179 protein-coding genes, 1 other RNA gene and 1 pseudogene (1 of these 181 only partly in view) are annotated in these 230686 nt (G+C 72.4%); 96 read left to right on the top strand and 85 right to left on the bottom strand.

Annotation, left to right across the window (positions count from 1 at the left end):
• The first annotated feature begins 46 nt into the window (after window positions 1–46).
• On the top strand, window positions 47–1027 hold the full coding sequence (locus WMF20_RS43170) for a DsbA family protein (RefSeq protein WP_437607561.1): 981 nt from the start codon (window positions 47–49) through the stop codon (window positions 1025–1027).
• 293 nt (window positions 1028–1320) lie between these two features.
• Window positions 1321–2190 carry a hypothetical protein gene (locus WMF20_RS43165; protein ID WP_437607560.1) on the top strand — a complete coding sequence of 290 codons (870 nt, stop codon included), beginning with the start codon at window positions 1321–1323 and terminating at the stop codon, window positions 2188–2190.
• Window positions 2191–2447: 257 nt separating this feature from the next.
• On the opposite strand, the gene WMF20_RS43160 is transcribed toward WMF20_RS43165, so the two are convergent.
• The 5 genes from WMF20_RS43160 to WMF20_RS43140 all read right to left on the bottom strand — a co-directional run bounded on the left by WMF20_RS43160 (window position 2448) and on the right by WMF20_RS43140 (window position 11440).
• The gene (locus WMF20_RS43160; protein WP_437607559.1) at window positions 2448–3203 is read right to left on the bottom strand and encodes an Hsp20/alpha crystallin family protein; all 756 of its coding nucleotides are present in this window, start codon (window positions 3201–3203) and stop codon (window positions 2448–2450) included.
• Window positions 3204–3464: 261 nt separating this feature from the next.
• A complete protein-coding gene (locus WMF20_RS43155) occupies window positions 3465–3842 on the bottom strand; it encodes a response regulator (RefSeq protein WP_437607558.1) in 378 nt (125 codons plus the stop codon).
• Window positions 3839–9271: an AAA family ATPase gene (locus WMF20_RS43150; RefSeq protein ID WP_437607557.1), complete on the bottom strand. Its 5433-nt coding sequence runs from the start codon at window positions 9269–9271 to the stop codon at window positions 3839–3841. Before WMF20_RS43150 ends, WMF20_RS43155 begins: the two co-directional genes overlap by 4 nt.
• A gap of 428 nt (window positions 9272–9699) precedes the next feature.
• Window positions 9700–10794 carry a type VI secretion system protein gene (locus WMF20_RS43145; RefSeq protein WP_437607556.1) on the bottom strand — a complete coding sequence of 365 codons (1095 nt, stop codon included), beginning with the start codon at window positions 10792–10794 and terminating at the stop codon, window positions 9700–9702.
• Window positions 10795–10798: 4 nt separating this feature from the next.
• Complete coding sequence (locus tag WMF20_RS43140) at window positions 10799–11440, bottom strand: DotU family type IV/VI secretion system protein (protein ID WP_437607555.1); 642 nt, start codon at window positions 11438–11440, stop codon at window positions 10799–10801.
• Window positions 11441–11728: 288 nt separating this feature from the next.
• On the opposite strand from WMF20_RS43140, the gene eno reads away from it, so the two are divergent.
• Window positions 11729–13024, top strand: coding sequence for a phosphopyruvate hydratase (gene eno / locus WMF20_RS43135; protein ID WP_129579702.1), 1296 nt, complete (start codon window positions 11729–11731; stop codon window positions 13022–13024).
• A gap of 181 nt (window positions 13025–13205) precedes the next feature.
• Here eno and WMF20_RS43130 read toward each other — a convergent pair whose 3' ends face one another.
• On the bottom strand, window positions 13206–13679 hold the full coding sequence (locus tag WMF20_RS43130; RefSeq protein WP_437607552.1) for an RNA recognition motif domain-containing protein: 474 nt from the start codon (window positions 13677–13679) through the stop codon (window positions 13206–13208).
• A 440-nt stretch (window positions 13680–14119) separates the two neighbouring features.
• On the opposite strand from WMF20_RS43130, the gene WMF20_RS43125 reads away from it, so the two are divergent.
• The gene (locus WMF20_RS43125; RefSeq protein ID WP_437607551.1) at window positions 14120–16096 is read left to right on the top strand and encodes a TolB family protein; all 1977 of its coding nucleotides are present in this window, start codon (window positions 14120–14122) and stop codon (window positions 16094–16096) included.
• A gap of 40 nt (window positions 16097–16136) precedes the next feature.
• Here the strand turns inward: WMF20_RS43125 and WMF20_RS43120 are convergent, their stop codons facing one another.
• Window positions 16137–17252 carry a S8 family serine peptidase gene (locus tag WMF20_RS43120; protein WP_237244624.1) on the bottom strand — a complete coding sequence of 372 codons (1116 nt, stop codon included), beginning with the start codon at window positions 17250–17252 and terminating at the stop codon, window positions 16137–16139.
• 570 nt (window positions 17253–17822) lie between these two features.
• Here WMF20_RS43120 and WMF20_RS43115 point away from each other — a divergent pair.
• The 3 genes from WMF20_RS43115 (at window position 17823) to WMF20_RS43105 (ending at window position 18716) form a co-directional block, all read left to right on the top strand.
• Window positions 17823–18152 (top strand): hypothetical protein, encoded by a 330-nt coding sequence (locus WMF20_RS43115; protein WP_437333973.1) that lies wholly within the window; start codon window positions 17823–17825, stop codon window positions 18150–18152.
• Window positions 18153–18222: 70 nt separating this feature from the next.
• The gene (locus WMF20_RS43110; RefSeq protein ID WP_437607549.1) at window positions 18223–18456 is read left to right on the top strand and encodes a hypothetical protein; all 234 of its coding nucleotides are present in this window, start codon (window positions 18223–18225) and stop codon (window positions 18454–18456) included.
• An 11-nt stretch (window positions 18457–18467) separates the two neighbouring features.
• Window positions 18468–18716, top strand: a complete 249-nt coding sequence (locus WMF20_RS43105) for a hypothetical protein (protein ID WP_437607548.1) — start codon at window positions 18468–18470, stop codon at window positions 18714–18716.
• A gap of 58 nt (window positions 18717–18774) precedes the next feature.
• On the opposite strand, the gene WMF20_RS43100 is transcribed toward WMF20_RS43105, so the two are convergent.
• Entirely contained in the window at window positions 18775–19617 is an 843-nt protein-coding gene (locus WMF20_RS43100) for a fibro-slime domain-containing protein (protein WP_437607547.1), read from the bottom strand.
• Between the two features lie 523 nt (window positions 19618–20140).
• On the opposite strand from WMF20_RS43100, the gene WMF20_RS43095 reads away from it, so the two are divergent.
• From WMF20_RS43095 to WMF20_RS43080, 4 genes are all read left to right on the top strand, one after another.
• Complete coding sequence (locus tag WMF20_RS43095; RefSeq protein WP_437607545.1) at window positions 20141–20422, top strand: hypothetical protein; 282 nt, start codon at window positions 20141–20143, stop codon at window positions 20420–20422.
• Between the two features lie 223 nt (window positions 20423–20645).
• Window positions 20646–22202, top strand: a complete 1557-nt coding sequence (locus WMF20_RS43090; protein WP_437607543.1) for a YncE family protein — start codon at window positions 20646–20648, stop codon at window positions 22200–22202.
• A complete protein-coding gene (locus WMF20_RS43085) occupies window positions 22199–23611 on the top strand; it encodes a YncE family protein (protein ID WP_437607542.1) in 1413 nt (470 codons plus the stop codon). The genes WMF20_RS43090 and WMF20_RS43085 overlap by 4 nt, the downstream gene beginning before the upstream one ends.
• A gap of 217 nt (window positions 23612–23828) precedes the next feature.
• Entirely contained in the window at window positions 23829–24473 is a 645-nt protein-coding gene (locus WMF20_RS43080) for a DUF2267 domain-containing protein (RefSeq protein ID WP_437607540.1), read from the top strand.
• A gap of 44 nt (window positions 24474–24517) precedes the next feature.
• On the opposite strand, the gene WMF20_RS43075 is transcribed toward WMF20_RS43080, so the two are convergent.
• Window positions 24518–24721 carry a hypothetical protein gene (locus WMF20_RS43075; RefSeq protein ID WP_437607539.1) on the bottom strand — a complete coding sequence of 68 codons (204 nt, stop codon included), beginning with the start codon at window positions 24719–24721 and terminating at the stop codon, window positions 24518–24520.
• Window positions 24722–25237: 516 nt separating this feature from the next.
• On the opposite strand from WMF20_RS43075, the gene WMF20_RS43070 reads away from it, so the two are divergent.
• From WMF20_RS43070 to WMF20_RS43055, 4 genes are all read left to right on the top strand, one after another.
• Window positions 25238–26455: a hypothetical protein gene (locus tag WMF20_RS43070; protein ID WP_437607537.1), complete on the top strand. Its 1218-nt coding sequence runs from the start codon at window positions 25238–25240 to the stop codon at window positions 26453–26455.
• Window positions 26456–26571: 116 nt separating this feature from the next.
• Window positions 26572–27579 (top strand): expansin EXLX1 family cellulose-binding protein, encoded by a 1008-nt coding sequence (locus WMF20_RS43065; protein ID WP_437607536.1) that lies wholly within the window; start codon window positions 26572–26574, stop codon window positions 27577–27579.
• Window positions 27580–27786: 207 nt separating this feature from the next.
• Window positions 27787–28890 (top strand): alpha-hydroxy acid oxidase, encoded by a 1104-nt coding sequence (locus WMF20_RS43060; protein WP_437607534.1) that lies wholly within the window; start codon window positions 27787–27789, stop codon window positions 28888–28890.
• A gap of 258 nt (window positions 28891–29148) precedes the next feature.
• Entirely contained in the window at window positions 29149–30063 is a 915-nt protein-coding gene (locus WMF20_RS43055; protein ID WP_129579688.1) for a metallophosphoesterase, read from the top strand.
• A 32-nt stretch (window positions 30064–30095) separates the two neighbouring features.
• Here the strand turns inward: WMF20_RS43055 and WMF20_RS43050 are convergent, their stop codons facing one another.
• Window positions 30096–30509, bottom strand: coding sequence for a hypothetical protein (locus WMF20_RS43050; RefSeq protein WP_437607532.1), 414 nt, complete (start codon window positions 30507–30509; stop codon window positions 30096–30098).
• 297 nt (window positions 30510–30806) lie between these two features.
• The gene (locus WMF20_RS43045) at window positions 30807–31742 is read right to left on the bottom strand and encodes a Kazal-type serine protease inhibitor family protein (RefSeq protein WP_437607531.1); all 936 of its coding nucleotides are present in this window, start codon (window positions 31740–31742) and stop codon (window positions 30807–30809) included.
• Window positions 31743–32728: 986 nt separating this feature from the next.
• Between WMF20_RS43045 and WMF20_RS43040 the strand changes: the two genes are divergently transcribed.
• A complete protein-coding gene (locus WMF20_RS43040) occupies window positions 32729–33955 on the top strand; it encodes an ROK family transcriptional regulator (RefSeq protein WP_129579686.1) in 1227 nt (408 codons plus the stop codon).
• Window positions 33956–34137: 182 nt separating this feature from the next.
• On the opposite strand, the gene WMF20_RS43035 is transcribed toward WMF20_RS43040, so the two are convergent.
• Window positions 34138–34566: a membrane spanning transport protein gene (locus tag WMF20_RS43035; RefSeq protein ID WP_437607529.1), complete on the bottom strand. Its 429-nt coding sequence runs from the start codon at window positions 34564–34566 to the stop codon at window positions 34138–34140.
• A gap of 17 nt (window positions 34567–34583) precedes the next feature.
• Window positions 34584–35363, bottom strand: a complete 780-nt coding sequence (locus WMF20_RS43030; RefSeq protein ID WP_437607528.1) for a helix-turn-helix domain-containing protein — start codon at window positions 35361–35363, stop codon at window positions 34584–34586.
• 355 nt (window positions 35364–35718) lie between these two features.
• Between WMF20_RS43030 and WMF20_RS43025 the strand changes: the two genes are divergently transcribed.
• From WMF20_RS43025 to WMF20_RS43015, 3 genes are all read left to right on the top strand, one after another.
• The gene (locus WMF20_RS43025) at window positions 35719–36729 is read left to right on the top strand and encodes a hypothetical protein (RefSeq protein WP_437607527.1); all 1011 of its coding nucleotides are present in this window, start codon (window positions 35719–35721) and stop codon (window positions 36727–36729) included.
• Window positions 36730–36893: 164 nt separating this feature from the next.
• Window positions 36894–37073, top strand: coding sequence for a heavy-metal-associated domain-containing protein (locus WMF20_RS43020; protein WP_437572750.1), 180 nt, complete (start codon window positions 36894–36896; stop codon window positions 37071–37073).
• A 45-nt stretch (window positions 37074–37118) separates the two neighbouring features.
• Window positions 37119–38513: a GH1 family beta-glucosidase gene (locus tag WMF20_RS43015; protein WP_437607525.1), complete on the top strand. Its 1395-nt coding sequence runs from the start codon at window positions 37119–37121 to the stop codon at window positions 38511–38513.
• 190 nt (window positions 38514–38703) lie between these two features.
• Here the strand turns inward: WMF20_RS43015 and WMF20_RS43010 are convergent, their stop codons facing one another.
• Together WMF20_RS43010 and WMF20_RS43005 are read right to left on the bottom strand one after the other, a co-directional pair.
• Window positions 38704–39009, bottom strand: a complete 306-nt coding sequence (locus WMF20_RS43010) for a hypothetical protein (RefSeq protein ID WP_129579682.1) — start codon at window positions 39007–39009, stop codon at window positions 38704–38706.
• Between the two features lie 193 nt (window positions 39010–39202).
• Window positions 39203–41365 (bottom strand): protein kinase domain-containing protein, encoded by a 2163-nt coding sequence (locus tag WMF20_RS43005; RefSeq protein WP_437607523.1) that lies wholly within the window; start codon window positions 41363–41365, stop codon window positions 39203–39205.
• Between the two features lie 265 nt (window positions 41366–41630).
• Here WMF20_RS43005 and argS point away from each other — a divergent pair, with 265 nt between their 5' ends.
• Window positions 41631–43364, top strand: coding sequence for an arginine--tRNA ligase (gene argS / locus WMF20_RS43000; RefSeq protein ID WP_437607522.1), 1734 nt, complete (start codon window positions 41631–41633; stop codon window positions 43362–43364).
• Between the two features lie 402 nt (window positions 43365–43766).
• Window positions 43767–44999 carry a choice-of-anchor L domain-containing protein gene (locus WMF20_RS42995; protein WP_437607521.1) on the top strand — a complete coding sequence of 411 codons (1233 nt, stop codon included), beginning with the start codon at window positions 43767–43769 and terminating at the stop codon, window positions 44997–44999.
• Window positions 45000–45085: 86 nt separating this feature from the next.
• On the opposite strand, the gene WMF20_RS42990 is transcribed toward WMF20_RS42995, so the two are convergent.
• Window positions 45086–45523: a hypothetical protein gene (locus WMF20_RS42990; protein WP_129579678.1), complete on the bottom strand. Its 438-nt coding sequence runs from the start codon at window positions 45521–45523 to the stop codon at window positions 45086–45088.
• Between the two features lie 508 nt (window positions 45524–46031).
• Window positions 46032–46409, bottom strand: coding sequence for a hypothetical protein (locus WMF20_RS42985; protein ID WP_437607519.1), 378 nt, complete (start codon window positions 46407–46409; stop codon window positions 46032–46034).
• A 359-nt stretch (window positions 46410–46768) separates the two neighbouring features.
• Here WMF20_RS42985 and WMF20_RS42980 point away from each other — a divergent pair, with 359 nt between their 5' ends.
• The 3 genes from WMF20_RS42980 to WMF20_RS42970 all read left to right on the top strand — a co-directional run bounded on the left by WMF20_RS42980 (window position 46769) and on the right by WMF20_RS42970 (window position 50723).
• Window positions 46769–48595, top strand: coding sequence for an ABC transporter ATP-binding protein (locus WMF20_RS42980; RefSeq protein ID WP_437607517.1), 1827 nt, complete (start codon window positions 46769–46771; stop codon window positions 48593–48595).
• A gap of 54 nt (window positions 48596–48649) precedes the next feature.
• Window positions 48650–49102 carry a helix-turn-helix domain-containing protein gene (locus WMF20_RS42975; RefSeq protein ID WP_437607515.1) on the top strand — a complete coding sequence of 151 codons (453 nt, stop codon included), beginning with the start codon at window positions 48650–48652 and terminating at the stop codon, window positions 49100–49102.
• Window positions 49103–49370: 268 nt separating this feature from the next.
• Complete coding sequence (locus WMF20_RS42970) at window positions 49371–50723, top strand: serine/threonine protein kinase (protein ID WP_437607514.1); 1353 nt, start codon at window positions 49371–49373, stop codon at window positions 50721–50723.
• Window positions 50724–51123: 400 nt separating this feature from the next.
• Here WMF20_RS42970 and orn read toward each other — a convergent pair whose 3' ends face one another.
• The gene (gene orn, locus WMF20_RS42965; protein WP_437607512.1) at window positions 51124–51687 is read right to left on the bottom strand and encodes an oligoribonuclease; all 564 of its coding nucleotides are present in this window, start codon (window positions 51685–51687) and stop codon (window positions 51124–51126) included.
• A 120-nt stretch (window positions 51688–51807) separates the two neighbouring features.
• Here orn and WMF20_RS42960 point away from each other — a divergent pair, with 120 nt between their 5' ends.
• Both WMF20_RS42960 and WMF20_RS42955 read left to right on the top strand, forming a co-directional pair.
• Window positions 51808–53040 carry an acetyl-CoA C-acetyltransferase gene (locus tag WMF20_RS42960; protein WP_129579673.1) on the top strand — a complete coding sequence of 411 codons (1233 nt, stop codon included), beginning with the start codon at window positions 51808–51810 and terminating at the stop codon, window positions 53038–53040.
• A complete protein-coding gene (locus tag WMF20_RS42955) occupies window positions 53037–54182 on the top strand; it encodes a cation diffusion facilitator family transporter (RefSeq protein ID WP_237244620.1) in 1146 nt (381 codons plus the stop codon). The genes WMF20_RS42960 and WMF20_RS42955 overlap by 4 nt, the downstream gene beginning before the upstream one ends.
• 16 nt (window positions 54183–54198) lie before the next feature.
• Here WMF20_RS42955 and WMF20_RS42950 read toward each other — a convergent pair whose 3' ends face one another.
• From WMF20_RS42950 to WMF20_RS42930, 5 genes are all read right to left on the bottom strand, one after another.
• Entirely contained in the window at window positions 54199–55713 is a 1515-nt protein-coding gene (locus WMF20_RS42950) for a glycine betaine ABC transporter substrate-binding protein (protein ID WP_437607510.1), read from the bottom strand.
• A complete protein-coding gene (locus tag WMF20_RS42945; RefSeq protein WP_437607508.1) occupies window positions 55710–56483 on the bottom strand; it encodes an ABC transporter ATP-binding protein in 774 nt (257 codons plus the stop codon). The genes WMF20_RS42950 and WMF20_RS42945 overlap by 4 nt, the downstream gene beginning before the upstream one ends.
• 70 nt (window positions 56484–56553) lie before the next feature.
• Complete coding sequence (locus WMF20_RS42940) at window positions 56554–58140, bottom strand: hypothetical protein (RefSeq protein ID WP_437607506.1); 1587 nt, start codon at window positions 58138–58140, stop codon at window positions 56554–56556.
• The gene (locus WMF20_RS42935) at window positions 58098–58490 is read right to left on the bottom strand and encodes a hypothetical protein (protein WP_437607504.1); all 393 of its coding nucleotides are present in this window, start codon (window positions 58488–58490) and stop codon (window positions 58098–58100) included. Before WMF20_RS42935 ends, WMF20_RS42940 begins: the two co-directional genes overlap by 43 nt.
• The gene (locus WMF20_RS42930; RefSeq protein WP_437607503.1) at window positions 58487–60958 is read right to left on the bottom strand and encodes an Hsp70 family protein; all 2472 of its coding nucleotides are present in this window, start codon (window positions 60956–60958) and stop codon (window positions 58487–58489) included. Before WMF20_RS42930 ends, WMF20_RS42935 begins: the two co-directional genes overlap by 4 nt.
• A 176-nt stretch (window positions 60959–61134) precedes the next feature.
• On the opposite strand from WMF20_RS42930, the gene WMF20_RS42925 reads away from it, so the two are divergent.
• Entirely contained in the window at window positions 61135–62001 is an 867-nt protein-coding gene (locus WMF20_RS42925; protein WP_437607501.1) for a Uma2 family endonuclease, read from the top strand.
• A 33-nt stretch (window positions 62002–62034) separates the two neighbouring features.
• Here WMF20_RS42925 and WMF20_RS42920 read toward each other — a convergent pair whose 3' ends face one another.
• Entirely contained in the window at window positions 62035–63192 is a 1158-nt protein-coding gene (locus WMF20_RS42920) for a CAP domain-containing protein (protein WP_437607499.1), read from the bottom strand.
• Between the two features lie 148 nt (window positions 63193–63340).
• On the opposite strand from WMF20_RS42920, the gene WMF20_RS42915 reads away from it, so the two are divergent.
• The 8 genes from WMF20_RS42915 to WMF20_RS42880 all read left to right on the top strand — a co-directional run bounded on the left by WMF20_RS42915 (window position 63341) and on the right by WMF20_RS42880 (window position 74635).
• Window positions 63341–64816: an MlaD family protein gene (locus tag WMF20_RS42915; RefSeq protein ID WP_437607497.1), complete on the top strand. Its 1476-nt coding sequence runs from the start codon at window positions 63341–63343 to the stop codon at window positions 64814–64816.
• A gap of 140 nt (window positions 64817–64956) precedes the next feature.
• Entirely contained in the window at window positions 64957–66582 is a 1626-nt protein-coding gene (locus WMF20_RS42910; RefSeq protein WP_437607495.1) for a multiheme c-type cytochrome, read from the top strand.
• 166 nt (window positions 66583–66748) lie between these two features.
• Window positions 66749–67660 (top strand): alpha/beta fold hydrolase, encoded by a 912-nt coding sequence (locus WMF20_RS42905; protein WP_437607494.1) that lies wholly within the window; start codon window positions 66749–66751, stop codon window positions 67658–67660.
• A 611-nt stretch (window positions 67661–68271) separates the two neighbouring features.
• Entirely contained in the window at window positions 68272–68799 is a 528-nt protein-coding gene (locus WMF20_RS42900) for an RNA polymerase sigma factor (protein WP_165374476.1), read from the top strand.
• Window positions 68796–69332, top strand: coding sequence for a hypothetical protein (locus WMF20_RS42895; RefSeq protein WP_437607492.1), 537 nt, complete (start codon window positions 68796–68798; stop codon window positions 69330–69332). Before WMF20_RS42900 ends, WMF20_RS42895 begins: the two co-directional genes overlap by 4 nt.
• Window positions 69332–70648 carry a hypothetical protein gene (locus WMF20_RS42890; RefSeq protein ID WP_437607491.1) on the top strand — a complete coding sequence of 439 codons (1317 nt, stop codon included), beginning with the start codon at window positions 69332–69334 and terminating at the stop codon, window positions 70646–70648. Before WMF20_RS42895 ends, WMF20_RS42890 begins: the two co-directional genes overlap by 1 nt.
• A 73-nt stretch (window positions 70649–70721) precedes the next feature.
• Window positions 70722–71897 (top strand): ATP-binding protein, encoded by a 1176-nt coding sequence (locus WMF20_RS42885; protein ID WP_437607489.1) that lies wholly within the window; start codon window positions 70722–70724, stop codon window positions 71895–71897.
• On the top strand, window positions 71894–74635 hold the full coding sequence (locus tag WMF20_RS42880; protein ID WP_437607487.1) for an NACHT domain-containing protein: 2742 nt from the start codon (window positions 71894–71896) through the stop codon (window positions 74633–74635). Before WMF20_RS42885 ends, WMF20_RS42880 begins: the two co-directional genes overlap by 4 nt.
• A gap of 13 nt (window positions 74636–74648) precedes the next feature.
• Here the strand turns inward: WMF20_RS42880 and WMF20_RS42875 are convergent, their stop codons facing one another.
• The 3 genes from WMF20_RS42875 to WMF20_RS42865 all read right to left on the bottom strand — a co-directional run bounded on the left by WMF20_RS42875 (window position 74649) and on the right by WMF20_RS42865 (window position 79185).
• Window positions 74649–76760 (bottom strand): hypothetical protein, encoded by a 2112-nt coding sequence (locus WMF20_RS42875; protein WP_437607485.1) that lies wholly within the window; start codon window positions 76758–76760, stop codon window positions 74649–74651.
• A 138-nt stretch (window positions 76761–76898) separates the two neighbouring features.
• Window positions 76899–77516, bottom strand: coding sequence for a hypothetical protein (locus WMF20_RS42870; protein WP_020740684.1), 618 nt, complete (start codon window positions 77514–77516; stop codon window positions 76899–76901).
• A gap of 70 nt (window positions 77517–77586) precedes the next feature.
• Window positions 77587–79185: an AMP-binding protein gene (locus tag WMF20_RS42865; RefSeq protein ID WP_437607483.1), complete on the bottom strand. Its 1599-nt coding sequence runs from the start codon at window positions 79183–79185 to the stop codon at window positions 77587–77589.
• 77 nt (window positions 79186–79262) lie between these two features.
• Here WMF20_RS42865 and WMF20_RS42860 point away from each other — a divergent pair, with 77 nt between their 5' ends.
• Window positions 79263–80042, top strand: coding sequence for a biopolymer transporter ExbD (locus WMF20_RS42860; protein ID WP_437607482.1), 780 nt, complete (start codon window positions 79263–79265; stop codon window positions 80040–80042).
• Window positions 80043–80887: 845 nt separating this feature from the next.
• Complete coding sequence (locus WMF20_RS42855) at window positions 80888–81844, top strand: tetratricopeptide repeat protein (RefSeq protein ID WP_437607480.1); 957 nt, start codon at window positions 80888–80890, stop codon at window positions 81842–81844.
• 90 nt (window positions 81845–81934) lie between these two features.
• Here the strand turns inward: WMF20_RS42855 and WMF20_RS42850 are convergent, their stop codons facing one another.
• From WMF20_RS42850 to WMF20_RS42805, 10 genes are all read right to left on the bottom strand, one after another.
• The gene (locus WMF20_RS42850; RefSeq protein WP_437607478.1) at window positions 81935–82504 is read right to left on the bottom strand and encodes a DUF2085 domain-containing protein; all 570 of its coding nucleotides are present in this window, start codon (window positions 82502–82504) and stop codon (window positions 81935–81937) included.
• A 1-nt stretch (window position 82505) separates the two neighbouring features.
• The gene (locus tag WMF20_RS42845) at window positions 82506–83561 is read right to left on the bottom strand and encodes a uracil-DNA glycosylase (RefSeq protein ID WP_437607476.1); all 1056 of its coding nucleotides are present in this window, start codon (window positions 83559–83561) and stop codon (window positions 82506–82508) included.
• 10 nt (window positions 83562–83571) lie between these two features.
• Window positions 83572–84531, bottom strand: a complete 960-nt coding sequence (gene trxB / locus WMF20_RS42840; protein WP_437607474.1) for a thioredoxin-disulfide reductase — start codon at window positions 84529–84531, stop codon at window positions 83572–83574.
• 123 nt (window positions 84532–84654) lie between these two features.
• Window positions 84655–86217: an OmpP1/FadL family transporter gene (locus WMF20_RS42835; RefSeq protein ID WP_437607472.1), complete on the bottom strand. Its 1563-nt coding sequence runs from the start codon at window positions 86215–86217 to the stop codon at window positions 84655–84657.
• 34 nt (window positions 86218–86251) lie between these two features.
• A complete protein-coding gene (locus WMF20_RS42830; RefSeq protein ID WP_129579649.1) occupies window positions 86252–88012 on the bottom strand; it encodes an MXAN_5187 family protein in 1761 nt (586 codons plus the stop codon).
• 3 nt (window positions 88013–88015) lie between these two features.
• Window positions 88016–88858 carry a hypothetical protein gene (locus WMF20_RS42825; protein ID WP_437607470.1) on the bottom strand — a complete coding sequence of 281 codons (843 nt, stop codon included), beginning with the start codon at window positions 88856–88858 and terminating at the stop codon, window positions 88016–88018.
• A 399-nt stretch (window positions 88859–89257) separates the two neighbouring features.
• Window positions 89258–89450, bottom strand: a non-coding RNA gene (gene ssrS, locus WMF20_RS42820) — 6S RNA.
• 273 nt (window positions 89451–89723) lie between these two features.
• A complete protein-coding gene (locus WMF20_RS42815; RefSeq protein ID WP_437607468.1) occupies window positions 89724–90575 on the bottom strand; it encodes an inositol monophosphatase family protein in 852 nt (283 codons plus the stop codon).
• Window positions 90572–92059, bottom strand: a complete 1488-nt coding sequence (locus tag WMF20_RS42810) for a UDP-N-acetylmuramate--L-alanine ligase (protein ID WP_437607466.1) — start codon at window positions 92057–92059, stop codon at window positions 90572–90574. The genes WMF20_RS42815 and WMF20_RS42810 overlap by 4 nt, the downstream gene beginning before the upstream one ends.
• A 406-nt stretch (window positions 92060–92465) precedes the next feature.
• Complete coding sequence (locus tag WMF20_RS42805) at window positions 92466–93131, bottom strand: ComEA family DNA-binding protein (protein WP_437607465.1); 666 nt, start codon at window positions 93129–93131, stop codon at window positions 92466–92468.
• 400 nt (window positions 93132–93531) lie between these two features.
• Here WMF20_RS42805 and WMF20_RS42800 point away from each other — a divergent pair, with 400 nt between their 5' ends.
• Both WMF20_RS42800 and WMF20_RS42795 read left to right on the top strand, forming a co-directional pair.
• Complete coding sequence (locus WMF20_RS42800; RefSeq protein ID WP_437607463.1) at window positions 93532–94632, top strand: DUF362 domain-containing protein; 1101 nt, start codon at window positions 93532–93534, stop codon at window positions 94630–94632.
• A gap of 190 nt (window positions 94633–94822) precedes the next feature.
• Window positions 94823–95452, top strand: coding sequence for a hypothetical protein (locus tag WMF20_RS42795; RefSeq protein WP_129579643.1), 630 nt, complete (start codon window positions 94823–94825; stop codon window positions 95450–95452).
• Window positions 95453–95503: 51 nt separating this feature from the next.
• Here the strand turns inward: WMF20_RS42795 and WMF20_RS42790 are convergent, their stop codons facing one another.
• The 3 genes from WMF20_RS42790 to WMF20_RS42780 form a co-directional block, all read right to left on the bottom strand.
• Window positions 95504–96733 carry a serine/threonine-protein kinase gene (locus WMF20_RS42790; protein ID WP_437607461.1) on the bottom strand — a complete coding sequence of 410 codons (1230 nt, stop codon included), beginning with the start codon at window positions 96731–96733 and terminating at the stop codon, window positions 95504–95506.
• Between the two features lie 319 nt (window positions 96734–97052).
• Window positions 97053–98780: an acyl-CoA dehydrogenase family protein gene (locus tag WMF20_RS42785; RefSeq protein WP_129579641.1), complete on the bottom strand. Its 1728-nt coding sequence runs from the start codon at window positions 98778–98780 to the stop codon at window positions 97053–97055.
• A 56-nt stretch (window positions 98781–98836) separates the two neighbouring features.
• Window positions 98837–100693: an HDIG domain-containing metalloprotein gene (locus tag WMF20_RS42780; protein ID WP_437607459.1), complete on the bottom strand. Its 1857-nt coding sequence runs from the start codon at window positions 100691–100693 to the stop codon at window positions 98837–98839.
• A 193-nt stretch (window positions 100694–100886) separates the two neighbouring features.
• On the opposite strand from WMF20_RS42780, the gene folP reads away from it, so the two are divergent.
• The 3 genes from folP to WMF20_RS42765 are packed head-to-tail and all read left to right on the top strand — an operon-like array spanning window position 100887 to window position 104282.
• Complete coding sequence (gene folP, locus WMF20_RS42775) at window positions 100887–102026, top strand: dihydropteroate synthase (protein ID WP_437607458.1); 1140 nt, start codon at window positions 100887–100889, stop codon at window positions 102024–102026.
• Window positions 102019–103347, top strand: coding sequence for a diadenylate cyclase CdaA (gene cdaA, locus WMF20_RS42770; protein WP_129579639.1), 1329 nt, complete (start codon window positions 102019–102021; stop codon window positions 103345–103347). The genes folP and cdaA overlap by 8 nt, the downstream gene beginning before the upstream one ends.
• Window positions 103344–104282 carry a CdaR family protein gene (locus tag WMF20_RS42765; protein ID WP_129579638.1) on the top strand — a complete coding sequence of 313 codons (939 nt, stop codon included), beginning with the start codon at window positions 103344–103346 and terminating at the stop codon, window positions 104280–104282. The genes cdaA and WMF20_RS42765 overlap by 4 nt, the downstream gene beginning before the upstream one ends.
• Here WMF20_RS42765 and WMF20_RS42760 read toward each other — a convergent pair.
• Both WMF20_RS42760 and WMF20_RS42755 read right to left on the bottom strand, forming a co-directional pair.
• Complete coding sequence (locus tag WMF20_RS42760) at window positions 104266–105351, bottom strand: BMP family lipoprotein (RefSeq protein ID WP_437607456.1); 1086 nt, start codon at window positions 105349–105351, stop codon at window positions 104266–104268. The genes WMF20_RS42765 and WMF20_RS42760 overlap by 17 nt on opposite strands.
• A 35-nt stretch (window positions 105352–105386) precedes the next feature.
• Window positions 105387–105875, bottom strand: coding sequence for a nitrate reductase associated protein (locus tag WMF20_RS42755; RefSeq protein WP_437607454.1), 489 nt, complete (start codon window positions 105873–105875; stop codon window positions 105387–105389).
• 88 nt (window positions 105876–105963) lie between these two features.
• On the opposite strand from WMF20_RS42755, the gene WMF20_RS42750 reads away from it, so the two are divergent.
• From WMF20_RS42750 to WMF20_RS42740, 3 genes are all read left to right on the top strand, one after another.
• A complete protein-coding gene (locus WMF20_RS42750) occupies window positions 105964–106674 on the top strand; it encodes a hypothetical protein (protein WP_129579635.1) in 711 nt (236 codons plus the stop codon).
• Between the two features lie 755 nt (window positions 106675–107429).
• Window positions 107430–108719 (top strand): serine hydrolase domain-containing protein, encoded by a 1290-nt coding sequence (locus tag WMF20_RS42745; RefSeq protein ID WP_437607452.1) that lies wholly within the window; start codon window positions 107430–107432, stop codon window positions 108717–108719.
• 1095 nt (window positions 108720–109814) lie between these two features.
• Window positions 109815–111149: a carbohydrate porin gene (locus tag WMF20_RS42740; protein ID WP_129579634.1), complete on the top strand. Its 1335-nt coding sequence runs from the start codon at window positions 109815–109817 to the stop codon at window positions 111147–111149.
• 90 nt (window positions 111150–111239) lie between these two features.
• On the opposite strand, the gene WMF20_RS42735 is transcribed toward WMF20_RS42740, so the two are convergent.
• Both WMF20_RS42735 and glpK read right to left on the bottom strand, forming a co-directional pair.
• A complete protein-coding gene (locus WMF20_RS42735) occupies window positions 111240–112037 on the bottom strand; it encodes a UPF0158 family protein (protein ID WP_437607449.1) in 798 nt (265 codons plus the stop codon).
• Between the two features lie 277 nt (window positions 112038–112314).
• Complete coding sequence (glpK, locus tag WMF20_RS42730) at window positions 112315–113826, bottom strand: glycerol kinase GlpK (RefSeq protein ID WP_437607448.1); 1512 nt, start codon at window positions 113824–113826, stop codon at window positions 112315–112317.
• A gap of 242 nt (window positions 113827–114068) precedes the next feature.
• Between glpK and WMF20_RS42725 the strand changes: the two genes are divergently transcribed.
• The 13 genes and pseudogenes from WMF20_RS42725 (at window position 114069) to WMF20_RS42665 (ending at window position 134446) form a co-directional block, all read left to right on the top strand.
• A complete protein-coding gene (locus tag WMF20_RS42725; protein ID WP_437607446.1) occupies window positions 114069–115991 on the top strand; it encodes an adenylate/guanylate cyclase domain-containing protein in 1923 nt (640 codons plus the stop codon).
• 134 nt (window positions 115992–116125) lie between these two features.
• Window positions 116126–117079 carry an acetyl-CoA carboxylase carboxyltransferase subunit alpha gene (locus WMF20_RS42720; protein ID WP_129579630.1) on the top strand — a complete coding sequence of 318 codons (954 nt, stop codon included), beginning with the start codon at window positions 116126–116128 and terminating at the stop codon, window positions 117077–117079.
• Between the two features lie 99 nt (window positions 117080–117178).
• Window positions 117179–117580 (top strand): hypothetical protein, encoded by a 402-nt coding sequence (locus tag WMF20_RS42715; RefSeq protein ID WP_129579629.1) that lies wholly within the window; start codon window positions 117179–117181, stop codon window positions 117578–117580.
• Window positions 117577–118590 carry a Gfo/Idh/MocA family protein gene (locus tag WMF20_RS42710; protein WP_437607445.1) on the top strand — a complete coding sequence of 338 codons (1014 nt, stop codon included), beginning with the start codon at window positions 117577–117579 and terminating at the stop codon, window positions 118588–118590. Before WMF20_RS42715 ends, WMF20_RS42710 begins: the two co-directional genes overlap by 4 nt.
• 209 nt (window positions 118591–118799) lie before the next feature.
• On the top strand, window positions 118800–119138 hold the full coding sequence (locus tag WMF20_RS42705; protein ID WP_129579627.1) for a gamma-butyrobetaine hydroxylase-like domain-containing protein: 339 nt from the start codon (window positions 118800–118802) through the stop codon (window positions 119136–119138).
• Window positions 119135–119899: a ribosome biogenesis GTP-binding protein YihA/YsxC gene (gene yihA, locus WMF20_RS42700; RefSeq protein ID WP_129579626.1), complete on the top strand. Its 765-nt coding sequence runs from the start codon at window positions 119135–119137 to the stop codon at window positions 119897–119899. The genes WMF20_RS42705 and yihA overlap by 4 nt, the downstream gene beginning before the upstream one ends.
• Window positions 119900–120109: 210 nt before the next feature.
• On the top strand, window positions 120110–122695 hold the full coding sequence (locus WMF20_RS42695; RefSeq protein WP_437607443.1) for an NADH-quinone oxidoreductase subunit L: 2586 nt from the start codon (window positions 120110–120112) through the stop codon (window positions 122693–122695).
• 7 nt (window positions 122696–122702) lie between these two features.
• Entirely contained in the window at window positions 122703–124952 is a 2250-nt protein-coding gene (locus WMF20_RS42690; protein ID WP_437607441.1) for a complex I subunit 4 family protein, read from the top strand.
• A 3-nt stretch (window positions 124953–124955) separates the two neighbouring features.
• Window positions 124956–126476: an NADH-quinone oxidoreductase subunit N gene (locus tag WMF20_RS42685; RefSeq protein WP_437607439.1), complete on the top strand. Its 1521-nt coding sequence runs from the start codon at window positions 124956–124958 to the stop codon at window positions 126474–126476.
• A 110-nt stretch (window positions 126477–126586) separates the two neighbouring features.
• A complete protein-coding gene (locus WMF20_RS42680) occupies window positions 126587–128737 on the top strand; it encodes a beta-galactosidase (protein WP_437607438.1) in 2151 nt (716 codons plus the stop codon).
• 234 nt (window positions 128738–128971) lie between these two features.
• Window positions 128972–129520: pseudogene (locus tag WMF20_RS42675) on the top strand (DUF6531 domain-containing protein); the annotation flags it as partial.
• Between the two features lie 55 nt (window positions 129521–129575).
• Window positions 129576–133211, top strand: a complete 3636-nt coding sequence (locus WMF20_RS42670) for an RHS repeat-associated core domain-containing protein (protein WP_437607436.1) — start codon at window positions 129576–129578, stop codon at window positions 133209–133211.
• Window positions 133212–133441: 230 nt separating this feature from the next.
• A complete protein-coding gene (locus WMF20_RS42665; protein ID WP_129579621.1) occupies window positions 133442–134446 on the top strand; it encodes a hypothetical protein in 1005 nt (334 codons plus the stop codon).
• Window positions 134447–134534: 88 nt separating this feature from the next.
• Here the strand turns inward: WMF20_RS42665 and WMF20_RS42660 are convergent, their stop codons facing one another.
• Window positions 134535–134975 carry a TM2 domain-containing protein gene (locus tag WMF20_RS42660; protein WP_020740646.1) on the bottom strand — a complete coding sequence of 147 codons (441 nt, stop codon included), beginning with the start codon at window positions 134973–134975 and terminating at the stop codon, window positions 134535–134537.
• Between the two features lie 540 nt (window positions 134976–135515).
• On the opposite strand from WMF20_RS42660, the gene WMF20_RS42655 reads away from it, so the two are divergent.
• Window positions 135516–136640: an AI-2E family transporter gene (locus WMF20_RS42655; RefSeq protein WP_437607434.1), complete on the top strand. Its 1125-nt coding sequence runs from the start codon at window positions 135516–135518 to the stop codon at window positions 136638–136640.
• A 27-nt stretch (window positions 136641–136667) separates the two neighbouring features.
• On the opposite strand, the gene WMF20_RS42650 is transcribed toward WMF20_RS42655, so the two are convergent.
• Entirely contained in the window at window positions 136668–137417 is a 750-nt protein-coding gene (locus WMF20_RS42650) for an HAD family hydrolase (protein ID WP_129579619.1), read from the bottom strand.
• Complete coding sequence (gene mrtC, locus WMF20_RS42645) at window positions 137414–138217, bottom strand: myxosortase MrtC (RefSeq protein WP_129579618.1); 804 nt, start codon at window positions 138215–138217, stop codon at window positions 137414–137416. The genes WMF20_RS42650 and mrtC overlap by 4 nt, the downstream gene beginning before the upstream one ends.
• 200 nt (window positions 138218–138417) lie before the next feature.
• On the opposite strand from mrtC, the gene WMF20_RS42640 reads away from it, so the two are divergent.
• The 5 genes from WMF20_RS42640 (at window position 138418) to WMF20_RS42620 (ending at window position 145894) form a co-directional block, all read left to right on the top strand.
• Window positions 138418–139950, top strand: coding sequence for an extensin family protein (locus WMF20_RS42640; protein WP_437607432.1), 1533 nt, complete (start codon window positions 138418–138420; stop codon window positions 139948–139950).
• Between the two features lie 185 nt (window positions 139951–140135).
• The gene (locus WMF20_RS42635) at window positions 140136–141128 is read left to right on the top strand and encodes a serine/threonine-protein kinase (RefSeq protein WP_437607430.1); all 993 of its coding nucleotides are present in this window, start codon (window positions 140136–140138) and stop codon (window positions 141126–141128) included.
• Window positions 141125–142654, top strand: coding sequence for a serine/threonine-protein kinase (locus tag WMF20_RS42630; protein WP_437607428.1), 1530 nt, complete (start codon window positions 141125–141127; stop codon window positions 142652–142654). Before WMF20_RS42635 ends, WMF20_RS42630 begins: the two co-directional genes overlap by 4 nt.
• Window positions 142655–142705: 51 nt before the next feature.
• Window positions 142706–143680: a hypothetical protein gene (locus WMF20_RS42625; RefSeq protein ID WP_437607426.1), complete on the top strand. Its 975-nt coding sequence runs from the start codon at window positions 142706–142708 to the stop codon at window positions 143678–143680.
• 99 nt (window positions 143681–143779) lie between these two features.
• Window positions 143780–145894 (top strand): ATP-dependent helicase, encoded by a 2115-nt coding sequence (locus WMF20_RS42620; protein WP_437607425.1) that lies wholly within the window; start codon window positions 143780–143782, stop codon window positions 145892–145894.
• A gap of 240 nt (window positions 145895–146134) precedes the next feature.
• Here the strand turns inward: WMF20_RS42620 and WMF20_RS42615 are convergent, their stop codons facing one another.
• Window positions 146135–147802 (bottom strand): nitrite/sulfite reductase, encoded by a 1668-nt coding sequence (locus WMF20_RS42615; protein WP_437607423.1) that lies wholly within the window; start codon window positions 147800–147802, stop codon window positions 146135–146137.
• Window positions 147803–147924: 122 nt separating this feature from the next.
• Between WMF20_RS42615 and WMF20_RS42610 the strand changes: the two genes are divergently transcribed.
• Window positions 147925–149121 carry a trans-sulfuration enzyme family protein gene (locus tag WMF20_RS42610; RefSeq protein WP_437607422.1) on the top strand — a complete coding sequence of 399 codons (1197 nt, stop codon included), beginning with the start codon at window positions 147925–147927 and terminating at the stop codon, window positions 149119–149121.
• On the opposite strand, the gene WMF20_RS42605 is transcribed toward WMF20_RS42610, so the two are convergent.
• The 17 genes from WMF20_RS42605 to WMF20_RS42525 form a co-directional block, all read right to left on the bottom strand.
• Complete coding sequence (locus tag WMF20_RS42605) at window positions 149118–149672, bottom strand: response regulator transcription factor (RefSeq protein WP_129579611.1); 555 nt, start codon at window positions 149670–149672, stop codon at window positions 149118–149120. The two genes, WMF20_RS42610 and WMF20_RS42605, sit on opposite strands and share 4 nt — an antisense overlap.
• A 7-nt stretch (window positions 149673–149679) precedes the next feature.
• Window positions 149680–151092 carry a sensor histidine kinase gene (locus WMF20_RS42600; protein WP_129579610.1) on the bottom strand — a complete coding sequence of 471 codons (1413 nt, stop codon included), beginning with the start codon at window positions 151090–151092 and terminating at the stop codon, window positions 149680–149682.
• A gap of 246 nt (window positions 151093–151338) precedes the next feature.
• On the bottom strand, window positions 151339–151821 hold the full coding sequence (locus WMF20_RS42595; RefSeq protein ID WP_129579609.1) for a cytochrome C oxidase subunit IV family protein: 483 nt from the start codon (window positions 151819–151821) through the stop codon (window positions 151339–151341).
• Window positions 151822–151836: 15 nt separating this feature from the next.
• Window positions 151837–152523 (bottom strand): cytochrome c oxidase subunit 3 family protein, encoded by a 687-nt coding sequence (locus WMF20_RS42590; protein WP_437607420.1) that lies wholly within the window; start codon window positions 152521–152523, stop codon window positions 151837–151839.
• On the bottom strand, window positions 152520–154157 hold the full coding sequence (gene ctaD / locus WMF20_RS42585; protein ID WP_437607418.1) for a cytochrome c oxidase subunit I: 1638 nt from the start codon (window positions 154155–154157) through the stop codon (window positions 152520–152522). The genes WMF20_RS42590 and ctaD overlap by 4 nt, the downstream gene beginning before the upstream one ends.
• A 19-nt stretch (window positions 154158–154176) precedes the next feature.
• A complete protein-coding gene (gene coxB, locus WMF20_RS42580; protein ID WP_437607416.1) occupies window positions 154177–155127 on the bottom strand; it encodes a cytochrome c oxidase subunit II in 951 nt (316 codons plus the stop codon).
• A gap of 26 nt (window positions 155128–155153) precedes the next feature.
• Window positions 155154–155996, bottom strand: a complete 843-nt coding sequence (locus WMF20_RS42575) for an SCO family protein (protein WP_437607414.1) — start codon at window positions 155994–155996, stop codon at window positions 155154–155156.
• Complete coding sequence (locus WMF20_RS42570; protein WP_437607412.1) at window positions 155996–156727, bottom strand: hypothetical protein; 732 nt, start codon at window positions 156725–156727, stop codon at window positions 155996–155998. Before WMF20_RS42570 ends, WMF20_RS42575 begins: the two co-directional genes overlap by 1 nt.
• 10 nt (window positions 156728–156737) lie before the next feature.
• Window positions 156738–157943, bottom strand: a complete 1206-nt coding sequence (locus WMF20_RS42565) for a hypothetical protein (protein WP_437607411.1) — start codon at window positions 157941–157943, stop codon at window positions 156738–156740.
• Window positions 157940–158545: a c-type cytochrome gene (locus WMF20_RS42560; protein ID WP_437607410.1), complete on the bottom strand. Its 606-nt coding sequence runs from the start codon at window positions 158543–158545 to the stop codon at window positions 157940–157942. The genes WMF20_RS42565 and WMF20_RS42560 overlap by 4 nt, the downstream gene beginning before the upstream one ends.
• A complete protein-coding gene (locus WMF20_RS42555; RefSeq protein WP_437607408.1) occupies window positions 158542–159309 on the bottom strand; it encodes a DUF3341 domain-containing protein in 768 nt (255 codons plus the stop codon). Before WMF20_RS42555 ends, WMF20_RS42560 begins: the two co-directional genes overlap by 4 nt.
• The gene (nrfD, locus tag WMF20_RS42550) at window positions 159299–160732 is read right to left on the bottom strand and encodes an NrfD/PsrC family molybdoenzyme membrane anchor subunit (RefSeq protein WP_129579599.1); all 1434 of its coding nucleotides are present in this window, start codon (window positions 160730–160732) and stop codon (window positions 159299–159301) included. The genes WMF20_RS42555 and nrfD overlap by 11 nt, the downstream gene beginning before the upstream one ends.
• The gene (locus WMF20_RS42545; protein ID WP_437607407.1) at window positions 160729–163725 is read right to left on the bottom strand and encodes a TAT-variant-translocated molybdopterin oxidoreductase; all 2997 of its coding nucleotides are present in this window, start codon (window positions 163723–163725) and stop codon (window positions 160729–160731) included. Before WMF20_RS42545 ends, nrfD begins: the two co-directional genes overlap by 4 nt.
• Complete coding sequence (locus WMF20_RS42540; RefSeq protein WP_129579597.1) at window positions 163722–164417, bottom strand: cytochrome c3 family protein; 696 nt, start codon at window positions 164415–164417, stop codon at window positions 163722–163724. Before WMF20_RS42540 ends, WMF20_RS42545 begins: the two co-directional genes overlap by 4 nt.
• A 312-nt stretch (window positions 164418–164729) precedes the next feature.
• On the bottom strand, window positions 164730–165557 hold the full coding sequence (locus WMF20_RS42535) for a phytanoyl-CoA dioxygenase family protein (RefSeq protein WP_207217637.1): 828 nt from the start codon (window positions 165555–165557) through the stop codon (window positions 164730–164732).
• Window positions 165554–166534 (bottom strand): aldo/keto reductase, encoded by a 981-nt coding sequence (locus WMF20_RS42530; protein ID WP_437607406.1) that lies wholly within the window; start codon window positions 166532–166534, stop codon window positions 165554–165556. The genes WMF20_RS42535 and WMF20_RS42530 overlap by 4 nt, the downstream gene beginning before the upstream one ends.
• Window positions 166535–166545: 11 nt before the next feature.
• A complete protein-coding gene (locus tag WMF20_RS42525) occupies window positions 166546–166788 on the bottom strand; it encodes a hypothetical protein (RefSeq protein WP_020740621.1) in 243 nt (80 codons plus the stop codon).
• Between the two features lie 141 nt (window positions 166789–166929).
• Between WMF20_RS42525 and WMF20_RS42520 the strand changes: the two genes are divergently transcribed.
• The 4 genes from WMF20_RS42520 (at window position 166930) to WMF20_RS42505 (ending at window position 173672) form a co-directional block, all read left to right on the top strand.
• Window positions 166930–168981 (top strand): SpoIVB peptidase S55 domain-containing protein, encoded by a 2052-nt coding sequence (locus WMF20_RS42520; RefSeq protein WP_437607405.1) that lies wholly within the window; start codon window positions 166930–166932, stop codon window positions 168979–168981.
• An 87-nt stretch (window positions 168982–169068) separates the two neighbouring features.
• Window positions 169069–171174, top strand: coding sequence for a hypothetical protein (locus WMF20_RS42515; RefSeq protein ID WP_437607404.1), 2106 nt, complete (start codon window positions 169069–169071; stop codon window positions 171172–171174).
• Window positions 171175–171646: 472 nt separating this feature from the next.
• Window positions 171647–172360, top strand: a complete 714-nt coding sequence (locus WMF20_RS42510; RefSeq protein ID WP_437607403.1) for a hypothetical protein — start codon at window positions 171647–171649, stop codon at window positions 172358–172360.
• A 115-nt stretch (window positions 172361–172475) separates the two neighbouring features.
• Window positions 172476–173672: a metallophosphoesterase gene (locus WMF20_RS42505; RefSeq protein WP_437607402.1), complete on the top strand. Its 1197-nt coding sequence runs from the start codon at window positions 172476–172478 to the stop codon at window positions 173670–173672.
• Window positions 173673–173689: 17 nt separating this feature from the next.
• On the opposite strand, the gene WMF20_RS42500 is transcribed toward WMF20_RS42505, so the two are convergent.
• A complete protein-coding gene (locus WMF20_RS42500; RefSeq protein ID WP_437607401.1) occupies window positions 173690–174172 on the bottom strand; it encodes a hypothetical protein in 483 nt (160 codons plus the stop codon).
• 327 nt (window positions 174173–174499) lie between these two features.
• Between WMF20_RS42500 and WMF20_RS42495 the strand changes: the two genes are divergently transcribed.
• Window positions 174500–175870 (top strand): OmpP1/FadL family transporter, encoded by a 1371-nt coding sequence (locus WMF20_RS42495; RefSeq protein WP_437607400.1) that lies wholly within the window; start codon window positions 174500–174502, stop codon window positions 175868–175870.
• A 39-nt stretch (window positions 175871–175909) separates the two neighbouring features.
• On the opposite strand, the gene WMF20_RS42490 is transcribed toward WMF20_RS42495, so the two are convergent.
• Window positions 175910–176707, bottom strand: a complete 798-nt coding sequence (locus WMF20_RS42490; RefSeq protein WP_437607399.1) for a response regulator transcription factor — start codon at window positions 176705–176707, stop codon at window positions 175910–175912.
• A gap of 59 nt (window positions 176708–176766) precedes the next feature.
• Here WMF20_RS42490 and WMF20_RS42485 point away from each other — a divergent pair, with 59 nt between their 5' ends.
• Genes WMF20_RS42485 through WMF20_RS42475 form a run of 3 tightly spaced genes read left to right on the top strand, consistent with a single transcriptional unit; the run spans window position 176767 to window position 179220 of the window.
• The gene (locus WMF20_RS42485; RefSeq protein WP_272826862.1) at window positions 176767–177852 is read left to right on the top strand and encodes a DsbA family protein; all 1086 of its coding nucleotides are present in this window, start codon (window positions 176767–176769) and stop codon (window positions 177850–177852) included.
• Window positions 177849–178625 carry a 3'-5' exonuclease gene (locus WMF20_RS42480; protein ID WP_437607398.1) on the top strand — a complete coding sequence of 259 codons (777 nt, stop codon included), beginning with the start codon at window positions 177849–177851 and terminating at the stop codon, window positions 178623–178625. The genes WMF20_RS42485 and WMF20_RS42480 overlap by 4 nt, the downstream gene beginning before the upstream one ends.
• Before the next feature lie 4 nt (window positions 178626–178629).
• Window positions 178630–179220 carry a hypothetical protein gene (locus WMF20_RS42475; RefSeq protein ID WP_437607396.1) on the top strand — a complete coding sequence of 197 codons (591 nt, stop codon included), beginning with the start codon at window positions 178630–178632 and terminating at the stop codon, window positions 179218–179220.
• A 34-nt stretch (window positions 179221–179254) separates the two neighbouring features.
• Here WMF20_RS42475 and folK read toward each other — a convergent pair whose 3' ends face one another.
• The 6 genes from folK to WMF20_RS42445 all read right to left on the bottom strand — a co-directional run bounded on the left by folK (window position 179255) and on the right by WMF20_RS42445 (window position 183804).
• Window positions 179255–179752: a 2-amino-4-hydroxy-6-hydroxymethyldihydropteridine diphosphokinase gene (gene folK / locus WMF20_RS42470; RefSeq protein ID WP_437607394.1), complete on the bottom strand. Its 498-nt coding sequence runs from the start codon at window positions 179750–179752 to the stop codon at window positions 179255–179257.
• A 91-nt stretch (window positions 179753–179843) separates the two neighbouring features.
• Entirely contained in the window at window positions 179844–180209 is a 366-nt protein-coding gene (locus tag WMF20_RS42465; protein ID WP_437607392.1) for a hypothetical protein, read from the bottom strand.
• A 217-nt stretch (window positions 180210–180426) separates the two neighbouring features.
• On the bottom strand, window positions 180427–181389 hold the full coding sequence (gene gshB, locus WMF20_RS42460; protein ID WP_129579584.1) for a glutathione synthase: 963 nt from the start codon (window positions 181387–181389) through the stop codon (window positions 180427–180429).
• A gap of 63 nt (window positions 181390–181452) precedes the next feature.
• Window positions 181453–182343, bottom strand: coding sequence for an anti-sigma factor family protein (locus WMF20_RS42455; RefSeq protein ID WP_437607390.1), 891 nt, complete (start codon window positions 182341–182343; stop codon window positions 181453–181455).
• Window positions 182340–182975 (bottom strand): sigma-70 family RNA polymerase sigma factor, encoded by a 636-nt coding sequence (locus WMF20_RS42450; protein WP_165374699.1) that lies wholly within the window; start codon window positions 182973–182975, stop codon window positions 182340–182342. The genes WMF20_RS42455 and WMF20_RS42450 overlap by 4 nt, the downstream gene beginning before the upstream one ends.
• A gap of 85 nt (window positions 182976–183060) precedes the next feature.
• Window positions 183061–183804: a polyhydroxyalkanoate synthesis regulator DNA-binding domain-containing protein gene (locus WMF20_RS42445; protein ID WP_129579581.1), complete on the bottom strand. Its 744-nt coding sequence runs from the start codon at window positions 183802–183804 to the stop codon at window positions 183061–183063.
• Window positions 183805–183890: 86 nt separating this feature from the next.
• On the opposite strand from WMF20_RS42445, the gene WMF20_RS42440 reads away from it, so the two are divergent.
• The 4 genes from WMF20_RS42440 to WMF20_RS42425 all read left to right on the top strand — a co-directional run bounded on the left by WMF20_RS42440 (window position 183891) and on the right by WMF20_RS42425 (window position 189843).
• Entirely contained in the window at window positions 183891–184691 is an 801-nt protein-coding gene (locus WMF20_RS42440; protein WP_437607387.1) for an ABC transporter ATP-binding protein, read from the top strand.
• Window positions 184692–184791: 100 nt separating this feature from the next.
• Window positions 184792–186768, top strand: coding sequence for an NADH-quinone oxidoreductase subunit NuoH (gene nuoH / locus WMF20_RS42435; RefSeq protein WP_437607385.1), 1977 nt, complete (start codon window positions 184792–184794; stop codon window positions 186766–186768).
• 49 nt (window positions 186769–186817) lie between these two features.
• The gene (locus WMF20_RS42430; RefSeq protein WP_437607384.1) at window positions 186818–188680 is read left to right on the top strand and encodes a hypothetical protein; all 1863 of its coding nucleotides are present in this window, start codon (window positions 186818–186820) and stop codon (window positions 188678–188680) included.
• Window positions 188677–189843 (top strand): trypsin-like peptidase domain-containing protein, encoded by a 1167-nt coding sequence (locus tag WMF20_RS42425; protein WP_437607382.1) that lies wholly within the window; start codon window positions 188677–188679, stop codon window positions 189841–189843. Before WMF20_RS42430 ends, WMF20_RS42425 begins: the two co-directional genes overlap by 4 nt.
• A 361-nt stretch (window positions 189844–190204) precedes the next feature.
• On the opposite strand, the gene WMF20_RS42420 is transcribed toward WMF20_RS42425, so the two are convergent.
• Window positions 190205–190990: a hypothetical protein gene (locus WMF20_RS42420; RefSeq protein ID WP_129579576.1), complete on the bottom strand. Its 786-nt coding sequence runs from the start codon at window positions 190988–190990 to the stop codon at window positions 190205–190207.
• A 291-nt stretch (window positions 190991–191281) separates the two neighbouring features.
• Here WMF20_RS42420 and WMF20_RS42415 point away from each other — a divergent pair, with 291 nt between their 5' ends.
• From WMF20_RS42415 to WMF20_RS42400, 4 genes are read left to right on the top strand one after another with little or no spacing between them, the layout of a single operon-like run.
• Window positions 191282–193156: a hypothetical protein gene (locus WMF20_RS42415; RefSeq protein ID WP_437607380.1), complete on the top strand. Its 1875-nt coding sequence runs from the start codon at window positions 191282–191284 to the stop codon at window positions 193154–193156.
• The gene (locus tag WMF20_RS42410) at window positions 193059–193787 is read left to right on the top strand and encodes a hypothetical protein (RefSeq protein ID WP_437617218.1); all 729 of its coding nucleotides are present in this window, start codon (window positions 193059–193061) and stop codon (window positions 193785–193787) included. Before WMF20_RS42415 ends, WMF20_RS42410 begins: the two co-directional genes overlap by 98 nt.
• Complete coding sequence (locus WMF20_RS42405) at window positions 193784–194977, top strand: hypothetical protein (protein WP_165374473.1); 1194 nt, start codon at window positions 193784–193786, stop codon at window positions 194975–194977. Before WMF20_RS42410 ends, WMF20_RS42405 begins: the two co-directional genes overlap by 4 nt.
• A gap of 28 nt (window positions 194978–195005) precedes the next feature.
• The gene (locus WMF20_RS42400) at window positions 195006–196082 is read left to right on the top strand and encodes a hypothetical protein (protein WP_129579575.1); all 1077 of its coding nucleotides are present in this window, start codon (window positions 195006–195008) and stop codon (window positions 196080–196082) included.
• Window positions 196083–196240: 158 nt separating this feature from the next.
• On the opposite strand, the gene WMF20_RS42395 is transcribed toward WMF20_RS42400, so the two are convergent.
• From WMF20_RS42395 to WMF20_RS42380, 4 genes are all read right to left on the bottom strand, one after another.
• Window positions 196241–197302, bottom strand: coding sequence for a hypothetical protein (locus WMF20_RS42395; protein ID WP_437607379.1), 1062 nt, complete (start codon window positions 197300–197302; stop codon window positions 196241–196243).
• Window positions 197303–197508: 206 nt separating this feature from the next.
• On the bottom strand, window positions 197509–198444 hold the full coding sequence (locus WMF20_RS42390; protein ID WP_437607377.1) for a hypothetical protein: 936 nt from the start codon (window positions 198442–198444) through the stop codon (window positions 197509–197511).
• A 446-nt stretch (window positions 198445–198890) separates the two neighbouring features.
• Complete coding sequence (locus WMF20_RS42385) at window positions 198891–200027, bottom strand: hypothetical protein (RefSeq protein WP_437607375.1); 1137 nt, start codon at window positions 200025–200027, stop codon at window positions 198891–198893.
• Window positions 200024–200716, bottom strand: a complete 693-nt coding sequence (locus WMF20_RS42380; RefSeq protein ID WP_437607373.1) for a hypothetical protein — start codon at window positions 200714–200716, stop codon at window positions 200024–200026. Before WMF20_RS42380 ends, WMF20_RS42385 begins: the two co-directional genes overlap by 4 nt.
• Before the next feature lie 386 nt (window positions 200717–201102).
• On the opposite strand from WMF20_RS42380, the gene WMF20_RS42375 reads away from it, so the two are divergent.
• The 4 genes from WMF20_RS42375 to WMF20_RS42360 all read left to right on the top strand — a co-directional run bounded on the left by WMF20_RS42375 (window position 201103) and on the right by WMF20_RS42360 (window position 205705).
• Window positions 201103–201384, top strand: a complete 282-nt coding sequence (locus tag WMF20_RS42375) for a hypothetical protein (protein WP_437607371.1) — start codon at window positions 201103–201105, stop codon at window positions 201382–201384.
• 422 nt (window positions 201385–201806) lie between these two features.
• Complete coding sequence (locus tag WMF20_RS42370) at window positions 201807–204179, top strand: 3-hydroxyacyl-CoA dehydrogenase/enoyl-CoA hydratase family protein (protein WP_437607370.1); 2373 nt, start codon at window positions 201807–201809, stop codon at window positions 204177–204179.
• A gap of 9 nt (window positions 204180–204188) precedes the next feature.
• Window positions 204189–205370 carry a thiolase family protein gene (locus WMF20_RS42365; RefSeq protein WP_129579568.1) on the top strand — a complete coding sequence of 394 codons (1182 nt, stop codon included), beginning with the start codon at window positions 204189–204191 and terminating at the stop codon, window positions 205368–205370.
• Window positions 205371–205447: 77 nt separating this feature from the next.
• Window positions 205448–205705, top strand: a complete 258-nt coding sequence (locus tag WMF20_RS42360) for a BolA/IbaG family iron-sulfur metabolism protein (protein WP_020740589.1) — start codon at window positions 205448–205450, stop codon at window positions 205703–205705.
• A gap of 135 nt (window positions 205706–205840) precedes the next feature.
• Here WMF20_RS42360 and WMF20_RS42355 read toward each other — a convergent pair whose 3' ends face one another.
• Complete coding sequence (locus tag WMF20_RS42355; RefSeq protein ID WP_437607368.1) at window positions 205841–206638, bottom strand: DUF4215 domain-containing protein; 798 nt, start codon at window positions 206636–206638, stop codon at window positions 205841–205843.
• Between the two features lie 405 nt (window positions 206639–207043).
• On the opposite strand from WMF20_RS42355, the gene WMF20_RS42350 reads away from it, so the two are divergent.
• The 5 genes from WMF20_RS42350 to WMF20_RS42330 all read left to right on the top strand — a co-directional run bounded on the left by WMF20_RS42350 (window position 207044) and on the right by WMF20_RS42330 (window position 214414).
• On the top strand, window positions 207044–209116 hold the full coding sequence (locus tag WMF20_RS42350; protein ID WP_437607366.1) for an OmpA family protein: 2073 nt from the start codon (window positions 207044–207046) through the stop codon (window positions 209114–209116).
• Between the two features lie 71 nt (window positions 209117–209187).
• A complete protein-coding gene (locus tag WMF20_RS42345; protein WP_437607365.1) occupies window positions 209188–209694 on the top strand; it encodes a hypothetical protein in 507 nt (168 codons plus the stop codon).
• Window positions 209695–209781: 87 nt separating this feature from the next.
• A complete protein-coding gene (locus WMF20_RS42340) occupies window positions 209782–211587 on the top strand; it encodes an acyl-CoA mutase large subunit family protein (protein WP_437607364.1) in 1806 nt (601 codons plus the stop codon).
• A gap of 286 nt (window positions 211588–211873) precedes the next feature.
• Window positions 211874–213613 carry an ABC transporter substrate-binding protein gene (locus WMF20_RS42335; protein WP_207217636.1) on the top strand — a complete coding sequence of 580 codons (1740 nt, stop codon included), beginning with the start codon at window positions 211874–211876 and terminating at the stop codon, window positions 213611–213613.
• A gap of 153 nt (window positions 213614–213766) precedes the next feature.
• Window positions 213767–214414 (top strand): hypothetical protein, encoded by a 648-nt coding sequence (locus tag WMF20_RS42330; protein ID WP_437607362.1) that lies wholly within the window; start codon window positions 213767–213769, stop codon window positions 214412–214414.
• A 15-nt stretch (window positions 214415–214429) separates the two neighbouring features.
• Here the strand turns inward: WMF20_RS42330 and WMF20_RS42325 are convergent, their stop codons facing one another.
• The 3 genes from WMF20_RS42325 to WMF20_RS42315 all read right to left on the bottom strand — a co-directional run bounded on the left by WMF20_RS42325 (window position 214430) and on the right by WMF20_RS42315 (window position 217501).
• Window positions 214430–215092 carry a PE-PGRS family protein gene (locus WMF20_RS42325; RefSeq protein WP_437607361.1) on the bottom strand — a complete coding sequence of 221 codons (663 nt, stop codon included), beginning with the start codon at window positions 215090–215092 and terminating at the stop codon, window positions 214430–214432.
• Window positions 215093–215266: 174 nt separating this feature from the next.
• Window positions 215267–216496: an AAA family ATPase gene (locus WMF20_RS42320; protein WP_437607359.1), complete on the bottom strand. Its 1230-nt coding sequence runs from the start codon at window positions 216494–216496 to the stop codon at window positions 215267–215269.
• Between the two features lie 66 nt (window positions 216497–216562).
• Complete coding sequence (locus tag WMF20_RS42315) at window positions 216563–217501, bottom strand: FKBP-type peptidyl-prolyl cis-trans isomerase (RefSeq protein WP_237244604.1); 939 nt, start codon at window positions 217499–217501, stop codon at window positions 216563–216565.
• Window positions 217502–217660: 159 nt separating this feature from the next.
• Here WMF20_RS42315 and ppdK point away from each other — a divergent pair, with 159 nt between their 5' ends.
• The 4 genes from ppdK to WMF20_RS42295 all read left to right on the top strand — a co-directional run bounded on the left by ppdK (window position 217661) and on the right by WMF20_RS42295 (window position 224280).
• Complete coding sequence (gene ppdK / locus WMF20_RS42310; protein ID WP_437607357.1) at window positions 217661–220636, top strand: pyruvate, phosphate dikinase; 2976 nt, start codon at window positions 217661–217663, stop codon at window positions 220634–220636.
• A gap of 197 nt (window positions 220637–220833) precedes the next feature.
• Complete coding sequence (locus WMF20_RS42305; RefSeq protein WP_437607356.1) at window positions 220834–222372, top strand: hypothetical protein; 1539 nt, start codon at window positions 220834–220836, stop codon at window positions 222370–222372.
• Between the two features lie 148 nt (window positions 222373–222520).
• Window positions 222521–223252, top strand: a complete 732-nt coding sequence (locus WMF20_RS42300) for a PspA/IM30 family protein (protein WP_129579556.1) — start codon at window positions 222521–222523, stop codon at window positions 223250–223252.
• A 323-nt stretch (window positions 223253–223575) separates the two neighbouring features.
• The gene (locus WMF20_RS42295; RefSeq protein ID WP_437607354.1) at window positions 223576–224280 is read left to right on the top strand and encodes a hypothetical protein; all 705 of its coding nucleotides are present in this window, start codon (window positions 223576–223578) and stop codon (window positions 224278–224280) included.
• A 262-nt stretch (window positions 224281–224542) separates the two neighbouring features.
• Here WMF20_RS42295 and WMF20_RS42290 read toward each other — a convergent pair whose 3' ends face one another.
• Entirely contained in the window at window positions 224543–225190 is a 648-nt protein-coding gene (locus WMF20_RS42290) for a hypothetical protein (protein ID WP_437607352.1), read from the bottom strand.
• 584 nt (window positions 225191–225774) lie between these two features.
• Between WMF20_RS42290 and WMF20_RS42285 the strand changes: the two genes are divergently transcribed.
• On the top strand, window positions 225775–228579 hold the full coding sequence (locus tag WMF20_RS42285) for an SNF2-related protein (protein WP_437607350.1): 2805 nt from the start codon (window positions 225775–225777) through the stop codon (window positions 228577–228579).
• A gap of 78 nt (window positions 228580–228657) precedes the next feature.
• On the opposite strand, the gene WMF20_RS42280 is transcribed toward WMF20_RS42285, so the two are convergent.
• Together WMF20_RS42280 and WMF20_RS42275 are read right to left on the bottom strand one after the other, a co-directional pair.
• A complete protein-coding gene (locus WMF20_RS42280) occupies window positions 228658–229323 on the bottom strand; it encodes a hypothetical protein (protein ID WP_437607348.1) in 666 nt (221 codons plus the stop codon).
• A 25-nt stretch (window positions 229324–229348) separates the two neighbouring features.
• Window positions 229349–229843, bottom strand: coding sequence for a hypothetical protein (locus WMF20_RS42275; protein ID WP_437607346.1), 495 nt, complete (start codon window positions 229841–229843; stop codon window positions 229349–229351).
• Window positions 229844–230456: 613 nt separating this feature from the next.
• Between WMF20_RS42275 and WMF20_RS42270 the strand changes: the two genes are divergently transcribed.
• Window positions 230457–230686, top strand: the 5' end (the start) of a protein-coding gene (locus WMF20_RS42270) for a CHAT domain-containing protein (RefSeq protein ID WP_437607344.1). It continues 4240 nt past the right edge of the window; 230 of the gene's 4470 nt are visible here — the first part of the coding sequence; it begins with the start codon at window positions 230457–230459; its stop codon lies off the right edge, out of view.

The raw sequence follows: 230686 nt of genomic DNA, 5'->3' as shown, positions 1-230686 counted from the left end.
GGCCCTTCGGCCTGGCTCGGCCGCCGCGGGGGTGTAGCATCCGCGCGTGTTCATTCCGAAATCAGGTGCACGACGGCTCGCGCTCGCCGCGCTCGCCGCGCTCGCCGCGTGCGGCGGCGCGGAGCGGCAGGATCCCCAGTTCGCAGACACGCCCGCGGTCCCGCTCCCCGGGCCGCCCGGCGCCGCGCCGCTCGACGCGCCCGGCGGCGAGCCGGAGGAGCTGCCCGGCGTCGACACGGCCGAGCTCGTCCGCCGTGAGCGCCACACGTGGTGGCAGCTCGTCTCGCAGCTCTACGCGCCGTGCGCCGATCAGGCGGTGTCGCTCGCGCAGTGCGTCCGCGAGTCGCGCCCCTGCGCGGCCTGCGTGCCCGCCGCGCAGCTCGTCGCCGACAAGATCCGCGGCGGCGCGAGCGCCGCGGAGGCGCAGGCCGCGTACGGCGTGCGGTTCGGTCCGAACGTGAAGAAGATCGACCTCGCCGACTCGCCGTCGCGCGGGCCGGAGCGCGCTCCGGTGCAGATCGTCGTGTGGTCGGACTTCGAGTGCCCCTCCTGCGGCCGCGCGGTCCCGCTCCTCGACGAGATCTTCGAGCGCCACGCGCCGAACGTGCGGCTGATCCACAAGGTATACCCGCTGCGATCGCACCCGCACGCCGAGGCCGCGGCGCGCGCCGCCGTCGCGGCGCACGCGCAGGGCCGCTACTGGCAGATGGAGCGGCTCCTGTTCGAGAACCAGCAGCGGCTCGAGGAGAAGGACCTGCTCGGCTACGCGCAGCGGGTCGGCCTCGACATGGCCCGGTTCCGCGCGGACATGGCCGGCGAGGCCGCCGCCCGGGTGATCGCGCGGGACAAGGCCGAGGCCGACCGCGCGGGGCTCTCGGGGACGCCGTTCATCGTCGTCAACGGCCGCGAGTTCGACCTGGCGCTGTTCAGCCTGCAGGGGGAGCTGGACCGGTGGATCGCGACCGAGCTCGCGATCCTCGGCGGGGGCGCGGCCGTCGGGGGCGCCGGAGCGCCGGGCGCGCGGTAACCTCCGCCATCAGCGCGGGCGTGACAATGCGATCTCCCTCGTGGACTGTTCGGTAGAGCTTTGCCCACGTGTGCCATGCACCCACGTTCGGTGATCTTGCTCGCCCTCGTGGAGTCCCGGCCCCGTGCTCTGACGTCGGAGCACACGTAAATCACACGGCGTGACGAATCCGGGGACCCACCCGGAATTTAGAGGGCAGGAGGCGGCTGCTTCGGCTGGCGCGATCGCGCCGCATGAGCGAGACACGCCTCTTGAAAATCGAACATGCCTGTAACCATCCGAGAGATGCTCCAATGCCCTCAATCACCCATGAAGCCCTGGTGGAGCTGTTCAAGAACCGGCCGACGCTGGCCGCCGAGATGCTCCAGGACGCGCTCGGACAGCCGATTCCGACCTTCACGGAGGCGCGCATCGAGTCCTCCAATCTTGCCGAGATCGTGCCCTCGGACCGCCGGGCCGATCTGGTCGTCGTGCTCGTGGGCGAGCAGCAGCGGCCCGCGCTCGCGATCGTGGTCGAGGTGCAGCTCGGCACGGACCCGGACAAGCCGTACGTCTGGCTCGTGTACCTCGCCCAGACGAGGGCCCGGCACCGCTGTCCGACCCGGCTGCTGGTCGTGACGACCGACCCGGCGATGGCCCGCTGGTCCTCGCGGCCGATCGACACGGGCCACCCCGGCCTGATGCTGACGCCGCTGGTGCTCGGGCCGCAGGGCGTCCCGGTCGTCACGGACGCCGAGCAGGCGAAGACAGCGCCCGAGGTGGTCGTGCTCTCCGCGATGGCGCATGGGCAGGGCGAGGCGGGGGAAGCGATCGGCGTGGCGTTCCTGGCGGCGGCTGCCGGGCTCGATGAGGAGCGCCGTGCCGTGTACGGAGACCTGGTGCTATCCTCGCTGAACATGGCGGCGAGGCGGACGTTGGAGGCGATGATGAAGAACAATTACGAGTTCCAGAGTGAGTTCGCGCGCAGCTACGTGGCGAAGGGGGAGATCAAGGCCAAGGCGCAGGACGTCGTCACCTTCCTCGAGGCCCGCGGGCTGGAGGTCCCGGCCGAGGTGCGGGAGCGCATCCTCGCGAGCACCGACCTCGCCGAGCTCGACCGCTGGATCCGCCGCGCCGCCGTCGTCAGCGACGCCCGTGAGCTCCTCGCCGCGGACGGCTCCTGAGCGCACCCCCGCACTGCCGAGCCCCCGGAGCCCGGCGTCAAGCGTAGCTCAGTCGCCGGCAACCTGCCCCTGAACGATCGCACCAGACTTCCTCCTGGCGATCTCCTCCAGCCTCCGCACTCCTCCCCGGCCCTCGTCACAGCCAACAAAACGAAGAGGGGCGGCTCGCCGCCGCCCCCCTCGAATCAAGCTGGCTCAGCTCGGCCGATTCGCCTTCCAGCCCGGCTCAGCTCGGCCGATTCGCCTTCCAGCCCGGCTCAGCTCGGCCGATTCGCCTTCTCCTTCTCGGACGCCGCGGGGCCGCCGCCCGCGGTCGCCCCCTGCCCGCCGGCCATCTGCGCCGCGGACGCGCCGCCGCTCTTGATCTGCACGGTGCGGCCGCGCTGCTGCGGCAGCTTCAGGCAGACCTCGAGGACGCCGTTCTCGAACCTCGCGTCCACGTCGTCGGGCTGCACGCCCTGGGGCAGCGGGATGGAGCGCATGAACGAGCCATAGCTGCGCTCGCTGTAGCTCACGCCCTCGCGCTGCTCCTGCTGCTCCTGCCGGCGCTCGCCCTCGATGATCAGGGCGTCGTCGTGGAGCTCCACCCGGATGTCGTCCTTCGTCACGCCCGGGAGATCGGCCTTCACGACGAGCTGACCGTCGCGCTCGCCCACCTCGATGTGCGGAGACCAGAGGCCGCCGCCGGATGACGAGAGGCCCCGGCCGCCGCCCTGCTCGGCAAGCGAACGAGACTGCCTGAACGGCGACAGCACCCCGCCGATGCCGAAGTCCTCGAACATGCGATCCATGTCCTCCATCATCCGGCGCATCACCGTGAACGGGCTGAAGACCCCGCCCGCCCCGCCGTACCGCTCAAGCTGACCGGCGCCTTGCTGGCGCTGCAGCCCGGCGGACTGACCGCCGGCACCCAGAGAGGAAGTCTCACCCGTCGCCTGGCTGCTGGGCTTGCCCTGCTGCGACCTGGCCACAGGGACGTCCTGACCCGCTTGCTGACGCTGCTGTTCCGCCATGGGAACCTCCTTTCAACGAGGAGTCATTGCAAATATAATGCCTCATCGCCCTCGCGAAAGGGCGCACCGACGCAAAGGCCCCTGTCGTGCGAGGTCACATGGCCGAGGACGCGCCGTCGCAAAGAGCCACCAAGAGCCCGCCTGCGGGGAGCGTATCCCGCGCACCGGCGCTGGATCGGCGCGCCGCGGGCGGCCGCACACGGCGCTAGGGATGCGCGGCGCGCCCGCTCGCGCCAGGCGCCGCCGCGCAGGGGGACCCGGCTATCGCCACCGCCTGGCGATCTCCACGAAACGGTGGAGGCTGTACGGCTTCTGCAGCACCGGACGGCTGAGATCGGACTCGCGCAGCCCTGCCTTCCCGTACCCCGTCACGAAGACGAACGGGATGCCCCGTTCCATCAGGATGTCGGCCACGGCATAGACTTTCTCTCCGGCGATGTTGATGTCCAGGCTCGCCCCATCCAGCTCCGCCTCGCGGGCCAGGCGGATCGCGTCCTTCATGCTCAACGCCGGGCCGATCACCACGCAGCCGAGGTCGGTCAAGACATCTTCCAGGGACGAGGCGATCATCGGCTCGTCCTCGACGATGAGGACGCGCAGCCCCTCCAGCTCGCGCGGGCCCTCGGGATCCGGGATCATGACGCGGCCACGCGCTCCAGCGGAAGATGCATCGCGCAGCGCACGCCCTCGGGCAGGAAGTCGAGGCGCACTTCCCTGGCGAGCTGGCGCGCGAGATCGCGCTCGATCAGGCGCGACCCGAAGCCCCTGCGGCGCGGCGGCCGTACCTGCGGCCCGCCCGTCTCCCGCCATTCGAGCCGGAGCAGCGGCTCGCGCCCGTCCGCGCTCACGTCCCAGGCGACCTCGACGCGGCCGGACGGCTGCGACAGCGCCCCGTACTTGGCCGCGTTGGTCGCCAGCTCGTGGATGGCCATGCCGAGCGTCACCGCCGCCTCGGGGCGGAGGCGCACGTGCTCGCCGATCACATGAACCCGATCGGCGTCGCAGTCGGCGTGCGGCGCCAGCTCGGCGCACACGATGTCGCGGAGGCTCGCGCCCTGCCAGGAGGTCTGGTTGAGCAGGTTGTGGGTCTGAGACAGCGCCAGGAGCCGCGCGAGGAACGCCTCCGTGAACGCCCTGGGCGAGTCCGCCATGCGGAGCGTCTGCGCGGCGATCGCCTGCACGATCGCCAGCGTGTTCTTCACCCGATGGTTCAGCTCATTCAAAAGGAGCCTCTGGCGCTCCTCCGCCTGCTTGCGCTCGCTCACGTCAAGGACGAACGCCACCCCCTGGTCGTCCGATCCCTCGAACCGCGCGCCGCCGACCAGCACGGGCACGCGGCTGCCGTCCCTCCGGTAGAACTCCTTCTCGAAAGGCCGGAATTGGCCGGTCAGGGCGATCTCGTCGAGCGCCCGTTCGGTCACTTCATGGGACTCCCGCGGCGTGCTCTTCGTCCAGTAGATCTTCTCCGAGGCGAGCTCCTCCCGGCTGTAGCCCATCATGGACAGAAAGGCGTCGTTCGCGTCGAGGACCCTGCCGTCGAGGTCCCAGATGGCGATCCCGATGATGTTGGCGTCCACGAGGCGCCGGATCCGCGCCTCCCGCTCGCGCAGCGCCAGCTCCACCCGCTTGCGCTCGCTGTTCTCGCGCTGGAGCTCGGTATAGAGGCGCGCGTTCTCCAGCGAGATGGCGGACTGGGAGGCCAGGAGCTCCAGCATCGCGATGCGATCGGCGGTGAAGGCGCGCGGGGTCAGGTTGTTCTCGAGGTAGAGCACGCCCACGAGCGTGCCCTGCTTCACCAGGGAGAGGCAGAGCACCGAGCGGGGTCGCCGCTCGCGCACGTAGGCGTCCTCCGAGAACTGGTTGGGCGCGGCGGCGTCGTCCAGGATCACGCTCTCCCGGGAGCGGATCGCGTAGTGGAGCAAGGAGATGGGGAGATCGGCCGGGGTGACGGGCGACTGCCGGAGGGTGACCTCCACCCGGCCGCGCCGGGTGACGACCTCGGCCTCGACGTCGTGCTCGGCGCCGCGGGGGCGGATCAGGAGGCCTCGCTCGGCGCCCGCGTGCTCGACCACGATCGTCAGCAGGGTCTCGATGAGCCGATCGAGGATCAGCTCGCCCGAGACCGCCTGCGACGCCTTGAGCACGGTGATCAGGTCGAGCCTCGCGTGCGGCGCGTCGAACGGCGGAGCAGGCCCGGTCGCGGCCTGCATGCGCATCGCCTCCGGCCGGAGCGCGTGCGGAAAGTCCCTCTCGAGGCGCCGCATCGCGCGCGCGGCGCCCCAGCGACCATAGAGGCGGTGCGCCTCGGTCATGTAGGCACACGCGACGAAGGTCCTGCCCAGATCGAGGTAATGGCGGGCGCAGAGCTCGTTGGCGAGCGCCGCGTCATGCAGGAACTGGCCCTCCCGCGCGGCCATGATCCCCTGATCGTACAGGGCGCCCGCGCCCTCGCGCCGCTCGCTCCGGGCGAGCTCGGCCTGCAGGATCAAGGCGCGGTGACGGTGGCTCTCGGGCCCGAGGGCCGCCCAGGACTCCACCTTGCGCGCGCACTCCCGGAGCCTCGCGAGGTAGGCCTCCCTGAGCGCCGGGGCGGCGGTCCCGGCGGCGCGCGAGGAGGCCAGTCCGCCATAGAAGTAATAACAAGGGCTCGCGTGCCACGCGGCGAGCATCCCGAGGCTGCCGGGGTCGGCCCTGCCCCAGAGCGCCGCCACCTCTTCGTACGCGCCCTCGAAGATGCCGGCGATGACCTCGAAGACGTTCAGGAAATAGAGCGACGCCCGGTTGTCGATGCGGCGGGCCTCCTCGGCGACCGCGCCGATGTCGACCCACGCCCCCCGCCTCCAGTCGCCCCCGGCCGGCGCGCCCAGGTGCTCGCTGAGCTGCGCGACGGCCCCGACCATCCACGTGATCGTGTTGAACTCGTCGAGCCTGCAGAGCGGCGCGTGCAGCCTCGCCTCCTCGAGGACGTCGTGGAGGTGCGCCCCGCGGAGCAGGGCGTTCACGCTCGCGTTGCACGCGTTGTAGAAGGCCCAGATGTACTGCCCTGTCTCGATGCCGGCGTGGATGCCCTTGCGCAGCGACGCCTTCGAGCGCTCGTAGCTGTCCATCCAGTGCTGGACCCACGCCCCCCACATGTTGCACAGCATGGATTCGGACTTCGCGTCCGGGCAGCGCTCGTTCAGGCGGACCGCCGCCCGCCCGAACGCGTAGCCCTTCTCGATGTCGAGCCCGGCGCACAGGAACGTCCCGAAATTCACGTAGGCGTAGATCGAGCTCTTCGAGATGCCGTGCCTGAGCGAGCCCTGGAGCGCCTTCATCACCGTGATGCCGAAGTTGTTCGTGCCGAGCTGGTAGGTCGGCGAGAACATCTCCTGAAGGAGGTCCTGGAGGGCGGCGATCTCGGGGTCGTCCAGCGCGGGCAGGTCGACGAGGGACGCGATGGGGCGATCGCCGATGATCGCGAGGGTCCGCGCGAGCTCGGCGGCGAGCGCGCCGTCGTCCGGGTAGGGCGGCAGGTGGATGTCGTAGGCGCGCAGCGCGGCGAGCCCCTCGTCCATGGCGGCGGGCAGATCGTTCTTCAGGATCTCGACCTTCATCTTCAGGCGCCGCACCTCCGTCTTGTGGCGGCGCCCCTTCGCCTCGTCGAAGGTGCCCGTGAGCGTCGCGAGGGCGTCGTCGTGCCGCCCGCACAGCGACTCCAAGAGGCCCTTCTTCGTGTGATAGAGGAACGCGAGCTCGTAGTCGGAGGTCCACGCGTCTCCAGGCAGCATGGCCATGCCGTGCTCCAGGTACTTCAGCGCCGCGGTGAAGGCCGCCGACTCCTCGGCTCGCGCCGCGGCCTGGAGGTTGAGCCGGGCCGCCTCCATGCGCTCCTCCGGGTCCTTCATCAGATCGCCCGCGCTGTTCAGGTGATCGACGACGTCGAACAGGTCGTGCCCCCTGTCCGAGCGCAGCTTGCCGAGCAGGAGCCTCCCGATCCGGTAGTGGAACGCCGGCCTGTCGCGCTCCGGGATCAGCGAATACGCGGCCTCCTGGATCTTGTCGTGCGCGAAGCGAGCCTGCCCGTTCGCGCTCACGATCAGGCCCTCGCCGAGGGCGTGGTCGAGGCTCGCGTACGTCTCCTCGGGGGCGCGCTCGCTGACGGTGTTCAGGACGTCCAGCTCGAACGTGTTGCCGATCGCCGAGGCCAGCCGGAGCACTTGCTGCGTCGCCGGCGGCAGGCGCCGGATCGTCTCCGCCATCAGGCAGAGGACGTTGTCGGTGCACCCGAGCCGCTCGATCTGCCGTAGATCCCAGCACCAGCCCCTCGCCGGATCGAAGACCAGCGCCTTCGCGTCGTAGAGGTGCCGCATGAACTGCTTCACGAAGAATGGATTGCCTCCGGTCTTCTTCAGGACCGCGGCCGCGAGCGCGCCCCCGCCGCCGGTCTGGAGGCTGTCGCGCACGAGCTCGGTCAGGTGGCCCAGCCCGAGGGGCGCGAGGACGATGCGCCGCACCCCGAGGCCGCCCCTCTCGAGCTCCTCCAGCGCGACGAGGACGGGGTGGGCCGGGCTCACCTCGTTGTCGCGGTAAGCGCCGCAGAAGAAGAGCGACTCCACGCTGTCGTTCGCGAGGATGCTCGAGATCAAGCCGAGGCTGGCCGAGTCCACCCACTGCAAATCGTCGAGGAACACGGCCAGCGGGTGGGCGTGCCGGGCGAACACGGAGACGAAGTTCTGGAAGTAGAGGATGAAGCGGTGCTGGGCCTCGACCGGGCCGAGCGCGGGGACGGGCGGCTGCTCGCCGAGGATGTGCTTCAAGGACGGGAGCACGTCGCAGAGGACCTGACCGTTGCTCCCCAGCGCCTCGAGGATGGCGCCGCGCCACGCCGCGATCCGCTCCTCGCTCTCGGAGAGGAGCTGCTTGATGAGCCCGTCGAACGCGTGGATGATGGCGCTGTAGGGCCTGTCGCGGTTGTACTGATCGTACTTCCCGCTGATGTAATAGCCCTTCTCGCGCGCCAGCGGCCTCAGGATCTCCTGGACGAGCGACGACTTGCCGATGCCCGAATAGCCCGAGACGAGGACGATCGTGCGCTTGCCCCGGAGCACGTCGTCGAACGCGTCGATGAGCGCCCGGATGTCCCCCTCGCGGCCGTAGAGCTTCTGGTGGAGCCGGAAGAGGTCTCTCCTGTCGTGCTGGCCGGGGCTGAACGCCCCCGCAAGACCGCTGCTCCGCAATCGCGATCGGAGCTCTTCCAGATCGGCCTTCAGCCCCTCGGCGCACTGGTAGCGATCTTCGGCGTTCTTGCTGAGGAGCTTCATCGCGATGGCCGAGAGCGCGTCGGGCGCCGCCGGGCTCATCTCCGACGGCGGCGCGGGCGCCACCGCGATGTGGGCGTGCATCAGCTCGAGCGGGTCCGCCGCCTCGAACGGCCGCCGCCCGGTGAGCATCTCGTAGAGCACGACGCCCAGCGAGTACATGTCGGTGCGGTAGTCCACGCTGCGGTTCATTCGGCCGGTCTGCTCGGGCGACGTGTAAGGGAGCACCTCCGTGAGGACGTGGCGGGAATAGATCTCCTCCTTCTCGCGCGTCACGAGGGTGTCCACGCCGAAGCCGGTGAGCTTCACCTGGCCGCCCTCTCCGAGCAGGATGTTCGGGGGCCGCACGTCGCCGTGGATGAGGCCGTGACGGTGGATGTCGGCCAGCCCTTCTGCCACGGGGATCACGGCGTCGAGCACCGCGGAGACGTCGAGCTCGCCTGTCGCCGCGGACAGCCGCGTCGAGGACAGCGGGGCGCCCGGGAAATACTCGGTGAAGAGCAGCAGGCCGTCTCCGTGCTCCTCGACGGCGTGCACCTTGAGGACCCTCGCCGAGTCGATGCGCTGGATGACGCGATAGGCGTGTTTGAAGCGGAGGATGTCGCCGATACGCGTGTAATCGGCGTAGAGCATTTTCATCGCCACCTCGAGCCCGTCGGCGTCGCGGCGGGCCCGGTACATCGCCGAGCCCACGCCCTCGCCGATCTTCGCGGTGACGTGATGCCCCCGGATACGGGTCGCGCCTGGCTGGATCGGGAGGTGCGTCATCGCGCTGCCCTCGCGCCCGTTGCCCCGGTCCCGCCCGGGCAGCGCCGCGCACGGAGCCTCGCGCCGCCGAGCCGCGCGCCGCGAGGCGAGCGCCCTGAGCGGCACATCGATTCCGCAGGCGAGACACGCCCCCCCATCGCGTGCGTATGCGCCTTCCCGACGCCCTGTCAACCGGGCGTACGGCGCCGGCGGCGCCGCGCCGGGCGGCGCTGCGCCGCCGCAGGCGCGGCGCGGAGACGGGGGCGGTCGCCTCGGAGGAGGCGAGGCGCGGCGGCCGCCCCGGTGGTGGCCTAATTGGCCCCGGAGTGATTCACATGAAGGCGGGAAGACGGGAAGATCATTGAGCTTTCTTCCCGCCTTCCCGCCTTCATGTTCAAATTAGGCCACCACCGCCGCCCCGCCGATCACCCTCCTCCGCGCCGCAGGCGTCACCCCACGAGCCGCAGGATCAGCTCCGTCAGGCCCGCCGCGAGCAGCAGGAGCAGCCCACCCACGAAGCCGATCAGCGTGAACCGGTCGTCCCGCCACCGCGGCCGGAGCGGCACGATGTCCCGCTCCGGCAGCACGACCACCCTCATGGTCGCGTGGATCGGCAGCCCCCCGGGCCGCGGCGCGACCGCCACGTGCGGCGGCTGCGCCAGCCCCATGTTGATGAACCGCGTCACCCCCGCGCGGAGCCGGTCCCCCATGCCGGGCAGCGCGCTGCCTATCGCCACCGCGCGCAGCCACGGCGCGCGCTCGAACGCGTTCTCCATGGCGAGCGCCCCGAACAGCTGCCGCAGCCGCGCCATCAGCGCCCGCACCTCGGCCAGGTGCTGGAACGCCCGCATCCGCGCGTCGGGCGGATCCTCCGAGCTCACCCGCGCCAGGCAGGTCGACTCCAGCCGCGCGTTCAGCCCCTCGAGCTCCTGGAGGATCCGCGGGACCGCGGTGCCCGGGCCCGCCTCGAGCGGGAGCGTGAAGCCCCAGGGCTCCTCGCGCCCGCGCTCGGGCGTCCACTGGAACACCTCGGCGAAGCCCCACAGCGTGTCGTAGCGCGACAGCACCACGTAGGCCGGCACGTCGGCGCGCAGCGCGCGCCCGACCTCGAGGAGGTACGCGCGCATCCGGTTCGCGTATGCCTCGACCCCCTGCTCGTCGAGCTCGGCGAAGTCCGCGATGCTCAGGACGAGGAGGATGCCGTCGATCGGCTCGCGCTTCCGCGAGCGGCGCAGCTCGTCGCAGAGCTGCGCGAGCTCGGCCGGCTCCCGCCGCGGGCCGAGCACCGACGCCTCGGGCTCGATGAAGAGCGCCTCCTTCGCCAGCCAGTACGAGCACCGCGCCCCGGGCACGCCGATCTGGAGCGGGGCGCCGCCCGGGGGCCAGGTGAGGTTCATCGAGCGGATCACCGTGGAGCGGCCCGAGCCCGGCTCGCCGAGCACGAGGTAGCAGGGGACCGCGTAGATCCCCTGGTCGCTGTCCGGGTTGGCCTGCTCGACCAGCGCGTGGACGCTCGCCAGCTCGTAGACGAAGGAGCCGCTCATCCGATCATCCGACCTTTTGCGCGATCGTCCACCCGAGCGCGACCGCGCCGCCGATCGCGACGAGCGCCGCCAGGGCGCGCCCGACCAGCGCGGATTGCCACAGCGGCAGGTTGGGGAGGTGCTGCGCGTCCACGCCGTCCACGCGCGCCGCCCGGAGCACCCCGCCGCTCCAGTCGCGGTCCGGATCCACGCCGAGCTTCAGCGAGAGATCGCGGCGGATCCGCAGGAGGTCGTCGGCGCTCTGCCCGGGCAGCCCGTAGCGGCCGCGGAAGCCGAGGCCGAGCACGCAGGCGTAGGTCGCCATCACCGGCAGCGGGCCGCTCCGGACGCGCGCCAGCCGCTCGAAGAGCTCGACGCCCGCGTTGTTGGTCATCCACCGCGACGCCTGGAGCGGGCGCTGGGCCCAGACCGGCCGGAGGTCCGGCAGCGACATCGCGAGCTCGTCCGCGAAGGCGGCGATCGCGAACATGCCGTCGTCGACCGAGGCGATCGGCATCTCCTGCGCGAGCTTGGACCCCTTGAGCTCCTCGAGCAGCAGGTTCGCTTGCCGCAGCACGTGATCGGCCGGCGGCCGCCGCGGGGATTGGCGGAGCATGCAGAGCCAGAGGAGCATCTCCTCACCGAAGACGCCGATGGAGGTTTCCACGCGGCCGCGAGCTTACGCCAGGCGCGCGTGGCGCGTCGACCCGGGCGCGCGTGCGCGTCCGCGCGCCCGGGTCGACGCGGCGAGCGCCCGCTCCGTCCAGGCGCGTGTCGGCTCCGCGTCAGCCGCGCGGCGCGCCCTGCCGGGTCGTCGGCGCGCCGGCCCGCCGGGCGCCGCGGGTGCACCGGAGCGTCGACATCCGGGGAGGGCCGTGCCTATGCTCCCGCCGCTTCTCGAGCCCCCTTCGAGAGCTGCCGGGGTCGCGCGGAAGCGGTCCCTTGAGGAGAGGTCATGTCGGAGATCCAGAGCGTCATCGCGCGCGAAGTCATCGATTCGCGCGGCAACCCCACCGTCGAAGCCGAGGTCACCACGCTGAGCGGCACCGGCCGCGCGGCCGTGCCGAGCGGCGCGTCGACCGGCGAGCACGAGGCCGTCGAACTCAGGGACGGCGACAAGAAGCGCTACCTCGGCAAGGGCGTGCTCACCGCGGTGAAGAACATCGAGACCGTCCTCGGTCCGGCCATCCTCGGGATGGATGCGCTCGATCAGGCCGAGCTCGACCAGGTGCTCATCAAGGCGGACGGCTCCGCGAACAAGTCGAAGCTCGGGGCCAACGCGATCCTCGCCGTCTCGATGGCCGCCGCCCGCGCCGCCGCGGACACGGTCGACCTACCGCTCTGGCGCTACCTCGGCGGCGCCGCGGCGCGCGTCCTGCCGACGCCGCTCATGAACATCCTGAACGGCGGCGTGCACGCCGACAACGGCCTCGAGATCCAGGAGTTCATGATCGTCCCCTACGGCGCCGAGTCGTTCTCCGAGGCGCTGCGCACGGGCGCCGAGATCTTCCACACCCTGAAGGGGCTGCTCAAGAAGGACGGCATGGTCACGGCCGTCGGCGACGAGGGCGGCTTCGCCCCGCGCCTCGCGTCGAACCGGTCGGCGCTCGAGTACGTCGTGCGCGCCATCGAGGCCGCCGGCCACCGCCCGGGCGAGGACGTCGGCGTCGCGCTCGACTCGGCGCTCAGCGAGTTCTACGACGCGAAGACCGAGCGGTACACCTTCGACAAGCAGCAGAAGACCCGCGAGGAGATCGTCTCCATCTACGAGGAGCTCTCCAAGGCGTTCCCGATCGTGTCGATCGAGGACGGCGTCGCGGAGAACGACGAGAAGGGCTGGCGGCTGCTCACGGAGCGGCTCGGCAAGAAGGTCCAGCTCGTCGGCGACGACCTGTTCGTGACGAACCCCGCGCGCCTCGCGAAGGGCATCGAGGACGGCCTCGCCAACGCCATCCTCATCAAGCTGAACCAGATCGGCACGGTCACCGAGACGCTCGAGTGCATCCGCCAGGCGGCCGAGGGCGGCTACCGGTCGATCATCTCGCACCGCTCGGGCGAGACCGAGGACACGTTCATCGCCGATCTCGCGGTCGCGACGAACGCGGGCCAGATCAAGACCGGCTCGGCGTCCCGCTCGGATCGCGTCGCGAAGTACAACCAGCTGCTCCGGATCTCGTACGCGCTCGGCGACGGCCAGATCTTCGCCGGCCGCAAGCCGTTCCGCCGCCCCGCGGCGCAGCGCGCCAGCTAGAGCGCAGGGCGGCGCGGCGCGAGACCGCCGCGCTGCCGGGTCGGGTCGCCTCCGCCCTGGAGAGCGCCACGATGAAAGCGGGAAGGCGGGAAGATCGTTGACCTTTCTTCCTGCCTTCCCGCCTTCGTGTCCCCCGCCGATCACCCTGGCGCAGCGCCAGGGGGGCTCGACCTCGCTGCGGTTACCAGCGGTCGCGCCCGCCGCCGCCGCGGCCGCCGCGGCCGCCGCCGCCGCCACCACGGCCCCCGCCGCCGCCGCCGCGGAAGCCGCCGCCGCCGCCGCCGCCCCCGCCGCCGGGGCCGCCGGTGCGCTCGCGCGCCTCGTTGACCGTCAGGGTGCGGCCGTCGAGGTCCTTGCCGTGCAGCGCGTTGATGGCCGCCTGCGCCTGGGCATCGCTCACCTCGACGAAGCCGAACCCGCGGGACTGCCCGGTCATCCGGTCCGTCATCAACTGAATCGACAGAACCTCGACGCCGGCCGTCTCGAAGGCGTTGCGCAGGTTGTCTTCCGTCGAATGGAACGCCAGGTTCCCCACATAAAGCCGCTTGCTCATGTCTGCCGCCAATCCCGTCGCACGATCCCCGCTTCCCTCGCGGACGGCCCGGATCGTGCCGCGGGCCGCACGCGAAAACGCTCCCCGACGATCGACCGTCACCCCACGTTCAGAAGAGGCAACCACGTTGCAGCAGGCGGCCGGATCAGAGGTCGAGGACGAACGAGCCTTGAGGCGCCTCGAAGCTACCGGCCGGCGGCGGGGTACGCAAGGTATTCCCCCACGTTGGCCGCGTCTGCCTGGTCATGCTCGCGCGCGGGCGCGCTCGATGGCGGCCCGCGGCCGGCGATGACGCCCGCCGCCGGCGGTGACGCGCGCGGCCGGCGATGGCGCCTGCGCGCCCGAGGACGGCGCGGGCGCGCTCGATGACGGCGCGCGGGCATCGCCGCCCGCGCCGGCGCCCTCGCGCGGCGATCGTCGATGCAACGCGGACGAACGGCGCTCCGGCTCTTCCTCGTACCGTCCGTGCTCGAGGGCTCGGCGAGCGCCTGCAGCCGGGCATGGTAGCCTGCCCGATCGATGCTCAACCTGGAGATCGGACCATGAGATCGCGCGCGTTTTCCGCGAGGGCAGGCTCGCGCACGGGGCATCGAGCGACGCTCCTCCTCGCCGTCGCGACGGCGATCGCGGCGTCCGGGGCGGCGTGCTCCTCGGGCGACGGCGCGTCGGCGAGCGGCGCGCCGGGCGGCGGCCCGTCGGCGAGCGGCGCGCAGGGCGGCGGCGGCTCCTCGAGCAGCGGCGCGGTGGAGGGGCTCGTCGCGCTGCGCGTCGAGCCGGGCGCCACCTCGGTCGAGCTCGCCTACCGCAAGACCGCTTCGGCGCAGCTCAGGGCCGTCGGCCGCTTCCAGGACGGCGCCGAGCGCGACGTCACCGCGCTGGTGACCTGGGCCGCCGACGACCTCTTCGCCCACGTGAACGAAGGCCAGCTCACGACCAGCTCCCCCGGCCGCGTCCGGGTGACCGCCGCGGACGGCTCCCTCAGGGCGAGCGCCGACGTCACCGTGAAGCTCGCCGGCGAGGTCGCGCTGCCGGGCGCTCCCCCTGGGGCGAGCGCCGCGCTCGGCGGCATCCCGGAGGCGGCGAACGCCCCCGCGATCGCCTACCCCCTCGACGGCGCGCTCTTCCCCTCCAACATCGGCACGGTCGAGCTCCAGCTCAGCAAGGGCAGCGCCGGGCAGCGCGTCGGACGGATAGAAATATTCGGTGATTTCATCAACTTACGCATCATCGGCGCCTGCGAGCCGATCGCGGACACGGGCGGGTGCGCGATGGCGCTGCCGGCGGAGATGGTCCCGATGCTCGTGCGCACGAGCGAGGGCGAGGCGATGGAGACGCGCGTCCGCCTCGCCGCGGAGGACGGGAGCGAGCTCGGGGTGAGCGCGGCGATCGACGTCCGGTGGGCGAGCGCGGCGCTCTCGGGCGGCCTGTACTACTGGCGCACCGACGGCACCTCGCTCCAGTCGGCCGCCATCTACCGCTACGATCTCGACGACGCGGCGAGCCCGCCCGAGCTGTTCTGGGAGAACGAGCAGTCGCCGCCGCTGGCGAACGGGCAGGAGATGCCGTGCATGGGGTGCCACGCCCTCGCGCAGGCCGGCGACAAGATGGCGCTCACGTTCGGCGGCAGCGGCCCGTCCTCGTTCGCGCTGGTGGACGTCGCGACCGCGGACATCATCGCGCTTCGCAACACCGACCCGGACGGGTTCGCGACGATGACCACCTTCTCGCCGGACGGCGAGCTCATGGTCAACGCCTTCCGCGGCGCGCTCACGCTCCGCCGCGCCAACGAGACGCTCGAGGCGTTCGGCGACCTGTTCGGCGAGGTGGGCGAGCGGCTGACGCAGCCGTTCTGGTCGCCGGACGGCAAGCACCTCGCGTTCGTCGCGTGGCGGCCGGGGGAGAACGGCGCGGGCCCCGAGCTCTACGGCGACACGGTGAGGGGCGCGCAGATCCTGATCGCCGCCTCGGACGGGGAGGGCGAGTTCGACGCGCCGCGCGTGCTCGTGCCGCGCGAGCAGGGCCGGACCCATTACTACCCCGCCATCTCCGATGACGGCGCCTGGGTGGTGTTCAACACGTCGAGCTGCGACGGGCCTCCGGGCAACGGGGCTGCCGGCAACGACCCGTGCGACGCCTATGACGACAACTCCGCGCGGCTCCAGCTGATCCCGGTCGAGGGGGGCGCGCCGGTCGACCTCGCGCGGGCGAACGGCGACGACACCTGGGCGAGCTCGTGGCCCCGCTTCGGGCCGGGCCACGACATCTACCGCGGCAGGAACATCTACTGGGTCGCGTTCTCGTCGCGGCGCCCTTACGGCCTGCGCCTGCCCGGGTCGACCGACGGCACGACAAAGCCGCAGCTCTGGTTCGCGGCCGTGACGCTCGCGCCGGGCGGGGCGGTCGAGGGCGACCCGAGCTTCGCGCCGGTCTGGATGCCCCAGCAGAACGACGACATGGCGGATCCGACGGGGAACCACATCCCGCAGTGGGCCGAGAAGGCGCTCCCCGTGCCGCGGTGAGGGCGGCCCGGGCGGGGCAAGCCTCGGCGCCGGGCCCGGCTCAGGCGGCGCGCGCCGCGGCCACGGCCGCGCGGGGCTGCACGACGCCCCAGCCCTGCCGCTCGAGCGGGATGCCGGGCAGCCCGCGCGCGGTCTTCATCAGGATGCGCCGGCACTGCTGCGGGGAGAGGCGCGGGTTCGCCTCCAGCATCTGCGCCACGACGCTGCTCACGATCGGCGCGGCGAAGCTCGTCCCGTCCACGTGCTTGTAGTGGCCGGAGAGCACCTTCTGGTCGCGCAGCTTGGCGGCCGCGAGCTGCCGCACGAGGTACGGCTCGCGCCCGGCGACGGCGTCGAGGTCCGGATCGACGCTCGCGTGCTCGACGAGCAGCCCGGGCAGCTCCTCGTCCCGCGCGCCGTCGAGCAGCGACAGGAGCTGCGCCTGCGCCGCGGTCGGCGTCCCGGGCAGGATGGGCGCCGCCAGCCAGATCGCCGGGGCGATGATCTCGGGCTTCTGCAGCCCGTCGAGGGTGAGCCCGTACGACGAGTGGTAATGCCACGTCTGCTCCCCGGCGCCGCCGTCGTCGAGACCCCCGACCGCGATGACGCTCGGCGCGCTGGCCGGCGGAAGGACGTTGTGCGCGGCGTCGTGCCCGGCGTTGCCCGCGGCCGCCACGACCACGATGCCGTGGCGGGTCGCGTCGTCGGCCGCGCGCGACAGGCCGCCGGTCAGGTACGACTCCTCGTAATCGCCGCCGCACGAGATGTTGAGCACGCGAATCCGGTGCTGCTCGCGGTGGGCGATCACCCACTCGATGCCCCTGCGGATGTCGTCGTGGACGATGCGGTGCGCGGAGCCGACCTTGACCAGCACGACGTTCGCCTCCCAGGCGAGCCCGCGGAAGCGCCCCCCCGAGAGCGCGCCGTTCCCGGCGGCGACCACCGAGGTCATCATGCCGTGCCACGACGAGACGTCGGGGCGCTCGAGCGCGGAGAGGTCCGCGTCGGGGGCGAAGAGATCGTGGTAGGCGAGGATGCGGCTGCGCGGCGTGACGAGGTCCGGGTGGGCGTAAAAGCCGGAGTCGAGGAAGGCGATGGTCACATCCCGGCCTGCATAGCCGGGCTCCGCGTGGAGCCGGTCCGCGATGGGCAGGATGCGCCGGTGGTCGAGCGACATCGGCGCCATGCTAGGACACCGATCGCGTTGATCAAGCGAGAAACCAACCGCCAAGCCGCCATGGACGCCAAGATGGGATTCACGTCTCGGCCTCTTGCGCGAACGGCCTCTCCCCGACGAGCCTCGGCGTCCCCGATCTAACTCCACCCCCGCGCCGACGCCCGTATCCCATCCCGCAGGCTCCGCAGCAGCACCACCCCCGACAGGTCCGCCCCCGCCTCCGCGAACGCCTGCGCCAGCGTCCTCCACGCTGGCGGTGTTCCAGAGCCGCACCGCCGCGGCGTTGGCCCAGCGAAAGCGCAGGTGCTCCGGATCGAGGACCAGCGTGACCAGGCGGGAGGAAGCGAGCGGGGCAAGGCGTTCATCAAGCGTCATTCGGGACCCCGCCAGCTCGACAGAGCCGCTGGCCGTCAAGGCATAAGCTCGCTTACGTTCGAACGCAACCCGGCGATCGAGCGAGCGGGACGGGCGCCGCTGCGCCGCGCGGCGCTCCGGCTGGCGTGCGCGCGCGTGCGCCGCGCGGCGGCCGCCGCCTGGACGAGCCGGCGCCGCTCCGGCAGGCTCGGGCGCATGAGGTCATTCATCGCGACGATGGTCTACGAGCTTCACCCGGATACCCCCGCGGACGCGAGGAAGCTCCTCCGGGCGCACCTCGTCGGCAGGCGCTGGCAGGACAGGCACGAGGGCGCGGCGATGCCGTCGACCGCGGTCTGGATCCGCCGCTCGGCGGAGGATCACGAGACGACCGACGACCTGCACGCCGCGTGCGCGCGCGATCTCGCGGAGGCGGCTGCCGCCGTCGCGCGGGCGGGGCGCCCGATCCAGGTGACGCGCGCGTGGATTCAGGTGAGCGGCGCAGGGACGTACGGGCTCGCCCCGGCGGCGCGGCCGGCGGGCTGAGCGCCGCGCGGAAAGCCGGGCCTCGCCGCGGCATTTCGGTTACGCTCGGGTGGCTCGAAAGGAGGCGACGATGGCTCGAAGGCTGGGTATTGGCACGGTGCTGCTCTCGCTGGTCACGCTCGCGTCCAGCTGCGGGGGGCTCTCGACGGAGGCGTCGCAGCAGCGCTGTGATCAGCTGCGCGACGCGGTGCCGTCCTGCGCCACCGACGAGAGCTACGACGCGTGCGTGAGCTGCTACGAGGAGTGCGGCGACGACTGCGAGCCGTCGGGCGCCTGCCCCCAGACATTCACCTGCGCGGAGTGAGAGGGAGCATCATGAGCAAGAGCAGAGCAGATTCGTGGGTCGTCGCCGTCCTCTTCGCGGGCGCGCTCGGGGGCGCCGCGCTCGGCTGCGGCGGCGGCTACGACGAGGACGAGGCGAGGGCGGCGTGCGACGCCCTGGTCGGCCAGGTCGCCACGTCCGACGAGGCCGCGTACGACGATTGCATGGACTGTCACATGGAGTGCGGCTCGGACTGCGCCGTGCAAACGAGCTTCCCCCCCCAGTTCGTCTGCGAGGACTAGGCGGCACCTGGCGAGCTGCCGAGCGGCCGCGTCGGCCGATCGCGCTCGCTCCCCGGCGTCACTTGACCTCGACGCCGCAGTTGATGAACTCGATCGAGGTTTCGATCCGGAAGTGCGAGTCGGTCACGTGGCGCTCGGCGAAGAAGAAGTCGAGCTGATACGTTTGTCCGACCTCGAGGCCGAGATCGTCGAGGTCGACGACCTTGGTCTGCTCGACGTGGACGCCGCCGAGGTCGACCACCTTCTTGCCGTTGATGTACGTGAAGACGTCGTCGTCGCCGGCGAACGTGAACCGCTCGCCGCCCTTGTACTCGAAGCCCATGTGCATCTCGAAGGTGAAGTGGTAGTTGTGCGACCGCCCCTCGTTGCCGAACAGCGCGTTGTCGATCGGGAAGAACTCCTGGTCGCTGTACGTCCACACGCCGTCGTTGTCGGGGTCCTCGAACTGCAGCGTGAGGTTCATCGGCATGTTCACGCCTTCGATGTCGCGGAACCACTGATCGAAGGCCTCCTTGCCGGTCGTGCTCCTCGTGCCCTCCGCCCCGCCGGCGTAGACGGGCTTCAGGTCCGGTCCGAGGGTGTCGGTGACGATCTCATGGTCGTCGCAGCCGACACACTTGCCGGAGTCCTGCGGCTCCATGTCGGGGTGCTCCTCCTTGAAATCGCGCACCCGGCCGGTGAACCTGCCGTCGCACGACTCGCCGGTCTGCTGGTTCCCGCCGGGCATCTCGCCGCCGCCGCCGACGCCGCCGCTGGGATTGACCGAGCCGAAGCTCTCATCGTATCCCCCGGTCCCCGCGGGCCCAGGCCCTCCCGGGCCGCCAGGGCCGTTCGAGGACGTGTTGCCGCCGCTGGGCCTGCCCTCATTCGTCGTCGCGCTGCACCCACCCAACAAGCCCACAAGCGCAAGCGCTGCCAAGCCAACCGCTGTCTTCCTCATCGTTAACCTCGCGTTAAGATGCCGTCCCGAAGCCCTGACGGTAAAATAGCATGAGGCCGCCACGCATGTGCGGTGACGTTGTGCGTCATCCGATGGAATCGCACACGCTAGACGCGCTCTGGATTTGCTGAGGCTGGTATTTTCTATCATTGCCGCTCGCCGGACGCTCAGGGCCAGAGGCCGCGCGATCCGAGGGGCGAGATTGTTTGAACTCATACAATAAACTTCTTCTCCATCGCGAGTACCGGTGTTGGACCGCGCGGCGCCTCCCGGCGAGCCGCCAAGGGGGCGAGCGCTCGCTGCGCGCCGGCCGTCGGCGCGAGCCGCGCGGCGCCCGCGCTCCCGAGCTCCTCGCGGGCCGGCCTCGACCGCATCGACGGCTGTGCCCGGCGCTGCGGGCGCGCTTCACCCGCAGGCAGCGGCGCGAGCCTGGATCCAGGATTGCTTGCGGAGCACGAGACGCGGAATGCGGAAGGAGGAAGCGATGATGATCGATCAACGACGTGACGCCGCGGAGCGGACGGCCGCGCAGACCGGGGCAGAAGGTCACGCCGCGCTCGGCGCGCCGCCGGAGGACATCGGGCACGGCCCCGGGCTCGATCCGCCGGCCGAGCCCCCCGACGACGACGCGGAGCCGGGCGATGAGGCGTATGCGGACCGGCCCGCCGGCATTTCACCGTCCGCGCCGAAGGACGGGCGCGAGCCCGTCGGGCAATCCGACTACACCGATGTCGCGGCGATCCAGCGGCCGCCGGCCGACTCCTGAGCTGGCGGCCACAGCCACGCTCGCCTGATCCGCCGGTAACGCTCGCCCGGCCGCGCGCCTTCCCGATAGCAGCGCGATTTCTCCGTGCGTCATTTTCTTCGCGGCTCGCGGCTCGCGACGTCGCCGCGTCCCTTGTCCGCTGCGCTGCGACGAGGGGCTCGACATCCGGGCACGCTCGGAGTACGCGGGGACCGCTCGTCACGGACAAAGACGCAGGTGCGCAGTGGACCACGAGACGCGGAGCGATATCGAGCCCGCCTCCAGCGCCGCGGACGCGCGGGAGGCCCGCCACGCCGCCGAGGCGACCCCGCTGCCCGCGCAGTGGTCGGAGCCGGAGCCGCCGTCGCGCCGGTCGCCCGCCGCGCCCACCGCCGATGAAGCGAGCTGCCCCGTCTGCCTGGAGCGCATCGCCGCCGGGGTCGCCCTCTGCCCCGAATGCGGGGAGCCGACCGACGGGTCGAAGCGGCCGGTGCGCGCCCCCTCGGTCCCCGACGCCCCCCCGGACGCGAGCTGGCTCTCCCTCCACTGGCGCCCGCTCGTCACGATCGGCGCCATCCTCGGGCTCATCAGCACCGGCGGCGCCCTGCGCTACCTGGCGCCCCACCGGTTCGCGCCGTCCCGGGCCGCGTCGGCGGTCCCTCCGCCGGCCCCCGTGTGCGGGGCGCCGTGCTGGAGCGGCGAGTCGTGCCAGCTCGGCCGCTGCGTCTGGCAGCGCCCCAACAACGTCGGCCACCTCGTCGACGCGCCCTCGGTCGCCGGGCCCTTCTCGCTGCCCAAGGACGCGTTCGACGCGCTCCCGCTCGACCGGGATCGCTTCGCGGTCGCGCTGTCCTCCGGCCTGGAGGTGCGCAGCTCCCGGACCGGCGAGGCGCTGAGCCTCGTCACCGAGGCGCCCAACGTGCGGCGCCTCCACCGCGTGGGCGAGGTCGTCTACGCGACCTCGCCGTCGCGCATCTACGTGATCGACGCCGCCACGACGCGGCTGCTCAAGACGATCGAGCTCGGGGAGGCCGTGGGCGACATCCAGGTCGGCGCCTCGGGCCGGCGCGTGCTCGCCTCGCTGCCCGAGGCGCACGCCGTGGCGATCCTCGCGACCGAGTACCACGCCGAAATCGAGCGCATCCAGTTCGGCGACGACCCGGTGCGCCCGGTGGCCGTCGACGACAGCGGCTCCCGGGCGATCACGACGACGGGCCAGCTCCCGCTGCCCGGCCAGCGCGAGCCGTCGGGGGGTGTCGCCTATCCGTTCGACCCGAGCCGGCTCGGCTCGGAGCAGGATCGCGTGCGCACCTCGATGGTGGGCAACCCGGCCAGCGCGCTGATGAGCCCGGACGGCTCCGTGGGGTTCGTCGCCCTCCGGGCCGAGAACACGCTGGTGCCGCTCACCTGGCTCCCGTCGGGCGCGGTGCGGCAGGAGGCGCGCATCACGACGTGCCGCGAGCCGGAGCAGATCGAGCTCGTCCGGAGCGACCGGCGCGCCGTCGTGCGGTGCAACGAGGGGCGCGCGATCCAGGTCTTCGACCTCTCGAAGCGCGAGCTCCTCCGCGCCGTCACGTTCCCCGGCCGCGCCCTCGACATGGCGGTCGCACCGGACGGGGCGCAGGCGGTGGTGGCGCTGAGCGGCGACGGGGCGGGCTCGGTGGCGCTGATCGATCTGAAGACGTACGCGGCGAAGGTCCACCCGCTCGGCGGCGAGCCGACGCGGATCCGGCTCGCCCCGGACGGCGGCTCGGCGCTCGCGCTCGGCGACCGCGCCAAGGTCGCGTGGGTGCTGCAATGAGCGAGCGCCGCGTCCCGTGCCCGAGCTGCGGCGCCCGGATCGTCGAGGGGGCGCGCAAGTGCCGCGCCTGCAAGGCGTGGCTCGGCGAGCGTCACCGCGGGTCTGCCGCCTCGCTCTCCGGCCGCGAGCCGCGCCTGGCGCGGGCCGCGGTGTCGGTGGCGAGCGGCGTCGCGGCCGTGATCATCGCCACGATCACGAGCCTGAAGTCGCCCGTGGGCGAGGCCCCGCCGCTGACCGCGCTCGAGCCGGACGGCGACGCCTCGGTCAGCGCGCCCGACGACGCGCCGAACCCCGCGGCGTTCGGCCCGGATCCCGAGCCCCCGCCGCCGCCCCCCGAGTCGAAGGGCCGCTGGCGCGCCCGCGATTTCCGGATCGGGGACGTGCACCCGCTCGACGTCGTCTTCAACCCGAGCGGCACGTCGATCTACGTCAGCGCCGACGACGCGTCGCTGCGCGAGTACACGCTGGAGAGCGGCGAGATCATCCACAAGGCGTCGGTGCCGGCGCAGGGCGATCACATCCGGCTCCTGTTCGATCGCTACGTCGCGGTGCTGCGGCACGAGGACGCCGCGCGGATCCCGGTGATGGACACGACGGCGTGGGACCGCGATCCGGTGCTGCTCGACGTCGGCCGGACGCCGGGCGACATCGTGGCGCTCCCGGATGGCCGGACGGTGGTCGCGGCGACGACGGACACGAAGCGGGTGACGAAGTTCGAGCTGCCGACGGGGGTGCGGCTCGCGAACATCACGCTCCCGCACGCGACGGGGCAGCTGTTCCTCGTGCAGGCCGAGGGGCGCCCCTACATCGCGGCGCTCGGCGCGCTGACGCACGCCGGCCGCCCGGCGGGCGCCTGGATCGACCTGTTCGACCCGAGCGAGTCGCCGTTCGGCGCCACGCGGCGGAGCATCGCGGTCGGGCGCGAGCCGCGCGAGGGCGACATCACGCTGGACGGGGGCGCCGTGTTCTTCCCGGATCGGCTGTCCAACACGGCGATCCTGCTGAGCGTCGCCGGGGTGACCGAGACGCGGAAGGCGCCCGTCGGCGTCGGTCCGACGGCGGGCTTCCTGCTCCACGAGGATCGGTACGGCATCACGCTCAACGCCGACGCGCGGACCGCGAGCGTCATCGACCTCTCGACGATGACGGTGAAGAGCACGCTGCCGCTCAGCGGGGTCCCGCGGACGGGGGTGACGTCGCCGGATCGGAAGACGCTCTTCGTGGCGCTCGGCGGGACCCAGTGGCCGCCGTCCGGCAGCGGCGTCGCGGTCATCGCGGGCGATCCGCCGAGGGTCGTCGCGTCGCTGCCCACCGGCAAGGGCGCGTGCGCGGTGGCGGTCTCGAAGGACGGCGCGCGGGCCGTGGTCGCGTCGTACTGGGACCGGTCGATCACGGTGCTCGAGCAGTAGGCCCGGCCGCGTCCGGTGAAGGCGTCCGAGCGCGAGATCCTGCGGATCGACGTGCCGTTCGCGCTCTAGGTTCCCGCTCCCGAGCCGGAGTGCCAGCGAGCTGATGTGGATGTTCGGCGCGTGCTCAGCTCGCCGTCGCCCCTCCCGGGCTCGCGTCGGGGGACCGGTCCCGCCGTGGCATGGGCATCGCTAGATCACGCCAGGAGGGAGGTGCATCATGGACTACGAGCGCTTCGTCGAGGAGGTGCAGCGCCGCGCCGGCTTCGAGGGCCGTGACGAGGCCGAGCGCGCGATCGCGGCGACCGCGCGGACGCTGGGCGAGAGGCTGCTGGAGCGCGAGGCGGCCGCGGTCGCGGGCGGGCTGCCGGGGCCGGTCGCCGCCGCGGTGCGCGGCGCGGCGTATCAGGGCGATTTCGATCGCGATGAGCTCTACGACCGGGTTGCCCGTCGGGAGGGCGCGCCGCGCGGCTTCGGCATGGAGCACGCCCAGGCCGTGTGCCAGGTGATCGCGGAGGCGCTGCCCGAGGCCGAGCGCCTGAGGCTCCAGCGACACCTGCCGGACTGGGCGGACCTGTTCACGCCGCGCGCGGCCGGAGCGCCCCCGCCGCGGCCGGTGCACGCACCGGCGCCGCCGGAGGTCGGTCATGGCTCGACGCTCGCCACGGGGAGGCCCGGCAGCCGTCACCCCCTGAGCGAGGCGCACCCCGCGACGGCGCAGGCGGGGTCGGTCGCCCGATCGGACGAGCCGCACGCAGAGACAAAGCTGTCGAGCAGCCGGGGGCTGACGCAGGAGCGCCTCGGGGACACGCTGGCGGAGGGGCGGCCCGGCCCCGAGCGTCCGGTCAGCGAGACGCAGCGCTGACGACCCCGCCTGGCCGAGAGACAGGCTGGGTGCTGTTGTGTTTCTCAATCCATCCAGATGTTCTTGAGTGCTCGGATGTAAACCGAGCTCGGCTCGTCCGCGTCCGCCCATTCGATCCCATCATCCCTGAGCATCTCAGCGTCGATTAGCTCTTGAATGACAAGATCCATGACGTCTGTGTACGTGAGAGCCTCCTCGAGCGAGCCGTGGGGGAACGGCCACGCTCCCTGATCGGGAACGAATTGCACTTCGTCGCCTTGGTGAGCGGCCAAGTACCAAGCCACGATCGATGCGGATACGGGATTGCCGCAGATTTCTCTGCGAGTGTTTACGGGTAGGTGAGCGAAGCTTACTCGCTCTCTCCGGCTCCAGTTTACCAGCTGATACCCTACACCCATGCGCTGCTCCTCGACATGGCACCTTACCGCAGATCTCTCGACCCGGAGCTGGCGCCGCGCGCCCCGGGGCCACGGTTCCGGCGATGTTTCCCGGGTTGACGCTACCTGCGCTCCGCCCGATAGCTCCCGCATGCGTCCGGGGAACATCCTGGCCCTGCCCGGCGTCGGCCTGCGGCGATGAGCTACCCGTCCCTGCGTGCGTGCGTGGTCGTGTTAGCGCTCACCGCCTGCCGTGGCGGCTCGGATGCGCCGGGCGCCGGGTCGGCGCCGGACGCGGGGGCTGCCGCGCCGTCGCCGTCCGTTGGACCCACCGCGAGCGCGGCGAGCGCGCTGCCCCTGGACGCAGGGGTGGCGGATGACGCAGGGGTGGCGGATGCGGCGGTACCCGACGGCGCACCGCCGGACGCCGCAGCCCCTGACGCCGCAGCGCCGGACGCAGCAGCACCGGACGCAGCAGCGGCAGCCGCAGCCCCCGGCGCGGGCTGCAAGCTCCGGCGGGGGCCCCTCTCGCTCTCGCTCCGCGGGCCGGCGCTGCTCTGGACCCCGGACGAGGCGGCCCGCGCGGACTTCCGCGTCATCTTCAACCGCGACGGCGTGGCGCAACACGTCGCGCCGGCCCTCGGCCCGCTCGCCGTGCCGGCGTCCAGCGGGCTCGCCGCCCCGGGCTCGCCGCCCCGCGACGCCGCGCCCGACGCCGGCGCCGCCGGCGGAGAGCCGGCGCGCGCCTCCTGGCCGGCGTGCGAGGTGGCCTCGCGGTTCGTGTTCTGCATGGATCACGGCGGCACCATCCGGAGGACACCGCTCTGGGGAGGCGAGGGGCCGCCGATCGGCGCCGGCCGCCGCGGCACCGGGATCTCCGCCGTCCCGCTGCCCGGAGGGCACACGCTCCTCGCCTTTCTCTCCGACCGGAAGACGAGCGAGGGCGCCGTGACCCAGGCCTTCGCGGTGCTCGACGACAAGCCCGCCGTGCCGCTCTCCGAGGAGGGCAGCGGCGCCACCTTCGTCGCGCTGTCGCCGTGGAAGGGCGGCGCGCTCGCGATGTACATCGACGCGCGCTCGGCGCTGACCCCGGTGCACGCCCGCACGGTGGGCGTCACGCCGGAGGGCAAGCTCGAGCTCGGGCCCGACGCGGTGCTCTTCGTCGGCGACGCGGGCGAGTCGCGGTTGAACGGCGCGCTCGCGATCGGCGTCGACGGGCCGGCCTTCGTGCTCCTCCCGGCGTCCAAGGACATGTCGGCGTTCGGCATGGCGGCGATCCGCATCGACCAGGCGCCGCGCGACGACATGCCGGCGGTCTGGTCGCTCTACCCCAACGGGCTGAGCCCCGCGCCGATCGCGGCCACGCAGGGCGTCTCGCCGATCCACGTGGCCCGGGTCCGGCCCGTCGCGCGCGAGCCCGGGTCGCCGCACGCGCTCGAGCTCGGTCAGCTCGACGCCGAAGGGCGGTTTCAGCCGCGCTGCCTCGCGGTGGAGGGCAAATCGTTCAAGCACGTCGCGATCGAGGCGGATCGCGACGGCTCGCTGTGGATCGCGTACACGACGGCCTCCGGCACATTCATCGAGCAGCGCGCCCTCGGGCCCTGAAGCCCTCTGCTGCGTTTGACGCGCCGACGCGCTGTTGCGCGGTTGGCCCTCCTGGCGTAATCCAGTCGCGTCGATTCGCGGATATCCACCCCTATCATAAATCTTAAGGAGCCGAGATGAAGCTGGATTACGTGCCCACGGGCATTTTATGGCCACTCCTGTCGCTGATCGCGCTCGGCGTAGCGGGCTGCGGCGACGACGGCAATGGCGACGCCGGCGGTACGGAGAGCACCTCGACCGCCACCGGCGGGGAGGGCGGCGCGGGCGCGGCCGGCGCAGGGGGCGCGAGCGGCGCGACGACGGGCACCGGCGCTGGCCCGGGCAGCTCCACGACGACAGGCACCACCTCGACGAGCAGCGGCGATCCTAGCAACACGACCGCCGCCACCACCACCACCACGGGCGCGGGCGGCGCGTCGGTGAGCTGCGATTATCCCGCGGACCACGCGAACGGCTCGATCACCTTCTACACGCTCGACATGGGCTCGGCCGAGGTGAACTGCAGCTACCAGATCACGGGGCGGAACCCGGACGTCGTCGCGCACGTGCCGTTCGGCGGAGGCCAGTACTTCGCCGCCATGAACACCGAGGATTACAACAGCGCGGGGATGTGCGGCGCGTGCGTGGAGGTCTCCCGCGACGACGGCCGCCGCAAGGTGCAGGCCATGGTCGTGGACCAGTGTCCGATCGCCACGAACCCGAAGTGCGTGAGGGGCCACATCGATCTCAGCAAGAACGCCTTTCTCCAGATCGGCGAAGAGCGCGAGGGGTATCTCGGGACCACCAACGGCGGCGCGGCGGGGAAGATCTCCTGGCGGTACATCCCGTGCCCGACGACGAGCCCCGTCACCTTCCGCCTCAAGGACGCGACCAACAAGTACTGGAACGAGATCCTCGTCGAGGGGCACGCGCACCCGATCGAGAAGGTCGAGGTGGAGATCAACGGCACGTGGCAGACGGCCACGCGGCAGTCGTACAACTATTTCGTCGTCGGCGACGGGAACATGGGGAATGCGCCGTACCATGTCCGCGCCACCGACATCAACGGCTCCACCGTGGAAGCGATGCTCGAGCTCAAGGCCGGGGGACAGCCCGCGAGCGCTCAGTTCCCCGCCTGCAACTGATCCCCGCCTGCAACTGACCGAGCGAGCCTCCGGGCCGCCGCCCGAGGGCGGCCGCCCGGAGGCCCAGCGGTGGACGCGCCCCTCGTGCAGCGCGGCGTAGATCGCGTCGCGCAGCGCGTTCGCCTCCTCGTGCGTGAGCGTCCGCTCCTGGTAGGATGGCCGGCGCCCGCGGCTAGGACGCGGCGCCGCGCTTTCCAGGAGAACGCAGTGCAAGAGCCTCGCCCCGCCCCGTCGCTGCTCACCGTCGACGACTTCGAGCGCGCAGCGCGCGCCCGCCTGTCCAAGATGGCCTATGACTACTACCGATCCGGCGCCGACGAGGGCAGGACGCTCCGGGAGAACCGCAACGCGTTCCGCCGTCTCCAGATTCACTATCGCGTCCTCGTCGACGTCGCCGAGCGGGACATGAGCGTGACCCTGCTCGGCACGACGGTGCCGTTCCCCATCCTTGTCGCGCCCACCGCCTATCAGCGCCTCGCGCACCCCGACGGCGAGATCGCCTCTTCGCGGGCGGCCTCCGAGCTCGGCACCATCTTCACGCTCTCCACCCTCTCGACGACGAGCCTCGAGGCGGTCGCGGAGGCCTCTCCCGGGCCGAAGTGGTTCCAGCTCTACGTCCACAAGGACCGAGGCCTCACGCGCGCGCTCGTCGAGCGGGCCGAGTCGGCGGGCTACCGGGCGCTGATGCTCACCGTCGACACGCCGCTCCTCGGCCGCCGGATCGCGGACGTGCGCAACGGCTTCGCGCTCCCCGAGGGGCTCGTGATGGCGAACCTCCTCGACGTCGCCGCGGCGGCCCCCGCCTCGGAGCGGGGATCGCTGCTCGCGGCCTACGTCGCCTCGCGACACGACGCCTCGCTCACGTGGCGCGACGTCGAGTGGCTCGGCTCGATCACGAGGCTCCCCATCCTGCTCAAGGGCATCATCCGGCCCGACGACGCGGTCCGCGCCCTCGGGGCCGGCGCGGCCGGCGTCGTCGTCTCCAACCACGGCGCGCGGCAGCTCGACGGCGCCCCCGCCACGATCGAGGTGCTCCCCGCCATCGCCGATGCGGTCGCCGGGCGGTGCCTGGTGCTGATGGACGGCGGTGTCCGGTGGGGTACGGACGTGCTCAAGGCGATCGCGCTCGGCGCCCGCGCGGTGCTGGTCGGGCGGCCAGTCCTGTGGGGACTCGCGGCGCTCGGCGGCGAGGGGGTCGCGCGCGTGCTCGGGGGCTTGCGCGATGAGCTGTCGATGGCCATGGCGCTCGCCGGCTGTCCCACCCTGGCTTCCGTCGATCGCGACCTGATCCGCCGGGCTCAGGCACGATGAGGGATGCCGAGTCGCACGAGCGCGGAGTTTTCCAAGATCAGCGCTGTCCAGCGCTGGACCACGCGCTCGTCAGATTGCTGCGCTCCCCGGCATCAAGGCGTCTTCGACGAAAGAAAAGGTGGCGGCCACTCGACCTCACCCGTACACTCGGCGGCCGTGAGCAGTGCAGTACCTGCGAGGGAGCGGTGGCGGGGGCTCTTCCGGCGAGGCGCTGGCGCCTCGGGCGGGGGGCCGGATTCCGGGGGAGCGGACGCGACCATGGGGATTCGCCTCCGCCGCTTCGCGGGGCCGGCGGCTTACCTCGAGCAGGTGTCGTCGCTTCGCATTGCCCACCTGACGGACCAGCATGTCGGCCGGGTGACGTCGGTGCGGGTGCAGCGCGCGGCCGTGGCGCTGACGAACCTGCAGCGGCCCGATCTCGTCGTGCTCACGGGCGACTTCGTGTGTCACAGCCAGCTCTACCTCGATCAGCTGGAAGAGGTGGTGCGCGGCTTCGAGGCGCCGGTGATCGCCGTGCTGGGGAATCACGATCACTGGTCGGGCGCGGACGCGGTGAAGCGCGCGCTCGAGCGGGGCGGCGCCGCGGTGCTCTGCAACGCGAGCACCGTGATCACGCTGGGCCACGAGCGGCTCCAGGTGGTGGGGCTCGACGACGCCTATACCGGCCACGCGTCGCGCGAGAAGGCGGTGAAGGGGATGCGGCGCGATCTGCCGACCCTGGGGCTCTCGCATATCGCCGAGGAGGCGGACGGCCTCTGGCGCCACGGCATCCCGCTGGTGCTCTCGGGTCACACGCACGCGGGCCAGGTGACGGTCGCGCGCCTGAACGAGCTCTCGATCGGCAAGATCGCGGGGCACCGGTACATCCACGGGCTCTACGGGACGCGTAAGCGGGGCGAGCCCGGCCAGGGGGCGGTCTACGTGGGGGCGGGGATCGGCGCGGCGGTGATGCCGCTGCGGCTCGGCGAGCGCGGCCAGCGCGAGGTCGCGATCTTCGAGCTGGGCAGCGAGCCGGGGTCGTTCGACGAGCACCACGCCGAGCAGCTGCCGCTCCGCGGGCGCAAGCCGTCGCCGGAGCTCCTGGCGAGCCGGGCGGCGCGGGTGGCGAGGAACCGGGAACGGCGGGCGCGAGCGCACCGGTACGGCGAGGGGAGCGCGGGGGGAGAGCCGTAGGTCGCCACCGGCTTGCGGCGGCTCGCGCGGCGTCAGCCCGGGTAGAGCGCGCGGCCCAGCGCGGCCTCGAAGGCGGCGCGATCGTGGTAGATCTCGATGCCGCCGGCGGCGAGCTTCGCGAGCCAGACGCCCAGCGCCACGATCTTGGCTCCGACGAGCACGTGCTGGAGCACCGAGCCGTGCTCGCGCGCGGCGCGGAGGTACTCGACCATGCGGACACGCACGATCGAGTCGTAGCCGGTCATCCGCGTGCAATCGACGAACTCGTCGATGTGCCCGTGGAGCGCCATGGCGTGCAACGTGGGCTTGACGAGGCCGGGGACGAGCGATGCGTCGATGTGCCCCGCAAGACGGTAGTAGATGAGATGGCGCCCCGGATACGAGATCTCGATGCTGCCCCGATCGGACTCGTGGCGGACATCGACGGGAAGCGGCGATACGAGCATGTCGTTCTCCTGCGCTTCACGCCCCCAGAGAGCCAGGAAATGGACGTCGAGCGCTGTACCCAATCTACGCCACGCACGCCGCGCGCGCGAGCGCCAGGGAACACATGCCCCCGCCGAACGCGGCGACGACGCGCCGATCGGACAGGCAGATAGGAAACTGGGCTGGAAAAATTCAGATTGCCTGGAGCGCGGCCCCTGGCGGCGCCGGGGCGTTCCGCTCGGCCGCGCCGTCGCGGAGCGGCGTCAGGGAGCCCGCGGCGCCGACGGGGCGGGCAGGGGCGGGGCCGCCGGGGGCGATCACTCGACAGGCGGGGGGTCGCACGCGCCGCGCACGTCGACGGAGATGCCGCTCGCGGCGGCGACGCACGCGTTGGAGTACGTCTGGCCGTCGCAGCCGCACACGGGCGCGAGCTCCTTCGTGCAGACCTCGGGCTTCTCCGCGCAGGTGCCGGCCGCGTCGGCGCGCCCGCAGATCGCGTCGGGCGCGTACTTGCAGTAGAGCCCCTCCCCGCAGACGCGCAGGGCGCCGAGGGTGAAGCCGCCGCAGCTCTCGCCGAGCCCCACCACCGTGGGGCCGCACTCCCCGAGGCTCCTCACCGAGACGCCGGCCGTCGCCGCGACACAGTCGTTGCCGTACGTCAGGCCGTCGCAGCCGCAGACCGGATCGTAATCCTGCCTGCACACCTCGGGCACGAACTCGCACGTGCCGCTGCGGTCGTAAGCGCCGCAGTTCGCCTCGGGGGCGAAGTCGCAATACAGGCCCTCCGCGCAGCCGATGCCCGCGATGCCGGCGCACATCTCGCCGGGCTGCGCGAGGGGCGAGCAGGCGTCGGCGCCGCAGGAGAGCCGGAGCTCCACCTCGACGGGCGTCCGCGGCGAGAGGACCTGCACGACGTACGACCCGGTGCCCCGGCTCTCCCACGTCGCGACGCCCTGCCCCCGGCCGCCCCCGAGCCGCCGGACGTGCCTCAGCCTACCTTCGCTCGTGACCTCGTGGAGCCTGAAGTCGACCGCGGCGCTCCTGCCCCCGGCGATCGGCTGCAGCTCGAGCGTGAGCGTCCTGCCCGGATGGCTCGTGAAGTGCGCGTAGACCGACCGCTCCCGGTCGACCATGAAACGGTTCTCGTGATCGAAATACACGGGGACGACCGCCACGTCGCTCAGCCTGAGCGCGCCCTCGACTGTCCCGGTCTCCTCTAGATCCGCGCCCTCGGCACCGTCGGATGATGCCATGCAGCCAGCGAGCGTTACAGCGAGAACAGCTCCCAGAACATCTGCCATCTTCATGATCGTGCAAACTCCTCGTGAAGAGACACGCCCAGCGCTCCGGGCGTCTCCTCGGAAATGCGAAGCGCGCGCGAGCGGCAGCGCCAGCGCAGCCGCCGGGCGAGCCGACTCGGCCGGCCCTCTCAGGCGGGCGGTTGCCAGGACCCCATCGAGGACCCGTCAATCGCCCCTGAGAGCGCGCGCCGAGCGATCTCGCGCGACGGCCGCCACGCGCGACGCGCCTCGCCGCGATGTCGCCCTATCCTCCATGCCGTCGAGTCCTCGCCCGACCTGGGGCGGTAGTGCGTCTGTATGTCCGCACGCCAGCGCCTTGACGATCGCTCTCCTTCACTCATCCACGTCGTCAGCTCTCATCGACTCAGCGTCTGCTCGCCTCCCGCATGGGCCGTTTGCAATCAGCGTTCCCCGCGAGAAGAGATGAGTCCGCTCGCCGCCGATTTCTGCGGCGTCACGGCACCGCGGAGCGCGGCGGTCGTCGGGTCCGGCCAGGGCCGGGCGGGGCGGACGGCGAGAAGACCGCGCGCACCCCCTGTTCCCACCTCACACGCGGGGATGAGGCGTTCCGCCACATAGGGGGTGCTCATCGTACGACCGCATCCCGCGCTGCGGGGCAGTTTGCTACGCGGAAGACCTGGAGGGGGCGCCGGCAACGCGGGCCCGGTCTCAGCGCGTGTGATGATGACATAACGGCTCCGGCGATCCGCGGGCGCCCGGGGTGTGGAGCGCAGTGGTGCGCGGCCAGCGAGGGGAGGAAACCAAGGGAAAGTGAGGGGGAGGAAAGGGGAGGAGAGGGACGCGGGGAAGCGAGGGAGGCCAGGTGCGCTCGGCGCGCGGGTCGCCGGCGGCGGCGCGCCGCGCGCGTTTCGTGGCGGCGCGGTGGTGACGCCCCTTGCTTTCGCCGCGCGAGAACGGCTAAGTCTCGGTCTGCTCGAATGGTCCGTGCCAACGACAAGACAGCTAGCAACCGCACCCCTCGGGAGCTGAACCGCTCCCTCGTCCTCGATCTCGTGCAGGAGCACGGCCCGATTTCCCGCACGAACCTCGCGCGGTTGAGCGGCCTGACCAAGCCGACGGTCTCGGCCATCATCGAGGAGCTGCTCGAGAACGGCAGCGTCCGCGATGTCGGGACCGAGTCGCGCGGCGGGCGCCCGGCGCGGCTCCTCGAGTTCAACGATGACAGCGCGGCGTACCTGGGCATCGAGATCGGCGTCGAGCAGACGGCCGTTGCCGTGGCCGACGCGCGCGGGCGGATGCGGGCGCGCCTGGAGCAGCCGGCCGTCCTGCGCGATCCGCACCGGACGGTCCGCGACGTGGCCGAGCTGTTGCCCAAGGTGCTGCAGCTGAGCGGGGTGCCGCGGAAGCGGCTGCGCGGCGCCTGCGCCATCGTGCCTGGGCTCATCGAGCGGCCGAGCGGGGTGTGCGTGCTCGCGCCCAACCTGGGCTGGGAGCGGTTCCCGCTGCGCGCGGAGCTCAGCCGCGCGCTGCGCATGCAGGTGCCCGTGTACAACCTGCCTCAGGCGGCGGCGGTGGCGGAGGGGGAGCTCGGCGCCGCGCGAGGACAGGTGTCGTACGTGTGGATCTACGTCGGGCTCGGCGTGGGCGCGGGCCTCGTCGTCGATGGGCGCCTGTTCTTCGGGATGCAGGGGTACAGCGGTGAGATAGGCCACTGCCGCGTCGCTGACGACGGCCCGCCTTGCGGCTGCGGTCGCCGGGGTTGTCTGGAGACGTTCACCTCGGTGATGGCGCTCCGGCGCGCCGCCGAGGCCGCGTCGGCGCGCTCTCCGCAGCTGGCCGCGCTCCCCCGGCCGCACGCGGTCGGCGCCGTCGCGGGCGCGGCGCTCGCCGGCGACGAGAGCGCCCGCGCGATCTTCCACGAGGCGGGCGTGCAGCTCGCGCGCGGCATCGGGGTCTTGCTGAACCTGCTCAACCCCCAGCTCGTCGTGCTGGGCGGCGAGCTGCTCGCCGCGCCCGACATCCTGCTCGAAGGCGTGCGCGAGGAGCTGCCGCGCCAAGCCGTCCGCGCGGGGGCGGTGCCGGTGGTCGCCTCTCCGCTCGGCAGCGAGGCCGGCCTGCTCGGCGCCGTCCTGCTCGCGCGCGAGGGCGCGGTGCGCTCGCTCCGCCTCGTGCCCGACGGCGTGCTCCAGGACAGCGCGCCGTAGCGCGGGGTTCCACGCGGGGAAGAGGATCGGAACCGCAGAGGCGCAGAGGGCACAGAGGCAGAGAAGAGGAGAGATGAGATCTTCTTCTCTCATTCACTGACTCTCTCTCTAATCCTCTGTGCTCTCCGTGCCTCTCTGTGGTTCCAATCCTCTTCATTCGTCTCTCCCCATGCGTGGCATCGCTACGCGGGAGAGGCGCGCTCCCCGCGGGCCGGGCTGCCCGCGGGGGACGCCGAGCCGGAGCGCCGCTCGGCGAAGAGCGGCGCGAAGGCGTGTCGATCGTGCCACGTGAGCGCGCCGAGCAGGCCGAGCAGGATGACGGCGTTGATGCCGGCGCGGGGATCGAGCAGCAGGTGGAACAGCGCGATGTTCACCACGACCGGCCAGAGCAGCGCGAGCGCGAGGGGGCGGCGGCGGTCGAGCAGGAGCAGGACCGCGGCGGTGATCTCCACGGCCTTCACGGCATAGACGTAGCCGCTGTCGACCAGCAGCTGCACGAACGGGTGGAGCGGCTCGGGCACCGGCACGACGCGGACGAATCCGTTGATGCCGCCGAGCAGGACGATGAGACCGAGGGCGACGCGGGCGGCGCCGACAGCGCGAGGGGGCATGGGTCCTCCTTGGGGTTTCAGAGGACCACGATGGGCCCGGCCGAGGCCGGCGCTTGTACGAAGTGGCTGCGCGCCACGGAGCCCGGCGTGCGGCCCAGCGTGGCGGCGACGGCGCGCGCCAGGTGCGCCTGGTCGTGGAAGCCGCCGGCGAGCGCCGCCCGCGCCGGCGCGGCGCCGTCGACGAGCGCCCGGACGGCGGACATGACGCGCAGGAAGGTCACGTAGTCGCGCAGCGGGTGGCCGAAGGCGTCGTGAAACAGGTGCGAGAGCCGCGAGCGCGAGAGGCCCTCGGCCGCGGCGAGCGGGCCCAGCGCGGGGCGGGCCGGCGCCTGCCCCGCGAGGCGATGCATGGCGCGCAGCACGCGGCGGTCGCACGGCGGGCCGCCCGGCGCGAACGCGCGGGCGCACGCCCGCATGAGCTCGCGTGCCGCCGCGTGGTCGAGCCGGCCGCGGAGCACGTCGCGCGCCGCCGCGCGCACCCGATCGGCCTGCGCCCCCTCGAGGACCAGCGCCCGCCCGCGGCCGACCGCCTGCGCGCCGGCGCCGAGCCCGTCGGGCGGCAGGAACACCGTGACCGTCGCGCCCGGCGCGCCGACGGAATGGGCGACCCCGGCGCCGGTGAGCACGGGCGCGCGCGCCCCGAACGGCAGCCCGCCCTCGACGGCGACCTCGAGCGGGCCGTCGAGCGGCACCATCAGCTTGACGAGGTGGAGCGCGTGGCGGCGCGTCGCCCCGGCGCCCTCGACGACGTGCACACCGCCGTGGCCGACAAGCGCCGTGTGCTCGCGAGCCGTCACGCGCAGCAGCGAACCACTCCGGCGCGGGCGGCGCAAGCGCGGAGCCGAGGAGCGCCGCCGCGAGCAGCCGAATCCGAAATGGAACGAGACGCGCGCACGTAATCGCGTCGGCCCTCGATGCCGGGCTGATCCAACGTGTCGAAAACTGTCGTCAGGACTGGCAGACCTGTGCCAGGTCCGAGTAGGATCGTCGCGAGTTGGAAGCGACATCACGGCGGATTGGGGCCGCCGGGGTGTCGGCGCCATGGCCTCGTGCCGGAGGACTGGACGCATGATCAGATGTCTTAAGCATTCCGTTTTCATCTCCATATTTCTCATCTTCCTGGCGGTTTCTTCCTGCGAGCGGATGAGCCAGATGGGAGGGCGGTGCGAGTCGACGGCCGATTGTGAGTCGGACACCCAGTACGCGCCCGGCACGGAGTGCACGGACAACGAGTGCACGTGCGTCCAGGAGGGGCACACGCTGTGCTGCGCGCCCGAGGACACGGCGCCTGACTGCTTTCTCGCCTGCAGGCCGTGCAGCGAGTGCCAGGAGGGCTGGTTCAGCTGCGCGCCGGGGACGGCCGGGACGGCGTGCGACAACGACGCGAAGTGCGCCGGACCGCCGGACCCGCGCTGCGGCACCGGGCGGTGCGTGGACCGGGTGTGCCAGCTGGAGATCTACCCGGGCCCGCTGCCCTCCCAGGTGCGCGGCGACTGCGCGCAGCTGGAGTGCACGCACGAGGGAAAGGTCGTCTCCAAGCCGGATCCGGCCGACTTCTACAACGACGGCAACCTGTGCACCTCCGATGTCTGCTCGGTGGAGAACAGGCCTGTCAACGTGCCTTTCGACAACGGGATCAGCCTCATGGATCTCTACTCGGTCGACCAGATCTGCTACGAGGCGCAGCCGTTCGACTGCATCGTCGAGGACGACCAGTGCGGGACCCGGCGCATCTGCGTCCCGACCGTGGGCGCGCAGCGAGGCGGGGGCTTCTGCGCGCCGAGCCACTGCATCAACCTGCGGCGCGACCCGGACGAGGCCGACGTGGACTGCGGCGGTATCTGCAGGCGGCCGTGCGAGAACGGGTCGCGCTGCTCCGTCCCGCAGGACTGCATCTCCGGGGTGTGCCTCGGGGACCCGAAGACCTGCCAGAGCCCGTCGATCTCGGACGGCGTGCGGAACGGCTCCGAGACCGGCGTCGACTGCGGCGGTCCGTGGGCGCCCTGTCCGCCGGGCGGCGGTTGCGCGACGGGCGCGGACTGCGAGACCGGCGTCTGCTGGGCGGGCGTGTGCGAGGAGCCGACGTGCATCGACGGCGTGCGGAACGGCGGCGAGCTCGGCGTGGACTGCGGCGGGCAGGCGTGCCCGGAGTGCCCGCGGTGACGCGGCGCGATCGCTCGATGCTGCGCGGCCGCTCGACGCTGCGCGGCCGCTCGACGCTGAGCGGGCGCTTGACGCTGCGCGGGCGCTTGACGCTGCGCGGCTTCGTTGACGCTGCTGCCTGGTGGGGGCATAGGGAGGAGGTGCGCAGACTCGCTATCGAAGGAATGTCTTGCGGCCACTGCGTTCGGGCGGTCGCGAAGGCGCTCGCGAAGGTCCCCGGCGTCACGCGGGTGTGCGAGGTGAGCCTCGAGCGCGGGGAGGCGATCGTCGAGGGGAGCGCGACGGCCGAAGCGCTCGTGGCGGCCGTGCGCGAGGAGGGCTACGAGGCGCGCGAGGCTGGCTGACGTCGCGGTGCGGCGCTCGGCCGCGTTTGGTATGGTGCGGCCACCATGACGCGATCACCGAGCGAAGAGGCACCGAGCGAAAAGGGCTTTCCGGAAGGGTTCCTGTGGGGCGCCGCGGCGGCGTCGTACCAGATCGAGGGCGCCGCGTACGAGGACGGCAAGGGGCCGTCCGTGTGGGACATGTTCTGCAAGAAGCCGGACGCGATCTGGAACGGCCAGACCGGCGATGTCGCGTGCGACCACTACCACCGGTACCGGGAGGACGTCGCCCTCATGCGCGACATCGGCCTCCGCGCTTACCGACTCAGCATCTCGTGGCCGCGCGTCTTGCCGGAGGGCACGGGCGCCGTCAACGAGCGCGGCCTCGCGTTCTACGATCGGCTGGTGGACGCGCTGCTCGAGGCGGGGGTCGCGCCCCACGTCACGCTGTTCCACTGGGACTTCCCGCTCGCGCTCTACCACAAGGGCGGCTGGCTGAACCGCGACAGCGCCGACTGGTTCGCCGAGTACACGAGCGTCGTGGTCGAGAAGCTCGGCGATCGGGTGAAGGACTGGATGACGCTCAACGAACCGCAGGTGTTCGCCGGCGCCGGCCACTACGAGGGTCGCCACGCGCCCGGCGACCGGCTGCGCTTCGCCGAGGTCCTGCGCGTGTGCCACCACGTCCTGCTCGCGCACGGCAAGTCGGTGCAGGCCATCCGCGCGGCGAGCCCGGGGAAGTGCAACGTCTATTATGCGCCGGTCGCGCAGGTCAAATACCCCGCCAGCGCGTCACCCGAGGATCTGGAGGCCGCGCGCGCGGCGACGTGGGCGGTCAGCGCCCGCACCACGTGGACCAACACGTGGTGGATGGATCCCGTGTTCTTCGGCAGGTACCCCGAGGACGGGCTCCGCCTGTTCGCCAACGAGCTGCCCGAGATCCGGAGCGGCGACATGGAGATCATCGCGCAGCCGGTCGAGTTCTGCGGCGTGAACGTCTACTGGGGAGTGCCGGTGCGCGCCGGGGCGAACGGCGGCGCCGAGGTCGTGCCGCACCCGGTGGGACACCCGATCACGGCCTTCGAGTGGTCCGTCACCCCCGAGTGCCTCTACTGGGGGCCGAGGTTCTTCTATGAGCGCTACAAGCGCCCCATCGTGATCACCGAAAATGGCCTGTCCACCCGGGACTGGATCTCGCTCGACGGGAAGGTGCACGACCCCCAGCGCATCGACTTCATGGCGCGCCACCTGATCGAGCTCCGCCGGGCGATCGCCGAGGGCGCCGCGGTGAACGGCTACTTTCACTGGTCGATCCTGGACAACTTCGAGTGGGCCCACGGCTACAAGCACCGCTTCGGCCTCGTCTTCGTCGACTACCCGACGGGCAAGCGCGTGCTGAAGGACTCGGCGCACTGGTATCGCGAGGTCATCGCCTCGAACGGCGCGACCCTCGGGGGGTGAGCGGGCCGCTCCCCGGCGCCTCCCCGGGAGGCGCCGGTCCCGGTGACGTTCCTCCGGAGAGGGCTCCGCAGGAAGGCGGTAAAGCAGGAAGATCGTTCATCATTTCTTCCTGGTTACCGCCTCCCCGTCCTTGCCTGGCCGCCGCCGGCCGCGCGGCGCGAGGGGAGCCCGCGGCGGCGGAGGCGCGGGCTCAGGAGGCGATCGGCTCGTCGCCGTCCTCTTCTTCGTCGTCGAGCGCCTCGTCGTCTCCGGTCGCCAGGTCGTACCCGTGCGGATCGAAGTCGTCGAACATGGCCTGCAGGCGCTCGGTCAGCGAGTCCCACGTGTCCGGCGGCTCGCCCGCCTGGCGATCGCGCTCCGCGAGGGCGAGCGCGGCGGCGACCGTCGCGGTCAGCGGGCGCGCGTCCTGGAGCACCGCGACCTTCGAGGTGTCGCCGCTGCACGCGTAAGCCAGCAGGTAGGCCCTGTAGATTTCCTCATTCGTCTTGTCGCTCATTCCTCTTCCTTGTTCTCTTCGTCCGCGCGCCGTTCGCCGCCGTGCTCGGGCCTGCTCGTCGCTCGGGACCGCGGACGCGAGCGTAGCCCATCTCGGCGGCCGTCGGGGGTGGCCCGTGTCCCGCCGGGAGCCCGGGCCCTGCGGGAGCAGCGGGACGGGCGCGGGCGCAGCGGCGCGGCGCCCGCGCAGCGGATCAGTAGCGCAGCCGGTCGCGCAGCGAGCGCACCGCGCGCTCGAGCCCCGCGTGGTGGTGGAAGCAGCACTGCCCGATGCGCGGCTGGCACTGCGACGAGCGGAGCATCTCCAGGAACACGAGCGCGCGCGCGTCCCCCTCGAGCGCCGCGCGCTCGAAGAGCGCCGGCTTGCGCCGGCAGGGGGCCTCGCGCAGCTCCACGGCGATGCGCAGCGGGACGCTCGCGCGCTCCAGCACCTCGGGGCGGCGGAGCAGCGCGGCCGCGCGCTTTCCGCCCTGCGTGCCGCCGTAGCCGCTCACGATCTCGTAGGCGATGTCGAGGCCTTCCTGGCCGAGGCGGCTCTCCAGCGCCTCGAAGATCGGGTCCGCGCGGCCGTCGGGCCGGTACGAGCTCTTCACCGCGACGGCGGCCGCGGCCGTCATCACGTCGCGCTGCTCGAAGGCGGCGCGATCCTTCTCGAGCAGCACGAAGAGCGCGCTCTCCGCGTCCTCCCATCGCTTCGCCCGGACCGCCCCCACGAGGCGCTCCCGCTCGGCCGGGAGCTCCGCGCCGTCGAGCGGAGCCGGACCGGGGAGCGCCGCGCCCTCGGCCGACGCCGACCCGGAGCCGGCCGGCACGGGGGCCGAGGCGCTCGCGGCCGGCGCCGCGGACGGGGCTGGCGGGGGCGCGCCGAGGGGCTCAGGCACCCGGGTGGCGGGCGCCGCGGCGGCCGGCGCGTGCATGGCGGCGGTCGCCTCCTGGAGCTCCGGGCCGGCGATCGCGGGCGCGGGCACGCCCACGACCGCCGGCGCGCCCGCGGGCAGGCGGCGGAGGAGCACCGCGCCGCCCGCCGCGCCGGCCGCGGCGATCGCGGCCACCGCGACGAGCCAGCCCCGGGCGCGCCTCCGCGGCCCCGGCCGGCGCTCCGCCGCCACGCGCGCCTCGTCCCCGGGCGCCGCGCCGCCCGCGGCCGCGAGCGGCGCGCCGGACGCCGCCACCGCGGCGCTGCCGGCCGCGCCGTCGAGGGCCGCGGCCCCGCCGGCGGCCGCTGCCCCGCCGGCGGCCGCTGCCCCGCCGCGCGCCGCGCCTTCGAGCGCGGCGGCTCGGTCCTGCCGCGCCGGCGGCGCGGGCGGCGTGGCGGCCTGGAGCGCGCGCAGCGGGTCGCCGAGGGACCACGACCCGCTCGAGAGCGGCTCCTTCCACGGGAGGAGGCCGAGGGCCTCGGACCGCGGCACGGCGGCGTCGAGCGCGGCGAGCAGCGCGCGCGCGCTCGCGGGGCGCGCCGCCGGGTCCTTGCGCAAGACGCGCATCACGAGCGCCTCCAGCTCGCGCGGCACCTCCACGCCCGGAGCGCGCAGCCGGAGCGGCGGCGGCGCCGTCTCGCACTGATCGCGGAAGAGCTCGACGGGCACGATCGAGTCGAACGGGTGCTTGCCCGCGAGCATCTCGTAGAGGATGAGCCCGAGGGCGTACAGGTCGGAGCGCTCGTCGACGTGCTCCATGCCCTGCGCCGCCTCCGGCGCCATGTACGCGAGCGTGCCGAAGACCATGCCGCTCAGCGTGATGCGCATGGGCTCGGGCCGCTCCTCGCCGCTGTGCGCGGTCGTCGTGGCGAGGCGCTCCAGCGGGACCTTCGCGAACCCGAAGTCGATGAGCTTCACGGCGTCGGTGCCGTGCTCGACCATGACGTTGCGCGGCTTCAGATCGCGGTGGATGACCCCGCGCTCGTGCGCCGCGGCGAGCGCCGCCGCGATCTGCCGCGCGAGCTCGGCGGCGCGCGCGGCGGGCACCGGGCCCTTCTTGATGATGCGATCGAGCGTCGTGCCGCGGACGTGCTCCAGCACGAGGAACCGGGAGCCGTCGGGGAGCGTCCCGAAGTCGGTCGCCGACGCGATGTTCGGGTGCTGGATGTGCGCGCCCGCGATCGCCTCGCGCTCGAAGCGCGCGGTGAGCTCCGGCGAGCCCTGCGCCGAGGGCAGGAGGAGCTTCACCGCCAGCCACTTGCGCAGGAGCAGGTGCTCGGCCTTGTAGACCGCGCCCATCCCGCCGGTCGCGACGAGCTCCACGATCCGGTACCGGTCCGAGATGACCGTCCCGACCATCTGGGCGGCCGCGCTCTCCGCGGGCGCGTCGCTCGCGGCGGGCTTCGGATCGCCGGGGGCAGGGGGCAAGGAGGCGCTCACGGGAGGCGTGAACTGTCCGGCCTAGCCCGATTTTTGTCAAAGGGGGATCGCCGCCGCGCGCCGCGCCGGCGCGCGCGCAGGAAGGCCCGTTTTCCTCGGTGGATGCGCAGGTCGCCGCGCACTCGCGCCGCCGCGCAGCCGCCGCGCGAGCGCGCGGTCGAGACGGCCGCGCCGGGGCTCGCGCCGCGGGCGGCGGCGCGCGGTTCGGCCATGGAGCGCCGGCTTGCCTATTGAATTGGCCGCGGGGCCGGGCCAAGGATGCGCCATGGCCGATCCCGTCCACGCCCTTTCCCGCGCTTTCCAGGAGGCGATCACCGCCGCGTTCGGCGCCGAGCACGCCGGAGCCGATCCCTCCCTGCGCCGCTCCAGCCACGCCGATTACCAGGCGAACGCCGCGATGGCGCTCGGCAAGCGCCTCGGCCGGCCGCCGCGCGAGGTCGCGGCGGCGATCGTGGGGGCGCTGCAGCTCGGCGGGATCTGTCGAAAGGTGGAGATCGCCGGCCCCGGGTTCGTGAACCTGACGCTCGAGGACGCTTACCTGACGCGCGAGCTCGCCGACACGGCGAGCAGCGGGCGGCTCGGGATCGCGCCTGCGGCGCAGCCCGAGACGGTGATCGTCGATTACTCGGGCCCGAACGCCGCGAAGGAGATGCACGTCGGCCACCTGCGCAGCACGATCATCGGCGACGCGCTCGCGCGCGTGCTCGAGGCGCTCGGCCACCGGGTGATCCGCCAGAACCACCTGGGCGACTGGGGCACGCCGTTCGGCATGCTGATCGAGCACATGCTCGATCTCGGCGAGGCGGCCGCTTCGCAGGAGCTCTCGGTCGGCGATCTCGACGCGTTCTACAGGCAGGCGCGCGCCAAGTTCGACGGGGACCCGGCGTTCGCCGAGCGCTCTCGCCGGCGGGTCGTGCGGCTCCAGGGCGGGGACGAGCAGACGCTCGGGCTGTGGCGGCAGCTCGTGCGCGAGTCGACGCGCTACTTCGAGTCGGTCTACCGCCGGCTCGGCGTGACCCTGACGGAGGCCGATTTCGCGGGCGAGAGCTTCTACAACCCGCTGCTGCCGGACGTGCTCGCGGAGCTCGGCCAGAAGGGGCTGGCGCGCGAGAGCGAGGGGGCGCTCTGCGTCTTCCCGGCGGGCTTCACGGGCAAGGGCGGCGAGCCGCTGCCGCTCATCGTGCGCAAGCAGGACGGCGGCTACGGCTACGCCACGACGGATCTGGCGGCGATCCGCCACCGGCTCACGACGGTCGGCGCGCAGCGGCTCATCTATGTGGTCGGCGCGCCGCAGAGCCAGCATTTCGCGATGGTCTTCACGACGGCGCGGGAGGCGGGCTGGCTCAGGCCGCCGGCGCGGGCCGAGCACGTGGCGTTCGGGTCGGTGCTCGGGGCCGACAAGAAGATGTTCAAGACGAGGAGCGGCGACACGGTGAAGCTGTCGGATCTGCTCGACGAGGCCGTGGAGCGCGCGACACAGGTGGTGCGGGAGAAGAACCCGGAGCTCGACGCCGAGGCCGCGGGCGCGGTGGCGCGGGCGGTCGGCGTGGGGGCGGTGAAGTACGCGGATCTCTCGAGCGATCGGATCAAGGATTACGTGTTCGACTGGGATCGCATGCTGGCGTTCGAGGGGAACACGGCGCCCTACCTGATGTATGCGCACGCGCGCATCCGGTCGATCTTCCGGAAGGCGGGGGTGGAGTCGCCGCGCGGGGTCGGGATCACGGTGGGCGAGCCGGCGGAGCGGGCGCTCGCGCTGGAGCTGCTCCGGTTCGGCGCCGTGCTCGAGGACGTGGCGGCGACGCTCGAGCCGCATCGGCTGTGCGGTTACCTGTTCGAGCTCGCCGGGTCGTTCACGACGTTCTACGAGCGCTGTCCGGTGCTCCGGGCCGAGAGCGAGGAGGTGCGCCGCTCGCGCCTCGCGCTGTGCGATCTCACGGCGGAGGTGCTGGCGAAGGGCCTCGGCCTGCTCGGGATCGAGGCCCCGGAGCGGATGTAGCGCGGCTGGAGGGCGGGCGAGCGGAGGGGGCGGGGTTACCGGCGGGGAAGGCGAGCCGACCGGGGTTGAGGCCGACCCGACCGGGGTTGAGGCCGACCCGACCGAGGTTGAGGCCGACCCGACCGAGGTTGAGGTCGTCCGCCCGAGGTTGGGCCGACCCGACCGAGGTTGAGGTGGCCGACCCGACCGAGGTTGAGGTCGACCCGACCGGGGTTGAGGCTGAGCCGACCGGGGTTGAGGCCGACCCGACCGGGGTTGAGGTCGCCCGACCGAGGTTGATGCCGCGGCCGACCCGACCGAGGTTGAGCCGACCCGACCGAGGTTGAGGCCGTCCGGTCGTCCGCCCCGACCGGGGTTGTGTGCAGGCTCGGGCTCGATCCTGTCCTCGTGGCAAAGTGCAGTATGACTGATCGTCAGCTCGCTCCCCCCGTTCCCGGCGTCGCCGCCATGACGGCGCTCCTCGTCGCGCTCGGGTGCTCGGCCGTCGGTGGCTCCCCCGCGCAGGGCGGCGCGGACGACGGGCGCGCGCAGCCCCCGGACACCGGCGGCGAGGACGGCTCCGGCGGGCTCGATGCGCCCGGCGCGCCTGGATCGGGCAGCGGCGGCGCCGTCCCCGTCACCGACCCCAACGCCGACAGCGACGGAGACGGCTTCACGCCCGCGGCCGGCGACTGCAACGACGCCGACGCCAACGTGAACCCCGGCGCCATCGAGGTCGAGGTCACCGAGCCCGACGCGAGCGGCCAGATCCCCGCGCCCGCGGACGAGGACTGCGACGGCGCCATCGACAACGTCGCACCCCCCTGCGACGACGGCCTCTCGCTCGAGGACTTCGACCCGGCGAACGGCGCCCGGGCGATCGACCTCTGCGCGTTCGCCTCCCGCGACGACCGTCGCTGGGGCGTGCTCTCCGCGAGGTACGTCCGCGGGGACGGCTCGCCCGCGGCGCGGTCGCCCGCGGTCGGCCTCTTCGACGGGTTCGGGCCCAACGTGCACGTGCAGGGCGGCGCGCGCCTGCTCGCGCTCTCGACGGGGCGCGCCCGCCTGCCGGACCACCCGGACGCCTGCCGGTCCGAGAGCTGCTCGAGCTACGGCCCCGGCGCCGCGCCGCCCGGGTTCCCCCAGGACAACCCCGACTGCCCTCCCTCCGACTTCATCAACGACGACATCGGCCTCGAGGTCGTCCTCCGCGCCCCGCGGAACGCGACCGGCTACGAGTTCCTCTTCAAGTTCTATACGTACGAATATCCGGAGTGGGTCTGCGAGGATTTCAACGATCAATTCGTCGCGCTGGCCACGCCGGCGCCTCCCGGGTCGTACAACGGCAATCTCTCGTTCGACGGCGAGGGCAGGCCGGTCAGCGTCAATATCGCGTTCTTCGATGTCTGCGACGGATGCCCGCTCGGCTCGAGCGAGCTCGTCGGGACCGGCTTCAGCCCGCGCCGCGACGGCGGCACCCGGTGGCTGAAGACCCGGGCGCCGGTGCGCGGCGGCGAGGAGATCTCGCTCCGGTTCATCCTCTTCGACACCGGCGACGATCGCTTCGACTCCACCGCGCTCATCGACGGATTCCGCTGGATCGCGACCGGCGGCACGGTGAGCGTCGAGACCACGCCCGCCGTCGATCCCCGCTGAAGCCGGAGGCGCTCCCCGGCCGCGCGGGCGCCTGGCCGCGCGGCGCGGCCGGGAAGCGCCCCCGGCCGCCTCGCCCGCTCCTCGCGCTACCGGCAGCTCCGGCACTCTCCGCCGCAATCCACGCCGAGCTCGCTTCCATTCATGACCCCGTCGTCGCACGAGGGCTCCTGGCAGACACGCTCCCTGCACACGCCGGACCCGCAGTTCTCCCCGGCGACGCACCCCTCGCCCGCGGCGCAGAGCGGGCACGAGCGCGTGCCGCAGTCGACGCCGGTCTCGAAGCCGTTCGCCACGCCGTCCACGCACGTCGGGGCCTGGCACGCCCCCAGACGACAGACGCCCTCCTTGCAGTCGATTCCCGTCTCGCAGGAGGCCCCGAGGCGGCAAGGCTCGCACGAGCCGCCGCAGTCGGTGTCGGTCTCACCTTGATGACCATCCTTGATCCCATTGCTGCAATGCGGCGGGATACAGGTGTTCTCGGTGCAGGTCCAGCCCTCGGGGCATTCGTTGCAATCCCACATCATGACGGCACCATCCTCCCCGCACGAAAGGAAAAAAGGCGCCGTCAGCCCCAATGCAATGACGCGTCGAAGCATGGTGCTCGCTCTTCTGGTAGTTGATGGTCCGGTAACGACGACAGTACATCAAGCACGGCCGGCACGGGCGCCGATCTGGCCGTTTGCGCGCGGATTTATAGCATTCCGGACTGCTGGTCCAGATTGTCAAGGAATCGACATGAGGACATTCGCCGGCGGCGCGGGGGCCCGGATTCGACGCGCGGAGATGGGACATACGTAGATGGGACGTGCAGAGTAAGGCGAGGGGAGGGGGCTCATCGGCGCGCGGGGGGCCGCCGCACCGGCCGTTCTCTACGGATTCGACAGGAGCCCATCGCTCGATGGCTCCGATGGCGCGCGCGGCCGACAGGACCGCTCGGAGCGCGCTGGCTGGGGGAGTGAGGGTGAGAGGGGCGTTGCGACGGCGCGCCTGGCTCGATGGCCGGACGGCGCGCTCGGGGGCGGCGCGCCGCGCTCAGGCGCGGGCGGGGGCGCGGCGCGCTGCGACGAAGGAGCGCGCGCAGAGGGCGACGTAGCCCGCGGAGAGCACGGCCATCAAGGACTGCGCGACGACGGCCGCCGGGCGCTCCACGTCGCCGCCCGAGAGCAGGGCCGGCAGCTTGGACAGGCCGCGGGCGGAGCCGACGACGCCGACGACGCCGACCAGCGCCGACGCGTGCATGGCGTGCATGTGGTACTTCTCCTGCCGCGCGAGCACGCCGAGCCCGATCGAGACCACCCCGAAGCCGGCCGGGATGAGCGCCGTCGGCGCGCTCGTGGCCGCGAAGCCGCCGACGCCCAGCGCCGTGAGCAGCGCTCCGTAGCCTATCGTCATATTGGACATGCTCGACATGCACAGCCTCCTTGTTCGGAGCCCCCGGGATACCGCGCCCGGCGCGCGCCCGCCACCGCGGCCGCCGGCGCGCGTGCCCCGCGGCGCGCGTCCGCCACCGCGGCCGCCGGCGCGCGTGCCCCGCGGCGCGCGTCCGCCACCGCGGCCGCCGGCGCGCGTGCCCCGCGGCGCGTCCGCGCCGCGCGTCCCCGCGGCGCGGCTGACCTGAGGCGCGAGCGCCGCCGCCGAGCGCGCGCTGGCCACGCCTCCGCCCCCGCGGGGCCGGCGGAGCTCGCTGCGCCCCCGCGCGTGGGCCTCCCGCGCCTGCGCTCGCGGGCCTGCCCGGGCAGCGCGCGGCGGCGTGGTTAGAATCCGCCCTCATGCTCGGCCTCTCCCGCCTGCGGGACAGCTTTGCCTACACCCCGCGGACGCTCCAGCTCGTCTGGCGCTCGTCGAAGGCGGCCACCCTCGCGCTCGCCGCGCTCACGCTGGCGGCGGCGGTGTTGCCGCTCGGGGTGGCCTACGTGGGAAAGGCGATCACGGATGCGGTGGTCGCCCGCGAGGAGCGCGCGGCGCTCGTGTGGGTCTCGGTCGAGCTCGGCCTCGTCGCCGCGCTCGCGCTCGCGCAGCGCGGGCTCTCGCTGGCGCGGCAGCTGCTCGGCGCCCGGCTCTCCATCGACATCCACGCGATGATCCTCGAGAAGGCGCTCTCGCTGGAGCTCCGCCATTTCGAAGACCCCGAGTTCTACGACCAGCTCACCCGCGCGCGGCGCGAGGCGTCCTCGCGCCCCGCGTCGGTCGTGACCGAGAGCTTCTCCCTCGTGCAGAACCTGATCACGCTCGCCGGGTACGCCGCTTTGCTCGTCGGGTTCAGCGGCTTCGCGGTGCTCGCGCTCGTGCTCGCGGCCGTCCCCGCCACGGTCGCCGAGGCGCGCTTCTCCGGCGCGGCGTTCCGCCTCCGCAACTGGCGCTCTCCCGAGGCCCGCCGGCTCAACTACCTCGAGTACGTGCTCGCCAACGACGGCCACGCCAAGGAGGTGAAGCTCTTCGGCCTCGGGCCGATGTTCCTCGACCGGTACAAGGCGCTCGCCGCGTCGTTCTACCGGGAGGACAGCGCCCTCGCGGTCCGCCGCGCCGGGTGGTCCTATGGCCTGTCGCTCCTCGGGACCGCCGCGTTCTACGGCTGCTATGCCGCCATGGCGGCCTCCGCCGCGGCGGGGCGCCTCTCGCTCGGCGCGATGGTCCTTTACGTCGCCGCCTTCCGGCAGGGCCAGCAGGCGTTCCAGGCCGTCCTCGGCGGCGTCGGCGGCATGTACGAGCACAACCTCTACATGTCGAATCTCTTTCAGTATTTGAGCATCCCGCTCAGCGCGCCGCCCGCGCCGCCGGCCGGCGAGGCGCCCGCGTTGACGAACGGCGGCGCGCCCGCGGCGTCGGCCGACCGCGCGCGCGACAGGGGCGTGCGGTTCGAGGGCGTGGGCTACCGGTATCCTGGCCAGTCGCGGTGGGCGCTCCGGGGCATCGATCTCCACATCCCCAGCGGGCAGAGCCTGGCGCTCGTCGGGCACAACGGCGCCGGCAAGACGACGTTCATCAAGCTGCTCACGCGGCTTTACGAGCCCACCGAGGGGCGCATCCTGCTCGACGGCAAGGATCTCCGCGCCTGGGATCTCGACGATCTCCGCCGGAGGATCGGTGTCGTGTTCCAGGATTTCAACCAATACCAGCTCACGCTGCGCGAGAACGTCGGGCTCGGCAGCCTCGATCACCTCGGCGACGAGCCGCGCATCGCGCGCGCGGTCTCCGAGGGCGGCGCGGACGAGGTCGTGACCGCGGTGCCGGGGGGCCTCGACGCGCAGCTCGGGCGCTGGTTCAAGGACGGCGTCGAGCTGAGCGGCGGGCAGTGGCAGAAGATCGCGCTCGCGCGGGCCTTCATGCGCGAGCAGGCCGATATCCTCGTGCTCGACGAGCCCACCGCGGCGCTCGACGCCGAGGCCGAGCACGCGGTCTTCCAGCGGTTCCGGTCACTGTCCAAGGGGCGGACGACGATCGTCATCTCGCACCGCTTCCCGACCGTGCGCATGGCCGACCGCATCGTCGTCCTCGACGGCGGGCGCATCGTCGAGCAGGGCACCCACGACGAGCTCGTCGCCCGCGGCCAGCGTTATGCCCGCATGTTCGCGCTGCAGGCCGAAGGATACCTGTAGCGCGCCCGACCTTCTCGGCGGCTCAGGCGAGCTCTGCCTGCTAGGCTCGCGCTCATGCGCGACACGCTCCCCAGGGAGGTCGGTCAGGCGATCCGCATCCTCCGGTTGCTCCGCGGGCTCAGCATGCAGGAGTTCGCCGAGCGGGCGCAGCTCTCGGCCACCTACCTGCGGCAGGTGGAGCGCGGCGAGCGGGATCTCGGGCTCGGCGCGCTCGGCCTCATCGCGCAGGGGCTCCAGTGCGATCCGCGCCTGCTCCTGCCCGGCGACGGGCGCAGCCCGGTCGCGTCCGTCGTGGCAGAGCTCTTCGACCAGGCGCAGGAGACGCTCCAGAACGCGATCCTCTTTCTGCTCATGGAGCCTGACGATTCGCCCAGGAAGCAAGCAATGCTCGCCCTGGCCAGCGAGGATCCGGAGCGCGCTCGTTTCGCGGCTCCGCCCAAGTCGCGCCCGCCGGAGCGCGCCGTTTCAGGGCGTACCCCGCCGTCGAGCCGTCGTTCCGGAAAGTGAGCGCGCCGTCTCGCTCGCTCCGTGATCCCCGGTCCGCCCGGGCGACGGCTTCCGCGCGCAGGAGACCTCTGTTACCCTCGCGCCAACCGATGTTCCCCGAGCCGTGTCCGGGGGTGTCATGGACTCGAACCTCGTGCCGGAGGTCCGACGCAGTGAACAGAATTTCGTGGGCTGATCCAACATCGCAGATCGCGCTTCGCTCTGCTGTCCTCCCGCGCGGAGAGGCGGAAATCGCCGCGCTCGTCGGGGGGCTTGCGGCGGAGGGCCCATGGTGATCCTGGGCCAGGAGTTCGCGGGGTACACCATCGTCGCCAGCCTCGACTCTCCGGCTCCGGCCGAGGCCTACCGCGCGCTCGACGCGGACGGCCGCGAGGTCACGCTGTATGTCCAGGAGGATGTCGCCCTCGACGCGGAGGCGTTCCGCGGCGAGCTCGATCGGCTCCTCTCGCTGTCTCCGGCGATGCACGGCACCGTGCCTGTCATCGCCGGCGGCGTGGAGGGCACGACCGGGTGGATCGCCGCCCCGCCGAGCGACGACCCCTCGGTGGAGGATCTGCTGCCCCGGCTCCGGTCCGTCGCGTACGAGCTCGCGGTCGACGTCGCGCGGGCGCTCGGCGCGGCGCACGCGCTGGGCCTCGCGCACGGGGATGTAGGCCCGCATACGGTGGTGATCACCGGCCAGGGGGCCGCCGTGCTGAGGGCGTTCGGGCTGCACCGGCTGTTCGGGGCGCCCGCCGATCCGGTGGCGGACGCGGCGCGGTACCGGGCGCCGGAGCTCTTCGACGCGCGCGCGATCGATCCGCGCACGGACGTCTACGGGCTCGGGATGCTGCTGTACTGCGTCCTCGGGGGCCGGCGCCCGTTCGAGGGGCGCGACGACCTGGAGGCGTGCGCGCTGGACGAGGTGCCGCCGCCGCTTCAGGGCGTGCCGGCCCAGGTGCGCGACGCGCTGTCGCGAGCGCTCGCCAAGGATCCTGACGCGCGCTTCCAGACGGTCCAGGAGCTCATGACCGCCGTGCGGCCGCTGCTCCTCACGGACTCGGCGCCCCTCGCCGGCGGGGCTCCGCCGCCGCCCGGCGGGGCTCCACCGCCGCCCGGCGGGGCTCCACCGCCGCCCGGCGGGGCTCCGCCGCCGCCCGGCGGGGCTCCACCGCGGCCCGAGCCGCCGCCCGACACCGAGCGGAGCGCGCCCGCCCCGGCGTCGCGCAACACGCTGCCCACCGGCACCCTCCCCCCCGAGGCCATGCGGCACCCCTCGGTCCAGATCGCCGCCCCGCGGCGCCGCAGCGCCCTCCGGGCCGCCGGGGTGTTCCTTGTCGTCGCGCTGACGAGCGCTGCCATCGCGGTACCGCTGAGCTGGTACTTCGCCCGCCGCGGGGCGCCGTCCCCGCGACCGGCCGATCCTCCGGCTCACGTGAGCGATGTGGAGCACAGCTCGACGCTGGCCCCGCCGGTGAGCTGCGACCCGGGCGTGCCCGCGGCGGTGAGCCCTGCCGTCGAGAGGCCGACCCTGAGGTCCCGGGCGACGCGTCGCGCCGGGCCCGCCTCCATGGCCGCGACCCCGGCCGTGGACCCCCGCCGCAGCCCCGATCAGCGGTGGTACGGCGACCAGCTCTTCTGAGGCGATCCGCTGCCCCGCTGGCAAACGACACCCCGGCGGATTGGGGCCGCCGGGGCGTCCGCGCCGCAGACCTCGTGCCGGAGGCCTGGACGCATGGCTAGCCTACTAAATGCATTCCCTCGATCGATCTAAATTTCTCGCGACGTCGACATTTTTCTTCTCGTTGTCGGCAGCGAGGCGCGTTCGCCCGAGGACACAGACCTCGACACCGGGTCGGAGCGCGCGGCGCGCCCCAGGGAGGCCTGGGGGTGGACGGAGCGCGCTCCGCGGTTGAGCGCGCTCCGGGGTTGAGCGCGCTCCGGGGTTGAGCGCGTGGGGGGAACGCCGCGCGGGGAGGCGGGCTCGGGTGCTGATGCGAGCTCGGGGGCGCCCTCGAGCGCACCTCGCGTCGGCGTGCTGCTCAGCGCATCCCGGTGCCCGGGAGCGGCTGGAACACGTTCGCCCGGTACCACCGGAGCTCCTCGATCGACTCGCGGATGTCGTCGAGCGCGCGGTGGATCTCGCGCTTCTTCGGCGCGGCGCGCGTCGGATACCACCGGCGCACGAGCTCCTTGAGGGTGGAGACGTCCACGATGCGGTAGTGCAGGAAAGAGAGGAGCTCCGGCATGTAGCGCTGCAGGAAGGCGCGGTCCTTCCAGACGGAGTTGCCGCACAGCACGGCCGTGCCCTTGTCGCAGTGCGCCTCGAGGAACGCGCGCGTCTCGGCCTCCGCGTCGCCGACGGAGAGCGTGGAGGCGCGGATGCGCGCGAGCAGCCCCGAGCGCTCGTGGAGATCGCGGACGAAGTCGCTCATCCCTGCGAGCACGTCCTCGGGCTGGTGGATGACGAGGCACGGCCCCTCGGCGACGACGGTGAGGTCGGGCTCCGTGACGATGGTCGCGATCTCCACGATCGCGCACGAGCTCTCGTCGAGCCCCGTCATCTCGAGATCGACCCACACCATGCGCTGCGACCGGTCCGTCATCGGCGGCGAGCATAGCCGATCCGCGTCGGTTCAGGGCCACCGAGACCCGGCGCGAGCGGGCTGCCCCGGGAACGGGTCGTGTGCTAAGGCAGGGCCGGACACCCAGCGCGGAGGCCTGTCATGCGAGACGTTTTCATCGTGGATGCCGTTCGCACGCCGCGCGGGCGCGGCAAGGCAGGCAAGGGGGCGCTCTCCGGCGTGCACCCCCAGGAGCTCCTCGCGCAGACCCTCAACCGCCTCGCCGAGAAGACCGGGATCCGCAAGGACGACGTGGAGGACGTCGTCGTCGGGTGCGTGACCCAGGCGGGCGAGCAAGGGGCGTGCGTCGCGCGCACCGCCATCCTCGCGGCCGGCTGGCCGGACGGCGTGACCGGCGTGACCGTCAACCGCTTCTGCGGCTCGGGCGCGCAGGCGGTGAACTTCGCGGCGATGGGGGTCATGTCCGGCCAGCAGGAGGTCGCCGTCGGCGGGGGCGTCGAGAGCATGTCGCGCGTGCCGATGGGCTCGGACGGCGCGCCCCTCGACGGCAACAACCTCGCCCTCCGCAAGAAGCTGGCGATGGTGCCGCAGGGCATCTCGGCGGATCTCATCGCGACGATCGAGGGCTTCTCGCGCGAGGACGTCGACCGCTTCGCGCTGGAGAGCCAGCACAAGGCCGAGCGGGCCGCGCGCGAGGGGCGGTTCGCGAAGAGCCTGTTCACGGTCGTCGATCTCGACGGAAAGCCGCTGCTCGACCGCGACGAGCACCCGCGCGCCGGGGCCACGATCGAGGCGCTCGCGAAGCTCGAGCCGGCGTTCGCGGGCCTCGGCTCGACCCCGATGGGCCCCGCCGGCGAGACCGTGGACGAGCTGGCGCGCTTGCGGTACCCGCAGGTGACGTCGATCGAGCACGTCCACACGGCGGGCAACTCGAGCGGCATCGTGGACGGCGCGGCGGTGGTGCTGCTCGCGTCGGGCGACTACGTGAAGGCGCACGGGCTCAGGCCGCGGGCGAGGCTCCGCGCCACGGCGACGGCCGGGGCGGAGCCCGTGATCATGCTGACGGCCCCGGCGCCCGCGTCGGAGCGGGCGCTCAAGAAGGCGGGCATGCAGGCGCGCGACATCGATCTCTGGGAGATCAACGAGGCGTTCGCCGCGGTGCCGCTGCAGACGGCGCGCAAGCTCGGCATCGACCTCGACCGCGTCAACGTGAACGGCGGCGCGATCGCGCTCGGGCACCCGCTCGGCGCGACCGGGGCATGCCTCGTCGGCACGGCGCTCGACGAGCTCGAGCGCGCCGATAAGGCGACCGCGCTGATCACGCTGTGCATCGGCGGAGGGATGGGCGTGGCGACCATCATCGAGCGGGTGTGAGCCGCTCCGGCGCCGCGATGGGGGTGCCCGACGATCATGGGAGCGGCGCCCATGAGCACCCGCGCCGGGGCGACGCTCCGCGCGGCGAGCTGCGCGCGCACGGCCATCACGGCGCGTCCGGCCACGACCATGATCACGACCACGACCACGGTCACGGCGGCCCGCGGCACCACGACCACGATCACGACCACCGGCGCGCGCCGCTCCGGCGGCTCGTCGCGGCGTTCGCGCTCACGACGTCGTTCCTGTTCGTGGAGGCGGCGGTCGGGTGGTGGTCGAAGAGCCTCGCCCTGCTGGCCGACGCGGGGCACATGCTCGCCGACGCCGCGGCGCTCGGGCTCGCCATCATCGCGCAGCGCATCGCGGCGCAGGCGCGGACGCGCGCGCGGACGTACGGCTACCGGCGCGCCGAGGTGCTCGCGGCGTTCGCCAACGGCATCGCGCTGGCGCTGACGGCGATCTGGATCTTCATCGAGGCGGTCCACCGGTGGCGCGCGCCGCAGGCGGTGCACGCCGAGGCGCTGGCGGTCACCGCGGCGCTGGGGCTGATCGTGAACGTGGTCTCGGCGCTGCTGCTCTCGACCGGCGAGCGCGGGCACAACATCAACACGCGGGCCGCGCTGGCGCACGTGCTGTCGGACGCGCTCGGCTCGGTCGGCGCCATTGCGGCCGGCGTGCTCATCCTCGCCTTCGGCTGGACGCGGGCCGACCCGGTGATCAGCGCGGCCATCGGCACGCTCGTGCTCTGGGGCGGCTGGCGGCTCGTGCGCGACACGTCCCGCGTGCTGATGGAGGGCAGCCCCATCGAGATCGACCTCGCCCACGTCGAGGACACGATCCGGAGCGTGCCCGGCGTGCTCGACTTCCACGACCTGCACGTCTGGTCGATCTCCGACGGCTTCAACGTGCTCACGGTGCACGTGGTGCTCGCCAAGGGGCACCACGGGACGGACGTGGCCGCGGCCGTGGGCCGGCGGCTGCGCGAGCGGCACGCGCTCGACCACTGCACGATCCAGCCCGAGCCGCTCCACGAAGAGCGCCTCGTGACGCTCAGGCGCCCGGGCGCCGGGGCGCCGCGCGGCGACGTGCCCGCCGGCGACCCGAGCGGCGACGTGCCCGCCGGCGACTCGAGCGGCACGTAGCGGCGGGCGCGGCCGGTCAGAGCTCCCGCAGCAGCGCCTCGGCGACCTCCGCGGGGGACTTTCCCCGCTCGTCGACGGCGACGTTGAGCTCCCGCATCCGCTCCGCGCCGATCTTGCCCTCGAGCCCCCGCAGCGCCTCGATCACTTCCGGGTGCTCCCGCGCGAGCCGCGCGCTCGCGAGGACGACGGCATCGTAGGGCGGTATCGCCCGCCGGTCGTCCTCGAGGACGCGGAGGTCGAACGACACGATCCGCCCGTCCGTCGAGAAGGCGCTGATGACGTCCACCTCGCCCGCCCTCACGGCCTCGTACATGAGCGACGGGTCCATGCTGCGCTGCCTCGCGAACGCGATCCCGTAGCGCTGCTCGACCGTCTTCCACTCGGCGCGCTGGAAGAACTCGTAGTCTCCCCCGATCGACATCGATCGCGCCGCGGGCACGAGATCGCTGATGGTCCGCGCGCCGAGCCGCTCCGCGAGCTCGCGCCGCAGCGCGAGCGCGTAGGTGTTCTCGAAGCCGAGCGCGGCGGCGACCACGATCCCGTGCTCCTCGAGCAGGTACCGCGCGACGCCGCGGAGCACCTCGCCCCGGTCGGCCGGGGCGTCGCCCCGCTTCATGACCGTCGCCCAGAGCGTCCCGGAGTAGTCCACGTACGCGTCGATCTGGCCCGTCCGGAGCGCGTCGAACGCCACCGTCGACCCGAGCGACTCCACCGCCTCCGTGGGCAGCCCCGTGTCCCGCGCGATCTTCCCCGCGAGGACGCGGCTCAGGATGTACTGCTCGGTGAAGGTCTTCGATCCGATGGCGATCCGCCGCGCGCCGCCCCCGAGCGCCCCCCGGGCGAAGCCGGCCGCCGCGATCGCGTAGAGCAGGGCGAACGCGCCGATCGCCGCCGCCACGAGGCCCCGGCGGCGCCGGCGGAGGCCGACCTCGAGCGCCCTCACCGTGCCGTCCAGGACCAGCGCCAGCGCCGCCGCCGCCGCGCACCCGACGAGCACGGCCGCCGTGTTGCGCGTCTGCAGCCCGCTGAAGATGTAGTTGCCGAGGCTCTCCGCGCCGATGGGCGTCGAGAGCGTCGCGGTCCCCACCGTCCACACCGCGGCCGTCCTGACGCCGGCGACGATCACCGGCATGGCGAGCGGCAGCTCCACGCGCCGGAGCCGCTGGCCCGGCGTCATGCCGACGCCCTCGGCCGCCTCGATCAGGGCCGGATCGACGCTGGACAGCCCCACCACCGTGTTCCGGAGGACCGGGAGCACGCTGTAGAGCACGAGCCCGATCAGCGCCGGCAGGTAGCCGATGCTCGCCGCGCCGATCGCGGCGAGCGCGGGCACCATGAACGCGAGCAGCGCCAGGCTGGGCACGGTCTGGATGACGCTCGCGACGGCGAGCACCGGCTGCTCGAGGCGGCGCGCGCGCGAGACCAGCACGCCGAGCGGCACGCTGACGCCCGTCCCGATGAGGAGCGCGACGAGCGTGAGCTCGAGGTGCGCGAGGAGGCGCCCGGGGAGCAGGGCGAGCTGCTCGTTCACGGCCGGCGCTCCCCCTCGCCGAGCAGCGCGTCGATGGCCGCCGCCTGCCGCTTCGGCGTCCCGACGAGCTGCGCCACGTACTCGTCCGCGGGCGCGGTCATGAGCTCCCGCGGCGTCCCCACCTGCGCGAGCCGCCCGCCCTGCATCACGGCGATGCGGTCGCCGAGCAGGAGGGCCTCGACGAGGTCGTGGGTCACGAAGATCGCGGTCAGGCCGAGCCGGCGCCGGATCGCCAGGAACGACTGCTGCAGCCGGTCGCGCGTCAGCGGATCGAGCGCCCCGAACGGCTCGTCGAGGAGCATCACCCTGGGCTCGGCGGCGAGCGCGCGCGCGACCCCGACCCGCTGCTGCTGGCCGCCCGAGAGCTCGTCGGGGCGGCGGTCGCGCACGGCCGCCGGATCGAGCTCGCAGAGCTCGAGGAGCGCGTCGACGCGCGCCCGGATGCGCGCCGCGTCCCAGCCGAGCAGCGACGGCGTGACGCCGATGTTCTCCGCCACGGTCAGGTGCGGGAACAGCCCGAGCCGCTGGAAGACGTAGCCGATGCGCCGGCGCAGCGCGTGCGGCGGCTCGCCGGTGATGTCCTTGCCGCCGATCCGGATCGCGCCCGACGTGGGCTCGATGAGGCGGTTCACCATCTTGAGCGTGGTCGTCTTGCCCGAGCCCGAGCCGCCGAGGAGGACGAGGAGCTCGCCCTCCTCGACGCGCAGCGAGACCCCGTCGACCGCGACCGCGCCGGCGTAGCGCTTCGTGACCCGGTCGAGCTCGATCATGCGGCCGCCTCGGAGGGCTCCGGACGATCCGCCGGCGCCCCGGGGCGCGGCGCGGGCGCGCTCGCCCGCGTCACACCCCGCACCCGACGTTGCCGCGCTGGAGCCCGGCGAGGCGCGCGTCCTCGAGCGCCTCGGCCTCGGCGAGGAGCCACCGGAACATCGCGTTCGCGATCGCCCGCTCCTTGCGCGCGTTGAACAGCCAGACGGCCGCGTGGCAGACGTCGGCGTGCACCTTGGGGAACGCGAGGCGGCGGAGCTCCGCGCCGACGAGCGCCGCCGCGGCCTCGTACTGCGCGCGCAGCGAGATCCACTCGCGCCACTCCGAGAGCGCCGGGAGCTCGCGCTTCTCGTCGACGCGGCGCCGGAGGGCGTCGCACGCGAGCTCCAGCTCGGACAGGAGCTCGTCCCGGAGGCGCCGGCGCGTGCGGCCGATCGTCCCGCCGAGATCGTCCCACGCCTCGCGCGGCACGCGCGCCGCCCGCAGCGCCGCCGCGAGGTCCTCCTCGACCGCGCGCGAGAGCGGGCCGAGCGCCGCCTGCGCGCCCGAGGCGCCGAGCAGCTGCGCGCGCTCGCGGAGCTCGGCCTGGGCGCGCTCGTCGTCGAGCGCCGCGTCCCACGCGCCGCCCAGCCGCCGGAGATCGTCGCCCGAGACCTTGCCGCGGGGCCGGAGCAGCATCGTCGCGTGGAGCAGCACCGCGCGGCTCCACAGGTCGCCCTCCGCGACCCTGGCGGCGCACGGCTCGGGCTCCTCCGGCTGCGGGGGCGGCGCGCCCTCGCCGGCGGCCAGGGCGCGGCGCACGAGCGGGAGCGTGGCCCGGCGATGGGGCGCGGCGAGCCAGCGGAGCCAGAGCTCGAGCGCGCCCGGCGCGGGCGCCTCCCCGAGCAGCCGCGCGGCGACGGCGCCGAGCAGCGACAGCGCCCGGCCGCCGCCCTCGCGCGCGCGCTCGAGCACGGCCGCCCAGTCGCCGCGCGAGGCCGCCTCGGCGGCGAGCCAGCCCGCGGCGATGCGGCGGGCCTCGCGGGGGCAGGCGCGCGGATCCAGGGTGCGGACGCTCTCGAAGAGCAGCCGCGCGCCTTCCTGGTCGCCACGGTACGCCGCGAGCATCGCCCCGGCCGCGACCCCGGCGCCGCCGAGCGAGGCCCGCCGCATCGCCGCGGCGCCTGCCCCGGGCGGGGCCGCCGCGTTGCGGTCGAGCAGCTCGCTTACCCAGGCCTCGGCCTCGGGGTCCGGCCGCCGCGCGCGGCAGAGCGCCCACGCCGCCGCGAGCGCCGCGCCGCCGCGCGGGTCCGCGGGCCACGCGAAGAGCGAGCGCCTCGCCGCGCCGTACGCCGCGCGCGGCAGGCCGAGCGGGATGAACACGTGCCGGGCGGCGAGCCAGGGCCCGAGGAGCGCGAGGGGCGGCGCGAGCACGAGGAGGAGCCAGAGCTGCCCGCGCGGCACGGTGGACACGACGAGCACCGCGAGCACACCCAGGAGGGTGCGCACGACGGTGCCGAGCGCGCTGTCGTCGGTCGCCCTCTGGGCGGCCATCCGGCGCTCGACGAGCAGGCGCACGACGACGGCCGCGGTGGCGAGGACGAGGACGGCCGTGGCCGCGAGGGCGAGGTGGAGCATCACCGCGCCCTCCAGCCGAGCGCGGACAGCGCCTCCGGCCACGGCGCGCGCGGATCCTCCCCCGGCGGCTCCGGCGGCGGCAGCTCGCCGAGGTCGTCGTCGAGGTCGTCCTTCGGCGGAGGCCTCGGGTCGAGCCGCGCCCAGACCTCGTGGGCGAGGCGCCGCTCCGGGTCGCGGAGGGCGGCCATGGCCTGGCGCACCTTGTCGGCGGTGCGCGCGCCGGGGCCGACCGGCGTCGGGTAGGTCGCCGCGCTCGCGAGCTTGAGCTCGAGCATCCCGAGCAGCTTCTGCCCCTCGCGCTCGATCTCCGCGCGGCTCGCGGTCGGCCGCAGGCCGAGCACGTAGAACGGGTTGTCGCGGATGCGGCCGAGCGCGCCGTCCGTGTCCATCACCGCACCCCCGACTCGTGGCCGAGCCTGCGCTTCTGCGCGTCGACCGGCAGGAGGCGCCAGATCTCCTCGGTGATCGCCCGCAGCGCGGCCGTGTCGCCGCGCTCCGCCGCGCCGCGCCCGTCGCGCACGAGCTTCTGCGCGCGGACCAGATCCGAGGCCTGGTGCGCCTCGGAGGCGGCGTCCTCGAACATCCACACCCACGCCTTCGGGTGCCGCTGGAACGCCGCGCTGCTCAGGTTGCGGACGAGGCGGAGCTGCCGCTGGAGCTCGACCTGGTTCTTCTCGGCGCGCGCCCGCGAAACGCCCTGCGCGGCCTCCTCGAGGAGCGCCTTCTCGGTGCTCGACCCGAGCTGCGAGATCCACACCGACGCGTTCGCGACGGCGGCCTGCGCCTCGGCCTCGAGCTCCGGCCAGCGCTTGTCGGCCTCGGCCTGCTCGAGCAGGACGTCGAGCTCGAGCAGCGCGCGCCGCGCCTTCTGCCCGGCGTCGGCGTCGCCGCCGCGCGCCGCGGCCGCGTCGCGCTCCACCTCGGCGAGCGCGCACTCGACGTAGGTGACCTTGCCGAGCGCGTGCGGCGCGTTCCTGCGCAGGGCGCTCTCGCGCACCGACGCGAGCCGCTCGCGCATGGCCGCGAGCGAGGCGTCGAGCACCTCGGGCGCCGCCTCGGGGACGAGCAGGTGCGCGACGCGCTCGAACACGAGCCCCTGCGACGGGATCAGCGCGCGCGCCGACAGGTGCCCGCCCCGATCGAGCTCGAGCGTGAGCTCGATCGCCGCGCCCGCGGGCAGGGCCTGGGTGAGCCCGCTCCCGTCGATCTCGAGGGTCCCGACCACGCGGCAGAGGTGGGCGACGTCGAGCTCGCCCTGCACGATGGGGATCTTCAGCACGCACGCGCTGGAGCCCTTCGGCACGCTCTCCACGCTGTGGTGCACGAACGTCCGCCGGGCCGGCAGCGGCGCGCCCCGCTCGAAGTAGACCCGCACGGAGTTGTCCGCGAGCGCGACCCCGACGGTGCGCGACAGCGGCGGATCGCTGATCGTGAGCCCCTGGACGATGGTGATCGACCGCGGGTGCACCGGCACCCTCGCGCCGCCGGCCGCGGTCGCCTCGACGCGGAACACGTTTGGCCGGCGCGGGAGCAGGTCGACGGTGACCACGAACGCCCCCTCGGCGTCGAGCGGCGCCTCGGCGCTCGTCCAGCCGTCGCCCTCGCGCGTGAGCCGGATCCGCTCGGGCGCGGGGCCCGGCCCCTCCACGACGCGGCCCACCACGTGGGGCGTGAGGTCGCTCGACATCGCCGGATACTGGAGCCAGAGCCGGCGGCCCTCCTCCGTGGCCCCCTCGGCCCGCGCGCGCGAGGACGCCCGCGCGTCGAGCCCGGCGGTCGCCGCGTAGATGGCGGCCCCCTGCGCGACGAGGGTCATCGGGTCGAGCCCCTCGCCGAACGGCGCGCCCAGCGCGTCCCGGACGCGCGCCCGCAGCGCCGGCATCACGGTCGGTCCGCCCACGAGCACGACGCGCGCGAGCTGCGACGCGTCGAGGCCGTGCGCCGCGAGGAGCTGCCGGCAGACCTCGATCGAGCGGTCGATGATCGGCGCGCAGAGCGCGTCGAGCGTGGACCGCCCGAGGACCAGATCGACGTCGACGGGCGCGCCGTCCACCTCGAACGCCCCGGGGATCGCGAGCGCCGCCTCGTCGGCGCGGGTGAGCTCGATCTTGACCTCCTCGACCGCGAGCTTGAGCTTGCGGAGCGCGGCCGCGTGCCGCGGGTCGGCGCGGCTCACGGTGACGCCCTGGGTGCGCGCGATCTCGGCGAGCGCCCAGTCGACGATGGCCCAGTCGAAGTCGCGCCCGCCGAGGAAGTTGTCGCCGTCGTGCCCGACGACGCGGAGCAGCCCGTCGCGCGTCTCGAGCAGCGAGGCGTCGAAGGTCCCGCCGCCGAGGTCGTAGACGAGCCAGCTGCCCGTGGGCTCCTCGGCCGTCCAGCCGGCCGCGAGCGCCGAGGCCACCGGCTCCTGGATGAGCTCGACCCGCTCGAACCCCGCGAGCCGCGCCGCCTCCGAGGTCGCCGCGCTCTGGGGCAGCTCGAAGAGGGCGGGCACGGAGATCACCGCCGAGGCGGGCAGGGCCCCGAGGTGCTCGGCGACGTCGGCGCGGAGCGAGCGGAGCACCTCGGCGGCGAGCTCCTCGGGCTTCCTCGTCACCTTCGCCGCGGCGAACTCGATCGGCTGGGCCGTCCCCATCAGCCGCTTGAACTCCGCGCGGGTGTTCTGCGGATCGCTCTCGAGGAACCGGCGCGCGCGCGCGCCGACCGTGGTCGTCCCGCGCGCGTCGATCCTCACCACGCTCGGGGTGAGCGTCGCGCCCTGCGAGTTCCTGACGAGGGTGACCTTCTCGCCGTCGAAGGCGGCCGCGGTCGAATTCGTGGTGCCGAGGTCGATGCCGACGTAAAGCGGGCGTGCAGCCATCGGTGCAAGGATACACGCGCGGAACGGCGGCCGCCCGGACGAGCCGCAGGAGCCGCTGCGGCGGTGGAAAGCGGGCGATCGGCGAGCGCCGGGCGCCTGCTCACCGTAAGCTTCGCGCCGACGTTCCATCGAGCCCAGGAGCTGACGGACCAGCGCGGCGCGGGTAGAATCGGGCGATGAGCTGTGCGACCCCGTGGCGTGTAGATCCCGACGACCCGCGCGCTCCGACCGTCGAGGTGTGGGAGCAGCTCACGCCCGAGCAGCGCCGCGAGGTCGTGGACAGCCTCCCGTCCGATTTCCCCCTGGACGAAGCCTCGCCGCCCGAGGGCGATCCGCACTGGCACCCGGTGACCCGGGCGCGCACGACGCTCGATCGCTGGTTCCGGCGCGCTGGCCGCCGCGTCTACGTCAGCGGCAACCTCGCGGTGTACTACCCGGGCGAGCGCGTCTTTTCGCCGGATGTCATCGCCGTGGTCGACGTGGAGGTGCACGAGCGCGACCGGTGGGTCGTGCTGGACGAGGGCAAGGGCCTCGATTTCGCTCTCGAGGTGATCGTCCGCGGAAAGCGCAGGAAGGACCTCCAGCGCAACGTGGAGTGGTTCGCGCGGCTCGGTATTCCGGAGTACTTCGTGTACGACCGCAAGCGCGGCTCGCTGCGCGGCTTCCGCCTGCCGTCCTCGGCCGCGAAGGTCTACGAGCCGCTCATCCCCCAGCGCGGCCACTATGCGTCGCGGGTGCTCGGGCTCGATCTCGTCGTCGAGGACGGCAGGCTCCGCTTCTATGCGGGCGACGCCGCGATCCCCGACACCGACGAGCTCATCGACAAGCTGGGCGCCCTGGTCGACGCCGCGGAGCAGCGCGCGCAGGAACTCGAGCTGCGTCTCGACGAGGAGGCCCGCGCCCGCGAGGAGGAGGCCCGCGCCCGCGAGGAGGAGGCCCGCGCCCGCGAGGAGGAGGCCCGCGCCCGCGAGGAGGCCGAGCACCGGCTCGCGGAGGCGCTGGCGGAGCTCGAGCGGCTCCGGCGAGAGCGTGGCGGCGCCTGACCCCGCCGGCGCCACGCGCCCGGCGCCCCGCGGTCACCCCGCGAACAGCTGCGTCACCCAGACCCGGCCGCTCGGGTCGCGCACGACGGCCACGCCGGTCCTTCCGTAGCGCCGGTCGAGCAGGTTGCCCCGGTGCGACGGGCTCGCCCAGATCGCGCGGTGCGCGCCCTCGGTCGTGCTCGAGCTGGCCACGTTCTCCCCCGCGATCGTCGCCCTGTAGCCGGCCGCCTTGAGGCGCACCGCCGGATCGCCCGAGCCCACGTCGTGGCCCACCATCTTCGCCTTGATCATCTCCTCGGAGTGCGCCCGCGCCAGCGCGGTGAGCGCCGCGTCGCGCGCGAGCGCCGGCAGGTGCTCCGAGGCCCGCGCGGCGTTCATCATCCGCAGCATCGCGTCCTCGTCGCCCTGCGCCCCCTTCGCGGCCTCCTCGCCGGGCGCGGTCGCGCGCACGTACCGGCCCGGCGGGGCGCTCCCCGCGAAGATCATCGCCTCCAGCACGGGCCTCGGCCCGGTCGACACCGTGGCCAGCACCTGCACCAGCCAGCTCCCCGGCTGGTCGACCGCGAAGCTCGAGCGGAGCCGCGCGCCCGACAGCGAGCTCAGCACCGTCTTGGGCGCGCCCCGCGGCCCCAGCAGCACCACCTTCACCGCGCTCGCCGGCACCCGCATCGTCCCCTCGAGGGTCACCCACTGCCCCACCCGCGCCGTCGTCGGCAGCGGCGACAGATCCGCGAGCGCGTCCACCCCGACCGCGGCCACGATCACCGTCCCATCCGGCTTCCTCGCCTGGGCCACCCCACATCGCCGCACCCCGAGCGTGGTCCAGCCCGCGATCCACCCGTCGAGCCGCGCCCCGATCTCGTCCGGCCCCAGCCCTCGGCCCGAGATCGACCAGCCCCTCGGCCAGGCGTGCGGCGCGCCGGCGGCGCGCAGGGTGAAGGCGAGCTCGTCGGGCGGCATGATCTCCCCTCCCTGGAGCTGCCGCTCGACGTTGCGCCGGGCGACGGCGGCGAGCGCCGCGTCCGTGCTCCCGCAGCGCGCCGCGAGCGCGGCGACGTCCGGCGCGAGCGCCGCGGGCGGCTGCGGCGATCGCGTCGCCGCCTCCCACGTGAGCGCCGGCGGCTCCGCTGCTGCCGCCCCGGCGAAGGTGAGCGCCGCGCCGAACACCCCTCTGGCCCACCACGACCGCATACGCCTCGGCTAGCAGGTTTCCGGACCTGGCGCCCGTCGCCGGCCGCCCGCGCGCGGGCCTCCGCGCACCCGACCCGCGCGCGCTCGCGCCGGGGAGAAACCCGCGCGGTCCCGCGGTCGGCTCGTGCTACCGTGGCCCTCGCGCAGGATGGCTGAGGTCTCCAAGGCCGCGAAGGTCGGCGTCATGACGATCGTGCTCGCAGGCGCGGCCTACGGCGGGTACCGCTTCGTCTCGCGCGACGTGGGCGGCGGGAACGGCTACCGCGTCTGGGCCACGCTGCCGGACGCCATCGGCGTGTCCCCGCAATCGCGGGTGATGATCTCGGGCATCCAGGTCGGCGTCGTCGACAAGATCTCGCTCTACAACGGCCAGGCGCGCATCGACATCAAGATGAGCCCCGACGTCCCGCTCTACGAGGACGCGGCCATCGGCAAGCGCGCCACGAGCCTCATCGGCGAGTCGTTCGTCGTGCTCTCGCCCGGCACCGAGGGCAAGCCGCGCATCCCCGACGAGGGGAGGGTCCTCTATTACATCGATGAGCCGACGATCCAGTCGATGCAGGGGCAGGTCGCCGAGATCCTGAAGGACGTCAAGACCGTCACCGAGACGCTGAAGAACACCGTCGGCTCCGAGAGCGGGCAGGAGCGGCTCGCGCAGATCCTCGACAACCTCGCGGAGGTCACCGAGCAGATGAACGCGACCGTGCGCGAGAACCGCGCGGGCGTCACGCAGACGATCAACAACATCAACCAGATCACGGGCGAGTCGGGCCCGCGCCTGCGGGAGATCCTCCGCAACGTCGAGCAGGTGAGCCGCGACATCCGCACGATGACGGCCGCGGCCGAGGTGCCCGGCCAGCAGGGCGGGCAGCCCGGCGAGCTCCGGCGCGCCGCCGAGCGGGTGGGGCGCGCGACCGAGAACCTCGAGTCGGCGCTGAAGCACGTGGACAGCATCGCCGCGCGCGTCGACCGCGGGGAGGGGACGCTCGGCCGCCTCACCAAGGACGAGACGCTGATCAACGAGGTCGAGACGGTCGTCGAGGACGTCGGCGAGCTCGTCGGCGGGATCAGCCGCTTCCAGACGGTGGTCGGGCTCCGCACCGACTACAACTTCCTGGCCAACACCATCAAGAGCTACGTCGAGCTCCGGCTCCAGCCGACGGAGGACAAGTACTACGTCGTCGAGCTGGTGAACGACCCGCGCGGCAAGACGGACTTCCAGCAGATCGACGTCGACACGACCAACATCAACGACCCGGCGCACTACCGCGAGGTCCGCACCATCACGACGAACGCCTTCCGCTTCTCGTTCCAGTTCGCGAAGCGGCTCGGCCCGTTCACGGGCCGGTTCGGCATCAAGGAGTCGACGGGGGGCCTCGGCCTCGATCTCCACCTGCTCGACGACCGGTTCGAGCTCCGGCAGGACCTCTTCGGCTTCGGCGAGGAGCTGTCGCCGCGCTGGCGGGTCGCGCTCGCGTACGAGTTCATCCGCAAGCTGTGGCTGCTCGGCGGCATGGACGACATCCTGAACACCGATCGCCGGGATTACTTCATCGGCCTGCAGCTCCGGTTCAACGACGCCGACCTGAAGACGGTCCTGCCCTTCGCTCCGTCGAGCTTCTGAGCGCCCCCGTCCCGCCGCCGGCGCCTCGACACCGCCGCCTTCGCCTCGGCGCGGCCCCCGCCTGTGCGCCCGAGCCCGTGTGCTATAGCGCGGGCATGAAGCGCTCGCTTCTTCGCGGAGTGCGTCGGGGATACGCGCTCTTGATCCCTTTCCTCGCGATCGCCGCGGCGGCCGGCGCGGCGGCGTGCCAGGGGTGCAAGGTCCCCGAGCGGGGCGCCGCGAGCGCGGAGGCGGACGCCGACGCGGGCGCGACCCGGCCGACGGTGCGGCTCTACGTGCTCAGCACCGTGGCCGGCGCGCTGGAGCCGTGCGGCTGCACGAAGGACCAGCTCGGGGGCATCGACCACCTCGCCGCCCTGATCGAGGGCCAGCGCGGCGAGGCGCCGGATCACCTCGTGGTCGGCGCCGGGCCGCTGCTCTTCATGGAGCCGGAGGTGAGCCCGGAGCGCCGCACCCAGGACGCCTGGAAGGCCGAGGCGATGGCGCTGGCGGCGAAGGAGATCGGGCTCGCGGCGTGGGCGCCCGGCGAGAACGACTGGGCGCTCGGCGCCGACGCGCTCGCGAAGTACCAGGAGCAGGCCGGGGCGGCCGTGCTCGCCAGGAACCTCGAGGGCGCGCAGGGCGTCCGGGGCGTCGTCGTGCGCGACGTCGCCGGCGTGAAGGTGGGCCTCATCGGCGTGAGCGACCCGAAGGGCCGCGCCGGCGCCTATCCCGAGGGCGTCAAGGCCGGCTCGGCGGTCGAGGCGGTGAAGGCGGGCGTCGAGGAGGCGAAGAAGCAGGGCGCGACGGTGTTCGTGGGGCTCGCCGCCCTGCCGCGGGGCGAGGCGCTGCGGCTCGCCGACAACGCGCCGGAGCTGCACGTGCTCGTGCTGGGCAAGCCCAGCGAGCGCGGGGACGTCAACGACGGCCCGAAGCCGCCGGTGCTCATCGGAACGACGCTCGTCGTCGAGACGCCGAACCACCTCCAGTCGGTGGCGGTCGTGGATCTGTTCGTGCGCGGAAAGGGCGACGGCCCGCTCGTGTTCGCCGACGCGGGCGGCGTCGCCAAGGCCGAGGAGCTCATCAGCCTGTCGTCGCGGATCCGGGAGCTCGAGATCCGCCTCAACGGCTGGGAGGGCAGCAAGACGGTCTCCGAGAAGGACGTCGCCGATCGGAAGGCCGATCTGGAGAAGCTCCGGGCCGAGAAGGCGAAGCTCGAGTCGGCGGAGGCGAAGGTGACCGGCAGCTTCTTCCGCTACAGCTCGGTGGAGGTGCGCGAGAAGCTCGGCGCCGACAAGGACGTCGCCGGGCAGCTCCTCGCCTATTACAAGCGGGTCAACGCCCACAACAAGGAGGCGTTCGCGGATCGCGTCCCCGAGCCGCCGGCGAAGGGCGAGGCCAGCTACATCGGCATCGACGCCTGCACGAACTGCCACGACGAGGAGCGCAAGGTCTTCGACGGCACCGCGCACGCGCGGGCCTACGCGACGCTGCAGCAGGATTTCAAGGAGTACAACCTCGACTGCGTGAGCTGTCACGTGACCGGCTACGGCAAGCCGGGCGGCTCCACGGTGACGCACAACGCCTCCCTCCAGAACGTGCAGTGCGAGGAGTGTCACGGCCCGGGCTCGCTGCACGCGAAGGATCCCGAGAAGAAGGGGCTCATCGTGCTCGCGCCCTCGCCCGAGAGCTGCGTCTCGCAGTGCCACCACCCGCCGCACGTCGAGGGGTTCGAGCCCATGGCCAAGATGCAGCTCATCCTCGGGCCCGGGCACGGCCGGGACTGACGCAGGCCCGGGCACGGCCCCGGTGCCGACGCAGGCCCGGGCACAGCCCCGGTGCCGACGCAGGCCCGGGCACAGCCCCGGTGCCGACGCAGGGGCGGGCGCGCGGCGGCGCTCCTCTGGGCTGCGGCATTTCCGCGCCGTATCGATCGCGCTACGGGGAGCGCCCGTGACGAATGTCCACGCCGTCGTCTCCCGCCTGGGCCCGGCCGAGCGCGCGATCCTCGCGGAGCTCGCCGCCGGCGAGCCGCCGTTCGCGGTGCACCGCCGCGCCGCGCTGAGCTCGACGCTCCGCTACCTGGAGGGCGGCCGCGGCTCGCCGGTGGTCCTCCTGCACGGCCGCGGCAACGCCGCGACGACGTGGTTCCCGCTGCTCCCCGAGCTCGCGCGCCGCCACCGCGTCATCGCCGTGGATCTGCCGGGCTTCGGCCACGCCTCGTCGCCGCCGTTCGAGGGCGGGAGCTTCGAGGAGGGCCTCCGCTTCTTCGCCGATCCGGTCGAGGAGCTCCTCCTCGAGCTGGATCTCGGCGACGCCGCGCTCGTCGGCCACTCGCTCGGCGGGCTGGTCGCGGCGGAGATCGCGCTCCGCAAGCGCGCGCGCCCGCGGAAGCTCGTGCTCATCGGCGCGATGGGGGTCGGGCCGGCCATGACCGCCTGGAGCCGCGCCTACTTCCGCGCCCCGCCGGAGCGCCTCCTGCGGGTGCTCGGCAAGGCGCTCTTCCGCCGCATCCGGCCCCCGCAGCCCACGCCGCGCGGCGAGCGCCTCGCGGCGTTGCACGGCGAGCTCTACGCCGTGCCCGACGGCCGGGTCGCCCCTGTCGCCGCGTTCAACGCGCTCTTCCCCGCCGTCGGCCCGGTGCCCCATCGCCTCGCGCGGCTCGGCGAGATCGACGCGGAGACGCTGGTGCTCTGGGGCGAGCGCGACGACGTGTTCCCGGCGCCGCTCGCCATCGCCGCGGCCGCCGCGATCCCGCGCGCCACGCTGCGCCTCGTGCCGCTCGGCCACGCGCCCCACCTGGAGGACCCGGCGCTGGTCGTTCCCGAGCTCATCGATTTCCTTGCGCCCGGAGCAGGTCCCTAGTTCCGCCCGCCAGAGGTCCGGCCAGGGATCCGGAGAGAGAGTTCAACGCAAAGGCGCAAAGACGCAAAGACGCAAAGACGCAAAAAAGATTTGTAGTTTTGCGCCTTTGCGCCTTTGCGCCTTTGCGCCTTTGCGTTTATTTCTCTATCGCTCGCGAGGAAGATCCCTGGCGGGAGTTCTGACCCGCGGTACTAGCTAGGGAGGCCGTCCAGGAACCGAGGGAGGCCGTCCAGGAACCGAGGATGGCCGTCCAGGAACCGAGGATGGCCGTCCAGGAACCGAGGATGGCCGTCCAGGAACCGAGGATGGCCGTCCAGGAACCGAGGATGGCCGTCCAGGAACCGAGGATGGCCGTCCAGGAACCGAGGGAGGCCGTCCAGGAACCGAGGATGGCCGTCCAGGAACCGAGGATGGCCGTCCAGGAACCGAGAAGGGGCTCGGTCGGGCCGCGGCCGGCCCTCGGCCATCGCGATGCTGCTGGCGCGTTCTCGACCAGCCCGTGAAATTTGGGGGAGGGCTCGCGCGAACTGTCTGGGTCCAGCATGCTTCCAGTCGCCACGCCGCCGTGTCCCCAAGCGTCCGACGGGCTCCCCGCGGCGTCGCTTGTGACGGTGGGGGCGTCTCTCGACGAGACCGCCGCCCTGCGGCCGGTGGTGCGCGCGGCGATCGCCTGCGTGCTCGGGGAGCGAGCCGATCACCCCGACGTCGAGGATTGCACCCACGAGGCGCTCGCCCGGGCCCTCGAGGGGCGCAGCCGCCTGCGCGACGGCGAGCCGCTGCGCCCCTGGGTGCTCGGGATCGCGCGCCACGTGGCGCTGGACGTGCTGCGCCGCCGCCGCCGCACGCGCCGCGCCGAGGCGCACCCGGAGGCGAGCGCCGAGGAGCAGCGCGAGCTCCTCGATTCGGTCGAGGACCCGGCGCCCGGGCCGGAAGAGCGCGCCGCCCAGACCGAGCGCGCCCGCCGGATCGAGCTGGCGCTGCAGAAGCTGGCCGAGCCCCAGCGCCGCGCGCTCCTGGCCTTCCATGTCGAAGGCCTCAACTACCAGCAGATCTCGCGCCGGCTCGACATCCCGCTCGGGACGGTGGCGACGTGGATCGCGCGAGGCAGGCGCTGCCTGGCCGAGGCGCTCGGAGAGTGACGATGCAAGACGACGACAGGCTCGCGCCCGACCTCGTGTGGCAGTCCAACGGTCACCTCACCGAGATAGCGCTCACCGCGCTGGGCGACGGCGAGGAGGCCCTCCTGCCCGAGGGCGCGCTCGAGCATGCCGCGCGCTGCCAGAGCTGCTCCTCGGAGCTCGGCCAGGCGGCGCTCCTGTCGCTGCGCGCGGGGGAGCTCCTGCGCGGGCAGGCGGCGCACGGCTGCGCGAGGGAGACCGCCGCGCCGCGCGCGCCGCTGCCGGTCCCGGCGCTCGCGTTCGCCCTTGCGATCTCGGCGCTCGGCGCGGCGCCGTCGCTCGTGGCCGGGGCGGGCGGCCTGCGGGAGAGCTGGGCGGGGCTCTGGCACGCCTGCTCGGTGGTGGTGAGGGTCGGCTGCGCCGTCGCCGCGAGCGGGGCCCTGTCCGGCTGGCTCACGGCGCTGCCGTGGCTCTCGGCGGCCCTGCTCGTGAGCGTGGGGGCCTACGTCGCGTGGACCAGGGGAAAGCAGCTCTCGCTGAACGGAGGGATCTGATGCGCACCGTCTCGACTCGTCTCTTCTCCTCGCGCCTCGCCGCCGCCGCGCTGGGCGCCGCGCTGGGGGCCTCGGCCAGCGGCGCGGCCACGGCGGAGATCCTCCGCAAGGGCGCCTGGCCAGACGTCGAGCCGAAGGTGAGCGTCGAGGTGAGCAGCGAGCCGCGCAACGAGGCGCTCAAGCGCGTCGCCCAGGCGGCCGGGTGGAGCCTCGTGCTCAACGTGCCGCCCGGCAACGTCGTCGATCTCCACGTCCAGGACCAGCCGGCGGACCGGGTGCTGGAGCTCCTGCTCGCCGACGGGAGCTACGTCGCGACCCGCGACGGCGACCTGATCGCGATCGCCCCGGCCCCGGCGGCGCCGGCCCCGGAGGAGCCCGCGGCCGGGTCCCCGCCGGCGCCCGCGGCCGCGGCGTCGCCCGACGACGCGGAGGACGAGGACGCCGAGGGGGCGCGGCCCTCGTCGCGCGGCCGGGACCGGTTCGTGACCGGCGGGAGCCTCCGGATCGAGAAGGGCGAGGTGGTCAACGACGTGTCGGTGATCGGCGGCTCGCTCGACGTGTGGGGCACCGTCACCGGCGACATCGACGTGATGGGCGGGTCCACGCACATCCACGACGGCGCGCGCGTGCGCGGCGACGTCTCGACGGTGGGCGGCCCGCTCACCGTGGCCGACGGAGCCACCATCGACGGCGACGTCGACGTCGTGGGCGGCCCGCTCCGGCGGGGCGAGCGCGCGCGCATCCGCGGCGACGTGAACAACGACGCGAACCCGCTGGGCGACGGATCGAGCGCGAAGGGCGCGTCCACGCTCGCGCGCAAGGCCGGCAACGCGGTGACGCGCACGGCGTTCCTGTTCGCCTTCGGCGCGGTGATGCTGGCGCTCTGGCCGCGGCGCATGGAGGCGCTCAAGGTCGAGATCGCCGCCCGGCCGATGCGATCGTTCGCGCTCGGCGCGGTGGGCGTCCTCGGCGCCGTCGCGGTCGCCGCCGCCCTGTGCGTCACGCTGATCGGCATCCCGTTCGCGGTGATCGGCCTGTTGCTCGCCGTCGTCGCGGTGGTCGCGGGCGGCTGCGCCGTGCTCGAGACCGCGGGGGCGGGGCTCTTCGGTCACCGGACCAGGAACCCCTACGCGCACCTCGCCATCGGCTGCCTCGGCCTGCTGATCGCCAGCGGGATCCCCTACGTCGGCGGCGCGCTCTGCGCGGCCGTCACGCTGATCGGCGCCGGCGCGCTCGTCGCCACCCGGCTCGCGGGGCTCCTCCGGCCGAGGCCGCGCGGGGAGGGGACGGCGGGCCCCTACCGCACGGCGCCTTGAGCTGGCTTCGCCCGCCCCGGACGGCGCGAGCGCCGATGTACCTCCGCTGAAGGCAGCGCGCTAGCATCGGGCCGTGACCTCCGACCCGATCGAGAAGAGGCTGCGGCTCGGCGAGGACTCGGTGACCGAGTTCAAGCGGATCGAGGTCCCTGGCAAGGCACCGAAGGACCTCGCCGAGACGATCGCGGCCTTCGCCAACGCGCTGGGCGGTCAGATCTTCCTCGGGGTCGAGGACGACGGCACGCCGACGGGGGTCGGCACGATGAAGCAGGCCGACACGCTGATGCTGTCGGTGGTTCAGGCGTGCCAGACCGTCATCCATCCGGCGATCTGGTGCCCGATCACGAAGGTCGACGTCGCGGGCAAGCTGCTGCTCGTCGTCGACGTGCCAGCGTCCAGCCCGGACAGGCCTTACCGCGCGAAGCATGTTTACTGGATCCGCGACGGGAGCATGACGCGTGAGGCGACGCGCCATGAGCTCGTTCGCATGCTCCAGTCGCAGAACGCCTACCATGACGAGAGCGTCGTCCATGGGGCGACCATGGCGGATCTCGATCTTGCCGTCGTCGACGACCTCTTGCGTTCGGTCTACGACCCCAGCGCACCTGCCCAGCGGAACCGTTACCTGCGCGCGCTGAAGTGCGTGGATCCTGGCGAGACACCGACCGTGGCCGGTCTCCTGCTCTTCGGCCGCGAGCCCGAGCGATGGTTCGTCGATGCCAGGATCTCTGCGGTCTGCTTCGCCGGGACCGGGATGTCGGCGGAGCTCGTCGATCGGCAGGAGATCACCGGACACCTCCTCAAGCAGATCGAGAGCGCCGCAGCGTTCCTGGAGCGCTACACACCCGCGCCGGCGCACATCCAGCGCTGGGAGCGGATCGAGCGCGGCGTGCCGCAGACGGCGCTGCGCGAGGCGCTCCTCAACGCCGTCGCCCACCGGGATTACCGCGCCGCGTCCCAGATCCGGATCCTCGCCTTCCAGGATCGGGTCGAGATCATCAATCCTGGCGTGCTCCTGAATCATCTGACGCTCGACAGCATCCAGGTCGGGGGCATCAGCCAGCGCAGGAACCCGGTGCTCGCCTCGGTGCTCGCGCGCGCTCGTCGCGGGGAGAGCCTCGGGATGGGGATCCCGGAGATGGTCGCGCAGATGCGCGCGCGAGGGTTGCCGCCGCCGGAGTTCGATCTGCAGGGAGGACACTTCCGGGTGGTGCTGCGCGTGGCGCCCTCCCCGGAGGCGCGTGCATGAACGATCGGCGCGACGCAGGCTCGCCGTGGTGGGAGGCGCTCCGGAGCGGCGCCGTGGTCGAGCTTGCGCTTGTCCGGATCGATCTCGTCGGGCCGTCCTTCCCTTGGAAGGAGCTGCCGGACAGCGGGTACCTGCAGCGTCGCGTGCGGTACACCGCGGGCGTCGAGTACCTCGCGCGCGCGCTCGGGGCGATCCAGCCGCTCGCGTGGAGCGAGGACGCCGCCACGCTCGTGCTCGGCGGTGCGTCCGGCGAGGCGCTGGCCACGCTCGCTTTTCGCGCCCTGAAAGAGCTCTGGGAGCGCGTGCACATCGATCTGCAGCTCTCGGCGCGCCTCGCTGCGCATGTCGTACGCGTGCCCTGGAGTCACGAGCTCGTCGACGACGTCGAGGGGTCGCTGCGCGGCTGGATGGCGGCGATCCCGCCTGGCGCAGCCGCGCTGAGCGAGGACCTGGCGCTCGCCCTCCCGCCGCCGGACGCGCGGGAGCTCGCGCCGTGCGGCCTCGTGCTCGAGGGGGCGCCCTCCTACCTCTTCCCCCAGAGCGCAGCTCGCGGCGCGCCGCCGGCGACGCAGGGCGACCAGGCATGGGCGGCGCTTCGTGGCTACGCGCAGAGCCCGGAGCTGCGGCGCATCCGTTACGTCGGCTTCCGTCTCCGGAGGAGCGAGCCGCCGAGCCTGGACCTCCGCGATGTCTTCGTGTCTCCGCGGCTCGACGTCAGCTCGCCGCGCACGAGCGCCACGGAGCGGAGCGCGCGAGGGATCGAGGGCGGGAGCTCCGAGCCGTCCGGCGAGCGCGTGCGCCTCGCTCGCCACCCCATGGGCGAGGGCTTCGAGGAGCTGTTCGCGAGGCACCGGCATCTCGTCCTCCTCGGCGATCCCGGCTCGGGGAAAACGACGCTGCTCCGGTGGCTCGCGATCACGGCGGCGGCGGGTCGCTTCGTGCTGGCGTCGGAGAGCGGCGCTGCCGAGCGTCTTCTGCCGCTGCCTGTCAGCGTCGGCCAGCTCGCGGAGCTTCGTCGGTGCGCCGAGCGGCGGGAGGTGTCTGTCGTCGAGGCGCTCGGTCGCTACTTTCAGGAGCGCGGCGCTGGCGACGAGGCGATGGTGCGCGAGGCGCTGACCCGCGAGCTTCAGGCAGGCCGCTGCCTCGTGCTGCTCGACGGGCTCGACGAGGTCCGCTCGACCGAGCGCGAGGAGCTCCAGCGGTGGCTCGCCTCGTTCGCTGCGGCTCATCCGCGGAACCGGTTCGTCGTCACCTCGCGGATCGTCGGGTACACCGGGTTCGATCTGCCCGGGCGCGTGGAGGCGACGCTCCGGCCATTCGATCGAGAGCAGGTCGATCGCTACGTGAGCGCCTGGCACCGGGCCTATGTGCGCTGGGAGGACCCGGAGGACGCGGCCGCCTCCACGGACGAAGCCGACGCGATGACGGAGAAGCTCCTCGCGGCCATCGATGCCAGCCCGAGGCTCGGTGCGCTCGCGGGAAACCCGTTCCTCCTCTCGGCGCTCGCGTTGATTCACCGCGCGGAAGGGCGCCTGCCGCGCCACCGGGTGCAGGCGTACGCCATGATCTCCCGCACGCTTTGCGAGACGTGGGCTGCGGCGCGCCGCCTCTCGGCCAGCGGCGCGTCGGACGCCGTCATGGCGTACGAAGAAGAGGCCCTGCCCATCCTCGGGAGGCTCGCGCTGGCGATGCACGAGCGCTATCCGGCCGGGGTCGCGCCGGAGGCCTTCGTGGTGGAGGCGCTGAGCGAGGCGCTCGGCGCGCAAGCGGGGATCTCTGGAGAGGAAGGTCTCCTCGCGGCGCGCCGATTCCTGGAGAAGTCGGGGCGTGAGCTGGGCCTCCTGATGGAGCGCGGCGCGCAAGCGTGGGGGTTCATGCACCTCACCTTCCAGGAGTTCTTCGCGGCCGCCGGGCTCCACGCGATGGATCGGTTCGAGGAGGTGGCGCTGGCGCGTCTCTTCGATGCCCGCTGGGGTGAGGTGATCCGGCTCGGCGTGGGCTACATGGCGCTCGAGCAGAAGCGGCCCGCGGCGGCGCGGAGGTTCGTCGAGCGGGTCCTGTCGTGGGAAGAGCCGGAGCCGCGGCGGTGGGTGACGAGCGTCCTGCGCAAGCAGGTCCCCATCGCGGCGCTGCTCGCCGCGGAGGCGGGCGAGGCGTTGCCGGTGGCGCTGCAGGAGCGCGTGGCGGCCGCGATGGCGGCGTGGGTCGTCGAGCCGCCGTCGTTCGATGCACCTCGGGAGTTCCTGTCGGAGCTCGCGGTGACCGAGCTCGGCGGGCGCGTCGCCGAGGCGATTCTCAAGTGGCTCGACGACGAGAGCCCCGCGCGTCGCGCGATGGCCGCGCTGGCGCTCGGCGAGCTGCGTTCGAATGCCGCCGTGGAGCGGCTGGTCTCGCTGCACGACGAGCGCGTCTCGGCGGCCCTCTCCGCGGCGCTCTGCGAAGACGCGGATGCTGACGTGCGATGCGCGACGGCCTCGGCGCTCGGTGAGCGGCGTTCCGAGGCTGCCGTGAGCCAGCTCGTCACCGCGCTGGCGGATCCTGATCCCCGCGTGATCGAGGCAGCCATCGCGGCGCTCGGGGAAATCGGCTCCGCGACGGCGATCGACGCCCTCGTGGCCCTGGCGCCTCAGGTGGCCGAAGCGCGTGCCGCCCTGTGGAAGCTCTCCGCCACCGGCGCCCCCGAGGGCGTCCCGCAGGGCGGCGACACGCCGTCGGGCTCGCCCGGCGCACCGCCTTGATGCCCTGCGCCGCTCAGTGCACGCCGCCGACGAGCCACGCCTGCGCCGGGACGAGCACCTCTTCGGGGGAGCCTCCTCCCTGCGACGCCGGGCCGGTCGCGGTGCCGTCGCCCATGGGCGTCATGCGGAACCCGTGATCGCCGAAGACGAGCAGCAGGGTCCGCGGCGGCAGGCCGGCCATGAAGCGCGCGACAACGTCGGCGACCTCCTCCGCGATGGCCTCGATGCGCTCGGCGAACGGCGGCCCCGCGGCGCGCAGGCGCGCCTCCACGAGGTCGAGCTTCATCAGCTCGCGCGACCCGACCCGCTCGCGCCGCAGGGTCGCGACGGCGCGGCCGCGGGCGATGGCGGGCTCCGCCTCGCTCGGGGGCATCGTCTCGCGGAGCCCGTCCGGCCCGCGGGCGAGCAGCGAGATCTGCGCCGTCGTGGTGGGCGGCAGCGCCGCCCAGAGCAGCGAGCGCTCCACCAAGATGGCCCGATCCATCATGATCTCCTTCAGGTGGGCGGCGACGCGCTCGCCGAGGTCGAAGCGCATCGCGTCGACGAGCAGGAGCTTCACCCCGCGCGCCCCGTTGAGGCGGGCGATGCGGGCGGCGATGTCCGGGGCGTCGAACACCATGGGCGGCCGCTTGCCGGTCACGCGCAGCGCCGAGAACGCCTCGCGGTAGCTGTGCTCGAAGCTGGTCCTCCAGCTGTCGACCACGCCGCGCACGGCCGCGTCCGCCTCGCCCGCGAGCGTCGCGCCGAGGAGCGGCGTGTAGTGGGTCGCGAACAGCTGCTCGATGACCCGGACCGGCTTCGGGCCGCGAGCGTTGTCGAGCTCGACGGCGAGCGCTCGCCACTCGGCCGCGCTGAGGATCCGGTTGCGCGGCGCCTTCCGCTCCCTGCGCGTCGGCGGCAGCGCGTCGTTGTCGGCGTGGGCGGCCTCGGCGACCGGCGCGATCGGCGCGGCGGGCGCGATCGGCGCGGCGGGCGCGATGGGCGTGGCCTCGTGCGCGGCTCGCGGCGGCCTGAGCGTTGTGCCCGCGCCGTCGAGCGCAGCGCCAGGGTTGGCGGGCGGCGCGCCCGGATCGGCGGGCGCCACGCCCGGATCGGCGGGCGCCGCGCCCGGGTCGACGCTGGCCAGGGCCATCGCCAGCGTCTCGTTCGCAGCGGGCGGCGAGCCCGCCCCCTGCGCCGGCGCGGCACCGGGGCCCCTCCCGGAGGAGAGGACGGCCGCCGGTGCGTCCGGGCGGCGGAGCCTCGACGAGCGGGGAGGCAACACGCCGCGCGGCCTCGCCTCGGTCCGCCCCTCGGCGGCGGCGGGCGACGCGGGCGCTGCGGGCGCCTCGGAGGCCGCCGGCTCGGCCGGGAGCGCCTCGTTCGGGGCGGGCGCGGCGGCGCTCGGCTGCGTCGGCCTGAGGGGCCGCTCCGGCTCGCGCTGGGCGAGGCTGCGCTCCGGCTCGCGCTGGGCGAGGCTGCGCTCCGGCTCGCGCTGGGCGAGGCTGCGCTCCGGCTCGCGCTGGGCGAGGCTGCGCTCCGGCTCGCGCTGGGCGAGGCTGCGCTCCGGCTCGCGCTGGGCGAGGCTGCGCACCTGCGCGCGAATGTGGGAAGCGGCGCCGTGCCCCTCGGACGCGTTCCTCTCGACGAGGTCCGCGAGGGGCACCGGCGCGAGCACCTGCGCGGACCTGTCGCCCTCGTCGAACACGAGGGCGACCGGCGCCTCGCGCGCCGCGCCGAGCCATGCGAGGAGCGTCGCGCTGTCCTCCGGCGGGAGCGCGCCCCGCGCGCCGCCCGCGAGCCGCGGCAGGCCGACGGCGAGCCCCGCGGCGCCGAGCGCCCTCGCGCGGAAGACCTGGTCGGCGATCACCGCCTCGAGCGGGGCGCCTTCCTGGACCCGCGGCGGCAGCGCGCCGCGCATGGCCAGCGCGAGCTCGACGGCCTCGTCGAGCGCAGCGCGGAGCTGCCCGTCCTGCGCCGCCGGGGCGCTCGCCCAGAGGAAGCGCCGCGTCCTGAGCTCGCGCTCGGCGTCGGCGCCCTGCCCGCTCGCGGCGAAGCGGGCCAGTCCGGACGGGGGCACAGCGGGGGACGGCGGTCGGCCCTCCTCGGAGGCAACGTCGAGGCGGGAGACAGGATCGAGGCGCATCGCGCGGCAACCTCGCAGAGCTCGCGGAAACGGGCCAAGTTTCGGCGATCGGACGGCAATCGGGCGTCGATCGGACGGCCATCGGGCGTCGATCGACGCGCGGAGGCGGCTGGCGCCCCTCCGCGGCGGGGCGCGGGCTCAGCCGGACTCGCGCGCGGTCTCGGCCATCAGCGCGAGCAGGGCGCAGGCGATGGCGAACCGGGCGTCGATCCTCCCCTGGTTCATCGACAGGTCGAGCGTGAACTCCTTGACGAAGAACCGGAACACCTGGGTCACCTTCGCGACCTCCTGCTGGTGCAGCTCGATGTGCCACTTGCCGACGAGGAGCGGGAACATGCGGCGGAGCAGCGCGGCGCCGTCCTCCTGCATCAGCCCGACCGGCTGATCCGCGGGATCGAGGATGTCCCAGGTGTCGCGGACGATCGATTTGAGGCCGCGCGAGCGGATGGTCCCGACCCGCTCGCCGGTGCGCGCGTCGAGGACGTCCAGGCACCGGTTCAGGGCGACGACCTGCCGCGACCGGATGGTGAGCAGCGGCTGCGACTCCGACTCATCCGCGAAGAGGGTGAACTCCTGGCGCAGCTTGAGCAGCGGGTGCTTGACGAAGCACACGAGGGTGCCGTCGGGCGCATAGACATGGAATTTGCGGCCGAGCAGCGACCAGAAGGGCCGCTTGATGGTGTAGGTGGGGTGCGCGAACGGCTGAACCGCGAGGCCGCCGTACGCGGCCGGGCCGAAGGGGGAGGCAGTCTGCATCGGGCCGAGTAGGCCGGAGCGGAGCGGCTCGGTCAAGCACGTCCGCCGCGCGCTCGGGCGGCCCTCTCCGTCACCGCGCGCTCGGGTCCTTCCCTCCGGAGCCGCTCGCCGCGATCGCCTTCACGAGCTCCGGCTTGACGACCTTGCCCATCGCGTTGCGCGGCAGGCTCGGCACGACGATCGATTCGCGCGGGACCTTGTAGGGCGCGAGCCGCTCCTTCGCCCAGGCGCGGAGCGGTCCGGTCGCGCACTCCGCCTCCCGCCCCGGCGCGGCGACGACGACCGCGACGACGCGCTCGCCCCACGCCTCGTCCGGGACGCCGATCACCGCGACCTCGGCGATCGCGCCGTGCTCCCGCAGCGCCTCCTCGATCTCGAGGGCCGACAGCTTGTACCCGCCGCTCTTGAGGATATCGACCGACGTCCGCCCGAGGAGCCGGAAGCGCCCGTCGCTGGAGCGCTCCGCGACGTCGCCCGTGCGGAACCAGCCGTCCTGGAAGGCGGCGGCGGTGGCGTCCTCGCGCCCGAGGTAGCCCTTGAAGACGCTCGGCCCACGGATCCAGAGCTCGCCCCGCGCGACCGCGGCGCCGCCGGGCCGCGCCGGCGCCTCGCCCGGGGCGTCGCCCGGCGCCCATTCCGACGCGTTGCCCGCGTCGTCGGTGATGCGGGCCTCGACGGTCGGCAGCGGGAAGCCGACCCAGCCCGCCCGCCGGCCGGCCGGATCGAGCGGGTTGCTCAGCCCGACGCCGATCTCGGTCATCCCGAAGCGCTCGAGCGGGATCGCGCCGGTGAGGTCGCGCCAGCGCTCGGCCAGCGTCACCGGCAGCGCCGCGGAGCCGCTCGTCGCGAGCCGGAGGGCCCGCGCCCCCGCGGCGAAGCTGGGCGCGCCGCCGCGGTCGATCTGCTCGAACAGCCGCTGGTACATGGTGGGCACCGCCATGAACGCCGTGACGGAGCCGCGCGCGATCTCGGCGGCGACGCGCTGGGCGTCGAAGCGCGGCAGCATCCTCGTCGCGCTGCCCGCGAGCAGCGACGTGGTGAGCGCGATGACGACGCCGTGGAGGTGGTGCAGCGGCAGCGCGTGCAGCAGCGCGTCGTGCTCGGAGAAGCCCCAGGCCGCGCGCAGGAGCTCCGCCTGCACGGCCAGGTTGCGGTGCGTGAGGAGCGCCCCCTTCGGCTTGCCGGTCGTGCCGCTCGTGTAGAGCAAGAGCGCCGGATCGTCGGCGGCGATGTCGGAGAGCGCCCCCTCCGGCCCCGGGGCGGCGCGCTCGAGGTCCTCCACGCGGAGCACCGAGCGGCCCTGCGCGATCGGGGCGGCCACCGCGGCGAGCTCGTCTCCGACGAGGATCCGCCGCACGCCGGCGTCGCTCGCGAGCCATGCGAGCTCTGCCGGCGGATACAGGGCCGACAGCGGCAGCGCGATCCCGCCGGCGAGGAGGACGCCGAGGAAGGCCGAGACCCACGCCGCGCCGGGCGGCACGAGGAGCAGGATCCGCTCCCCTTCGAGGGAGCTCGGGCTCGCGTGCGCGCCGGCGCCGCGCCCGCCGTCGGCGAGCAGCGCGCCGCGGACGCGGAGGGCGCGCTCGGTGAGCGCCGCGAAGGTGGTCTGCCCCCGGTCGTCCTCGACGGCGGTTCGGGCGGACGATCCGAGCTGAGCGAGCCGTTCCACGAGCGGGGAAGCCATCGCGCGAACTCTCGCACAGCGAGGGTGCGCGGAGCCAGGCCGGTTGGTTACACTGCCGCGCCATGCGAGCTTCCTGCCCCCGTTCCGGCGTCTTGCTCCGCCTCGCGGCCGTCGCCGGTCTGACCCTGGCCGCGGCGGCGTGCGAGAGCGCGCCCAAGCCGCCCGAGCCCGGCCCCGCCGCCACGGCGGCTCCGGTCGCCGAGGCGCCCGCCGAGCCGCCGAAGCCGAAGGGCATGCCCGAGCTGCTCGTCGACCCGATGGGCCCCTACCTCGGCGGCCAGCGCGTGGACCTCTCGCAGAAGGACGGCGCCGAGAAGCTCTCGAAGGTGATCCGCGCGCTGCCGATCGAGGGCAAGCCGGTCACGCTGCTCGCCGAGAAGAGGGCGAAGCCGAGCGCGGTGGCCGCCGTCGTGACGGAGCTCGGCGCGGCCGGCGCGCCGACGGTGCTCATCAAGACCGACGGCCGCGACGACCTCCCGAAGGAGATCACGGTGGTCCCGGAGGGGCGCGTGTCGAAGCCCCCCGCGTGCGCCGTCAGCGCGATGGTGCTGAAGGACCTCGCGACCGCGATCTGGCCGTTCGGCGGCGGCATGGGCAAGCGCCAGCGCAAGGGGCTCGCCGGCCCGGATCTGTCGCACACCGGCGAGCAGCTCACGAAGGACATCGCCGCGTGCAGCGCGTCGGTGGCGTTCTTCTCGGCGGACGACGAGGTGCCGTGGGAGATGGCGCACAACCTGGCCGGCACGATCCTCGGCTCCGACGCGAAGAAGAAGCTCGACACGCTCGTCCTGCTCCGCGCTGCCCCGGTCGCGGGGCGGCCGGTGCAGCTCGGTGGAGGCTGACGTGCGCTGCGCCGGGGGCTCCGTCACCCTGGATCGCCGCCCCTTCAGGGGCGCGTCTGCCAGGAGGAGCGTCCGGCGCGCCCGGCGCGTGCCGTTGCGAGCGAGCTGTCGATTTCTAGTCGGGCGAGACTCCGTGTGTTCCTGTCGAGCGCGGGGGTGGCCGGGTGGGGCCACGCGGCACGATCCGGCACACGGGGCGGCGCTGGGAGCGCACGGAAACGGCGGGCGGGCGCTCGCCGTTGGGGCCGGCCTGGATCATGAATAGGGCGAGTCGCAGATCCCCTGCGCCATCGGGGGCGTGACGATCACGGGAGGATGGTTCGGACATGTCGAAGCGACTTCTTGCATCGGCCCGCGCGAACAGGGGCCGCAGCCTCCGTCCTCGGGCTTCTCAGCCCCGCATGTCGGCGGCGCCTGAGGGGCCGGCGCTCGCGACGCAGGATTCGACGCCGCCGCCGGCGAGCGACCAGGACGTCGCCGTCGCCGGGGCGGCCGCGGAAGTCTCCGCTGCTCCCGAGCGTGCCGCCGACGCCGGCGCGGCCGCTGTGCCGCCGGCCGTCGAGGCGCCTGCCGCTCCGTCGGCAGCGCGGGCGGCCGAGGCTCCGCTTGTCGCGGAGGCGCCCGCGGCCCGAGCGGCCGTGGAGGCGCCCGCGGCCCGAGCGGCCGTGGAAGCGCCCGCGGCTTCGCGGGTCTCCGAGGCGCCCGCGGCTTCGCGGGTCTCCGAGGCGCCGGCCGCTCGAGCGGCCGTGGAGGCGCCCGCGGCTTCGCGGGTCTCCGAGGCGCCCGCCGTGCCGCGCAGCGCGGGCGACGCGACCCCTCGCAAGGCGCAGGATTCCGAGCCGCCGATGGCGCCGCAGCGAGCCGGCGCGTCGGAGCAACCGGCAGCCCCCGCGTCCTCGCCCGAGGAGCCGGCGCCGGACTCGGACGCGCTCGATCTGATCGACCCTTCCTCGCCGACGGCGGCGTTCTTCCGGCGCGAGGAGGAGTCGTTCCCGCCGCTCACCGAGGCGGCCAGCGATCCCGACGATCACGCCGACGAGCGCCTCGTGGTGGTGCATCAGCTGTCGCCCGAGACGCTCGCCCGTCGGGCGCGCCTTCGCCGGATCGTCGCGGCGGTCGCGGGGCTCGCCGGGGTGATCTCCGTCACGGTGGTCGCCAAGTCGGTGGTCTCGAGCAAGCCGCCCGCGCCTGCGCCGATCGCGATGGTGGCGCCTGCATCGAAGCCGGCGCATGCGCAGGCGAAGCTCGCGGCCGTGCCAGGGAATCCTTCTCCTGCACGGGAGACCGCGCCTGCGCCGGCGGAGCCGGCACCCGCCGCCGCGAAGGGGGCGGAGGCCGCTCCGGATCCGCTGAAGGCGACCGCGGAGGCGGAGAAGGCTGCCGCGGAGAAGGCCGAGGCGGAGCGGGCTGCCGCAGAGAAGGCCGAGGCGGAGAAGGCCGCGGCGGCCGAGGCGGAGAAGGCTGCGGCGGCCGAGGCGGAGAAGGCCGCCGCGGCGGAGGCTGAGAAGGCGGCGGCGGAGGCGGAGAAGGCCGCGGCGCCCGCGGTCAACGCCGAGGACGCGAGCAAGCTGAAGAAGGAAGCGCTGAGCTTCCTCAACCGCGGCAGGTACAAGGACGCGATCGAGGCGTCGCGCGCGGCCATCGCGGCCGATCCGACCGACGCGCTGCCCTATCTCTACCTGGGCTCGGCGCTCCAGGACACGGGCAAGTGGAAGGATGGCGTCGCGGCGTACAGCGAGTGTGTTCGCCATGCGACGAAGGGCCCCGTGCACGAGTGCAGGGCCATGGGCGGTCGCAAGTAGCGCACGCCCTGGGCGACGAGCGCGCTGCGCACGGCCCGGGCGGCGAGCGCGCCGTGCGCAGCCGGGGCGCCGTTCCGCTGCGCGCTGCGCTCAGCCCGGACGGCGCGCGAGCTGCGCGAGGAACGCCGCGGCCGCGGCGTAGCCGAAGGCCAGGCCCGTGGCGAGGCGGGTGGCGTGCCAGGGGGGGCGCAGCCCGAGGTCCTGGGTCGCCACGTCGAGCGCCATCAACGCGCTGAGGGCGATGAGGATCGGGCGCCACGCCGCCATCGCCAGCCGAGGCCGCGCGATCGCGGCGCCCGCCGCGACGCCGGCGAAGATGCCGGCGCAACGGCTGCAAAGCGGCATCACGACGCCCTCGAGCGCGAGCGACCGCTCCGGGAGGCGGTGGCACATCGGCGCGAAGAGGCGATCGAGCGCGGCGCCGAGCCCTCCGAGCGGCAGGTAGCTCCGCGCGAGGAGGATGCACCAGGGCAGGGCGCCGACGACCGCCAGCGCGCAGCGCGCCGCCGGCAGCAGCGACGGCGGCTCGGTCGCGATCGGCCCACCGGAGGGTCGCGCCGCCGCGTCGTCGAGGCGGGCGGAGGGGGCCTGCGCCGCGGCGCGGGCCCTTGCGGGCGACGGCACCGCCGGGGTCTCGCGCCCGGAGGCGCACGCGGTCACGTCAGCCTCGGTCGGGCGCGCTCTTGCCGAGGTGGCGCATCACCTCTTTCAGGTCGCTCCAGACCTCACGCTTCGCGCCCGGCTGGCGCAGCAGGTAGGCCGGATGGAACGTGGGCATGATCGGGATCGAGCCCTTGTAGAGCTTCCACGTCCCGCGGAGCTTCGTGATCCCCTCGGTCGTGCCGATCAGCCCCTGCACCGCGGTGGCGCCGAGCGCCACGATCACCTTCGGCTTGATCAGCGCGAGCTGGGACGCGAGGTAGGGGCTGCAGGCCGCCATCTCGGCGGGCTCCGGCTTCCGGTTCTTCGGCGGCCGGCACTTCACGATGTTGCAGATGTAGACCCCGTCGCGGTGGTACCCCATCGCCGCGATCATCTTGTCGAGCAGCTGCCCCGCCGGGCCGACGAACGGCTCTCCCTGCTGATCCTCTTCTGCCCCTGGCCCCTCGCCGACGAACACGATCTCGGAGAGCGGGTTGCCGCGCGAGAACACCGTGTGGGTGCGGCCCTCGTGGAGCGGGCACTTCTGGCAGGTGCGGACCTCTTCCGCGATGAGCGAGAGCCGCGCCACGCGCTCCTCGGGCGACTCCGGCTGCGCTGCCGCGAGCGCGCGCGCAGCCGGTTCGGCGCGGGGCGCCGCGGCGGCGCTCACGGCGGGGCGGGGGGACGGCTCGGGCGCCCGCGGCGGCTGCACCGGCGCTCGCGCCGGCTGCGCCTCGGCGGCACGCTGCTCGGGGTGCGGTGGGGAGAAGGCGGCGGCGCGCTGCTCCGGATGCGCCGGGGAGGCGCCGGCTGCGCTGCGCTGCGCTGCCGGCGCGGAGGCCGCGCCGCCGCCCCCGCGCGGCGCCGCCGGCGCGGGCGCGTCCAGCCCGGCGAAGCCCCGCTCCGCCCGCCGAGCGGCCGGCGGACCGCCTTCCGGGGACGACGCGCCCAGCGCCTCGTGGAGCGCCGAAGGATCGCCCGGCAGCCCGTCCGCGCCGGTCATCGCGTGCCATTCCAGGAACGCCCGGACCGAGGCGGTCAGATCGGCGAGCTCTTCGCGCAGCGCTTCCACCATCGCCGTCCCCTCAGTGGCCGCCCTGCTGCGCGAGCCAGCGCTCCGCGTCGAGCGCGGCCATGCAGCCCGTGCCGGCGGCCGTCACGGCCTGGCGGTAGTTCCAGTCCTGCACGTCGCCCGCGGCGAAGACGCCGGGGATGTTCGTGCGCGTCGAGCCCGGCACCGTCTTCAGGTAGCCGTTCGGGTGCGTCTCGAGCTGCCCCACGAAGAGATCCGTCATCGGCGTGTGGCCGATCGCGACGAACATCGCCGCCGCCGGCACGAGGTGGCTGTCGCCGGTCTTGGTGTTCTTGACGCGGACGCCGGTCACCATGTCGGCCTTCACGTCGAGCACCTCCTCCACGACGTGGCTGTAGAGGATCTTGATCTTCGGGTTCTCGATCACACGCTGGACCATCGCCTTCGACGCCCGGAACTCGTCGCGGCGGTGCACCAGCGTGACGCTGCTGCAGAGCCCGGACAGGTAGGAGGCCTCCTCCATCGCCGTGTCGCCGCCGCCGACGACCACGACGTCCTGGCCGCGGAAGAGCGCGCCGTCGCAGACCGCGCAGGCGCTGACGCCCTTGTTCTTGAGCTTCTCCTCGCTCTCGAGGCCGAGGTAGTTGGCGCGCGCGCCCGTCGCGATCACCACCGCCTTCGCCAGGTAGAGCGTGTCCTCCACCCACACCTTGAACGGGTGGCCCGTGAGCTCGACCTTGGTCACGTCCGCGGTCACGATCTCCGTGCCCTGATGCGCCGCCTGGTCGCGAAAGCGCTGCATCAGCTCCTGACCGGTGATCTTCTCGGGGAAGCCGGGGTAGTTCTCGACGTCGGTCGTGAACATGAGCTGGCCCCCCGGGATCAGGCCGCCGGCGCTGAAGCCCTCGATGAGGAGCGGCTTCAGGTTGGCGCGCGCCGCGTAGATGGCGGCGGTGAGCCCGGCAGGACCGGAGCCGATGATGACCAGGTTACGGACGTTCGATTCACTCATGGTGGAGCCATCTTATAGGCGCGACCGCCTTCCGCGTCGACCGCCCCGGCGCGCCGCCGCGCCCCCCGCCGCGCCGCATTGGGCCGCGCCCCCCGCCGCTTCCACGCGCGAGCGGCCGCCCGCTCAGAAGCGCATCGTTCCGCTCAGACCGAACTCGTCCAGGCTGCTCTCGAAGCGGCCGCCGTTCACGCTCTGGATGCTGCGGTAGCCGCTCGGCACGGCGCCGGAGACGGCCTTGATGCGCCCCTCCCCGCCGTTGTCCAGAGGGCCGAAGAACGTGTGCTGAAACGCCGCCGAAACGTCGACCGGGCCGATGCGCGCGGTGACGCCGGCCCCGACGCCGACCCGGTAGCCGAGGTGGAAATCGAGGTTCAGATCGGCGTCGTCCTGCCCCTTCTGCTCGAAGAAGCCGCCGGCCCTCAGCGCGAGGAGATTTTGGAGCACGACGAAATCGCCGCCGAGCCGGACTCCCAAGACGTCGCGCCAGCGGTGCGGGACGTCGGCGTTCGGCGGCACCGTGCCCACGCCCGTGCCGCGCACCGGGATGCCCTCGCGAAACCGCACCTCGATCGCGTCGACCGCGCTGTTGTTGGCCCAGGTGAAGTCGAGCTCCACGTCGAAGAGATCGTCGATCATCGGGTCGCGGGTGCGCGGCGCGGCGGCCGAGGGCTGCGCGGGCCGCAGGGCGAAGGCGCGCGGCCGGTGGTACCGGAGGCCGAGCTTCGCCTCCATGGGGATCGGCATCCTGAGCTCTCCCGCGCCCCGCGCCTCGGTGACGTTGCACCCGGGCGCCTCGCCCCTGCACGGGTCCTCGTTCTTCACCCCCGCCGGCGTCCAGTAGCGCGACTCGATGGTCAGGTCGGTCTTCGCGCGCACCGCGTCCTGCCACTTGAACCACGCGCCCAGATCGAGGTGCGGCGTCGCCGCCCAGCGCGCGCCGAGGACGAAGCCCGGGACGAAGAGGTCCTCCGCCTTCGCGCGCGTGCGCAGGTCGCCGTGCGCGTTGAAGTCGTCGCCGCCCTCGGCCGAGGTCGCCTCGGCGAAGTTGACGAAGTCGATGACCGCCGCGCCCCAGATGAAGCCGGCGCCGAACGAGACCCCCTCGGTCGGGGTGAAGCCGACCGAGAGCGTCGGCATCAGCATCAGGGCGTCGAGCGACGTGAGCAGGTACCGCTGGGGCGACGGCTGCGTCATCGCGCCGAAGCTCGGGTGCGTGTACGGGAGCGACTCGGGCCAGGACCGCGCGCCGACGCCGTGCGGGCCGAGCGCCGCGACGCCGACGGCGAGCGCGTCGCTCACGCGGAGGGTCGCGGCGAGCTGGGGGTTCGGGAACAGGCCGCCCTCGGCGCAGACCTTCGGGCCGGGGCCGCCCTCGCTGCCGGGCGCCGGGATCGCCGTCGTGGCGCTCGGCGGGACGGGGCGCCCGTCGGGGCCGAGGCGCGTGAAGCACTGCGCCTGATGGATGAAGTGGACGCCGCCGTGCGCGCTGCTCCGCTGCGCGGCGAGCCCCGCCGGGTTGAAGTAGGCCGCGAGCGGATCGTCGGCCCGCGCGACCCACGCCCCGCCGCGGCCGAGCTGGAGCACCCCGATGTCCGGCGAGTCGAGCCCCGACGACGCGCGCGCCGCGCCGGCGGCCACCATCGCAGCGAACGCGGCGCCCGCGGCGCCGGCAGCTCCTCGTCTCATGATCTCCGTCTCCGCGCGGGCGATCCCCGGCGGGTCACTTCACCGGCGACGCCTTGAGCGCCGCCTTGCCGTCCTTCACGTAGACCGTGAAGCGCACCCGCGAGCAGTTGTGGCGCGCCACGAGCGCGTCCTTGTTGCGCTGCAGCGTCCCCTTGAACTTGTCGAAGGTGAGGGCGTTCGTGGGCTCCCCGCACTGCTGCTTGACCGACAGGAACTCCTCGTAGACGGCGTTCCACTCGGCGAGCTCGTCCGGGTCCCCCGCGCCGTCCTGCCGCGCGGCCGGGGCCTCCGGCGCGCTCGTCGCCTCGGCGACGGGGGGCGCCGGGGCGGGCGCGCCCGGCGCCTTGGGCGGCGGCGGCGGCGGGCGCCGCGGCGGCGGGCGCCCGGGGGCGCCCGGCGGGCCGAGCGCGGAGGGCGCGATGTTCGCGTCCGAGACCTCCTCGACCGCCTCGACCGGCTCCTCGGAGTCGCGGGCCGGCGGGGGGCCGCTGAGCGGGTGCGAGCCAGGCCGCCGCGTCGGGCTGCGCGGGCTCACCATGGGCTTCGGGTACGACGGGCGCGAATCGGGGCGCGGCTCGCCGGGGCCGAGCGGCACCGAGAACGCGCTCATCGCCGGCTGCGCCGGGATCGGGCCGAGCACCTGCTCGAGGTCGGCGGCCTTCCTGGGCGCGCCGCCCTTCGCGGCCACCTTCTCGACGCCGTCGTTGATGTCGGCCGCGATCTTCCGGTACGCGCCGCGGAACCGGCTCGGCGCCAGCACGTCGACCTCGCCCTTCGCGAAGCGCGCCGCCTCGTTGCGGAAGACGTGCAGCGGCCGCGTGTGCTCCAGGAACGAGAACACCAGCCCGATCGCGGCCAGGACGAGGGTGCCGGCCAGGAGCAGCAACGTGGGCACCTGGCTCTTGTCGTCGTTGTTCGCCTTGTCGAGGAAGTTGAGCGGCGAGTCGACCGACGCCGCGAGGCGGCCGACCGCGTAGCCGGCGCCGAGCTCCCACGCCTCGCCGGGCAGCCGCGCGTAGACCACGCCGAGGTGCTGGCTGATGACGCGGACCTCGGAGCGCCCCTTCTCGAGGTAGTCCTTGTTGTCGTCGAGCAGCTTCAGATCCTGCGTGATCTGGTCGAGGTTCGCCTTGTCGAACCCCTCGGGCGCGCCGGAGGCGACGCGCGCCCCCTCGGCGTAGAAGCCCACGGCGGCGCCGGTGCGCTTCGTGACCGCGCGGGCGAAGGTGTCGTCGATGATCTTGGCGCCGATCACGGCCCCGACCGGCTCGCCGTTGACGTCCTGCTCGACGGGGCGCGCGACGACGCGCAGGATGCGGCCCTTCCAGACCCACGCGTCGTCGCGGATCCAGCCGTGGAGGGCGTCGGCGACGAGCGGGTAGCCGCCGAGCTCCCAGTCCTCGCGGTGCTCGAAGTCCACCGACGCGACGACCCGGCCGGCCGCGTCGACGGCCCACACGTGGTCGAACTTCAGCTCCGGGGGCACCTCGGCGACCGCGCTGCGCAGCGCGGTGCGGGCCTTCTCGCGCAGCTCGGCGCCCGGCTTGGCCTCGGTCGACGACTTGGCGAGCGCCGTCCGCAGGGCCGGGTTCAGCGCGACGCGGATGAGCGCGCTCGATCGTTTCCGGGCGTCGTCGTTGAGGAACCACTCGACGGCGCTGGAGTCGGCGCTGAGCGCCTCGCTCATCGCGCGGTGGCTCGAGCGGTTGTAGAGCTGGGCGGCGACGAAGAGGACGAAGATCGCGGCGCCGAGCGCGAGCGCGAGCACCCCGTACCAGAAGCGCGACAGCAGCATGGCCTACTTTCCTGCCTCCGCGCTCGGCCCGCCGGCCTCGCCCACGACGACGGCTTCCTTGAGGAACTGCTGGTCCGGCCCGGGCTTCACGACGGCCTCGACGGCCTTTCCGACCGGCTCGCCGTTGAAGTAGCCCTGCAGCATGTACGTGCCGGCCTCGACCTCCAGGGCGAAGCTCCCCTGGCGATCCGGGTAGGCGCTCGCCACGGCCTTCGGCTCGACGACGATCCACGATCGGATGCTCGGGGCGAGCTGATCGCGGATCTCGTACTTGCCCGGCCCTGGCGGCGTCCAGGCGCGGGTCTTGGCGGCGGCGAGCTCGACCGGCGGGAGCGCCTTGTTGCCGACGTCGTAGATCTTGTGCGGGAACGGATCGTGGTTCTCGAACTGGATCTGCTGGCCCGGGGCGACGACGACGGTCACGGGCGAGGTGCGGCCGCCCGAGATGACGACGGTCCGCGGCGTCTTCTGCGGCTCGCCCTTCTCGCCGAGCGCGACGACGCACAGCTCCTTCGGCATGTAGCCGACGAGCGCGCGGACGTCGGCGCGGACGGTCGGGGAGGGCTCGCGGAACGTGTACCGGTTGGCCTTCGGGTCCTTGGCCTCGTTCCAGACCGGGTTCAGGAGCTTGGGCATGCCCGTGGTCCGGCCCTTGAGCGTCACCGCGGCCAGGGCCGCCCCGGGCGCCATGAGGATCGCGAGCGTCAGGGCCAGGCGCCGCGCGAGGCGCGCGCGGCCGGGGACGCGGCGCCCGAGGTGGCTTGACGACCCGAACCGCGCTGCGCCGGCGAGCGGGCGCCGCTCGTCGTGCTGCGCTCCTGAAGATCGAGGGGATCTCGTGTCCATCGCAGGCCCGAAGCTACCGGAAGGGGGATGAGAACGGAAACAAAAGCCGGGCCGCGGTCCGCGCGATGGCGCCGCGCGCCGCGCGCCCCGCGTCGCGCTGCTCCGCCGCGCACCGGCGCCGCTTGCGCGCTGGCCTGGACCGACGCGCGTCCCGTGCTGCGCGCCGGCCTGGGCCGACGCCGGCCTGAGCGGCGCGCGCTTGGCCTGGACCGACGCCGGCCCGTGCGGCGCGCGGCTCTTGGCCCCGCACCCCGTGCGCGCTGCGCTACGCCTGGGCGGGGGCGTGCGCCACCCGGCGGCGAGGCGTGCGGCGGCCGCTGGGCACCTGTCTCGGGCACAGCGGATGTCGCGCGCACAAAAAAACTGCGGGCCGCATGAACGGCCCGCAGAGGAGAGATGTTCCGTACCGCCGAGGACGTGGGCCGAAGGACTTGAACCCCTAGCATAGCTGCTAGGTGGGAGCCGAAGTACCGCTTCAGGCTTCCCGGTGAATGGTTCCGGGCCTAGCTCACCACGGTATCGTTGTTGGCTCCCTGGTTCTCGCTTACTCGGGATTCAATCGTCCAGCGCCTCACGAAGTCGGCAGAGGGAACGACCATAGGATAGTTCCCTGGGCGGCTCCGTCAACCGCTCCTCCGCACGGTTCTCACGTTTTGCGTCGCGTGGGGTGCGTCGGTTGCGTCGGTTGCGTCGGTTGCGGGCGTCGCGTGGGTTGCGTCGGTCGCGTGGGTTGTGCGTGGGTCGCGTGGGTTGCGTCGCCCCGTTCGTCTCGCGCTCACGCCGCGCCGCTCGTGCGCGAGCGCCCGACGCCCTACGGATGGCCCTGAGCCGGCTGTCGAGCGACCTGGCGAGCTGGCGAGCCGGGCTAGGTGAAGAGGGCGATGATCGGGTCGTGGAGCAGGCCGTTCGACGCCACGATGTTTCCGACGTGGTAGTCCGGCGGACCGCCGTCGAGCGCGGTGATCACGCCGCCCGCGCCGCGCACGATCGCGCTCCCGGCGGCCACGTCCCAGGCGTGGAGCCGGCGCTCCCAGTAGGCGTCGTACGTCCCGTCGGCGACCATGCAGAGATCGATCGCCGCGCTGCCGCAGCGCCGTATGGCCTGCGCTTTGCGCTTGACGGTCATGAAGGCGTCGAAGTTGTTGTCCGGAGCCCGGTCGCGCACCGGCGGAAAGCCGGTCGCCACCATCGCGTGCGCCAGCGACGCCGTGGCGCTGACCGCGCAACGCTCGCCGTTGCGGCGCGCCTCGCCGTCCGGCGGCGCCGGCGCGGCGCCGAGCGGCTCTGGCTCGCGCGGCCTGAAGCCCGTCCAGCGGAGCCCGAGCATGGGCGCGACCACGGCGCCGGCGACGGGCGTGTCGTCGTCCATCAGGCCGACGGAGACGCACCAGAACGGATGGCCGTGGACGAAGTTCGTCGTGCCGTCGAGCGGATCGACGTACCAGACGAGGCCGCCGCGCGGCTCCGCGGCGCGCGCGGCGCCCTGCTCCTCGCCGACCACGGCGATGCCCGGCGTGAGCGCGCCGAGCCGCGCGACGAGCAGGTCCTCGCTCGCCCGGTCGAACTGGGTCACGAGATCGTGCGGCCCCTTCTCCTCCACGCGCAGGCCGTGCGGGCCCGCGCGGAACCCGGCCTGCACGAGCGCCGCGGCCTCCTCGGCGACGCGCAGCGCGATCCCGGAGAGCTCGAGCAGCTCCGCCGACCCGCGCCCGCTCATCGCGACCTCGTCGACAGCGCGCCGCGGAGCTTGTCGTAGATGCCGCCGAACGCCCCGTTGGACAGGAGCGCGACCGTGTCTCCCTCCTGCGCGTCGCGCGCGATCGCGGCGACGATCGCGTCCACCGAGGCCGCCGCCTCGGCGCGCTTGCCCGCCTGCGCGAGGTCGCGCACGAGCCGGTCGAGATCGAGCCGCTCGGCCGCGGCGATGTCCGGCCGCCCGAGCGGCGCGAGCACCACGCGGTCGGCCGCGTCGAAGGCGCGCGCGTAGGGCTCCTGGTGCAGGGCGCGGCACGCCGTCGCGCTGCGCGGCTCGAACACCGCCCACAGCGCGCCGCTCGGGTGCCTGGACCGGAGCGCGCGCAGCGTCTCGTCCACGGCGGTCGGGTGGTGCGCGAAGTCGTCGTAGACGCGGACCCCGCGCGCCTCGAACAGGAGATCCTGCCGGCGCCGCACGCCCTCGAAGCTGGCGAGCGCCGCGGTCACGGTCGAGAGCGGCGCGCCGAAGCCCTGCGCCGCGGCCGCGATCGCCGCGAGGGCGTTGCGCACGTTGTGGTGCCCCGGCATCTTCAGGGCGAAGCGCCCCGCCATCACGCCGCCGGCGTACAGATCGAACGACTGGCCGTCGGCGCCGGCCTCTGCGGGCGCGGCGAGCCAGTGCGGCGGCTTTCCGTGCGTGTCGTCGCCCTCGAGCGCGAACCAGGCGACCTCGGCGCGCGCCGACCGCGACACGACATCGACGACCCGCGGATCGTGCGCGGCCGCCACGAGGAGCCCCGTCTCCGGGATCCGCTCGACGAACCCGCGGAACGCCGCCTCGTACGACGCGGCGTCGGGGTAGATGTCGACGTGGTCGTGCTCGATCGACGTGACGATGCCGACCTCGGGCCGGTAGTGCCAGAACTTCGGCGTCTTCTCGAAGAAGGCGGTGTCGTACTCGTCGCCCTCGACGACGAACGGCGTCCGGCGGCGACCGGCGCCTGCGTCGTTGAGGAGCGGCAGGCCGCGCCGGTCGCTCGCCGCGGCGGCGCTCTGGGGCAGCCGGAAGCTCGCCTCGAAGTTCTTCGGAAGGCCGCCGATGAGGAAGCCGGGGTCCCTGCCGGCCTCGTGGAGGAGCCACGCGCACATCGAGCTGGTCGTCGTCTTGCCGTGCGTGCCGGCGACGACGAGCGGGGAGCGGCCGGCGAGCATGTGGTCCGCGAGCGCGTGCGCCATCGTGGTCACCCGCATGTCGCCGTCGATCGCCGCGCGCGCCTCGGGGTTCGTCGGGCGGCAGACGTTGCCGATCACGACGAGATCCGGCCGCGGCTCGAGGTGCGCGGGGTCGAACCCGGTCATGAGCCGGATGCCCCACCGCTCGAGGGCCGGTCCCATGGGCGGGTAAAAGGAGACGTCGGAGCCCGAGACCTCGTGTCCCGCGGCCTTGAAGAGCCCCGCCAGCGCACCCATGCCGGTGCCCGCGACGGCGACGAAGTGGACGTGCATCGCGGCGCAGTGTGCCCGACCGCCCTCGGAGGGCAAGGGGCCACCCGCGCGAGAGCTCGCCGGTCCGCGGCTCCCGCCGTCGCCCGCGTCGCCCGGGCATCCGGCGCGGCGCTTTACGGCCGTCTCGCCTCCTCCGTCGGCCTCGGCGAGCTCCTGTACAGCGGCGCGATCCGCTGAGGACCGGAGAGCGCCGCCCGGCGAACATGGGATCTGCGCAGCATGGCGCGCTTGCAGGTCACGAGCCCTGAACGGCTCGCGGAGCGCCAATCGGAGCTCCGCGCAATCCAGATCTGCCGCGCTCACCGGTCGTGGCGACTCCCGCTCTGCGCGACGCGACGGAGGCGCGGCGGCCCCGAGACATTCAACCCGTGCTCGGTGATGGTATTCCCAATCAGGGAGGCTCGATTCAGGGAGGATCGATGAGCACGAGCGGCCGCAGCCGCTTCAGCGACCGCCGGCCGAGCCCCTTCACCCGGAGCAGATCGTCGACCTTCCGGAAGCGCTTCATCTTGGTGCGGAGCGCCAGGATCGCCGCCGCCTTCGCCGGGCCGACGCCCGGAAGGCGCATGAGGTCCGCCTCGGTCGCGAGGTTCAGCACGACCTTTCCGTCCGCGGTCACGCCGCCGCCCGCCGGTGTGCCCGCGCCGCCATCGCCGGGCGGCGGCGCCGCCGCATCGCCGGGCGGCGGCGCCGCCGCATCGCCGGGCGGCGGCGGCGCTGCTGCGACCCCCGCGTCGGCGGCAGGCTCGGCCGTGGCCTGGGGCGGCGGGCTTCCTGCGGCGGCGCCGAACGGCGCCGGGTCGCCGGCGGCCATCGCCAGCCCGGCGGACAGGTCTGCCTTCCGGTCCGGGAGCAGGCTCTGCGCGTGCCCGGAGCCCACGAGCGCCAGCGCGAAGAACCCCGCGACGTACGCCGCGACCTTGCCGCCCAGCGCGGTCCAGGCCGAGTCCCTGAGCGCTGCCAGCGCCCGCTCCCGCCACGGGCGACGCACCTCGTCGTCCTGTCCTGGATGGTCCTGCCCTGCATCGGCCCGCCCGTCGGGCGAGCTCGTCCCTTTCGATGTCGCTTGCATCGTGCTGCGCCTCCTTCTCGTGCAAAGGACGTCGCCCTCCGCGCATGCGAGCGGCGTTCGTCTCCTCGGCCGCGCCGCCAAGCGAGCGGCATGCCGGCGCGCGATCGCCTGAAAAACCCGGGACAACGGCGCGCGACCGGCGCTCCCCGGCATGGCGCCGCCATGGCGGAGGCGCGCTCGCCGGTCGAGCCCGCCCCGCCGCGGCGGCCGCCGCGGCGGCCGCCCCGGGAGCCCGGCCCCGCAGGTGGACGCCGGGCGCCACCGTCCGGGAGAGGCAGGCGCGCCCGGGGCGGGCCCGGGCGTCGTGTCTCGAGCGCGAAGCTCGGCTACCATCAGCGCTCCGGGCGCCCGGCGACCCGGCGGCATCCACCCCGCCGCAAGGCGCTCACCACGAGGTCTTATGCCCTACGATCCCCGTCGCTTCGTTGATCCCGGCCCCGCGGGGCGCTCGCGCCGAGCCTTCCTCGGCGGCCTCGCCGCCGGCACCGCGGGCGCCGTGCTCCTCGGCCCGCACGCGGCCTTCGCGGACGCGCCGCCGAGCCTCGCGGCCAGGCCGCCCGCCGGCTTCACGCCGCTCTCCATTCCAGGGAAGATCGTGAAGGTCACGAAGTCGAACTCGATGCAGCCGAACGGGCTCTGGCCCGAGGCGTCCGCGGCGAAGGCGATGCTCGAGCGGGCCATGGCGGAGCTCACCGGGAAGAGCGATCTCGGCGCCGCGTTCGGCCGCTTCGTCCACAAGGACGATCGCGTGGCGATCAAGGCCAACGGGATCGCCGGCCAGAAGGGCGCGACCATGGCCACCAACAAGGAGCTCGTGCTCGAGATCGTGCGCGGGGTCATCGCCGCCGGCGTCCCCGCGGAGAACGTCATGATCTTCGAGCAGTACCCGTCCTTCCTCGCCGGCACCCGCTGCGCCGACCGCACGGCCAAGCCGGCCGCCGAGTTCCCGGCCGGGATCCGCGCTGCGGTGCACGAGAACAAGGACGCGGTGATGCCGAGCATCTCGGTCTGCGGCATCCCCACCAAGTTCGTCCGCCCCTTCACCGAGGCGACCGCGGTGATCAACGTCTCGCTGATCAAGGACCACTCGATCTGCGGCTACACCGGGTGCCTCAAGAACATCACCCACGGCTCGACCATCAACCCGCACTCCTTCCACGAGCACACCGCGAGCCCGCAGATCGCCGAGCTCTACGCGCAGGACGTGGTGAAGAGCCGCGTCCGCCTGCACATCACGGACGGCTTCAAGCTCATCTACGATCAGGGCCCGCTCGACAAGAACCCGAAGCGGCGCGTCCTGCACGAGTCGGTGTACGCCACGACCGATCCGGTCGCCATGGATGTGATCGGCTGGGGCGTGGTCGAGGGATGGCGCAAGGAGAACGGGCTGCCCACGCTCAAGGAGGCGAGCCGGGAGCCTTCGTACATCCGCATCGCGGGCGAGCTCGGGCTGGGCGTCTTCGACAAGAATAAAATTTCGATGCGCGAGGTCCGATTGTAGCGGCGCCGCGGGATTCGCTCGCGGGGCTGCCGTCGCTGAGAACCGCTTGCCGAGGCTCGTGTTGCCCATGCCCTGCTCCAGGCCGACTGCGCGCTCTTCCACCGGTCGGGGGGCCGCGTCGGCGATCCCCCTCCTCACGTGCCTCGCGTCCGCCGCCTGCAGCAGCACCCCCCCGTCGAGGCCGCCGGGGTTGCCCCCGACGCCCGCGTCGGTCACCCGCGAGAACCCGGGCGGCGACGCGGCCGACCCCGAGCGGGCCGCGCTCGAGCGGCTGCTGGCCGAGCCCTGGGGGAGCCGGCGGGACCGGTTCAACACGCTCGACGTGCCGCTGGTCGACGGGAAGAGCTGGCGCCGCGTGCGGATCTGGAGCCACCCGACGCGCGCGACGTTCCGGTACGGCGACGAGCACTACGCCGCGCTGTCGGTCCTCTACACGAGCACCTCGGGGCCGAGCGACCCCGACAGCTGCCTCGACGAGTTCTGGGCGAAGAACGCGCCGCTCGCCGACGGCTACGGCGTGCGCCTCGGGGAGGCGCAGATCATCCGGACGACGCAGGAGATCGACGGCGAGGTGCGGCCGCTCGTGTTCAAGGTCCTCGACGGCAGCATCGCGTCGGTGTTCGCCAGCGACGACTACGCCGGAGCGGTCGCCGTCTACGAGTCGTGGCCGGGGACGTGCCTCGTGTCCGTGCTGGCCGTGAAGGCGACCGAGCACCCCGAGCTCGCGCGCCGGGTGCGCGATCGCTGGATCGACGAGGGCGCCCCGAAGCTCCGGTGGATCTCCGGCCTCTCCGACGCGCCGAAGACAGAAGCGCGGTAGGCCCTGCCGGGCGGGCTGCTGCGCGGCCCGCTCGGGGCGGCGCAGCGCCGATCACAGGTCCGTGGACGTCGGGCTCTCTGCGGGCTCCATCGACCACGACGCGCCCTGGGCCATGCTGTGGCACACGACGGAGGCGGCCGCGAGGACCAGCGCGATCGCGACCAGCCAGGGGATCCGAAGCGGCGGCAGGACACGGCTGTCCAGCACGACCTCGCTCTGCCGGTCGTCCGAGGCGGGGCCTCCGGCGTCGCCCGTCGTCGGCGCGCTGCCGAGATCGTTCGCCGGGGTCGCCAGCATGGCGGCCATGGTCGTCTGATCCATGGCGTAGCGCGGCGGGGCCGCGGGCCCGCCCAGCGCGCCCCGCTTCACGATGGCGCTCCGCTCGTACGGCGACGGGCTCGAGGGCAGCGGCTCCGGCTGCCGGGAGGCCGGCGCGTGCGCAGGGAAGAGCGCGCAGAACGCTTCCATCATCTCCCTGCCCGACTGGAACCGCGCGTCGGGATCGAACGCGAAGGCCCGGGAGAAGAACGCATCGACCGCGGTCGGGAGCTCCGGCGCGAGCTCGGACGCCCTGGGGAACGAGGTCTGGCAGATGTGCCGGACGAGCTCGTTGATGTTGGCGCCGGCGAACGGGCACTGGCCGGTGATCGCGCGGTAGAGGATCACCGCCATGGACCAGAGATCGCTCCGGTAATCGACCTGCCTGGGCGCCATGGTCTGCTCGGGGCTCATGTACCGAGGGGTCCCGAGGACCATGCCCGTCTTGGTGATCCGGTCGCGCGAGCAAGACGACTTCGCGACGCCGAAATCGAGCACCTTGATGAGCTCATCGCCGCCCGAGCACGTGATGAAGATGTTCCCCGGCTTCAGATCCCGGTGGATCACCCCCGCGGCATGGATCGCGTCGAGGGCCTTGCCGAGCTGCGTGAACAGGACCGTCGCCTGCGCGAGCGGGAGCTTCTGCTCCCGTTCGAGGCGGCGGTTCAAGTCCTCCCCCTCGAGGTACTCCATGACGATGAACGCGCAGCCGCGATCGACGCCGTAATCGTAAGTCTCGATGACGTAGGGGCTCCGGACGCGCGCGGAGGCGCGCGCCTCGCGCTCGAAGCGGGCGATCAGCTCGGGCTCGGTGGCCGCGAAGCTCCGGATGAACTTGATGACCACCCGCCGCCGGAGCTTGATGTCGAAGCCCAGCCACAGGTCCCCCATGCCCCCGCCCCCGAGCCTGCGCTCGAGGCGATACTTCTCCATGACGGCCCGACCTTCAGCAGTCTCCTTCATGGCTCCGCACCTGCTACCCAATGCCCTAGCCTGGGACAAGTGATCACCCGATTCCTGTCGAAGGGTCTACGCCAATGCTACTCCAGTCGATTGTATCGCAATCCGTCCACGCCGTGCGGCGAAAACTTCCGGAAATGGAGCCTGTCGCTCGTCACTCCGATCACTCCGATTACTCCGATTCGCCCGACGCGCGCCGGCGGTCATCGAGGCCATGCGCGCGATGCGCCTGAACCGCGTGGGCGTAGGAGATGCGCGGCGCTCGCCTCCCTCGAGGTGACTCCATGGTACTCGATGTCAGTCGAGGTGCGCCGGGATGCGATCAGAGGATATCGAACGGGTAGGCGCGATCCGCATAGGCTCGCACAGCGATGGCCTTGCGCAGCTCGTCGTCGTTCTTCTGGAAGTCCGAGACATGCTGACTGAGCCGCTTCTGCGCCATGCCGACGAACACGGTTGTGAGATCGATCTCACGACGCGCCCCCTCCTCGCCGCGCCGCTCGATGGCCCGGGTCGTGCGTGAGATGCACGCGGCCATACAGTAGAGGTCGATGGCCATCTCCGCGATCCGGCGCTGCGCATACTGCATCTCGGCGATCTCGCGCCCGTGCTTCCGGAGCATGTCCTCGCTGTGCGTGGCGAGCTCTGCCGTGTAGTCCTCGAAGATCACCGCCTCCCGGCTGAGCAGCGGGTGCGCCTTCGACATCCGTTCGCGCCCGAGCACCGACTTCGCCTTGCGGATCGCGAAGTCGCTGAGCAGCCCGAAGCCCTTGATGGGCTCTCGCATCGCCTTCGCCACGTCCGCGAGCGCCTTGCCCGGGCCGCTCATCCCGGAGAGCGCCATGAAACAGCGCAGGATCTCGTTCGTCCCCTCGAAGATCATGTTGATCCGCGCGTCGCGCAGGTGCCGCTCGTAGGGGTAGTCCTGCATGTAGCCGATGCCGGCCGCGATCTGGAGCGTCTCGTTGACCACGAACCACAGGGTCTCGCTCCCCATGACCTTGCAGATCGCGCTCTCGATCGAGAAGTCCGGGACCTTGGCGTCGACGAGGCTCGCCGTCAGGTAGGTGATGGACTCGAGCGCGTACGTGTGCGCCAGCATCGTCGCGATCTTGTCCTTGATGAGCCCGAAATCGCCGATGCTCCGGCCGAACGCGCGCCGCTCCTGGACCCGGTCGAGCGCCATGCGGATCAGCGTGTTGCAGGCGCCCACGCACCCCGCCGAGAGCCCGAGCCGCCCGTTGTTGAGCACCTCGACGGCCACCTTGAAGCCCTTGCCGACCTCGCCGAGCACGTTCTCGCGCGGCACCTTCACGTCGTCGAAGAAGAGCTCCGTCGTCGACGAGCCCCGGATCCCGAGCTTGTGCTCGTTCGGCCCGTTCTTCACGCCCATGCCCCGCTCGACGATGAAGGCCGTGAGCTTCGGCTTCTTCCCCTCCTCGAGCGCGGAGGTCCGGGCGAACACCGTGAAGACGTCGGCGATGCCGCCGTTCGTGATCCAGATCTTCGACCCGTTCAGCGTGTAGTACGAGCCGTCGGCCGACACCTCGGCGCGCGTCCGGATCGCCGCGGCGTCCGAGCCGGCGCCCGGCTCCGTCAGCGCGAAGGCGGCCATCCACTCGCCGGTCGCGAGCTTCGGGAGGTAGCGCTGCTTCTGCTCCTCCGTCCCGAAGAGCTGGATCGCCTTGAAGCCGATCGACTGGTGCGCGCCGAGCGTGACGGCGATCGACGCGTCGAGCCCGCCGACCTCCTGCATCACGCGCGCGTACGCCATGTTGCTCAGGTTGACGCCGCCGTGGTCGCCCGCGATCTGCAGGCCCATCAGGCCGAGCTTCTTCATCTCGGCCAGGAGGCCGGGCTCGATGGCGTGCTCTCGATCGATCTTCGCGCTGTCGACGCTCGACGCGAAGAACCTTCGCATGCTGTCGAGCATCATCGACGTCGTCTCCCGGTCCTCGGCCGGCATCTCGGGGTACGGGAAGATGATGTCCTCGGCGATGATGCCGTGGAAGAGGGCCTTCATGAAGCTCTGCTCGATCGTCGGGGGCATCGGACCGTCCTTTCCAGGGGCAGGCCGCCGCGCCTCCGCGCGAACGCGCGGCCTGCTCAGTGCGTCTTCTTCGGCGTCCGCACGGACTCCGCTGGGCTCTCGTCCTTCGCGGCGCCCCCGGCGTCGTCCCTGACCGCCGGCGCCGCCGCGGCCGCGCCCCGCGCGGTCGAGGCGGGCGGCGCGGCGGCGCTCCCGTCCCGACCCATCGCGCCGGACGACGGCACGGGCGTGGGCGTGGCGGGGCGCACGGGGTGCGGCGTGGCCGTCGGGGGCGCCGGCGTGTGCCCGGCGCGATCGCTCTCCCGCTGCCACGGGTACTTGATGCGCCCGTGGTACATGTTGACCAGCGTCGACGCCATCCGGGTCGTCATGATGCGCAGGTCCTCGATCGTCAGCCCGGATTGATCGAGCTGGCCGGACGCGAGCTTCGAGAACATCACGCGCTGGATCATCTCCTCGAACTTCTTGTGCTCGGGCGGCCAGATGGTCCGCGACGCCGCCTCGATGGAGTCGACGAGCATCAGGATCGCCGTCTCCTTCGTCTGCGGCTTCATGCCGGGGTAACGGAAGTGCTCCTGCGTCAGCTCCTTCGGGTTCCCCTGCTCGACGCACTTGTGCCAGAAGTACTCGACGACCTGCGTGCCGTGGTGGGTGTACGCGAACTCCACCACGGGCTCGGGGATGTTGCCCTCCCGCAGGATCTTCGTGCCCATCACGACGTGCGCCATGATGGCGTCGGCGCTGACCTCCGGCTCGAGATCCTCGTGCGGCGAGCGCTCGCCCTGCGCGAGGTTCTCGATGAAATACTTGGGCTGCACCGTCTTGCCGAGGTCGTGGTAGTAGGCGCCCACGCGCGTCAGCAGGGCGTCGGCGCCGATCGCCGCGGCCGACGCCTCGGCGAGGTTCGCCATCGCGCGCGCGTGCTCCCAGCTGCCCGGCGCCTCGGCCGCCATCTTCTTGAGCAGCGGCTGCTCCAGATCGGTGAGGTCGAGCAGCTTGTCGCGGGGGACGTGCCCCATCGCCCGCTCGGCCGGCTCCCTGAGGCTCCGCCCGAGCACGCCGACGAGGAGCCCGCCGCCGATGCAGGCCAGCACGTTCGACCCGAGCCAGAGCTTCAGATCCGCGGCCAGGTCGAAGCTGCCCTCGAACAGCACGGTCAGCGCGATGAACCCGATCGCGCCGGCGAGGCCCGCGAGGCTGCCCGCGACGAGCAGCTGCCGCGAGCCCTTGCGCTTGAAGAAGAACATCGTCGCGGCGATGCCGCGCACGAGCAGCACCGACAGGAGGACCACGTCGAACCGCAGCAGCGACGCGGCGATGAACGCGACGCCCACCTCGACGAGGAACGCGGTCCGCCGATCGAAGGCGATCGCCACCCAGAGCGGGAGCGCGGCGACGGGCATCCAGAACTCGGGCAGCGCCGTGAAGAGCAGGAGGAGCTTGGCGACGACGAGCGAGGCCGTCATCAGGACGAACATGCCCACCTGCGTCCGGAGCAGCCGCACCCGGTTCTGCCCGAAGCGGCGCAGGTAGACCGTCAGCATGAGGCAGACGATGAGGTGGATGACGTACGTGCTCGCGACGCGCGCGCCGAGCCCGGGCCGGCGCATGCGCCGCACCGTCTCGTACGCCATCGCGGCGTTGTGCTCCTCGTTGTGCTCCGACAGCACCGTGCCGCGCGGCACGATCACGCGCGCGTGCTCGTACGAGAGCGAGAAGCTCCCGTCGTGCGTGTCGCGCACGATCCGCGGACCGTACGGGACCCGCAGCGTCACGGGCGCAGGCTCGCCCATCTCGGGCGCGAGCGACGGGACCAAGAGCTCGCCCACGCTGAGCACGGCGAAGAACGCCGCGAACAGGACGCTCAAGACGAAGCCGGCGAGGGGACCTGCCCGGATACGCGTGCGCAGCATGGAACCGCTCGGTCTCGTCCGCTGGATGCAGCCTGAGAAACGGTTGACGGGGCACGCTCGCGCGTGATCCCGCCGCCACCGGACGGCCGCTGGCGGCCGCCGATGTCAAGGTGTAGGCGCGACCCTAGCAAAGAAGCGTGGCCGAGTCAGCGGCGCGCGGAGCGCCGGCGTTGGACGGCGCGTCGCCGCCGGAATGCCCGCGCCGGCGCGCCGTCCAACGCCGGCGCGCGCCCGCTGGCCACGACGGCGACGCCAGAGCGCGGCGCCGGACAACCCTCACGATGTTCCAACTGCTCCTGGAAAACATCGGTTCGAGCAGACAATTGCCGTTCGGCGCAAAAGTTGCTACCCACAGGAAATGTCCCCGCTGCGCATGCTGCTCGAACGCCGCAGGAGCGTGGTGATCATGGGGGTCCTGAACCGCACGCCGGACTCCTTCTCCGACGGCGGTCGCTTCGCGGATGAAGATACGGCTCTCGCGCAGATCGATGCGATGCTCTCCGAGGGGGCGGACATGATCGACATCGGCGCGGAATCCACGCGGCCGGGTGCGCAGCCCGTGCCGGACGACGAGCAGATCGCGCGCATCGGCGGGAGCGTCCGCGACGCGGTGAGGAGGGGGGCCGTCGTTTCCATCGACACGACCTCTCCCGTCGTCGCGGCGCGCGCGCTCGACGACGGCGCGGCGGTGGTCAACACGATCTCGCTCGACAGCGCGGCTGAGCTCGGCGCGCTCTGCGCGCGCCGCGGGGCGTCGCTCGTGCTCATGCACAGCCGCGGCCCGATGTCGGCGATGGCCGGCTTCTCCGCCTATCCCGACGACGCCTACGGCGACGCCGTCGCCGACGTGGCGCGCGAGTGGTCGAGCGCCGCGGAGCGGGCGCTCGAGGCGGGCCTGCCGAGGAGCGAGCTCGTCCTCGACCCGGGCCTCGGCTTCGCCAAGAACGCGCGGCAGTCGCTCGAGCTGTGCGCGAGGCTCGACGAGCTGTGCGCGCTCGGCTTCCCGGTGCTCGTCGGGCCGAGCCGCAAGTCGTTCCTCGCGCGCGCCGCCGCGGCCGAGGCCGCCGAGCGGGGCGACGGCGCGGGCGCCGCGCTCGCGCCGCCCTCGGAGCGCCTCGGCGGCACCGTCGCGGCCGCGCTCGCGTGCGTCGCGCGCGGCGCCGCGGCGGTGCGCGTCCACGATGTCCGCCCCATCCGACAGGCGCTCGACGTGATGCGCGCGATCGATCGCGTGAACGATCGCGCGAACGACCGCGCGAACGACCGCGCGGGCCCGCGCGAGCGGCGCGGCGCCGGGGCTCCCCTCACCCAGGGGGTGCGCGGCGATGGTTGAGGGGTTCCTCCGCCTCTTCTCGGCGAGGCCGGTGACGCAGATCATCCGGGATCTCGTCGACATCTTCATCGTCGCGTACGTCGTCTATCGCGCGCTGCTCGTGCTGCGCGGCACCCGCGCGATGCAGATGGGCCTCGGGCTCGGCATCGTCTTCCTCATCTATCTCGGGGCGAAGATCTTCGGCCTGACGACGCTCCTCAGCCTCCTCTCGTGGCTGCTCTCGTCGATCATCCTCATCGTGGTCGTCGTCTTCCAGAACGACATCCGCCGCGCCCTCATCCGCGTGGGCGGCAGCAACTGGTTCACGAGCGGGCGCGAGCAGCAGTCGCGCGTCATCGACGAGGTCGTGGCGGCGGCGACCGAGCTCGCCCGCCACCGCATGGGCGCGATCATCGCCTTCGAGCAGGACGCGAACGTGCTGGAGTTCGTCAAGAGCGACGGCATCCACATCGACTCGGTGGTGACCCGGGAGCTGCTCGTCTCGCTCTTCGTCCCCGAGTCGGTGAACAAGCTGCACGACGGCGCGGTGCTGATCCGCGATCTCAAGATCGCGCGCGCCGGCGTCTTCTTCCCGATGCCGGAGACCAAGATCCTCGACGCGAGCCTCGGCTCCCGGCACCGCGCCGCGCTCGGCATCACCGAGGAGACCGACGCGGTCGTGGTCGTGGTGAGCGAGGAGCGCGGCACGATCAGCTTCTGCTTCAGCGGCAACATCGTCTCGAACCTGGACGGCCAGTCGCTGCGGCACGCGCTGCTCGGGCTCTTCGGCCGCTCGTCGCGCAGGCGGCGCTTCGCGAAGAAGGTGGCCCAGAGCGGCCGCACGAGCCTCCCGGCGCCGCCGGCGCGCAGCCCCGCGGTGAGCCCCGCGCCGGGCGCCGCCGCGCCGGGCATCGAGCCCGGCAAGCCCGCCGCCGCCGCCGCGAAGCCCGCGCCGATCGAGGCCAAGCCCGCGGCGCCGGTCACGAAGACGTCGTCGATGATCAAGGCGCCCGCCGAGGCCGACGCGCGGCCGATGGCGCGGATGTCGACCTCCACGCCGATGCGATCGGGCGCCGAGGCGCGCGCCGCGGCGGGATCCAGCGCCGACCTCCGCGCCGCGGTGGGGACGGGCGCCGACGCGCGGAGCCCGGGCGCCACCTCCACCACGCAGGACGGGGATCGCCCGTCCGAGCGCGGCCGACCCGCGCTGGTCGACGCCACCGCCGCCGCGACGGACTCTCCGGTCCCGTCGCAGCGCACCTTCGTTCCGACGGGGCAGGTCGCGACGACCGCCGCGTCCAAGGGGAGCGCGGAGGGGGTACCTCCGCGAGATGAGCCATGACGCTGGCCGGCATCCGCGAGGCGCTCCGCTCGGCGCTGCTCGACAACCTCGGCCTCAAGCTGCTCTCGCTCACGTTCGCGCTGTGCCTCTACGCATTCATCCACGGCGCGGAGAACGCCCAGCGCACGCTGATGCTCAGCGTCGTCCTGATCCTCCCGCCCGAGTCGAGCCACCGGCAGCTCATGACCCAGGTCCCGAACGAGGTGGCGGTGACGGTGCGGGGCCCCCGGACCCAGCTCGACGACCTCCGCTCGGAGAGCCTCGGGACGCTGCGGCTCGACCTCCGGGACGGCGCGAAGACGCGCATCGATCTCGACTCCTCGATGTTCCACATGCCGGCGGGGCTGGTCGTCGATCAGATCTACCCGCCGACGATCGAGCTCCGCTGGGACGACGTGGTCACGCGGTCCATCCCGGTGCACGTGCCGCGCACGGGGGACACCGCGCAGGGGTTCCTCGTGAAGGGGATGATCTCGGTCGAGCCGCCGTCGGTGAGCGCCCGCGGCCCGCGCTCGGTGGTCGACGTGATGCAGCTCGCGCGCACCGCGCCGTTCGACATCAGCGGGCTCACGGAGGGCACGTACCAGCGGCAGCTCGCCCTCGAGCGGCCGCCGAAGCTCGTGACGTACGACGTCGACAGCGTGATGGCGACGCTCGAGATCGGGCGCGAGCTCGCCACGCGCACCTTCGACCGCAGGGTCGAGGTGGTCGGGATCCCGCGCGCCACGGTCTCGCCCGCCGTGGTGCAGGTGAGGATCACGGGGACGCCGGAGGACGTGGGCGCCGTCAACCCCGACTCGATCGTGGCGCGCGTGGAGCCCAAGGCGGCGAACCTCGATCTGAGCCAGCCGGGCAGCGACTTCCTCGACGTGCTCGTCGACGTCCCGCGCGTCACCGCGGAGGTCAACCCCGCGAAGGTCATGGTGAAGTGGTGAGCGCGCCGCGCCCTCGCTCCGCCGCGGCGGGCGTCGGCGCGCGCGGCACCTCGAGCTCGCCCCGCGCGATCCGCGCCGCGAGCCCGGCGGCCCGCGCCCTCGCCGCGGCCGGGATCCCCGCCGCGTGCGGGCCTTCGCTCACGTAGCCGACGCCGCCCTCGGCCAGGCCGAACGACGCGATCCCGCCCTCGAAGCGGCCCTCGACCAGCGCGCGGACCGCCTCGAAGACCGCCACGTCGGCGCGCTTGATCATGCTGGTGAGCACCGTCCCCGGCATCTCGTCGTGCTGGTCTCGATCGACGCCGATCGCCTTGACCCCCATGTCGCGCGCCGCCTCGAACACGCCGTGGCCCGTCGCTCCGGAGACGTGGAAGAGGACGTCGGCGCCCGCCGCGACCTGGCTCACCGCGAGCGCCTTGCCCTTGACCGGATCGCGGAACGCGTCGGGCGTCGTCCCCGCGTAAGCGACGCTGACTCCGCACGCGGGGCAGACCTCTCGCACCCCCGCGCGGTATCCCGCCTCGAACCTGTGGACGAGCGGCATGTCCATGCCGCCGATGAAGCCGACGCGCCCCGTCGCCGTCGTGAGCCCGGCGACGGCGCCGACCAGGAAGGCCCCTTCCTCCTCGCGGAAGGTGAGGCCGGCGAGGTTCTCGGGCAGGGCGCGGCCGGGCACGGCCGCGTAATCGAGGCACGCGAAGCGGGTGGCCGGGAAAGCGCGCGCGACGACCTCCACGTCGGTCGAGAAGATGAAGCCCACGCCGATCACCAGATCGAAGCCGCGCGCCGCGAACAGCCGCATCGCCGCCTCGCGGTCCTCGGCGCCGCTCGGATCGAGCACCTCGGTGGTCACGCCGAGCTCGCGCGCGGCGCGGGCGAGCCCGAGGTCGGCCGCGTCGTTGAAGCTCCTGTCCCCGCGCCCGCCGACGTCGAACACGAGGCCCACGCGGATCGCGGCGCGCGCGCCGCCCCCTCGAGGCGCCGCGCCGCGGGCGGGGAGGAGCAGCGACAGGGCGGCGAGCGCCGCGACGGCGGCGGTGACACGTCGGAGGGACAGCGCGGCGGGCATGGGCTCGAGCGGCGACGGCGGCGCCGCTCGGCCGCTCAGCCGGGCGTCGCCTCGCTGCCGTCGCCCCGGGAGAGCCCGAGCTCGCCGAGCAGCGCCCGCAGCTTCTCGGGCCCGCGCTTCGGATCGGCAAGCTTGACGATCGCGTAGCGCTCCTCTTCGGTCAGCGCCGCCAGCCGGCCGAGCGCGGCGCCGTCGAGCGCGCCGTCCGGGCCGAGCCGCTCGCGCAGCCGCGCGGCGACGCTCTCCTGATCCCAGGCGGCGCGGCGCACCGGCGCGTCCGCGAGCGGGGCGAGGTCGACCCCGGCGCGCGCCGCGAAGCCGCGGAGCACCTCGGCGTAGACGGCGACGTCCTCGTCCGTATCGACCGGCAGGTGACACAAGGCGAGCCGCTCCGCGCGCGACAGCGCCTGCCACCCCGCGAGCGAGATCTTGAGCTCCGCGAGGTCGAGCTTCCGCCGCACCGAGAGCGGCACACAGTCGAGCGAGGCGTGGACCTCGCCCTCGAGCGCGAACTGCCTGTACATACCTCCCTCCTATAGCCGCGCACCGATCGTTCCGCGAGCCGCGGCTCGCGCCTGGGACGCGCGGCGCGGTTTGCGCTAGCCTGGCGCCGTGCGCCGACCCGGGCTCCTCACGACGCTGACCGCGCTGCTCGCGCTCGCGTCGCCGCTCCGGAGCGCCCACGGTCAGGACGCCGCCGTCGCGCCGCCGGCGTCGGCGCCCATGCTGCTCGACCGCGTCGTCGTGCGCTGGCACGCGCCAGAGACCGGCGGCGTGCGCCGCCCGCAGTTCATCTTCGAGCGGGAGCTCGCCTTCCAGGCGCGCGTCGAGGCGCTCGCCGATCCCGACGCGGAGCCCGGGCTCTACCGGGACCGGCACGTCCGCGCCGCGCTCGATCGTCACATCGCCGAGACGCTGCTCGCCAGCTTGCCGATCTCGCCGGCGCCGACGTCGGCGGAGGTCGCGCAGCGGGCCGAGGCGGCCCGGTTCTCGCTGGAGCAGCGCGCCCGCGGCCGCGCGCGTCTCCTCGCCGCGGCGGCCGCCGAGGGGGTGAGCTCCGACGAGCTGGACGCGCTGCTGCGCCGCCAGGCGCGCGCGAGCCTGTACCTGGACCGCATGGTCGCGCCGATGCTCGAGCCCAGCGATTTCGAGCTCAAGCTCGTCCTGCGCTCCGGCGCCACGCCGTTCAAGGATCAGCGCTACGAGGACGTCGCGCCGGCGCTGAAGCGCTGGTACGTCGCGCAGCGGCTCGCCCACGCGCTCGACACCTACTACCAGAACGCGCGCGCCCGGGTCTCCTTGAGCATCGTGCCCGCGCGCTGAGCGCGCGGCAGGCGGCAGGCGGCGGGCGAAATGCGCGTCGCGTAGCGCCTGCCAGGGCGCCCTACAGCGCCTGCGGTGCGATGAGGCACGACGCGGCACGACGACCGCTGCTCGAAGCGCAGAAGAAGCGGAAGCGGAAGCGGGAGCGGAAGAGATAACGCCGATCGATTCTATCTCTTGATATTGAAGGACACCGAAGCGATACTGCAGCGTTGTCTGGTGTTCACTCCAGGCAACTTGGAGCGCGGGCGCTTCCGTGCTGATCGCGCGGGAGGGGGGTCCAGTGCGCCGTATCCGTATGGGTGTTCGCCGGGGCTACATGCCGGCGATCGGCGTTGGAGGACGCGTTCCAGGAGCGATGAGATAGAGCACGAGACCCTGGGCGTGCGCCGCTCGTGAGCCGCCGGAGAGCGCGATCGCGCCGGGCCGGTGCGGCGCCGGGGCGACGGCGAGGTCGCGAGCGGCCTTTGCAGCGGGGGCCATCCCGGGCGTGGGTGCGCGCGGGGGAGCCACCCCCGACGAGCGGGCTGAGCGGCGCTCGCTGGGCGTCCCCGGGATCGCGCCGCAATCCCGGCGCACGCGCCTCGATGTCGAGGCGGGGCGCCGTCGCGTCGCGCTCGCGCGCGGCGCTCTGTGATCCGGTGTGCCGCGGCCGTGCCCTCGTGTGCGGGAGAGGGCGGCGGGAGAGCGCGCGCCCGCCGCTCGGCGGCGTCGGCGACAAGCGTCGTGAGGAGACCTCGCAAGGAGTTGTTCACATGGAACCCGGAGAACCTTCGTTTCATCGCAGGCATCTGTTGCGGGGACTCGGCGGCATCGCGACGCTCACCGCGGTCGCCCCCGCGATGCTCGGCAGCTCGTCCGCCGGCGCGACGACGTCGACGGTGCTCGCCACCGGCTCTCCGGAGATGGTGGGCATGCGCTCGGAGCGGATCGACGATGTCTTCGCGCGCGTGCAGCGCCGCGTGAACGACGGCCTCTTCCCGGGCGCGACCGCGCTCATCGCGCGGCGCGGCGTCATCGTGGGTCACCGGGCGTTCGGCAACAAGGTCGCCGGCTGCAGCGAGCCGGTCACGCTCGACACGATGTTCGATGTCCTCTCCATCACGAAGGTGCTGGCGACGGCCACGGCGGTCCTGGTGCTCGTCCAGCAGGGGAAGCTCCAGCTCTCCGACCGGGTGGCGTCGTACCTCCCGCGCTTCGCCGCGAACGGGAAGTCGGGCGTCACCGTCGGCGATATGCTCCGGTACTCGGCCGGGCTGCCCATGGACCACCAGCTCCTCGACGCGCCGGACGACGAGGCCGCGTGGCAGGCCATGGCCGAGACGCCGCTCGAGGCCGCGCCGGGCTCGTCGGTGCTCTACAGCGATCTCACCTACCGCCTGCTGGGCCGGCTGGTCGAGGTCGCCTCCGGCGCCGATCTGAGCACCTTCGCGCACGCGCACATCTGGGGCCCGCTCGGCATGCACGACACGATGTTCAACCCGCCGGCGGAGCTCGCGCCGCGCATCGCGGCGACCGGGACCTCGGCGCGCCGCGGCCGCCTCGTGCGCGGCGAGGTGCAGGACGAGCAGGACTTCGCGCTCGGCGGGGTCACGGGCTGCGACGGCGTGTTCACCACGGCGATGGACATCGCCATCTTCTGCCAGATGATCATGGGCTCCGGCAGCTACGGCGGCTCACGGGTGCTCACCCCGGAGTCGGTCCGCGCGATGACGCGGAACCAGACGCCTCAGGTCACCGCCGCGGCGACGGACACCTCGCCCCTCAACAACCTCCTGCTCGCGCCGAAGGGCCTCGGCTGGGAGATCTGGACGCCGCGCTTCTCGAACGGCGGAACGCGGCTGTCGCCAGGCTCCTTCGGCAAGGCGGGCGGGACCGGCACGTTCGTGTGGATCGACCCGGCGCGCGAGCTCTTCGGGATCCTCTTGACGAATCACGGCCTGCCGGAGCCCTTCGACGAGATCGGTTGGAACCGGATGCTCGACCGCACCGGCGTGGCGGAGTTCTTCGACGGGGTGATCGGCGCCGTCGCCGACGAGCGCTGAGCCGCGGCCGGCTCCCGCCGGCCAGCGATCCGCGTCCATGCGCCTCGCGCGGCGGGATCGTGCCTGTCGCCCGAGCGCCGCAGCCCGCCACGGCGAGCGACATGACGTGTCTCGAGGCGACCGCGTAACGCCCTTCCTGGACAAAAACATGTCCACCCCGCGGTGCACGGCAGTCGAGACTGACCCGCTCGCGATCTGCGCCGAGCGTTACGCCGTGGCGACGCTTTGCGTTATATCGCCCACCCGTAGCGGGCCTCTCCCGCGGCCGCGCGCTGCCGTGTCGCCCTGCGCACGCGCGCAGGGGCTCCGCGGGCGCAGCGCGCGCGGCGCGCGATCGTCAATGACGCTCCTCGGACACGAGGGCGCGCCCGGGGCTCAACGCAGGAGAGCGAGACGCGCCCCGCAGGCGATGCCCCGCTCGCCTCGAGACGAAAACCCGAGTTCGAGGTCCCGAAACAATCGCGCCGCGCCGCTCGCTCTGGGGACGCCGCCGCAGCACGAAAACCGCGCCCCCCGCGGCCCGCGAATGCAGCCTCGCAGTCGCGTCGCGCGCGCGCCGGGCACTCCCGGTAACGCGCCAGGCGTCGCGTGGATTCTTTTGGCTGCACTTCATCCAGATCGAGCTGGTTTTTGGTGCGTCGCGTCATCCTGCGCCTCCGCACCTGACCCGAGGAACGGCAACGGTTGGCTAAGATAAGTGATTTCGGCTACTTAATAATGACGCGACGCAGAAGGTAACAAACTGCTGTGGATGCTTCGGAGACCTTTGACATGAACAGAACGTTCCTGTTAACTGTGCCCCCCGCGAGCCCCACGTGTGTGGCGGCGGGCGGCTCTGTCACACAGAGCCATCCTTAGATTCTCTTGACAGGCCGCTTCCTCTGCCGCTCTGGCCATCTGGCCGAATCACCTCCCCATCACCCCAAGCACACTCCAAGAAATGGATAGGAGCGTCGTTCGATGACATCACTTAAGAGAGACAGGTCGTCGGTTCCCAGCATGCGAATCGCGGGTCGGCGCGCCGCAGTCCGAGCCCTCGGGCTGGTTTCCGTCTCCGCCATTTGCCTCACGGCGGCGCCGAAGTCGGCCCACGCCGTGGGAAGCGAGAACTTCGAGTGGCACTGGTACTCACGCCTCGGCATGGCGTGGTCGCTCTACGGGCAGAAGGCCCAGGGCCAGTCGATGAACCTGCTCGGGTTCGGCATCGGCGGCCGCTACGAGGAGGATGACTACTCCGAGCCGTCGTTCGTCGCCCACGTGGTGAAGGGCGCGACGCCGCAGGACTTCTTCGTGAAGTCCGAGATGACGTTCGCCATCTGGCGGCAGTGGGGCGGGCAGTTCATGAACCCGTCCTCGAACGACGGGCAGGCGATCACGCTCCAGTTCAACCAGGCCTACATCGAGGCCGGCAACTTCCTCGTCCCCGGCCTCAGCGTCTGGGGCGGCGCGCGCTTCTTCCGCGAGCAGTACGCGCCCATCGGCGACTACTTCTACCTCGACGACCTCAGCGGCCAGGGCGGCGGCATCACGTACGAGAACCTGAAGCTCGCCATCCTCGGCTACCGGAAGGCGCCGGTGGAAGGGGCGGCCGACGCCGTACCCCCCTTGTACAACTTCGCCAACGGGGTCGAGCGCTTCCGCACCATCTTCGCCGGTAACTACAAGTTCGAGTTCGGCGGCGAGGCGAAGCACCACGTCAAGGTCCACGGCGAGTTCCACGTCCTGCCGGCCGCGACGCGGGGGCCGGACCAGGACGCGCCCGACAACGGCAAGGGCGACGTCGGCGGCGTCATCGGCGCGAAGCTCCACCTCGGGCTCGGCCAGGGCAACTGGAGCGACACCTCCGTGCGCTTCGGCACCGGCATCGCGAACGGCGCGGCCGGCGGCGCGAAGACCTACCAGACCTGGGGCAATCCCAACGAGGACGGGACCTTCGCGGGCTCCTTCGGCGTCGAGGCCGTCGAGCACGTCGGCTTCCGGTTCGGCGACGCCGTCGCCCTCGAAGGCCTCGGCACCTTCCACTTCACGAAGGCTGCGATCGACGCCGACGGCGCCGCGGCGGCCGGGGTGCCCGACAAGCAGTTCGACTTCTCGATCCAGGCGAACGCCGCGATCTTCGCGCACAAGAACTTCCACCCCGTCATCGAGGCCTCGTTCCAGGGGCGCAAGGACGGCGACAACGATCTCGGGACCGCGATCAAGCTCTCGGTCGTCCCGACCCTCGTGCCGACGGGCGAGCTGAGCACCGGCGCGCGGCCGCACTTCAAGCTCATCTACACGGCCGCCATCTACAACGAGGCGGCGGTCCTGCAGAACATGTCGCCCTACATCCGTGCCTTCGGCCTCCGCGACGAGTCGGATCCGGCGAACTTCCGGGCCCGCTCGACCGTCGGCCACTACATCGGCGCGCGCACCGACTGGTACTTCTAGACCGGTCGGCGATCGACGCCGCCGCTCCCCTCCGTTCCCACCTTCAGGCCAGCGCCCCGGCGCCGCGATCGCGGCGCCGGCGGCGCGCCCTCACGCCGTGTCGCTGCGCGACTCGCTCGCGATCTCCTGCGAGGCGGGCCCGGACTCCTCGTCCGCGGGGCCCTGGACCTCGTGGTAGTGGTGCGCGAACGACCGCGCCGCGCGGCGCGCCTTCAGGAACTCCGCGAACGCCGTCAGCGTGTCGAGATCCCGCGGGCCGAGCGCCTCGGCGATGTCGCGGAGGTTCTTGCGCAGGCTCTCCACGCTCTTGCCGCGGCGGGGCTCCCGCACCTCCTCGCGCTCGCGCTCGCGCTCGCGCGGCGGCGGCTCGACGGCGGGCGCCACGGGCGCGGCGGCCTCCGGGCGGGCCGGCACCTCCGGCACCCAGAGCGGGCGGGGGACCGGGTTCAGCGCGTGGGCGCTCAGCCACGCCTCCATGAAGATCCGCAGCCGCTCGCTCCGGAAGGCGAACCAGCGCTCCCGCTCCGGGCCGTAGGACATCAGCACATCCTTGAAACGCCGGAACGCGCCCTTGCCGTCGATCGCCTGGCTGAGCTTCGCCTGGAGCTCCATGTCTTCCACCATCGGGATGTAGCGCTCCATCCACCGGTACTGCTCGCGGGAGCTCACGGGATCGATCCGGAGGTAGTTGGCATCGGCCGCGATGCGCGCGTGCATCTGAGGATCGGCCACGCCGTCGACCACGCGCAGCACGTCGCCCGTGCCGAGGTGCAGGTACGAGTGCACCTCTGGGGCGTTGTTCTCGAAGGCGTCCTCCAGCGCCTCCCAGTCGATCGGGATGTCGCGAACGGCCGTCCCGCCGGCTGAAGCATTCTCGGTAGTCGGCATGTCCTCCTCGTCTCCATCGAAAGCAGCGAGGCGGCGGTGGGCTGGCCGCGCGCCTCGGTTCAAGTGCACCAAGTTTGAACGGAAATGCGCCGTCGTCATAGCACTCTACGCTGGTTGGGGGCTTCTGGGCCTAACTCTCGCAACCTAGGGTTGATTCCTTGATCCGGAAGCCCGTTCGGCCGCCGAGCCGGCGGCGCGATGACGGCTCGGGAGCGAGCTTCGGAAGACCTGGTTCAAGCGGAAAACAGCGTGGAAATTCAGGGGAAACGGGGCGCGATCAGCCGCGCTGCGAGCGCGCGCGCGCGACGGCGTCGGCCCAGCGGCGGAGGTGGGAGGCGCGATCCTCCTCGCTCATCGCGACCTGGAAGCTCTGCCCGACACGGGACATGCGGGCCGAGTCCTCCTTCGTCCGGAAGAGGCCGGCGCCGACGCCGGCGAGCATCGCGGCCCCGCGCGCCGTCGTCTCCAGGTCGGTGGGGCGCTCGATAGCGACGTTCGCCACGTCCGCCTGGAACTGCATGAGCAGGTCGTTCGCGGCGGCGCCGCCGTCCACGCGCATCCGGCGCACCGGGTGGCCCAGGTCGTCGGCCATCGCCCGCACGAGATCCGTCACGGAGAGCGCGATTCCCTCGAGCGTCGCGCGGGCGAGGTGCGCCGCGGTCGTGCCGCGCGTGACCCCGACGATGATCCCGCGGGCGTCCGGATCCCAGTACGGCGCGCCGAGGCCGGAGAGCGCCGGGACGAACGTGACGCCCTCGCTGGAGGGCACGCCGCGGGCGAGCGCCTCGACCTCCGCCGCGCTCTTGATGAGGCCCAGGCCGTCGCGGAGCCACTGCACCGCGGCCCCGGCGATAAAGGCGCTCCCCTCGAGCGCAAAGACCACCTCGGCGCCGATCTTCCAGCCCACGGAGGTGAGCAGGCCGAAGCGGCTCCGGAGCGGGCGATCGCCGATGTTGGCCAGCACGAAGGCGCCGGTGCCATAGGTGCACTTGGCGTCGCCCGTCGCGAAGCAGGCCTGGCCGAAGAGGGCCGCCTGCTGATCGCCGGCGATGCCGGCGATCGGGATGCCGTCCGGCAGGTGAGGGAAGCCGCGAGTCGCGGCGATGCGGCCCGCCGATCCGACGATCTCGGGCAGCAGTGGGCGCGGGATCCGCAGCATCGCGAGCATCGCGTCGTCCCAGCTCAGCGACGCGAGGCTCATGAGCAGCGTGCGCGACGCGTTGGTGACGTCGGTCGCGTGCACCGGAGCGCCGCCGGCCACGTCGCCCGAGAGGCGCCAGACGAGGAAGCTGTCGATCGTGCCGAAGCAGAGCTCGCCGCGCTCGGCGCGCGCGCGGGCGCCGGGCACGTTGTCCAGGATCCACTCGAGCTTCGTGCCGCTGAAGTACGGATCGAGCACGAGGCCGGTCGTCTCTTCGACCGCCTGCTCGTGGCCCGCGGCGCGCAGCTCGGCGCAGCGCGGCGCCGTGCGGCGGTCCTGCCACACGATCGCGCGGTGGATCGGCCTCCCGGTCGCGCGCTCCCAGACGAGCGTCGTCTCGCGCTGGTTCGTGATGCCGATGGCCTTGATCGCGCTGCCCGCCACGCCGGCCGCCTTGAGCGTCTCGCCCACGGCGTCCTGAACGCTCTGCCAGATCTCCTCCGGGTCGTGCTCGACGAGCCCCGGCTCCGGGAAATGCTGGCGGAACTCGCGCGTGGCGCGGCCCAGCGTCGCGCCCGCCGTGTCCATGAGGAGGGATGTCGTTCCGGTGGTGCCCTGATCGATCGCGAGGAGGTACGCGGAATCCATGCGGCCGACTAACGCGGCGGCCCGTGGGCGCATAGCCGTTCCAGGCGACACTTCCACACGGATCCCGATTCGGTACACTGACCGGATGGTCAGGCTGCGCCGCGGGGGGGGGCCGCCCGGGGCGACCGCGCCGGGCGCGGGCGCGTCCCCGCGGATCAGCGCGGTCGCTTTCCTCGGCCTGTCCTGGACTCCGGCCGGAAAGATTGTCGGTCCGTGCCTGGCTGGGTAATCTCCCAGAACCGATGGCCCGCCTCATCCTGCAGACCGCCGAGGGCCAGCAGGCGATCGAGCTGCGGCCCGTGAACTCGCTGGGGCGCCACCCGAACAACTCCATCCAGCTGCTCGACAAGATCGTCTCGAAGGAGCACTGCATCATCGAGCAGCGGGGCGATCACTTCGTCCTGCGCGATCTCGGGAGCCTGAACGGCACGTTCATCAACAGCGAGCGTGTCCGGGGCGAAGCGCCGCTCAAGCACGGGGACGAGATCGCCCTGGGGTCCACGCGCGGCCGCTTCGACGATCCGGGCGCCCCGGTCGCCCCGCCGCTCGTCCCGGGCTGGCCTCCCGCGGTGAACCATCAGGGCGCGGCCCCGGCGCCCGGGTACGGACACCCGCCGCGCGAGGGCGCCTACCCGCCGCAGCCGCAGCCGCAGTACCCGCGCCAGCAGCCGCCGCAGCAGGCGGGGGCGCTGTCGGGCACGCCGGCGGCGCCCCCGGTGGCGCGGCAGCCGCCGTACGTGCCGCCGCCGCTGGTCGCCGGGCCGGGCGGGACCGCGCCGCTGCCGGGGCGCTCGGGGGCGCACGGCGGCTCGTACGTCGCGCAGGGCACCCGCATCGACGTGAACGATCAGGCGCGGCAGATCGGCACGCAGATCGCCGCGGTCGACAAGGGGTTCCTGGCGTTCGACCGGATCGCGAACGACATGAACCAGCTGCGCGCCGACTACGAGCGGCTGCGCCTGTCGCACGAGCTGTCCCGCGAGATCGCCGCCGAGCGAGACACGACGAAGCTGCTCGAGAAGATCCTCACGAGCGTCTTCAAGTTCATCCGCGCCGACCGCGGGGTGATCTTCCTGCGCAACGAGGGCGGCGAGCTCACGCCGCAGGCCATGCAGCGGCGCGACGGGACGACGGCGCCGATCAGCGTGTCCTCGACGATCCTGAACCACGTCGTGCAGGAGCGCGCCGCGGTGCTGACCCACGACGCGGCGATGGACTTCGCGGCGTCGAAGGGCAAGAGCATGATCCTGAACCGGATAAGCTCGGCCATCGTCGCCCCCCTCGTGGCCCCGCTGCAGCACAACAACGAGGTGCTCGGCGTGCTCTGGCTCGACTCGGAGACGCTCGCGCAGTTCCAGCCCAAGGACCTCGAGCTCGTGACCGCCATCGCCTACCAGGCGGCGATGTTCATCGAGATCAACATCCTCGGGAAGAAGATCGAGAACGAGATCGTCACGCGCGAGCAGCTGCGCCGGCTGCTCTCGCCGAACATCGCCGAGCGCGTCCTGAGCGGCCAGCTCGCCGTGAAGCAGGGCGGCCAGCACGTCGAGGAGTGCACGGTCTTCAACAGCGACATCCGCGGCTTCACGCGCATGGCCGAGAGCAAGAAGCCGGAGGAGCTCGTCGTGATGCTGAACCAGTACTTCGAGCGGATGGTCGACACGATCTTCCAGTTCGAGGGCACGCTCGACAAGTTCATGGGCGACGGGATCATGGCGCTCTGGGGCGCGCCGGTCGCCCACCGGGACGACGCGGTCCGCAGCGTGGAGTGCGCGCTGAAGATGGGGGAGGTGCTCGGCGAGTTCAACCGCGAGCGGCTCGAGCGCGACGAGCAGCCGCTCGCGGTCGGCATCGGGATCCACACCGGGCCGCTCGTCGCCGGGTACATCGGCAGCTCGAAGGCGCTCAGCTACACGGTGATCGGCGACGTGGCGAACACGTCGGCGCGGCTCTGCTCGATCGCGCTGGCCGGCCAGATCGTCATCAGCGAGACCACGTACGCGCAGCTCGGCGGCCGGTTCGAGACCGAGGAGCTCCAGCCCGCCAAGGTCAAGGGCAAGGACAAGCCGATCCCGATCTACAACGTGATCCGGAGCCGGCCGATGGCGCAGGTCCCGGCGAACGCCTTCGCCAACGTCGAGCCGACCAACTCCGCCCAGGAGTGAGCGCGATGACGCGGCGCCTCCGCCCCGGGCGGAGGTCGAGCGCGTCGTCGCGGGCGCGCGACGCGCTCGACGCGATGCGCTGCGGCAGCACAGCGCCGTAGCCGCCCGCCCGCTGCAGCGTTAGGGTCCGCGCCGTGGCTGCTTCGATTCTACCTTTTGAGAAACCTGTCGCAGAGCTGATCGAGAAGGTGCGGGAGCTGCGGTCGCTCGCCGCGGCCGACCCGCGCTTCGAGCCGGAGCTCGCGCAGCTCGAGGACAACACGGGCCGGCTGGCGCGCGAGATCTTCGCGGGCCTCACGCCGATGCAGAAGGTGCTGCTCTCGCGGCACGCGAACCGGCCGTACACGCTCGACTACGTGAAGCGGCTCTTCACGGACTGGGTCGAGCTGAAGGGCGATCGGCGCTTCGCCGACGACTGCTCGATCGTCGGCGGGCTCGCGACGTACCACGGGCGGAGCGTCGTGGTGGTGGGCCACCAGAAGGGGCGCGGCGCGAAGGAGAACGTGAAGCGCAACTTCGGGATGCCGCACCCGGAGGGCTACCGGAAGGCCATCCGGCTCTACGAGATGGCGGACCGGTTCGGGCTCCCGATCCTGACGTTCATCGACACGATGGGGGCGTACCCGGGCATCGGCGCCGAGGAGCGCGGCCAGAGCGAGGCGATCGGCGCCGCGCTCGCCGCGATGGCGCGGGTCGGGGTGCCGCTCGTGGCGACCGTCATCGGCGAGGGGGGCTCGGGCGGCGCGCTGGCGCTCGGCGTCGCGAACCGCGTGCTGGTGCTCGAGTTCAGCTGCTATTCGGTCATCTCGCCCGAGGGCTGCGCGGCCATCCTCTGGAAGGACGGCGCCCGCGCCGACGAGGCCGCGGCGCGGCTCAAGATCACCGCGCCGGATCTCCTCCAGCTCGGCGTCGTCGACACCATCGTCGAGGAGCCGACCGGCGGCGCGCACCAGGACCACGACGAGGCCGCGGCGCGGCTCGACAAGGCGCTCTGGGCGACGCTCACGTCGATGGACGGGCTCAGCCCGGAGGAGCTCGTGGACGACCGGTACCGCAGGTTCCGCGGGCTCGGGTCGTTCGTGGGCTAGGCGGCGCGGCGCGAGGCGGCGCGAAGCGAGGCGAGGCGGCGCGCCGCACGGGCGCTCCGGCTGGCCCTCCCCGGGCGCCAGGGCTATACGCCATCGCGGATGGACTACGGCAAGGCGATGCGGACGCTGCTGCTCGTGGGCACCAGCGCCGTCGCCGCCGGCGCGGTCCTCTGGGTGCAGTCGCGGTTCAACGCCTCGGATCGCAGGGCGGCGCTCGGCATCGTGCAGCAGTACCGGGCGGAGGGCGGCCGGAGCGTGCCGGAGGCGATCGGCGCGCGGCACCCGGGCCAGCCGCCCGTGTGGAGCACCGCCACCGAGTCGGCCTGCTTCCAGCACGTGCGCGTGCGCGCGACGATCGAGGGAGAGCCGCGCGCGGCGTACGACTTCCTCGTCGACATCAACGGGCCGTCGATCCACCCGGGCAACCGCGACGGCGAGGCGATCCTCGGCGAGCTCGGGCGTCCGCCGGCCGAGTCCGCCGCCGCGCCGGGGGCGCCGTGAGCGTCCGCGTCGCGCTGCTCGGCTGCGGGCGGTGGGGGGAGAAGCTCCTCCGCGCGCTGTCGGAGAACGCGCGGGCGCGCGTCGTCGCGGTGGCGGACGTCGACCGCGGCCGCCTCGCGCGGGCGCGGGCGCTCGCCCCGCGGGCGCGGCTCGTGCGGACGCTCGACGAGGCGCTGGCCGCGCGCGTGGACGCGGTGGTCGTCGCGACGCCCGCGGCGAGCCACGCCGAGCTCGCGCTGCGCGCGCTCGAGGCCGGCGCCGACGTGTTCGTGGAGAAGCCGCTGGCCCTCTCCGCGGCGCAGGCGGATCGCTGCGCCGCGCGCGCTGCGGCGCTCGGCCGGGTCGGCATGGTCGGCCACCTGCTCCGCTACCACCCCTCGGTGGTGCACCTCGTCGCGCTCGCGCGCGAGCGGCGCCTCGGCGATCTCGTGAGCTTCAGCGCGGCGCGCCTCTCGACGGGCGGCGCCGGCGGCGGGGCCCGCTCGGCGCTCTGGACGCTCGGGCCGCACGACCTCTCGGTGCTGTCGGCGCTCGACCCGAGCCCGCTCGTCGAGGCGCGGGCCCACCTCTCGCCGGGCGGCGAGCACGTCACGCTGTCGGCGCGCCTCGAGAGCGGCCTCACCGCGCAGATCGAGCTCTGCTCGTCGAGCCCGACCAAGGAGCGGCGGCTGCGGCTCGCCGGCAGCGCGCGCGTCGCGCTCTTCGACGACGTGCGCGCGCCCGACCGGCTGGCGCTCCTCGACGCGCGCGGCGCCGCGGCGGGCGCGCTCTTCGACGACGCGCGCGAGCGCGCCGAGCGCGACGCGCTCGCGCGCGCCGTCGAAGAGCGCGAGGTCGAGGTGCCGTGGCGCGAGCCGCTCTCGGTGGAGATCGAGCACTTCCTCCGCTGCGTCGAGGACCGCGCGCCGCCGCTGACGCCGCTCGACGAGGGCGCCGCGGTGGTGCGCGTCCTCGAGCGCGTCGAGGCGACGCTCGCGCCGGTCGAGGCGCGGGCGGTCGCGGCGGGGTAGCCGCGGCCGGCGCACGGCCGGCGCTCGCCGGCGCCGCGCTCGGGAGGGCGCGGCGAGGCCGGCGGCCGGGGCCGGCGGCCCTCGCCGGAACGGGCGGAGACAGCGGGGACGTCGCCAAGACGGGCGCGGCGCATTTTGCGACGAGATGAGCCCCGCTGCGCTTTGCAGCGCCGGATCGGCGTGGTACTGCGGTGCGCCGGAAGGGGACGATGCCGCAGGATCCGAAGCTCACACCCACGCAGGTCAAGGCGCCGCACGGCGCGCGGGTGATGGAGATCCACTGGGCCGACGGCCACCGCAGCGTCCTCCCGCACGAGATCCTGCGCGGGTACTGCCCGTGCGCGAACTGCCAGGGGCACGGCGGCACGATCAACTTCGTGCCCGGGGGCGATCTGGACGTCCGCGAGATCGAGCAGGTCGGCAACTACGCGCTCCAGTTCACCTGGGGAGACCTGCACGATTCGGGGATCTACACGTTTCGGTACCTGCGCTCGCTCTGCCAGTGCGACGAGTGCAAACCGCAGTTCCAGCCGCCCCGCTCCAAGTGACCGCCCGCCGCCCGCCCAAGCCTCAAGCAGCTCCCCCGCCGGCGCGCGCCGAGCGGCAGCTCGATCCGTTCCAGATCGTCGACTCCTCCTTCGTCGCCGGCGCGGCCTCGCTCGCGTCGCTCCCGCCGCCCGCCAGCGCGGAGGTGGCGTTCGCGGGGCGCTCGAACGTCGGCAAGTCGAGCCTCATCAACACGCTGGTCGAGCGCAAGGGGCTCGTCCGGACGAGCTCGAACCCGGGCTCGACGCGGCAGATCAACCTGTACGAGGCCCGGGCGCGCGACGGCGTGGTGTTCCAGCTCGTGGATCTGCCGGGGTACGGCTTCACCCGGCGCTCGAAGGCCGAGCAGGCGGCGTGGGCGTCGCTGATCGAGGGCTACCTGCGCGGGCGCATCACGCTCACCGCGGTGCTGCTCCTGGTCGACGCGCGGCGGGGGCTCGAGGAGGACGACCTCGAGCTCGTCCGCTTCGTCGAGGCGTCGCGCGACGTGGCGCGCCGGCCCGTGGAGCTGCTCCTCGTGGCGACGAAGATCGACAAGGTGCCCCGCTCGTCGGTGCGGCGCGCGCTGGATCAGGTGTCCGCCGCGGCGCCGCGGGCGGCGAGCGGCGCGCTCCGCCGCGCGGTGGGCTTCTCGTCGATCACCGGAGAGGGCAGGCGCGAGCTGTGGCTCGCGATCCGGCGCGCGACGCTGCTCGGCAGCGCCGCGCCGCCGAGCAGCGGCGCGGCGGGCGAGGACGAGGAGCGGCGGGCGACCGACGGCTGACCTCGCGGCGGTGCGAGGCGCGCGGAGGAGCGGCGTATCTCGCCCCAACGCGGGGCCGATGGAGGTATAGACCCGCCGTCTGAGCCTCCATGAACGTGCGGCTCCTCCGGCTTCGCGGGGGAGTCACCAGAGCCGAACGTTCCGCTGTCGCGCCGCGTCTCGCCGTGCAGGGCGCGCGAAAGCCCACGTTCTCACCGGCTGCCCCCAACGATGCCCGACTACTCCGGCCAGGTCACGCACGTCCACGCGTCGCTGACGCCGCTCTGGTGGATCCCGCTCCTGCCGCTGCTCGGCGCGGCGACGAACGCGCTCTTCGGCCGCGCGCTGCAGCGGAGCGCGTTCGGCCGCGATCTGTCGAAGCGGCTCCACATCGGGAGCTTCGGCGTCACGCTCGTCGCCGTGGGCGCGATGCTGGGCGCCTTCGCCCTCGGGCTCGCGAATTTCGTGGCGCTCGCCGGGCTCGCGCCGGAGGAGCGCGCCCTCTACAGCTTCGCCTGGCAGATGGTGCGCATCGGGTCGCTCGACGCGAACTTCGCGTTCGTGATGGACCCGCTGAGCGGCCTCATGACGCTGATCATCACCGGCGTCGGCGCGCTCATCCACGTCTATGCCGCGTCGTACATGGAGGCGGAGCCCTCGTACTGGCGGTTCTTCACGTACCTGAACCTCTTCGTCTTCGCGATGTTGCTCCTCGTCCTCGGGGACAACCTCATCGTGATGTTCTTCGGCTGGGAGGGCGTCGGCCTCTGCAGCTACCTGCTCATCGGGTTCTGGTACCGCGACTACGAGAAGGCCTCCGCCGGCATGAAGGCCTTCGTCGTGAACCGGATCGGCGATTTCGGCTTCGTGTGCGGCCTCGCGCTCCTCTTCTGGGGCCTCGGCGCCAGGTGGCTCGACGACGGCCGGTACCTGTCCGACTACCGCGCGCGCTTCATCGCGGTCGCCGCGGAGGCGCGCGGCGACGGCGGCGCCCCCGCCGGGACGACCGACGCGCCCGCGAGCAAGCCCGGCGAGCGCAGGGCGCTGCGCGCCGGCGCCAAGGGCTACCTCACCTTCACCGGCCACCCCGGCGCGCGCGTGTACCTCGGGATCGCCGACGCCGCGCAGCTCGCGTCGAACCCGCGGCCGTTCGGCGTGTCGCCCTTCATCCGCAAGGAGATCGACGCCGGGGCGCACTCCGTGGTGATCGTGCCGGGCGACGGCGCCGTGATCGGGGGCGACGGCCTCGAGATCGCCGCGATCGAGCGGATGCGCGTCGAGCCGGGCAAGGAGGTCGTGGTGGCGACCGTGGGCTCGACGGTCACCTTCCGCGAGATCCACGACCAGCTGGTGATCAAGGACGCGGGCGGCAAGGCGTTCCTCAAGGAGGCGCTCGAGGCGAAGACGGTGTGGGGCGTCTCGCTGATCACGCTGGCCTGCCTCTTCCTGTTCGTCGGCGCGGCGGGCAAGAGCGCGCAGATCCCGCTCTACGTCTGGCTGCCCGACGCGATGGCCGGCCCGACCCCCGTCTCCGCGCTGATCCACGCCGCCACCATGGTCACGGCCGGCGTCTACATGATCGCGCGCCTCAGCTCCCTGTTCTCGCTGAGCCCGGTCGCGGGCGGGCTCGTCGCGCTGATCGGGGCCTCGACGGCGCTCTTCGCGGCCACGATCGGCTTCTTCCAGTACGACATCAAGAAGGTGCTCGCCTACAGCACGGTGAGCCAGCTCGGCTTCATGTTCATCGGGGTCGGCGTGGGGGCGTACTGGGCCGCCGTGTTCCACCTGATGACGCACGCCTTCTTCAAGGCGTGCCTCTTCCTCGGCTCCGGCTCGGTGATCCACGGGATGCACGCGGTGGAGCACGACGAGGCCGCGGCGCAGGACATGCGCAACATGGGCGGCCTCCGCCGCGTCATGCCGCGCACGGCGCGGGCGTATCAGGTGGCGTGCATCGCCATCACCGCCGCGCCGATCCCGTTCTTCGCCGGCTTCTGGTCCAAGGACGAGATCCTCTGGAAGGCGTTCGGCACCGAGAACACCGGCCCGATCCCGGGGCTGCTCATCTACGGGATGGGGCTCGCGGCGGCGCTCTGCACCTCGTTCTACATGTGGCGGAGCTATTACCTGACGTTCGAGGGGCCGCACGCCCGCGAGGAGATCAAGGCCAAGGTCCACGAGTCGCCGCCGGCGATCACGTGGGTGCTCGCGGCGCTGGCGGTGCTGTCGGCGCTCGCGGGCGCGGTGTTCGGCTTCTCCAGCCACTTCGTCGGCGGCCACGGCGAGCCCCTGCTCGAGGCGTGGCTCCATCCGGTGTTCGCCCACGCGGACGTCTCGTTCCAGCGCCACGGGCTCGGGCTCGAGCTCGCGCTCATGGCGCTCTCCGTCGGCGGCGCGATCTTCGCCTTCTCGCGCGCCCGCGCCCGCTACGGCGAGCGGCGCTCGGCGCGCTGGGCGGAGGAGGAGCGGCGGCTCCCGGGCTATCGGCTCCTCTCGAACCGGTACTACGTCGACGAGGTCTACGACGCGACGGTGGTGCGCGCCGCCCTCTCGCTGCGCCTCTTCTTCGCCGACATGGACCGGTGGATCGTCGACGGCATCGTCAACGCGGTCGCGGTCCTGACCCGGGCCGCGGCCTGGGTCACGGGCGCCATCGACAGGTACCTCGTCGACGGGGTCGTGAACCTCGTCGCCGAGGGCACGTTGAGCGCTGGCGCGAAGCTCCGCACCCTGCAGACGGGGCGCATCCAGAGCTACGTCTACTTCCTCTTGGGCGGCGTCGCCTTGTTCAGCATCGTTCATTACTTCCTGCGGTGAACGGCGGATGTCGAACCTCTCCTTCGTCAACACGCGCCGCGGCGTCGCCCTCGCGACCCCGGTGAGGTCCACCTCGATGAAGCTCCTGATCCCCCTCCTGGCCGCGCTCTCCGTCGTGCTCGGCGCGGCGTGGCCCGCGGCGGCGCAGGCCCTCGATCCGCCGCCGGCGGCGCTCGAGCCGCGCGGCCAGATCGCGCTGCGCGCCGAGGCGCCCGGCGCGCCGGTCGAGCTCGCCGCGAGCGGGCCGGACCACGCCGGCTCGTTCGCGATCGAGAACCGCGGCGACGGCCCCCTGAAGGTGACGCGGGTGATCGTGCGCACGTCGCCCGAGGACCCGCGCGTGCCGCCGGGCGTGAGCGCGGAGCTCGAGGGCGGCGGCACCGCGGCGAGCATCCCGCCGGGCGGGAGCCGGAAGGTCGTGGTCCGGTGGAGGACCGAGGGCGTGCGCGCGCGCGAGCTCTACGGGCACGTCGTCGTCGAGTCGGACGCGGTCGAGGCCGGCGCGGCCGCGCCGGGGCGGACCCTGGCCATGGGCATCCACGCGGAGCGCGGGCGCGGCCTCGGCTTCGTCGGCGATCACATCCTGTCGATCCTGACGTTCCTGCCGCTGCTCGGCGTGGTCGCGGTCTTCGTCGCGCACCTCCTGCGCTACCAGGACGACCGCAAGCTCCGGCTGCTGACCGTCGTGCTGATGGGCGTGAACCTCGTCCTCGCGGGGTGGCTCTACGCCCAGTTCGACCGGAGCTTCACGCGGGCCGACGGCAACGACGGCTACCAGTTCATCGAGCACGGCGTGTGGATCCGCTCGCTGAGCGTCGAGTACTTCGTCGGCGTCGACGGCGTGTCGATCTCGATGGTCCTCCTGACGGCGCTGATCTCGTTCGTGGGCGCCCTCGCGAGCTACAGCGTCCACGATCAGCTCAAGGGCTACTTCGCCATGTACAACCTCCTCGTCACGGGGATGTACGGCGTCTTCATCGCCCTCGACCTGTTCCTCTTCTTCGTCTTCTGGGAGGTGATGCTCCTGCCGATGTACTTCCTCATCGGCATCTGGGGCGGCCCCCGCCGCGAGTACGCGGCGATCAAGTTCTTCCTCTACACGCTGGCCGGCAGCGTCTTCATGCTGCTCGCGTTCATCTGGTTCTACCTGAACGCCGGCCACACCTACCTGATCGACGGCCAGGCGACCGAGCGCATCTTCTCGATCCCGGAGCTCTCGCGCGTCGCCTGGGCGGCGCAGGGGCTCGAGATCCTCGGCGTCGCCGCGGTGAAGGTGGTCTGGATCTGGCTCTTCCTCGGGTTCGCCATCAAGATCCCGATGTTCCCGTTCCACACCTGGCTGCCGGACGCCCACGTGGAGGCGCCCACGGCGATCAGCGTGATCCTCGCGGGGGTGCTCCTCAAGATGGGCGCCTACGGCCTCCTCCGCATCAACTTCTCGCTGCTGCCCGAGGCGACGCAGTGGGCGGCGCCGGCCATGGCGGCGTTCGGGGTGATCAACATCCTCTACGGCGCCTTCTGCGCCATGGCGCAGAGCGACCTGAAGAAGCTCGTGGCCTACTCCTCCGTGAGCCACATGGGCTTCACGCTGCTCGCGCTCGGCGCGATGACGCCGCAGGGCATCCAGGCGTGCCTCGTGCAGATGTTCAACCACGGCCTGATCACCGCGATGCTCTTCACCCTGGTCGGCGTGGTCTACGACCGCGTGCACACGCGCGACATCGACAAGTTCGGCGGCCTCGCCTCGGAGATGCCGCTCTACACGGCGTTCGTTGGCTTCGCGTTCATGGCGTCGCTCGGCCTGCCCGGCCTGTCCGGCTTCTGGGGCGAGGCGATGACGTTCATCGGCGCCTTCGCGCGCTACCGCGCCCTCACGATCCTCGCCGCCATCGGCGTCATCATCACCGCGGCCTACCACCTCTGGGCGCTCCAGCGGATGTTCCTCGGCACGTTCCGCGCGTCGTGGCGGCAGAGCAAGTACCTCGAGCCGTTCGGCGGGAAGTTCCCGGAGATCAGCGGGCGAGAGCTCGCGTCGATCGCGCCGCTCGCGGCGCTGATCCTCCTCCTCGGCTTCTGGCCGCGCCCGCTCCTCAGCCTCATCGACCGCGGGGCCCTCGAGGTGCACCGCCTCGTCGACAGGCCGGGGCCGTCCCAGATCGCCGGCGAGCCCGGCGTGGACAGCGGCGCGCCGGCCCGCGCGGCCGCCCCGGGGGAGGGCGACGCGGCGGGTCGGGGCGCCCTCGCCAGCGCCAGATAAGCCGTGGAAACCCGCACCTTCGACAACGTCGCGAGCCTCCCGTATTTCGCGCCGGAGCTCGTCCTCATCGCCGCCGCGCTGCTGCTCGTCGTGTGGGACCTCGCGTCGCCGGCGCGCCTCAAGATCGCCGGCCTCGTCGTCATCAGCCTGGCCGCGCTCGGCGCGTCGGGCGGGATGGGCGCCTACTTCCTGGCGACGGGCGCCGGGCCCCACGAGCTCTTCTACGGGATGCTCGCGTTCGATCGCTTCTCCAACCTGTTCCGCGTGATCTTCGCCTTCGTCACCGCGACGATCGTCCTCTTCTCGGTGCCCCCGAGGGGGCCGGGGGCACCGCCCGAGCTCCGGCGCGACTCGGGCGAGCTCTTCACGCTGATCCTCGTGCTCTCGCTGGGCATGAACCTCATGGCGGCGAGCCGCCACCTGCTGCTCATCTACCTGTCGCTCGAGCTCGTCAGCGTGATCAGCTTCGTGCTGGCGGGCTTCAAGATCGGCGACGCGCGATCGAGCGAGGGGGCGCTCAAGTACGTCATCTTCGGCGGGGTCGCGTCGGGGATCATGCTCTACGGGATGAGCTGGATCTTCGGCATCACCGCGTCGATGCACCTCGGCGAGTGCGCGGCCCGGATCGCCGCGCTCACGGCGCAGCAGGGCAAGGTGCCCGAGGTCGTGTTCGTCGGCACGGCCTGCATGCTCGCGGGCTTCGGCTACAAGATCAGCGCGGCGCCGTTCCATATGTGGACGCCGGACGTGTACGAGGGCGCGCCGACCCCGGTGACCGCGTTCCTCTCGGTCGGGCCCAAGGCCGCCGGCTTCGCGGTGCTGGTCCGCTTCTTCTCGGACGCGCTCGGCGCCGGGAGCGCGCCGCCCGGCGTCGCGACGCCGTGGCCGGTGCTCGCCGGGGGCCTCGCGATGGCGACCATGACGGTCGGCAACCTGTCGGCGCTCGGTCAGGAGAACGTGAAGCGCATGCTCGCGTACTCGAGCATCGCGCACGCCGGCTACATGCTGCTCGGCTTCGCCGTGTTCAGCGACGCCGGCGTCGCCGCGATCGCGTTCTACATCGTCACGTACTGCTTCATGAACCTCGGCACGTTCATGGTGGTGATGGCCGTGGCCGAGCAGAGCGGCGGGGACGAGACGCTCTCCGCCTTCCGCGGGCTCGGGCGCCGCGCGCCGCTCGTCGCCGCGGCGATGGCCGTGTTCCTGGTCTCGCTCACCGGCCTGCCCCCGACGGCGGGCTTCGTCGGCAAGTTCTACCTCTTCTCGGCGCTGCTCACCGCCGGCGGCCCGTGGCGCTGGGTGATGGCGATCGTCGGCGTGGTGAACAGCGTGATCTCGCTCTTCTATTACGCGCGCGTCCTCCGCGCGATGTACCTCGAGAAGGGCGAGCACACCGAGCCCGCATCCGTGCGGCCGCTGCTCGGCGCGACGGCGTGCGCGCTCGCGGTTCCGACCCTGCTGCTCGGCGTCTACTGGGCGCCCGTTTACGATTTCGTGGCGCGCTCGCTGACGATGCTGCGCTGAGCGCCGCGCGGTCGAGCGAGCGCGCGGCCGCGCTCCTCGACCGGCGCGCGCTCGCCCGATCGCACGCGGCGGTATCGATCTCCCTGCGATCCTTGCTAGTGTGCGCGCGCGTGGCCACGACGCAGGACGCGAGCTCTCCAGGGGAACGTTTCACGCGGGGGGTGCGCCTCGTCCCGGGCGGCCTGGACATCGGCGGCAAGCTGGTCCCGCTGTACGCCGGCGCCCTGCATTACTGGCGGCTCGACCCGTCGGACTGGCGCGCCTGCCTCGAGGCCACGCGCGCGCTCGGCGTTCACCTGATCGACATCTACGTGCCTTGGGCCGTTCACGAGACCGGTCCGGGCCAGTTCGATTTCGGCCAGCTCGACGTGCGCCGCGACGTCGGCGCCTTTCTCCGCCTCGCGCACGACCTCGGCTTCTACGTCATCGCCCGCCCGGGCCCGCACATCAACGCGGAGCTCACCTGCTTCGGCATCCCCGAGCGCGTCATCTGGGACCCGAGCTGCCAGGCCCGCTCCCCGCGGAACAACCCGGTCGTGCTCCCGATGCTCCCCTACGGGTTCCCGGTCCCGAGCTACGCGAGCAACGCGTTCCACGACGAGGTCGCCCGTTACTTCCACGCGCTCGCCCCGGTGCTCAAGCCGCACCTCTATCCGGACGGGCCGATCGTGCTCTTCCAGATCGACAACGAGGGCGCGCTCTACTTCCGCGACGGCGCGTACGACCAGGACTACCACCCCGACGCGATCTCCCTGTACCGCGACTTCCTGCGCGAGAAGTACCGCACGATCGAGGCGCTCCAGCGCGCGTACGCGCGGCGGGCGGAGCCCGCGCCCGAGGGCGCCGTGGCCGAGGACGCCGGCGCCGCGCTCCTGCGCGCCGTCGCCCGCGATCGCGCGCCGGCCGAGGAGGGCGACCTGCGGTTCGCCACGATCCTGCCGCCGGTCGCGTTCGACGCCGAGACGCCGGCCGAGCTCGCGCGCCACCTCGACTGGAGCGAGTTCCACGAGCACCTCCTCGAGGTCGCCATGGGCCGCTTCGCGAAGGCGCTCGCCGCGGCCGGCCTCGACGGCTTGCCGACGATGCACAACTTCCCGATGGGCCAGGACGCGACGCCGCTCAACCCGGCGCGCATCTCGCGCGTCGTCGACCTTGTCGGCCTCGACTACTACAGCGTCGCGAGCCCGAGCAGCCGCCAGATCATCGCCCGCCGGACGAGCGAGCTGGCCGTGCGCTGCGAGGCGCTCTCCCTGCCGCCGTTCGCGTGCGAGATGGGCGCCGGCTTCCCGCCGTTCTTCCCGCCGCTCGAGGAGCGCGACAGCATCTTCGTGATGATGGCCGCGCTCGCCTACGGGCTGCGCGGGTACAACATCTACATGGCGGTCGAGCGCGATCGCTGGATCGGCGCGCCGATCGATCCGCACGGCCGCCCGCGCCCGTTCGCCGCCTTCTGGCGGAAGCTCGCCGCGGCCCTCGAGGCCACGAGGTTCCACGCGCTGCGCCGCCGCGCGCCGGTGCGCATCGTCACGCCGCGCACCGAGCGCCGGCTCACCCGGGTGATGCACGCCTTCGGCCCGCTCACCGGTGCGTTCTTCTCGATCATGAACTTCGGCGCGCGCGACCGTTGCCTCGAGGACGACGTGGGCCTCGGCTACCCGCTCGCGGTGGAGCCCGACACCTTCGTGCGCGCGTTCGAGGAGGCGCTCGACGCGCGCGGCGTCCCCTACGCGCACGTGGGGGGCGAGGATCGCGACATCTCGCTCGCCGGGGCGCGCTGGGTCATCTGCGCGACCTCGGGCGGCGTGAGCCCGGATCTGTTCGCGCGGCTCGAGGCGACGGCGGGGCAGGGGACGCTGATCACGCTGGGCCCGCGCGAGCCGGCCTTCGACGGCGCGTTCCGCCCGCTCCCGCAGCCTTACGATCTGCGGCGGCTCCTTGCCCCCGGGCAGAACTTGCCTGCGCTCCTCCAGGACAACCCCGCCGCGGCGGACTCCGCGGTGTCGCGTGCCATCGACGCGCTCGGCCTGCCGACGTTCGCGTGCGATCCGGACAGCGTGTTCGCCACGCTGCACGAGGACGCGTCCGGCGCGCCGCGGGTGCTCTTCCTGTTGAACCCCGGGGACGCGGACGTGGTCGCGCGGGTCACCGTGAGCGCGGCGCGCGCGCGCGACGTGCTGGACGACGCGCACTTCGAGGCGAGGCGAGGGGCGCTGGAGGTGCGGCTCGTGCCGCGCTCGGTGCGGATGCTGGCGCTGGAGTGATGGTGCGTGGGGGAGGGGGCCTGGCCGCTTCGGCTCGATCCCTGTTTCCAGTCCTCCCGGAGCATGGGGCCTTAGCTCTCAGGAAGCGTCACCGCGGCTCCCGGTCAGAAGTGTTGCCAGGGCTCGGCTCGTAGCGACCCTGGGGAGTGCGGTCCGGACCGCTCGGGAGTGCAGTGCGGACCCCTGGGGAGTGCAGCCCAGACCCCTGGGGAGCGCAGTCCAGACCCCTGGGAAATGCAGTCCAGACCCCTGGGGAGTGCAGTGCGGACCCCTGGGACGCGCTCTTGCCCGGCGCTGCTTCTCCTCTGCAGACGCTGTTACCCTCGATCCGTGGCACGTACCGCCCCGGTCCCGAACATCCCTGCCATCCCTGGCATGAACCCCGGCGTCTTCATCCTCGGGGGTGGCGGCGCCGGCGGCGGCAGCGGCGGGCGGGGCGGCAACGGCGCCGGTGGTGAGCAGGGCGCGGGCGGCGGAAATGGCGGCAACGGCGCCCAGGGCGGCGGCCCCAACGCCGGGAGCTGCGGCCAGGGCAGCGGCGGCGGTTGCCCCAACCCAGTGCACGGGGGCGGTGGCGGAACGCAGGCGGGGCACCCCATCGATCCGGTCACGGGCCGCGTCTATACCCTCGCCGTCACCGACATGGCGTTGCCGGGAGCGTTTCCGCTCGTGATCGAGCGCGCCTACAGCTCCGCGCAGCGCGACGTCGACGATGGCCTCGGTCACGGCTGGAACCACTCGCTCGGCTGGCGCGTCGTCGAGCTCCGCCGCCGCAGGGTGCGCGTCGTTACGGAGACGGCGCTCGCGTGCGAGGGCCCGCGCCCCGAAAGGCGAGACGGTGAAGCTCCCGGTCGGGCTGCTGACGCGAACCCGCGAAGGCTACTTCCTCATGGCCGACGACGGGATCATGCGGGTCTTCGAGACCGCCTTCGCCATCGACAACGAGTTCCGCTTCAGCGCGCTCCTGGATCGCAACGGCAACCAGGCCCGGCTCTTCTACGAGAACGGGACCGGTCCGCTCCAGTTCGTGAACGACAGCGTGGGCCGGCTGCTCCGCGTGCGGCGGCACGATGACGGCCGGATCGCCGCGTTCGAGGTGAAGAACGCGTCTGCGCGAGGCGCTTGGACGTCGTTCCGCACCTACGAGTACAACGAACGCGGCGATCTCGTGGCCGCGCGCGACGCCCTGGGTCACGCGATGAGCTTCGCGTACGACGAAGACCATCGCCTCGTGCTGGAACGCTGGCCCACGGGCCTCGAGGTGCACTACCGCTACGACAGCCACGGACGCTGCGTGGAGACGTGGTGCAACGATCCGAACGAGCGCGCGCTTTTGGCCGAGGGCGTGCCGGAGGTGCTCGCGGACGGTAGCCGCGCCAAGGGGTTCCTTCACGCGAAGGTCGAGTACTGCGCGGGCGAGAACAACGTCATCACGTCGCGCGCGCTGCGGAGGGTGGAGGTCAACGCCTTCGGCAAGGCGGACCGGATCGTCTGGGCTGGGCAGGTGCACGACAACGTGTTCGATCAGGCGGGCGAGCTCGTTGGCTACCGCGACGGCCTCGGGCGAGGATGGAAGATGGGCGGGGTCGGAGGCGCGTACCGCGTGGTCGACCCGCTGGGACAAGTGACGGAGTACCTGTACGACGATCGCGGCAACGTCGTGACCACGCGCGGCCCCGACGGCCTGGAGACGCAGCACGCGCGCGACGCGAACGGCAACCTGATCTACCTCTCCGACGCGATGGGGCTGATCGCGAGCTTCCGATACGACGAGCGCGGGTGCCTCGTTTACGCCGAGACGGCCGATGGTCGCAAGGCGACGATGAAGTACGACGCGCTCTGCAACCGCGTCGAGATCGTCGAGCCGAACGGCGGCGCGCGAGCGCTCCGGTACGACTTCCTCGGTCGGCTCGTGGAGATGCGGGACGAGAAGGGCGGCGTCCACCGCTGGATATACGACGCGATGGGACGCGCGGTGGAGTACTATTCCCCGCGCGGCGCGCGCACGTCCACGATCTACGACGAGGCCGGCCGCTTCGCCGGCGAACGCGACGCGGACGGCCGCTGGTTCCGGCTGATCTACGCGGGCATCCGCGAGGTGATCGCGGTCGAGCGGAGCGACGGCTCGCGCGTCTCGTACGCGTACGATCGCGAGCTCGGCATGGTGCGCATCGTCAACGAGGAGGGCGACGTGCACGCCATCGAGAGGGATCTCGAGGGTCGGATCCTCTCCGAGCGCACCTTCGACGGCCGCACGCTGCGATACAGGAACGACGGGGCCGGACGGCTGTCGACGATCACCTTCGACGACGGCGAGTTCGTCGAGCTTTCCTACGACGATCTCGATCGGGTGATCGGGCGCGACTTCTCGGACGGCACGTCCCACAAGCTGGAATACGACGAGCGCGGGCGCGTCCTCCTCTTCGAGACAGAGGCCGTGCGCACGCGGTACACGTACGATGGGCGCGGCCGTTGCATCCGCGAGGACACGGAGCTGGTGAACGATCCGTCGTCCGCGACATCGATCCGGCAGGTCTTCGACGGCGGCCTGCTTCGCACGAAGATGGACGTGCTCGGCGCCTTCTCGATCGCCACCTCGCGCGACGCCGCCGGGCGGTGCTCCGCGCTGATGTTCGCGGACGCCCGGGGCGTCGACCAGCCGATCGCGTCGTTCACGTACGATCCGACCGACGCCGAGACGGCGCGCCTCTTCCCCGGCGGCGGCGGCATCGAGCTCACCAGGGACGCGCACGGCAACTTTCTCCGCGCGTCGGTCTTCGGCCGAGACACCGCCGTCGTCCGGCCGGGAGAGCCCGCGTGGGTCGGCAGGCTGGGCGGCCGGGAGACCTTGCGGTTCGACTACCGGTGGTCGCCCGCCGACGAGCTCCAGGTGCTCGCCGATCGCGATCGCGGGGCGCAGTCCTTTGGCTACGATGGGCGCGGCCGCATCTCGCAGAAGCGGCACGAGAAGCGGGCTAGGACCGAGGATTACGTGATGTCGCCGCGAGGCGACGTGCGCTGTATCGATGGCCGCGTGCAATCCCACGCGGGCGGCGGGCGCCTTGTAACCACGAACGGCGCGACCCTCCTCTACGACGCGTGTGGCCGGCTCGTGAAGAAGGTGGAGGGCAGTTCGGTGACCACGTACGCATGGAGCGCGCTCGGCCTGCTCTCGGGCATGGCGCTGCCTGACGGGACGCGGCTTGAGTTCGTTTATGACGGGTTCGCGAGGCGCCTGGAGAAGCGCGTGGTGCGGCGGGACGCGGTGGTGCGGCACCGCTACCGATGGGATGGCGAGGATCTCATCGAGGAGACTGTGGAAAAGGCGAGCACCAGCGGCGCGGCCGCGCCGTTCACGCTGTTCACGCTGGTGGAGCGCCGGCGTTACGCGTACTCACCGGACGCGCCGGTACCGATCGCGCAGGTCATCGACACCGAGGCGGGGCCGGGCGCGTGGCAGTACTTCGTGCACCGGGATGGGGCGCCCGTGCCGCTGGCGCTCGTGGGCGGCGACGGGACGGTCGAGCAGGTCTTCGAGATCGACGCGTACGGCCGGGTGATCGCGGGCGACGCCGCTGCCACGCTGAGCCGGTTCCCGGGGCACTGGTACGAGCCGGAGACGGGGCTCCACTACAACCGGTGGCGGTACTTCGATGCGGCGAGCGCGACGTACCTGAGCCCGGAGCCGCTGGGGATCGAAGGGGGGCTCGAAGCGTACGGGTATGTGAGCGGGAGGCCGCTTGCGTTGATCGATGCCGACGGGTTGATGCGCTCGACGGTGACCTCTCGCCGGGGCGCCGGCCCCACGCAGACCGGCTACTCGGCGCGAGACCCGAGAACACCGCTGACCGAGCCCGGGAGCAATGCGCCATATGAGCGGCAGCTCCACCCTGCCGTCGCGGCCGCGCTCCCAACGCGCAATGCCATGCCAAGGGCGGCAGGTGGCTGCTCCGAACCGGACGCCGTGAGCCGCTACCTTCAGGACTACGAGAGGCGGAATGGGGTCTCATGCGACCCTGGCACTCCGCAGGGGCAGCGTCATCTGCGACGTGCCCTCCGTCGGATGGGCAGCATCGGGAGCAACGACAGCGATCCCAACGAAACCCCGTGCGCGCCGTGCCCGAACTGCTCGCAAATGCTCTCGCGCCTGGACGCGTTGGCGGGCGTGGGGCAGCCTCCGCCCGTAATCCCGGCGTCGCCACCACCACCGCGAAACGCCCCGCCAGGCACCCCACTGCCACCGCCTACAGCGGCTCGCGCCGCGCTCGCCAACACGCAGCTCCGCAACGACATCAACTCCGGAAACCTGACCGAAGCGAATCGCGCGAACTCCGCGAGGTATGCGGAGGTACTGGACCAGCAGGTTGCCGCTGGACAGATGTCGCGGGCGGAGCGGGACCGACGCGTGAGACGGGTCAGCGGAATGAACTCGGGTACGTATGATTATGTGAACGGCCAATGGCAGCAGCTGTGATCTCATCGCAGGAGCGACAACCACTCGACTTCCCGGCGTTGCCCGGCGTCCCGCCCAGCGACCGCGAGCGACTCCGTGCGCGCCTCGCGGCCTGGGAGGATAGTCATCTCGCTTGCACGGGCACCCCCACCGTCGCCCGCGACGAGATTATCGACGCGGTTCGCGCGCGAGGCGGCGACTTGCCATCGGCCCCGGAGACGTGTGGTTCATTCGGATGGTACGAGGGCTCCGTGCTGGTCACCGAGAGCCGCGGCACGTGGTGTCTTTATGCGCAGAGCGCCGAGCAGTTCATCCCCTGGCTACAGGCTTTCGGTGAGCGGCAGCCCCGGAAGCCGCTCTGGTTCCCGGCCTACTCGGCCGTGCTCGCCGAGGACGAGCCGCTGGAAGGCGAGGGACTATCGTTTGCAGACAGGGAGCCCGGCGTCGAGGGATCCTTCCTGGTGCGAAGCGGCAGCGCGACAGCCCGCTATCGCCTCCCTGGCGGAGGGATGTCGCAGGCGCTCGGGAAAAGAGGGACCGTAGGCTTGCATGCTCCATGGCAGTCGTCGTTCGACCACGTGCCTGCGCCCCCGTCGTTCGTGATTGTCGATGATGACGGCTGCGCCCCTTTCGTCGAATGGCTCCATGCGCAGGGCCCCTCGTCGCGCCTCGTCGATGCCGTCTCGGAAGCGCTCGGCATTGCCCATGGCGTCCGGCGATTCGATCGAACCGCCATGTGTGGCCCCGTGCTTTGCCACGCAGAGTTTTTCGCGGGCGTCACTTCCGCACAGGCGTTCGAGTCGCCGCTTCTCCTCTCCGGCGACCCTTGGCTGCCACCCGGTGAGCCCTCGCGATTGCTGGTCGGGTACTGGGACGTCGGAGCATCGGACGCGTTCGTCTACCTTGGTGAGGACCTTCGCGTCTACCGCTATACGTTCGAAGAAGACCTATGGTCCGTCGCGGCGTCGAGCTACGCCGCCTACGTCGAGCGCATCCTCCGCTTCGACGCGAGGGTCGCGGCCACGCTCGCGCTGGATCTCCCGATCAACGAGATCTGCGACCGCCTGGGGCTCGTGATCGATCCGATCGGAACAGATGAGTGGGCAACCCTGGCGGTCTCCACCGATCTCATAGCTTTCCAGCGGCCCGGGGAGCGCTCGCTGCTGAAGTGCTTCTCTCCCGAAGCCGAGGCACGGACGCGCGAGATCGTCGCGGCGCACCAGGGACGAGGCCCAGGCTCGTCCCTGGTTTCATGACAGAAGGAAACACAGAGGCAGCTCGGACACAGAGGAGAGAGTAAAGAAACACTGTGTCCTCGACGAGGCGGCCATGCCGCCTCGTCGGTCAACGGTCGAACTTCAGCGAGTTGCCTTCGGCGTCGCGGAATCGCCCCATTCCGATCAGGAGCATGTCGATCAGCGACCAGATGCCGAGTCCACCGCACGTCAAGAGCTTGGCGATGCCGAGCCCGGTCTGTCCCAGATAGAAGCGATCGGCGCCCAGGCTCCCCAGGAAATAGGAGAGCAAGAAGACCGTGGACTGGCTCTTGGTCGGGTAACCGACGGGCGCGTCGCGCTTGAGCACGAGGCCCTGGGCATCTCGCATGGATCCGGTGCCGATCAAGATCAGATCGATGAGGGTCCAGAAGCCGAAACCGCCGCACGTGAACAGCTTCAGCAGGCCGAGCCCGGTCTGGCCGAGGTAGAGGCGGTCGGCGCCGAAGATCCCGAGAAACGCCGCGAGCAGGAAGGCAGTCGCCTGATCCTTGTCGGAGTAGAGCTGCATCGCTCCCGGCTGGGGCGGCCCGCCGCCGTACGCAGGCGGCGGCCCCCAGCCGCCTCCGGGCGGCCCGCCCTGTCCTCCTCCGGGCGGCGCACCCCATCCTCCGCCCTGCGGCGGATATCCCCCACCCGGCGGCGGGTATCCTCCGCCCGGCGGCGGAGATCCCCCACCCAGCGGCGCAACTCCCCCACCCGGCGGCGGGTATCCCCCTGCCGCCGACGCACCGCCGCCCGGCGCCCCACCCTGGCCGCCCGGCGGGCTCGACCCCCAGCCGCCTCCGTTTCCCCAGCTCCCGCCTCCGTTCCCCCAGCTTCCGCCCCCGGGCGGAACCCCGCCACCGCTCGTGCTCATCTTGCTTCCTCCAGCTGACGCGGCGGTGAAGGCGCCGTCGCCTCCGCGGTCGTCGGCCGAGCTTGACTGTATCCCGGAACCGCCGCGCTGCGCTCGCGGAACGCGGAAATCGCTGGTGGTCGCCGGAGGCCCACCCTACCTTGGCCCCGGAGAGGCCGCTCAGCGCGGCACAACGAGCAAGCGCACCCGACGATGAACCAAGATACCCAGTCGGATCGATGGCTGTCGTTCGCCCTCCGCGCGGCGCTCGTCGCGCTGTTCTTCTGGATGGTGAAGGGGCTGCTCGTCCCCGTCCTGCTCGGCGGCCTCGTCGCGCTCCTCGTCTCCCCGCTCCAGCGCCGCCTCTCGCCGCGACTCGGCCGCTTCCGCCAGTTCGCGCCCGCGATCTCCACCGTCGGCGTGGTGATCCTCGTGTGCATCCCGCTCACCGTGATCATCATCGAGGCCTCCGCCTCGATCAGCCGCTTCTTCGCGCGGGACTGGTCCAGCACCATCGAGCGCGTCCAGGGCCTCCTGAACGACGGCCGGCTGACGGGGCTCATCAACAGGGCGGGCCTCTCCGGAGACGACATCCGCACGTACGTGAGCAACCTGTTCCAGCGGGTGGGCAGCTCGATGGCGAGCTTCGCGGGCGGCATGGTCGCCGCGGTGCCGCAGACCATCGTCGACGCCTTCCTGTTCATCGTGGCGCTCTACTACCTGCTCCGCGACGGCGGCCTCCTGCTGCGCTGGCTGCTCACGCAGTCGCCGTTCAGGAACGAGGAGACCGACGTCCTCTTCGCGTCGATCCAGGACACGGTGCACGGCGCCGTCCTCGGCCTGCTCGCGACGGCGGCCGTCCAGGGGACGCTGACGACCGTCGCGCTCTTCATCTGCAAGGTGCCGGGCGCCTTCCTCCTCGGCCTCCTCGCCACGCTGCTCTCGCTCGTCCCCATGATCGGCACCACGCCGGTGACGGTAGGGGCGGCGATCTACCTGTTCGTCATCGGGCGCATCGGCGCCGGTATCGGCATGTGCGCCGCGGCCGTCGTCGTCGGTCTCTCGGACAACGTGATCAGGCCGTGGGTCCAGAGCTCGCACGGCGGGATGCACCCGCTCATCGCCCTGCTCGCGATCTTCGGCGGGCTCGAGCTGTTCGGCGCGGCAGGCATCTTCATCGGCCCGGTCGTCGCCGCGATCGTGCTGTGGGCGGTCAACACCCGCGCGAGCCTCTCGCGCGGGAGCCTCCCGATGGGGCCGCTCTCGTCGCGGCCGCCGCCCTCGTTCGGCTCGCCCACCTCGCGGCCGCCGCCGGGCTCTCGACCGCCTCCGCCGTGACGCGACCGCGCGCCGCGGCCGGCGCGCTCACCAGCGCTCGATCCGGTAGCCCCGCCGCTCGGCGACCCGGCGCAGCCGGGGATCGGGGTTCACGGCGACCGGCTCCGCCACGAGCTCGAGGAGCGGCAGATCGCTGACGCTGTCCGTGTAGAACGTCGCGTCCTCCAGCCGGAAGCCCTGCGCCTCGGCCAGCGCCCGCGCGCGCGCGACCTTGCCCTCCCCGAGGCAGAGCGGGGGCGCGGCGCGGCCCGTGAAGCGCCCGCGCTCGTCGATCTCGAGCTCGCTCGCGACGAGGTGCTCGATCCCGAGCCGCCTGGCCAGCGGGCGCGAGGTGTAGGGCCACGCGCCGGTCACGATGGCGCACAGGTCTCCGGCCGCCTTGTGCCGCTGCACGGCCTCGCGCCCCGCGTCGGCGATGTGCGGCTCGACGTGGAGCCGGAACCAGTCGTCGCAGCGGGCCGCGAGGACCGTCTCGGGCACGCCCCGGAGCGCGAGCAGCGCGCGCTCGGCGACCTTCTCGGCGTCGAGCACGCCGAGCGTGTATTGCCCGACCCAGTACAGGGTCCGCAGGAGATCGCGCGCGGTCGCCTCGCCGATCTGGCGCTGGTACTTCACGTAGAGGCTCGCGGTCTCCTTGCGCAGCAGCGTGCGATCCATGTCGAACAGCGCCGCGCGTCGGCGCGCGACGCGGCCGTCCCGCGGCGCGGCGCCGTCCTGCCCCGCCGGGCCGGCGCCGCGCGGGGGGCCCGGCGCCGTGTCGTCGAACGAGGTGCTCACGGCGCGTGAACGTAGCCGCTCGCGAGGGTGAGCGAGAAGAGGTTGCACGCCGCGTGGAACAGGAGCGGCGCCCCGATGCCGCCGGTGCGGGCCCGCAGCCACCCGAAGACGAGCGCGGGGAAGAAGACGGCGAGCCGCGCGGGGTGCAGGATCGTGAGCACGTGGCCGAGCGCGAAGATCGCCGAGGAGATGAGCCACGCCGGGCCGAGGGGCGCGCCGAGGACGCGGACGCGCGGCGGGAAGACGCGGTCGAGGGCGCTCTGGAGGTAGCCGCGGAAGAACGCCTCCTCGGGCAGCGCGACCACGAGGAGCTGCGCGGCGATCTCGTCGGCGGACGGCGGGCGCAGCACGAACGGCGAGGTCACGCCCCAGTACAGCCGGTAGCCGAGCCAGAACGGCGGGAAGACGATCGCGGCGACCAGGGCGGCCCAGGCGACGGCGCGGAGCGCGGCGCGGGCGAGCCGGTCTGCCGAGAGCGGCGCGGGCTCGAGGACGCCCCCGAGGGACAGGCCGTGGGCGCGGATCGTCGCCTCGTCGTACCGCAGCACGAGCCAGTACGTCGCCGCGAGGAACGCGAGGCCCACGAGCGTGCCGGCGTAGCTCTTCGGCGCCGCGTAGGACGCCGCCGTCACGGCGGCGGTCGTGATGGCCGCGGCGAGGAGCGCGCGCGCGGCGGTCGGCTCGGGCGGCCGTGGGCGCTCGCCGTGGAGCGCGCCCGCGTCGGCCGGCGCGCCGGGCGTCTCGGCGCCGGCTCGGGGGTGCGCGTCGCGGCTCGGTTCGAAGGGCGTCGGTGGTTGCAAAGGCGTGTTCGTCGCGGAGGGGATGCGCGCGGGGATCGCGCCGTTCTGGGCGTCGAGGCGCCGCGCGCCCAGCGTAACCGCGAGCACGGCGCTGCGCGACGGTCAGCGCGGCGGCGTCGCGATCGCGCTGCTGCTCACCGGTCCAGCCGTCGCCCGCTTTTTTTCGCCTTCCTGCCCGGTCACGTTAGAGTGCGGCCGCTGTGGCGTTTTCCCGACTTCGCTGTCTGCTGAAGCCGCTGGCCGGCGCGCTGCTCGCATCCGTCGCGACGCTCGATCCGGCGCCCGCGCTGGCCGCGTCGCCGTTCCTCGTGACGCCGGAGGCGAGCGTCGCCGAGGCCTCCCCGGCGTACCGCTACGCCAACATGACGGACGACGAGGCGCTGGCCGAGCTGGATCGCCGGAAGATCCTGTACCTCAGGGTGGATCACGCGCCCGGGGTGCGCGCGCCGATCCGGCTCACGGGTCGGCTGAACGGCGTGTACTACCATTCCGTGCTCCCGCCCGAGCAGCGCGTGACGAGCATGTTCGAGATCCTGGACGCGCGCCTCGCGCTCGCCCTCGACGATTTCGCGGCCGTGCTCGTGCGGCACGATATCGACGAGGTCGTCCATTACACGATGTACCGACCCAACATGCCGATGCCGGGCCGCGAGCGGGGAGACGGCGAGGGGGAGCACGCGCACGGGGCCGTCGAGGCGAAGGCCGCGGACAGCGACGTTCGCAAGGAATCGACGAGGCCGGCGCCGCCGGTCGAGCTGGGCAAGAAGGGCGCGCTCGACGGGACGTCGAAGGCGCCCGAGGAGCGCCCGCGACGCATGAAGGAGAAGGGCGGGGCGGAGGCCGGCGCGAAGGGCAAGGGCGGGGCGGAGGCCGGCGCAAAGGGCAAGGGCGGGGCGGAGGCCGGCGCAAAGGACAAGGGGGCGGCGGAGGCCGTCGCAAAGGACAAGGGGGCGGCGGAGGCCGTCGCAAAGGACAAGGGGGCGGCGGAGGCCGTCGCAAAGGACAAGGGCGGGGCGGAGGCCGTCGCGAAGGGCAAGGGCGGGGCGGAGGCCGGCGCAAAGGACAAGGGGGCGGCGGAGGCCGGCGCGAAGGACAAGGGGGCGGCGGAGGCCGGCGCGAAGGACAAGGGGGCGGCGGAGGCCGCTCGAAACACCGCGTCGAGCGCGCCGAACACCCAGGAGCGGGCGACCGCGGCGCGCAGCGCGCCGGCCAAGGCGGCCGGCAAGGCAGGAACGCGACGCTCCGCGCGCCGCAAGCCCGTGGCCTCCCGCGCCACGACATCCGCGACAAAGCGCCGCGGCGACGTGGCGCTGCGCAGCGACGCCGGCCAGGAGCCTCGCGGCGACGCGGCGCTGCGCAGCGACGCCGGCCAGAAGCCCCGCGGCGGCGTGGCGCTGCGCAGCGACGCCGGCCAGAAGCCCCGCGGCGCGTGGGCTCCGCCAGGCACGCGTCACCCGGCCGGCCTGGCCATCGACGTCGGCGCCCTCAAGAAGCGCGACGGCACCTGGATCAGCGTCGCGCGCCATTTCCACGGCCGCATCGGGGACAAGACCTGCGGCGAGGGGGCGCCCCAGCCCGAGCTCCCCGAGGCCCGCGAGCTCCGGTCGATCGTGTGCGAGGCGGCAGATCTCGGGATTTTTACATACGCGCTGACGCCCAATTACAACGCGCCGCACGCCGACCATTTCCATATGGAGATCAAGCCGGGCGTCCGGTGGTTCCTCTATCACTGAGCGCGCGCCGCGCCCCTGTACAGCCCTGAACGGCGCGCCGCGCCCACTGCACATCCGTTGATTGCGCGTTTTTTGATGCGTCGAGCGGTTTGTCCGCGCAACTCGCGCCGCGAGAGCGACGATTCCCTTCCCGAACGAAGGCGCCGGCGCTCCGCCGCGCGCCCCCGCAAGGGAGGTCGACGGACATGGTGCAAAAGCGAGAAGGACAGCCGCTCCCGGGGACGTCGTACCGCCTGCTCCAGAGGATCGGGTCAGGCTCGTGCTCCGAGGTCTTCGAGGCGACGGGGCGCCGCGGTCAGCTGCGCGCGCTCAAGCTGCTCCGCGCCATGCACGAGGGGGCGAGCGAGGTCGGCGCGCGCCTCGTCCAGGAGGGGCGCGCGCTCTCGGCGCTGAGCCACCCGCACGTCGTGAAGGTCGAGGAGGTCGGCGTGACGAGCGACGGCCGTCCCTTCCTCGTCATGCCGCGCCTCTTCGGTGAGACGCTGCGCGAGCGGCTCGACGCGCGCGGGCCGCTCGCGACCCCCGCCGCCGTGCGCATCGCCATCCAGGTGCTCGGCGGGCTCGCCGCGGCGCACCGCGCCGGCATCATCCACCGCGACATCAAGCCGGCGAACGTTTTCCTCGCGCAGGCGAGCGGCGCCGAGCAGGGCCCGGCCGATCTGGAGAGAGGGCCCTCCGCGCCCGAGGCCGAGCACGCGGTGCTGATCGACTTCGGCATCGCGAAGGTGGCCCGCGAGACGCTCGGGCCGCCGACGGGCTCGAACGTCCTCGGCACCCCGCGCTACCTGTCGCCCGAGCAGATCCGGGGCGAGGAGGTCGACGCGCGCACCGACGTGTACGCGGTGGGGCTCCTGCTGTTCGAGGCGCTCACCGGGCGAGGGCCGTTTCCGGTGGTCGACTCGATGGCGGTGATGCGGGCGCACCTGAGCACGCCGGCGCCGCGGCTCCGCTCGCTCCTCTGGGTTCCTCCGGCGCTCGACCACGCGGTCGCGCGCGCCCTCGAGAAGGACCCGGGGCTCCGCTGGCAGACGGCGGACGCGATGGCCGCCGCGCTCGCCGAGGCGCAGGGAGAAGACGGCGGCCGGGAGACGGACGCGCCCGACGGCGCGGGGCAGTCCCCGCCGCCGGGCGGCGCGCGCGGCGCGCGGGCGCAGCTCGCGGACGGAGGGGCGCGATGACCGGCGCGACCGCCGAGGGGCGCACGCTCCTGTACGCGCCCGGCGCTCCGCTCGCGCCGCAGGCTCCTCGCGCGCGGCTGCCGCGCGCGCTGGGCGAGGTCGAGCTGTCCGCAGACGCGCGGCCGCTGCGCGCGCTGGGCGAGGTCGAGCTGTCCGCAGACGCGCGGCCGCTGCGCGCGCTGGGCGAGGTCGAGCTGTCCGCAGACGCGCGGCTGCTGCGCGCGCTGGGTGAGGTCGAGCCGTCCGAAGGCGCGCGGCTGCTTCGCGCGCTGGGTGAGGTCGAGCCGTCCGAGGGCGCGTGGCCGCTGCGCGCGCTCGCCGAGGGCGAGCCGATCCCCGGCACGCCGTACGTCGTGGTGCGCCTGCTCGGCCAGGGCGGCATGGGCGAGGTGTACGAGGTCGAGCACCGCGAGCTCGGCCGCCGATTCGCGGTGAAGCTGCTGCACCGCTGCCACGCCGGCCGCAGCGATCTCTCGGCGCGCATGCGCGCCGAGGCGCGCGTCATCGCTCGCTTGCGCCACCGGAGCCTGCCCGAGGTCTTCGATCTCGGCACCACCCGAGGCGGCCGCCCCTACTTCGCCATGGAGCTCCTCGAAGGGCGCGACCTCAGGACCGAGCTCGCGCGCCTCGGCGTGGTCGCGGTCCCGACCGCGCTCGGCCTGGTCCAGCAGGCCCTCTCGGCGCTGTCGCTCGCGCACGCCGCCGGCATCGTCCACCGCGACCTCAAGCTCGAGAACCTGTTTCTGTGCGACGACGGCACGCTCAAGGTCCTCGACTTCGGCGTCGCCAAGCTCCTCCACGCCGGCGCCTCGCTGACCGCCCCGGACGCGGTCATCGGCACGCCGAGGACGATGGCGCCCGAGCAGTGCGCCTCCCTGCCGATCGATCCGCGCGCCGACATCTATGCGATGGGCCTCGTCCTCTACGAGCTCGTCGCCGGGCGAGGCCCGTTCGACGAGCTGCACGGCCGCCGCGACGCGCTCCGCTTCGCCCACTGCGAGCGGGAGCCGCCCCCGCCGTCGCGCTACGCGCCGCAGCCGCTCCCGCCCGCCCTCGATCGGGTGATCCTGCGCGCCATCGCGAAGGCGCCAGAGCACCGCTTCCAGACGGCCGGCGACATGGACGCCGCCGTGCGCCGGCTGCGCGACGGAGCGCCGCACGGCGCGGCGCCGGCGGCCAGCACGGCGGAGCTCACCCCGACCGCCTTCGACGTCCCCACGGCCCGCGCCGGCGCGCCCGCCGCCGCGCAGCGCCTCCCGCCGCTCGCCGCGCAGGGCGGCGGCCGCGCCGGCGCCGCGCCCGTCGCGCGCCGCCCGCCGGCGCGCTCGAGGCGGCGCGCATGCCCGGCGCCGCGCGTCGCCCGCGCCGCGTCGCGCGCCGCCGCCCTCGGCGTGTGCGCGCTCGCCGTCGCGTCCGCCGCGCTCGGGCTCACGCTCGCAGAGCGCTGGCTCGCGGCGAGCGATCTCCCCGCGCCGGCGCCGCCGTCCGCGCCCGCCGCGGCAGAGGCGCGCTCGGCTGTAAGGTAGCCTCGTCGAGCCCGTTCTCCGGTCGACACCGCAATGCGGAGTGGAGGGACCATGAACCGGACGCGACGAATCGGGCTGGCTTGTTTGGCGATATCGCTCCTCGCGGGCGCTGCCTCGTGCGGCGGCGGCGCCGCGCCCCGGCCGGTGGACGCCGCGACGTCGAGGGCAGCCGATGCCGCTCCTGGGTTCGTCGCCTCGAGCAGCTCCGGCGCCTGGGACGGCGCCGCCTCCGAGCCGGGCGCGCCCGCCCCGCCGCCGTTCGAGGCCGCGCCCGCGGCGCCCTCTGCCGGCTTCGAGGCGCCCTCCGCCGGCCGTGCCGAGGGGGCGGCGCGCAGGGCGCCGAGCAGCCAGGTCGCGCCGGAGCCGATCGAGCGCCCCGGCCTCGGCACCGAGTGGGGCGAGACGCGCGTGTCCCGCATCTCGACCGCGCCGTTCGTCCGCGCCGACGTCGAGCGGCCGTTCGCGGTCGCGAGCCTGTTCTACAACGACGCCGAGGGCGCCCGCGCCATGGCGAGCGCGTCCGGCTTCCGCCGTACGTCGCCGCAGTCCTTCACGCTCGCCGGCGGCGCCGTCGCGATCGGGCTGCGCGGCGACGGCGGCGGCTTCCTGAGCGGCTTCGTCGCCGGCGAGACGAGCCACGTCGTCGGCGAGGCCGGCCAGCGCTACAGCGTCGTGCTGCGCAACCTCACGCCGAACCGGATCGAGTGCGTCGTCTCCGTCGACGGACTCGACGTCATGGACGGCCAGCCCGCGGCGTTCGACAAGCGCGGTTACCTGGTCGAGCCCCACGGCGAGCTCGAGATCGACGGTTTCCGCCAGAGCATGGACACGGTCGCGGCGTTCCGGTTCGGCTCGGTCCGCGGCTCCTACGCGAACCAGAAGCACGGCGACACGAGGAACGTGGGCGTGATCGGCGTGGCCCTCTTCCACGAGCGCGGCACGGCGCCCTGGACGCTCGACGACGTCCGGCGCCGCCGGGAGGCGAACCCGTTCCCGGGGCAGTTCGCCACGCCGCCCGGACTTTGAGCCGTTCCAGCGGCGTTCCAGCGGCGATCCCGCGCCCGCGCTGACGTCCGATAAAATCAAGCTCCCGCTCCGGCGCACGCCGGGCTAGGGCACCGCACGGTGTCGGACTTATTGAACCCGTCTCAACGTGCGGCCGTCGAGCACGAGCTCGGGCCAATGCTGGTGCTCGCCGGCGCCGGATCCGGCAAGACGCGCGTGGTGACCACGCGGATCGCGCGCCTGCTCGATCGCGGCATCTCGGCGCGCTCCATCCTGGCGATGACCTTCACCAACAAGGCCGCCGCCGAGATGCACGAGCGCGTCGGCAAGCTCGTCGGCGCCAAGGTCGCGCGCGAGCTCAAGGTCTGCACCTTCCACCGCTTCGGCCTCGACGTGCTCGGCGCCGAGACCCGCGCCCTCGGGCTGCGCGGCGGCTCGTTCGCCATCTTCGATCAGTCCGACGCGCTGGGGGTCATCCGCGAGATCCTCCGCGAGCTCCGCGCCGGCAAGAGCTACGACGTCGGCGCGATCCTCTCGCGCATCTCGAACGCCAAGAACGCGTTCCTCGAGCCCGAGGCGTGGGCCGAGGCGCAGCGGCAGGGCAAGGGCATCGACGACTACGACGAGATCTCGATGCTCGTGTACCCGCGCTACAACGCGGCGCTGCGCTCGTTCCAGGCCTTCGACTTCGACGACCTCATCTGCGAGGTGGTCCGCCTCTGGCAGACGCGGGCCGACGTCCTCGATCGCTGGCGGATGCGCTACCGCTTCGTGATCGTCGACGAGTACCAGGACACGAACCGCGCCCAGCTCGAGCTCCTGCGCCTGCTCTGCGGCGAGCACCGCAACGTGGTCGTCGTCGGCGACGACGACCAGTCGATCTACGCCTGGCGCGGCGCCGACGTGCGCAACATCCTCGATTTCGAGGAGCATTTCTCGGGCGCGAAGGTCGTCAAGCTCGAGCACAACTACCGCTCGCGCAAGCCGATCCTCGACGTCGCCAACGCGGTGCTCGCGAAGTCCGGCGCCCGGCGGCACAAGAAGTCGCTCATCGCCACCCGCCTGGACGGCGACAAGGTGCGGTCCATCATCTGCGTCGACCCCGACGTCGAGGCGAGCTTCGTGGCCACGGAGGCGCAGCGCCTCCTGGAGCGGGAGGCCGCGCGGCCGAAGGACATCGCCGTGCTCTACCGGTCGAACCTCCAGGCGGCCGCGATCGAGTCGGCCCTCAAGGAGCGGCAGATCCCGATCCGGATGATCGGCGGCCAGCAGTTCTTCGAGCGCAAGGAGGTCAAGGACCTCATCGCCTACCTGCGCGTCGCGCTGAACCCGCAGGACGAGATGTCGCTGCGGCGCATCCTGAACTACCCGGCGCGCGGCGTCGGCGACGCCGCGATCGCCAAGCTCGGCGCCTACGCGACGGCGCACGACACCTCGCTCTGGACGGCGGTGTCGCGGCCGCACGCCATCCACGAGCTGAGCGCCGCCGCGATCGAGGGGTGCCGCCAGCTGCTCCGGATCATCGAGGCCGCGCGCGGGCGGCTCGAGCGCGGCGAGCCCTCCGCGGAGGTCGCGCGCGCGCTCCTCGCCGACGCCGGCTTCAAGGAGGACATCATGACCGGCTCCTCCACGAACAACGCCGCCGCGCGCCGCTGGGGCAACCTCGAGGGGCTGCTCAACGTCTTCGCGCGCCGCGACGAGAAGGGGAAGGGGGACCGCGCGAGCTTCGCCGAGTTCCTGCGGCTGCTCGCGCTCCGGCAGGACTCCGAGGAGGAGGAGGCCACCGACCGCGTGACGCTCACCACGATGCACGGCGCGAAGGGCCTCGAGTTCCCGTACGTCTTCGTGATCGGCCTGGAGGAGGGGCTGATGCCCCACCAGCGCAGCCTCGACGAGCGCGCCACCGACGCCGCGCCGAGCGGCGCCGAGGGGGGCGACACGGGCGGCCACAGCATCGAGGAGGAGCGGCGGCTCTTCTACGTCGCGGTCACGCGGGCCCGCGATCGGCTCTACCTCACGCGGGCGAAGCACCGCGGCTCGCGCGGCAAGATGGTGCCGAGGACGCCGAGCAGGTTCCTGCTCGACATTCCCCCCGAGCTCATCGAGGAGCGCGAGGAGCTCGCGCCCGTCGCTCCGGGGATGGAGAAGGTCAAGGCGGGCGCCGCGGGCGTGCTGGCGGCGCTGGCGATGAACCCGTTCGCGGGAGATCCGCCCCTCATCCCACGCCGCCGTTGAGCGGGGCTCGCCCGCTTCGGATACGGGCCCACCTCGACGTTTTCGGTGCTCGGCGTACAAGAGTACGCCTCCGCGCCGAAAACGCCGATCTGGGCCCGTCTCCTGTGCGGGCGAGCCCCGCTCAGGGAGCGGCTGAGCCAGGGCGCCGGAGAGCCGGCGTGCCGGCGAACCATCTTGGAAGGGGTCAGGGATGGGCGGGGCGGGGGCTCCGATGACGGAGCCCCCGGGCGGGGCGGACGCTCAGATAGCGGCACCCTCGGCGGCGGCAAAGCCGACGCGGGTGATCTCCTGCACGCCCTTGCGCGTGACGAAGTCGCGGAAGCTCTCGCCCTCGGCGCGGCCGGCCATGTAGTAGCGCGCGATGGCGGCGATCACCTTGGGCGTCTCCTCCTCGGGGATGCGGCCGTCGAGGCGCTCGCCGATGCGCGCGTTCGGGCCGCAGCCGCCGCCCACCCGGAGCGAGTAGTGCGGGCGCTCGACCCCATCCTTGCCCTTCACCATCAGCCCCGTCATCCCGATGTCGGCGACGTGGTGCTGCCCGCACGAGTTCGGGCACCCCGAGATCTTGATGTCGAACTCGCCGAGGGCGCTCACGAAGTCGTCGGCCTCCTGGCGGCTGCCGTTCGGCACCAGGTGCTCCCGGATGCGCGACCCGACCTGCATGCTCTTCGTGATCGCGAGCGTGCAGTAGTCGCCGCCCGGGCAGGTCACCACGTCGGTGATGTGCCCCGAGTCCGCCTCGGCGAGGTCCATCTGCGAGAGCTCGCGGTGAAGGTTGAGCAGCTGCCCCTCCGGCACCCAGCGCAGCACGAAGTTCTGGGTGTTCGTCGCCCGCACCTCGCCGTTGCCGTAGCGCCGCGAGAGGTCGGCCAGGCGCCGCAGCTGCTCGCTCGTGATGTCGCCGAGCGGCAGCTTGACCGTCGCCACCCGGTAGCCGGGCTGCTTCTGCGCGATCGTGTTGGTCCGCTTCCAGCGCGCGAACGCGCCGTCGCCGAGCGTCTCCCGCAGCGGCGTGAGCGGGGGCGGATCGTTCTCCCGGTACCCGGCCACATTCTCCTTCAGCTCGGCCGCGAGCGCGTCGCCGCGCTCCGCCTTGATGCGATCGAACTCCTCGTCGAGCCTGCGCAGGAACTCGGCCTCGCCGATCTTGCGCAGCAGGAACTTGAGGCGCGCCTTCTTCCGGTTCTTCCGCTCTCCGTCCCGGTGGAACACGCTGACCACGGCCTCGCACACCGGCAGCAGATCGGACTCCGGGATGAACTCCTTCCAGAGGTGCGCGATCTCGGGCGTCGAGCCGAGCGAGCCGGCCACGTAGACCGCGAAGCCGCGCCCGCGGTCGCCGATCTTCGCGAACAGACCGACGTCGTTGATCATGACCTGCGCGTGATCGCGCGCGCTCCCCGAGAAGGCCACCTTGAACTTCCGCGGTAGCCGCCGGTTGTGCTCGTGGAAGAGGAAGTGCTTGGTGACCGCGAGCGCGTAAGGCGTCACGTCGAACACCTCGTCCTCGACCACGCCGGCGAGGTGGGACGCGGTGATGTTGCGGAGCGTGTCCGCGCACGCGCCGACCGTCGTCACCCCCGCGCGCGCGAGCACGCGCTGCAGGTCGATCGTCTCCTCGATCTCCAGGTAGTGGAGCTGAATGTCCTGGCGGGTCGTGACGTGCGCTAGCCCGCGACCCCACCGCTCCGTGACTTCCGCGAGGGCTTCCAGCTGCGCAGCCGTGAGCTGCCCTCCGGGAATCTTGATGCGCTGCATGTGCTTCACGTGCGCGAGCTGCGCGTAGACCCCCATGGCCAGCCGCAGGGGGCGGAACTGGTCGGGGGTCAGCTCACCACGTTTGAATTTGGCGACGTTCTCGGCGTGTTCGTCGATGGCCGCCGCAAGGCGCTCGACTGGATGCAACATAACCGATGGTATTCCCTATATTTCCGACGCGTCAAGTGCGACAATTCTGAAGGCCGGTGCCACCGAAGTTCCCGGCCCCTCGGCGCCCCCCACCTCGGCGCCCCCCCACCTCAGCGCCCCCCATGAAGACCGAACTGCCGAACTCGACCGATGCTGTGCACGCGGGTGTGCTCCGCGAGCGGCCGTCCCACACCCTCGCCCCCGCGATCGCGCAGACGGCGACGTACACGTTTGCGAACACAGCGGATCTCGAGCGCTACTTCGCCGGGGGCGACACGGACCCGGAGCGCCAGGAGTACGGCCGCTACGGCAACCCGACCGTGCGCGAGGTCGAGCAGCGCATCGCGGCGCTCGATCGCGCGGAGGACGCCCTGCTCTTCGCGAGCGGGATGGCGGCGGTGACGACCACGGCGTTCGCCCTGCTCAAGGCGGGCGACCACGTCATCCTCTTCCGCGACGTGTACCGCCGCACGCGGCAGTTCGTGATCAACGTGCTCTCGCGGCTCGGCGTCGAGCACACGCTCATCGACCCGGGCGCGTTCGACCAGCTCGAGGCGGCCTTCAAGCCGCGCACCCGCTTCGCGCTGAGCGAGTCGCCGACGAACCCGTACCTGCACTGCATCGACCTGTCCCGCTTCGCCGAGATCTGCAAGAAGGCGCGCGTCAAGACGGTCGTCGACGCGACGTTCGCGACCCCGTACAACTCCGACCCGATCGGCCGCGGCATCGACCTCGTCGTCCACAGCGCCAGCAAGTACCTGTCCGGCCACAACGACGTCCTCGGCGGCGCGGTGTCCGGCTCCAGCGCGCTGATCTCGCTCGTCCGCGACATGCGCAGCGTCCTCGGCGGCATCATCGACCCCCACGCCGCGGCGCTGATCGGCCGCGGGATGAAGACGCTCGCGCTCCGCGTCGAGCGGCAGAACGCGACGGGGCTCGCGGTCGCGCGCGCGCTCGAGGCGCACCCCGCCGTCGAGCGGGTGTTCTACCCCGGGCTCCCGTCGCACCCGGATCACGAGATCGCGGCCGCCCAGATGCGCGGCTTCGGCGGCGTCGTGAGCTTCATCGTGCGCGGCGGGCGCGAGGCGGCCGCGCGCGTCGTCGACGGCACGCGCATCGCCGCGATCGCCCCGAGCTTCGGCGGCGTGGAGACGCTCATCGAGCAGCCCTGCATCATGAGCTTCCACGAGCTCAACGACGAGCAGCTCGCGGCGATCGGCATCTCCCCCGCGCTCATCCGCCTCTCGGTCGGCGTCGAGGAGACCGAGGACGTCGTGAAGGACGTCCTCGGCGCGCTCGACGCGCTCCAGAAGGCCTAGCCCCCGAGCTTCTTCAGCTTCCGCTGCAGCGTCCGCCGGTCGATCCCGAGCAGCTTCGCCGCGGTCGCCACCACGCCGCCCGACTCCCGGAGCGCGGCGCGGATCGCCTCGCGCTCCAGGTCGTCGAGCTTCAGGCTCCCGGGCGGCGGCGTCGGGGCCGCCGCCGAGGGGGGCGGCCGCTGGCGCTCGCGGAGGCTCGCGGCCTCGCGCAGGAGCTTGTCGGCGTCGACGGGCTTGCTGAGCAGCGTGTCCGCGCCCTCGCGCATCGCCGCCACCGCGAGCGGGATGTCCCCGAACCCGGTCAGCATCACGATCGCCGCGTCGGGCTGCAGCTTGCGGTACTTGGCGAGCGCGCTGAGCCCGTCGCCGCGCGGCATGCGGTAGTCGATGACCACGAGGTCCACCGGCTCGTACTCGAGCGCCACGAGCCCCTCGTCGATCGTCGCCGCGGTCCGCGCCACGACGCCGCGGCGGCGCAGCGCGCCCTGCAGCGTGGTGCGGAACGCGTCGTCGTCGTCCACGAGCAGCGCCGTCTCGATCCGTCGCGTCATCTTCACCTCAGGCGGCCCCGGCGCGCTTCAGCGCGGGGGGGAGATCCGCGTCCATCGGGCCCGTGGTCCCGTCGAGGCGGAGGCGCAAGGTCGCCTTCGCCCCGCCGGTCTCGACGCTCTCCATGCGCAGCACCGCGTTCATGCGCGAGGCCATCATCGAGCTGATGTAGAGCCCGAGCCCCATCCCGCCCTGCGACATCTTCGTCGTCTGGAACGGCTCCCCGAGCCGCCCGGCGATCTCGGGGCTCAGCCCCGGGCCGCTGTCCGAGACCGCGATCTCGCAGACGTCGCCGCGCTCGACGACGCTCACCTCGATCCGCTGCTCGGCCCCGTCGTCGATCGCCTCGGCCGCGTTCGCGAGCAGGTTGACGAGCACCTGGCGCAGCGCCGGCTTGAGCACGTTCGCCTGCACCGGCCGCGGCGTGTCGAACGCGAGCTCGCCCCGGTAGCCGAGCCGCGCGAGCTCGGCCTTCGAGAGGTCGCGCACGAAGCGGGTGAGCTCCAGCGGCTCGAGCCGCTGATCGAGCCGGATCTGCCCGCGCATCAGGCTGATGATGTCGCTCGCGCGCCGGGCCTCGCCGGCCACCGTCTCGGCCATGCGCGCCGCGTCCTCGGAGCCCGTCTCGCGCGCCACGTCGACGAGGTCCTTGCTCGCGAGGAGGATCGTCGCGAGCGGCGTGCTGAGCTCGTGAGACATGCCGCCGACCATGCGCCCGAGCATCGCCAGCCGCTCGTTCCGCTGGCTCTGCTGCCGGAGCTCCTCGAGCCTGTGCGCGTAGACGACGACGAAGAAGCCGAGGAACAGCGTCAGCGACGTCAGCGAGACCAGGTCGCCGAGCTGCCGGATGCGGTCGCCGTCGAGCGACGCGGAGTCGAGCGGCAGCGGCTCCGCGTCGGTGAGAACGCCGATCGCGAGCAGCGTCAGCAGCCCCACGAGCACGGTCGTGCGCCGCGGGCAGAGCAGGCCGGAGAGGGCGATGTGGAAGGCGAGGAAGACGGCGAACGGGTTCTCGAGGCCGCCCGAGAACCAGAGCATCCAGGCGTTCGCGACCACGTCGCCCACGAGCTGGGCGCGCGCGAGCTCCTGCGCGGGCTCGCGCGTCGAGGTCTCGCCCCCGTCGAGCGGGCGCGCGCGCCGGACCCGGTAGGTCCAGGCGAGGTTCGCCACCGTGATCGCCGCGATGCCGAGGACGAGCGGCCCGAGCCGGAGGTCGGGCACGAGCTTCCGGCTCGCCACCGTCGTCGCGATCATGCCCGCGATCGCGACCCACCTGAGCTGGATCAGCCACCGGTCGGCGGTGTCCCAGGACGGGGGCTTCGGCCCGGACAGCAGGACCGCGAGCCGCCGCCGCGCCGCCGGGGGCGCGCCGCTCTTGGTGGGGTCGGCGTCAAGCGACCAGGATTGGAAGGAGGATTGCATCCGCGCGCGGACAGGGAGGGCTTCCAGGGCGCGGTCGCGGCGTCCGGCGTTCAGCCCGGAGCAACCTTTCGACGTTGCCTTTCATCCGCTCCCTTGTACCGCGCACGAAAGCCGCGAGCACGCGCGAGGTGCACCCGCGCCCACATCCGAGGGGTGGCAAGAAAAATCCCTGTGATTCCAGGGGCTTAAGATTGTGTTCCGGCTTACATCCGGCGCTTGCTGCGGGGCGCGCGGCCCCGCAGCGGGTCACTCGGTGCCCTGGTGGACCTGCTTCGGCGGCGGGGCCACCTTGTGCGGCTTCTTCACGATCCAGTTGTCGGCGGCGCGCTTGCCGTCGAAGGGCGCCTTGATGTCCGCCGGCCGCTCGGCCTCGACCTGGTCGGCCCGGCCCCGGTTGTTCGTGTCGAACATCGTGAAGCCGATGAAGATCGCCAGGAAGATGAGCGACGACGCGAAGATCAGGGTGTGGAATTTGTGGTCCCACTTGAGGTGCATGAAGATGAGCGCCACGACGCTCGCCTTCACCGTCGCGATGAGGACCGCGATGGCCAGGTTGGCCGCGCCGAGGTCGACGTAGCTCGCCCCCACGGTCACGACCGTGAGCACGAGCAGCGTGAGCCAGGTGGCGATGTAGACCTTGAGCGGCAGGACGTGGGGCACGTGGTCCGCGCCGTGGCCATGGCCGTGCCCGTGTCCGTGCGCGTCGGCTGCTTCTGCGTGTGTCGACATGCTGTCCTCTAGGCCTCAGCCCACCAGGTAGAGGAGGGGGAAGAGATAGATCCAGATGAGGTCGACGAGGTGCCAGTACAGCCCGACCCCTTCGACCGGCGAGTAGTAACGGCTCGAGAACTCACCGCGCGTGTTGCGGATGAGGATCCACGTGATGAGCCCCATCCCGATGATGACGTGCACGCCGTGGATGCCCGTCATCATGAAGTAGATGGCGAAGAAGATCCCCGCGTGGGCCGTGGTGAAGCCCTCGGCGGTGAAGTACTTCCCGGGCAGCAGGCCGTCGTGGAACTTGTGCTGGTACTCGAAGTACTTGATCACGAGGAACGCGGCCGCGCAGAGCAGCGTGATCACGAGCAGCCGCGTCGTGGTCTTCTGGTCGCTCTTCTGCGCCGACCGGACGGCGAGCGCCATCGTCAGGCTGGAACAGATGAGCACCACCGTGTTGATGCCGCCCATCACCTTGTCGAGGTGATGGTGGGCCTCCACGAACGAGTCGAAGAACCACGTCCGGAAGACCGCGAACGCGCAGAACAGCCCGCCGAAGAGGAGGACCTCGGTGACCAGGAAGAGCCAGATGCCCATCCTGCCGGCGTCGAACTGCGTGTCCGCGGAGTCGAAATGATGGGCGACGTGGAAATTGGGGGACAGGACCGGCCCGGCCTTGTTCGGCCGATCGGCGGCCTCGGCGTGCGCGCTCATGCGTTCTCCGTGTTGAAGTCGTATGCGCCCTTGGTCACGATCGGGGTGCGGACGAAGTTCTCGGTGATGGGCGGGGAGGCGGCGGTCCACTCGAGGCTGAGCCCGCCCCAGGGGTTCTTCGGCGCCGGCGCGCCGGAGCGGAGCGAGCGGATCAAGCAGACCAGCATCACGAGGATGCCGGCGCCCAGGATCCACGAGCCCACCGTCGAGAAGGCGTGCAGCGGCTGGAACTGGTCGAGGTAGTTGTAGTAGCGCCGCGGCATCCCGCGGCTGCCCAGGACGAACTGCGTGAAGAACGTGACGTTGAAGCCGATGAACACGAGGACGCAGGCGATGGCGGCGAGCCGCTCGGAGTACATCTTCCCGGTGATCTTGGGCCACCAGTGGTGGAGACCGCCGAAGTAGGCGATGACGGTGCCGCCCACCATCACGTAGTGGAAGTGCGCGACGACGAAGTACGTGTCGTGCAGGTGGAGGTCGACGCTGAGCATCCCGAGGAAGACGCCGGTCAGGCCGCCGATCGAGAAGAGGATGAGGAACGACAGCGCGTACAGCATCGGCGCGTTGAAGCTGATCGAGCCGCGCCACAGCGTGGCGGTCCAGTTGAAGACCTTGACCCCGCTGGGGATGGCGACGAGGAAGGTCAGGAACGAGAAGATGATCGCCGCGAGCTCGCTCTGGCCCGAGGTGAACATGTGGTGGCCCCACACGAGGAAGCCGACCAGGGCGATGGCGACGCTGGAGAAGGCGATCGCCTTGTAGCCGAAGATCCGGCGCCGCGCGTGCACGGAGATGAGCTCGCTGATGATGCCCATGCCCGGCAGGATCATGATGTAGACGGCCGGATGGCTGTAGAACCAGAAGAAGTGCTGGTAGAGCACCGGGTCGCCGCCGAGCGCCGGGTCGAAGATGCCGATGTGGAACGCGCGCTCGGCGATGAGCAGGAGGAGCGTGATGCCGAGGACGGGGGTCGCGAGGATCTGGACGATGCTCGTCGCGTAGAGCGCCCAGAGCATGAGCGGCATCTTGTACCAACCCATCCCGGGCGCCCGGAGCTTGTGCAGGGTGACGACGAAGTTCAGCCCCGTGAGCACGCTGGAGAAGCCGAGGATGAAGACGCCGAACGTGACGCTCAGGACCGACGTCGTGGTGACCGTGCTCGAGTACGGGACGTAGAACGTCCAGCCGGTGTCGATGCCGCCCGTGACGAGCGACGAGAGCGTGAAGAGGGCGCCGATCCAGTAGAGATACAGGCTGAGGAGGTTCAGCTTCGGGAAGGCGACGTCCTTCGCGCCGATCATGATCGGCAGGAGGAAGTTGCCGAGCGCGCCGGGGATGCTCGGGATGATGAAGAGGAACGTCATCACCGCGCCGTGGAGCGTGAACATCTGGTTGTAGGCGTTCGCGCTGATGATCGTCGCCTTCGGCGTCAGGAGCTCGAGCCGGAGGACCAGCGCGAAGACCCCGCCCATGAGGAAGGCGATGAAGGTGCTGACGAGGTACATCAGGCCGATCCGCTTGTGATCGACCGTGGTGAGCCACGACATGATCCCGCTCGTGGCCCGGATGTAATCCGATCCGTGGCCGCCGTCGGGCGCCGTATTGACGTCGAGGGTCGTTACTGTCTGCGACATGACTGCTTCTCCCCGGCGCTCACTTCACCGTCTTGAGGTAAGCGATGAGCGCGTCCACTTCTCTGTCCTTGAGGAGCCCCTTGAACGACGGCATCACCGGCGGGTAGCCGCGCACGATCTGGCCTTGCGGGTTGAACAGGCTCTCGCGGAAGTAGTTCTCGTCCACGGTGACCTTCGATCCGTTCGTGAGCTCCTCCTCGCGGCCGAAGAGCCCCTTGAGCGACGGTCCCTGGAGGCGCGTCCCGTCGAGCGAGTGGCAGGTCGCGCAGCTCCGCTTGGCGAAGAGCGTCTTGCCGAGCTCCTCGGGCGGGAGGTCGCTGTTGTTGTTGCCCTCCAGCCACTTCTCGAAGTCCGACGGCTCCATCACCTTGACCGTGGCCATCATGTCCGAGTGGCCGGAGCCGCAGTACTCGGTGCACAGGAGCACCGTCTCGCGCGTGTCCGTCGCCTCGAACCAGACCGACGTGTACGAGCCCGGGACCACGTCCTGCTTCACGCGGAACTCCGGGATGAAGAAGCTGTGGAGGATGTCCTTCGAGCTCAGGATGACCCGCACCGGGCGCCCCCGGGGCACGGCGAGCTCGTTCACGGTCGTCGTCCCGTCGGGGTAGGTGAACGTCCAGATGTACATCTCGCCGGTGGCGTTGATCTCGTAGGACTCGGCCGGCGCCACCGAGGCGTGCACGTAGCCGCGCATGCCCACGAAGAAGAGCGCGATGAGGATGGCGAGCGGGATCAGCGTCCACACGACCTCGACCGTCGCGCTGTGGTCGATGGGGCTCGTCTTGTCCTTCTCGCTGCGCCGCCGGTACTTCACGGCGAACAGCACGACCGCCCCGGTGACCAGGACGAAGAAGAGGACGGCGACCCAGTAGGCCGCGGCCCAGCCGGCGTCGATGTGCTCGGCGAGCGTCGACCCCGCGCGGGGCAGCCAGAAGGAGCCAAGTTCGATCGGGTTCTTCATCTCCATAGTTGTGGCTCCGCCACCTTGTGTCCCTAGGAAGCCTCGTTTACGCGCGCCCTCGTGCGGGCGCGTTCAGTCCGCCAGAAGCGCAACAGCCAGAGCCCGAGCAGCACGACCGTGACGACGCCGCCGGCCTTCATCAGCCGCTGCGTCGCCAGGACGTACCCTCGGGCGTTGGGATCGTAATGGAAACAGAACAACAGCACCCGATCCCAGGCGCTCCCGACCTGCCCGCTGCCCGCTTCGCGCAGCGCGAGGCCGAAGTTCTTTTGTGGGAAGGAGATGCCGTACAGCGTGCGCGACAGGCGCCCGTCCGGGGTGAAGACGAACGCGCCCGCCGCGTGCGCGTACTGCTTTGTCGTCTCGTCCCATCGGTAGTTGAAGCCGACGGCGCTCGCGAGCGCCCGCACCGAGGCCTCGTCCCCGACGAGGAAGTCGAAGCCGTCGCCGGTGATGGGCCGGCCGTAGGCCTCGATGTAGTTCGCCCGCTTCTTGCGCGCCGCCTCGGGCGTGTCGCGGGGATCGAAGCTCACGACGAGGGCGCGGTACTCGTTGCCGGCGCTCCAGGCGCTCTCCTTCATCGCCTGGAGGACGCCGTTCAGGACCAGCGAGCACAGCATCGGGCACTCGTAGTAGCCGAGCACCAGGACGAGGGGCTTGTCGCCCGCCACGTACCGGCCGAGCTCGACCTCTTGCCCGGACTGGTCGCGGAGCCTGAGCTCGCGCGGCAGCTGAGCGCCCGGCCGCTCCTCGATGTCGATGCCGGCGAGCTCGGTCGGAATGGTTGTGTCCGCCGCCCGCGCGCGCCGCGCCGGGGTGATGGTGGCCACCACGAGCGCGAGCACGGCGAGCAGGGCGGACAGCGGGCGAGACATCACTGCTCCGGAGCGGACGGCGCCGGGCTGGCGGGCTTGGGGGCCGCGCCGCCAGGCTGCGTGGGCTGGGCGGGCTTGGGCGCCGCGCCGCCAGGCTGCGCGGGCTTGGCGTCGGCGGGCTTGGGCGCGTCGGCGGGCTTGGCGTCGGCGGGCTTGGGCGCGTCGGCGGGCTTGGCGTCGGCGGGCTTGGGCGCGTCGGCGGGCTTGGCGTCGGCGGGCTTGGCCGCGTCCTTGTCGCCGGGCTTCGCCGCGTCCTGCCCCTGGGCCGGCGCGCCGTTCTCGGCGTTCGGCGCCGCGGCCTCGTCGGGCTTCGTGCCGCTCTCGGGCTGCCCCGGCTGCGCCGCCTGCGCGGGCGCGGCGCTCGCGCCGGGGAGCGGCTGCCCGATGCGCTTCTCCTGGTAGGCCTTCAGCGTGAGCCCCACGGCCTCGTCGACCGGGATGCGGACGACGCCGTCCTTCTCGCTCGCCCACTGGTAGTGGCTGAGGCGCTCCTTCTCCATGGCCCGAAGGCCGCGGAGCGCGCTGTTCGGCGGCTCGAGCACCTTGCTCGAGATCTCCCGCTCCATCGTCGCCTTGAAGACCTCGTTCACGAAGAGGACGGTCACCACGAGGGAGAGCAGCGTGGCGATCACGATCACGAAGATGAGCGAGTTCGGCGGTCGATCCGCCTCGGCACGCTCGTGCTCGGTCTCGGCGTGCTCGGTCGCAGTGTTGTCGGTCGCTTCGCTCATGGCCGGCTCCTTACGGGTTGTCGATCCGAGCCGCTTCGGCAAGGTGTGGGTCGTTCAGAGGATACAGCGGGCTCTTGGCCGCTTGAAGGGAGAGCATCCAGGCTCCCACGCCCAGCGGGCCGAGCAGTCCGGCGAGGTCGATCCAGCTGAGGTGCGCGCCGTGGTGATCCACGTTCGGCATGACCAGCCAGTAGAGGTCGACGTAGTGCATCACGAGGAGGAGCACCGACGCCGCCCCGAGGACCAGCGGGCTCCGCTTGGCGTGCCGCGACAAGAGGACGAGGAACGGCACGACGAAGTGGCCGAACAAGAGGGCCAGGCTCACGACCTTCCACGAGCCCTCCCAGCGGTGACGATAGAAGATCGTCTCCTCCGGGATGTTGGCGTACCAGATGAGCAAGAACTGCGAGAACGCGATGTAGGCCCAGAAAATGACGAAGCCGAAGAGGAGCTTGCCGATGTCGTGCTGGCGCTCGACGTTGCTCACCTTGCGCAGGAGCCCCGCCTTGTGGAGCGCGATCGTGATCAGCGCGAGCGCCGAGAGGGAGCTCGTCGCCGCGCCGGCGAACACGTAGACGCCGAAGATCGTCGAGTACCAGTGCGGGTCGATGCTCATCAGCCAGTCGAACGCCGCGAACGAGAGGGTCAGGGCGAAGACGATGACGGCCGGGGCGCTGCTGGCCCGCATCTTCGCGGTCGGGCGGAAATCGGCGCTGTCGTCCTGCGCGCGGGAGGTCTTGATGAACCAGAGCGCGAGGCCCGTCCACGCCGCGAGGAACACCGCGGCGCGGATGTAGAAGAAGGTCGGGTTCAGGTACGCCGCCTTCCCGTGGAGCACGTGATCGTTCGCGGCCTCGGGCCCCATCCAGTGGTGGTAGACGTCGTGGGCGAGCACCGCGATCGGGAGGAACAGCACGACGCACGCCGGCAGGACGCCGCTCATCCACTCCATGTGGCGGCGCGCGGCGGCGGACCAGCGCGCGCGCGTCAGGTGCTGGATGATCACGAAGAACAGCGCGCCGAGCCCGATCGTCACGAGCCAGGTGAAGCCGGTGAGGTACGAGAACGCGAAACGCTTCGTGTCGACGATCGCCGCCAGCGCCGAGAGCGCCACGCCGACGACGGCGAGCACCATGCTCCTCGAGACGAGCCGCTTCGCGACCGCCTTATCGAGGACCTTCGCGTCCTCGGCCAGAGCACTTCCGTGGGACTTCATGGAGTTCCGCTCTCCTTCGCGATGTTGCTCCGCTGGGCCTCAGGGACATCGTCGATGCTGCCGTGCTGGCTGTGCTGCAGGACGCGCACCCACGTGACGATCGCCCACCGATCCTTGACCGGGATCTGCTTCCGATACGCCGGCATGTTCCGCACGCCGTTCGTGATGACGTTGAAGATCTCGCCGTCGGGCAGGCCGCGCGCCCGGTCGGACGCGAGGTCGATGGGCGGCGGGTACCCGCGCTTCACCACCATGCCCTGCCCGCTGCCGCTCTGGTCGTGGCAGGGCGCGCAGTAGATGTTGAAGCGGTCCTGGCCGCGCCGGATCACCGCCTCGTCGACGGTGATGGGCGCCATCGCCAGGAACGCCTCGCCGTCCTTGCCGGTGCGGAAGGCCTCGCTCTCGTCGAGCGCCCCCTGGTGCACCGTGCCCTGCACGAGCGGCCGCATCGCCCGCCCGTCGGCGAAGAGGCGCGTGCCCTCCTCGGGCTGGAACTTGGGCTGCCAGTCCATGTCCCCGAAGACGTGGATCGGCGGATCGCTGCTCGCCTGTCCGCGACAGCCGGCGAGGACGACGAGGAGGGGAATACACCAGCGTTTCACGAGGAGACCTCCCTGATGCCCTGCGCGCCGACGCGCTGGAGGAGGTTGCGCGTCTCCGTGGCATCGAACTTCGGGTCGCTCACCTCGACGCTGATGAAGAAGGCGTCGTCGGTCGCGCGCGGAAATGAGGGGTGCGTCATGGTGGGGTGGAAGAACGACGGCAGGCGCCCGAGCGCGAAGAGCGAGAAGAAGCACGTGAGCGCCGCGAAGAGGACCGTGAGCTCGAAGAAGATCGGGATGAACGCCTGGTACGAGAACGACGGCTTGCCGCTGATGATGAGCGGATAGTCGTGGAGCTGCGTGTACCAGGCGAGCAGGACGGCGCTGACGAGCCCCGTCGCCCCGCCGCCGAGCACGAGCCACGGCAGCGGCGTCGGCTTGAGCCCCATCGCCTTCTCCAGCCCGTGCACGGGGAACGGCGTGTGCGCGTCGAAGCGGCTGTAGCCCGCGTCCCGGAGCGCCTCGCACGCGTGGTAGATGTCCGCCGGGGTCGAGAAGTAGCCCATCAGCGCGTACGGCGACGACGCCGCGGCCGCTGCCTCCTCGGCCCGGTGCTCCAGCTTGCGCTCGACCCCGAGCACGGCCTTCCCGTGCGGCCCCTCTGCGTGGGGCTCGTCGTACTCCGCCTCGTCCCTGGGCACGAAGCCCTGCGGCTCGTCGCCGGGCTGGCCTCCGCGATCGGAGTCCTTGAGCTCTCCTGCCTCCTCGGCCGAGGCAGGCTCCCCGGAGCGCTTCCGGCTCGGAGGGTCGCTGTCACGCTGCATGATGAGCCTCGTCGTTGCTGTGCGAGCCGTGAGGATCGGCCGCCGGCGTGATCCCCTTCACCTCGCTGATCGCGACCATCGGGAGGTAGCGGACGAACAGCAGGAAGAGGGTGAAGAAGAGGCCGAACGAGCCGAAGAACGTCGACATGTCCCAGATGGTCGGGCGGAAGTAGGTCCAGCTGGACGGGAGGAAGTCGCGGTGGAGGCTCGTCACGATGATGACGAAGCGCTCGAACCACATCCCGATGTTGACCAGGATCGAGATGATGAACATCGCGGGGATGCTGGTGCGCACCTTCTTGAACCAGAAGAGCTGCGGGAAGATGACGTTGCAGCTCACCATGGTCCAATAGGCCCAGGCGTACGGCCCGAGGATGCGGTTCGCGAAGGCGAACCGCTCGTAGGCGTTGCCGCTGTACCACGCGATGAAGAGCTCCATGCCGTACGCGTAGCCGACCATGGTGCCCGTCGCGACGATCACCTTGTTCATGTTCTCGAGGTGCCGGATCGTGATCAGGCCCTGGAGACCGAACGCCTTGCGCGCGAACACCATCAGCGTGACGACCATCGCGAACCCGCTGAAGATGGCGCCGGCGACGAAGTACGGCGGGAAGATGGTGGTGTGCCAGCCGGGGACGATCGAGACGGCGAAGTCGAACGACACGATCGTGTGCACGCTGAGCACGAGCGGCGTCGAGAGGCCGGCGAAGATGAGGTAGGCCTTCTCGTAGTGCAGCCAGTGCCGGTGCGAGCCGCGCCACCCGAGGCAGAGGATGCCGAAGACGATCTGCCTCGTCCGCGTCGTGGCCCGGTCGCGGAGCGTGGCGAGGTCGGGGATGAGCCCGACGAACCAGAAGAGGGCCGAGACCGTCGCGTAGGTCGAGACGGCGAAGACGTCCCAGAGCAGCGGGCTCTTGAAGTTCGGCCAGATGCTCATCTGGTTCGGGATCGGGAACAGCCAGTGGGCGAACCAGATCCGGCCCAGGTGGGCCACCGGGTAGATGGCGGCGCACGCGACGGCGAAGATCGTCATCGCCTCCGCCGCGCGGTTGATGCTCGTCCTCCACTTCTGGCGGAAGAGGAAGAGGATGGCGCTGATGAGCGTGCCGGCGTGGCCGATACCGACCCAGAACACGAAGCCGGTGATGTCCCACGCCCAGTTGACCGTGGTGTTCAGCCCCCAGATACCGATGCCGGTCCCGACGAGGTGGACGAGCGAGCCGCCGAGGACGAGCAGGAGGCTGACGGCGAGGCAGAACAGGATGAGCCACCCCGAGGGCGGCTTGTTGAGCACGATCCCCGCGACCTTGTCGGTGAGGGAACGGAAGTCGTCCTTCCCCTGCACGAGCGGCGCCTCGTCCAAGAGGGCGGCGCGGTCGGAGATCCGGGGGTGATCGACCTGGAGGGGTGCAGTGGCGCTCATGCGTCGGCGAGCTCCGGGTTCTTGTTGCGGATCCTGGCGAGGTAGGTGACCCGCGGCTTTGTGTTGATCTCGTCAAGCATCCGGTAACCGCGCGGGCTCGCAGACGTCACGGACACCTGGCTCTTCTGGTCGTTGAGGTCGCCGAAGATGATGGCCTGCGTCGGGCAAGCGCCCTGGCACGCGGTCACGATCTCGCCGTCCTTGATGTGCTCCCGCCCCTCTCTCTTCGCCTCGATCTTGGCGTGGTTGATCCGCTGCACGCAGAAGGTGCACTTCTCCATGACGCCCCGCGAGCGGACGGTGACGTTGGGGTTGAACTGCATCTTCCGCGACTCCGAGTCCGGCTGGCCGTACTCGAAGAAGTTGAAGCGGCGGACCTTGTACGGGCAGTTGTTGGCGCAGTACTTCGTGCCGACGCAGCGGTTGTACGCCATGTCGTTCAGCCCCTCGGGGCTGTGCGTCGTGGCGGCGACCGGGCACACCTGCTCGCACGGCGCGTTCTCGCAGTGCTGGCAGGGGAGCGGCTGCTGGATGCTCTCCGGCTCGTCCGGGTTCGTCCCCTGGAAGTAGCGATCGACCCGCAGCCAGTGCATCTCGCGCGTCTGGCGCACGCCGTCGGCGCCCACGACCGGGATGTTGTTCTCGGCCTGGCAGGCGACCACGCACGCGTTGCAGCCGATGCAGGCGTTGAGGTCGATGCTCATGCCCCAGGCGTGCCCTTGCCGGCGGTTCGGCTCCTGGAACAGGCTGAGCAGCGGCGGCACGTGGACCTGCTTCTTCGCGAACTCCGGGTCCTGCTCGAGCTCGGCGAGCGTCCCCTCGCGCGCGAGCGGGCGGCCCTCCATCACGAAGTGCTCCTGCGTCCGCGCGAGCTCCACCTTCTCGCCGGTCCTCTCCAGCGAGAAGCCGCCGGCGAGCTCGAAGGCGTCGCTCTTGCGGAGCGGGGTCGTGTCGACGCCGACGCCGCGCCCGACCCGGAGCGCCGCGCGCCGGCCCTGGCCGACGCCGATCGCCACCGAGTCGTCCGCCTGCCCCGGTGCGACGACCACGGGGATCCGGACCTGCGCGCCGCCGCCCGACAGCGTGACGACGTCGCCGTCCTTCACGCCGAGCCGCGCCGCCGTGGACGGCGAGAGGCTCGCGCCGCTGCCCCAGGTGAGCTTGGTCATCGGGTGCGGCAGCTCCTGGAGCCACCCGTTGTTCGCGAACCGCCCGTCCCACGCGTGCATGTCGGGCCGGAAGGTCACCTCCAGGCCCTCGGCCGCTGCGGGCGCGAACGCCCGCAGCGCGTCGACCGCGGCCTGCGTCGTCGCGGTCACCAGCTCGTCCGCGAGCTCGGTCCCCGCGAAGAGGCCGTCGTGCAGCGCGCGGCGGACGTCCTGCTCGGTGCGCTTCGCGCCCTCGGCGTTCATCCAGGTCGCCCGCACGAGGTCGTACGCGGTCCGCGAGCCGCCGAGCAGGAGCTCGATCACCTCGGCGTCGGTCCTGCCGCCGAAGATCGGCGCGATGAGCGGCTGCACGATGCTGGCCGTCCCGTCCTCCGCCCGGACGTCGCTCCACGACTCCAGCGGGTGGGCGCGGTTCAGGTGCCAGCGGGAGCGCTCGCTCGTCTCGTCGACGTGCGTCGAGACGTGCACGCTCACGGGCACCTTGGCGAGCGCGTCGGCGAAGCGCGCGTCCGCGGGCGCGTCGAACGCCGGGTTGCCGCCCAGGATGATCAGCGCCTCGACCTCGTCCTTCTCGATGGCGCGCGCGAGCTCGACGAGCGCCTCGGGGCCCTCGCGCGACTCGTCGAACGGCGCGACGAGCCGGACGGCCTTGCCGGTGTTGTCGAGGGCGAGGTTGATGAGGTGCGCGAGGGCGTGGACCTCCTTCGGCAGCGAGCGCCCGGCCACGACCGCGCCTTGCCCGCGGTTCGCCGCGAGATCGGCGGCGATGGCGGCGACGTGGCGGGTCGCCTTGGCGTCGAGCCCGCCGGCCTTGCCCTCGATCGCCTTCAGCAGCTCCGCGTCGAGCGCGACGCCGCGCTTGCCGAGCTCGGCGGCGAGCGCGAAGGCGAAGGCGGGGATCTTGCGGCTCTGGATCCGGAGCCGGTGATCCGCCGATGCGCCGGTGATCGTGAAGGTGCTCTCGACCGCGTAGAGGCGGTTCATCGCCTTCGCGTCCTTGTCGACCGCGCGGCCCGCGGCGAACCCGCGCGCCTGCTTGACGGGGCTGCCGTCGGTGCCGAACAGGTCGGCGTCGAGCGCGACGATGACGCGCGCCTTCGCCAGATCGAGCGTGGTCTCGAGCGGCTTGCCGAACGCGAGCCGCGCGCCCTCGCGCGCCGCGTCGCGCGAGAACGGCTCGTACCGGACGACGCGCGCCTCGGGGAGCGTCTTGCGCAGCTCGGCGAGGCGCGCGGCCAGGGTGGGCGACCTGTGCGCCTCGGTGAGGATCGCGAGCCCCTTGCCGCCGCGGCCGCGGAGCTTGTCGCCCTGCTCGCGCAGGAACGCCGCCGCGTCGTCCCAGGACTTCTCGGCGGCGCCCTCGCGCGGCGACTTGCTGCGGTCGGGATCGTAGAGGTCGAGGACCGCGGCCTGGGTGTAGATGGTGGTCGCGCCCAGGCTCTCGGGGTGCTTCGGGTTGCCCTCGATCTTGGTGGGCCGCCCCTCGTGGCTCTCGACGAGGACGCCGAAGGCCGTGCCCATCATCGGCAGCGCGGTCGCGAAGAAGAGCGGCTGGCCGGGGATGACGTCCTCCGGGGCGCGCGAGTACGGCAGGATCTGCTCGACGGGCCTGCGGCAGCCCACGAGGCCGCCGAGGGCGAGCGACGCGCCCATGAGGCTGAGGAAGGTGCGCCGCCCGACGCCCTCCGGCGGCTCGAACGCGGCCGGAGGGAACTCGCGCCCGAGCGCATCGACGAAATCGGGCGAGCCGGCGAGCTCGTTCAAGCTGCGCCAGTAGGTCTTTCCAGAGATGTCCTGGGCGAGGGGGAGGGGAGTTCGTTTCATCGGTGGCACCCCGAGCAGTGGAGCGGCGCCTGCACCTGCCGCCCGGAGGTAGTGACCGCTGGCACGCGATCTTGATAAGGTTCCGGGTTCGGGGGGACCCCGGCGCCCGCCATGACGGCCGTCGAGGGCGCCATATCCATCTTGGTGACGTCGGCGGGGTTGCGGAGGTGGGGGCCCGGATTGCGGTGGCAGTCCAGGCACCATCCCATCGAGAGCGGCGCGACCTGCCGGACCTTGTGCATCTGGTCGACGCGGCCGTGACAGCTCACGCAGCCGACCCCTGCAGCGAGGTGGGCTGAGTGGTCGAAATAGGCATAGTCGGGCAGGTTGTGGACGCGCACCCAGGGAATGGGTTGATCGTTCGCCCAGCTCTCCTGCACGAGCAGAAGCTTTTCGCTGTCCCTCCGCACCTTGGCGTGACAATTCATGCACGTCTCGGTCGGTGGAACGGCGGCGAAGCCGGATACCTCCACTGTGTTGTGGCAGTAGCGGCAGTCGATACCGAGGTCGCCGGCATGCAGCTTGTGCGAGTAGTCAACCGGTTGATCCGGCTGATACCCGACCTCGAGGTGTTTGTTGGTACCGTAGTACCAGAATCCGCCGATCACAGCGGCGCCGAGGGGCAGAACTCCGAAGAGCAGCCCCAGGGGCACCACTTTGTTGGCCCATCGTGGGAACAGGAACCGAGCCATAGGGTTGTGTGGTGCGTCGGGAGCGACGCGCGGCCCAGTTATGGCTTGCTGGCGGGGTGCGACAAGACGGCAAAGTGCCGCGTGACCGCGGCAGATTGCCGCTGTGGATAACTGAGGCCCCACGGCGCGGCAGGTCGCCGCTGGGTGCGGCAACTTGCCACGGCTCCTGGGGTTTGCCCTTACGGATGGGCGGGCGACGCCGGCCCGGCGCTCGATCGAAAAAGGAGCGGAAACGTCAGGCGAAGCGCGTGCCGGGGGAGGGCGGCGGCCGGTCGGGGAGGGGCCGCCGCGCCTGCCCTCCCGGGGGAGAGCTCAGAACACCGGGGTGAACGCGCGTGGCGCCCTTTTCTTCCTGAGGCAGCGGGTCGCCCTGCTCATGTAGCAGACGGTGACGGCCCGCCGCGGCCGGCCGCTCCGGTTCACCCCGGAGCAATGCCAGAGGTAGTTGTGGATCAGCAGGGCCTCGCCCGCGGCCGCGGGCAGCGCGATCTTGCGGGCGTCGGCGTCGGCCGCGCGCACGACCGCGCCCGGGACGACGCCGCCGAGCGGCGTCGCGAGCCCGCCCAGGTGGCTGCCTTCCAGCACCTCCACGCAGCCGCCGTCCGCGGGGGCGTCGTCGAGCGCCGTCCAGATCTGCAGCTCCGGGTCGCGATCCAGCCCCCAGTAGCTGCCGCCGTCCTGGTGCCAGGGCAGCGGCGTCCCGCCGGACGCGGCCTTGTTGAAGAGCACGGCCCGGTAGATGGAGATCTCCCCCTGGATGAGCGAGCGCGCGATCCGCTCGAAGAGCGGGTTCTCGATCCAGGCGAGGAACAGCGGGTCCTTCTCGAGCTTCTCGAGCTTCCGGTACGACGTGCTCGGCCCCTCGTAGCCCTTGCCGTAGGGCAGGTCCTCGTAGCGTCCGGACGCGGCGTCGTGCTGGAAGAAGAGCCCAGGGTACGTCACGCGCCCGAGCATCAGGTCGTCCGAGCGCGCGCGGAGCGCCGCGAGCCCCGCGTCGGTCATCACGCGCCCGAGCCGGGCGTACCCGCGCGCGGCGTAGTCGGCGAGGGGGCCCGCGAGGTCGAGCGCCCTGGCCTCGGGCAGCAGGAAGCCGTCGGCGCGGCCGCTCGTGGCGCGATCGCTCGTGGTGCCGTCGCTCATCGCGCGTAGCTCGCGTCGGTGCCCAGGTGATCGCGGTAGAGCGCGTCGATGCGCCGCGCCGCCTCCGGCGAGAGCGGGCGCGCGATCGCGTCGGCGGCCGCGTCGAGGTGCTCGGCCCGAACCGGGCCGACCAGGACGGAGTCGACCACCTCGCGCCCCGCGAGCCAGGCGTACGCCAGCGCGAGCAGGCTCATCCCCTCGTCGGCGGCCACGGCCGCGTAGCCGGTGGCGAGCTCGAACATGCGCGCGCTCCAGTACCGGCGCTGGTAGAGGCGGTTGCCCTCGAAGCGCGAGCCCGCCTGCGCCGCGTCCGGCCCCGCGTGCCGCCCGGTCAGGAGCCCGCCCGCGAGCGGGTTGTACACCGCGGTGGGCACCGAGTACCGCCGCGCGAACGCGGCGTACTCGAGGTCGAGCTGTCGGATCAGCGCGTTGTAGAGCACCTGCGAGACCGCGGGGCGCGCCTTCCCCTCGGCGTCGCGGCGCGCGATGATCTCCAGGATCTGCCACGAGGCGTGGTTGCTGACCCCGAAGCGCAGGATCTTCCCCTGCTCCAGCAGCGCATCGATCGCCGCGAGCGTCTCCTCGACGGGCGTCTCCGGGTCGGGCGCGTGGAGGTAGCAGACGTCGACGCGGTCGGTGCCGAGGCGCCCGAGGCTCTCCTCGACGGCGCGGATCACCTGCGCGCGCCCGAGCCCCTCGGCCTTGCCCCGGACGCGGCGGAGGCCGACCTTGGTGGCGATCTGCGCCTCGGCCCGGCGGCCGCGCAGCGCCCGGCCGAGGATCCGCTCGGACGCGCCGTCCTGGTAGAGGTTGGCCGTGTCGAACGCGGCGATCCCGCGCTCGAGCGCGCGGCCCACGATGCGCTCGGCCTCCTCGGGCGGCGTGCGGCCGCCGAAGTTCATCGTGCCGACGACGAGCGCGGGCGGCGCGCCCGGGCGCCGCTTCGCCGTCATTCCAGCCATTTCGTCCGAGATCACGCCCGCCCTCATCACGCCCGCGCGACGAGGAGCGCGAGCACGTACACGATGAGCCACACCAGCCACAGGGTGCTCATCCGGCGCCACCCCTGCCGAAACCCGTACATCGGCGCGAGCGGCGGCACCACGAGCGCGACGAGCCCGCGCCATCGGGGCTCGCTGCGGAGCACGAGCCGCGCTGCCAGCGCGACGTGGGTGGTGACCCAGGTGGCGAACGCCAGGATGAGCGTCGCGGTCGCCGCGATATCCTTCACGGGGCGAAGCCTAGCGTCACCGGCGCGCCACGCCCCTGGAAATCAGCGACGTAGGAACGTGGAGAGCGCGGCCCGGCGACGCTCCCGCGCCCCGCGAGCCCCGGCTCTGTCGCGCTAGCAAATCCGGGCTAAGCTTGGCCCGTGCCCTTGCGCGACATACCGTGTTTTCGTCCGGGTTCCTTCCTCGCCGCGCGCGCCGTCCCGCTCGCGATCCGCTTCGGGTCGGCGATCGCGGGGGCGGCCCGCGCCCTCGTCGAGCGCGAGGCGCGCCTCATCCCCATGAGCCTGCTCGCCGGCGCCGCGTGCAGCATCGCTGTCGGCCTCGGCGCCGCGCACGCGATCTCCACGCCGCCCGACACGCTGCCGATCGCCGAGGTGAAGCCGGGCATGAAGGGATACGGCCTCACCGTCTTCTCCGGCACCACGCCCGAGAAGTTCGACGTCGAGGTCATCTCCACCCTCCGCAATTTCCGCCCGAACCAGGACCTCATCCTCATCAAGACCCAGCACCCGCGCCTCGAGGTCGCCCGCACCGTGGCCGGGATGAGCGGCAGCCCGATCTACCTGAACGGCAAGATGATCGGCGCCTACGCGTACGGCTGGCTCTTCGGCGCCGAGGCGATCGCCGGCGTCACGCCGATCAAGTCGATGCTCGACGAGCTCGCGCGGCCGCTCCCGCGGGCGATCGCCCCGAAGGTCGGCGGCCCGCTGCCCGCCCCGGTGAGCGCCATCGGCGGCGCGCCGCGCGGCAACGGCGGCGCGCCGCGCGGCAACGGCGGCGCGCCGCCCGCCGCGCCGGCCCGCCTGCACGGGGGCCGCGGCTTCGCGGGGCCCGTCGACGCCTACGATCTCGCCGGCCACGCCAGCCAGATCGCCGCGCGCGTCGCGCCGGCGCTCGCCCCGCCCGAGGCGACGAGCCTCGCGCGCGCCTCGACGCCGGTGATGCTCGGCGGGCTCGGCGGCACGTCGCTGCGCATCGCGAGCGACCTGCTCGGCCCCATGGGGCTCGAGCCGATGCAGGCCGGCGGCGGCTCGTCCGCCAACCCCGATCCGGGCGCGCCGACCAAGTACGTCGACGGGGGCGCGATCGGCGTCGAGCTCGTGCGCGGCGACATCTCCGCCATGGGCATCGGCACGGTCACGCGCGTGTCCGGCGACAAGCTGGTCGCGTTCGGCCACCCGATGATGAACGGCGGCGTCACGAACCTCCCCACCGCGATCGCCCAGGTCCACTGGATCCTCGCGAGCCAGAACCGCAGCTTCAAGATCGGCGAGGCGGTGCGCACGGTCGGCTCGCTGGTCAACGATCGGCAGGCCGCGATCGTGGTCGACAGCGCGGCCAAGGCGCCGGTCTTCCCGATGCGCGTCCAGATCGACGGCGTGGACGGCGCCCCGCACCCGACGTGGAACGTGGAGGTCGCGCACGACCAGTTCCTCGCGCCCTCCTTCGTGTCGATGGCGCTCGGCAACGCCGTCGAGGCGACCACGGCCGAGCGGCGGGACATGACCTGGCGCGCGGTGAGCCAGGTGAAGATCGGGCGCTACGGCACGATCTCGCTCGTCGACTTCGGCGCCGGCAACGGCGCCCCGCTCACCTCCGACGACTTCGTCCGCAGCCGGCTCGTCCGGTCGATGGGGGCGCTCCTCAACAACCCGTGGGAGGAGGTCGCGATCGAGCGCGTCGACACCCGCGTGAAGGTCACGTTCGACCGCGAGGTCGTCCTCCTGCGCGGCGCCAAGGTGCTCGAGCCCGAGATCGACGCGGGCGCGCCCGCGCGCATCCGCCTGGATCTCCAGCCCCACCAGGGCCCCCTGGAGTCGCGCGTCATCGAGGTGCCGATCCCGCGCGAGCTCGCCGGCGGCAAGGTGGACATCGAGCTCTCGCCCGGGTACGAGGTCGAGCGCCCGATGGCGACCCCCAACAACGTCGCCGAGCTCGTGGCGATGCTGCCGCTCCAGAACCACGACGCGGAGAGCGTCGTCGCCACGTTCAAGCTCCGGGAGAACGGCGCCGCGTACCGCGGCAAGGTCGCCTCGAGGCTCCCTCCGGGCGCGATGGACACGCTGCGCCCGAGCTCCGACTCCGACGCGCCCGAGACCTTCGGCGCGCAGGTGCAGGTGCCGATCTCCCTCAAGCGGTTTATGGTCGGGAAAGACACCGTGAGCGTCGCGGTCCGGCCTATCCTTCGCTGACCCGCGCGGCCGCCCGCCTCCATCTCCGCCCTGACCCCCCTCCTCCTGCGATCCATCTCCGCCCTGACCCCCCTCCTCCTGCGATCCATGAGCATAGAGCGCTCTCCCGCCCGTCCCCTCTCGTCACGCCCTCCCGCCCTCCCCTCGCCGCGCCGGCTCCTCGCGGCCGTCCTCGCCGCCGCGGGGCTCGTGGCGCTCCCGGCCCACGCGGTCGGCACGCGCAGCTTCGAGCTCAAGTCGCTCGAGGACCTCAAGGGCGGAGATCTCACCGGGGTCAGCGTGGACTCGAACGGCACCGTGCGCGCCGGGCTGACGCTCGGCGCGACGCCGCTGCCGGACGCGACCTCCGTCTGGAGCTCCGTGGTGCTGCCCGACGGCACGGTGCTGCTCGGCACGGGCAACGAGGGGAAGATCTACAGCGTCTCGGGAGGCCGGGTGACGCTCGCGGCGACGACCGGGCAGATGGCGGTCAGCGCCCTCGCGCTCGCGTTCGACGGCGACGTCATCGCCGGCACGTTCCCCGAGGGCAAGCTCTTCCGCTTGCCGCGCGGCGCCGGCGGCGGCGGCCCGGCCAAGCTCTTCGCCGAGCTCCCGCAGACCGAGGACGTGTGGGGGCTCGCCTACGACCCGAAGGCGAAGGCGCTCTACGCCGCGACCGGGTCCGAGGGCAGGCTGTTCCGCGTCGACGCCGCGGGCAAGGCCCAGGTGTACTTCGACAGCGACGAGCCGCACCTCATGTGCGTCGCGGTCGCGGACGACGGCGCCGTCTACGCCGGCTCGAACGGCAAGGCGCTCCTCTACAAGCTCACGGCGCCCGGCCGCGCGACCGTGCTCCACGACTTCGACGCGGACGACGTGAAGGCGATCGCGATCGCGCCGGGCGCGAAGGGCGGCGCGGTCTACGCCATCGCCAACAAGTACGCCGAGGCGTTCGCCCCCCCGAAGCGCAACCGGAGCGGGCCGCCGACCCCGCAGCCGACGCGGGCGCCGAAGCCCGGCAAGGGCGTGCTCGTGCGCTTCGATCGGAGCGGCGTCGCGGAGAAGATGATGAGCGACGACGACACGCACTACGTCTCGCTCGGCCTCGGCGACGACCTGATGCCCTACGTCGGGACCGGCGCCGAGGGCCAGCTCTACACCGTGAGCGACAACCACGTGGCGCGGCTCGTCGCCGACACCGACGAGCGCCAGGTCGGCGCCTTCATGATGGCCGGGAATCGCAGGTTCGTCGCGACCACCGACCCCGCCGTCTTCCACGAGGTGAAGGGCGTCGGCGGCGCCTCGGCGGTGTGGACGAGCAAGGTGCTCGACGCCGGGCTGCGGGCCACGTTCGGGCGCCTGACGTGGCGCTCCGACGGCGCGCTGGAGCTCGAGACGCGCAGCGGGAACACCGACACGCCGGACAGCACCTGGAGCCCGTGGTCCCCGGCGCTCGCCGCCCCGGGGGACACGAAGAGCCCGCCGGCGCGCTTCGTCCAGATCCGCGCGCGCTGGAGCCGCGATCCGGGCGCCGCGCTCCGCGAGGTGAAGCTCTCGTTCGTGACCGACAACGCGCGCGCCGTGGTCACCTCCATCGAGGCGGCGCCGAAGGGGCAGACCAAGCCCCCTCGCACGAACCTCCCGCCGTCCGGCGGGGAGGCGCCGAAGCCCGTGAGCGCGCTCCAGCTGACGTGGAAGGTCGACAATCCCGATCAGGACGACCTGCGCTATCGCCTCTCGTACCGCATGGAGGGCCAGTCGACCTGGCGCAGCATGCTCAAGCCGGGCGAGAAGGTGACGCGCGCCGAGCACGTATGGGACACGACCGCGCTCCCCGAGGGCGAGTACCGCATCCTCGTCGAGGCGAGCGACGAGCTGGCGAACCCGCCCGAGCGCACCCAGCGCCATAGCCTCGAGTCCGGCACCGTCCTCGTCGACAACACGCCGCCGGTGTTCCGGGCGCTCTCGCTGCAGGGGCGCCGGCTCACGGGCGAGGTGGCGGACGGCCTCGGCCCGGTCGCGCGCATCGAGGTCTCGATCGCCGGCCTGGAGGAGTGGCGGCCCATCTTCCCGAGCGACGGCATCTTCGACGAGCCGGTGGAGCCGTTCGAGGCGGACCTCAGCGCCGTCGTGCCGCCTGGATCGCACCTGCTCGCGGTGCGCGCCTACGACAGCGCGGGCAACGTGGTCACCCGCGACATCGAGGCGCGGTAGCCGCCGTCCCATGCCGCCTTCGCCGATCGCCCTGCGCAGCGCTCGGCGCGACATGGGCGTCATGCTTGCGCCAGGAGCGCCTGCAGGCGAGGCGCACCCGCGCTCGGCGCGCGCGCGGGAACATGCGGTCTGACGTCCCGTCCACGGGGGCTCCTGCGTCCTGGAGAGCACACCCCCTGGACGGCACATTCTGTGGATACCCGAGGACGACATGATACGCTCACTCCGCTTGTCCTTTTCTCGTGCCTCTGGAATGAGCTCCCCCCGCGCCCTTCTGGTTCACGGTCTCGCTGCGATCTCGGCGTTTGCGGTCTCCGCGTGCGGGATGTCGGGGGACGATTCCGCCGGCGGGGAGCCCAGCGATGATGGGGGGGTTGGGGGGTTCTTATCGGGATACGGGGACGGGGGCGGGTCGGCCGCGACGGCCGGATCGGGCGGCACCCCTCCGCAGGCGGGCGGCGGCGGCGGCGGCGTGGACGAGAGCGTCGATATCCCGGGGCCAACGGCGTCGCCGGACCCCTACACGCGCTTCGCGCACCTGTGCGGCGACGGCTGCACGCCGGGGGGCGATCCGACCGAGTGCTCGTCCAGCGGCGGTGAAGGGTCCGGAACGGGGGGCACCACGGCGCAGCCGCTGCATTGCCAGCTCGTGCTCGGCGAAGGCGACGCGATCCCGAGCTGCCGGCCGGTGGGCCGCTACGCGGCGGGCGGCCCGTGCCACCGCGGCATGGACTGCGCTGCCGGGCTCGGGTGTGCGGCGGCCGACGGGCAGGGCGGGGTGTGCCGGCAGTACTGCTGCGGCAACGTCGAGAGCTGCGCGCCGGGCACGTACTGCGACGAGCGATCGATGGCCGAATCGCTCGCCGAGGGGAACACCCCGGTTTCCATCCCGGTCTGCGTCCCCGCGACGAGCTGCGAGCTCCTGGACGACAGCGTGTGCCCTGCGGGCCTGACCTGCACGATCGTCCGCGAGGACGGCACGACGAGCTGCGTCGTGCCCGGCGACGGGCGAGCCGACGACCCTTGCCCGTGCGCGCCCGGCTTCGTGTGCTCGATGCTGACGAACCAGTGCAAGCAGCTCTGCCGGATCGACGGCCGATCGCATGACTGCGGCACGAACGCCAAGTGTCAGGGCGGCAGCACGGTCTACCCCCCCGGGTTCGGCGTGTGCGTCAGCACGATGTAGCTGCGACCGACCGGGGTCGCGATCGGCCGGGGTCGCTTCGTGAAAAAGTGTTGGCGCGCTGCGCTCCGGCGTGATCGGAGCGGCGGGCGCGCCCGGCCGTGGTCATGCTGGACGCGTGCAGCGCCCCCTCCTCTCCTTCGTCCTCTTCATCGGCATCTTCAGCGCCATCGTGGCAGGCGTTCACTACTACCTCTGGCAGCGCCTGGTCCGCGCGCCCGAGCTCGGCCCGCTCTGGCAGCGCATCGGCAGCGTCGCCCTGGTGGTGCTCGCGGCGCTGGTGCCGCTCGGCCTCTTCCTCAGCCGCGCGCTGCCCCGGCAGATCGGCGGCGTCGTCGCCGGCGTCGTCTACACGTGGGTCGGGCTCGCCGTCCTGCTCTTCTTCCTCCTGCTCACCTCGGAGGTCGTTCGCCTCGGCGCCCACGGCGTCACCGCGCTCCTGAACCAGCCGCTCGACGGCGATCGCCGCACGTTCCTCTCCCGCGCCATCGCCGGCACGGCCGGCGCGCTCGCCGTGGGCTTCGGCCTCGCCGGCGCCGCGAGCGCCCTCGGCGAGGTCGCCGTCCGCCCGGTGCGCGTCCGCCTCCGCCGCCTCCCCACGGCCATGTCCGGCTTCCGGATCGTCCAGCTCACCGACCTTCACATCGGCCCCACGATCGGGCGCGCGTGGCTCGAGCGCGTCGTCGCGCGGGTGAACGCCCTCAAGCCGGATCTCATCGCGATCACGGGCGATCTCGTCGACGGCTCGGTGGAGGAGCTCCGCGAGCACACCGCGCCGCTCGCCGAGCTGCGCGCCAGGCACGGGGTCTTCTTCGTGACGGGCAACCACGAGTACTACTCCGGCGTCGAGGCGTGGATCGCGGAGCTCGGCCGGCTCGGGGTGAGGGTGCTTCGCAACGAGCGCGTCTCGATCGGCGACGTCGAGCACGGCTTCGATCTGGCCGGCGTCGACGACTGGAGCGCGCGCGGCGTGGGCCGCGGCCACGGCCCGGATCTCGGCCGCGCGCTCGCGGGGCGCGACCCTTCGCGCGAGCTCGTGCTGCTCGCGCACCAGCCCAAGCAGATCCTCGAGGCCGCGGAGCGGGGGGTGGGCCTCCAGCTCAGCGGCCATACCCACGGCGGTCAGATCTTCCCCTGGGGCCTCTTCGTGCGGCTCGATCAGCCTTACGTGGCCGGCCTGTCCTCGCACGGCGAGAGCCAGATCTACGTGAGCCGCGGGACGGGCTACTGGGGTCCGCCGATGCGCGTCGGCGCGCCGTCCGAGATCTCGTTGATCGAGCTCGAGGGCGCCGCCGTGACGGAGGCCGTGGCGTAGCGGCGCCCGACAAGTGACTAGAGCGGGCGCGCCGGGTCCTTCTTGCAGTTGATGACGGACGCCGGGTAGCTGCTCGGATCGGTGATGCGCTCCATGGCGAAGGTCGAGCCCTTGAGGTTCAGGCTGATCGGCCTCGCCACGGTGCCGGTCACGTCGCCGCACACGAAGTCGGCGGGCGCGCAGAGCGTGCCCGACAGCGTGATGGTGGCCTCGAGCTCGCTGCCCGAGATCGGGTTGGCGTTGCCCGGCACGACGATCGTGGGCAGCTCCGCGGTGAACGTCCCGTCCTCGGACAGCGCGTAGGGGCCCACGTCGACCTTCGGGCCGGTGGGCGTCCGGCGATCGGCGGACTCGAGCGGCTGGAAGGTCATCGAGAAGCTCAGGCCGCCGTCGCTCGCCTCGGTGGTCAGGTCGGCCACGAAGACGATGGGCGTCCGCGGGCTGATGTACGCCGAGAGGTTGAAGAAGAACTCGCCGTCGACGACGCCTGGCTCCGGCACACAGCCGTCCCCGCCGCCGCCCGTACCGCCGCTGCCGCCGCCGCCGGCCTGGTGTTCACGGACGGTTGTATCGCGAGCTTCGAAGTCGCCGAATCTGCCCTCCGGGTCGGCGCACCCGAGGAGGAGCGCAGCGGATGCGAGGCAGGGGAGCGCGGCGGATGCGAGCGTTGTCCGGATGGAGCGGGAGAAAAGCATTTGACACCGTGCGAGGAGTGACATTTCACTCGATCGGGTCGAACATCCCGCGACCCTCAGGGGACGCAACCCTACCACGCAGGGTCTGTCGCAGGCGCCGCATTCCTCCCCTCAGAATCGAGAACACCGGCAATGCCCATCCTCCGCCACCGTCTCGCGCTCTCCGTCGGCCTCCTCGGCGGCCTTGTCTGGACCGCGCCTGCGTTCGCCGGCGGCTTCGCGACCGCGCGCTTCGGCGGCGAGCACGGCAACCCGATCACCAGCAATCCGACCGCCATCTACTACAACCCCGCTGGCATCGCCGAGAGCGAGGGGATTCACCTGTTCCTGGACGGAAATCTGGCGCTGCGCGCGGCCTCCTATACACACCCGCAGGCGCCGTCCGATGACGTGACCGCGCCGGGGGCGAACACGGGGGCGGCGAGCCTGCTCAACCTGGCCGCCTCGCCGATGCTCGGCGCGTCGGCCAAGCTCGGCGACCTGGCGCTCGGCGCCGGCGTTTACGTGCCCTTCGGCGGCGCGGCGTCCTGGGACACGAACGGCGCCTTCGAGGGCCATGGCGAGCTCGCCGGGCCGGTCGACGGGGTGCAGCGCTGGCACTCCATCGAGTCCTCGCTCCAGGCGATGTACTTCACGCTCGCCGCCGCAACCAGGATCCCGGCGCTCGGCCTCAGCCTCGGCGTCTCCGGGAACCTGATTCGGACCCAGGTGAACACCGTCCGCGCCCGCAACGCCTCCGGCGACAACCTCCTTGCGACGGAGGGGCGCTCGCTGCTCGAGGTGAGCGGCCTGCACGGGAGCTTCGGCGTCGGCGCGCTGGTCGAGGCGGTGCCGAAGCAGCTCTGGATCGGCGCGTCGTACCAGTCGCGGCCGAACGTCACGGGGGGAGAGACACTCGAGGGCACGCTCACCAACCGCTTCAACGGCGTCTCGAGCGCCCCGACCGACGTCGATCTGCACCAGGACCTGCCCGACATCGTGCGGCTCGGCGCCCGCTTCGCCCCGGCGGAGCGCCTCGAGCTCCGGCTCTTCGGCGACTGGACGCGCTGGAGCACCATGGAGAACCAGTGCCTCACCGTGGTGGGCGCGGCGTGCGAGATCCGGAGCGACGGCTCCGCCGCCGACCCGGCCGGCGTGGTGCAGAACATCGTCCGCCGCTGGGGCGACACCTTCGGCGTGCGCGCGGGCATCAGCTACTGGCCGCGGCCCTCGAGCGAGGTCTTCGGCGGCGTCGGCTACGACTCCAACGCTGTCCCGGACGACACCCTGGATCCCTCGGCCACCGATTTCCACGATGTCTCGTTCGCCGTGGGGGGCCGCTTCCAGGTCGCGGAGCGGCTGCACCTCGCCGCGTCGTACACGCACCTCTTCTACGTCGGCCGCGACACCACGGGGAAGAGCATCACCGCGGGGCTCGCGGGCAGCTCGCGGGCGCCCGACTCGGGCGGGCTCTACACGCAGAACATCGGCGTGCTCAACCTCAACGTGGATGTCGCCTTCTGAGCGGCGCCGCGGCGAGGCGCGGCGCCGCGGCGAGGCCGCTCACGGGGCGCTGCGCCGGGTCCGGCGGAGCAGGCTGAAGATCCGCGCCCCCAGCTCGGGGGCGCGGAACGGCTTGACCATGTAGTCGTCGGCGCCGCTGGCGAACGCGTAGACCATGTCCTGCGACGAGGCGTTCGCCGTCAGGAAGAGGACCGGCAGATCGCGGAGCCCGGGGTCCTGCCGCAGCGTCCGGCAGAGCTCGATGCCGTTCATCCTCGGGAGGTTCCAGTCGAGCACCACGAGGTGGAAGGGCGCGCTGCGGACGCGCTCCAGCGCCTCCTCCGCGCTGGCGACCGCGACGACGGCGAGCTCGACCGCCTCGAGCATCGTCGAGAGCATCTCCCGGATCTGCGGATCGTCGTCGACGACGAGGATCCGCGAGCCCTTGCCCTTCAGCCGGAGCGGCGCGGGGGGCGGGGGGGCCCGGCCCGCCGCGCCGGCGCCCTGGACGCCGGGCGGCGCGGCGGGTCGGACCTCGCCCTCGGCGCGGGCGAGCGCCGCCGCGTCGGTGTCGGGCATCGAGCCGGGGCGGGTCGCCTCCGTCCGCGCGAAGTCGGCGAGGCGGCGCCAGTCGCGCGGCTCGAACGTGAGCCGCGCCCCCTCGGGCGAGACGGAAGCGCACGCCGCGGCCGACGTCGCGCGGCGGTTTTCGCCCAGCTCGAAGACGGCGAGCACCCACTCGCCATCCGCGACGACCTCCCCCGCGGGCAGCCCGAGCTCGAGGTCACCCTCCTCCGGATCGCCCACGATTCGCGCGAACTGTTGCAGATCCGGGAAGCGATAGAGGACGCTCCGCACGTCCTGACGCTACACCCGCGCTAGCATCTCGCAAAGGGTCCGACTAAGCTCGCGCCGCGATGTCATTCCTGCGCTGGATGCCGCCGCTCCTCGCGTTGCTCTCGATCGGCGTCACGGGCTGTCCTGGCAACTCGGGCTCGAGCGAGCCCAAACCCGCCCCGGCTCCGGAGGTGTCCGTCTCGCTTCCAGGCGTGGACACCTCCTCGCTCACGCCCCGCGAGCGTCGAGAGTGGGGCGCCCAGGTCTCGGAGCTCCTCTCCCCCTGCCCGGACACGCCCGTGAGCATCGCGCAGTGCGTGAAGGAGCAGCGCCCCTGCAAGGCGTGCCTCCCCGCCGCGCAGCTCCTGCTCAAGCAGGTCAAGGACGGCCGGTCGAAGAAGGAGCGCGAGGACGCGTTCCGCATGCGCTTCGACGCGAACAAGGTGAAGACGCTCGCCACCGAGGGCTCGCCCGAGATGGGGCCGCCCGACGCGCCGGTCACGATCGTCGAGTGGGCCGACTTCGAGTGCCCGTTCTGCCGGCTCATGTCGCCGCTGCTCGAGGGCCTCGTGAACCGCTTCGACGGGCAGGTGCGGTTGGTCTTCAAGTTCTATCCGCTCCAGGCGCACGTCCACGGCGAGCCCGCCGCGCGCGCGGCGATCGCCGCGATGAACCAGGGCAAGTTCTGGGAGATGCACCACCTGCTCTTCGAGAACCAGGACAAGCTGGAGCAGGCCGACATCGAGCGCTACGCGCAGCGGCTCAAGCTCGACCTGGTGAAGTTCCGCGCCGACTTCGTCTCGACCGAGACGAAGTCGCGCATCGACAAGGACAAGAAGCAGGCCGAGGAGGTCGGGCTCGAGGGGACGCCCCTCATCTACATCAACGGCCGCGAGGTCAACCTGCAGCTCCTCACGAACCCGGGCGAGGATCTCGAGGGCTGGGTGACGCTCGATCTGGAGCTCCTCGGCAAGACGCCGCGGCCAGCGCCGCCGAAGCCGGCCGGCGCCGAGGCGAGCGCGCCCGGCGCGGCCCCCGCCGGCAGCACGACGCCCGCCGCCAGCGCGACCCCTGCGGCCAGCGCGACGCCCGCCGCCGGCGGCAGCGCGGCGCGCCCCGCGGCCTCTGCCGGTCCTGCCCAGCCCGCTCAGCCGAGGAAGCCTTGAAGGTCGCCGACCCGTGCGGCTGCTTCCCGACGGGCCGGCACTACCCTGGGATCGCGCACCTCCTCAAGGTGCGCGCCGTCGGCGTCGCGGTCGAGATCGACGCGGGCAGCGCCTGGATCGACCAGCCCATCGCCTTCATCGACGTCGAGACGACGGGGCGCGATCCCGCGGGGGATCGCATCATCGAGCTCGGCATCGTCATCGGCCGCGCCGGGGAGATCCTGACGCGTTACAACTGGCTCATCCATCCCGGGCGGCCGATCCCGGCGGAGAGCACCGCGATCCACGGGATCAAGGACGCGGACGTCGAGGGCAAGCCGTCGTTCGCCGAGGTCGCGGAGGAGATCCTCGCCTGCTTCAAGGGGGCGATCCCCGCGGCGTACAACGCCTCCTTCGACCGCTCGTTCCTGCTCGCCGAGCTCGAGCGCGTGGGCATGCGCCCGCGCGAGCCGCCGCCCGCCATGCGGCGGGAGGTCGACTGGATCGACCCGCTCACGTTCGCCCGCGAGCTCTACAAGAACGAGGAGAGCCGCGCCCTCGGCGACATGGCCGCTCGGCTCGGGATCACGCTGGACAAGGCGCACCGCGCGACGGACGACGCCGAGGCGGCGCTGCAGGTCCTGTACGCGTTCGCGAAGGATCCGCGGGTGCCCCGCGCCTACGGCGGCCTGATCCAGGAGCAGCGGCGGCTGGTCCGCCTGCAGGACGAAGCGCGGCGGCTCTGGCGGAAGGCTCCGGCCCCCGCGGCGCCTCCGACCTCGAAGCCCAGCTGACGCCATGGTCGACGGGCCGAAGCGGCGCCTCCCGGTCATCGGCAGCGGCGCGCCGGCGGGGCCCGCGACGCCGAGCGCGCCCGGCGCGGCGCCTCCCCGCGGCGCGGCGGGCTCGCCGGAGAAGCGCAGGCTCCCGGTGCTGCAGGGCAGCGGCGACGGCGAGGGCGAAGAGCGCCCGCCGTGGCACTGGATCGCGCTCGGCACGGTGGCGATCTTCATTGTGTGGCTGCCGCTCGCGGGGCTCGCGAACACGCTGCTGCGCCGGATGATCGAGCGGACGGGAGACGGCGAGGCGCAGGGGTCGGTGCGGCTCGCGATGGTGGGCCTCAACGCGATCGCGTTCGCGCTCGCCGGCGCCGCCGGCGGCTATCTCGTGGGGCGGTTCGGCGGTCGCGCCGGGCGGCGCGAGGCGGCCGCGAGCGGGGCCGTGGTCGCGGCGCTCGCGTGGGCGCTCGCGCTCGCCGAGGGCGCGCCGGCGGGCGCGCTGGGGTGGGCGCTGCTGCTCGTCGTGATGGTCGCGATCGGCGCCGCGGCGTCGTACGCCGGGGGCCTCGCCGGCCTCCGCGCCCGCGCCGGAGCGCCGCCCTCGATCTGAGCGCGCGCTGCTGCGACGCGCGCCGCCGCGCCGTTCAGCTCGGATCGAGCCGGCGAATGGGCGCGCTCGCCTCGGGGAGCGACGCGTACGCGACGGCGGTGCGCGGGTCGCGCGCGTCGGGGGCGACGTCGAGCAGCGGCCTCAGCGCGAAGACGCGCCCGCAGAGCCGCGGGTGCGGCACCACGAGATCCGGCTCGGCGACCATCTCGCCCTCGATCCAGAGCAGATCCAGATCGATCGTGCGCGGCCCCCACCGCACCGGATCGGGGCGCGTCCGCCCGAGCGAGCGCTCCACGGCGAGCGTGCGCTCGAGGATCTGGCGCGCGGGCAGCGACGTCGCGAGGAGCGCCGCGGCGTTCACGTAGTCGCTCTGCGGCGGGCCGCCCGCGGGCGGCGACTCGTAGCGCGACGACTCGCCGACCACCTCGATCTCGGGATCCGCGGCGAGCGCGTCGATCGCGGCGCGGAGGGTGGCGAGGCGATCGCCGAGGTTCGACCCCAGCCCGATCACGACGCGCCTGCGGGATGTCATGGCGAGACCCTACCACGCCGCGCGCGGCGGTTCGCTGCGCGGCGCGCGGCCGGCGGTCGCAGCGCCCCGGATCGGCGCGCGCCGTGCGCGGTCACTCCGCCGGGTCGGTCGCGCGGCGCCCGCCGCCGAGCCGTCGGCCCTCCGGGCGCGGCGGGAACACGCGCCGATCCTCGGGGTTCCGGCGCGGGATGGGAGAGCGCCGCTCGACGGCCACGTCGCGCGACGTCGGCTGCGCGCCGCGCTGGAGCCCCACGAAGAGCTCGCGCATCTCCTCGAACGTCTCCGGCATGGCGGCGGCGACGGTCGCCGCGTGCGTCCGGCACAGGCTCAGCGAGCGCCCCTGGATGACCACGCGCGCCATCCTCGTCCTCGCGCGAGGATCCCCGGGCGCACCGCCCTCCCGCTCGACCAGCTCGCCGTCCTCGCATACGGCACATCGCTCGAATGACTCGCCCATGGGGGAGCCTTCGCAGAACCGGGGCCTCCGGGCCAACTTCCCGGCGTACCGCGGATCCCGGGCGCAGGTCGGGATCCGCCCGTGCGGCGGATCCCGCGCGACCACTACGATCCGCCCGTGCGGCGGAGCCCGCGCGACCACTACGATCCGCCCGTGCGGCGGAGCCCGCGCGAGGACCACGATCCGCCCGTGTGGCGGATCCCGCGCGCGGCGCGGATCACGCGCGTGCCGCTCGGCCGCGCACCCGGTCCTCGGCCCAGGCGATCACCCGGTCCGCGGGATCGGTGCCGGTGAAGCGCCCGAGCTCCTGGATGCCGGTCGGGCTCGTGACGTTGACCTCGGTCAGGCGCTCGCCGATGACGTCGAGGCCGACGAAGTGGAGGCCGTCGGCGCGCAAGCGCGGCGCGACCGCGCGCACGAGCTCGAGCTCGCGCGGCGAGAGCTCCGTCGACACGACGCGCCCGCCGACGTGGATGTTCGAGCGGTGATCGTCGTCGCGCGGCACCCGGAGGATCGCGCCGAGCGGCTCGCCGTCGAGCAGGAGGACGCGCTTGTCGCCCTGGACGACGGCGGGCAGGTACTCCTGCACCATCGCGAGGCGCTGCCCCTCGTTCGTCATCATGTCCGCGATGGCGCGCGCGTTCTTGTCGCGCTCGCTGATCTGCAGCACGCCGAGGCCGCCCGCGCCGTCGAGCGGCTTGATCACGGCCTGGCCGCCGAGCGCGCGCACGAACGCGTGGATCTGCTCGCGGTCGGCCGTGACCAGCGTCTTCGGCGTCCACTCGGGGAAGTTCAGCGCGTAGAGCTTCTCGTTGGCGTCGCGCAGCCCGCGCGGGTCGTTCACGATGAGCGGGCAGCGCCGCGCGCGCTCCAGGAGCAGCGTCGCGTAGAGGTAGCTGCGGTCGAACGGCGGGTCCTTGCGGATGAAGATCGCGTCGACGTCCGCGAGCCGGAGCCGCCGCGGGCCCCCGGCGAGATCCAGCGAGATGTACGGCGGCGCGTCGCCGATGAGCACCGGGGTCGCCGAGGCGTGCGCCTCGCCGCCCTCGACCGAGAGGTCGCGCGGCAGGCAGTGGTAGCTCTCGTGGCCGCGCGCCTGCGCCGCGCGGATGAAGGCGAACGACGTGTCCTTGTCGTGCGTCACGCGGGTCAGCGGATCCATGACGAAGACGAAGCGCATGCGGTCTCTCGCGGGGTAGGGGATGGAGGGGAGGGGGCGCCCGCTCGCGCGGGCGCGGGCGGATCACTGCATCGCGGCGAGGACGAGCTGCGTGCTGAGGTCGTCGCCGAGATCCGAGGCGAGCGCGTAGCCGACGCCGCTGTGCTCGGCGGCGGCGACCGAGTAGCCGTTGATCTTGCCCACGTACACGGGGCGCTCGCGCACGACGCGCGGCTTCAGGATCGGCTGCGCCTTCTGCACCGGGACCGCGCGCGAGTTGAAGAGGTAGACCGTCACCCGGTGGTTGCCCTTCACGATGTACTGGAGCAGCGCGGCGCGCCGATCGCGCATCGTGTGCACGCGGGCGCCCATGAAGTTCACGGGCATCGACTGGACGGGCATCGACTGGAACTCCGGCCTGCGGACCGGCACGCCGACGAACGGATCGAAGCGCGGCAGGTCCTCCGGGTTGGTCGTCTCCGGCGGGAGCGGCTGCGCGTGCTGCGTGACCAGATCGTCGAGCAGGATCTCGACGCTCTCGGCGCGCGCGAGCTCGGCGTCCGCCTTCGCGTCGGCCCTGGCCGTGTTCGCCGGGGCGGCGGCCCGCTCCCGCGTCACGCCCACCATGAACGCGACGCCCGCGGCCGCGGCGAGCGCGACGGCGTACCCCTTGCGCATGAGCCGCGGCCTCGCGTCGGCCGACTGCGCCGCCGCGCGCGCCGCGCCGAGCGCCTGCTCGTGCGCCATCGCCGCGGCGACGCGCGCCCGCAGCGCGTCCGGGCACGCCGCCGGCTTCGCCCGCTTCAGGCTCGCCCGCAGCGAGCGCAGCATCTTCACCTGCTCGAAGCACGGCGGGCACTGGACGAGGTGGGACTCGAGGTCGACCGCGTGGTCCGGATCCAGCTCGCCGTCGACGTAGGCCGACAGCGCGTAGTCGAACCGCGCGCAGCTCTCGATCGACTTCGCGGCGCTCATGCGACACCCCGCTTTCGCTTGCGGTACGCGTCCAGGTCGGCGGGCGCGTCCTTCGCCGCGTCGTCGCTGACGATGCCCATCAGCACCGCGTGCTCGCGCAGCGTCTTCTGGAGGAGCTTGCGGCCGCGGTGCAGCCGCGACATCACCGTGCCGATCGGGCACCCCATCGCCTCGGCGATCTCCTTGTAGGAGAGCTCCTCGATGTCCGACAGCACCACCGCCAGGCGGAACTCCTCGGGCAGCTCGTCCAGGGCGCGCTGCACCTCCGCCTCGACGAGCGGCGTGAGCGCCTGGGTCTCCGGATCGCGCATCGCACGCATCGTCGTCGCCCCGACCCACGCGTCGGTGAGCGGCTCGGCGTCCGGCCCGTCGAAGATGCCCCGCTCGAGGCCCCCCCGGCGGTACCGGTTGATGAACGTGTTCGTGAGGATCCGCAGCAGCCAGGCCTTGAGGTTGGTGCCGGGCTCGAACTGATCCCGGGCGCGCATCGCCTTGACGATGGTGTCCTGGACCAGGTCCTCCGCCTCGGTCGAGCTCTTGGTCATCCGGCAGCTCACGCCGTACAGCGTGTCCAGATGACCGAGCAGCTCGATCTCGAAGGCGTCGGCGCGGCCCCCCTCGCAGCTGGCCAACGAAAGGTCCTGCGCTACGGACGCAGGTTTCTTGCTGAAGAAGAACGGCATGGGCTCGACGGGGGGAACAGGGGAGCGGCCAGGGCTATTCCAGCCGGCTCTCTCCCCCCGGACCCTCGCCCGCGGGTTCGTCCGCGGCAGAGCCGGCTTGAGGAGGAGCGGCGTCCTCGGCCCGTTCACCCTCGCGTTCCTGGAGCTTCGCCTCCAGCTCGTCAATGCGCTGCGAGAGGCGCTTGACATCGGCCTGAAGATCGCGGACCAGCCCGAGCCCCGGGAGGATGGCCCGGATGCGCTCGTCGACGGCCTGCTGCCACTGATCGAGCGTCTGCTTCGAGCTCTCGACGATCCCGCTCAGGCGCCCCTTCGCGTGGCTCGACTTGTCGGCGTCGAGCGGCGGGGGCGGCTGCGACCCCGGCGACGCGGACGCCGCCGGCTCCTGCGCGGGGGCCGGCGCCGCGCCGGGCGCCGCCACCCCGCCCTCGCCGGGGACCGCGCCGGGGATGAGCCGGCCGATCGGCCCCTCGCGCAGCTGCGAGAGCAGCCGCTCGCCGCGCTCCTGGATCAGATCCCGCAGCGTGCCGAGCGGTACCGAGCGCGGCTGCGATTTGAGATCTTCCGAGATGATCAGCGCCAGCGTGACCTCGGTCTTGTCCTCCTTGGTCGCGTTGTCGATGATCTGGACCTCTTCGCCAGCCCGGACCATCTCCCCGATCTGCTGCAGGGTGACGTAACGACTGTCCTTCGTGTCGTAGAGCTTCCGATTGGAGTAGCGCTTAATAACGCGACGCGGTACCTCGCCGCCTCCCAGGGTCTCCTTCGCCGTTTCCATCTCCTCTACGCCTCGAGTCGATTGGACCACCGACAGATCGCTCGCGCAAGGGAAGATGACTCGATATCACTCATAAATTGGGCGACGTGCAGGAGCCGGCGATCGAGCTGCGAGGCGTGGCGGCCAGCTATCCCACAGGGAGGCTGGCGCTGGAGGGGATCAGCCTGGAGGTGCGCGCGGGCGAGCTCTGCGCCGTCCTCGGGCCGAACGGCGCCGGCAAATCGACGCTGGTCCGGGTCCTCTCCGGGGCCCTGCGGCCGGCGCGGGGCGGGGCGACCCTGCTGGGGAGGCCGCTCGGCGGCATGGACCGACGGGCGATCGCGCGGTGCGTGGCGGTCGTGCCGCAGGGGATCGCCTCGGCGCCCGGGTTCTCGGTTCGGGAGGTCGTCATGATGGGCCGCGCGCCCCACCAGGGCGCCTGGATGCGCGCCTCCCGCCGGGACGAGGAGGCGGTCGCCCGCGCCATCGAGGCCTGCGATCTCCTCGATCTCTCGGGGCGGCCGGTGGCCGAGCTCTCCGGCGGCGAGCAGAAGCGGGTCGCCATCGCCCGGGCGCTCGCGCAGGAGGCGCAGGTGCTGATCCTCGACGAGCCCGGGGCCCACCTCGACATCCGCCACTCGATCGAGGTCCACGAGGTCGTGCGCCGCGAGGTGGCCGAGCGGCGCCTCGCCTGCGTCGCGGTGCTGCACGACCTCAACGCGGCCGCCCAGTACGCCGACCGCGTCGCGCTCCTCAAGGCCGGGCGGCTTGTCGCGCAGGGCACCATCGAGGAGGTGATGACCTACCGCCGGCTCAAGGACGTGTTCGAGGCGGAGCTCTACGTCGGGGTGAACGAGCTCGACGGCAGCCGGTACTTCCTCCCCGTCCGGGGCGCGCGGCCAGGGTGACCAGGGTAGGGGAGCGCCGGGGCGAGGCAGCGCGGCGCGGGCCGGCGCGCCGATCTCCGCAATCTCGACCGCCCGCGCGGCGCGGTTTATAAGCGGCGCCATGCGCGGATCTCCACCCTGGAGAGCTCTCTCTCTCGGCTTCCTGCCGTGCCTCCTGGCCCTCCTGGCCCTCCTCGGCGGGGCCGGCTGCGCCGAGAGCAGGACGGCGCCCGAGCTCCTCAGCGTCGTCGACGTCGTGCCGCGCGAGGTCGACCTCGGCGACCGCATCGAGATCCTCGGGACCAACCTGCCCACCGCGCAGGCGAGGGAGGCGGTCGTCACGTTCCGCGGGACGCTGCGGCGCCCCGGCCAGGCGCCGCTCACCGGCCAGAGCATCGAGATCGACGGCGCGCAGATCAGCAGCAACAAGGTGTCGCTCGTCTTCTCCGAGGGGATGCAGGCGCGCTTCGCCGGCCGCGGCGACGACGCGGTGCACACGACCTTCCACGGGGACGTGACCGTCGAGGTCCCCGCGACCGCGCACGGCGCGCTCCCCGTGTCCGGCACGGTGCGGGGCGTCACGATCGACTTCATCCCGCCGACCCCGCGCCGCGCCGTCATCGAGGCGCGCGAGAAGGAGGGGGCGCGCGCGCTCGCGTTCTTCGGCGTCGAGGTCGCGGCCGACTCGCCGCCCGCCGGCGGGCTCGTCGTGACCTCCGTGCGCGACGGGAGCCCCGCGAGCCGCGCGCAGATCCTCGCCGGCGACGTCATCACGAGCTTCGAGGGCGTGAAGGTCCTCTCGAAGGGCGACGTGATCCCGAGCGGCCACGAGCGGCTGTCGCCGGTCGGGATCCGGCGGGGCGGGACGCCGTCCGAGGTCAAGCTCTCGACCGAGGGGTTCCACGCGAGCGCCCCGACCGATCTCCTCGGCGCCGGGATCATCCTCGGCATCGCCGCCGCGATCATCCTGCTCTTCATGGCGCCGACCGCGGGGATCATCACCTGGGTCGAGCGCCGCGTCTCGGCGCGCATGCAGTCGCGCATCGGGCCGAACCGCGCCGGGCCGCAGGGCTTCCTCGTGTGGATCGCCGACGGGATCAAGTCGATCCTCAAGGAGGACGTCATCCCGGCCGAGAGCGACCGCGCGCTCTTCCGGCTCGCGCCCTACCTCGTCTTCGTCGGCGTGTCGGCCACGTTCGTGGTCATGCCGTTCGGCCAGTACCTCATCGCGGCCGACCTCGACATCGGCATCCTCTTCGTCATCGCCGTGACGTCGCTCGTCACGATCGGCCTGATGACCGGCGGCTGGGCGTCGAACAACAAGTGGTCGCTCCTCGGCGGCATCCGCTCGGCGGCGCAGATCATCAGCTACGAGATCCCCGGCGCGGTCGCGATCGTGTGCATCGTGATGATGACCGGCTCGCTGCGGCTCCAGGACATCATCGCCGCGCAGGGCGGCGCCGGGCCCTCGCTGCTCGACGTGGGCGGCTGGCCCTGGCACTGGTTCGTCTTCCGCAACCCGATCACGTTCGCGCTGTTCTTCCTCTACTTCACGACCGCGCTCGCGGAGGGCAACCGCGCGCCGTTCGACCTGCCCGAGGCGGAGAGCGAGCTCGTCGCCGGCTACTCGACCGAGTACTCGGGGATGCGGTACCTCTTCTTCTTCTTCGCCGAGTGGGCGAACGTCTTCGTGATGTGCGGCATCGCGAGCGCGCTCTTCCTCGGCGGATGGCAGATCCCCGGCGTCTCGCCGGCCCAGCAGGAGTCGAGCTTCGGCCTCCAGCTCCTCGGCGTCTTCCTGTTCCTGCTGAAGAGCTGGGCGCTCGTCTTCGTGGTCATCTGGATCCGCTGGACGCTGCCGCGCGTCCGGATCGACCAGATGATGAACCTCTGCTGGAAGTGGTTCGTCCCGCTCTCGTTCGCGGCGTTCCTCCTGACGGCGCTCTGGATGGTGATCGGCGTCAGCAAGACGGTCCAGCTCGTCATCAGCGTCGTCACGTTCTCCGTCTGGGCCTACCTGCTCGTTCACTTCATCCGCAGGGTCCAGCACAACCTGCGGGAGGCCAAGGTTGCGCTCCACCTGAATCCGTTCCTGTGAGAGCAAACCCCGGTGCCACCTCGGCCTTGCGCTGAGGTATGCTGTCGGCGTGGCGGTCCCGTCGAGCCCGGCCTCCGACTTCTGCGCGGCGTGCGGTTTCCCGCTGCGCGGGCCGCGCTGCGAGGCGTGCGGGGTCGACCGCGCGCCGGCGCTCTCGCTCTCGCGCAAGCCGCCGCCCGCGGACGGCGACTGGGACGGCAGCTCGATCGACGCGTGGCGCACGCGGGACCCGGTGCGCTTCGTGGCCCACTGCGCCTCGGCCGAGGCCGGGACGACCGTCCAGTCGACCCCGCTGCAGGACGGCGTGGGGTGGCTCGTTCCGCTCGGGGCGGTGACGCTCTTCGTCGCGCTCGACGCGGCGAACGAGCGGATGTCGATCGACGTGCCGGTCGTGCGCGTCGCCGAGCGGCAGCGGGTGCCGCTCTTGCGGGCGGCGCTGGAGCTCTCGGGCGGCGCCGAGCCGTTCCGTCTCTGCCTGCGGGACGATCTGTTGCTGCTCCGCCGCGTCGGCCGGGTCGCCGCCTTCGCGCCGGAGGCGCTGCGCCGGGCGCTGCGCGACAGCGGCGAGGCGGCGCAGCGGCTCGCGGCGACGCTCGGCGCGTGGTTCGACGCGCGGCCGCCGTTCTCGGAGGAGCAGCGGGCGAGCCTGACCTGGGCGTCGGCCGGCCGCGCCCGGCCGCTCAAGAGCTTCTCCATCCCGCCGGCGCCCGGCCGCGCGCAGGGCGCGCCGTCGGTGCGGGTCGCCGGGCCGCCGACGCCGGTCTCGGCGGTGCGGATGCCGGCCGAGGAGCTCTCGGCGTGGGCGGCGCCCCCGCTGCCGCGCCTGCCCGAGTCGGTCGCGCGCCCGATCCGCGACGCGGACGCGATCCCCGACATCCTGTCCCCCTCGCTCGCGTCCGCGACGCTGCCGGTGTCGATGGGCGCCGCGTCGGGCGTCACGTCGGGCGGCACGTCAGCGAGAAACGGCGGTGCGCCCGCGCCCAAGGCCGGCATCCTGCCGCCGGCCCACGACGGCGGCGCCGCGTCCAAGGCGATCAGCAGCATGGCGATGCCGGGGCCCGAGGCCTCCGCGGCGAAGCCGGCCGCGGCGGGCGCGGCGACCGCGACGCCGCTGTCGGGCGAGCCCGCGCCGGCCGCGGACACGCCGGCGCAGGCCAGCGATCGCCGCAGCGCGCGCACCGTGCCCTTCCGTCGCTCGACCTCCTCCGGCATGGCCGCGGTGGCGGCGACGCCGGTGTCGACGCCGGTGTCGGTGCGCCCGCCCGCGCTGCCGGAGGTCGAGATCGATCCGCCGTCGCGCCAGAACGGCGCGGCGCGCTCCGAGTCGGCGAACACGCCGGCCGATCGGTTCTGCCAGCTGCTCCGGGACGCGCAGGTGCTCGGCGCGGCGCTCAGCTTCCAGGAGCGGCCTGGCGTCATGGTGCTCCTCATCCGGTGCACCGTGTTCCGCGCGATCTACGAGCACGGCGAGGCGATGCCCGACGCGGTGGCGCACCTCTACCGCTGCACGGCGGCGGCGACCCGCGAGCTCGCCCAGGCCGAGGGCGGCGCGCGCCGCGGCAACGCCGCGGGGGTCGCCGAGCCGGCGTTCCTCGCGATGGAGCGCCTCGTGACGCTGCGCGGGCAGGTGCCCGAGGAGAAGCCGCTCCACATCGATCCGCTCACCACGGCGGCGCTCGCGCGCGAGCACCTCGGCCGTTACCTGCGCGAGATCGAGCGCGCGCCGGCCGATCCGGTGCTCCGCCACTTCCTCGCGATCGGCGCGCTGTCGGAGCTGCTCGTGCGCACGAAGCTGCCGGTCAAGACGGAGCAGCGGCTGCGCGACATCGTCGCGTACGCGCAGCGCGACGGCGCCAAGCCGGGCACGATCGATCTGCTGATGACGGCGCTCTCGAGGATCGTCGCCCAATGACGTCGCAGCTCGCGGCGCACGGCGACGGCGATCTGGCCCTGCTCCACGAGCGCGTCGCCCGCGCGCGCCGCTCGGTGGTGGCGATCCGCGCCGGCGCGCTGGTCACGACCGGCTGGGTGGCGCTCGGCAACGGCGTGGTGGTGACGAGCCGGCGCGGGCTCGGCTACCCGACGGAGGTCGCGCTGACGTTCGAGGACGGGCGGAGCATGGCGGGGCGCGTGGTCGCGGCCGACGTGGGCCGGGACGTGGCGCTCGTCGCGCCGGCCGAGCCGCCGGGCGTCGCGGCGCTCGCGGTGCGCGCGCCGGCGGAGCCGCGGCTCGGCGAGCGCGCCGCGGTGCTGAGCTGCCTGCCGGGGCAGAGCCTGCGGCTCGCGGTCGCGCGGGTCAGCCACGTGGCGCGCAAGATCGACGGGCAGCTGCCTGCGTTCGAGCTCGACGTGACGGCGCCGCTCGGCGCGCCGGTGCTCGATCCGGAGGGGCGCGCGATCGGGGTGGTCGCGGCGCTGCCCGGCACCCTGGGGGAGCTGCCGGGCCACAGCGCGGTGCTCCCGGCGGGCGCGTTCCAGCCGCTGCTCGCGCTCGTGGATCGGCCGCTCGGCGAGCTCCGGGATCGGGCGCCGGTGTACCGCTGTCCGGCGTGCGAGGAGCCGTTCGACATCGAGAGCGATCGATGCCTGGGCTGCGGGCGGCTCTTGCCGCACGCGTTCGCGCCGTCGCCGGCGCGCGCGGGCGTCGAGCGGATGATCCGGCAGGGCCTGTCGTCGCTCGGGATCGTCGCGAACCGGGCGCGGGTCGGCCCGCGGGCGTGGCGCATCGCGCAGCGGCCGTTTCCGGCGGCGGAGACGGCGACGCAGGTGGACATCGAGATCGACGAGGCGGGGCGCCTGCTTTCGCTGCGCGCGCCGGTGGTGGGCGTGCCGGCGGCGAACCACGAGCCGTTCTACCGGTTCTTGCTCACGATGAACGACCAGACGACGGGGGAGTTCCGCGTGTCGATCACGGGGGACGAGGTGGCGGTGTCGTGCGTGGCGACGCTGGAGGGGCTCGCGGACCACGAGGCGGCGCTGCTCATCGACGGGCTGGTGCAGATCGCGGACGAGTACCGGCGGACGCTCGCGGAGACGTTCGAGGCGGCGCCAAGGTTCGAGTCGGCGGGGCGCTGACCTGAGGGATTTCGGGAAGCTCGCGAAGGGGCTCGGCGCCGGCATGGAGGCTTCCCGCGCGGGGCGGAGGGTTTCCCGCGCGGTCCGGAAAGCTTCGCGTGCGGTCCGGAAAGCTTCGCGCGCGCTCCGGAAGCTTCCCGCGCGGGGCGGAGGGTCGAATTTCCCGAGAAATTCACCGCCCGGCGAGCGCCGGACGGCACCGGGGACGCGGCGGACGCCGCTAAGTGCGCGAAACTTCGTGCTCCGGAGCGCGCGGGAAGGCTTCCGGAGCGCGCGCGAAGCTTCCGGAGCGCGCGCGAAGGTCTCGGGCGTGCGCGGGAAGCATCCGGCGCGCTCCGAAAGCTCTGATTTGTGAGATGTGTTACTCGATGTCGGCGTCGCCGGTCTCTTCGTCCGACGCTGCCGGCGTGGGTGGGATGGCGGCGGGCTTGGCCGGCGTGGTCGCGGGCTTGCGACGGGGCGCCTTGCGGCTCGCGAGGCCGAGGCGGATGAGATAGCTGCGCTTCTTGATCACGGCGCGGGCCGTGGTCGACCACTCGTCGAACCAGCCGCGCAGCTTGACGAGCGCCTCGCGCCGGCGCGCGGCCTCCGGGAGCTCGGTTTGCTCGGGCAGAGGCGATGTCGGGCCGAGCGCCACGTCGACGAGGCCCTTGAGGCGCTTGCGCTCGGCCTTGTCGAGGCCGCGGGTGGCGAGGAATGCGACGGCCTTCTTGTCGCTCTGCTTCGATCCGGCGCGGCCCGGATCGGTGCCATTCTCGAGGACGTCGAGCCGCGCGAGGAAGGTGGCCACTCCCCGGACGGAGGCGGCGCCGGTGGAGGGCGCGAGATCCTTGAACACGTAATCGTGCACGTCGGGGAAACGCCGGCGGAGCGCGGCGCCATAACGGGCGTAATTGGGCTCGTCCCACTGATCGAGCTCCCCCGTCGCGGCGCGCTGCGCCCTGGCATCGTCGGTATCGGCCGACGCGCCGGCCTTGCGGGGCGCGGCGAGGACATCGAGGAGGAGCGTTCGGCCCTCCAGGATATCGTCATCGGTCATCCCCGCCCCGGCCATCAACGTGCGAATCGCGGCGACGGCGCCTATCCCCATCAGGAGCTTTGTCGCGCGCTCCGGCGTGATCTCGAGGACCGCATCCGAATACTCCATAGAAATTTCCTCCCTGCCGGCCGGGAGATCCGGACGGCGGCAATGAGAACGGAAGCTACAATGGTAGTTTCGGAGATGAGAAGAGGATTCTTGAGCTCCGGCCGCTGGATTCTTGCTCTTCCGGCCGCCGGATTCTTGCTCTCACGGCGGGGCCCTCGAACCCTCCGGGAGCGATGGTTTGTGCGCTGAAGACGGACGGAGCTTGGAGCGCGCCTCGGCGCGCTCCTCGGCGGAGCAATGTCCTAACCGCTCCGGCCACGACGCTTGCCGCCGGAGAATGGGCGGGCGAGCTTGCGCGGGCGAGAAAAATTGCGGGGTGGAGGCAATGAGCATGAGAAGGAACGCGAGGCGAAGGCGATCCTCCTGGCGGCCGTGGCCGCCGTGGCGCTCGGCGCGGCGGGGTCAGGGTGCTTGTGGGGGCGCGAGGAGCACGCGCCCGGCCGGTTCTGCGCGCAATCGAACACCAGCATCGTCGAGCATTGCGTGGACGCGAGCGAGGGCCCGGGCAGCGCGTGGAGCAAGGCCGAGGAGGACGGCGAGCTGCCGATCCAGATGTGGGCGTTCGGGCCGAACGGCGTGATGTCCGACGAGCTCGCCGCGAACGAGGCGGAGCTCCGGGCCTGGTTCGATAACATCGATCGGGCGGTGTCCTACGTGCGCGACGAGGAGAAGAACGCCGAGTCGCTCCGGGCGACCCTGCACGGCAGGCTCCTCGGGCTGCTCTTAAATTCCAGGCTGCGCCAGGAGGCGATCTTGGAGGAGGAGCCGGTCCGCGCGGCCGACAACTTCCGGCAGGCCATGACCGACAAGGCGAGCGCCGAGGAGGAGCCGCTCGTGGCCGCGCTCGCGGCCGACAAGCAGGCGATGGCGGTCGTGCAGGCGATCTTCGAGCAGGCCCGGAGCGACGCCGCGCCGCTGCGATCCCGGTACGCGGGTGTCGCGGCGCGGTTCGCCGTGTACCGCGCGACCGAGGCGGCGGAGACGGCGGCGTACGCGGCGCTCTCGGAGCAGGCGTCGCGGTCGAGCATCGACGGCCTCGACGGCGCGGAGCAGGCAGTGCTCGCGGCGGCGCGCGAGGCGAGCCGGGCGCCGAACGAGCTGGCCGAGGAGATCATGACGCTGTCGGCGGAGCTCCAGGCGCTCGCGGTGTCGTTCGAGGAGGCGATCACGCCGCACAAGGAGGTGCTCGCGACGCACGGCGCGGTCGTGCCGGACATGACCTCGGGGGCGCTGCGCTCGCTGAGCGCCATGCTGGGCTACGCGCAGCGGCGGGTGGCCCGGAGCGACGCGACGGCGACGGCGCTGATCGGCGGCATCGCGCTGCGCCGGCAGGCGCTCGGTGTGCTGGAGAGGGACGAAGGGGCGCGCGAGGGGATCGCGCGGTCGCGGATAGAGAGGGCGTCGGAGGTGTTCGGCGAGGGGGCACGCGGGTGGGTGGAGGCGCTGTCGGCGGCGCCGCCGGTGAGCGAGAAGCTCGGGCTGCCGCTCTTGGCCGAGCGGTGCGGGGAACTCGTGGCGCTCGTGCAGATGCGGCCGCTCTGCGAGGCGGCAGGGGCGTCGTGGCGCGAGACCGGGTGCGCCGCGCTTCGAGGGCGGTTCGACGCCGCGGAGGCGGAGCTCAGGACGGGCCTGCCGCGGAAGATCGCGGCGGGCCTGGCGGCGCTGCGGGAGAAAGGGATGGCCGCGGCCGTGCTCGACGCCGCGCAGGCGAGGCTGGACGCGGGCGACGTGAAGGCCGCCGCGATCGCGTATGACGCCGCCGTGCGCGGCGCGGAGGGGACGGGTCGTGCGGCGGTACATGGATGCGTCGGACTGGTTCGTGGACACGCCCGTGCCGGCGGACCTGCGCGCGCTGGTGGACACGGTGCTCAAGCCGCGGTTCGACGCGCTGGCCGACCAGCTCAAGGACAGCCTGAACCTGTGGACCGGCGACGCGCTCGACCTGGAGCAGACGCAGCTCTACCAGACGATCAGCGCCTTCGCGGGGGCGATGTCGACGGTCAGCGAGGGCGTCGAGGCATACGCGGGGATGATGCAGACGCTCGTCCACGCGACGACGCGCATCGGGGTGGGGTTCGTGCCGGTGGTCGGGCCGACGCTCGACCTGTGCGAGGCCGTGACGGGCAAGGAGTGGTGCCTGCCGGCCGGGCGAGAGTTGAGCGATGAGGAGCGGATCTTCTCGGGGCTGGGGGTGCTGGCGGCCGCCGCCGGACCGTTCTGGCGCGGGGCGAAGGGCACCGCCGTCACGCCGGATGCGATCCGGGTCGCCGGGGAGATCGCGGAGGTCGACGAGGTCATCATCCAGGGGCTCAAGCTCCGCAGCATCGGATGGTACAAGGGACTTCTGAAGGGCGCGGTGACGGAGAAGACGCTCGAACCGTTCGAGAAGACGGCGGCGAAGTTCCTCTCCCGTGAAGGACGGGCGCTCCTCGGGGTGGGCGACGACGGCGTGCGCGTAGTGCTCTGGCGTGAGTTATCAGACAAGATGCGCGCCAACCTCAAGGCGCCCGACTTCCTGACGGTGTCCGCGCAGAACAAGCTCATCCTGAGCGAGGTGAAAATGGGCCGCAACGTCCCAGGGGACAAGGTGATCGAGCAGTTGTCGAGCGGGATGGAGGGGCTACGGACGAAGGGCCTTGTGGGAGATGTCGAAGAAGCCCAGCTCATCATGGAGCGGGGCGGAAAATTCGACGGCAAACAATACATCGCGAAGGACACCTACCTCTTCGACACGCAGAAGGGCAAGAGGGCGACCCTGAACGGCTTCAACATACCCATCCGGGTGATTCGGCTATGACCACTCCGGGCCCCCGCTTCTACGCCTGGTGCAACGAGGCATCGCGGATCGACGCGCTCGAGGCGACGCTATCGGCGCTCGCGCGGCCAGATTGGCCTATGGAGGTGCATATGGCGGAGTGCGACGTGAAACGCAAGACGGACTCCAGGGACGAAGCCCTGGCCACGGTCCGCGCCCACTTCACGTGCGGTGGCGAGGCGTCTGTCGATTTCGGCGCGACGCTCCCGGCCTCCCAACGTTTCGCTTTTCCGAACGAGCGCGGCCCGGATTATTTGGAGTACGTCCCCGGTATCCATGTGGGTCTTCGGTGTTTCACCGAAGCCTACCACCGTCGCCGCCATTACTCTCTGATGGGGTTCCACGAGCCGCGAGGCCCCCTCGAGATGTACCCGCAACGCGGCAAGGACTTTTTCCGCTTGGGCCTCGATCTCGCCTGGGACAGGGGCCCGCGCTCGTTGGAGGCCGAGGTCGCGGTGTTGTGGCGCGTGATGCAGGTCGACCTCGAGGCGTTCCTGCTCTGTCTCTGCGCGCCGGACGCGAGCGGGCGCGTCCGGACCGGCGGGTGCACGAACGCATGGGACTGGAACGCGCCGGTCGCCACGTGCGCGACGTACAACGCGGACGCGCGAGAGATCGCGCGCGATCTCGCCGTGTCGTGGGTGCACCTCCACGACAAGGACAGCGTGACGCGCATCGCGGGCATTCCGCTGCCGCTGCTCCATACGCGCGTCGACGCCGCGCCGCGCGGGGCGCGTGTCAGCATCGCGGAGCGCGGGCCGCGTATCACCATCGCCCAACGCGAGACGCACGTCGCGCTGAAAAGGGGCAAACCGTGGACGCGCTCGCTCTCCCGCGAGACCGTCCTCAAGGCGCTGGCCGCATCGCCCTCCGCGCTGCTCGATGCGCTCGAAGCCTCGGCAGCGCCCGACGAGGCATGGCGCGCAGCCGCGCCGCGCGCGGATGAGATCTTGGACCGGACACGAAAGCTCACCGAAGCCGGTGGTGAGGGTCCGCCGGTCTGGTCGGTCGACCTGTCCACATACCGTCACCGCCTTTTCCTGAAAAGGCACCCCCCGTTTCTCGTGCGCCGCCTGCCGAACGGCGGCGTGATGCTAGCGACCCACCCGTACTGCTCGCTCTGGCCGCTCTGGGCCGACGCGCTCACTGCGCTCGGCCTCATGGACAACTAAGGGACATCCTCGCCATGGAGATCCAGCGATGACAGCAGGACCGTACTTCTTCGCCTGGTGCGACGAGGCAGCGAGGGTCGACGCGCTGGGCGCGGCGCTGCCAACGCTCGTCGAGAACCCACCCCAATACATCCGCTTCGACGGGCGCATGCGCCCTGGCCCGCAGTTCAGCACGACCTCCCTCGACGAGGCGGTCGCGACGATCCGCGCCCATTTCGGGCCTGCCGATGCCGACGTCTTCGTCTTTCCTACGCTGAGCTCCGGACGGTCCGTTCCTTGCAGGCTTCGCTGCTTCACCGACAGGAGCGAGCGCTCCAACGGGTGGGGACCGCTCCACCTGCACCCCGACCGAATCGAGGAGTTCGCCCGCATGTACATGATCCTCGACTTGGGCAGCGGCCCGTCCTCGGTCGGGGCCGAGGCCGTGCTCGCATGGCACAACGTCGTGGGCGACATCGAGGACTTCCTGCTCCGCCTCTGCGCGCCGGACGCGAGTGGGCGCGTCTCAACCGGCGGATGCACGACCGCGTGGACCTGGCTCGCGCCCGTCTCGATGTGCGCGACGTACCACGCGAACGCCCGTGACATCGCGCGTGATCTCGCCCTGTCGTGGGTCAGCCTCCACGACGGCGAAAGCGTCTCGCGGATCGCGGGCCTATCGATGGAGGCGCTCCACGCGCGCGTCGATGCCGCGCCGGTCGGGGCGCGCGTGGTTCCGACGGACAAGAGCGGGCGCACGATCCCGCTCTCCCGCGAGACCGTCCTCAAGTCGCTGGCCCTGCCGGGCTCCGCCCTGATCGAGGCGCTCGTGGCCGCTGCGGATGTGCCCGACGAGGCGTGGCGCGCCGCGGAGCCGCGCGCCGAGGAGATCCACAACCTGACGGTGCAGGCGAAGGCGCGCGGCGAGCAGCTCCCCGAGAGCCTCAAAGGGCCACCTCTGTGGTACGTCGAGATGACGGGCGAGCACGTCTACTTCCTGGTCGACCACGCCCCGTTCACCCTTCGCCGCCTCCCGAGCGGCGGCGTGCTGTTGGCGACCCACCCGTACCGCACGGTCTGGCCGCTCTGGGCCGACGCGCTCTCCTCCCTCGGCCTGATGTCCTGATCGAGAGGCGCAGCGCGCATTTCGTGCCGAAATTTTTCACGGTCAGCCGTTGCTTCGTGCCTGCGGGCTCGGCGGTACACGGGCGGGACCTTCGGCGTGACATGCTCCAGGCGCTGCGCTTGTGCCATTCTTGGCGGCAGGAGACGCGTGGCGTTTTCTCACGGTGCGCACGTCGCGTCGCACTCCCCGCCGCAATCGGCGCCGCGCTCGCCGCCGTTCTTCACGCCGTCGGTGCACGTCGGCGCCGCGCACGCGCCGGCCCAGCACACGCCGCTCGTGCAGTCCGCGCCCGTCTTGCACCCGCCCTCGGGCGCGCAGCGCGGGCACGGCGCGCCGCAGTCGACGCCCGTCTCGGTGCCGTTCTTCACGCCGTCGGTGCACGTCGGCGCCCGGCAAATGCCGGAGTCGCACACCCCTTCGAGGCAGTCGTCTCCCGTCTCGCAGTCGAACCCCATCGGGCACGGCTTGCACGGGCCTCCGCAGTTGTAATCGGTCTCCCCGAGGCCCGGATCGTGTCGATCGTTCATGCAGTGATCACGAACGCACAGCGAGCCATCGCACGCCAGCCCATTCGGGCACGGCATCGTCGGATCGGTCGCAACGCATTCCACGCACCGCGCCTCATGGCATCGCCCCGCCCCCGAGACCGGGCAGAGCACGCCGGCGAGCTGCGCGTTGACCGGCGTGTCGAAATCGCAGAGGTCGTTCGTGCACTCGTTCCCGTCGTTGTACACGTCGTACGCCGCCACGCTGACCACGCGGCCGTCCTTCGTGCACTCGTCCTGCTTGCAGTCGCCGCGCACCTGCGAGGCCAGCGGGCCCACCTCGATCTCGACCACGCACGCGCCGTCCACGCAACGCCCCGCGCCGCACCGCGCGTCCGGCGGTCCCGGGCACTCGGCGTCGCTCTCGCAACCCCCGGGCGGCTCGGGCACCCCCTCGCACTCGGCCGGCTTGTCCTCACCGCACTCGTCGCACGAACGACACTCGAGGATGCACGCGGGCTCCCGCTCGCCGCGCGCGCAGCAGACCACCTTGCCAGGCTCCCAGCACTCGCATTGCCCATCGACGCAGATCGTGCCCGGCACGTTCTGATGCTCCGAGTGGCAGTCGTCGGTGACCTCGCAGGTGGCACCCTGGTAAGGCCCACCGCAGGCGAAGAACAGGCTCGAACCGCTGAGAAAAAATGATGCAATAAGGTAATGGGTAGCGCGCGTCATGCGTCCAGTCCTCCGGCACGAGGCTGAGTCGCGGACACCCCGGCGGCCCCAATCCGCCGAGGTGTCGTTGGCCAGGTCGTTCGACCCCCGGACTATGCCGCGCTGGGTGCGCGTTCGTCACGCAAGTTTTCGCCAGCACCGCCGCTCCGCCGCGGGAGCCGTCGCGGCGGCGCCCGGAGCGCAGCGGCGCCGACGGCAGGCCGCGATCAGAAGACGCCCGTCACCGCGAGGCCCCCGGTCGACACCTCGAGCTCGGCTTGCCCGCGCGGAACCAGGGCATAGGTGAGCGTGGCCCCAAGGACCGCGCTTCCCGCGGCGAACGCGGCGATGCCGACGGTCCGGAAGGCGCGCATGTCGCTGTAGGCCGAGGCGGCGTCGCGGCACATCGGCCAGCTCAGCCGGAAACAGCCGCTCGGGCCCGCGGTGCGGGCCGCCGCGCGACCTGCGGCTTCCTTCTTCTCCATCGCCATCATCATCACGCCCCCGAGCGCCGCGAGCGTCGCGGACAGCCCGACGCCGCCGACGATCACGTCCGGCCGCGGACCGGGTTGGGGAGGCGAGGGGAGCGGCCGCAGGCCACCCACCTCGCGCGACGCGCCGGGGCCGCCCGCGGCGCCAGTCCCACCCGCGGCGCCAGCTCCGCCCGCGGCGCCTGCCCCACCCGCAGCGCTCGCCTCCCCGGACGGCGCCGCGAACGCGAGCGTCACCTCCCGCGTCCTGCCGCGCGCGACCTCGACCTCCGCCACCGCCGTCCTGCCGTTCGACGACGCCCGCACCACGTGGCGCCCAGGCAGGACCGGGACGGGCGCGCCGCCCTCCAGCTCGACAGGCTCACCGTCGATCGTGACCGCCGCCCCTGCAGGCGCGACGACGCGGAGCTCGCCGACGAGCTGGCGCGCGCGCGCGAGATCGGCGAGCCGCGATTCGTAGAGCTCGCGCTCGCGGGCGGTCCTGGGCGCGCGCATGAGCTCCTTGCACAGCGACAGCCAGCGCACCGCGGCCGGCGCCTCGCCGAGCCGGTACGACAGCGCCCCGAGGTTGCAGGCGGCCACCTGGGAGCGCTCGACCTTCCACACCGCCATCCACAGGTCGCGCGCGTCGGCGAGCCGACCCTCGTCGACCGCGGCATTCGCCTGCGCCATGAGACGCGCGCTCGTCTCGGAAGGGCGCTCGGCCGCCGCCCCCGACGCAAGCGTGAAGAGCGCGAGCCCCAGCGGGATGCCAAGACGAACGTTCCTGCGCAAGGTATCAACCTCCTCGTCCAAAGCTCGCGCTCAGGCGCGCCGAGAGGACGGATCGAGCGGCGCCGAGAGGCGCGATGACCAGACCCAGCGCCTCCGCAGAAAGCAACGGACCCACGGCTGCGCCCCGCCCGGGCCTGGTGCGCACAACGCTGGAAGGAAGTCAAGCCACACGCGCCCACACGGCGGTGCCGTCGGTCGTCGACGCGCTGTCCGTCCCCTCACCGTGGCGCCGCCGCGCGCCCGCGCAGCCGGTCGGAGCCGCCGCGAGCGACGCGTGATGGCTCGACCGCGGCCCGCACGTGCCGTTCAGCCTCCGCGCCGTCGAGGAGATCGTGAAGCGCGCGTCATGACCCCTTGTCCGGCGGAACATCGTCGGCCAGCGCCTTGCGTCGCGCGGCGTGGACGGCCGCGAGCCAGTGCGTCTTCGCCGGGTCGCTGTCCCACGGCGGGGCCTCCCGGTAGAGCGAGTCCCAGAATTCGCGCGCTGCCGCCTCGGCCGTCGCAAGCTCGCTCTCGCCTTCGGGCGCGTCCTCGACGGCATCCACGAGAGCACGCCATGGGTCCGAGGCGAGGCCGGTGAGGCTCGACCACGGTCGAGCGGGCTCTCCGTTGAAGAGCCCGTCGCTGCTCTGGAGATAGCCTTCATAGGCGCTCTGAGCCAGGGCGCTTCGCCGGCGACCGTTGACCTCGTTCATGCACGCGTGGCGATAGGACTCGGCCCATTCGCGGTCCTCCTCCGGCACGTCGTCTCGCCAGGCGCTCGCATAGAGATCGCGCAGCTCCTGCTGGAGCGCCCGATACTCCTTGGTATCCGTGCAGTGACTCGACGCGTCCCAGAGGGCTCGGTTGCGCGCCGCGCTCGGCCCGGGGAGATGGAGCAGCGTATTCACCGGCCAGAACCGCGCAGGCTCCAGCCTCGGGCCGATGGGCCTCGTCATGGAGCTCGGGAGCCCGCGGCGCCCGCGTCGAAACCCCCTCTGAAAGGCGCGGAGCGCCGAGGGCCGGTCCACCTCGGGGGCATCGTCGGCCGTCAGCGCCCGCCAGAGCGACGTCCGGTGGAGGCGCGCTGCCGGATCGCCCGTCGCGCCCTCGCCCTCGCCCGCGACCGTCTGCGCGAAATCCACGACGAAGGTAAAGAATGCGCTCTTGACGGCTTCGAGCAGCATCGGCCACGGCGGAGCGGGCTCCTTGTCGAACCGGCCCGGGAGACTCTGGAGAGAGCCCGCGTCCAGCCTCGGGCGGATGGCCTCGGGCCGCGAATCGTTGACCCACCTCCCGAATCTCTCGCGATGCGCCTCGGCCCATGCGCGGTCCGCCTCGGGCAGGTCGTCGTGCCATACTTCGGCGTACAGCCTGCCCAGCGTTTCGAGGTCCATGTTCCGACCCAAGGTGTCCTGGGGCGAAAATAGGTGACTCGCCGTGCCCGCCTCGACGTCGATGCGCCGCATGCGGTACCACACGCGCGACGTTCGGAGCGTCATGAATGATCCCCTGGTTCACCGCCCGTCGGGTCGGTGGGTTGCTCGCCCGGAAGGTCCGTCGGCCGAGGTGGGCACCCCCAGTCTGGCCCCGCGCCGAGCGGGCAGAGGAGCGGGACGAGCTCAGGGAAAGCAAATCCCGGAGGCGGCGCCGGGAGCGAGATCAGCCAATCGATCAGGTCGTCGAGTGTGATCGATCTGGGGTTCGTCAGGTTGGACGGCACCTTCTCCGGCTCATAGCGGAAGTCCCACACGAACCTGCACTCGACGTTCGTCACGCCCGGAACCTGCTGCTCGTTCAAGATCTTGCTTTCCATGGCCTTGCCGCCCACGGCTTGGAATTTGTCGGCACACATCGTGTAGGTCACGGGGATATCTCCTGAGTCGAGGAGACAGTCGAGCAGCTCAGCGACGGTGTACGTCGGCTCCTGGTCGTTCCAGCCGCTCCAGGTGCCGCCGGCCTTCAACCGGCACTGGAGCTTGCCCACCTGATCGTTGGGATCCTTGTATAGTTTAAGCCACCTCACCGCGTTGACGTTCATGTTCCACTTCTCCCAGGACGATAGCGTCTCTGGCGGCAGCATCGCGATCCGCCGTCTCAGCTCCTCGCGATCGCCGGGGTCCACGATCGAGCAGGCGAGGGCGATCACGGTGACTGCAGCGATCGCCAGAGCCTTCAGGAGCCGATTCATGCGCGAACGATCTCACGGCAGGCGGTGAGCATCAACGCACGGCAGGCGGTGAGCATCACGCAGCCCCAGGCAGAGCCGCGGGCGCCCCGACCCGACGCACACGCCGGCGTGTGCGACCGACGCGGATGTACTCGACGTGCTCGCGTCGGTGGCGTCCACGCCCAGCGTTCCGCGCATGTCGCCGCATGCACAACATCTAACGGCTGTCAAGTTGCACTGCGCCAGCGCGGACCGCGCCGCCCGCAGTGGACGCCGCGCCGGCCCGTCCGGCACCGCCGCACCTCCGCCCTCCGCGCGAGCCCGCCGGGCCCCTCGCCCAGCGGCGCGTGTTAGCTTGCTCCGCGCCGGCACGATGCCGTGCGGCCACCCCCGTCATCGAGGAGATCATGAAGCGAGAGAAGCGACTGACCAAGCGCGAGCGGAAGGCGCTCGCGCCGCCGCGCCCGGCCCAGCAGCAGCAGCACGAGCACCAGCACATCCACTGCGTCGCCTGCGGCAAACACCTCGATGCGGTGGAGTTCGGGGCGCAAGGGACGGCGACATGGCTCCAGTGCCTGCACCGGTCGCGCTTCGCTTCCTGCACCGAGTGCGTCGACATATCGAAGCGCCTCCTCGCCGAGCACGACCGCACCGGACGGCCAGTGCAGTCCGCCCAGGCCTGGCACTGAGACGCCGAGAACGGAACGCGGCGCGCCCGCCTGAAGCGCCCGCCGCGCGCCCGCCTGACGCGCCCGCCAGCTCGCCCGCCACCGCCTGAGCACGCTCGCACGCACGCAGCAGACGCCCCGGACCGGTGTCAGCCACACCAGGGACGGTCAATCGATGGAAGCCATGGCGTCTCGGTAGTCCAAAGTACGCTGTCGTGTCCGCTCCTGTGCGCCGCCCCGCATTTCTGCCGTCGTCCGGTGTCGCACACCCGCGCTGAAGCGTGCGGCCTCCCACCTGACCGGCCGTTCTTCACCGAACGCCGCGCCGACGACGCGCGTCCTCGCTCGCTCACCCCCGCGGCCGTCCACCCCGGATACGCTTGCGCCCGGCGCCCTTTGCGCCAATGGTTTGCGCCCCATATTCATCATCTCGGAGGATCTGCATGACGAAACCAATCCGCCGCGCGGGCGTCATCGGCGCGGGCGTCATGGGCAGCGGCATCGCCGCCCACTTCGCGAACGCCGGCATCGAGGTCCTGCTCCTCGATATCGTGCCCCCGAACCTCACCGACGCCGAGCGGAAGGACCCGGCCGCGAGGAGCCGGTTCGCCGCAGGCGGGCTCGAGAAGGCCCTCAAGGCCAGGCCCGCCGCGTTCTTCCACCCCTCCCACGCCCGCCTCGTGCGCACCGGCAACACCGAAGATCACTTCGCCGAGCTCGCCCAATGCGACCTCGTTATCGAGGCGATCATCGAGAAGATGGAGCCGAAGCGCGCCCTCTTCGCCCGCCTCGAGCAGGTCATGCGGAAGGACGCGATCGCGGCGTCGAACACCTCCGGCCTGCGCATCGAGGAGATGATGCAGGGGCGCTCCGAGGACTTCCGCAAGCGATTCCTCGTCATGCACTTCTTCAACCCGGTCCGGTACATGAAGCTCCTCGAGCTCGTCGCCGGCCCCGACACCGACCCGGCCGTCGTCGCCCGCGTGCGGAAGTTCGGCGAGGACGTGCTCGGCAAGGGCATCGTCTTCGGCAAGGACACCCCGAACTTCGTCGGCAACCGCATCGGCACCCACGCGATGCTCACCGCCATCCACCTCATGCTCGAGGAGGGCCTCGCGCCCGAGGACGTCGACGCCATCACCGGCGTCGCCATGGCGCACCCGAAGAGCGCGAGCTTCAGGACCGGCGATATCGTCGGCCTCGACACCTTCGCCCACGTCGCCGACAACTGCTACGCGGCGCTCGAGCGCGACGAGGACCGCGAGGTCTTCAAGGTGCCCGCCTACATCCGCAGCATGATCGAGGCGAAGCTCCTCGGCGACAAGACGAAGGGCGGCTTCTACCGCAAGGCCAAGGAGGGGCTCGAGACGCTCGACCCCGCCAAGCTCCAGTACCGCCCGCACGGCGGCGACGAGGCGATCAAGAAGGCCACGAAGTCGTGCGAGAAGGTCGAGGACCCCGCCGCGCGCGTGAAGAAGCTCGCGAACGACCCCGGCAAGGCAGGGCAGTTCGCCTGGAAGGTGCTCTCCCGCTCGCTCGCGTACACGGCGCGCCGCGTGGGCGAGATCGCCGACAGCATCGTGGCGATCGATGACGCCATGCGCTGGGGGTACAACTGGGAGCTCGGGCCGTTCCAGACCTGGGACGCGCTCGGCTTCGCCGAGACCGTCGAGCGCATGCAGAAGGACGGCATCAAGCTGCCCGAGTCGATCCTCCGCATGAAGCAGCGCGGCGCGACCTCGTTCTACCGGCAGGACGGCGCGGTGTTCGACCTGCTCAAGGGAGAGTACGTCGCACGCGAGGTCGATCCGCGGAACGTCACGCTCGCCGGCGCGCGCCGCGGCGTGAAGCCCGTGCTCGCCAACGACGGCGCCGAGGCGTGGGACCTCGGCGACGGCGTGCTCGGCGTCACCTTCAAGACCAAGGCGAACAGCCTCGATCCGGACTCGATCGGGATGCTCTCGCTCGCCGCCGAGAAGGCCGAGCAGGACTTCCGCGCGCTCGTGGTCTTCAACCAGGGCGAGCACTTCTGCGTCGGCGCCAACCTGTTCCTCGTGGTGATGGCCGCGGGCAACAAGGACTGGGAGGCGATCCGCAAGATGGTGAAGGGCTACCAGGACGCGACGCAGCGGCTGAAGTACGCGAGCGTCCCGGTCGTGGCCGCGCCCTACGGGATGACCCTGGGCGGCGGGCTCGAGCTCTGCTTCGCGTGCGACGCGGTGCAGGCCGCGGCCGAGACCTACGCGGGGCTCGTCGAGGTCGGCGTCGGCCTGATCCCGGGCGGCGCGGGGACGCTCAACATGCTCTGGCGCGCGTTCGAGGGCATCCCGGAGGGCGTGCCGGTGAACTCGTACGACCTCGTGACGCAGGTCTTCAAGAACATCGCCCTCGCCAAGGTCGCGACCAGCGCGGACGAGGCGAAGGCGCTCGGCTTCTTCCGCAAGACCGACGGCGTCTCGTTCGACCGGGCGCGCCAGCTCCACGAGGCGAAGGCGCGCGCCGTCGGCCTGGCCGAGGCCGGGTACCACGCGCCCGTGCCGCGCGCCTACAAGCTCCCGGGCGAGAGCGGGATCGCGACGCTGCAGATGATGATCGACACGCTCGTCGCCGGCGGCCACGCCAGCGAGCACGACGCGAAGATCGCGCGCAAGCTCGCCGAGGTGCTCTGCGGCGGCGCCGGCGGCGCGGCGCGCGAGGTGACCGAGGAGGAGATCCTCGAGCTCGAGCGCGAGGCGTTCGTCAGCCTGTGCGGCGAGCCCAAGAGCGCTGAGCGGATGCAGTACATGCTGATGAACAACAAGCCCCTCCGGAACTAGGTGAAAGCCATGGTCGACGTCGTAATTGCAGAGGCCGTCCGCTCGGCCGTTGGCCGGGCCCACAAAGGGTCGCTCGCGCAGAAGCGCCCCGACGAGCTCGCCGGCGAGGTCGTCGCCGCGCTGCTCAAGCGCGTCCCCCAGGTGAAGCCGGCGGACGTCGAGGACCTCGTCCTCGGCTGCGCCATGCCGGAGGGCGAGCAGGGGCTCAACGTCGCGCGCCCCGTCTCGCTCCTCGGCGGGCTGCCGCAGGAGGCGTCCGCGATCACCATCAACCGCTTCTGCTCGAGCGGTCTCCAGGCGATCGCGATCGCGGCGGGCAGCATCGCGATGGGGTCGCTCGACATCGCCGTCGCCGGCGGCGTCGAGTCGATGACCATGGTGCCGATGACCGGCAACAAGCTGAGCGCGTCGCCGGAGGTGATGGAGCGCTGTCCGACGGTGTACACGCCGATGGGCATCACCGCGGAGAACGTGGCGAACCGGTTCCAGGTGAGCCGCGCCGACCAGGACGCGTTCGCGCTGAGGAGCCACCAGAAGGCGGCGGCGGCGCGCGAGGCCGGGCGCTTCGAGGACGAGATCGTGACCGTGAAGGGCGTGCGCTACGAGAACGGCAAGCGCGTGACCTTCGACTTCCGCGCCGACGAGCTGATCCGCAAGGAGACCACGGCCGAGGCGCTCGCGGGGCTGAAGCCGTCGTTCGCGGTGAAGGGGAGCGTCACCGCGGGCAACAGCTCGCCGCTGTCGGACGGCGCCGCCGCCGCGCTCGTGATGAGCAAGGCGAAGGCGGACGCGCTCGGCGTGAAGCCGCTCGGGTACTTCCGGTCGTTCGTGACCGTCGGCGTCGACCCCGCCATCATGGGGATCGGCCCGGTGCCCGCGGTGCGGAAGCTGCTCGCGAGGACCGGGCTGAAGGTGGCCGACATCGACCTCTTCGAGGTCAACGAGGCGTTCGCGTCGCAGGCCGTCTACGTGCAGCGGACGCTCGAGATCCCCGAGGAGAAGCTCAACGTGAACGGCGGCGCGATCGCGCTCGGCCACCCGCTCGGGTGCACCGGCGCGAAGCTCACCGCGACCGCCCTCCACGAGCTCCGCCGGCGCGGCGGCCGGTACGCCATCGTCACGATGTGCATCGGCGGCGGCATGGGCGCGGCCGGCCTTGTCGAGCTGGCCCGCGCGACCGCGAGCGCCTGATCCTGGCCGGGGCGCGGCCCGCCGCGGCGCCGCGCTCCGGCTTCCCCGCGGCGGGTCGATGGCCTATAGAGGGGCCCATGCCCACCCACCTGACGACGTTTCAGGGGTCGATCCCCGACGCCTTGAAGCGGGCCATCGAAGAGAAGATCGAGGGCTCCACCGCCGAGGTGACCGGCGGCGGAGGGCACTTCAACCTCGTCGTGACCTCACCGGTGTTCGCCGGCAAGAGCATGCTGGAGAGCCAGCGGCTGGTCTACAGCGCGATCGCCCACCTCATGGCCGGCGACCTGGCGCCCGTCCACGCCATCGACAGCCTGAAGACTCGGACGCCCTGAGCGAGGCTCACCCGCACAGGAGACGGGCCCACCTCGACGTTTTCGGTGCTCGGCGTACGTGAGTACGCCTGCGCGCCGAAAACGCCGATCTGGGCCCGTCTCCTGTGCGGGTGAGCCCCGCTCGGCAGGCGGAGATCAGCGCAGGCGCAAAGACGCCGCCGTCCACCAGGGCTCGACCTCGCAGGTGCTGCTGCAGCCGTCGCCGTCGACGGTGTTGCCGTCGTCGCACGCCTCCCGCGCGGTATGGATGCCGTCACCGCACACGGAGACGCACTTGCTGGGCTCGCCGCTGCACGTGTAGCCGAGCGTGACCTCGCAATCCGGGCTGCAGCCGTCCGCCCCGACCGTGTTGCCGTCGTCGCACGCCTCGGTGCCGATGAGCAGGCCGTCGCCGCAGAGCGGGCCGCAGACGCTCGGCTCCCCGACGCACCTGTAGCCCGCCTCGATCACGCAGACCCCGTTGCAGCCGTCCTCGCCCGCGAGGTCGCCGTCGTCGCAGGTCTCGGCGCCGCGCAGCAGGCCGTCGCCGCACATCGTCGAACAGATGCTCGGCGCGCCGGCGCAGGTGTACCCGGCCTCGATGGCGCAGCCCTCGCCGCAGCCGTCCCCCGCCGCGGTGTTGCCGTCGTCGCACCCCTCGGCGCCGGCCACCGCCCCGTCGCCGCACACGGCGTCGCCATCGCCGCCGCCGCCGCCCGCGCCCCCGCCGCCCGCGTCGCCGGCGCCGCCGCCGCCGCCCGCGCCCGCGTCGCCGCCGCCTGCGCTCGCGGTGCCGCCGGTGCCCGCCGTCGTCGCGCTCGACACGGCGCCCGACCCGCCCCCGCCCGATCCAGCCCCGCCGCCGCTGCCGTCGTTCGGGCCTCCCTGCCCGCACGCAACGAGCGCCACGGCCGCGAGCGCCGCGGCCGACCCAGTCCACCTCGTGAGCAGCATCTATCCCTCCAGGAGCGAGATCTGCGAGCGACGGTGGCCCCCATCGACTCCGTACCGAGCACCTGCCGCCGCAATCTCCCTCGGAATACCCGTCTCCGATAACCAGGGACAATTCTAGCGCTGCTGGCGCGCTCGTCGCCCGGCGCGCACCTCGGCGCGCCGGGATCGCGCGGGGGAGGGCGGTTTTCCCCGTCAAATCGCGGGCGATCCGGCGATGAGGCGACCCGCGCGCGGGGCCCCTCCCGCGCCGGGCCGCGCCCGCGCCCGAGGGGCCCGCCCCGGCGGCGGCCGAGGCCCGCGGCGCCGTCTGTTTGACACCGGAATTCGCGCGGTGGTACGTGGCGCCGAGCGCCAGCTCCAGGTGCGCTTGCCCCACCGCGACCTCACGAACCCGAGGACCCTGCCATGACGCCTCGCTCTCCGTTGCTCCCCGCCGAACCGCGCCCGGGCGCGCCCGACGCGCCCGACGACCGGCGCGCGCCGCCCCCCCGCAGCCAGCAAGGCCGGCCCCGTCGCCCGGGCGCCGCGCTGCTCTCCCTCGCCCTCGGCGCCGCCATGACCGCCGCAGCCGCGGGCGAGGCCGCGGCCCAGACGCGCACGGGCGACGGCAGGAACGGCGACGGCATGGACCTGCACCTGTTCCGGCCGGCGGTCGACTCCAAAGGCCTCTTCTCGGTCAACGGGGCGGACGTCCTCGGCGCCAACGACATCAGCCTGGGGCTCGTGCTCGATTACGGGCACAACATCTTGCCGCTCTCCGAGAACGACCAGGGAACGAAGGTGATGCTGAATCACGCGTTTCAGGGCACGTTCCAGTTCGATTACGGCATCGCCAACTTCCTGGTCGTCGGCCTCTCCGCCCCGGTGGTGCTCAACGGGGCCAACGCGATCAACGACATCGGCCCGGGACCCGGCAGCAATTACGACGACGACTCGCTCGACGCCCAGGCGCTCGGCAACCTGGCGATCCACGCCAAGGTGCGCCTGCTCCGCCCCGATCAGGACGTGATCGGGCTCGCGGTGATCGCCCAGGCCGGCGTCGGCGTCGCCGGGGCAGAGGACTTCGCCGCGGACCCGGGGTTCTTCTTCTGGCCGCAGCTCGTGCTGGAGAAGCGGTTCGGCATCACCAACCCGTTCCGGATCGCGCTGAACGTCGGCTACCGCGGCCACACCGGGAAGAACCCGGCGTTCGGCCTGCGCTCGGACAACGCCACCTACCAGCTGAAGCACGGGGACTTCGAGTACTCGGACCTGCTCACCGGCGGGTTCGGCATGAGCTACCGCGTGCTCACGCCGCTCGACCTCGTGGCCGAGACCTACATGACGCAGCAGCTCGGCGGCGGCGAGAGCAGCAAGCAGAAGCTGTCGGCCGAGGCGGTCGGCGGCATCAAGCTCTTCATCGAGCGCAACAGCTTCCTCATGCTCGGCGCCGGCGTGGGGTACACGCCCGGCTTCCAGGCGGCGGAGCAGCGCGCGACCATCGGGTTCGTCTTCGAGCCGTCGATCGGCGATCGCGACGGCGACGGCATCAAGGACGATCAGGACGACTGCCCCGACGAGCCGGAGGACTACGACGGCTTCCAGGACACCAAGGCGGACTCGCCCCCCGGCAAGTACGGCTGCCCGGATCCGGACAACGACGAGGACGGCATCCTCGACGTCGACGACCGCTGCCCGAACAACCCGGAGGACCGCGACGGCGACGAGGACGACGACGGCTGCCCGGAGGGGAGCGACGGCGACCGCGACGGCGACGGCATCCTCGACTCGCGCGACAAGTGCCCGGACGAGCCGGAGGACCGCGACGGCTTCCAGGACAAAGACGGCTGCCCCGATCCCGACAACGACAAGGACGGCATCCCCGACAAGTCCGATCAGTGCCCGAACGATCCGGAGGACCGGGACGACTTCGAGGACGAGGACGGCTGCCCCGATCCCGACAACGATCGGGACGGCATCCCCGACGTGGTCGACAAGTGCCCGAACGATCCCGAGACGTTCAACGGCCTCGAGGACGAGGACGGCTGCCCGGACAAGGGCAGCGTCGTGATCGAGGAGAACAACATCGTCATCCTCGAGAAGATCCAGTTCGCGACCGGAAGCGCGGAGATCCTCCCGGAGTCGTTCGGCATCGTGCAGGCCGTCGCCGAGACGCTCAAGCACCACCCCGAGTTCACCATGATCGAGGTGCAGGGGCACGCCGACGAGCGCTCGGCCGACGCGTACAACCTCAAGCTGACGCAGGCCCGCGCGGACGCGGTCGCGGCGGCGCTCGCGGAGCGCGGCGTCAACAAGAACACGGTGCGCTCGATGGGCTACGGCGAGTACTGCCCGATCGATCCGGCCCACAACGCGGCGGCCTGGGAGAAGAACCGGCGCGTCGAGTTCAAGGTCGTGCGCACCGACAAGGGGCCGACCAACGTGGAGCTCGGCTGCGCGCTGGCCCGGTCCAAGGGCGTCGTCCCGCCGCCGCCCTGAGCGGCGCGCGGCGGGCCGACCGCGCGCGGCCGATCTGGACAGGACAGGTCGGCCCGGGGGAGAGTGGCCCCATGAACGCCCGCGCCCCGCTCCCCGCCGCCGCGACCCTCGCGGCGGCGGCGCTCGCCGCCCTGGCGGGCGGCTGCATCGACACCGACGCCGCCGTGTTCGTCGAGCCCTCCATCGCCGCGCCCGAGGCGACCGTCTCGTCGAGCGCGCTCGGGACCGGCCTTCAGGCGAGCTTCGCGCTGAAGCTCCACCTGGGCCCGCGGGCGAGCGGGCCGAGCCGCGTCGCCGTGCGCGGGTTCGAGATCTCGAGCGCCGATCGGAAGACCGCGATCGTGGCGCCGCTCCCCGCCGAGACCACGACGCCGCTGCCGGTCGAGGTCGCTCCGGACAGCGACGTCACCGTGGAGTTCGCCTTCGATACGGGCGCCGCGGGCACGACGCTGCCGGCCGACGCCGCGGCGGCGCTCTGCGCCGCGGAGGGGATCCGCGTCACGGGGACGATCGAGGACTCGCTGGAGGACGGGGCGACGCCGGTCGCCTCCGCGGTGTTCCACGCGCGCTGCCCGTGACGCGCCGCGCGGCGGCGCAGGAGAGCGCGGCGGCGATCTCCGCGCTCTCCCGCGCCGCCGCGCGCGCGCCGCGCTAAAATGCGGACCATGGCGCAACGACAGCCCACCCCCCCGCCGCAGACCGACGCGGATCGCGCGCTCCGGCCTCCGGCCCACGAAGGTGAGAGCGACGCAGGCGCGCCCCGCACCACGAACGGCGGCGGCGGCGACGGGCTCGGGCTCGACCAGGACGGGCTCGCGGCGCTCCGGCGCGCGGTGGCGGCGTGGCGCGAGGGCCCGGTCGCCGAGGCGTCGGCGCGCTTCCCGCCGCGCAGCGAGCGCTTCACCACCTGGAGCGGCGTCGACGTGCCCGACCTCGCGACGCCGGCCGACGCGCCGGTCGACTACGCGGCGGAGCTCGGGCTGCCCGGGGAGTACCCGTTCACCCGCGGCGTCCAGCCCACGATGTACCGCGGCAAGCTCTGGACGATGCGGATGTTCGCGGGCTTCGGGACGCCGGAGCAGACGAACGCGCGGTTCAAATACCTGCTCGCCGAGGGGCAGACGGGCCTGTCGACCGCCTTCGATTTCCCGACGCTCATGGGCTACGACTCCGACTCTCCGCGGTCGCTCGGCGAGGTCGGGATGTGCGGTGTCGCGGTCGACACGCTCCGCGACATGGAGGTGCTCTTCGACGGCATCCCGCTCGATCAGGTGACCACGTCGATGACCATCAACGGCCCCGCCGTGGTGCTGCTCGCGTTCTACATCGCGCTCGCCGACAAGCGCGGGATCCCGCGCAAGCGGATCGGCGGCACCGTGCAGAACGACTGCCTGAAGGAGTTCATCGCCCAGCACGCCTGGCTCGTCCCGCCGCGCCCGGCGATGCGCGTCGTGACCGACATGATCGAGTTCTGCGCGCGCGAGGTGCCGCGGTGGAACTCGGTGTCGATCAGCGGATACCACATCCGGGAGGCGGGCTCGACCGCCGCGCAGGAGCTCGCGTTCACGCTCGCGGACGGGCTCGCCTACGTCGAGAGCTGCATCGAGCGCGGCCTCGACGTCGACGCGTTCGCGCCGCGCCTGTCGTTCTTCTTCGACGTCCACAACGACTTCTTCGAGGAGATCGCGAAGCTGCGCGCCGCGCGCCGCATGTGGGCGCGGTTCCTCAAGGAGCGCTACGGGGCGAAGAAGGCCGAGAGCATGAAGCTGCGCACGCACGCGCAGACGGCCGGCGTCTCGCTGACGGCCCAGCAGCCCTACAACAACGTGGTCCGCGTCTCGCTCCAGGCGCTCGCCGCCGTGCTCGGCGGCACCCAGTCGCTCCACACGAACTCGCTCGACGAGACATACGCGCTCCCGACCGAGGAGAGCGTGACCATCGCCCTCAGGACGCAGCAGATCATCGCCCACGAGAGCGGCGTCGCGAACACCATCGATCCGCTCGGGGGGAGCTACTACGTCGAGTGGCTCACCGATCGCCTGGAGCAGGAGGCGCTCGAGTACATCCGGCGGATCGACGAGATGGGCGGGATGGTGACCGCCATCGAGAAGGGGTATCCGCAGCGCGAGATCGCCGCCTCGGCCTACCGGTTCCAGCGAGAGCTGGAGTCGGACGAGCGGATCATGGTGGGCGTCAACCGCTATGCCGCCGCCGGCGAGAAGACGATCCCCCTGCTCCGGATCGACGAGGAGGTGCAGCGGGTGCAGTGCCAGAACCTGGCCCGGGTCAAGGCCCAGCGCGACCAGGACCGGGTGCGAAGCGCGCTCGCCGAGGTGCGAAACAGCGCTCGCGGTCGCGACAACCTGATGCCCCCCATCATCGCGGCGGCCAGCGCGTACGCGACCGAGCAGGAGATCTGCGACGTGCTGCGCGAGGTCATGGGCACGTACAGCGACCCGGCCGAATTCTGATCTCCCTAGATCTCCGGCGCGCGCTCCGGCGAAGGGGCGCGCGCCGGAGTGAGCATCCGATCAGGTCACGGGTCTCACGGCGGCCCTGGGAACCCCCTCAATTCGTCAGGTTGACACTTCTCTACGTCGGCCGGTAGAGTGCGCCGGCGTCAGGGTGCCGCAGTCGCGGCCCATCCGTGGCGCCGCCGTACGGTCTGCTGTTGTCGCTGCGCTGCGGCGCTGCGTGCTGTCGGTCGAGTGAGAGGATCGTCGCGGGCGACCGAGGTCGCCGCGAGGGAGCAAGCTTATGAAGAGTCGATCCATGTCGCGCCGCATTTTTGCCCTTTCGGCGCTCTTCCTGTCCGTCGGCGCCACGGCGGCTTGTGACAACAAGGGGGCCGAGTCCGGCAAGGACCCGGCGGGGGCGAACTCCGCCGCCTCGGGCCCCGGGGCCAAGGACCAGGGCGGGGCGAAGGGCGGCGCGAAGTTCGTCACCATCTCCAGGGAGCAGCAGGCGTCCTGGGTGCGCAACTTCAACCCCCTGCTCGGCGAGGGGAGCGTGCGCTTCCCCACCGTCGCCGGCATCTACGAGCCCATGATCGTGTACAACACGATGAAGGGCGAGTTCGTGCCGTGGCTCGCCACGAAGTACGAGTGGAGCGACCAGAACAAGAAGCTCACCTTCTCGACCCGCCCCGAGGTCAAGTGGTCTGACGGACAACCCTTCTCGGCGAAGGACGTCGCGTTCACGTTCGGCCTCCTCAAGAAGTTCCCGGCGCTCGATCTCTCGGGCGTGTGGAAGTTCGTCGACTCGGTCGAGGCCAAGGACGACACGACCGTCGAGTTCAAGCTCAAGGAGGCGTTCGTCCCCGGGCTCCACTACATCGGCCACCAGCCGATCGTGCCGGAGCACAAGTGGAAGGACGTCGCCGACCCGGTCACGTTCACGAACGAGAACCCGGTCGCGACGGGCCCCTTCACCGAGGTGAAGACGTTCCAGAACCAGATCTACGAGCTCGGCAAGAACCCGAACTACTGGCAGAAGGGCAAGCCGTACGTCGAGGGTCTGCGCTTCCCGGCGTACCCGGGCAACGACCAGGCGAACCTGGCGCTCATCAACGGCGAGGTCGACTGGGCCGGCAACTTCGTCCCCGACATCGACAAGACCTACGTCGCCAAGGACCCGGAGAACAACCATTACTGGTTCCCGCTCGTCGGCGGCACCGTGACGCTCTACCCGAACGCCACGAAGAAGCCGTTCGACGACATCAAGCTGCGCAAGGCCATCAGCATGGCCATCGACCGGGCGCAGATCGCCAAGATCGCGGTCAACGGCTACACGGTCGGCGCGGACGGGACCGGGCTCGACGACGCCTACGCGCGCTGGCGCAACGAGAAGGCCGCGGCGGCGGGCGACTGGACCAACTACGACGTGGCCAAGGCGAACGCCCTCCTCGACGAGGCCGGCTACGCCAAGGGCGCGGACGGGATCCGGGCGAAGGACGGCAAGCCGCTGAAGTTCGACATCAACGTCGTGACCGGCTGGTCCGACTGGGTGCGCGCGGTCCAGATCACCACGCAGAACCTGAAGGCGGTCGGCATCGAGGCGTCGCTGAAGACGTACGACTTCAGCGCGTTCTTCGAGGCGCTCCAGAAGGGCACGTTCGACATGTCGATGGGCTGGACGAACACCGAGCCCACGCCGTTCAACTTCTACCGCGATCTCATGGCGCCGGAGTTCGTGAAGCCCGTCAACGAGGCCACGACGCGCAACTGGCACCGCTTCGCCGCCAAGGAGGCCGAGCCGCTGTTCAAGAAGTTCGCGGCCGCGACCGATCCGGCGGAGCAGAAGAGCATCATCGACGACCTGCAGATGATCTACGCCCAGCAGGTGCCGGTCATCCCGCTGTTCAAGAACCCGTCCTGGGGCGAGTACAGCACGAAGCGCTTCGTCGGGTGGCCCAGCAAGGAGAACCCGTACGCCAAGCTGTCGCCGAACAACTCGCCGGACTACCTCCTCGTCCTCACCGAGATCAAGCCGAAGTGACGCTCTCTGCGCGGCGCGCCGGGCACCCGGCGCGCTGCGCGCGTCTTCGCGCGTCCTCGCACGTGCCCTAGCACGTCCTCCCGCGTAGCTCCTCCCCTCCGTCTCCGCACAAACCTTGGCCGCCGGCGGCGCCGGTGCGAAGATCGCACCGCAATGCGCCCCTCGGCCGCCCAGATCGCACGGTTCGCTGCGCTCCTCTCCGGAGCCGTCCTCGCCGCCTGCGGCGGCAACCAGCACGCGGGCGCCGCGGCGTTCTGGGAGGGCGGCACCGTCGACCCCTCCGCGCCGGCCGAGCCGGACGCCGCGCAGCAGAAGGCGCCGCGCCGGGCGGTCGGGACGCCCGACGATTTCGACGGCGCCCCGTCCACGCCCGAGGAGCGGGCCCCCTCGTCGTGGGTCGGCGTGCGGCACGACCTCGCGCTCGCGCGCGCCGCGTCGCGGGCCGAGCGGTGCAGCTGCCTCGCCGTGGAGGTGGGGGCGGCGCGCGATCCGAGGTTCCAGTGGGCGGCCGGCGCCCCGGAGACCGGGGGCGACACGCTCGCCGTCGCCCTGAGCGCGCGCGGGGTGCCCTGCCCGGGCGGCCCCGCCGACGAGGAGAGCCGGCGGCCGTCGATCTCGGCGGTCGATCAGGAGGGGAACGACATCGTCATCGAGGTCGAGGAGCTGCCGCCCGGGCGGCCGCTCGCGACCGGCGCCGTGATCCCGAGGCCCGCCCCGGGCGGGGCGATCTACGTGAAGGGGCGGAGCGCGAAGGTCCCCTACGCGCGCGCCGCCGGCGGCGCGCGCTGCAAGGTGTACTGAGACCGGCGGCGGCGCTCAGTTGCTGGGAGCGCCCGCGCAGATCCAGTCGTTGATCTTCTTGATGTTGGCCTCGGACAGGGCCGGGTTCGGAGTCGGGGGCATGGACTTGCCGCCCCGGCAGAGGTCGACGTTGCGCAGCTTGTTGATGATGTAGCTCTGGCTCGGCATGCCCGGCACGACGAGCACCCGGTCGGCGCAGGTCGTGCTGTCCCCGTTGACGAGCTCGCCATGGGCCGCGTTCGCGCGGAGATCGAGCTCACCGGGCAGGTGGTCGCTGTTGCCGTGGCACCCCACGCAGCTCGCGGTCAGGATCGCCTTCACGTCGGCGAAGGTCGCGGTGCCCGCGCCGCACGCCGGATCGCTGGGGGCGGAGCCGCCCTCGCCCGTGGAGCCGCCCTCGCCCGCGGAGCCGCCCTCGCCCGCGGAGCCGCCCTCGTTGGCGCCGCCCTCGCCCGTGGAGCCGCCCTCGTTGGCGCCGCCCTCGCCCGTGGAGCCGCCCTCGCCCGTGGTGGCGCTGCTGGTCGAGCTGGTCCCGCCGCCCTGGCCCGTGGTGGCGCCGCTGGTCGAGCTGGTCGTGCCGCCGCCCTCGCCGCCGGGGTCGTCGTCCGAGCAGGCGGCCGCCGATAGGCCGACGGCGAGACAGAGGGCCAGTCGAAGTGTAGTTTTCTGGAGAAGCATAAAAGACCTCATTGCACTGGATTCGCGCGGCGGTCGCCGCGCCATGACGCGCCGGTAGCCTAGAGGTCTCTGTGGTCGTTCACAATGCATTTCGTGAGAAGGGGAGATATTCGCTCCTCGCGAAATGGCGGCACTGCAACTCAATGGCAGCGCTGTACCGCGCTGTCCGGCGCGCTACCCCGCGAGCGCCTTCGAGGACAGCAGCTCTCCCGGATCGCGCTCTGCCATCTCCTCGAAACGCGGGAGATCGGCGAGCCGGCGCGCCGTCGTGGCGCAGGTCTCGGGGTCGCGCTCGAACGCGATCGCGCGGCTGAGGGCCTGCTTCGAGGCGCCCCGGAGCAGCGCGGGCGAGTGCGTCGTCGCCACGATCTGGCAGACGGAGGGCCGCGCCGCGCCCTCCAGGAGCTGCGCGAGCACGCCCGCGCGCTCCGGGTGCATGCCGGCGTCGGGGTCCTCCACGAGGAGCAGCGAGCCCTCCGGCGCGGTGAGCACGCCGGCGATCTTGCCGAGCACGCGCAGCGCGCCGTCCGGGAGGCTCGGCGCCGGGACGCGGGCGCCGCCCTTCTCGACGAGCACCATCATCACGTCGCCGAGGCCCGTCTCCGCAAACTCGATATCGAGGATCTCGGGCGCGAAGATCGAGCGCACCCAGCCGAGCACGTCGGCCTTGTGGTCGGCCTCCTGACAGAGCCAGCGGAGCACCGCGGAGAGGTTCTGCCCGCCGGCGCCGAGGTTCTCGATCTCGTGCGGCACGTAGCCCCGCATGCGCGAAGGGTCGATGTCGATCGACAGCGTGCCCCGCATCGCGACCTGGAGCGCATTGCAGAGCGCGATGACGTCCGAGAGGCTCACGTCGTCGCCGCGCCCGCGGTGGTGCTCGATCTGGCCGAGCAGGCTGCGCCGCGCGGGGTTGCGATCCATCGACGCGATCCTCATCGAGCGGCCCTTCTTCGACGCCGACATCAGCGCGCCCGCCCCGGCGAACCCCTCCAGGCCCTTCAGCGCCGACGCGGGCGTATCGAAGAGCGGCCCGCCGGCCGACTTCGCCTCGAGCGACTCGTGCTCGACCATCACGTCCGGCTCGACCTGACACGTGATCTTGTGTGTGAGCTCCTCCTTCCCTATCGCCCATCGGCTCTCGATGGTGAACGATTTGGCTCCCTTGTGCGTGGCCCCCTGCGTGCCGCCGCGCAGGCCCGGCCAGATCTCGCGCCTGCCGTCGACGCGGCCGCGGAAGATGTCGCACAGGGGGAGATCCAGCCCGACGCCCTGCAAGAAGCGCAGGGCGTCGAGGAAATTGCTCTTGCCGGAGCCGTTGGCCCCGAGCAGCAGCGTGAAGGGGGACAGCTCCACCGTTTGATCGGCGAAGCTCTTGAAGTTCTTGAGACGAATGGATGTCAGCATGCCTGGCCGCTCGCAGCTCTCCATGTAGCCAGGCGGTCGGCCGGATGTAAAGCGCCGGCCGACGGATCAGCGAAAGTCGATGAGCTCGATGTCGAACACGAGCATGCCGGCGGGCGCGCCGGGGCGCGTCGGCTTTTCGCCGTACGCGAGCTCGGCCGGGATCCAGAAGCGCGCCTTCTCGCCTTTCACCATCAGCTGTACGCCCTCGGTCCACCCCTTGATCACGCCGCCCAGCGGGAAGGTGATCGGCTCGTCGCGGACGATGGAGCTGTCGAACATCTTCCCGTCCGTGGTCCACCCCGTGTAGTGCACGGTGACGCGGCTCGTCGGCTTGGGGTGCTCGGTGCCCGTGCCCTTCTGGAGGACCTCGTAGGCGAGCCCGGAGGCGGTCTTCTTCGCGGCCTTGGGCGGCGCCTTCACGTCCTTCGGCACGGGCGGGGGCTTCGGCGCGGGGGCGAAGTCGAGCAGCTCGACGTCGAACACGAGCATTCCGGCCGGGGCGCCCGGCTGCATCGGCCGGTCGCCGTAGGCGAGGTTGCCCGGGATCCAGAGGCGGCGCTTCTCGCCCTTGCTCATGAGCTGGAGCGCCTCCGTCCACCCTTTGATCACGCCGCCCACGCCGAAGCTCGCCGGCTCGCCGCGGAGGACGGAGCTGTCGAACATCTTTCCGTCGGTGGTCCACCCCGTGTAGTGGACCTTCACCTTGTCGTCGGGGCCGGGATGCTCCTTGTCCTTGCCGGGCGTCAGCACCTTGAACGCGAGGCCCGAGGCCGTCTTCTGCGCGTCCGCGGGCGGCGCGGCCACGTCCGGGGGCGCGGGCAGACCGGCGGGCTCTGGCGCAGACGGCTGCTCCGCGGTGGGCTCGGCCGCGTGCGTGGGCGGCGCGGCCGGCTTGGCAGACGCGGCCGCAGGGGCGTCGGCGGTCGCCTGAGGGGCCGGCTTCTGGTCGCAGGCGGAGAGGGGGACGGCAAGCATCGCAACAAGGACGAGGTATCCGCGCTTCATGCGCCGCTTCATAGCTCGTCCGCCGTCGAGAGCCGGTATTTTTGTGAGGTGCGCGGCGCGATTCCGTCGGTTGCGGACCCGGCGCCGCCGCCGGCCGTCCGCGCGCGGCGTTCGACGGATCTCGACCCGACTGCGCGGACGGTCTAGCGTGCGCCCGCCATGGGAAGATCGATATACTTCTTCGGCGGGGGGCAGGCGGACGGGGACGCACAGCAGAAGGAGCTGCTCGGCGGCAAGGGCGCGGGGCTCGCCGAGATGACGCGTCTCGGCATCCCGGTGCCGCCGGGCTTCACGGTCACCACCGAGGTCTGCAACGCGTACTATGCCGCGGGCAAGGCGCTCCCCGCCGGCGTCGAGGACGAGATCAGGGCGGCGATCGGCCGGCTGGAGTCGCTGCTCGACGCGAGGCTCGGGAGCCCCGAGGCGCCGCTGCTCGTGTCCGTCCGCTCGGGCGCGCGCGCGTCGATGCCGGGAATGATGGATACCATCCTGAACCTCGGCCTGAACGACGAGATCGCGCGGGGGCTCGCGAAGCGCACGGGCAGCGAGCGATTCGCGCTGGACGCCTATCGGCGTTTCATCCTGACGTATGCCGATATCGTGCTCGGCGTGCCCCGCGACCGCTTCGAGGAGGCGCTCGGCCGCGCGCGCAAGCAGGCGGCGGCGCGGCTCGGCGTCGACGCGACGCGCCTGAACGCCGCCGAGCTCGAGCGCAAGGTGCCTGATTCGCTGCTCGATCCGGAGTCGCTCGCGGCGCTGATCCAGCGGCAGAAGGACGTCGTCCTCGGGGCCACGGGGCGGCCGTTCCCCGACGACCCGTACGCGCAGCTCTGGGGCGCGATCCGCGCCGTCTTCGACAGCTGGAGGAACCACCGGGCCCAGGTGTACCGGAAGATGCACGATATCCCGGAGGCCTGGGGGACGGCCTGCAACGTCCAGGCGATGGTGTTCGGCAACCTGGGTGACGACTCGGGCACGGGCGTCGCGTTCACGCGCGATCCGTCGACGGGCGAGCGGCGCTTTTACGGCGAGTGGCTCCCCAACGCGCAGGGCGAGGACGTGGTGGCGGGGGTGCGCACGCCGCATCCGCTGTCGAAGTCCGGTACGGGCGGCGTGTCCGGTACGGGCGGCGTGTCCGGCGCGGGCGGCGTGTCCGGCGCGGGCGGCGTGTCCGGCGCGGGCGGCGTGTCCGGTACGGGCGGCGTGTCCGGTACGGGCGGCGTGTCCGGTACGGGCGGCGTGTCCGGTACGGGCGGCGTGTCCGGTACGGGCGGCGTGTCCGGTACGGGCGGCGTGTCCGGTACGGGCGGCGTGTCCGGTACGGGCGGCGTTGACGACGCGTGCTCGCTCGAGGCGCAGATGCCCGACGTGTACGCGGAGCTCGTCGAGGTGCAGGCCACGCTCGAGCAGCACTTCCGCGACATGCAGGACCTGGAGTTCACGATCCAGCAGAAGAAGCTCTATCTGCTCCAGTGCCGCACCGGCAAGCGCACGGGCCGGGCGGCCGTGCGCATCGCGGTCGAGATGGCCAAGGAGGGCCTGATCAGCCAGCGCGAGGCGATCTTGCGGGTGGACCCGGGCTCGATCGATCAGCTGCTGCACCCGAGCATCGACCCGAGCGCGCCGAAGAAGCTGCTCGCGCGCGGCCTGCCGGCGAGCCCGGGGGCGGCGACGGGGCAGGTGGTGTTCAGCGCGGACGAGGCGGAGCGGCGCGCCGGCCAGGGCAAGGCGGTGATCCTGGTGCGGTCCGAGACGTCGCCGGAGGACATCCACGGCATGAAGGCGGCGCGCGGCATCCTGACGGCCCGCGGCGGCATGACGAGCCACGCGGCCGTGGTGGCGCGGGGGATGGGCAAGAGCTGCGTGGCCGGCTGCTCGGCGATCAGCGTGAGCCAGGGCCAGATGGCGGTGACGCTCTACGACGATCACGGGCACCCGACCGACACGATCACGGTGAAGGCCGGCGACCTGATCACGCTCGACGGCGGCTCCGGCACGGTCTACCTCGGGGCGGTGCCGACCGTCCCGGCGGCGCTGAGCGGCGAGTTCGAGGAGCTCATGGTCTGGGCCGACGCGGTCCGGCGCCTGCGGGTGCGGTCGAACGCCGACACGCCCCACGACGCGAGGACGGCGCGCAACTTCGGCGCGGAGGGCATCGGGCTCTGCCGCACCGAGCACATGTTCTTCGACGAGGAGCGGATCCAGGCGATGCGCGAGATGATCCTCGCGGACGGCGAGGCGGGGCGGCGCCGCGCCCTCGCGAAGCTCTTGCCGTTCCAGCGCAGCGATTTCGTGGGCGTCTTCCGCGAGATGGCCGGCCTGCCGGTGACGATTCGCCTGCTCGATCCGCCGCTGCACGAGTTCTTGCCGCAGGACGAGGCGCAGCTCCAGCAGCTCTCGAAGGCGATGGGCGTCCCCGCGCAGGACCTCTCGCGCAAGAACGAGGAGCTCGCCGAGTACAACCCGATGCTCGGCCACCGCGGCTGCCGGCTGGCGATCACGTCGCCGGAGATCTACGAGATGCAGGCGCGCGCCATCCTCGAGGCGGCGTGCGAGGTCGCGGCGGCGGGCATCGAGGTCGAGCCCGAGATCATGATCCCGCTCAGCATGACCCGGCGCGAGCTCGCCATCACGCGCGCGCTCGTCGAGGGGGTCGCGGAGAAGGTGTTCGCCGAGAAGGGGCGGAGGGTCGACGTCCGGTTCGGGACGATGATCGAGCTCCCGCGCGCCGCGCTCGTGGCCGGCGAGCTCGCGGAGGAGGCCGAGTTCTTCAGCTTCGGCACGAACGATCTCACGCAGACGACGCTCGGCATCTCGCGCGACGACGCGGGCCGGTTCCTCGGCGCGTACGTCGAGGCCGGCATCTTCGCGAGGGATCCGTTCCAGTCGCTGGACGCGGCCGGCGTCGGGGAGCTCGTCGAGATCGGGCGGGATCGGGGGCGCGCGGCGCGGCCCGGGCTGAAGCTCGGCATCTGCGGCGAGCACGGCGGCGATCCGAGCTCGATCGCGTTCTTCGAGCGGGCCGGGCTCGATTACGTGTCCTGCTCTCCCTTCCGCGTCCCCGTGGCCCGCCTCGCGGCCGCGCAGGCGGCGCTCGCGGCCGAGTCCTCGAGGGGTCCGCGCGCGACGGACTGACCATCACCGCTCCGGGACATACGCTGGCTCGGCGGCGCGACATCCGTTCTCACGAGCGTGCTTTGCGCGCGCGAGAGCGAGCTTTTGTGTCGCGCCGAGTCTGCTAAGACAGGAGCCTCGCCGTTCATCGCCGGTGTCTGGCTTGGCGCGCCTGCCCGCCCAAGCGGCTCCACCGCGCGCTGGCGACTGGAGGTCTCATGCGTCATCTCGGCGTCTCCTCTGCGCTCCTCGCTGTTCTGGGGGCCGCGACCGCGGGTGCGTTCGTCGCGGTCGGCTGTCATGCCTCCTCTAGCCCGCGCCGCGATACCGGCGCGGCCTCCGCCGCCGCCGGCGCGGGCGGCGGCGGAGGCGACGGCGGCGCGGCCGGGAGCGGCGGCGGCGGCGCTCCTTCGGAGCCCGGCTTCGGCGGGGCGGTCTCCCCCGGCGAGGACGCCGGGGTCGTCGACGGGGCCGTGAACCCGTGCGGCACGGAGTGCGGGCCGGAGGAGCTCTGCGACGTCGGCCACCTCGGCCTCGACGACGACTGCGACGGTCAGGTCGACGAGACGTGCTCCTGCGTCGCGGGGCAGGCGCACGCGTGCTTCATGGGCGATCCGTCGTACCGCGCGGTGGAGGGGTGCTTCGCGGGCACCGAGCTGTGCAACGAGGTCGGCGTGTGGGGGCCGTGCCTCGGCGGCCGTCACGCGACCGAGGGCTGCTTCAGCGAGAGCCCGGCGGGCTGTCACGCGCTGCAGGTGCCGCCGTTCGCCGACGTGAACCTGAAGGAGGGGACAGGCACGTTCAGCGCGGACGCCGAGCCCGGGTCGGAGACGTGGACCGTGGTTTGCCCGGCGGGCATCGAGCCGTGTCCGGCCGTGTCCGGGGTCGACCCGGCGGACGATTACAAACCGCTCCAGTCGGGGGAGTACAAGGTCGTTTACACGAAGCGGCTCGCGGACGGCACGACCGGCTCCTGCGAGTATGCCCTTTACGTCGGCGCGCCCGGCCTGCGGGTCGAGCTCGAGTGGGAGCACGACCTCGGCGGCGACGGGGTGGATCTCGATCTGCACCTGCACCAGCCGGACGACACGCAGCCGTGGCGGGTCGGCGGATCGGCGAGCGACTGCGGCTACAACAACTGCACGGTGGAGGCGCTGGACTCGAACCCGGATATCCGCTGGTTCAGCGACACCGCGTCGCCGCCGGAGCCGGTGAGCTGGTTCCTCGACCCGGTGGAGGCGAACAACACGTGTTATTACGCGCCGCGCGGGGCCGGGGAGGCGTGGCGCGCCCTCGGCCGGGGGTGCCACAACCCGCGGCTCGACATCGACAACATCACGTGCAATCCCGACGTGACGGACCCGAACAGCGACGATTTTTGCGCGCCCGAGAACATCAACGTCGATTTCCCGCCGTTCGGGCAGTGGATGCGGATCGGCGTCCATTATTATTCGAGCCACGGCCGGCGTTATGGGGTCCACCCGCGGGTGAAGATCTTCTGCAACGGTGCCCTCGGGGCGGATCTCGGCCCGACGGGGTTTTACGATCCGGAGGCGCCGGTCACGTTCGAGGTGGGCGACGGGAGCACCCGGTACTGGCTGGTCGCGGACGTCGCGTTCGTCGACGGCGGCGAGTGCGGGGAGGACACGTGCGTGGTGAGGCCGCTGTACGAGGACGAGACGGTGAAGACCCCGCTGCTGACGACGCGCTCGTTCGTGGAGACGAGCGTCGGTCCGGGCTATCTGCCGCCGCCCTGAGGGCCGGTCCCCTGGCGCGGCGCAGCGGGCGCGCGCCGAGGGGGCGGCGGGCGCCCGCCAACGGAGCGGCGGGCGCGCCGCGAGGGGGCGCCGGCGGCGCGGCGCGCGGGCGCTTTACAGGGGCGGCGGGGCGGTGCACGCTACCGGCATGGGCATCTTCGACCGGATGGGAAAGGTCATCTCGAGCAACGTCAACGCGCTCCTCGACAAGGCGGAAGATCCGAAAAAGTCGCTGGATCTCATCGTCGAGGAGATGAAGGACCAGGTCCGCGCGGCGCGGAAGGAGCTGGTCGACGCGGTAGCGGCGGAGAAGGTGCTGCGCAAGAAGGTCGACGAGCTCGACGCCGAGGCGGAGAAGTGGGAGAAGCGCGCCGAGCTCGCGCTGAAGGCGAACGACGAGAAGCTCGCGCGCGAGGCGCTCGTGCAGAAGAAGCGGGTCGTGGGCGAGCGCGACCGGGCCGAGGCGATGCGCGCGGAGCAGCGTTCGGCGGTCCTCTCGATGAAGACCGAGCTCGAGCGCATGGAGGCGAAGCAGGAGGAGTTCCAGGCGCGGAAGGGCACGCTCGCGGCGCAGATCCAGCAGCACCGCGCCGGCGGCGGGGCCGAGGGGCTCGGGTCGCGGGGCGGCCAGAGCGCGTTCTCGGAGTTCCGGCGCATGGAGGAGCAGGTCGAGGGGCAGGTGGCGCAGGTCGCGGCGTCGCGCGAGGTCGAGGAGGCGATCTCCGGCGGCGGGTTGTCGGCGGCCGAGCTGGAGGCGAAGTTCGCCCGGCTCGAGCACGGCCGCGGCAGCGCGGGCGGCGCCGGCGAGGACAGGCCCGGCGGGTCGGCGGTCGATGATGAGCTCGCCGCGCTGAAGAAGAGGATCCGGATCGGCTCCTGAGGGACCGACCGGGAGAGCGGCGCGGGGGAGGGGCGCAGGCGGCGTTCGTCCTCTCGGGTTGCACGCTGCGGGGCGGGCGCTCCTCGAGCGCCATTCCGTGAACCGCGATTGCCAATCGTTCGACAGGGAGGACGGCCGCGTCTCGGACCGGCGTCGGCCGCGTGAGCACGTCAGGGGAGGGCGGCGGTCGCGTGCGCGCGCCGGGCCCGTCTGGGTCGATTCCTTTGGCGTGCATGTGGCGCATGGTACGGTTTGTCGCACCACAGAGAGAGAGAGCTGAGGTGCGAATGAAATGGACATCGATTGTCTTTCTTGGATGCCTGTTGGTCGCTTGCGGGGGCGATGATCCCAACCCGGGCACCGGCGGCGCGGGCGGCAATGCGGAGGGCGGCGGCGGCGCGGGGTCGGGCGGCAATGCAGAGGGCGGCGGCGGCGCCGGGGCCGGGGCTGGGGGCAATGCGGAGGGCGGCGGCGGCGCGGGGTCGGGCGGCAATGCGGAGGGCGGCGGCGGCGCGGGGGCGGGCGGCAATGCGGAGGGCGGCGGCGGCGCGGGGTCGGGCGGCAATGCGGAGGGCGGCGGCGGCGCGGGAGCGGGCGGCAATGCGGAGGGTGGCGGCGGCGCGGGCTCCGGGGGCAATGCGGAGGGCGGCGGCGGCGCGGACGGCGGCCTGGATACGACAGAGCTCGCCATCGCAGCCGACGAGGACGGCACGGCCGGTTGCGCGACGTTCGTGGATGGGGTCTGGGGCGTCGACGAAACCGAGTTCTTCGGGGGCGAGCCCACGAACTACAGTTGCGCCTTGGTGCCCGTGCTTGTCGATGGGGACGCCTACTGGATCTCGTCGCGCGACTTCGCGGGGACCATCGACGTCTACGATCTGAACTACAGCTTCCTGAGCGCCGCCGCGCGGATCGAAGAGACGAGCTCCTCGTTCATCCTCCTCGACACGGCGTTCGAGGAGGTCTTCTCAGGGATCCTGAACGTGACGTCGCTCACGGACGATAGCGTCACCCTGTCGATCGAGTAGCGCACGTCGCCGCTCCCGGTTCGGCAGCGCGCATCGCTCGACAGAGAACGTACACGAGGAGAGAGATAAAGCGCAAAGGTGCCAAGCGCAAAGGCGCAAGGGAGAGAGAGGCCGGCTTCCTCGCTGCTCCGTTCCTTGCGCCGTTGCGGCTCCTCTCGCGTCGCTTCAGCGAACCCGCCACCGAGCCCCCCGGCCGAGCCGGCGGACGGAGACCGACCGCCGTCCGTGGCTCGTCCGGGAGCTCGGCGCAGCCGCGTGGAGGTCAGCGAGGCGCCTTGACGGGCTCGCGGGACTCGACGTGGAGCTTGCGGGTTGCGGCGGAGCTGCTCTTGTGGGTGCGCGCGGTGGCGGAGATGCGGTAGGTCTTTCCGGCCTGCATCTCGGAGGAGAAGGAGACGCCCGGGCCGGCGCAGAAGCCGCCGTCGAAGAAGGGCGTCCAGATGCCGAGCGACTCCTTGCTGGTCTTGTAGACCCAGTTCGAGCCGACCTTCTCGAAGAGGTCCGCGGCGACATAGGTGCTCTCGCACTTGGCGACGTGATCGGGGTCGGCGAGGGCGGGCAGGCTGTCGGCCCAGTCGACGGTGGTGCGGCCCGGGAAGACGGAGCCGCTCGGGTTCTGGGCATAGCTCGAGGAGTAGCTCTGCACGTCGAGCACGACGCCCTTGTAGCAATTGGTGGTGTTGTAGCTCTGGGGCGAGGTGTAGTTGATGCCGCCGACGAAGGAGGCGGTGGCGGCGGCGCCGGCGCACTCGACGCCCATGGCCTGCTCGGCGTCTGCGACGTCCTCTTCCACCACGTCATCGACGAGCGCGTCGTCGTCGGCGGCGGCGACCGCGCAACCCGCGAGCGCGAAGGCGACCACGCCGAAGCAGACGAAACCGAGCCCGTTGACGATGCGATAGGTATTCATGGCGATCTCCTGACTCCTGCGGCGGACCGCACGGGGCCGGTCGGACCGAAGGTGCTCGGTCCGTGGCCTCCGCGCAGCGCGCCGCGAATGCGTTGCTGTTCGTCCGGCGGCGTCTCTCGCGCGCCGGACGCCGACCGATAGAGCAACGGATATGCCAGTGCGTGGGGATGACGGATCGGCCGGAATGGGGCCCGTCCGGCGCGCCGGGCGAGGCGCGTTTTCGTGCGGTGAGGCTCTGATAAGTCTTCGAAATTCCACGTGCTTTGGAGCCTCGTTGCCGGCCTGCGCCGGTCGGGGCGCCGCGGCGCGTCCCCCGGAGGCTCCGCCCTCTACGTGGAGGCTGCAGCCATCATGTCCCCGGAGGCCGCCTGCCTCGCCCCGGGCTCGACCCGCTTCGGGCTCGACCTCCCCATCGTCCATCGTGAGGAGCGCCGCACACCCGGCCGCCGCCTGCGCGGCTCGCTCGCCGGAGCTCGTCAGAGCGCCGGCGAGCCGGTGGGCCCCTCGCGGCGCTCCGGTTCGACCGCCGCAAGCGCCAAGCGAGCCCGTGCTCGAATGATGAGAAATTGCCGACTCAAAACGCAATGCGTCTTTCGCTCCTCTACACCGTTGCGACGACCGGGTGGGTGCGGCAAAGCTGCGCCGTGCGCCCTGCCTCGCTCGATCCGATCCGCTGGAACACCCCGCAATGTGATGATTACGAGGACCCCGATGCGGTGCGCCGGTATGAGCGCGAGGTGCGCGTCCATCGCGCGCACACCGAGCCGTTCGGCATCGCGCCGCTCAGCGATCGCGTCGACGGCGACTACGCCGTGGCGAGCGGTACCGGGGGGCGATACGTGGTCGATCTCGTGGACGGCAGCGAGCGATACGACACCTGCTCTTGCCCTGATTTCCTGAGCAATCAGCTCGGCACGTGCAAGCACCTCGAGGCGGTGCGCCGCGCGGTCGCGGAGCGTCCGGCGTGGCGCCGCGCATTCGCCCGGCTCGACGTGCCGGCGCGGCCGACCCTCACGGTCGACGCGCAGGACGGCCTGCGCCTGGTCGCGGTGGGGGCGTGGCCCGCAGCGCTCCGCGCGGAGCGCGCGCGCCTGGTGCAGGCGGGCGGGCTGCTCAAGGCCTTGTCGGCGGGGGCTGCCGGGGAGCAGGCGCTCGCGCCGCGGGTCGTCCACGCGGCGTTGCCGGCGGCGGAGCGGCTCGCGGCGGCGATCTGGCACAAGCGCCGCCGGAGCGCGCTCGATGCGCGAGGGGGCCGCGCGCAGGCCGCGATGGATGAGCTCGGGCTGCCGCTCTTCCCGTACCAGCGCGAGGGGGTGCTCCACCTCTTCCGCAACGGGCGGGCGCTGCTCGCCGACGACATGGGCCTCGGCAAGACCCTCCAGGCCATCGCGGCGTGCGAGCTGCTCCGGCGCCGCGGCGAGGCGCGGCGGATCCTCATCGTCACGGCGGCGTCGCTCAAGCACCAGTGGGCGCAGGAGATCGCTCGGTGGACGGGCGAGCGCGCCGCGGTGCTCGGCGGCTCTCCGGCCCAGCGCTCGGGCGCGCTCGCGGCGGAGGCGGCGTACACGGTGCTGAGCTACGAGCTCACGTGGCGCGAGCTCTCGCGGCTCCAGGCGCTCGCGGCGGACGTGCTCGTGCTCGACGAGGCGCAGCGCGCGAAGAACTTCCGCACGAAGACGGCCGTGACGCTCCGGGCGCTCCCGTCGCGGTTCCTGTTCGTCCTCACGGGGACGCCCGTCGAGAACCGCCTCGACGACCTGTACTCGCTGCTCCAGCTCGTCGATCCTGCGCTCCTCGGGCCGCTCTGGCGGTTCAACGCCGACTTCCACCGCCAGGACGAGCGGGGCAGGATCGTCGGCTACAAGAACCTCGGCGAGCTGCGGCGGCGCGTCGCGCCGGTCGCGCTCCGGCGCGAGCGGGCCGAGGTGCTGCTCGACCTGCCGCCGCTCCTCGAGCAGACGCGGTACACGCCGCTCACCCGGGAGCAGCGCGAGCTCGACGCGGACTACCGCGCGCAGGCGGCCCGCCTGGTCGCGATCGCGGAGCGCCGGGCGCTGCGCAAGGAAGAGCTGGACCGGCTCATGATGCTGCTCATGAAGGCGCGGCAGGCGTGCAACGCGCTCGAGCTGTGCGATCCGAGGCGCCGCAAGAGGGCGTCGCCGAAGCTCGACGAGCTGGAGGCGCTGATCGCCGAGATCACGGCGCACCCGCGGAACAAGGTGATCGTGTTCTCCGAGTGGGTGGGGATGCTGGAGCTGGCCCGGGAGCGGATCGAGCGGCTCCGCGTCGGCCTCGTGACGCTTCACGGCGACGTGCCGACGGAGCGCCGCCCGGCGCTGCTCGACCGGTTTCGCGAGGACCCGGCGGTGCGGGTGCTGCTGAGCACGGACGCCGGCGGCGTGGGGCTGAACCTGCAGGCGGCGAGCTATGTGGTGCACCTGGACCTGCCGTGGAACCCGGCGCGCCTGGACCAGCGCACGGCGCGCGCGCACCGCATGGGTCAGGCGCGCGGCGTGAGCGTGACCTACCTCTGCGCCGAGGAGGGCATCGAGCGGGGGATCGAGGGAATTCTGGCCGAGAAGCGCAAGGTGCTGAGCGCGTCGCTCCGCGCCGACGCCGCGGTGGAGGAGCTGGCGGCGCCGAGCTTCGCGGTGGTGCTGCGCGAGATGCGGCAGGTGCTGAGCGCGGCGGAGGGAGCCGGGGCCGGGGAGGGGGGCGCGGAGGAGCAGGGGAGCGCCGCCGCCGTGCCGGTGGAGGGCGAGCGCGCAGGAGGGCAGGCCACGCCGGCGTTGCTCGCGGCATGGCCGGTGGGAGAGGCCGCGCCGGCGAACGATGCGGGGGGGATCGAGGCCGGTGTGGAGACCGCCGCGATGGAGAGCGCCGGCACGGGGGTAGCGGGCATGGCGGTCACGGGCATGGAGGGCGCCGGCATGGTGGTCGCGGGCATGGAGGGCGCCGGCATGGTGGTCGGCGGGGTGGACGCTGCCGTCGTGGGATCTGCCGTCGTGGAGGCGCCTCCGGCGAGCCCGCGCCCCCGGGCGGAGACCGCGCGCAAGGCGGCGGAGCGGCTGCGGCTCGCACGGGTGGTGCTGGACGCCGGCTTCGCGGCGGACGCCGCGCGTGCGGCGTACGAGGCGCTCGCCGGCACGATTGCCGGCATGCTGGAGGGACCGGCGCCCGAGTCGCACGCGGCGCTCATCGCGGGCGTGTACCGCGACCTCGTGCCGGGCGGCGGGCTGCCCGTCGAGGCCCACGCCGCGCTCGCACGGCTGCATGACCTCGGCTCTCTGGCGCGCGCGGGCGTGCCGCTCGACGCCGCGCTCGCCAGGTCGGCCGTGGACGAGGCGGCGCGCTGGATCGGCCAGCTCGGGGGCGCGGCGCTCGCCTGACACGCCGCTCTGCTCCGGCCGCGCGCGGCGCCTCTAGAACCTTCGTGCCCTGGAGGCGCCGCGCCACGCCAGCGCCGCTCAGAGCCGGGGAGGGGCGGGCAGCTCGTGACCGGCGCGCGCCACGTAGAGAACGGTGCGGCTCGCGCCGTCGGGTGTGTCCACGCGGTGGTAGAAGCCCGCCGTATCAAAGGGAGGCTGCTGCGGTATGTGCTGGAGGAAGTGAGCCTGCGAGTCCTGCCCCGCATGGCTGAGCTCCAGCCGGCATACCGTGGACTGGCAGTCGACGCTGTCGAGCGATGAGCCCTCGAGCTCCGCCTCGCGCAGCACCGTCGCCATCTCGGCCTCGGTGCGCGAGCTCCACGCCGGGTCATCGGCCTCCCGGGCGTGAAACGACGTGTAGTGGTCCACCACGTCGCGCGCCCACTCTTCCCGCGTCCGCCGAGGGGCAGCCTCCTCTGCCTCCTCCGCGTCCTCCTGCCCGTCCCCTCGCGCCGCGTCCGCGGCCTGGGCCGCCGGCGCGGCGAGCGCGCTCGAGCCTGAAACCAGCCTCGCTCGCTCGCGATCCAGCCTTCGCTCCACGACCGCCAGCCGGTCTTCCACATCTCGATCGGCGGTCCCGGACCCCGGCGCCGGCCGGGGCGCCGGGGCGGGATACGCGCGAGCGAGGAACACCGCGCCGGCGAAGGCGCCGACGGCGAGCAATCCGGCCCACGCAAACTGCGCTCGATTTCGTGAGAGGCTCATGGCTAGCTCCTGTTCCTGGCTCAGGTCACGGCTCGGTGATGCGGTACGAGAGCACGCCCGAGTCCAGGCCGCTGTACCGGGGCGGGATGGAGCACTCGAGGTAGTACGTGCCGTCGTGGCGCTCGGTCGGCTGGGTGCCGAAGGTCAGCTCTTGCGCCGACCACCAGTCAGGGAACGAGCCCGTCGTGTTGGTCTGCTGATACCACCCGAGCCCGTCCGTCTGAGCGCTCCACGCCCGGCAGGAGACGTTCTCCGAGTAGTGGCGGTCGGCGACCACCACGGTGAGCTGGTTCCACTTGCTGTCCGTGACGTCGCGGACGATCGGGCAGATTACGGTCTGGGTGCTCGCGGTCGGGTTGTGAACGCGCCCGTTGATGTCGTAGCTCACGGCGCTCGAGCTGCCCGCCTGGCGGCAAAACGTCGCCGGGAAGACCTTCGAGTCGGCGGCGTGAGCGAGCGAGCTCGCGAGAGCCAGGAGTCCGAGCATTGAGGTGCTGAACACGGTACGAGAGAAGTGCATTGCTGAATCTCCTTCAAACGGGTGAAACAAGAAGGTGCGCGGCGGCGACGTGCGATTCCCGCTCCATGGCCAGGGCGATGTCCGCCGCCGCCCAGCCGCCTTTGCACCCCGTGTGCCGGCCGCACGCCGGCCGCGGCTCCGGGCTACTCGGCGCGGTGACGCGCCACGCCGCCGCGATCGCGCCGCGCCGTGATCGAAGAGAACGGCGCCCGGGCGCGCGCCAGCCGGGCGCCTGACGCGCCAATCGACGCGCCAATCGACGCGCCCACGCGTCATGCGCGCGGTCAGGTCGCTCCGGCGCTCGCCGCCGCTCGATCCCGAGGCGCCGGGGGAGGGGAGCGCAGGCGCCCCGCGACGGCACGCCGGGAGCAGGAGCCGCGATCGTGGCCCCTCATGTGCGGACACGCCCCGATCGAAGATCGGTTTACCTCAGGGGGTGCCGCTTCGCGATCACCGCGTGCGGCAAATAGCACGGGGACCGGGCGCCCGGCTGCGCCCTGAACGGCGAAACCGCGCCTGGCGTGCCCGCGCGCGTGGCGTCGAGGTGCTGCCTCTCACGGCGGCGTCCTGATAGGGTTGAAGTCGCCGCGGTGCACTGGCGCCGCGATGCTCCATGCCGCCCGCCCTCTTCGATCTCACCTTCCACCGTCGCGAGCGCGCCACCCAACCGGAGGCGCTCAGGTTCGAGCCGCAGGTCTATCTCCGCGTCGAGGGAGATCGGCCGGTCGCCGAGGCGGAGCTGCCCTGGAGCCAGGATCTCGTCCAGCTTCTCGGGCGGCTCGCGCGCGACGCGGGCGACGCCGAGGCCCGCATGCGGGTGGGCGCGGTGCTGCGCGATCTGCT

The organism is Sorangium sp. So ce834, assembly GCF_051521425.1.
Taxonomy (GTDB): Bacteria; Myxococcota_A; Polyangia; order Polyangiales; family Polyangiaceae; genus Sorangium; species Sorangium cellulosum_D.
Note: the sequence above shows the minus strand (reverse complement) of the source record. Positions and strands in the feature narration are given on the sequence as shown.

Excerpts from the sequence above, each read along its gene's own strand:
- WMF20_RS43165 (WP_437607560.1), top strand. The coding sequence starts at position 1,321 with ATGCCCTCAATCACCCATGAAGCCCTGGTGGAGCTGTTCAAGAACCGG.
- WMF20_RS43160 (WP_437607559.1), bottom strand. The coding sequence starts at position 3,203 with ATGGCGGAACAGCAGCGTCAGCAAGCGGGTCAGGACGTCCCTGTGGCC.
- WMF20_RS43155 (WP_437607558.1), bottom strand. The coding sequence starts at position 3,842 with ATGATCCCGGATCCCGAGGGCCCGCGCGAGCTGGAGGGGCTGCGCGTC.
- WMF20_RS43150 (WP_437607557.1), bottom strand. The coding sequence starts at position 9,271 with ATGACGCACCTCCCGATCCAGCCAGGCGCGACCCGTATCCGGGGGCAT.
- WMF20_RS43145 (WP_437607556.1), bottom strand. The coding sequence starts at position 10,794 with ATGAGCGGCTCCTTCGTCTACGAGCTGGCGAGCGTCCACGCGCTGGTC.
- eno (WP_129579702.1), top strand. The coding sequence starts at position 11,729 with ATGTCGGAGATCCAGAGCGTCATCGCGCGCGAAGTCATCGATTCGCGC.
- WMF20_RS43125 (WP_437607551.1), top strand. The coding sequence starts at position 14,120 with ATGAGATCGCGCGCGTTTTCCGCGAGGGCAGGCTCGCGCACGGGGCAT.
- WMF20_RS43120 (WP_237244624.1), bottom strand. The coding sequence starts at position 17,252 with ATGTCGCTCGACCACCGGCGCATCCTGCCCATCGCGGACCGGCTCCAC.
- WMF20_RS43115 (WP_437333973.1), top strand. The coding sequence starts at position 17,823 with ATGAGGTCATTCATCGCGACGATGGTCTACGAGCTTCACCCGGATACC.
- WMF20_RS43110 (WP_437607549.1), top strand. The coding sequence starts at position 18,223 with ATGGCTCGAAGGCTGGGTATTGGCACGGTGCTGCTCTCGCTGGTCACG.
- WMF20_RS43105 (WP_437607548.1), top strand. The coding sequence starts at position 18,468 with ATGAGCAAGAGCAGAGCAGATTCGTGGGTCGTCGCCGTCCTCTTCGCG.
- WMF20_RS43095 (WP_437607545.1), top strand. The coding sequence starts at position 20,141 with ATGATGATCGATCAACGACGTGACGCCGCGGAGCGGACGGCCGCGCAG.
- WMF20_RS43085 (WP_437607542.1), top strand. The coding sequence starts at position 22,199 with ATGAGCGAGCGCCGCGTCCCGTGCCCGAGCTGCGGCGCCCGGATCGTC.
- WMF20_RS43080 (WP_437607540.1), top strand. The coding sequence starts at position 23,829 with ATGGACTACGAGCGCTTCGTCGAGGAGGTGCAGCGCCGCGCCGGCTTC.
- WMF20_RS43065 (WP_437607536.1), top strand. The coding sequence starts at position 26,572 with ATGAAGCTGGATTACGTGCCCACGGGCATTTTATGGCCACTCCTGTCG.
- WMF20_RS43055 (WP_129579688.1), top strand. The coding sequence starts at position 29,149 with ATGGGGATTCGCCTCCGCCGCTTCGCGGGGCCGGCGGCTTACCTCGAG.
- WMF20_RS43050 (WP_437607532.1), bottom strand. The coding sequence starts at position 30,509 with ATGCTCGTATCGCCGCTTCCCGTCGATGTCCGCCACGAGTCCGATCGG.
- WMF20_RS43045 (WP_437607531.1), bottom strand. The coding sequence starts at position 31,742 with ATGGCATCATCCGACGGTGCCGAGGGCGCGGATCTAGAGGAGACCGGG.
- WMF20_RS43040 (WP_129579686.1), top strand. The coding sequence starts at position 32,729 with ATGGTCCGTGCCAACGACAAGACAGCTAGCAACCGCACCCCTCGGGAG.
- WMF20_RS43035 (WP_437607529.1), bottom strand. The coding sequence starts at position 34,566 with ATGCCCCCTCGCGCTGTCGGCGCCGCCCGCGTCGCCCTCGGTCTCATC.
- WMF20_RS43025 (WP_437607527.1), top strand. The coding sequence starts at position 35,719 with ATGGGAGGGCGGTGCGAGTCGACGGCCGATTGTGAGTCGGACACCCAG.
- WMF20_RS43020 (WP_437572750.1), top strand. The coding sequence starts at position 36,894 with ATGTCTTGCGGCCACTGCGTTCGGGCGGTCGCGAAGGCGCTCGCGAAG.
- WMF20_RS43015 (WP_437607525.1), top strand. The coding sequence starts at position 37,119 with ATGACGCGATCACCGAGCGAAGAGGCACCGAGCGAAAAGGGCTTTCCG.
- WMF20_RS43010 (WP_129579682.1), bottom strand. The coding sequence starts at position 39,009 with ATGAGCGACAAGACGAATGAGGAAATCTACAGGGCCTACCTGCTGGCT.
- argS (WP_437607522.1), top strand. The coding sequence starts at position 41,631 with ATGGCCGATCCCGTCCACGCCCTTTCCCGCGCTTTCCAGGAGGCGATC.
- WMF20_RS42995 (WP_437607521.1), top strand. The coding sequence starts at position 43,767 with ATGACTGATCGTCAGCTCGCTCCCCCCGTTCCCGGCGTCGCCGCCATG.
- WMF20_RS42990 (WP_129579678.1), bottom strand. The coding sequence starts at position 45,523 with ATGATGTGGGATTGCAACGAATGCCCCGAGGGCTGGACCTGCACCGAG.
- WMF20_RS42985 (WP_437607519.1), bottom strand. The coding sequence starts at position 46,409 with ATGTCGAGCATGTCCAATATGACGATAGGCTACGGAGCGCTGCTCACG.
- WMF20_RS42980 (WP_437607517.1), top strand. The coding sequence starts at position 46,769 with ATGCTCGGCCTCTCCCGCCTGCGGGACAGCTTTGCCTACACCCCGCGG.
- WMF20_RS42975 (WP_437607515.1), top strand. The coding sequence starts at position 48,650 with ATGCGCGACACGCTCCCCAGGGAGGTCGGTCAGGCGATCCGCATCCTC.
- WMF20_RS42970 (WP_437607514.1), top strand. The coding sequence starts at position 49,371 with ATGGTGATCCTGGGCCAGGAGTTCGCGGGGTACACCATCGTCGCCAGC.
- orn (WP_437607512.1), bottom strand. The coding sequence starts at position 51,687 with ATGACGGACCGGTCGCAGCGCATGGTGTGGGTCGATCTCGAGATGACG.
- WMF20_RS42960 (WP_129579673.1), top strand. The coding sequence starts at position 51,808 with ATGCGAGACGTTTTCATCGTGGATGCCGTTCGCACGCCGCGCGGGCGC.
- WMF20_RS42945 (WP_437607508.1), bottom strand. The coding sequence starts at position 56,483 with ATGATCGAGCTCGACCGGGTCACGAAGCGCTACGCCGGCGCGGTCGCG.
- WMF20_RS42930 (WP_437607503.1), bottom strand. The coding sequence starts at position 60,958 with ATGGCTGCACGCCCGCTTTACGTCGGCATCGACCTCGGCACCACGAAT.
- WMF20_RS42925 (WP_437607501.1), top strand. The coding sequence starts at position 61,135 with ATGAGCTGTGCGACCCCGTGGCGTGTAGATCCCGACGACCCGCGCGCT.
- WMF20_RS42920 (WP_437607499.1), bottom strand. The coding sequence starts at position 63,192 with ATGCGGTCGTGGTGGGCCAGAGGGGTGTTCGGCGCGGCGCTCACCTTC.
- WMF20_RS42915 (WP_437607497.1), top strand. The coding sequence starts at position 63,341 with ATGGCTGAGGTCTCCAAGGCCGCGAAGGTCGGCGTCATGACGATCGTG.
- WMF20_RS42890 (WP_437607491.1), top strand. The coding sequence starts at position 69,332 with ATGCGCACCGTCTCGACTCGTCTCTTCTCCTCGCGCCTCGCCGCCGCC.
- WMF20_RS42880 (WP_437607487.1), top strand. The coding sequence starts at position 71,894 with ATGAACGATCGGCGCGACGCAGGCTCGCCGTGGTGGGAGGCGCTCCGG.
- WMF20_RS42875 (WP_437607485.1), bottom strand. The coding sequence starts at position 76,760 with ATGCGCCTCGATCCTGTCTCCCGCCTCGACGTTGCCTCCGAGGAGGGC.
- WMF20_RS42870 (WP_020740684.1), bottom strand. The coding sequence starts at position 77,516 with ATGCAGACTGCCTCCCCCTTCGGCCCGGCCGCGTACGGCGGCCTCGCG.
- WMF20_RS42860 (WP_437607482.1), top strand. The coding sequence starts at position 79,263 with ATGCGAGCTTCCTGCCCCCGTTCCGGCGTCTTGCTCCGCCTCGCGGCC.
- WMF20_RS42855 (WP_437607480.1), top strand. The coding sequence starts at position 80,888 with ATGGCGCCGCAGCGAGCCGGCGCGTCGGAGCAACCGGCAGCCCCCGCG.
- WMF20_RS42845 (WP_437607476.1), bottom strand. The coding sequence starts at position 83,561 with ATGGTGGAAGCGCTGCGCGAAGAGCTCGCCGATCTGACCGCCTCGGTC.
- trxB (WP_437607474.1), bottom strand. The coding sequence starts at position 84,531 with ATGAGTGAATCGAACGTCCGTAACCTGGTCATCATCGGCTCCGGTCCT.
- WMF20_RS42835 (WP_437607472.1), bottom strand. The coding sequence starts at position 86,217 with ATGAGACGAGGAGCTGCCGGCGCCGCGGGCGCCGCGTTCGCTGCGATG.
- WMF20_RS42830 (WP_129579649.1), bottom strand. The coding sequence starts at position 88,012 with ATGCTGCTGTCGCGCTTCTGGTACGGGGTGCTCGCGCTCGCGCTCGGC.
- WMF20_RS42825 (WP_437607470.1), bottom strand. The coding sequence starts at position 88,858 with ATGGACACGAGATCCCCTCGATCTTCAGGAGCGCAGCACGACGAGCGG.
- WMF20_RS42815 (WP_437607468.1), bottom strand. The coding sequence starts at position 90,575 with ATGAGCGGGCGCGGGTCGGCGGAGCTGCTCGAGCTCTCCGGGATCGCG.
- WMF20_RS42810 (WP_437607466.1), bottom strand. The coding sequence starts at position 92,059 with ATGCACGTCCACTTCGTCGCCGTCGCGGGCACCGGCATGGGTGCGCTG.
- WMF20_RS42805 (WP_437607465.1), bottom strand. The coding sequence starts at position 93,131 with ATGCAAGCGACATCGAAAGGGACGAGCTCGCCCGACGGGCGGGCCGAT.
- WMF20_RS42800 (WP_437607463.1), top strand. The coding sequence starts at position 93,532 with ATGCCCTACGATCCCCGTCGCTTCGTTGATCCCGGCCCCGCGGGGCGC.
- WMF20_RS42790 (WP_437607461.1), bottom strand. The coding sequence starts at position 96,733 with ATGAAGGAGACTGCTGAAGGTCGGGCCGTCATGGAGAAGTATCGCCTC.
- WMF20_RS42785 (WP_129579641.1), bottom strand. The coding sequence starts at position 98,780 with ATGCCCCCGACGATCGAGCAGAGCTTCATGAAGGCCCTCTTCCACGGC.
- WMF20_RS42780 (WP_437607459.1), bottom strand. The coding sequence starts at position 100,693 with ATGCTGCGCACGCGTATCCGGGCAGGTCCCCTCGCCGGCTTCGTCTTG.
- folP (WP_437607458.1), top strand. The coding sequence starts at position 100,887 with ATGCCCGCGCCGGCGCGCCGTCCAACGCCGGCGCGCGCCCGCTGGCCA.
- cdaA (WP_129579639.1), top strand. The coding sequence starts at position 102,019 with ATGGTTGAGGGGTTCCTCCGCCTCTTCTCGGCGAGGCCGGTGACGCAG.
- WMF20_RS42765 (WP_129579638.1), top strand. The coding sequence starts at position 103,344 with ATGACGCTGGCCGGCATCCGCGAGGCGCTCCGCTCGGCGCTGCTCGAC.
- WMF20_RS42760 (WP_437607456.1), bottom strand. The coding sequence starts at position 105,351 with ATGCCCGCCGCGCTGTCCCTCCGACGTGTCACCGCCGCCGTCGCGGCG.
- WMF20_RS42755 (WP_437607454.1), bottom strand. The coding sequence starts at position 105,875 with ATGTACAGGCAGTTCGCGCTCGAGGGCGAGGTCCACGCCTCGCTCGAC.
- WMF20_RS42745 (WP_437607452.1), top strand. The coding sequence starts at position 107,430 with ATGGAACCCGGAGAACCTTCGTTTCATCGCAGGCATCTGTTGCGGGGA.
- WMF20_RS42735 (WP_437607449.1), bottom strand. The coding sequence starts at position 112,037 with ATGCCGACTACCGAGAATGCTTCAGCCGGCGGGACGGCCGTTCGCGAC.
- glpK (WP_437607448.1), bottom strand. The coding sequence starts at position 113,826 with ATGGATTCCGCGTACCTCCTCGCGATCGATCAGGGCACCACCGGAACG.
- WMF20_RS42725 (WP_437607446.1), top strand. The coding sequence starts at position 114,069 with ATGGCCCGCCTCATCCTGCAGACCGCCGAGGGCCAGCAGGCGATCGAG.
- WMF20_RS42715 (WP_129579629.1), top strand. The coding sequence starts at position 117,179 with ATGGACTACGGCAAGGCGATGCGGACGCTGCTGCTCGTGGGCACCAGC.
- WMF20_RS42705 (WP_129579627.1), top strand. The coding sequence starts at position 118,800 with ATGCCGCAGGATCCGAAGCTCACACCCACGCAGGTCAAGGCGCCGCAC.
- WMF20_RS42695 (WP_437607443.1), top strand. The coding sequence starts at position 120,110 with ATGCCCGACTACTCCGGCCAGGTCACGCACGTCCACGCGTCGCTGACG.
- WMF20_RS42690 (WP_437607441.1), top strand. The coding sequence starts at position 122,703 with ATGTCGAACCTCTCCTTCGTCAACACGCGCCGCGGCGTCGCCCTCGCG.
- WMF20_RS42660 (WP_020740646.1), bottom strand. The coding sequence starts at position 134,975 with ATGCAGCTCTACTCCGACAAGGATCAGGCGACTGCCTTCCTGCTCGCG.
- WMF20_RS42655 (WP_437607434.1), top strand. The coding sequence starts at position 135,516 with ATGAACCAAGATACCCAGTCGGATCGATGGCTGTCGTTCGCCCTCCGC.
- WMF20_RS42635 (WP_437607430.1), top strand. The coding sequence starts at position 140,136 with ATGGTGCAAAAGCGAGAAGGACAGCCGCTCCCGGGGACGTCGTACCGC.
- WMF20_RS42630 (WP_437607428.1), top strand. The coding sequence starts at position 141,125 with ATGACCGGCGCGACCGCCGAGGGGCGCACGCTCCTGTACGCGCCCGGC.
- WMF20_RS42625 (WP_437607426.1), top strand. The coding sequence starts at position 142,706 with ATGAACCGGACGCGACGAATCGGGCTGGCTTGTTTGGCGATATCGCTC.
- WMF20_RS42615 (WP_437607423.1), bottom strand. The coding sequence starts at position 147,802 with ATGTTGCATCCAGTCGAGCGCCTTGCGGCGGCCATCGACGAACACGCC.
- WMF20_RS42610 (WP_437607422.1), top strand. The coding sequence starts at position 147,925 with ATGAAGACCGAACTGCCGAACTCGACCGATGCTGTGCACGCGGGTGTG.
- WMF20_RS42605 (WP_129579611.1), bottom strand. The coding sequence starts at position 149,672 with ATGACGCGACGGATCGAGACGGCGCTGCTCGTGGACGACGACGACGCG.
- WMF20_RS42600 (WP_129579610.1), bottom strand. The coding sequence starts at position 151,092 with ATGCAATCCTCCTTCCAATCCTGGTCGCTTGACGCCGACCCCACCAAG.
- WMF20_RS42595 (WP_129579609.1), bottom strand. The coding sequence starts at position 151,821 with ATGTCGACACACGCAGAAGCAGCCGACGCGCACGGACACGGGCACGGC.
- WMF20_RS42590 (WP_437607420.1), bottom strand. The coding sequence starts at position 152,523 with ATGAGCGCGCACGCCGAGGCCGCCGATCGGCCGAACAAGGCCGGGCCG.
- ctaD (WP_437607418.1), bottom strand. The coding sequence starts at position 154,157 with ATGTCGCAGACAGTAACGACCCTCGACGTCAATACGGCGCCCGACGGC.
- coxB (WP_437607416.1), bottom strand. The coding sequence starts at position 155,127 with ATGGAGATGAAGAACCCGATCGAACTTGGCTCCTTCTGGCTGCCCCGC.
- WMF20_RS42575 (WP_437607414.1), bottom strand. The coding sequence starts at position 155,996 with ATGTCTCGCCCGCTGTCCGCCCTGCTCGCCGTGCTCGCGCTCGTGGTG.
- WMF20_RS42570 (WP_437607412.1), bottom strand. The coding sequence starts at position 156,727 with ATGAGCGAAGCGACCGACAACACTGCGACCGAGCACGCCGAGACCGAG.
- WMF20_RS42565 (WP_437607411.1), bottom strand. The coding sequence starts at position 157,943 with ATGAAGTCCCACGGAAGTGCTCTGGCCGAGGACGCGAAGGTCCTCGAT.
- WMF20_RS42555 (WP_437607408.1), bottom strand. The coding sequence starts at position 159,309 with ATGCAGCGTGACAGCGACCCTCCGAGCCGGAAGCGCTCCGGGGAGCCT.
- nrfD (WP_129579599.1), bottom strand. The coding sequence starts at position 160,732 with ATGAGCGCCACTGCACCCCTCCAGGTCGATCACCCCCGGATCTCCGAC.
- WMF20_RS42545 (WP_437607407.1), bottom strand. The coding sequence starts at position 163,725 with ATGAAACGAACTCCCCTCCCCCTCGCCCAGGACATCTCTGGAAAGACC.
- WMF20_RS42540 (WP_129579597.1), bottom strand. The coding sequence starts at position 164,417 with ATGGCTCGGTTCCTGTTCCCACGATGGGCCAACAAAGTGGTGCCCCTG.
- WMF20_RS42535 (WP_207217637.1), bottom strand. The coding sequence starts at position 165,557 with ATGAGCGACGGCACCACGAGCGATCGCGCCACGAGCGGCCGCGCCGAC.
- WMF20_RS42515 (WP_437607404.1), top strand. The coding sequence starts at position 169,069 with ATGAGCATAGAGCGCTCTCCCGCCCGTCCCCTCTCGTCACGCCCTCCC.
- WMF20_RS42495 (WP_437607400.1), top strand. The coding sequence starts at position 174,500 with ATGCCCATCCTCCGCCACCGTCTCGCGCTCTCCGTCGGCCTCCTCGGC.
- WMF20_RS42485 (WP_272826862.1), top strand. The coding sequence starts at position 176,767 with ATGTCATTCCTGCGCTGGATGCCGCCGCTCCTCGCGTTGCTCTCGATC.
- WMF20_RS42475 (WP_437607396.1), top strand. The coding sequence starts at position 178,630 with ATGGTCGACGGGCCGAAGCGGCGCCTCCCGGTCATCGGCAGCGGCGCG.
- folK (WP_437607394.1), bottom strand. The coding sequence starts at position 179,752 with ATGACATCCCGCAGGCGCGTCGTGATCGGGCTGGGGTCGAACCTCGGC.
- WMF20_RS42465 (WP_437607392.1), bottom strand. The coding sequence starts at position 180,209 with ATGGGCGAGTCATTCGAGCGATGTGCCGTATGCGAGGACGGCGAGCTG.
- gshB (WP_129579584.1), bottom strand. The coding sequence starts at position 181,389 with ATGCGCTTCGTCTTCGTCATGGATCCGCTGACCCGCGTGACGCACGAC.
- WMF20_RS42455 (WP_437607390.1), bottom strand. The coding sequence starts at position 182,343 with ATGAGCGCCGCGAAGTCGATCGAGAGCTGCGCGCGGTTCGACTACGCG.
- WMF20_RS42445 (WP_129579581.1), bottom strand. The coding sequence starts at position 183,804 with ATGGAAACGGCGAAGGAGACCCTGGGAGGCGGCGAGGTACCGCGTCGC.
- nuoH (WP_437607385.1), top strand. The coding sequence starts at position 184,792 with ATGCGCGGATCTCCACCCTGGAGAGCTCTCTCTCTCGGCTTCCTGCCG.
- WMF20_RS42425 (WP_437607382.1), top strand. The coding sequence starts at position 188,677 with ATGACGTCGCAGCTCGCGGCGCACGGCGACGGCGATCTGGCCCTGCTC.
- WMF20_RS42420 (WP_129579576.1), bottom strand. The coding sequence starts at position 190,990 with ATGGAGTATTCGGATGCGGTCCTCGAGATCACGCCGGAGCGCGCGACA.
- WMF20_RS42405 (WP_165374473.1), top strand. The coding sequence starts at position 193,784 with ATGACCACTCCGGGCCCCCGCTTCTACGCCTGGTGCAACGAGGCATCG.
- WMF20_RS42400 (WP_129579575.1), top strand. The coding sequence starts at position 195,006 with ATGACAGCAGGACCGTACTTCTTCGCCTGGTGCGACGAGGCAGCGAGG.
- WMF20_RS42395 (WP_437607379.1), bottom strand. The coding sequence starts at position 197,302 with ATGACGCGCGCTACCCATTACCTTATTGCATCATTTTTTCTCAGCGGT.
- WMF20_RS42390 (WP_437607377.1), bottom strand. The coding sequence starts at position 198,444 with ATGGCGCAGGCGAATGCCGCGGTCGACGAGGGTCGGCTCGCCGACGCG.
- WMF20_RS42385 (WP_437607375.1), bottom strand. The coding sequence starts at position 200,027 with ATGACGCTCCGAACGTCGCGCGTGTGGTACCGCATGCGGCGCATCGAC.
- WMF20_RS42380 (WP_437607373.1), bottom strand. The coding sequence starts at position 200,716 with ATGAATCGGCTCCTGAAGGCTCTGGCGATCGCTGCAGTCACCGTGATC.
- WMF20_RS42375 (WP_437607371.1), top strand. The coding sequence starts at position 201,103 with ATGAAGCGAGAGAAGCGACTGACCAAGCGCGAGCGGAAGGCGCTCGCG.
- WMF20_RS42370 (WP_437607370.1), top strand. The coding sequence starts at position 201,807 with ATGACGAAACCAATCCGCCGCGCGGGCGTCATCGGCGCGGGCGTCATG.
- WMF20_RS42365 (WP_129579568.1), top strand. The coding sequence starts at position 204,189 with ATGGTCGACGTCGTAATTGCAGAGGCCGTCCGCTCGGCCGTTGGCCGG.
- WMF20_RS42360 (WP_020740589.1), top strand. The coding sequence starts at position 205,448 with ATGCCCACCCACCTGACGACGTTTCAGGGGTCGATCCCCGACGCCTTG.
- WMF20_RS42355 (WP_437607368.1), bottom strand. The coding sequence starts at position 206,638 with ATGCTGCTCACGAGGTGGACTGGGTCGGCCGCGGCGCTCGCGGCCGTG.
- WMF20_RS42350 (WP_437607366.1), top strand. The coding sequence starts at position 207,044 with ATGACGCCTCGCTCTCCGTTGCTCCCCGCCGAACCGCGCCCGGGCGCG.
- WMF20_RS42345 (WP_437607365.1), top strand. The coding sequence starts at position 209,188 with ATGAACGCCCGCGCCCCGCTCCCCGCCGCCGCGACCCTCGCGGCGGCG.
- WMF20_RS42340 (WP_437607364.1), top strand. The coding sequence starts at position 209,782 with ATGGCGCAACGACAGCCCACCCCCCCGCCGCAGACCGACGCGGATCGC.
- WMF20_RS42335 (WP_207217636.1), top strand. The coding sequence starts at position 211,874 with ATGAAGAGTCGATCCATGTCGCGCCGCATTTTTGCCCTTTCGGCGCTC.
- WMF20_RS42330 (WP_437607362.1), top strand. The coding sequence starts at position 213,767 with ATGCGCCCCTCGGCCGCCCAGATCGCACGGTTCGCTGCGCTCCTCTCC.
- WMF20_RS42325 (WP_437607361.1), bottom strand. The coding sequence starts at position 215,092 with ATGCTTCTCCAGAAAACTACACTTCGACTGGCCCTCTGTCTCGCCGTC.
- WMF20_RS42320 (WP_437607359.1), bottom strand. The coding sequence starts at position 216,496 with ATGCTGACATCCATTCGTCTCAAGAACTTCAAGAGCTTCGCCGATCAA.
- WMF20_RS42315 (WP_237244604.1), bottom strand. The coding sequence starts at position 217,501 with ATGAAGCGCGGATACCTCGTCCTTGTTGCGATGCTTGCCGTCCCCCTC.
- ppdK (WP_437607357.1), top strand. The coding sequence starts at position 217,661 with ATGGGAAGATCGATATACTTCTTCGGCGGGGGGCAGGCGGACGGGGAC.
- WMF20_RS42305 (WP_437607356.1), top strand. The coding sequence starts at position 220,834 with ATGCGTCATCTCGGCGTCTCCTCTGCGCTCCTCGCTGTTCTGGGGGCC.
- WMF20_RS42300 (WP_129579556.1), top strand. The coding sequence starts at position 222,521 with ATGGGCATCTTCGACCGGATGGGAAAGGTCATCTCGAGCAACGTCAAC.
- WMF20_RS42290 (WP_437607352.1), bottom strand. The coding sequence starts at position 225,190 with ATGAATACCTATCGCATCGTCAACGGGCTCGGTTTCGTCTGCTTCGGC.
- WMF20_RS42285 (WP_437607350.1), top strand. The coding sequence starts at position 225,775 with ATGCGTCTTTCGCTCCTCTACACCGTTGCGACGACCGGGTGGGTGCGG.
- WMF20_RS42280 (WP_437607348.1), bottom strand. The coding sequence starts at position 229,323 with ATGAGCCTCTCACGAAATCGAGCGCAGTTTGCGTGGGCCGGATTGCTC.
- WMF20_RS42275 (WP_437607346.1), bottom strand. The coding sequence starts at position 229,843 with ATGCACTTCTCTCGTACCGTGTTCAGCACCTCAATGCTCGGACTCCTG.